General features: G+C 37.6%; 213 protein-coding genes and 3 pseudogenes (2 of these 216 running past the window's edge). 73 read left to right on the plus strand and 143 right to left on the minus strand.

The annotated features are described in order from the left end of the window. The 5 genes in view from ACR30L_RS14180 to yrfG are tightly spaced (at most 27 nt apart) and all read left to right on the plus strand, a layout consistent with a single transcriptional unit that may run on beyond the window. On the plus strand, positions 1 to 703 hold the 3' portion of the coding sequence (locus ACR30L_RS14180; RefSeq protein ID WP_435234895.1) for a PhoH family protein. The gene continues 329 nt to the left of window position 1, outside the view; only the last 703 of its 1,032 coding nucleotides appear in the window; its start codon lies off the left edge, out of view; the stop codon is at positions 701 to 703. Next, positions 703 to 1,176 carry an rRNA maturation RNase YbeY gene (ybeY, locus tag ACR30L_RS14185; protein ID WP_435234896.1) on the plus strand — a complete coding sequence of 158 codons (474 nt, stop codon included), beginning with the start codon at positions 703 to 705 and terminating at the stop codon, positions 1,174 to 1,176. Before ACR30L_RS14180 ends, ybeY begins: the two co-directional genes overlap by 1 nt. Before the next feature lie 9 nt (positions 1,177 to 1,185). Next, on the plus strand, positions 1,186 to 2,052 hold the full coding sequence (gene corC, locus ACR30L_RS14190; RefSeq protein WP_435234897.1) for a CNNM family magnesium/cobalt transport protein CorC: 867 nt from the start codon (positions 1,186 to 1,188) through the stop codon (positions 2,050 to 2,052). Then, entirely contained in the window at positions 2,042 to 3,631 is a 1,590-nt protein-coding gene (gene lnt / locus ACR30L_RS14195) for an apolipoprotein N-acyltransferase (RefSeq protein ID WP_435234898.1), read from the plus strand. Before corC ends, lnt begins: the two co-directional genes overlap by 11 nt. A 27-nt stretch (positions 3,632 to 3,658) precedes the next feature. Then, positions 3,659 to 4,372 (plus strand): GMP/IMP nucleotidase, encoded by a 714-nt coding sequence (gene yrfG / locus ACR30L_RS14200; protein ID WP_435234899.1) that lies wholly within the window; start codon positions 3,659 to 3,661, stop codon positions 4,370 to 4,372. A gap of 55 nt (positions 4,373 to 4,427) precedes the next feature. Here the strand turns inward: yrfG and ACR30L_RS14205 are convergent, their stop codons facing one another. From ACR30L_RS14205 to rplM, 5 genes are all read right to left on the minus strand, one after another. Then, entirely contained in the window at positions 4,428 to 4,835 is a 408-nt protein-coding gene (locus tag ACR30L_RS14205) for a ClpXP protease specificity-enhancing factor (RefSeq protein WP_435234900.1), read from the minus strand. Positions 4,836 to 4,916: 81 nt separating this feature from the next. Then, positions 4,917 to 5,552, minus strand: coding sequence for a stringent starvation protein SspA (gene sspA / locus ACR30L_RS14210; RefSeq protein ID WP_435234901.1), 636 nt, complete (start codon positions 5,550 to 5,552; stop codon positions 4,917 to 4,919). A gap of 290 nt (positions 5,553 to 5,842) precedes the next feature. Further along, entirely contained in the window at positions 5,843 to 6,367 is a 525-nt protein-coding gene (gene ftnA, locus ACR30L_RS14215; RefSeq protein WP_435234902.1) for a non-heme ferritin, read from the minus strand. A gap of 235 nt (positions 6,368 to 6,602) precedes the next feature. Then, positions 6,603 to 6,992, minus strand: coding sequence for a 30S ribosomal protein S9 (gene rpsI, locus ACR30L_RS14220; protein ID WP_435234903.1), 390 nt, complete (start codon positions 6,990 to 6,992; stop codon positions 6,603 to 6,605). Positions 6,993 to 7,005: 13 nt separating this feature from the next. Further along, a complete protein-coding gene (rplM, locus tag ACR30L_RS14225) occupies positions 7,006 to 7,434 on the minus strand; it encodes a 50S ribosomal protein L13 (protein WP_435234904.1) in 429 nt (142 codons plus the stop codon). A 588-nt stretch (positions 7,435 to 8,022) separates the two neighbouring features. Here rplM and pykF point away from each other — a divergent pair. Together pykF and degS are read left to right on the plus strand one after the other, a co-directional pair. Continuing rightward, the gene (pykF, locus tag ACR30L_RS14230) at positions 8,023 to 9,429 is read left to right on the plus strand and encodes a pyruvate kinase PykF (RefSeq protein ID WP_435234905.1); all 1,407 of its coding nucleotides are present in this window, start codon (positions 8,023 to 8,025) and stop codon (positions 9,427 to 9,429) included. Positions 9,430 to 9,746: 317 nt separating this feature from the next. Further along, the gene (gene degS, locus ACR30L_RS14235) at positions 9,747 to 10,826 is read left to right on the plus strand and encodes an outer membrane-stress sensor serine endopeptidase DegS (RefSeq protein ID WP_435234906.1); all 1,080 of its coding nucleotides are present in this window, start codon (positions 9,747 to 9,749) and stop codon (positions 10,824 to 10,826) included. Positions 10,827 to 11,249: 423 nt separating this feature from the next. Here the strand turns inward: degS and murA are convergent, their stop codons facing one another. Genes murA through ACR30L_RS14270 form a run of 7 tightly spaced genes read right to left on the minus strand, consistent with a single transcriptional unit; the run spans position 11,250 to position 15,719 of the window. Next, positions 11,250 to 12,509 (minus strand): UDP-N-acetylglucosamine 1-carboxyvinyltransferase, encoded by a 1,260-nt coding sequence (gene murA / locus ACR30L_RS14240; RefSeq protein ID WP_435234907.1) that lies wholly within the window; start codon positions 12,507 to 12,509, stop codon positions 11,250 to 11,252. 19 nt (positions 12,510 to 12,528) lie between these two features. Beyond that, positions 12,529 to 12,777, minus strand: coding sequence for a BolA family protein (locus ACR30L_RS14245; RefSeq protein WP_435234908.1), 249 nt, complete (start codon positions 12,775 to 12,777; stop codon positions 12,529 to 12,531). A gap of 10 nt (positions 12,778 to 12,787) precedes the next feature. Continuing rightward, positions 12,788 to 13,051 (minus strand): STAS domain-containing protein, encoded by a 264-nt coding sequence (locus tag ACR30L_RS14250; protein ID WP_435234909.1) that lies wholly within the window; start codon positions 13,049 to 13,051, stop codon positions 12,788 to 12,790. Further along, the gene (locus ACR30L_RS14255; RefSeq protein WP_435234910.1) at positions 13,048 to 13,662 is read right to left on the minus strand and encodes an MlaC/ttg2D family ABC transporter substrate-binding protein; all 615 of its coding nucleotides are present in this window, start codon (positions 13,660 to 13,662) and stop codon (positions 13,048 to 13,050) included. Before ACR30L_RS14255 ends, ACR30L_RS14250 begins: the two co-directional genes overlap by 4 nt. Beyond that, positions 13,662 to 14,132, minus strand: coding sequence for an outer membrane lipid asymmetry maintenance protein MlaD (gene mlaD, locus ACR30L_RS14260; protein WP_435234911.1), 471 nt, complete (start codon positions 14,130 to 14,132; stop codon positions 13,662 to 13,664). Before mlaD ends, ACR30L_RS14255 begins: the two co-directional genes overlap by 1 nt. Position 14,133: 1 nt before the next feature. Continuing rightward, positions 14,134 to 14,913, minus strand: a complete 780-nt coding sequence (gene mlaE / locus ACR30L_RS14265; protein ID WP_435234912.1) for a lipid asymmetry maintenance ABC transporter permease subunit MlaE — start codon at positions 14,911 to 14,913, stop codon at positions 14,134 to 14,136. After that, positions 14,910 to 15,719 carry an ATP-binding cassette domain-containing protein gene (locus ACR30L_RS14270; RefSeq protein ID WP_435234913.1) on the minus strand — a complete coding sequence of 270 codons (810 nt, stop codon included), beginning with the start codon at positions 15,717 to 15,719 and terminating at the stop codon, positions 14,910 to 14,912. Before ACR30L_RS14270 ends, mlaE begins: the two co-directional genes overlap by 4 nt. Positions 15,720 to 15,971: 252 nt before the next feature. Here ACR30L_RS14270 and kdsC point away from each other — a divergent pair, with 252 nt between their 5' ends. From kdsC to mgtE, 9 genes are all read left to right on the plus strand, one after another. Further along, entirely contained in the window at positions 15,972 to 16,520 is a 549-nt protein-coding gene (gene kdsC, locus ACR30L_RS14275; protein WP_435234914.1) for a 3-deoxy-manno-octulosonate-8-phosphatase KdsC, read from the plus strand. Next, positions 16,521 to 17,084: an LPS export ABC transporter periplasmic protein LptC gene (lptC, locus tag ACR30L_RS14280; protein ID WP_435234915.1), complete on the plus strand. Its 564-nt coding sequence runs from the start codon at positions 16,521 to 16,523 to the stop codon at positions 17,082 to 17,084. It abuts the gene before it with no gap. Further along, positions 17,071 to 17,607, plus strand: a complete 537-nt coding sequence (lptA, locus tag ACR30L_RS14285; protein ID WP_435234916.1) for a lipopolysaccharide transport periplasmic protein LptA — start codon at positions 17,071 to 17,073, stop codon at positions 17,605 to 17,607. Before lptC ends, lptA begins: the two co-directional genes overlap by 14 nt. A gap of 5 nt (positions 17,608 to 17,612) precedes the next feature. Next, positions 17,613 to 18,338: an LPS export ABC transporter ATP-binding protein gene (gene lptB / locus ACR30L_RS14290; RefSeq protein ID WP_435234917.1), complete on the plus strand. Its 726-nt coding sequence runs from the start codon at positions 17,613 to 17,615 to the stop codon at positions 18,336 to 18,338. 36 nt (positions 18,339 to 18,374) lie between these two features. Next, entirely contained in the window at positions 18,375 to 19,820 is a 1,446-nt protein-coding gene (locus ACR30L_RS14295; protein WP_435234918.1) for an RNA polymerase factor sigma-54, read from the plus strand. A 217-nt stretch (positions 19,821 to 20,037) separates the two neighbouring features. Further along, the gene (ptsN, locus tag ACR30L_RS14300) at positions 20,038 to 20,484 is read left to right on the plus strand and encodes a PTS IIA-like nitrogen regulatory protein PtsN (protein WP_435234919.1); all 447 of its coding nucleotides are present in this window, start codon (positions 20,038 to 20,040) and stop codon (positions 20,482 to 20,484) included. 174 nt (positions 20,485 to 20,658) lie between these two features. Then, positions 20,659 to 21,507, plus strand: a complete 849-nt coding sequence (gene rapZ / locus ACR30L_RS14305; RefSeq protein ID WP_435234920.1) for an RNase adapter RapZ — start codon at positions 20,659 to 20,661, stop codon at positions 21,505 to 21,507. 7 nt (positions 21,508 to 21,514) lie between these two features. Continuing rightward, positions 21,515 to 21,790, plus strand: a complete 276-nt coding sequence (locus ACR30L_RS14310) for an HPr family phosphocarrier protein (RefSeq protein WP_435234921.1) — start codon at positions 21,515 to 21,517, stop codon at positions 21,788 to 21,790. Positions 21,791 to 21,873: 83 nt separating this feature from the next. Then, positions 21,874 to 23,235 carry a magnesium transporter gene (gene mgtE / locus ACR30L_RS14315; protein ID WP_435234922.1) on the plus strand — a complete coding sequence of 454 codons (1,362 nt, stop codon included), beginning with the start codon at positions 21,874 to 21,876 and terminating at the stop codon, positions 23,233 to 23,235. Between the two features lie 37 nt (positions 23,236 to 23,272). Here mgtE and ACR30L_RS14320 read toward each other — a convergent pair whose 3' ends face one another. Further along, complete coding sequence (locus ACR30L_RS14320) at positions 23,273 to 23,638, minus strand: YacL family protein (RefSeq protein WP_435234923.1); 366 nt, start codon at positions 23,636 to 23,638, stop codon at positions 23,273 to 23,275. Positions 23,639 to 24,258: 620 nt separating this feature from the next. Here ACR30L_RS14320 and ACR30L_RS14325 point away from each other — a divergent pair. Further along, positions 24,259 to 24,804, plus strand: a complete 546-nt coding sequence (locus tag ACR30L_RS14325; RefSeq protein ID WP_435234924.1) for a hypothetical protein — start codon at positions 24,259 to 24,261, stop codon at positions 24,802 to 24,804. 71 nt (positions 24,805 to 24,875) lie between these two features. Here ACR30L_RS14325 and ACR30L_RS14330 read toward each other — a convergent pair whose 3' ends face one another. The 3 genes from ACR30L_RS14330 to ACR30L_RS14340 are packed head-to-tail and all read right to left on the minus strand — an operon-like array spanning position 24,876 to position 26,196. After that, the gene (locus ACR30L_RS14330; protein WP_435234925.1) at positions 24,876 to 25,271 is read right to left on the minus strand and encodes a DUF3465 domain-containing protein; all 396 of its coding nucleotides are present in this window, start codon (positions 25,269 to 25,271) and stop codon (positions 24,876 to 24,878) included. Positions 25,272 to 25,312: 41 nt separating this feature from the next. Next, positions 25,313 to 25,783, minus strand: a complete 471-nt coding sequence (locus tag ACR30L_RS14335) for a GNAT family N-acetyltransferase (protein ID WP_435234926.1) — start codon at positions 25,781 to 25,783, stop codon at positions 25,313 to 25,315. A gap of 47 nt (positions 25,784 to 25,830) precedes the next feature. Then, a complete protein-coding gene (locus ACR30L_RS14340) occupies positions 25,831 to 26,196 on the minus strand; it encodes a hypothetical protein (RefSeq protein WP_435234927.1) in 366 nt (121 codons plus the stop codon). 179 nt (positions 26,197 to 26,375) lie between these two features. Here ACR30L_RS14340 and ACR30L_RS14345 point away from each other — a divergent pair, with 179 nt between their 5' ends. Next, positions 26,376 to 28,442, plus strand: a complete 2,067-nt coding sequence (locus tag ACR30L_RS14345) for an EAL domain-containing protein (RefSeq protein ID WP_435234928.1) — start codon at positions 26,376 to 26,378, stop codon at positions 28,440 to 28,442. Between the two features lie 95 nt (positions 28,443 to 28,537). On the opposite strand, the gene ACR30L_RS14350 is transcribed toward ACR30L_RS14345, so the two are convergent. The 7 genes from ACR30L_RS14350 to guaB form a co-directional block, all read right to left on the minus strand. Then, complete coding sequence (locus ACR30L_RS14350; protein WP_435237916.1) at positions 28,538 to 29,203, minus strand: PHP domain-containing protein; 666 nt, start codon at positions 29,201 to 29,203, stop codon at positions 28,538 to 28,540. Positions 29,204 to 29,544: 341 nt separating this feature from the next. Continuing rightward, positions 29,545 to 30,975, minus strand: a complete 1,431-nt coding sequence (gene lpdA / locus ACR30L_RS14355; protein ID WP_435234929.1) for a dihydrolipoyl dehydrogenase — start codon at positions 30,973 to 30,975, stop codon at positions 29,545 to 29,547. Positions 30,976 to 31,091: 116 nt separating this feature from the next. After that, positions 31,092 to 32,660 carry a dihydrolipoyllysine-residue acetyltransferase gene (gene aceF / locus ACR30L_RS14360; protein WP_435234930.1) on the minus strand — a complete coding sequence of 523 codons (1,569 nt, stop codon included), beginning with the start codon at positions 32,658 to 32,660 and terminating at the stop codon, positions 31,092 to 31,094. Between the two features lie 63 nt (positions 32,661 to 32,723). Further along, on the minus strand, positions 32,724 to 35,387 hold the full coding sequence (gene aceE, locus ACR30L_RS14365) for a pyruvate dehydrogenase (acetyl-transferring), homodimeric type (protein ID WP_435234931.1): 2,664 nt from the start codon (positions 35,385 to 35,387) through the stop codon (positions 32,724 to 32,726). A 1,034-nt stretch (positions 35,388 to 36,421) separates the two neighbouring features. After that, positions 36,422 to 36,967 carry a 1,6-anhydro-N-acetylmuramyl-L-alanine amidase AmpD gene (gene ampD, locus ACR30L_RS14370; protein ID WP_435234932.1) on the minus strand — a complete coding sequence of 182 codons (546 nt, stop codon included), beginning with the start codon at positions 36,965 to 36,967 and terminating at the stop codon, positions 36,422 to 36,424. A gap of 97 nt (positions 36,968 to 37,064) precedes the next feature. Then, complete coding sequence (gene guaA, locus ACR30L_RS14375) at positions 37,065 to 38,645, minus strand: glutamine-hydrolyzing GMP synthase (protein WP_435234933.1); 1,581 nt, start codon at positions 38,643 to 38,645, stop codon at positions 37,065 to 37,067. 73 nt (positions 38,646 to 38,718) lie between these two features. Then, complete coding sequence (guaB, locus tag ACR30L_RS14380; protein WP_435234934.1) at positions 38,719 to 40,179, minus strand: IMP dehydrogenase; 1,461 nt, start codon at positions 40,177 to 40,179, stop codon at positions 38,719 to 38,721. 196 nt (positions 40,180 to 40,375) lie between these two features. Here guaB and xseA point away from each other — a divergent pair, with 196 nt between their 5' ends. Both xseA and ACR30L_RS14390 read left to right on the plus strand, forming a co-directional pair. Next, a complete protein-coding gene (gene xseA / locus ACR30L_RS14385; RefSeq protein WP_435234935.1) occupies positions 40,376 to 41,704 on the plus strand; it encodes an exodeoxyribonuclease VII large subunit in 1,329 nt (442 codons plus the stop codon). A 139-nt stretch (positions 41,705 to 41,843) separates the two neighbouring features. After that, on the plus strand, positions 41,844 to 45,632 hold the full coding sequence (locus tag ACR30L_RS14390) for a DUF6701 domain-containing protein (RefSeq protein ID WP_435234936.1): 3,789 nt from the start codon (positions 41,844 to 41,846) through the stop codon (positions 45,630 to 45,632). Positions 45,633 to 45,650: 18 nt separating this feature from the next. Here the strand turns inward: ACR30L_RS14390 and ACR30L_RS14395 are convergent, their stop codons facing one another. From ACR30L_RS14395 to frsA, 9 genes are all read right to left on the minus strand, one after another. Beyond that, the gene (locus tag ACR30L_RS14395; protein ID WP_435234937.1) at positions 45,651 to 46,076 is read right to left on the minus strand and encodes a hypothetical protein; all 426 of its coding nucleotides are present in this window, start codon (positions 46,074 to 46,076) and stop codon (positions 45,651 to 45,653) included. A 46-nt stretch (positions 46,077 to 46,122) separates the two neighbouring features. Beyond that, a complete protein-coding gene (locus ACR30L_RS14400) occupies positions 46,123 to 46,854 on the minus strand; it encodes a PulJ/GspJ family protein (RefSeq protein WP_435234938.1) in 732 nt (243 codons plus the stop codon). After that, a complete protein-coding gene (locus ACR30L_RS14405) occupies positions 46,854 to 47,468 on the minus strand; it encodes a type IV pilus modification PilV family protein (protein ID WP_435234939.1) in 615 nt (204 codons plus the stop codon). Before ACR30L_RS14405 ends, ACR30L_RS14400 begins: the two co-directional genes overlap by 1 nt. After that, the gene (locus ACR30L_RS14410) at positions 47,461 to 47,982 is read right to left on the minus strand and encodes a pilus assembly FimT family protein (RefSeq protein ID WP_435234940.1); all 522 of its coding nucleotides are present in this window, start codon (positions 47,980 to 47,982) and stop codon (positions 47,461 to 47,463) included. Before ACR30L_RS14410 ends, ACR30L_RS14405 begins: the two co-directional genes overlap by 8 nt. Positions 47,983 to 48,258: 276 nt before the next feature. Beyond that, entirely contained in the window at positions 48,259 to 48,738 is a 480-nt protein-coding gene (locus tag ACR30L_RS14415) for a prepilin-type N-terminal cleavage/methylation domain-containing protein (RefSeq protein ID WP_435234941.1), read from the minus strand. Between the two features lie 189 nt (positions 48,739 to 48,927). Continuing rightward, positions 48,928 to 50,175 carry a glutamate-5-semialdehyde dehydrogenase gene (locus ACR30L_RS14420; protein ID WP_435234942.1) on the minus strand — a complete coding sequence of 416 codons (1,248 nt, stop codon included), beginning with the start codon at positions 50,173 to 50,175 and terminating at the stop codon, positions 48,928 to 48,930. A gap of 81 nt (positions 50,176 to 50,256) precedes the next feature. Beyond that, positions 50,257 to 51,366: a glutamate 5-kinase gene (proB, locus tag ACR30L_RS14425; RefSeq protein ID WP_435234943.1), complete on the minus strand. Its 1,110-nt coding sequence runs from the start codon at positions 51,364 to 51,366 to the stop codon at positions 50,257 to 50,259. An 88-nt stretch (positions 51,367 to 51,454) separates the two neighbouring features. Then, positions 51,455 to 51,847 carry a sigma factor-binding protein Crl gene (crl, locus tag ACR30L_RS14430; RefSeq protein WP_435234944.1) on the minus strand — a complete coding sequence of 131 codons (393 nt, stop codon included), beginning with the start codon at positions 51,845 to 51,847 and terminating at the stop codon, positions 51,455 to 51,457. 45 nt (positions 51,848 to 51,892) lie between these two features. Then, the gene (frsA, locus tag ACR30L_RS14435) at positions 51,893 to 53,152 is read right to left on the minus strand and encodes an esterase FrsA (RefSeq protein WP_435234945.1); all 1,260 of its coding nucleotides are present in this window, start codon (positions 53,150 to 53,152) and stop codon (positions 51,893 to 51,895) included. Positions 53,153 to 53,334: 182 nt separating this feature from the next. On the opposite strand from frsA, the gene ACR30L_RS14440 reads away from it, so the two are divergent. Continuing rightward, positions 53,335 to 54,228, plus strand: a complete 894-nt coding sequence (locus tag ACR30L_RS14440; protein WP_435234946.1) for a GGDEF domain-containing protein — start codon at positions 53,335 to 53,337, stop codon at positions 54,226 to 54,228. Here ACR30L_RS14440 and tilS read toward each other — a convergent pair. The 18 genes from tilS to ACR30L_RS14530 all read right to left on the minus strand — a co-directional run bounded on the left by tilS (position 54,208) and on the right by ACR30L_RS14530 (position 74,897). After that, positions 54,208 to 55,569, minus strand: a complete 1,362-nt coding sequence (tilS, locus tag ACR30L_RS14445) for a tRNA lysidine(34) synthetase TilS (protein WP_435234947.1) — start codon at positions 55,567 to 55,569, stop codon at positions 54,208 to 54,210. The two genes, ACR30L_RS14440 and tilS, sit on opposite strands and share 21 nt — an antisense overlap. Before the next feature lie 5 nt (positions 55,570 to 55,574). Further along, on the minus strand, positions 55,575 to 59,096 hold the full coding sequence (gene dnaE, locus ACR30L_RS14450; RefSeq protein ID WP_435234948.1) for a DNA polymerase III subunit alpha: 3,522 nt from the start codon (positions 59,094 to 59,096) through the stop codon (positions 55,575 to 55,577). A gap of 74 nt (positions 59,097 to 59,170) precedes the next feature. Beyond that, complete coding sequence (gene rnhB / locus ACR30L_RS14455) at positions 59,171 to 59,785, minus strand: ribonuclease HII (RefSeq protein ID WP_435234949.1); 615 nt, start codon at positions 59,783 to 59,785, stop codon at positions 59,171 to 59,173. Further along, positions 59,778 to 60,932 carry a lipid-A-disaccharide synthase gene (lpxB, locus tag ACR30L_RS14460; protein ID WP_435234950.1) on the minus strand — a complete coding sequence of 385 codons (1,155 nt, stop codon included), beginning with the start codon at positions 60,930 to 60,932 and terminating at the stop codon, positions 59,778 to 59,780. The genes rnhB and lpxB overlap by 8 nt, the downstream gene beginning before the upstream one ends. Positions 60,933 to 61,005: 73 nt before the next feature. Beyond that, complete coding sequence (gene lpxA / locus ACR30L_RS14465) at positions 61,006 to 61,794, minus strand: acyl-ACP--UDP-N-acetylglucosamine O-acyltransferase (RefSeq protein ID WP_435234951.1); 789 nt, start codon at positions 61,792 to 61,794, stop codon at positions 61,006 to 61,008. Next, positions 61,794 to 62,246, minus strand: coding sequence for a 3-hydroxyacyl-ACP dehydratase FabZ (gene fabZ / locus ACR30L_RS14470; RefSeq protein WP_435234952.1), 453 nt, complete (start codon positions 62,244 to 62,246; stop codon positions 61,794 to 61,796). The genes lpxA and fabZ overlap by 1 nt, the downstream gene beginning before the upstream one ends. 3 nt (positions 62,247 to 62,249) lie before the next feature. Next, positions 62,250 to 63,278, minus strand: a complete 1,029-nt coding sequence (gene lpxD / locus ACR30L_RS14475) for a UDP-3-O-(3-hydroxymyristoyl)glucosamine N-acyltransferase (protein WP_435234953.1) — start codon at positions 63,276 to 63,278, stop codon at positions 62,250 to 62,252. Positions 63,279 to 63,288: 10 nt separating this feature from the next. Continuing rightward, positions 63,289 to 63,792 (minus strand): OmpH family outer membrane protein, encoded by a 504-nt coding sequence (locus tag ACR30L_RS14480; RefSeq protein WP_435234954.1) that lies wholly within the window; start codon positions 63,790 to 63,792, stop codon positions 63,289 to 63,291. Positions 63,793 to 63,976: 184 nt separating this feature from the next. Then, on the minus strand, positions 63,977 to 66,397 hold the full coding sequence (gene bamA / locus ACR30L_RS14485) for an outer membrane protein assembly factor BamA (protein ID WP_435234955.1): 2,421 nt from the start codon (positions 66,395 to 66,397) through the stop codon (positions 63,977 to 63,979). 165 nt (positions 66,398 to 66,562) lie between these two features. After that, the gene (gene rseP / locus ACR30L_RS14490) at positions 66,563 to 67,942 is read right to left on the minus strand and encodes a sigma E protease regulator RseP (RefSeq protein WP_435234956.1); all 1,380 of its coding nucleotides are present in this window, start codon (positions 67,940 to 67,942) and stop codon (positions 66,563 to 66,565) included. Then, complete coding sequence (gene ispC, locus ACR30L_RS14495) at positions 67,936 to 69,135, minus strand: 1-deoxy-D-xylulose-5-phosphate reductoisomerase (RefSeq protein ID WP_435234957.1); 1,200 nt, start codon at positions 69,133 to 69,135, stop codon at positions 67,936 to 67,938. The genes rseP and ispC overlap by 7 nt, the downstream gene beginning before the upstream one ends. Positions 69,136 to 69,138: 3 nt before the next feature. After that, positions 69,139 to 69,990 carry a phosphatidate cytidylyltransferase gene (locus ACR30L_RS14500; protein WP_435234958.1) on the minus strand — a complete coding sequence of 284 codons (852 nt, stop codon included), beginning with the start codon at positions 69,988 to 69,990 and terminating at the stop codon, positions 69,139 to 69,141. 30 nt (positions 69,991 to 70,020) lie between these two features. Further along, the gene (uppS, locus tag ACR30L_RS14505; RefSeq protein ID WP_435237917.1) at positions 70,021 to 70,725 is read right to left on the minus strand and encodes a polyprenyl diphosphate synthase; all 705 of its coding nucleotides are present in this window, start codon (positions 70,723 to 70,725) and stop codon (positions 70,021 to 70,023) included. 136 nt (positions 70,726 to 70,861) lie between these two features. Beyond that, positions 70,862 to 71,419 (minus strand): ribosome recycling factor, encoded by a 558-nt coding sequence (gene frr / locus ACR30L_RS14510; protein ID WP_435234959.1) that lies wholly within the window; start codon positions 71,417 to 71,419, stop codon positions 70,862 to 70,864. Positions 71,420 to 71,613: 194 nt separating this feature from the next. Then, positions 71,614 to 72,354, minus strand: a complete 741-nt coding sequence (pyrH, locus tag ACR30L_RS14515) for a UMP kinase (protein ID WP_435234960.1) — start codon at positions 72,352 to 72,354, stop codon at positions 71,614 to 71,616. Positions 72,355 to 72,630: 276 nt separating this feature from the next. Further along, positions 72,631 to 73,503: a translation elongation factor Ts gene (gene tsf / locus ACR30L_RS14520; RefSeq protein ID WP_435234961.1), complete on the minus strand. Its 873-nt coding sequence runs from the start codon at positions 73,501 to 73,503 to the stop codon at positions 72,631 to 72,633. Between the two features lie 100 nt (positions 73,504 to 73,603). Next, positions 73,604 to 74,341: a 30S ribosomal protein S2 gene (gene rpsB / locus ACR30L_RS14525; RefSeq protein WP_435234962.1), complete on the minus strand. Its 738-nt coding sequence runs from the start codon at positions 74,339 to 74,341 to the stop codon at positions 73,604 to 73,606. 298 nt (positions 74,342 to 74,639) lie between these two features. Beyond that, the gene (locus tag ACR30L_RS14530; protein ID WP_435234963.1) at positions 74,640 to 74,897 is read right to left on the minus strand and encodes a helix-turn-helix transcriptional regulator; all 258 of its coding nucleotides are present in this window, start codon (positions 74,895 to 74,897) and stop codon (positions 74,640 to 74,642) included. A 5-nt stretch (positions 74,898 to 74,902) separates the two neighbouring features. On the opposite strand from ACR30L_RS14530, the pseudogene ACR30L_RS14535 reads away from it, so the two are divergent. The 6 genes and pseudogenes from ACR30L_RS14535 to glnD form a co-directional block, all read left to right on the plus strand. Beyond that, positions 74,903 to 75,046, plus strand: a pseudogene (locus ACR30L_RS14535) (urease accessory protein UreG); the annotation flags it as partial. A 454-nt stretch (positions 75,047 to 75,500) separates the two neighbouring features. Further along, positions 75,501 to 76,334, plus strand: coding sequence for an HAD-IIB family hydrolase (locus ACR30L_RS14540; protein ID WP_435234964.1), 834 nt, complete (start codon positions 75,501 to 75,503; stop codon positions 76,332 to 76,334). Between the two features lie 20 nt (positions 76,335 to 76,354). Further along, positions 76,355 to 77,578 (plus strand): glycosyl transferase, encoded by a 1,224-nt coding sequence (locus ACR30L_RS14545; protein ID WP_435234965.1) that lies wholly within the window; start codon positions 76,355 to 76,357, stop codon positions 77,576 to 77,578. Positions 77,579 to 77,653: 75 nt separating this feature from the next. Then, complete coding sequence (locus ACR30L_RS14550) at positions 77,654 to 79,429, plus strand: sugar phosphorylase (RefSeq protein WP_435234966.1); 1,776 nt, start codon at positions 77,654 to 77,656, stop codon at positions 79,427 to 79,429. Between the two features lie 150 nt (positions 79,430 to 79,579). Continuing rightward, entirely contained in the window at positions 79,580 to 80,371 is a 792-nt protein-coding gene (map, locus tag ACR30L_RS14555; protein WP_435234967.1) for a type I methionyl aminopeptidase, read from the plus strand. 99 nt (positions 80,372 to 80,470) lie between these two features. Further along, positions 80,471 to 83,083 (plus strand): [protein-PII] uridylyltransferase, encoded by a 2,613-nt coding sequence (glnD, locus tag ACR30L_RS14560; RefSeq protein WP_435234968.1) that lies wholly within the window; start codon positions 80,471 to 80,473, stop codon positions 83,081 to 83,083. A gap of 56 nt (positions 83,084 to 83,139) precedes the next feature. On the opposite strand, the gene ACR30L_RS14565 is transcribed toward glnD, so the two are convergent. The 3 genes from ACR30L_RS14565 to ACR30L_RS14575 are packed head-to-tail and all read right to left on the minus strand — an operon-like array spanning position 83,140 to position 86,823. Then, the gene (locus ACR30L_RS14565) at positions 83,140 to 84,183 is read right to left on the minus strand and encodes an ABC transporter ATP-binding protein (RefSeq protein ID WP_435234969.1); all 1,044 of its coding nucleotides are present in this window, start codon (positions 84,181 to 84,183) and stop codon (positions 83,140 to 83,142) included. Beyond that, a complete protein-coding gene (locus ACR30L_RS14570) occupies positions 84,183 to 85,754 on the minus strand; it encodes an ABC transporter permease (RefSeq protein ID WP_435234970.1) in 1,572 nt (523 codons plus the stop codon). The genes ACR30L_RS14565 and ACR30L_RS14570 overlap by 1 nt, the downstream gene beginning before the upstream one ends. A gap of 49 nt (positions 85,755 to 85,803) precedes the next feature. Next, on the minus strand, positions 85,804 to 86,823 hold the full coding sequence (locus tag ACR30L_RS14575) for a Fe(3+) ABC transporter substrate-binding protein (RefSeq protein WP_435234971.1): 1,020 nt from the start codon (positions 86,821 to 86,823) through the stop codon (positions 85,804 to 85,806). A 145-nt stretch (positions 86,824 to 86,968) separates the two neighbouring features. Between ACR30L_RS14575 and murQ the strand changes: the two genes are divergently transcribed. Further along, positions 86,969 to 87,874: an N-acetylmuramic acid 6-phosphate etherase gene (gene murQ, locus ACR30L_RS14580; protein WP_435234972.1), complete on the plus strand. Its 906-nt coding sequence runs from the start codon at positions 86,969 to 86,971 to the stop codon at positions 87,872 to 87,874. A gap of 22 nt (positions 87,875 to 87,896) precedes the next feature. On the opposite strand, the gene ACR30L_RS14585 is transcribed toward murQ, so the two are convergent. The 10 genes from ACR30L_RS14585 to ggt form a co-directional block, all read right to left on the minus strand. Further along, positions 87,897 to 88,400, minus strand: a complete 504-nt coding sequence (locus ACR30L_RS14585) for an NlpC/P60 family protein (RefSeq protein ID WP_435234973.1) — start codon at positions 88,398 to 88,400, stop codon at positions 87,897 to 87,899. A 22-nt stretch (positions 88,401 to 88,422) separates the two neighbouring features. Then, positions 88,423 to 89,385 carry a ferrochelatase gene (gene hemH, locus ACR30L_RS14590; protein WP_435234974.1) on the minus strand — a complete coding sequence of 321 codons (963 nt, stop codon included), beginning with the start codon at positions 89,383 to 89,385 and terminating at the stop codon, positions 88,423 to 88,425. Between the two features lie 592 nt (positions 89,386 to 89,977). After that, complete coding sequence (adk, locus tag ACR30L_RS14595; protein WP_435234975.1) at positions 89,978 to 90,622, minus strand: adenylate kinase; 645 nt, start codon at positions 90,620 to 90,622, stop codon at positions 89,978 to 89,980. A gap of 123 nt (positions 90,623 to 90,745) precedes the next feature. Then, the gene (htpG, locus tag ACR30L_RS14600) at positions 90,746 to 92,650 is read right to left on the minus strand and encodes a molecular chaperone HtpG (RefSeq protein WP_435234976.1); all 1,905 of its coding nucleotides are present in this window, start codon (positions 92,648 to 92,650) and stop codon (positions 90,746 to 90,748) included. A 221-nt stretch (positions 92,651 to 92,871) separates the two neighbouring features. Beyond that, positions 92,872 to 93,507 (minus strand): HAD family hydrolase, encoded by a 636-nt coding sequence (locus tag ACR30L_RS14605; protein WP_435234977.1) that lies wholly within the window; start codon positions 93,505 to 93,507, stop codon positions 92,872 to 92,874. Between the two features lie 54 nt (positions 93,508 to 93,561). Next, positions 93,562 to 94,311, minus strand: coding sequence for an amino acid ABC transporter ATP-binding protein (locus ACR30L_RS14610; RefSeq protein ID WP_435234978.1), 750 nt, complete (start codon positions 94,309 to 94,311; stop codon positions 93,562 to 93,564). Positions 94,312 to 94,322: 11 nt separating this feature from the next. Further along, the gene (locus ACR30L_RS14615) at positions 94,323 to 95,363 is read right to left on the minus strand and encodes an amino acid ABC transporter permease (protein WP_435234979.1); all 1,041 of its coding nucleotides are present in this window, start codon (positions 95,361 to 95,363) and stop codon (positions 94,323 to 94,325) included. A gap of 11 nt (positions 95,364 to 95,374) precedes the next feature. Next, a complete protein-coding gene (locus ACR30L_RS14620) occupies positions 95,375 to 96,514 on the minus strand; it encodes an amino acid ABC transporter permease (protein ID WP_435234980.1) in 1,140 nt (379 codons plus the stop codon). Positions 96,515 to 96,617: 103 nt separating this feature from the next. Next, positions 96,618 to 97,643 carry an amino acid ABC transporter substrate-binding protein gene (locus tag ACR30L_RS14625; RefSeq protein WP_435234981.1) on the minus strand — a complete coding sequence of 342 codons (1,026 nt, stop codon included), beginning with the start codon at positions 97,641 to 97,643 and terminating at the stop codon, positions 96,618 to 96,620. Positions 97,644 to 98,229: 586 nt separating this feature from the next. Then, positions 98,230 to 99,975 (minus strand): gamma-glutamyltransferase, encoded by a 1,746-nt coding sequence (ggt, locus tag ACR30L_RS14630; RefSeq protein ID WP_435234982.1) that lies wholly within the window; start codon positions 99,973 to 99,975, stop codon positions 98,230 to 98,232. A 740-nt stretch (positions 99,976 to 100,715) separates the two neighbouring features. Here ggt and ACR30L_RS14635 point away from each other — a divergent pair. Next, complete coding sequence (locus tag ACR30L_RS14635; RefSeq protein ID WP_435234983.1) at positions 100,716 to 100,964, plus strand: DUF3297 family protein; 249 nt, start codon at positions 100,716 to 100,718, stop codon at positions 100,962 to 100,964. A gap of 321 nt (positions 100,965 to 101,285) precedes the next feature. Then, complete coding sequence (locus tag ACR30L_RS14640) at positions 101,286 to 101,918, plus strand: LysE family translocator (RefSeq protein WP_435234984.1); 633 nt, start codon at positions 101,286 to 101,288, stop codon at positions 101,916 to 101,918. A 199-nt stretch (positions 101,919 to 102,117) separates the two neighbouring features. Here ACR30L_RS14640 and ACR30L_RS14645 read toward each other — a convergent pair whose 3' ends face one another. From ACR30L_RS14645 to ACR30L_RS14655, 3 genes are all read right to left on the minus strand, one after another. Then, the gene (locus ACR30L_RS14645; protein WP_435234985.1) at positions 102,118 to 103,362 is read right to left on the minus strand and encodes a dicarboxylate/amino acid:cation symporter; all 1,245 of its coding nucleotides are present in this window, start codon (positions 103,360 to 103,362) and stop codon (positions 102,118 to 102,120) included. Between the two features lie 236 nt (positions 103,363 to 103,598). Further along, positions 103,599 to 104,690 (minus strand): NADH:flavin oxidoreductase, encoded by a 1,092-nt coding sequence (locus tag ACR30L_RS14650; protein ID WP_435234986.1) that lies wholly within the window; start codon positions 104,688 to 104,690, stop codon positions 103,599 to 103,601. Between the two features lie 254 nt (positions 104,691 to 104,944). Continuing rightward, the gene (locus ACR30L_RS14655; RefSeq protein WP_435234987.1) at positions 104,945 to 106,831 is read right to left on the minus strand and encodes a methyl-accepting chemotaxis protein; all 1,887 of its coding nucleotides are present in this window, start codon (positions 106,829 to 106,831) and stop codon (positions 104,945 to 104,947) included. Positions 106,832 to 107,140: 309 nt separating this feature from the next. On the opposite strand from ACR30L_RS14655, the gene ACR30L_RS14660 reads away from it, so the two are divergent. Then, positions 107,141 to 107,929, plus strand: a complete 789-nt coding sequence (locus ACR30L_RS14660; RefSeq protein ID WP_435234988.1) for an HD domain-containing protein — start codon at positions 107,141 to 107,143, stop codon at positions 107,927 to 107,929. Here the strand turns inward: ACR30L_RS14660 and ACR30L_RS14665 are convergent. From ACR30L_RS14665 to ACR30L_RS14715, 11 genes are all read right to left on the minus strand, one after another. After that, complete coding sequence (locus tag ACR30L_RS14665) at positions 107,921 to 108,391, minus strand: GNAT family N-acetyltransferase (RefSeq protein ID WP_435234989.1); 471 nt, start codon at positions 108,389 to 108,391, stop codon at positions 107,921 to 107,923. The genes ACR30L_RS14660 and ACR30L_RS14665 overlap by 9 nt on opposite strands. A 24-nt stretch (positions 108,392 to 108,415) precedes the next feature. Beyond that, a complete protein-coding gene (locus ACR30L_RS14670; RefSeq protein ID WP_435234990.1) occupies positions 108,416 to 108,877 on the minus strand; it encodes a GNAT family N-acetyltransferase in 462 nt (153 codons plus the stop codon). A 23-nt stretch (positions 108,878 to 108,900) separates the two neighbouring features. Continuing rightward, complete coding sequence (locus ACR30L_RS14675) at positions 108,901 to 109,302, minus strand: DUF2007 domain-containing protein (protein ID WP_435234991.1); 402 nt, start codon at positions 109,300 to 109,302, stop codon at positions 108,901 to 108,903. 179 nt (positions 109,303 to 109,481) lie between these two features. After that, a complete protein-coding gene (locus tag ACR30L_RS14680; protein ID WP_435234992.1) occupies positions 109,482 to 109,784 on the minus strand; it encodes a S24/S26 family peptidase in 303 nt (100 codons plus the stop codon). Between the two features lie 14 nt (positions 109,785 to 109,798). Then, positions 109,799 to 110,302: a superoxide dismutase, Ni gene (sodN, locus tag ACR30L_RS14685; RefSeq protein ID WP_435234993.1), complete on the minus strand. Its 504-nt coding sequence runs from the start codon at positions 110,300 to 110,302 to the stop codon at positions 109,799 to 109,801. After that, positions 110,299 to 110,502, minus strand: coding sequence for a hypothetical protein (locus ACR30L_RS14690; RefSeq protein ID WP_435234994.1), 204 nt, complete (start codon positions 110,500 to 110,502; stop codon positions 110,299 to 110,301). The genes sodN and ACR30L_RS14690 overlap by 4 nt, the downstream gene beginning before the upstream one ends. Positions 110,503 to 110,566: 64 nt before the next feature. Further along, positions 110,567 to 111,013, minus strand: a complete 447-nt coding sequence (locus ACR30L_RS14695; protein WP_435234995.1) for a hypothetical protein — start codon at positions 111,011 to 111,013, stop codon at positions 110,567 to 110,569. A 490-nt stretch (positions 111,014 to 111,503) separates the two neighbouring features. Next, positions 111,504 to 113,255: an ABC transporter ATP-binding protein gene (locus tag ACR30L_RS14700; RefSeq protein ID WP_435234996.1), complete on the minus strand. Its 1,752-nt coding sequence runs from the start codon at positions 113,253 to 113,255 to the stop codon at positions 111,504 to 111,506. After that, positions 113,249 to 115,012: an ABC transporter ATP-binding protein gene (locus ACR30L_RS14705; RefSeq protein ID WP_435234997.1), complete on the minus strand. Its 1,764-nt coding sequence runs from the start codon at positions 115,010 to 115,012 to the stop codon at positions 113,249 to 113,251. Before ACR30L_RS14705 ends, ACR30L_RS14700 begins: the two co-directional genes overlap by 7 nt. Positions 115,013 to 115,169: 157 nt before the next feature. After that, positions 115,170 to 115,850: a glutathione S-transferase family protein gene (locus tag ACR30L_RS14710; protein ID WP_435234998.1), complete on the minus strand. Its 681-nt coding sequence runs from the start codon at positions 115,848 to 115,850 to the stop codon at positions 115,170 to 115,172. 240 nt (positions 115,851 to 116,090) lie between these two features. Further along, the gene (locus tag ACR30L_RS14715; RefSeq protein WP_435234999.1) at positions 116,091 to 116,519 is read right to left on the minus strand and encodes an organic hydroperoxide resistance protein; all 429 of its coding nucleotides are present in this window, start codon (positions 116,517 to 116,519) and stop codon (positions 116,091 to 116,093) included. Between the two features lie 120 nt (positions 116,520 to 116,639). Between ACR30L_RS14715 and ACR30L_RS14720 the strand changes: the two genes are divergently transcribed. After that, on the plus strand, positions 116,640 to 117,092 hold the full coding sequence (locus ACR30L_RS14720; RefSeq protein WP_435235000.1) for a MarR family winged helix-turn-helix transcriptional regulator: 453 nt from the start codon (positions 116,640 to 116,642) through the stop codon (positions 117,090 to 117,092). Positions 117,093 to 117,099: 7 nt separating this feature from the next. On the opposite strand, the gene ACR30L_RS14725 is transcribed toward ACR30L_RS14720, so the two are convergent. From ACR30L_RS14725 to ACR30L_RS14735, 3 genes are all read right to left on the minus strand, one after another. After that, positions 117,100 to 117,396: a SelT/SelW/SelH family protein gene (locus tag ACR30L_RS14725; protein WP_435235001.1), complete on the minus strand. Its 297-nt coding sequence runs from the start codon at positions 117,394 to 117,396 to the stop codon at positions 117,100 to 117,102. 98 nt (positions 117,397 to 117,494) lie between these two features. Next, on the minus strand, positions 117,495 to 119,033 hold the full coding sequence (locus ACR30L_RS14730; RefSeq protein ID WP_435235002.1) for an alanine/glycine:cation symporter family protein: 1,539 nt from the start codon (positions 119,031 to 119,033) through the stop codon (positions 117,495 to 117,497). Positions 119,034 to 119,053: 20 nt separating this feature from the next. Then, positions 119,054 to 119,488: a universal stress protein gene (locus ACR30L_RS14735; protein WP_435235003.1), complete on the minus strand. Its 435-nt coding sequence runs from the start codon at positions 119,486 to 119,488 to the stop codon at positions 119,054 to 119,056. A 488-nt stretch (positions 119,489 to 119,976) separates the two neighbouring features. On the opposite strand from ACR30L_RS14735, the gene ACR30L_RS14740 reads away from it, so the two are divergent. The 3 genes from ACR30L_RS14740 (at position 119,977) to ACR30L_RS14750 (ending at position 123,160) form a co-directional block, all read left to right on the plus strand. After that, positions 119,977 to 120,975, plus strand: a complete 999-nt coding sequence (locus tag ACR30L_RS14740) for a DctP family TRAP transporter solute-binding subunit (RefSeq protein WP_435235004.1) — start codon at positions 119,977 to 119,979, stop codon at positions 120,973 to 120,975. Between the two features lie 185 nt (positions 120,976 to 121,160). Continuing rightward, positions 121,161 to 121,784 (plus strand): TRAP transporter small permease, encoded by a 624-nt coding sequence (locus ACR30L_RS14745; RefSeq protein WP_435235005.1) that lies wholly within the window; start codon positions 121,161 to 121,163, stop codon positions 121,782 to 121,784. 2 nt (positions 121,785 to 121,786) lie between these two features. Next, positions 121,787 to 123,160 (plus strand): TRAP transporter large permease, encoded by a 1,374-nt coding sequence (locus ACR30L_RS14750; RefSeq protein WP_435235006.1) that lies wholly within the window; start codon positions 121,787 to 121,789, stop codon positions 123,158 to 123,160. Between the two features lie 33 nt (positions 123,161 to 123,193). On the opposite strand, the gene ACR30L_RS14755 is transcribed toward ACR30L_RS14750, so the two are convergent. From ACR30L_RS14755 to ACR30L_RS14790, 8 genes are all read right to left on the minus strand, one after another. After that, a complete protein-coding gene (locus ACR30L_RS14755) occupies positions 123,194 to 124,525 on the minus strand; it encodes a sigma-54-dependent transcriptional regulator (protein ID WP_435235007.1) in 1,332 nt (443 codons plus the stop codon). Next, entirely contained in the window at positions 124,522 to 126,324 is a 1,803-nt protein-coding gene (locus tag ACR30L_RS14760) for a sensor histidine kinase (protein WP_435235008.1), read from the minus strand. Before ACR30L_RS14760 ends, ACR30L_RS14755 begins: the two co-directional genes overlap by 4 nt. Positions 126,325 to 126,427: 103 nt before the next feature. Next, positions 126,428 to 127,402: an FHA domain-containing protein gene (locus ACR30L_RS14765; protein ID WP_435235009.1), complete on the minus strand. Its 975-nt coding sequence runs from the start codon at positions 127,400 to 127,402 to the stop codon at positions 126,428 to 126,430. Then, complete coding sequence (locus ACR30L_RS14770) at positions 127,390 to 128,700, minus strand: S1C family serine protease (protein ID WP_435235010.1); 1,311 nt, start codon at positions 128,698 to 128,700, stop codon at positions 127,390 to 127,392. The genes ACR30L_RS14765 and ACR30L_RS14770 overlap by 13 nt, the downstream gene beginning before the upstream one ends. Before the next feature lie 198 nt (positions 128,701 to 128,898). Beyond that, on the minus strand, positions 128,899 to 129,855 hold the full coding sequence (gene pip, locus ACR30L_RS14775) for a prolyl aminopeptidase (protein ID WP_435235011.1): 957 nt from the start codon (positions 129,853 to 129,855) through the stop codon (positions 128,899 to 128,901). Positions 129,856 to 130,851: 996 nt separating this feature from the next. Further along, a complete protein-coding gene (locus ACR30L_RS14780; RefSeq protein WP_435235012.1) occupies positions 130,852 to 131,571 on the minus strand; it encodes a DUF2971 domain-containing protein in 720 nt (239 codons plus the stop codon). A 121-nt stretch (positions 131,572 to 131,692) separates the two neighbouring features. Next, on the minus strand, positions 131,693 to 132,310 hold the full coding sequence (locus ACR30L_RS14785; protein WP_435235013.1) for a hypothetical protein: 618 nt from the start codon (positions 132,308 to 132,310) through the stop codon (positions 131,693 to 131,695). Positions 132,311 to 132,547: 237 nt separating this feature from the next. Then, positions 132,548 to 133,024, minus strand: a complete 477-nt coding sequence (locus ACR30L_RS14790; protein WP_435235014.1) for a GNAT family N-acetyltransferase — start codon at positions 133,022 to 133,024, stop codon at positions 132,548 to 132,550. A gap of 302 nt (positions 133,025 to 133,326) precedes the next feature. On the opposite strand from ACR30L_RS14790, the gene ACR30L_RS14795 reads away from it, so the two are divergent. The 8 genes and pseudogenes from ACR30L_RS14795 (at position 133,327) to sbmA (ending at position 141,329) form a co-directional block, all read left to right on the plus strand. Next, entirely contained in the window at positions 133,327 to 133,944 is a 618-nt protein-coding gene (locus ACR30L_RS14795; RefSeq protein WP_435235015.1) for a thermostable hemolysin, read from the plus strand. Continuing rightward, a pseudogene (locus ACR30L_RS14800) lies at positions 133,941 to 134,930 on the plus strand (AMP-binding protein); the annotation flags it as partial. The gene ACR30L_RS14795 and the pseudogene ACR30L_RS14800, both read left to right, overlap by 4 nt. 510 nt (positions 134,931 to 135,440) lie before the next feature. Then, positions 135,441 to 136,166 (plus strand): TenA family transcriptional regulator, encoded by a 726-nt coding sequence (locus ACR30L_RS14805; protein ID WP_435237918.1) that lies wholly within the window; start codon positions 135,441 to 135,443, stop codon positions 136,164 to 136,166. Continuing rightward, positions 136,156 to 136,989: an SDR family oxidoreductase gene (locus ACR30L_RS14810; RefSeq protein ID WP_435235016.1), complete on the plus strand. Its 834-nt coding sequence runs from the start codon at positions 136,156 to 136,158 to the stop codon at positions 136,987 to 136,989. The genes ACR30L_RS14805 and ACR30L_RS14810 overlap by 11 nt, the downstream gene beginning before the upstream one ends. Next, entirely contained in the window at positions 136,989 to 137,630 is a 642-nt protein-coding gene (locus ACR30L_RS14815) for a tetratricopeptide repeat protein (protein ID WP_435235017.1), read from the plus strand. Before ACR30L_RS14810 ends, ACR30L_RS14815 begins: the two co-directional genes overlap by 1 nt. A 3-nt stretch (positions 137,631 to 137,633) precedes the next feature. Further along, positions 137,634 to 138,290: a response regulator gene (locus tag ACR30L_RS14820; RefSeq protein WP_435235018.1), complete on the plus strand. Its 657-nt coding sequence runs from the start codon at positions 137,634 to 137,636 to the stop codon at positions 138,288 to 138,290. Continuing rightward, positions 138,280 to 139,716 (plus strand): sensor histidine kinase, encoded by a 1,437-nt coding sequence (locus ACR30L_RS14825; protein WP_435235019.1) that lies wholly within the window; start codon positions 138,280 to 138,282, stop codon positions 139,714 to 139,716. The genes ACR30L_RS14820 and ACR30L_RS14825 overlap by 11 nt, the downstream gene beginning before the upstream one ends. A gap of 377 nt (positions 139,717 to 140,093) precedes the next feature. Next, positions 140,094 to 141,329: a peptide antibiotic transporter SbmA gene (gene sbmA / locus ACR30L_RS14830; RefSeq protein ID WP_435235020.1), complete on the plus strand. Its 1,236-nt coding sequence runs from the start codon at positions 140,094 to 140,096 to the stop codon at positions 141,327 to 141,329. Positions 141,330 to 141,403: 74 nt separating this feature from the next. On the opposite strand, the gene ACR30L_RS14835 is transcribed toward sbmA, so the two are convergent. The 6 genes from ACR30L_RS14835 to ACR30L_RS14860 all read right to left on the minus strand — a co-directional run bounded on the left by ACR30L_RS14835 (position 141,404) and on the right by ACR30L_RS14860 (position 145,129). Continuing rightward, positions 141,404 to 141,874 carry an HAD family hydrolase gene (locus tag ACR30L_RS14835; protein ID WP_435235021.1) on the minus strand — a complete coding sequence of 157 codons (471 nt, stop codon included), beginning with the start codon at positions 141,872 to 141,874 and terminating at the stop codon, positions 141,404 to 141,406. After that, positions 141,874 to 142,281: a GFA family protein gene (locus tag ACR30L_RS14840; protein WP_435235022.1), complete on the minus strand. Its 408-nt coding sequence runs from the start codon at positions 142,279 to 142,281 to the stop codon at positions 141,874 to 141,876. Before ACR30L_RS14840 ends, ACR30L_RS14835 begins: the two co-directional genes overlap by 1 nt. A gap of 307 nt (positions 142,282 to 142,588) precedes the next feature. Then, entirely contained in the window at positions 142,589 to 143,440 is an 852-nt protein-coding gene (locus ACR30L_RS14845) for a PhzF family phenazine biosynthesis protein (protein WP_435235023.1), read from the minus strand. A gap of 9 nt (positions 143,441 to 143,449) precedes the next feature. Next, positions 143,450 to 143,851, minus strand: a complete 402-nt coding sequence (locus tag ACR30L_RS14850; protein ID WP_435235024.1) for an NUDIX hydrolase — start codon at positions 143,849 to 143,851, stop codon at positions 143,450 to 143,452. A gap of 62 nt (positions 143,852 to 143,913) precedes the next feature. Further along, entirely contained in the window at positions 143,914 to 144,465 is a 552-nt protein-coding gene (locus ACR30L_RS14855) for a hypothetical protein (RefSeq protein WP_435235025.1), read from the minus strand. Between the two features lie 28 nt (positions 144,466 to 144,493). Continuing rightward, positions 144,494 to 145,129: an HAD family hydrolase gene (locus ACR30L_RS14860; protein ID WP_435235026.1), complete on the minus strand. Its 636-nt coding sequence runs from the start codon at positions 145,127 to 145,129 to the stop codon at positions 144,494 to 144,496. Between the two features lie 185 nt (positions 145,130 to 145,314). Here ACR30L_RS14860 and ACR30L_RS14865 point away from each other — a divergent pair, with 185 nt between their 5' ends. Beyond that, positions 145,315 to 145,938: a DsbA family protein gene (locus tag ACR30L_RS14865; protein WP_435235027.1), complete on the plus strand. Its 624-nt coding sequence runs from the start codon at positions 145,315 to 145,317 to the stop codon at positions 145,936 to 145,938. A gap of 66 nt (positions 145,939 to 146,004) precedes the next feature. On the opposite strand, the gene cyoE is transcribed toward ACR30L_RS14865, so the two are convergent. The 7 genes from cyoE to ACR30L_RS14900 form a co-directional block, all read right to left on the minus strand. Further along, positions 146,005 to 146,889: a heme o synthase gene (gene cyoE / locus ACR30L_RS14870; protein WP_435235028.1), complete on the minus strand. Its 885-nt coding sequence runs from the start codon at positions 146,887 to 146,889 to the stop codon at positions 146,005 to 146,007. 24 nt (positions 146,890 to 146,913) lie between these two features. Next, complete coding sequence (cyoD, locus tag ACR30L_RS14875; RefSeq protein WP_435235029.1) at positions 146,914 to 147,258, minus strand: cytochrome o ubiquinol oxidase subunit IV; 345 nt, start codon at positions 147,256 to 147,258, stop codon at positions 146,914 to 146,916. Then, positions 147,258 to 147,887, minus strand: a complete 630-nt coding sequence (gene cyoC, locus ACR30L_RS14880) for a cytochrome o ubiquinol oxidase subunit III (RefSeq protein WP_435235030.1) — start codon at positions 147,885 to 147,887, stop codon at positions 147,258 to 147,260. Before cyoC ends, cyoD begins: the two co-directional genes overlap by 1 nt. Beyond that, the gene (gene cyoB, locus ACR30L_RS14885) at positions 147,884 to 149,884 is read right to left on the minus strand and encodes a cytochrome o ubiquinol oxidase subunit I (RefSeq protein ID WP_435235031.1); all 2,001 of its coding nucleotides are present in this window, start codon (positions 149,882 to 149,884) and stop codon (positions 147,884 to 147,886) included. Before cyoB ends, cyoC begins: the two co-directional genes overlap by 4 nt. 2 nt (positions 149,885 to 149,886) lie before the next feature. Continuing rightward, positions 149,887 to 150,831, minus strand: a complete 945-nt coding sequence (cyoA, locus tag ACR30L_RS14890; RefSeq protein ID WP_435235032.1) for a ubiquinol oxidase subunit II — start codon at positions 150,829 to 150,831, stop codon at positions 149,887 to 149,889. Between the two features lie 223 nt (positions 150,832 to 151,054). Then, positions 151,055 to 151,456 carry a hypothetical protein gene (locus ACR30L_RS14895; protein WP_435235033.1) on the minus strand — a complete coding sequence of 134 codons (402 nt, stop codon included), beginning with the start codon at positions 151,454 to 151,456 and terminating at the stop codon, positions 151,055 to 151,057. Positions 151,457 to 151,926: 470 nt separating this feature from the next. Further along, on the minus strand, positions 151,927 to 153,000 hold the full coding sequence (locus ACR30L_RS14900) for a PTS transporter subunit IIC (RefSeq protein ID WP_435235034.1): 1,074 nt from the start codon (positions 152,998 to 153,000) through the stop codon (positions 151,927 to 151,929). A 602-nt stretch (positions 153,001 to 153,602) separates the two neighbouring features. Here ACR30L_RS14900 and ACR30L_RS14905 point away from each other — a divergent pair. Further along, positions 153,603 to 154,115: a hypothetical protein gene (locus ACR30L_RS14905; protein WP_435235035.1), complete on the plus strand. Its 513-nt coding sequence runs from the start codon at positions 153,603 to 153,605 to the stop codon at positions 154,113 to 154,115. A 1-nt stretch (position 154,116) separates the two neighbouring features. Further along, positions 154,117 to 154,410 carry a hypothetical protein gene (locus ACR30L_RS14910; protein ID WP_435235036.1) on the plus strand — a complete coding sequence of 98 codons (294 nt, stop codon included), beginning with the start codon at positions 154,117 to 154,119 and terminating at the stop codon, positions 154,408 to 154,410. Between the two features lie 121 nt (positions 154,411 to 154,531). On the opposite strand, the gene ACR30L_RS14915 is transcribed toward ACR30L_RS14910, so the two are convergent. The 10 genes from ACR30L_RS14915 to alr all read right to left on the minus strand — a co-directional run bounded on the left by ACR30L_RS14915 (position 154,532) and on the right by alr (position 163,927). After that, entirely contained in the window at positions 154,532 to 155,374 is an 843-nt protein-coding gene (locus ACR30L_RS14915; protein ID WP_435235037.1) for an ion transporter, read from the minus strand. A gap of 286 nt (positions 155,375 to 155,660) precedes the next feature. Further along, positions 155,661 to 157,547: a putative bifunctional diguanylate cyclase/phosphodiesterase gene (locus ACR30L_RS14920; RefSeq protein WP_435235038.1), complete on the minus strand. Its 1,887-nt coding sequence runs from the start codon at positions 157,545 to 157,547 to the stop codon at positions 155,661 to 155,663. 442 nt (positions 157,548 to 157,989) lie between these two features. Next, positions 157,990 to 158,187 carry a CPXCG motif-containing cysteine-rich protein gene (locus ACR30L_RS14925; RefSeq protein WP_435235039.1) on the minus strand — a complete coding sequence of 66 codons (198 nt, stop codon included), beginning with the start codon at positions 158,185 to 158,187 and terminating at the stop codon, positions 157,990 to 157,992. A 104-nt stretch (positions 158,188 to 158,291) separates the two neighbouring features. After that, on the minus strand, positions 158,292 to 158,609 hold the full coding sequence (yqfB, locus tag ACR30L_RS14930; RefSeq protein WP_435235040.1) for a N(4)-acetylcytidine aminohydrolase: 318 nt from the start codon (positions 158,607 to 158,609) through the stop codon (positions 158,292 to 158,294). A gap of 28 nt (positions 158,610 to 158,637) precedes the next feature. Next, positions 158,638 to 159,060: a GNAT family N-acetyltransferase gene (locus ACR30L_RS14935; RefSeq protein ID WP_435235041.1), complete on the minus strand. Its 423-nt coding sequence runs from the start codon at positions 159,058 to 159,060 to the stop codon at positions 158,638 to 158,640. Between the two features lie 32 nt (positions 159,061 to 159,092). Next, positions 159,093 to 159,578, minus strand: a complete 486-nt coding sequence (locus ACR30L_RS14940; protein ID WP_435235042.1) for an acyl-CoA thioesterase — start codon at positions 159,576 to 159,578, stop codon at positions 159,093 to 159,095. 213 nt (positions 159,579 to 159,791) lie between these two features. After that, positions 159,792 to 160,142, minus strand: a complete 351-nt coding sequence (locus ACR30L_RS14945; protein WP_435235043.1) for an Imm51 family immunity protein — start codon at positions 160,140 to 160,142, stop codon at positions 159,792 to 159,794. Positions 160,143 to 160,716: 574 nt separating this feature from the next. Beyond that, on the minus strand, positions 160,717 to 161,361 hold the full coding sequence (locus ACR30L_RS14950) for a class I SAM-dependent DNA methyltransferase (RefSeq protein ID WP_435235044.1): 645 nt from the start codon (positions 161,359 to 161,361) through the stop codon (positions 160,717 to 160,719). Further along, positions 161,362 to 162,822 (minus strand): aminoacyl-histidine dipeptidase, encoded by a 1,461-nt coding sequence (locus ACR30L_RS14955; RefSeq protein ID WP_435235045.1) that lies wholly within the window; start codon positions 162,820 to 162,822, stop codon positions 161,362 to 161,364. Positions 162,823 to 162,832: 10 nt separating this feature from the next. Next, positions 162,833 to 163,927 carry an alanine racemase gene (alr, locus tag ACR30L_RS14960; RefSeq protein WP_435235046.1) on the minus strand — a complete coding sequence of 365 codons (1,095 nt, stop codon included), beginning with the start codon at positions 163,925 to 163,927 and terminating at the stop codon, positions 162,833 to 162,835. A gap of 800 nt (positions 163,928 to 164,727) precedes the next feature. On the opposite strand from alr, the gene dgcN reads away from it, so the two are divergent. From dgcN to ACR30L_RS14985, 5 genes are all read left to right on the plus strand, one after another. Then, positions 164,728 to 165,732, plus strand: coding sequence for an N-acetyltransferase DgcN (dgcN, locus tag ACR30L_RS14965; protein ID WP_435235047.1), 1,005 nt, complete (start codon positions 164,728 to 164,730; stop codon positions 165,730 to 165,732). A 10-nt stretch (positions 165,733 to 165,742) separates the two neighbouring features. Next, entirely contained in the window at positions 165,743 to 166,720 is a 978-nt protein-coding gene (gene dgcA / locus ACR30L_RS14970; protein ID WP_435235048.1) for an N-acetyl-D-Glu racemase DgcA, read from the plus strand. Positions 166,721 to 166,777: 57 nt separating this feature from the next. Next, positions 166,778 to 167,635: a D-amino-acid transaminase gene (locus tag ACR30L_RS14975; RefSeq protein WP_435235049.1), complete on the plus strand. Its 858-nt coding sequence runs from the start codon at positions 166,778 to 166,780 to the stop codon at positions 167,633 to 167,635. A gap of 173 nt (positions 167,636 to 167,808) precedes the next feature. Then, positions 167,809 to 168,177, plus strand: coding sequence for a YidH family protein (locus tag ACR30L_RS14980; protein ID WP_435235050.1), 369 nt, complete (start codon positions 167,809 to 167,811; stop codon positions 168,175 to 168,177). Then, complete coding sequence (locus tag ACR30L_RS14985) at positions 168,174 to 168,518, plus strand: DUF202 domain-containing protein (RefSeq protein ID WP_435235051.1); 345 nt, start codon at positions 168,174 to 168,176, stop codon at positions 168,516 to 168,518. Before ACR30L_RS14980 ends, ACR30L_RS14985 begins: the two co-directional genes overlap by 4 nt. Positions 168,519 to 168,815: 297 nt before the next feature. On the opposite strand, the gene ACR30L_RS14990 is transcribed toward ACR30L_RS14985, so the two are convergent. Further along, positions 168,816 to 169,442: a LysE family translocator gene (locus ACR30L_RS14990; protein ID WP_435235052.1), complete on the minus strand. Its 627-nt coding sequence runs from the start codon at positions 169,440 to 169,442 to the stop codon at positions 168,816 to 168,818. 83 nt (positions 169,443 to 169,525) lie between these two features. Then, positions 169,526 to 170,296, minus strand: coding sequence for an SDR family NAD(P)-dependent oxidoreductase (locus ACR30L_RS14995; RefSeq protein ID WP_435235053.1), 771 nt, complete (start codon positions 170,294 to 170,296; stop codon positions 169,526 to 169,528). Positions 170,297 to 170,670: 374 nt separating this feature from the next. Between ACR30L_RS14995 and ACR30L_RS15000 the strand changes: the two genes are divergently transcribed. After that, on the plus strand, positions 170,671 to 171,408 hold the full coding sequence (locus ACR30L_RS15000; RefSeq protein WP_435235054.1) for a sulfite exporter TauE/SafE family protein: 738 nt from the start codon (positions 170,671 to 170,673) through the stop codon (positions 171,406 to 171,408). 578 nt (positions 171,409 to 171,986) lie between these two features. Here the strand turns inward: ACR30L_RS15000 and ACR30L_RS15005 are convergent. The 3 genes from ACR30L_RS15005 to tauA are packed head-to-tail and all read right to left on the minus strand — an operon-like array spanning position 171,987 to position 174,842. After that, entirely contained in the window at positions 171,987 to 172,946 is a 960-nt protein-coding gene (locus ACR30L_RS15005; RefSeq protein WP_435235055.1) for an ABC transporter permease subunit, read from the minus strand. Positions 172,947 to 172,955: 9 nt separating this feature from the next. Further along, positions 172,956 to 173,798 carry a taurine ABC transporter ATP-binding protein gene (locus ACR30L_RS15010; RefSeq protein ID WP_435235056.1) on the minus strand — a complete coding sequence of 281 codons (843 nt, stop codon included), beginning with the start codon at positions 173,796 to 173,798 and terminating at the stop codon, positions 172,956 to 172,958. Positions 173,799 to 173,834: 36 nt separating this feature from the next. Continuing rightward, a complete protein-coding gene (gene tauA, locus ACR30L_RS15015; RefSeq protein WP_435235057.1) occupies positions 173,835 to 174,842 on the minus strand; it encodes a taurine ABC transporter substrate-binding protein in 1,008 nt (335 codons plus the stop codon). 246 nt (positions 174,843 to 175,088) lie between these two features. On the opposite strand from tauA, the gene ACR30L_RS15020 reads away from it, so the two are divergent. Together ACR30L_RS15020 and lrp are read left to right on the plus strand one after the other, a co-directional pair. Continuing rightward, positions 175,089 to 176,594 carry a PLP-dependent aminotransferase family protein gene (locus ACR30L_RS15020; RefSeq protein ID WP_435235058.1) on the plus strand — a complete coding sequence of 502 codons (1,506 nt, stop codon included), beginning with the start codon at positions 175,089 to 175,091 and terminating at the stop codon, positions 176,592 to 176,594. Between the two features lie 412 nt (positions 176,595 to 177,006). Further along, positions 177,007 to 177,492: pseudogene (gene lrp, locus ACR30L_RS15025) on the plus strand (leucine-responsive transcriptional regulator Lrp); the annotation flags it as partial. 61 nt (positions 177,493 to 177,553) lie between these two features. Here lrp and ACR30L_RS15030 read toward each other — a convergent pair. Genes ACR30L_RS15030 through tmk form a run of 3 tightly spaced genes read right to left on the minus strand, consistent with a single transcriptional unit; the run spans position 177,554 to position 180,013 of the window. Next, positions 177,554 to 178,327 carry a TatD family hydrolase gene (locus tag ACR30L_RS15030; protein WP_435235059.1) on the minus strand — a complete coding sequence of 258 codons (774 nt, stop codon included), beginning with the start codon at positions 178,325 to 178,327 and terminating at the stop codon, positions 177,554 to 177,556. Positions 178,328 to 178,329: 2 nt separating this feature from the next. Further along, on the minus strand, positions 178,330 to 179,355 hold the full coding sequence (locus ACR30L_RS15035) for a DNA polymerase III subunit delta' C-terminal domain-containing protein (protein WP_435235060.1): 1,026 nt from the start codon (positions 179,353 to 179,355) through the stop codon (positions 178,330 to 178,332). Between the two features lies 1 nt (position 179,356). Next, positions 179,357 to 180,013: a dTMP kinase gene (gene tmk, locus ACR30L_RS15040; RefSeq protein WP_435235061.1), complete on the minus strand. Its 657-nt coding sequence runs from the start codon at positions 180,011 to 180,013 to the stop codon at positions 179,357 to 179,359. A 326-nt stretch (positions 180,014 to 180,339) separates the two neighbouring features. On the opposite strand from tmk, the gene ptsG reads away from it, so the two are divergent. Further along, on the plus strand, positions 180,340 to 181,749 hold the full coding sequence (gene ptsG, locus ACR30L_RS15045) for a PTS glucose transporter subunit IIBC (protein WP_435235062.1): 1,410 nt from the start codon (positions 180,340 to 180,342) through the stop codon (positions 181,747 to 181,749). A gap of 646 nt (positions 181,750 to 182,395) precedes the next feature. Then, complete coding sequence (locus ACR30L_RS15050; protein WP_435235063.1) at positions 182,396 to 182,857, plus strand: methylglyoxal synthase; 462 nt, start codon at positions 182,396 to 182,398, stop codon at positions 182,855 to 182,857. 214 nt (positions 182,858 to 183,071) lie between these two features. On the opposite strand, the gene ACR30L_RS15055 is transcribed toward ACR30L_RS15050, so the two are convergent. The 11 genes from ACR30L_RS15055 to yceD form a co-directional block, all read right to left on the minus strand. Next, entirely contained in the window at positions 183,072 to 184,118 is a 1,047-nt protein-coding gene (locus ACR30L_RS15055; protein ID WP_435235064.1) for a polysaccharide lyase family 7 protein, read from the minus strand. A 334-nt stretch (positions 184,119 to 184,452) separates the two neighbouring features. After that, positions 184,453 to 185,448 (minus strand): endolytic transglycosylase MltG, encoded by a 996-nt coding sequence (gene mltG / locus ACR30L_RS15060; RefSeq protein ID WP_435235065.1) that lies wholly within the window; start codon positions 185,446 to 185,448, stop codon positions 184,453 to 184,455. 7 nt (positions 185,449 to 185,455) lie between these two features. Beyond that, positions 185,456 to 186,292 carry an aminodeoxychorismate lyase gene (gene pabC, locus ACR30L_RS15065; protein WP_435235066.1) on the minus strand — a complete coding sequence of 279 codons (837 nt, stop codon included), beginning with the start codon at positions 186,290 to 186,292 and terminating at the stop codon, positions 185,456 to 185,458. 50 nt (positions 186,293 to 186,342) lie between these two features. Next, complete coding sequence (gene fabF / locus ACR30L_RS15070) at positions 186,343 to 187,584, minus strand: beta-ketoacyl-ACP synthase II (protein WP_435235067.1); 1,242 nt, start codon at positions 187,582 to 187,584, stop codon at positions 186,343 to 186,345. A 152-nt stretch (positions 187,585 to 187,736) separates the two neighbouring features. Beyond that, positions 187,737 to 187,970 (minus strand): acyl carrier protein, encoded by a 234-nt coding sequence (acpP, locus tag ACR30L_RS15075; RefSeq protein ID WP_435235068.1) that lies wholly within the window; start codon positions 187,968 to 187,970, stop codon positions 187,737 to 187,739. A 157-nt stretch (positions 187,971 to 188,127) separates the two neighbouring features. Beyond that, positions 188,128 to 188,856 carry a 3-oxoacyl-ACP reductase FabG gene (fabG, locus tag ACR30L_RS15080; protein ID WP_435237919.1) on the minus strand — a complete coding sequence of 243 codons (729 nt, stop codon included), beginning with the start codon at positions 188,854 to 188,856 and terminating at the stop codon, positions 188,128 to 188,130. Between the two features lie 8 nt (positions 188,857 to 188,864). Continuing rightward, a complete protein-coding gene (fabD, locus tag ACR30L_RS15085; RefSeq protein ID WP_435235069.1) occupies positions 188,865 to 189,806 on the minus strand; it encodes an ACP S-malonyltransferase in 942 nt (313 codons plus the stop codon). A gap of 150 nt (positions 189,807 to 189,956) precedes the next feature. Continuing rightward, the gene (locus ACR30L_RS15090; RefSeq protein WP_435235070.1) at positions 189,957 to 190,916 is read right to left on the minus strand and encodes a beta-ketoacyl-ACP synthase III; all 960 of its coding nucleotides are present in this window, start codon (positions 190,914 to 190,916) and stop codon (positions 189,957 to 189,959) included. Continuing rightward, positions 190,909 to 191,949: a phosphate acyltransferase PlsX gene (gene plsX / locus ACR30L_RS15095; protein ID WP_435235071.1), complete on the minus strand. Its 1,041-nt coding sequence runs from the start codon at positions 191,947 to 191,949 to the stop codon at positions 190,909 to 190,911. The genes ACR30L_RS15090 and plsX overlap by 8 nt, the downstream gene beginning before the upstream one ends. Before the next feature lie 9 nt (positions 191,950 to 191,958). After that, positions 191,959 to 192,132, minus strand: a complete 174-nt coding sequence (gene rpmF, locus ACR30L_RS15100; protein WP_435235072.1) for a 50S ribosomal protein L32 — start codon at positions 192,130 to 192,132, stop codon at positions 191,959 to 191,961. Between the two features lie 18 nt (positions 192,133 to 192,150). Further along, complete coding sequence (gene yceD, locus ACR30L_RS15105; RefSeq protein WP_435235073.1) at positions 192,151 to 192,672, minus strand: 23S rRNA accumulation protein YceD; 522 nt, start codon at positions 192,670 to 192,672, stop codon at positions 192,151 to 192,153. Between the two features lie 139 nt (positions 192,673 to 192,811). On the opposite strand from yceD, the gene ACR30L_RS15110 reads away from it, so the two are divergent. After that, a complete protein-coding gene (locus ACR30L_RS15110) occupies positions 192,812 to 193,393 on the plus strand; it encodes a Maf family protein (protein ID WP_435235074.1) in 582 nt (193 codons plus the stop codon). 158 nt (positions 193,394 to 193,551) lie between these two features. On the opposite strand, the gene ACR30L_RS15115 is transcribed toward ACR30L_RS15110, so the two are convergent. Next, complete coding sequence (locus ACR30L_RS15115) at positions 193,552 to 195,975, minus strand: DNA polymerase II (protein WP_435235075.1); 2,424 nt, start codon at positions 195,973 to 195,975, stop codon at positions 193,552 to 193,554. 363 nt (positions 195,976 to 196,338) lie between these two features. On the opposite strand from ACR30L_RS15115, the gene ACR30L_RS15120 reads away from it, so the two are divergent. Then, positions 196,339 to 196,740 carry a hypothetical protein gene (locus ACR30L_RS15120; RefSeq protein ID WP_435235076.1) on the plus strand — a complete coding sequence of 134 codons (402 nt, stop codon included), beginning with the start codon at positions 196,339 to 196,341 and terminating at the stop codon, positions 196,738 to 196,740. A gap of 39 nt (positions 196,741 to 196,779) precedes the next feature. Here ACR30L_RS15120 and ACR30L_RS15125 read toward each other — a convergent pair whose 3' ends face one another. Then, a complete protein-coding gene (locus tag ACR30L_RS15125) occupies positions 196,780 to 197,397 on the minus strand; it encodes a glutathione S-transferase family protein (RefSeq protein WP_435235077.1) in 618 nt (205 codons plus the stop codon). A 177-nt stretch (positions 197,398 to 197,574) separates the two neighbouring features. Here ACR30L_RS15125 and ACR30L_RS15130 point away from each other — a divergent pair, with 177 nt between their 5' ends. The 3 genes from ACR30L_RS15130 (at position 197,575) to ACR30L_RS15140 (ending at position 202,304) form a co-directional block, all read left to right on the plus strand. Beyond that, entirely contained in the window at positions 197,575 to 199,305 is a 1,731-nt protein-coding gene (locus tag ACR30L_RS15130) for a transporter substrate-binding domain-containing protein (RefSeq protein ID WP_435235078.1), read from the plus strand. 2 nt (positions 199,306 to 199,307) lie between these two features. Beyond that, positions 199,308 to 200,717, plus strand: coding sequence for a sigma-54-dependent transcriptional regulator (locus tag ACR30L_RS15135; protein ID WP_435235079.1), 1,410 nt, complete (start codon positions 199,308 to 199,310; stop codon positions 200,715 to 200,717). 297 nt (positions 200,718 to 201,014) lie between these two features. Further along, positions 201,015 to 202,304, plus strand: coding sequence for a dicarboxylate/amino acid:cation symporter (locus tag ACR30L_RS15140; RefSeq protein ID WP_435235080.1), 1,290 nt, complete (start codon positions 201,015 to 201,017; stop codon positions 202,302 to 202,304). 75 nt (positions 202,305 to 202,379) lie between these two features. On the opposite strand, the gene uvrB is transcribed toward ACR30L_RS15140, so the two are convergent. After that, on the minus strand, positions 202,380 to 204,392 hold the full coding sequence (gene uvrB / locus ACR30L_RS15145; RefSeq protein WP_435235081.1) for an excinuclease ABC subunit UvrB: 2,013 nt from the start codon (positions 204,390 to 204,392) through the stop codon (positions 202,380 to 202,382). Between the two features lie 1,383 nt (positions 204,393 to 205,775). Here uvrB and ACR30L_RS15150 point away from each other — a divergent pair. From ACR30L_RS15150 to ACR30L_RS15160, 3 genes are all read left to right on the plus strand, one after another. Further along, positions 205,776 to 206,363 (plus strand): YajG family lipoprotein, encoded by a 588-nt coding sequence (locus ACR30L_RS15150; protein ID WP_435235082.1) that lies wholly within the window; start codon positions 205,776 to 205,778, stop codon positions 206,361 to 206,363. Positions 206,364 to 206,392: 29 nt separating this feature from the next. Beyond that, positions 206,393 to 206,935, plus strand: a complete 543-nt coding sequence (locus ACR30L_RS15155) for a peptidylprolyl isomerase (RefSeq protein ID WP_435235083.1) — start codon at positions 206,393 to 206,395, stop codon at positions 206,933 to 206,935. 78 nt (positions 206,936 to 207,013) lie between these two features. Continuing rightward, the gene (locus ACR30L_RS15160) at positions 207,014 to 208,066 is read left to right on the plus strand and encodes an aldo/keto reductase (protein ID WP_435235084.1); all 1,053 of its coding nucleotides are present in this window, start codon (positions 207,014 to 207,016) and stop codon (positions 208,064 to 208,066) included. 74 nt (positions 208,067 to 208,140) lie between these two features. Here the strand turns inward: ACR30L_RS15160 and ACR30L_RS15165 are convergent, their stop codons facing one another. After that, positions 208,141 to 208,878: a carbonic anhydrase gene (locus tag ACR30L_RS15165; RefSeq protein WP_435235085.1), complete on the minus strand. Its 738-nt coding sequence runs from the start codon at positions 208,876 to 208,878 to the stop codon at positions 208,141 to 208,143. A 281-nt stretch (positions 208,879 to 209,159) separates the two neighbouring features. On the opposite strand from ACR30L_RS15165, the gene rbr reads away from it, so the two are divergent. Then, positions 209,160 to 209,738 (plus strand): rubrerythrin, encoded by a 579-nt coding sequence (gene rbr, locus ACR30L_RS15170; RefSeq protein ID WP_435235086.1) that lies wholly within the window; start codon positions 209,160 to 209,162, stop codon positions 209,736 to 209,738. 261 nt (positions 209,739 to 209,999) lie between these two features. Here the strand turns inward: rbr and carB are convergent, their stop codons facing one another. Both carB and carA read right to left on the minus strand, forming a co-directional pair. Beyond that, on the minus strand, positions 210,000 to 213,230 hold the full coding sequence (gene carB, locus ACR30L_RS15175; protein WP_435235087.1) for a carbamoyl-phosphate synthase large subunit: 3,231 nt from the start codon (positions 213,228 to 213,230) through the stop codon (positions 210,000 to 210,002). 31 nt (positions 213,231 to 213,261) lie between these two features. Beyond that, positions 213,262 to 214,398 (minus strand): glutamine-hydrolyzing carbamoyl-phosphate synthase small subunit, encoded by a 1,137-nt coding sequence (gene carA, locus ACR30L_RS15180; protein ID WP_435235088.1) that lies wholly within the window; start codon positions 214,396 to 214,398, stop codon positions 213,262 to 213,264. Between the two features lie 431 nt (positions 214,399 to 214,829). On the opposite strand from carA, the gene ACR30L_RS15185 reads away from it, so the two are divergent. Then, positions 214,830 to 216,287 carry an aminoacyl-histidine dipeptidase gene (locus tag ACR30L_RS15185; RefSeq protein WP_435235089.1) on the plus strand — a complete coding sequence of 486 codons (1,458 nt, stop codon included), beginning with the start codon at positions 214,830 to 214,832 and terminating at the stop codon, positions 216,285 to 216,287. 425 nt (positions 216,288 to 216,712) lie between these two features. Continuing rightward, positions 216,713 to 218,170: an aminoacyl-histidine dipeptidase gene (locus ACR30L_RS15190; protein ID WP_435235090.1), complete on the plus strand. Its 1,458-nt coding sequence runs from the start codon at positions 216,713 to 216,715 to the stop codon at positions 218,168 to 218,170. Positions 218,171 to 218,189: 19 nt separating this feature from the next. Here the strand turns inward: ACR30L_RS15190 and ACR30L_RS15195 are convergent, their stop codons facing one another. Further along, on the minus strand, positions 218,190 to 218,816 hold the full coding sequence (locus ACR30L_RS15195; protein WP_435235091.1) for a helix-turn-helix domain-containing protein: 627 nt from the start codon (positions 218,814 to 218,816) through the stop codon (positions 218,190 to 218,192). A gap of 458 nt (positions 218,817 to 219,274) precedes the next feature. Between ACR30L_RS15195 and gcvH the strand changes: the two genes are divergently transcribed. Together gcvH and gcvP are read left to right on the plus strand one after the other, a co-directional pair. Next, entirely contained in the window at positions 219,275 to 219,664 is a 390-nt protein-coding gene (gcvH, locus tag ACR30L_RS15200; protein WP_435235092.1) for a glycine cleavage system protein GcvH, read from the plus strand. 106 nt (positions 219,665 to 219,770) lie between these two features. After that, positions 219,771 to 222,647 (plus strand): aminomethyl-transferring glycine dehydrogenase, encoded by a 2,877-nt coding sequence (gene gcvP, locus ACR30L_RS15205; protein ID WP_435235093.1) that lies wholly within the window; start codon positions 219,771 to 219,773, stop codon positions 222,645 to 222,647. A gap of 212 nt (positions 222,648 to 222,859) precedes the next feature. Here gcvP and ACR30L_RS15210 read toward each other — a convergent pair whose 3' ends face one another. The 3 genes from ACR30L_RS15210 to ACR30L_RS15220 all read right to left on the minus strand — a co-directional run bounded on the left by ACR30L_RS15210 (position 222,860) and on the right by ACR30L_RS15220 (position 225,161). After that, the gene (locus ACR30L_RS15210; protein WP_435235094.1) at positions 222,860 to 223,456 is read right to left on the minus strand and encodes a hypothetical protein; all 597 of its coding nucleotides are present in this window, start codon (positions 223,454 to 223,456) and stop codon (positions 222,860 to 222,862) included. A 311-nt stretch (positions 223,457 to 223,767) separates the two neighbouring features. Next, a complete protein-coding gene (locus ACR30L_RS15215) occupies positions 223,768 to 224,610 on the minus strand; it encodes a hypothetical protein (protein ID WP_435235095.1) in 843 nt (280 codons plus the stop codon). A gap of 122 nt (positions 224,611 to 224,732) precedes the next feature. Beyond that, the gene (locus tag ACR30L_RS15220; protein ID WP_435235096.1) at positions 224,733 to 225,161 is read right to left on the minus strand and encodes a hypothetical protein; all 429 of its coding nucleotides are present in this window, start codon (positions 225,159 to 225,161) and stop codon (positions 224,733 to 224,735) included. Between the two features lie 400 nt (positions 225,162 to 225,561). Here ACR30L_RS15220 and ACR30L_RS15225 point away from each other — a divergent pair, with 400 nt between their 5' ends. From ACR30L_RS15225 to ACR30L_RS15240, 4 genes are all read left to right on the plus strand, one after another. Beyond that, positions 225,562 to 225,969 (plus strand): hypothetical protein, encoded by a 408-nt coding sequence (locus ACR30L_RS15225; protein WP_435235097.1) that lies wholly within the window; start codon positions 225,562 to 225,564, stop codon positions 225,967 to 225,969. Between the two features lie 556 nt (positions 225,970 to 226,525). Then, on the plus strand, positions 226,526 to 226,960 hold the full coding sequence (locus tag ACR30L_RS15230) for a hypothetical protein (RefSeq protein WP_435235098.1): 435 nt from the start codon (positions 226,526 to 226,528) through the stop codon (positions 226,958 to 226,960). 261 nt (positions 226,961 to 227,221) lie between these two features. Then, a complete protein-coding gene (locus ACR30L_RS15235) occupies positions 227,222 to 227,413 on the plus strand; it encodes a hypothetical protein (RefSeq protein WP_435235099.1) in 192 nt (63 codons plus the stop codon). A gap of 5 nt (positions 227,414 to 227,418) precedes the next feature. Continuing rightward, positions 227,419 to 228,000, plus strand: a complete 582-nt coding sequence (locus ACR30L_RS15240) for a hypothetical protein (RefSeq protein ID WP_435235100.1) — start codon at positions 227,419 to 227,421, stop codon at positions 227,998 to 228,000. 76 nt (positions 228,001 to 228,076) lie between these two features. On the opposite strand, the gene ACR30L_RS15245 is transcribed toward ACR30L_RS15240, so the two are convergent. From ACR30L_RS15245 to ACR30L_RS15255, 3 genes are all read right to left on the minus strand, one after another. Then, the gene (locus ACR30L_RS15245; RefSeq protein WP_435235101.1) at positions 228,077 to 229,048 is read right to left on the minus strand and encodes a coproporphyrinogen III oxidase; all 972 of its coding nucleotides are present in this window, start codon (positions 229,046 to 229,048) and stop codon (positions 228,077 to 228,079) included. A gap of 151 nt (positions 229,049 to 229,199) precedes the next feature. Next, positions 229,200 to 230,159, minus strand: coding sequence for a sensor domain-containing diguanylate cyclase (locus tag ACR30L_RS15250; RefSeq protein ID WP_435235102.1), 960 nt, complete (start codon positions 230,157 to 230,159; stop codon positions 229,200 to 229,202). 208 nt (positions 230,160 to 230,367) lie between these two features. Then, positions 230,368 to 230,686 carry the end of a tetratricopeptide repeat-containing diguanylate cyclase gene (locus tag ACR30L_RS15255; protein ID WP_435235103.1) on the minus strand. Its footprint extends 1,820 nt past the window's final position, so only the last 319 of its 2,139 coding nucleotides appear in the window; the start codon falls outside the window, past its right edge; the stop codon is at positions 230,368 to 230,370.

Raw genomic sequence — 230,686 nt, forward strand, 5'->3', positions numbered from 1 at the left:
TAGTTATCAAAGTTTAACCATCAAAACTAAGCGTGGCGTTATTAAGCCGCGTGGTGAAAATCAAACAAAATACGTTAACCACATACTCACTAACGACATCAGTTTTGGTGTTGGCCCTGCCGGTACAGGTAAAACCTACCTTGCCGTGGCTTGTGCAGTGGAAGCCTTAGAGCGTCAAGAAGTACGTCGTATTTTACTGACTCGCCCCGCTGTTGAAGCTGGCGAAAAATTAGGTTTTTTACCTGGCGATTTATCACAAAAAGTCGACCCATACTTACGTCCTTTATATGATGCACTTTTTGAAATGCTTGGTTTTGAAAAAGTAGAAAAATTAATTGAAAAAAATATCATTGAAATTGCACCACTTGCTTATATGCGTGGTCGTACACTAAATGATGCTTTTGTGATTTTAGATGAAAGTCAAAATACCACGGTTGAACAAATGAAAATGTTTCTAACCCGTATTGGCTTTAACTCAAGAGCAGTTATTACTGGTGACATCACTCAAATTGATTTACCACGCCACCAAAAATCAGGCTTAAGACATGCAATAGAAGTGCTGACTGATGTTGAAGATATCAGCTTTAGCTTCTTCCTTGCCGATGATGTAGTCCGTCATCCCGTCGTCGCGCGTATTGTAAAAGCCTATGAAGCCTTTGATCGCAAAGCTGAAATAGCCAAAAATGAGCAGGAAAATAGCTAATGGAATTGTTTGTTGATCTGCAAGTTGTCAGCGAAAATGACCATAATATTCCCTCTATTGAATCCATTGAACAATGGATTCAAAGCACAATTATTGCAGGCACATCACCTAAAGAAGAAGCAGAACTAACGATACGTGTAGTTGACTCGGAAGAAAGTCAACAATTAAACGGTCAATATAGAAATAAACACAAGCCAACTAACGTTTTGTCGTTTCCCTTTCAAAATCCGCCTGGTATAACATTGCCTTTATTGGGTGATCTGGTAGTCTGTAAAAAAATAGTTGAAAATGAAGCCCAAGAACAAAATAAAACATTGACTGAACATTGGGCACATATGCTGATACATGGCACGTTGCATTTATTAGGATATGATCATATTGACGAGCAAGAAGCACTCGAAATGGAAGCTTTGGAAACAAGGTTACTTATCGAGTTGGGTTTTAGCGATCCTTATTTCAGTGAAAAAGAGTAAATAAAATTAATGTCGGATGACAAGGTAACAGAACAAGATAATTCTAAAAATGGTCTTTTTGATATGATTGGCAATTTTTTCCAAGGCGAGCCAAAAAATCAAAGTGAGCTATTAGAAGTAATTGATGAAGCAAAAGATCGCCAGGTAATTGATTACAAAACCAAAGAGATGATTAAAGGTGTATTAGACATATCGCAACTTCGCGTTCGTGATATTATGATCCCACGCTCTCAAATGATCACACTAGGACTACATCAAACCGTTGATGAGTTTCTCCCAGAAATTATTGATTCAGCTCACTCACGTTTCCCCGTTATCACCGAAGATAAAGATCATATTGTCGGTCTATTACTTGCAAAAGATTTACTGAAATATGGCTTTAGTGAACAATCCGCTGAATTTAAAATTGATGATGTTCTTCGAGAAGCTGTCGTTGTTCCAGAAAGTAAACGATTAGATACCCTGTTAACTGAATTTAGAAGCCAACGTTATCATATGGCGATTGTTGTTGATGAATATGGTGGTGTTTCCGGTTTAGTCACTATCGAAGATATTTTAGAAGTCATTGTCGGTGAAATTGAAGATGAATTTGATGATATCGAAATCGAAGAAATTCGCCAAATTGGTAAGAAAACCTATACCGTAAGTGCACTAACATCAATCGAAGATTTTAACGAATACTTTAAAACTAAATTTACAACGGAAGACCAAGACACAATTGGTGGATTAATTACCCATAAACTCGGTCATCTTCCCGGGCGAGGTGAAACTATCGCCATTAAAGAACATAAATTCAAAGTAACCAACGCAGATAGCCGTCGTTTAGTACAACTTCAAGTTCGCCTTCCTAAAGAGTTAAAACGCATTGAACCATAGCAACAATGGAAAAGGTTTTCGCTTAACGCAATACTTTTTCGTACAAGCACTCATTGCCATATTATTAGGTGCAATACAAGTATTTGCATTTGCACCCTTTGAACAATATTGGACGATTTACCCTTCTTTAATTGGTCTATTTTTGCTACTTGAACAGGTACAAGAAACGACTAAACGTCGCTTTCTGATTAGTTACCTTTTTAACCTTTCAATGTTTATCGCTTGTATTCATTGGGTTTATGTCAGTATGGACTTATTTGGCGGTATGCCATTATTTGTCAGTGTCCTATTAATTATTTTATTAGCTGCATACCTCGCCATCTTCCCAACCTTGGCATTATGGGTGACGACGCGTTTACCAGAAATTCCCAATTCACTGCGCTATTTATTTGTACTACCTGTTTTTTGGCTACTCTCAGATTGGCTACGAGGGTGGTTTTTAACTGGTTTTCCATGGGCATACCTCGGTTATAGTCATGCAGATACCCCGCTAATTGGTTTTGCACCATTATTAGGTGTACAAGGTGTAACCCTTGCAATTGTGATGATTTGCGGCGCATTGACGCTCATTATTAAACGCCACAGGATCCCATTAAATATCACGATAATCGTGTCATTAGTTGTTACAGGAACTTTGTTACAAAAACAAAATTATACTGAATTACAATCACCAGTATTAATTTCACTCGTTCAAGGGAATATTGACCAAAATAAAAAATGGCAACCTGAAGAACTGTATCCATCAGTAATGAAGTACTTGGATCTCAGTAAAACTAATCACGAAGATCAACCTGAAATTATCATTTGGCCTGAATCGGCAATAGCAGCGCTAGAGGTTGATATGCAGCGCTTTTTATTGCCACTTTCTGAAGACTTAGCCAGTCGAAATAAAACGCTGATTAGCGGTATTATTGGTTATAGAGTTCAACAAGATGAGTACCGAAACTCTATAATTACGTTAGGAAAATTACCAGCTGGTGATGAATACTCAATGCAAAGTAAAAATCGTTATCAGAAGCATCATCTCCTCCCGATTGGCGAATTCGTCCCCTTTGAAAAATACCTTCGCCCACTCGCGCCTTACTTTAATTTACCAATGTCTAGCTTTCAACGTGGTCAAGAAGTTCAACCGAATTTACAAACCTTACAAACTAGCTTTGCAGCGGCGCTATGCTATGAAATTGCATTTCCAGAATTACTTCGTAAGAATGTCCGCGAAGACACTGGCATGCTCTTAACATTAAGTAATGACGCATGGTTTGGCGATTCAATTGGGCCTGCTCAACATTTGCAAATTGCACGTATGCGGGCCATCGAATTTGCTCGCCCACTTCTTCGTAGTACTAACAATGGTATCACAGCGATTTATGGTAGCCACGGTGAAGAAATAGGACGACTTGAGTCGAATACGGATGCCGTACTTAGTAAAGAAATCGCCCCTGCTTTTGGTAAAACACCTTATCAAACCTATGGCTCTTTACCGCTTTATCTTTATTCAATACTGATTTTAACTTGGTTGTATATTTATTTAGTTATTTCTCGTCGTACCAGAAATAAGTACTCATTGAAAAAGAAATAGTACTCAAGGGCACAAGGAAAGGTCATTATGACGGCAAATAAAGCTTATACAAGCAAAGTATCCCAACATCATATGTTCAACTGGAATAACATTGATACTGTACTGCTTGATATGGATGGCACCTTACTTGACCTTCATTATGATAATCGATTCTGGCTACACCATGTGCCTAACGCACTTGCACTCCAACAAAATATTTCATTTGATCAAGCTCAACAAGCCTTTTTTAAACAGTGTGATTTAGTAAAAGGAAGCTTAAATTGGTATTGTACGGACTATTGGACAAAGAAAATTAATATCGATATTCAACAATTAAATATCGACCATGCAGATAGTATCGCAATGCGTAAAGATGCTACCGATTTCTTAAATGCATTACAAAAACAAAAAATTCAACGCGTATTACTCACTAATGCCCACCCCGATAGCTTAAACATTAAACTCAATAAAACAGGGTTAAATACACTGCTCGACCATATTTACTCAACCCATGAATTTGGCCATTGCAAAGAATCGCTGTCGCTTTGGCATGCTTTTATCGAACGTCATCCTTTTGATCCTAAACGTACATTATTTATTGATGATAATGAAGAACTGTTATTGGTGGCAAAACAATTTGGAATTCGCTACGTACTTGGTATAGAAAATCCAGATTCACAAGCACAACATAAAAAATTTATGCATTGCCCTTCTATTCATGATTATGCCGTTTTAAGCGAAGAATTGAACAGTATTGAGTGAAATTGGTAAGGAATATAAAAACGATAGTGATAAATCACTATCGTCTAGTATCAAATTATTTTACAACGCTTAAGGTCGGTCGTTTCTTATCGTTATCTGGTTTAGGCTCAGTGGGTTTTGCTTCAGTATTTAATGCTTGATATGCAGGCTCTTCCGGAAAAATAGTACCAGCATTATTTTCTCTTGCGTAAATCCCTTCAATAGCATAAATCGGCACATATACTTGCATTGGTTGTCCAGAAAAACGCGCATTAAATCTAACAGCATCTTCATCCATAGAAAATTGCATCACTGAACGCGGTGCAATATTCAAAATGATTTTACCATCTTCAACAAATTGCTGAGGCACTTCAACATGTGGTTGCGTCGCATCCACAATGATATGTGGCGTATATTCGCTATCGACAATCCAATCATAATAAGCACGAAGTAAATATGGGCGTTGTACCAACATTGTATTCATAAATAAGTTCCTATTATGCGAGTCGCCTTATATTTCAATAAAGCCACTTTACAATCATGTTAAATTAAAAATTGGCGATGACTACGCACCAACTCGAATTTCTCGTTCAGCTTCAGTCATTGATGCTTGGAACGATTCACGCTCAAAAACACGAACCATATAACTTTTAATACCACCTACATTTTCAAAGCCTAAATCAATATCTAATTCAGGTAAACGCCATAGAAGCGGTGCCATGTAACAATCAACTAATGTAAATTCTTCAGACATAAAGTAATCAAAATGGTCAAAAACAGGTGCGATAAGCAAAATAGCATCACGTAATTTTGTACGTGCAGCATCAGCAGCTTCCTTATCATTCCCCATAATTTGATGAACTAATGGATACCAATCGCTTTCTACACGTTCCATCATCAAACGACTTTTACCACGTTCAACAGGGTAAACAGGCATTAATGGTGGATGAGGAAAACGCTCGTCTAAATATTCCATAATGATACGTGAGTTATATAAGACTAAATCACGATCAACTAATGTAGGTACTGTGTTATAAGGATTTAATTCAGCCAACTCTTCTGGCCAATTTTCATCATCAACAAAAGTGATCTCAACATTAACCCCTTTTTCTGCTAAAACAATGCGTGTTTGATGACTATAAAGATCTGAAGCACCCGAGAAGAGTGTCATTACAGAACGTTTATTTGTAGATACGGCCATGAATATCCCTTATTATTTTTAATTAAATATAAATTTTGCAAATGAAAACCTCAGCTATAAATATTAAAAATATAACTGAAATTCAATGTAAGTAACGAAGAAGAAGATAAAATCAATAGAATGATTTGTGCCTAAATAACAAATAAACTTTCATGCTTTAACTTATTTATCTTGCTAGCGTAATTTCAACGAGTTTACCAGAAATCTGGCATGCAGAGCAAACTGATCGGATCAGTTTGCATAAGTAACGAGGTAAAGATCATACTTTTATTTATTATGAAAAATGCAAACTAAGCTTCACTATCTAGTATTGATGGTGAACCTGTTTCTGCCAATGCAGCAAGATCTTTATCGATCCAGAATAATGCTTTCCCATCTTCTCCAACCAGTTCTATTTTATCTAAGATACCTTTAAAGAGCTTTTCTTCTTCGTGCTGTTCAGCGACATACCATTGTAGAAAGTTAAAAGTAGAATAATCTTGAGTCGTAAATGCCGTATGCGTTAACTCATTAATTTTTTTAGTAATCAGGCATTCATGTGCATAGGTTTCTACAAAGACCTCTTTCAATGAAGCAAATTGATACGGTGGCGCTTCAATCGCACCTAAAATTGGAAACGCTCCTGTTTCACTGACATAGGTAAATAAACGATTCATATGAATCATCTCTTCGGCTGCATGCTCTCGTAACATTAACGCAGCGCCCTCATACCCCTTATCTTCACACCAAGCACTCATTTGCAAATATAAATTAGATGAATAAAACTCTAAATTAATCTGGTCATTAAGCTTTTCAACCATTGAATCCGCTAACATTCTTTTCCCCTTAATCATTAATTACCTTAAAATTATTATGCACATCAATAACCAAATGCTAAACCAGATCATACTGACTTTTAGTTAAGCAGTATCTCATAATCCATTCGATTAAAAATAAACATTATATAGCTGCTATATTTCACTTATTAAAAAACAATAAACATTAGTTGAATAAATAACAAGCAAAAAAAAACCCAGCATATGCTGGGTTTTTGCAATTCTGAAACGAATATTAACGTTTTGAGAATTGTGGACGTTTACGCGCTTTATGTAGACCAACTTTCTTACGCTCAACGATACGAGCATCACGAGTTACAAAGCCTGCACCACGTAATTCAGAACGTAGAGTTTCGTCATACTGCATTAGAGCACGAGTGATACCCAAACGGATAGCACCAGATTGACCAGTGTTACCACCACCTTTAACAGTGATATTTAAGTCAAATTTTTCAGTTGCATTAACAAGTTCTAGTGGTTGACGAACAACCATACACGCAGTTTCACGACCAAAGTATTCATCGATATTGCGTTTGTTAATAGTAATTTTTCCGCTACCAGCTTTTAAAAATACACGAGCTGTTGAGCTTTTGCGACGACCTGTGCCGTAATATTGATTTGCCATTGTTTTAATCCTATTAGATGTCTAAAACTTGTGGTTGCTGTGCTGAATGTTGATGCTCAGAACCAGCATAAACTTTCAATTTACGGAACATTGCGCGTCCTAGAGGACCTTTTGGCAACATACCTTTAACAGCTTTCTCAATAACACGCTCAGGCGCACGTACGATTAAATCTTCGAAGCTAATTGATTTAATGCCACCGATGAAACCAGTATGGTGGTAGTAAATTTTACCTTTAGCTTTGTTACCCGTTACAGTAATTTTTTCTGCATTGATGATAACAATGTAATCGCCTGTATCAACATGCGGAGTGTATTCAGCTTTATGTTTACCACGTAAACGTAGAGCAATTTCAGTAGCTAGACGACCAAGAGTTTTACCTTCAGCATCTACTACGTACCAGTCGCGTTTTACTTCAGCTGGTTTAGCAACAAAAGTTTTCATTAAGTTATACCCATAATTAATGATTTAAAAAAAAGATTACCAAATTTAGTAATCAAAAATGTATTTGCCATTCCGTATCCCTTCGAATACGTCAAGCGTAAACAACAGATCCACCATATTAATATTTTGGGGGGTGGATAACGTGGGCGGCGACATTGTACAGAAAAACACAGCTCAGATCACCCTTATATTGAAATAAATAGTATTTTAATTTTAATAATGTAAATTAAGCGCGCTTCGCATAATAATGTTCATACTATTTCTTACTGTTTTCATTTATTTACAGTAATAGATACGGTTCTCTATTTTACAGCCTAGTCTCTCCCAATTTTTTAAATAAAATTAATTTATACAATTAAAATAACTACTTAAGAGACATAAATAGCATTTCTTATTTCTAACTTTTTAAAATTCACCAACAAATAGATAGAGATCACAAAATAAAAAAAATAATAAGTGAAAAAAAATTGGCGTAAATCATTTTTTTTGCAATTAATTCTTGTAAAATGCGTCCTGTAAAATAAACGATTAAACAGCACAATCTCAAAAAAATGTAGTAAACAACACAATCATCCTTGGAGAATAACGGTGAGAAAAACAAAAATAGTTTGTACGATTGGTCCAAAATCAGAATCAAAAGAGATGTTAGCAAAATTAGTAGATAACGGAATGAACGTTATGCGTCTAAACTTCTCTCACGGTGATTTTGATGAACATGGTGGTCGTATCACTAAATTACGTGAGATTTGCCAAGAAACAGGCAAAAACGTTGCTATATTACTAGATACTAAAGGACCAGAAATCCGCACAGTTAAACTTGCAAATGGTGATGATGTATTACTAAAAGCAGGTCAAGAATTCACACTAACAACAGATCAACGTGTTGTTGGTGATAACACTAAAGTAGCAGTTACATATGAAGGTCTAGCAAAAGACCTTTCTGTTGGTAATACAGTTTTACTAGATGATGGTCTAGTTGCATTAACTGTTAAAGCAGTAACAGATATCGAAGTTGTATGTGAAGTAATGAACACAGGTGAGCTAGGCGAAAATAAAGGCGTTAACTTACCAGGTGTTAAAGTACAACTTCCAGCACTTTCTACTAAAGATAGAGGCGACCTTATTTTTGGTTGTGAAAGAGAAGTTGATTTTATTGCCGCTTCATTTATTCGTAAAAAAGAAGATGTTTTAGAAATTCGTGAGCACTTAGCTGCAAACGGTGGCGAGAATATCCGCATTATTTCTAAAATCGAAAACCAAGAAGGTGTTGATAATTTTGATGACATCCTTGCCGCTTCTGACGGTATCATGGTTGCTCGTGGTGACTTGGGTGTTGAAATTCCTGTAGAAGAAGTAATTTTCGCACAAAAAATGATGATTGAAAAAGCAAATGCTGCACGTAAACCAGTTATTACTGCAACACAAATGCTTGACTCTATGATCAAAAACCCACGTCCAACACGTGCTGAAGCTGGTGATGTTGCAAATGCTATCTTAGACGGTACTGATGCAGTTATGCTTTCTGGTGAAAGTGCGAAGGGTAAATACCCAGCAGAAGCAGTTGAAATCATGGCAACTATTTGTCAACGTACAGATTCAATTATGCCTGCTCGTCCAGATGTAAAAGGTGCATTACGTATTACTGAAGCAGTATGTAGCGGCGCAGTAAAAAATGCAGAACAACTTAATGCAAAACTTATCATCGTAGCAACTGAAGGTGGTAAATCTGCACGTTCTTTACGTAAATATTTCCCATCAATGAAAATCCTTGCGTTAACTAGCAATCAAAAAACAGCGCAACAACTTGGATTATCAAAAGGTATTTCAGCACGCGTTATTGAAAAACAATCAACAATGGAAGCTTTCTACCAATTAGGTATGGAAAAAGCCAAAGAAGAAGGTTTAGCGACTGTTGGTGACCGTGTTGTTATGGTTTCTGGTGCTCTTGTTGCTGAAGGTACTACAAACACTTCTTCTGTTCACGTTATTGCTTAATATTTTGTGTAACAGAAAGTAGTTATTATAAGCAGCGTTAATACGCTGCTTTTTTATTTCTCTGCAATAAAAATTAGCCTAAGCCCTACTATCCCGTAATCCTCTATTTTCTTTATTGCCTTTTTAAGGTAAATTCCCTTGTCGCTGAAAATTTTATACAACACCAATATTATTTATACTTTTTATTGTTTAAAAATAAAAAATACTGAGATAATACCCGTACTTTTTCTAAATAATGTTGTCTTTCTTCGGTTTAAATGGCGCATATATTTATAGCGTAAATTCTTCCTTTTCTTTTAAATTTGGTAACTAAGAATATGAATCTAAAAACTTTTTTTTTCTATTTTTTAAAACCTATTATAGGAGGTGGAATAATAGCTTTATTAATCATTTACGGTATTAAACTCGCTCCCGTTGTTATTCCAAAGCTAACACCGCAAGAAAATGTTCGCAGTTATAGTGAAGCAGTTAAGAAAGCGTCTCCTGCTGTTGTTAATATTTATTCGCAGCAATATATAGATTCAAGTATCGATAATAAACAGCATTTGCAGCCTACCGGATTAGGCTCTGGCATCATTATGGATAAAAATGGATATATATTAACTAACTACCATGTCATTTCTCAAGCAGATCAAATACTCATCGCACTTCAAGATGGGCAGCTTTTCACCGCATCTTTAGTTGGTAGTGATCAAATAACAGATCTCGCGGTGCTTCAAATTCAAGGTAATAACCTGCCTGTTATTCCTCAAAATGCTAGCTACCTTCCCCAGGTGGGTGATATCGTGCTTGCAATCGGCAATCCTTATAACCTTGGTCAAACCATCACACAGGGTATTATTAGTGCAACGGGCCGCAATGGAATGAGTTCATCGGGCCGACAAGATTTTTTACAAACAGATGCGGCTATTAATGAAGGAAACTCGGGCGGCGCATTAATTAATAGCCGTGGTGAGTTAGTAGGGATTAACACCTCAGAGTTTTACACCAATAATAAAAACTCAAGTAGTGGAATTAGTTTTGCCATCCCCTACCAATTATCTCAACAAATTATGAAAAGCTTAATTAAAGATGGACGCGTTATTCGTGGTTCGTTAGCAATTGTTGCTGAAAAGTTAGACCCTTTAATCGCAAGACTATGGGGCTTAACGGTTAAAAATAATATTATTATTAAGAAAGTCTATAAAGGAGGCCCTGCCGCAACAGCTGGTGTAGAAGTTAATGACTTGCTATTAAAAATTGGCGATATTGCTGTCGATAATGTTATTACAGCAATGGATATGGTTGCAGAAATAAAGCCTGGAACAAAAACTACATTAACCCTGTTGCGAAAAGGAAAAGTTATCACGTTGAATGTTACCATCGGTGATTTTAGTCATACTCAACCAACACAATAATGCCTTCTTTATATACCCGTTACCATTCAAAATACAGAAATCAGCAAGACGAGAGGTGAGCAGATTCTAGGCATAAAGGGGAAGATCTAACGGGTTAAATCGAGACTTTATAACAACGAAGATGTTTGCCTCTCGTCTTGCCCTGCGGGTCACTAGCTCGTTTCTTATAAACCATAGCAATACTGCGTTATAACTTTCGATAAGGACTAGCCATTAAAGATGTAAAGTCTTGTTTTTACATCTACCGATAGAGGATTAACGCAGTTAATCGCTCGAAAGGTCATCATGTTACGCCTTGCCTTGGTATCCGAGCTAGTGACTGATAAACGCATCTTGATTGGTAACGGGTATAAGCAAAAAAAATCCCAATAACAATAGATAATATATGTTATTGGGATTTTAATGATTAATAATGCTATTAATTTAACATTCAACACGCTTCATTGTTGCGCCGAGTGCAATTAGCTTATCTTCTATTTTTTCGTAGCCACGATCAATATGATAAATTTCATCGACAATGGTTTCACCTTCAGCAATCAACCCTGCAATAACAAGACTCGCAGAGGCACGTAAATCAGTCGCCATCACCTTGGTACCACTTAACTTATCATGATCACCACAAATAGCTAAATTTCCTTCTAATTCGATATTTGCGCCCATACGTTGTAATTCAGGTACATGCATAAAACGATTTTCAAAAATATTCTCTTTGATTCGACCTATACCTGGTGCAACGGTATTTAATACCGTAAATTGAGCTTGCATATCAGTAGGAAAAGCAGGGTGCGGTGCCGTCGTGATATTCACTGATTTTAATTCACGATCAATCATATCAACTTCTATCCAATCTTCACCTGTACTAACTACCGCACCCGCTTCTTCAAGTTTTGCAAGTACAGCCGTTAATAATAACGGATCAGTATTAACACACTTCACCTTACCACCGCTTACTACACCAGCCACTAAGAAAGTACCTGTTTCAATACGATCGGGTTGTACTTGGTAGTCACAGCCACTTAAAGATTCAACACCTTCAATCACAAGTGTATCAGTTCCTGCCCCCTCAATTTTACCACCCATTTTATTAATGAACTTGGCTAAATCAACAATTTCAGGTTCTTTAGCAGCATTTTCAATGGTCGTTGTTCCTTCTGCAAGTACGGCCGCCATCATCAAGTTACCAGTACCAGTTACACTGACCATATCCATATAGATATGAGCCCCTTTTAAACGGCCATCAACACGCGCTTTAATAAAACCATCTTCAACTTTGATTTTTGCCCCCATCAACTCTAAACCGTGAATATGTAAATTCACAGGTCGGGCGCCAATAGCACAACCGCCAGGCAATGAAATATCGGCTTCACCAAAACGTGCAACCAAGGGGCCTAATGCTAAAATAGAAGCTCGCATGCTCCGAACCAACTCGTAAGATGCCGTATAATTTTTTACACCTAACGCATTAATATGTACTTGGTGATTTTCCTGTGAAGCTTCAGCTCCGAGTTCTTTCAAGAGTTCAAGTGTTGTTGAAATATCTTTCAGTAACGGAACATTCGTTAAATTAATGTCCCCTTTTGATAGCAAAGTAGCAAAAAGAATTGGTAATGCCGCATTTTTAGCACCTGAGATAACAACCTCGCCCTTTAATTGGCAACCACCTTGAATTAAAAACTGACCCATCAAACTATCCTTTTTCTTACTAAATAAAATGTTTTTGTTTTTGCCAATCTTCTGGCGAGTACGCTTTGATTGTTAAAGCATGAATGGCATTACTGCTAATATCAGAGGTAAGTGGCCCATATATCAATTGTTGTTTTTTGATACGACTTAAATCAGAAAATACGGCACCAACTGCAATCACTTCAAAAGTACCGTTTTCCCCTCTAACGATACATTCGTCAAGCTCAAGTGCTTTTTCTAATTTGTCTTTAATTATTTCAATATTCATGAATACCTTACTACTTAAAAAGAAAACCCAGCCCGTATAAATTGGCTAAGACATTTATTTTTTCAGAATTCCCAACAAACTTGAGATCTGGATGATGGCTTTTGAGCAATGCAAGGTAAGCAATTCCTGCTGAATCAATATTATCTAATGCCTGTAAATCAATTTTTTTTACATTTTGATAATATGATGGGTCAGGAAATTGCTTATTCGATAACTCATTTAACAATAAGTTACCGGTTAAGACCATCGCATCATCATTGATTATTTGACTCACGATTCAAGCTCTTTATTTTTTTCTTTCAACAATTCAATGACATTATCAATGCCATTTTTTCTAATTAATTCACCTAATTCAGATTGTTTCGTGCTTAACATACTGATTCCTTCAGCAATAACATCGTAAACTTTCCATTCATTTGTTTTTTTATTTTTACGTAATTTAAACAATAACTTTGTCACTTGTCCTTGTGCGTCAGTGATACGAACTTCAACGGAAACAATATTCTTATCAACAAAATTATTATTATCAATAATAGTTAACTGATGGTTATCATATTCAAATAAGATATGCCCATAAGTATTAACTAACGAGGTTTTAAACGCTTCAACGAATGCGTCTCGTTGTTCCTTCGTTGTTTCTTTTAGTGCATTTCCCATCACTTTAAAAGCAGCATATTTATAGTCAAAGTAAGGAATAAGTTCTTCTTCAACAATAACTTGAACGTATTTAGGATCTTTCTCTAAACGTGCTTTTTCAGCACTAATACGATCTAATGTCTGTGAAGAAACTGAGTGAATAACCTGATTTGGGTTTGTCATATCAACATCAGCAGCATAGGAAAAGCTACTAAACAAAAAGACTAAAACTAAAGATAATAAACGCATTATTTGTCCTTATTAATTGAATAAATAAATTGGCCAATAAGATCTTCAAGTACTAAAGCTGACTTAGTGTCTTCAATCGAATCACCATCTTCCAACATTGAAATATCATCCATTATGAATCCTGGTGTAATACCGATATATTGATCGCCTAAAAGACCCGATGTTAATATTGCCAAAGAAGATGTCTCCGGAAATACCCCTTTATTTTTGAACATAGTTAATTGCACTTTGGGCGTATAGTTTTTTACATCGAGTGTAATACTTTCGACTCGACCAACAACAACACCGCCTAATTTAACAGGCGCACGCTCTTTTAAACCGCCAATATTAGAAAAGTTTGCATTGAGTGTATAAGTTGGACCATCACCTTGTAATGACAATCCCGCGACACTAAATGCTAATACAGCTAATGAAAGTATTCCGCCGAACACAAAAACACCAACCCATAATTCCACTTTTTTCTTAGACATTTTATATTCCAAACATAAAAACTGTTAACACAAAATCCATTGCTAATACGAGTAAAGAAGATACAACTACGGTTTGCGTTGTTGATTTACTAATACCAAATGCATTGGGTATGACATAATAACCGTTAAAAAGTGCAATCCAAGTAATCAATATTGCAAAAATAACACTTTTAATTATTCCATTGCCGACATCCGGCAAAAATTCAACACTTCCTTGCATGACAGACCAAAAGCTTCCTCCATCAATGCCCATCCAACTTACCCCGACTAAATATCCGCCCCAAATTGCAATGAGGTTAAATAAGATAGTCAGTAACGGTAAAGTAATCACTCCCGCAAAGAAACGTGGCGCAATCACCCGTTTTAAAGGTGAAACAGCCATCATTTCCATACTAGAAAGTTGTTCTGTACTCTGCATCAAACCAATTTCAGCCGTTAAAGCAGAGCCTGCTCGACCAGCAAAAAGTAACGCAGCAACCACAGGCGCTAATTCACGTAAAAGCGATAATGCCACCATACTACCGAGGCTTTCTTCAGCAGAGTACCCTACTAGAATATTATAACCTTGGAAAGCGAGCACCATACCGATAAATAGTCCTGCTGTTAAAATAATTGGTAAAGATAAAATACCAAGTTGGAAAATTTGTTCGATTAATAACGAGAAAAATTTTGAATGTGGTTTTCCCCAAACCGTCCGCCAAAACATAATGCAACAGCGTCCGATTGATTGTAAAAAACCAATACTAGTCTTGCCTACAGACTCAAAATATTGAGTAATCATATTTTTATCCTTTGCAAATCAGCACTAAACTCATCCGCAGGAAAATGAAATGGTACAGGTCCATCACTTCGACCATTTAAAAACTGTTGAAGCAATGCATTATCCGTTTGGTTCATCAATGTATCAGCAGGTCCATGCGCAATAATTTTTTTATCCGCTAATACGTAAACATTATCAGCAATAGAAAGTACTTCTTTAACATCATGCGAGACAATGATCGATGTAATTCCCATCGTTTTATTAAGTTGATTAATCAAATTAAGTAACACGTTCATCGATATTGGATCTTGACCTGTAAAGGGCTCATCATAAAGAATCATTTCCGGATCTAACGCAATAGCCCTTGCCAATGCAATACGACGAGCCATACCACCCGATAATTCAATCGGCTTCAAGTCTTTTGCACCGCGAAGTCCAACAGCTTCTAGCTTCATCAAAACTAATGTTGAAAGTAATGATTCATCCAAATTGAAGTGTTCACGTAATGGAAATGCTACATTTTCAAATACAGACAGCTCATTAAATAACGCGCCACTTTGAAACAACATACTCATTTTCTTACGTGCTTCATAAAGTGCTTCGGTAGAACAATTATGAATAGGCTTACCATTAAAGATAATTTCACCACTGTCTACGGGTAGCTGTCCTCCAATAAGCTTTAAGAGTGTTGTTTTACCAATGCCACTTGGGCCTAGTATTGCTGTTGTTTTTCCTCGCTCAAATTCGAAGCATAAATTATCAAATAATAAGCGTTCGTTTCGAGAAAAACACAGATTTTTAATCACAAGATGATTTGATTCTTTCATCGACAACCATTTCTTTACCTATAAATAAGCGGTACAGTATAAAGTTCTGTGCTTTTATATACAATTTTTTTAATACAATGACGTTTTAAGTTATTCTCTTCGATTAAAATATAACAAGTCGATTGTAATTCCTTCAGTCACGAAGATTAACACTTTATTTTTCAACTAATAACCTAGACAATGTCCGATTAAGTACGAATAAAGTGACGACTACTCTATTTAATCCTATTGAAAAAGCTATCGAGAATTCAAATGTTCACAACTCCCTACGGCAAAATCAGCAAGGCTAACCAAGCTCGCGCATTAAAGATAAAATTACTCATTTGTGATGTAGATGGTGTTTTTTCCGATGGCCGCATCTACCTCGGCAACCAAGGTGAAGAATTAAAAGCATTCCATACAAAAGATGGTTTTGGTATTAAAGCAATATTAAATGCAGGTATTAATGTTGCCGTTATCACAGGAAGACAATCGCATATTGTTGAAAATAGAATGCAAGCATTAGGCGTACCATATATTTATCAAGGAAAAGAAGATAAACTGACGGTTTACCAATCATTGCTGGAAAAACTCAATTTAACGCCGGATAACGTCGCTTATATTGGAGATGATGTCGTTGACCTTCCAGTCATTAAAGATTGTGGATTAGGTATTGCCGTTCAGGATGCGCATCCTTTAATGAAACAAGAAGCGGATCTCATTACTTATACCAAAGGGGGATTTGGTGCAGTGAGGGAAATTTGCGATCTATTTTTACAATGCCATAATCTGCTTAACATTACACAGGGCAAAAGCGAGTAAATGAATAAACGCCAAAGCATTCCATTTATAGTTTTATTATTGGCCTTTTTGTTGTGGTTATATTTTAAACCACAATCAAATGTTATTGAGGCGCCTAAATATCAACTCAATTATATCATCAATGGAGCAAGCAATACCCATTTTGATGAGACTGGCAACATGGAATATAAAATATCAGCAATAAAAACAACCGGATTATCCGATGACGATATTACTATATTTGAGCATCCAAAACTGACTGTCTATATTAATGATGAAAAAAAGGATAATCTGAGTGTTTGGCAAATCAGTAGTGAAAAAGGTATCCTTTCTAAACAAAGTAAGTTACTTTTGTCCGATAATGTATTAGTTAAAAACCTCACTGAAGATCAACTTATACAAACAATGGAAACTGAAAAATTAACCATATTATTAGATAAAAAAGAATTAAATACCGATCAGTTAGTTACTTGGAAAGGCCCGCAAATGGAGCAACAAGGAATCGGTATGTGGGGTTCGCTGGTTACGGAAGAATTAATAGTTAAAGATCAAATAAAAGCGGTATACTTTAATGAAAATAAATAAAATCCTGTTCGCTGTTAGCACATTACTTGTTTCTTTTTCAAGCAATGCCATCGAATCAGACTATTCACAACCTATTCATGTCAGCTCATTACAACAGCATGCAAAAATGGCAGAAAATAAAGTTATTTTTTCAAAGGAAGTGTTATTAACCCAAGGCACTATCAAAATAACTAGCAACACATTAACCGTTGAACGAGATACAAAAATAAATAGCGAAAAGATGACTGCAGAAGGATTACCTGCCACCTTTTACCAAACGCAAAACGATGGTCGCCCATTAACAGCAAAAGCCAATTATATTAGTTATAATGTTGCGGAGGGGAAAATCACGCTCAGTGGCAGTGCACAAGTTAAACAGCTTGATAGTGAAATTAATGCTTCAAAAATAGTCTATTTTCTTAAAACAAAAGAACTTATTGTAGGCACGGGAGAATCTAATAAAGATCGAGTTAATACTGTTTTTCTCCCTTCTCAATTTGAAAAAACGAAACAAGACACAACTAACTCGAATAAAGAAGAATAAATCAAATGGCTGAATTAATAGCAAAAGGCTTAGTAAAAAGTTATAAAGGTCGTACCGTTGTTAATGGCGTTAGTATTACCGTGAAAACCGGTGAAATTGTAGGATTACTTGGTCCAAATGGAGCAGGTAAAACAACATCTTTTTATATGGTTGTTGGCCTAGTAAAACAAAATGCAGGCACTATTTTTTTAGACCATGAAGATCTTTCTAACCAACCAATGCACATTCGTGCACAAAAAGGGATTGGTTATTTACCGCAAGAAGCATCTATTTTTAGACGTTTAACGGTAACTGAAAATATCATGGGCATTTTACAAATGCGTAAAGAGTTATCACAAGCGGAGCGCCTAGAGAAACTAGAAATGTTACTCGAAGAGTTTCATATAACCCATATACGTAGTAATAAAGGAATGAGTTTATCGGGCGGAGAGCGTCGCCGTGTAGAAATTGCACGAGCATTAGCAACTGAACCCAAATTTATCCTTTTAGATGAACCCTTTGCAGGGGTTGATCCTATTTCAGTTATTGATATTAAAAATATTATTCAACAGCTTAGGGATAGAGGTTTAGGCGTACTAATCACAGATCATAATGTACGTGAAACACTGGATGTTTGCCAACACTCATATATTGTTAGCCATGGTGAAATTATTGCAATTGGAACCCAAGATGAAATCTTAGCAAATGATCAAGTTAAACAGGTTTATTTAGGCAATGAATTCACACTCTAAGCTAACAATGGTTGAATAGGAGGAAAAAATATTTTGATGAAACAAGGGTTACAATTGAAGATGGGTCAGCAACTCGCCATGACTCCTCAATTACAGCAAGCAATTAAATTATTACAACTTTCTACACTCGATTTGCAGCAAGAGATCCAAAATGCGCTCGACGAAAACCCACTACTTGAACAAGATGACAAAACAAGCAGTGAAGAAGCACATAAAGAACAAGACAGTAGTCAAATTGATACTTCGGAAGCAATCACAAAGCAAGAATTTTCTGACGATCTTCCTGCGGAAACTGATTGGGAAGAATCCTATAGCCCAGTTCCAACGACCTCCGTTGCTTCAGGTGGTGCAAGCTATGAAGGTGAAGATACAGTTTATCAAGGTGAATCATCAAATACATTACAAGACCACTTACTGTGGCAAATGGAACTAACACCTTTTTCTGAAACTGATCAACTTATTGCGACTTCTATTATCGACTCGATTGATGAATCAGGTTATTTAACAAGTACGTGTGAATCTATTTTAGAAAGCTTAAGTGTTGATATTGAAGATCTTGAACTTGATGAAATTCAAGTTGTATTAAAACGTATTCAACATTTTGATCCGATTGGTGTTGCAGCCCGTTCCACCCAAGAGTGTTTACAAATTCAACTTCAACATTTAGCCCCCGATACTGAATGGCTAGCCGAAGCGCAAATGGTATTAGAGTGCCATATGGATTTATTGGCAAATCGCGATTACCGCACATTGGCTAGAAAAACAAAATTAAAAGAAGCGCAACTTGCTGAAGTTATGCGTTTAATTCAAAGTTTAGAGCCTCGTCCTGGCAATCAAATTGAAGAATCACATGCACAATATATTGTCCCCGATGTTTACGTAAAAAAAATAGCAGGACAATGGCGTGTTTCATTAAATCCAGACTGTGATCCAAACCTATCGGTCAACACCCAATACGCTAATTTATGTAAAGGTAATATTAGTAAAAGTGATTCACAATTTATTAAGGGCCACTTACAAGAAGCAAAATGGTTTATTAAAAGCTTAGAAAGTCGTAATGAAACACTCTTAAAAGTGTCTAATTGTATTGTTCAACAACAACAAGCCTTTTTTGAATACGGCGATGAAGCAATGAAACCAATGGTATTAAATGATGTTGCCTTTGCAGTAGACATGCACGAATCGACTATTTCTCGTGTAACTACGCAGAAGTTTATGCATACACCAAGAGGTATTTATGAACTTAAATTCTTCTTTTCTAGCCACGTTGCAACAGAAAGTGGTGGTGAATGTTCATCAACAGCTATTCGCGCTTTAATTAAAAAGCTCGTCAGTGCAGAACTAACAACAAAACCTTTAAGTGATAATAAAATAAGTAAATTACTTGAGGAACAAGGTATAAAAGTAGCGCGTCGTACGATTGCAAAATACCGAGAGTCGTTAGGTATCCCACCTTCTAATCAACGAAAACAATTACTCTAACAACTTTAATTCGATGTTCACTTATGTATTAAAAGCGAGGTGAACACGAATAAAATTAAATAATTCAGTGATATCCTAGCGTTATCCATAAAGTTTTCTCTACAGGTTGTTAAATTTTTAATTAATATTAAAAAAATGAGTATTTCTTGATACGTATTTACCTGTAAACTGCTAAACTTTCGCGCTTCTTAATATCGCAGCTAAAGTAGATTAAAATATGAAAATATCGACCCTATTAACTAAAGACTCTGTATTTAGTCAAGTACGTTGTACCAGTAAAAAATCTGCACTCGAAATAATCAGTCATATTGCAGCGGAAAAACTGGATATCGATGCACAGAGACTTTTTAATGATCTCATTAGTCGCGAAAAAATTGGTTCTACGGGCGTAGGCTCGGGTATTGCAATTCCGCACGTAAAAATTGACAGCAGCTTACCTGCGACAGCAGTTTTTATACAATGTGAAACACCTATTGATTATGATTCCTATGACGGTAACAAAGTGGATATACTGTTCGCGATATTCGTTCCTGAAGATCGCTGTCAGGAATATTTAGCAACATTGTCAGAGATCAGTCAAAAGCTCTTAAATAAGACATTTTTAAAGCAATTAAGAACCGCTGAAAGCGCTGAAACACTGTTTGAATTATTACAGGCTGAATAATCTACATAGTTTACTTAAATTAATTTATTAAATTGTAATTATTAGTTTTAACAACTTGAATTTCAAAAGAAAAAAGTACAGGATGTGGTAGTTAGTTTTTATGGCTAACACACATCTATTTTATAGAGATAAAATAATAATTATGTAATAAAATAAGTATAAATTGGAGTTATGATGAAACTCGTCGTTATTAGTGGACGCTCTGGATCAGGTAAAACGATAGCGCTTCACGTACTTGAAGATTTAGGTTATAACTGCATCGATGGTGTACCCTTCCAACTTCTCGAACAATTAATTGATACTGTTTCTGAAAAAAACAATAAAGTCGCCATCACCTTAGACATCCGTAACCTTCCCGATAAAAGCGCTAAAATACAAACTCTCCTTGCCACCTTGCAACAAAAACAAAACGTGCAAATGAAAATTATCTATCTCGATGCAATTGGTAGTGAATTAGTTCGCCGTTATAGTGAAACAAGACGTTTCCACCCACTTTCTAAACATAAAATATCTCTATCTAATGCCCTTGAACTTGAAAGTGAGCTGTTATTACCCATTCATGAATGCGCGGGTTTAACCATTGATACAACGACATTATCGATTCACAATTTAAATGAACGTATCAAGATTTATCTACAGGGCTCAGACAAAAGCAAATTACTTATTATCTTCAAATCTTTCGGATTTAAATACCAACGTCCTGAAGATGCAGATTATATTTTCGATGTCCGTTTTTTACCGAACCCGCATTGGGTACCGGAATTAAAACCTTATAATGGTCAACAACAACCGATTAAAGACTTTTTAGATTCACATAAAGTTGTGAAGCAAACCATTAATCAAATTGAAAATTTATTTCAATCTTGGTTGCCCCATCTTGAAACCAGCAACCGCAATTACGTGACAATTGGCATTGGTTGCACGGGAGGAAAACATCGTTCTGTTTATGTTACGGAAGAACTAGCAGCACGATTTGCAACTAAATATCAGGTACAAATTGAACATAAATGCATAAATGAGTAATAAAAATATGGATATCATTAAACAAACCACTACAATACAAAACAAATTAGGTTTGCATACACGCGCAACGATCAAACTTGTTGAATTGGTCAATTCTTTCGATGCAACTATAACTATTCGTCATCAAGGAAAACAGGCTGATGCAGATAGTGTATTAGGTTTAATGGTACTTGAAACATGCTTCGGACAGGAAATTGAAATTATCGCTAAAGGTAATCAAGCAAGAGAAGCAATTGATGCTGTAACGAAGCTAATTGAAGATAAGTTTTTAGAAGAAGAATAATAATATACGACTCGGCACTTAGCACACCTTCTTAGATAGAAAGGGAAAAGCTGAATCAAAGTATACATTACAACGGAGGCCCTATGTTGGAAAACACTGACTCACAAAACGCCCAACAATGTCTCCATGAAGTCAATAAAGCCCTTGAAAGCGGTATGTTTGTCAAAGCCCGCAGTATCCTTGAAAACATGCCAGCCTGCGACGTTGCATTAATCCTCGAATCTTCCCCACCAACTAATCGTAAAGTACTATGGAACTTAACCGATCATGATCTCCATGGTGAAATCCTTGAAGAATTAAACGAAGATGCAAAAGATGGCATCATCAACCTGATGGGGGCAACTAAGTTAGTGGCTGCAACAGAAGGCATGGATACCGATGATCTAGCTTATGTATTACGTAGTATTCCCGATAGTCTGTATCAAGCAGTTCTTCAAGAGATGGATGAGCAGGACAGGCATCGCGTCCAACAAGCACTTGCCTATCCAGAAGATACCGCAGGTTCGATTATGAATACGGATACCATCACCCTAAGACCCGATGTATCTATCGATGTAGTATTACGTTATTTACGTTTAAAAGGAGAGCTTCCAGAAGCAACAGATACGCTTTATGTCGTAAATGAAGAGGATCAACTTATTGGTGATGTCCCACTTTCAACACTATTAACAGTGAATCCTTCGCTTTCAATTGCCGAAGTGATGAATAATAAAATTGAGACCTTACTCGTCGAAATGCCTGAAACAGACATAGCCAAACTATTTGAGCGCCATGATTGGATTTCTGCCCCCGTAGTTGATGAAAGTAACCATTTATTGGGGCGAATCACTATCGATGATATTGTCGATATTATTCGAGAAAATGCAGAACATTCAATGATGGGAATGGCCGGTATGGATGACGATGAAGATACCTTCGCGCCTATTCTCCCAAGTACAAAGCGCAGAACACTTTGGCTCTCAATTAATTTAATATCAGCCTTAATTGCGGCCTCAGTAACCAATATGTTTGAAGCAACCTTAGAACAAATGGCAACATTAGCGGTTCTAATGACAATTGTGCCAAGCATGGGTGGCATTGCAGGTAACCAAACTCTTGCATTGGTTATTCGTGGTATTGCGGTTGGACATATCGGAACTGGGAATACAAAATGGCTGATTGGTAAAGAAGCAGCAGTTGGTGTTCTCAACGGCATTATTTGGGCTTTATTAGTCGCCACTGCAGTTACCTTTTGGAAAGGTGACTTGTCAGTTGGTTTAATCATTGCCGGCGCCATGTTTATCAATTTATCCGCTGCAGGTATTGCAGGTGTAACAATACCACTAATAATGCATAAATATAAAATAGACCCTGCATTGGCTGGCGGAATGGCATTAACGACCGTCACCGATGTTATCGGCTTATTTTCATTCCTTGGTATGGCAACATTAGTATTAAGTTATTAAATTAATGAGGGTGTCACCTGCCCTCATTTAAATGAATTTAATCTATAAAAGCCAACCAAGACTCAAGTAAATTTACAAAGTCTTCTAGGCCACAAGAAGCTTGAATTTCTAAATCATAAAAATTCATATCCTCATCTAATCCCAACTCTTCTTGGTTATTTAAAATACTGTGATTTGCAACTTGTGCTTCACCTTCAGTCAATAATAAAGAAAATTCACTCCCTTGCATTTTAATTTCGTTGATCTGATGTTGCTGCAATAAAGCAATCTGCTCGAGTAATTTTTTAACCCAAGAGGCCTGTTGTCCTTCTTGCTCTAACCAAGTAGCAAAAGCCTCGTGACCCATAGATATTTTCACCGTTGCAGACTCACTAATAAAGTGCTTTCTAAATTCAAATTCCATCGTTTCTCAAATAATTAATTAATAAAAATTATTGCAAGTATACAATAAGGGCGCATCTAATCGGAACGTAAAAACACGATAATTTAGAGCAACTTCGTTAGCAATCAATCGTTTTCCTTTTTATCCCGTAAAACATTAAGGCTATCGCTAAACCTTAAGTATTCATTGAAAATAGCTTCAATGTAATCTTTTCTAAAAAATTAATCGGATAAATTTGATGGGTCACTTTTATCCCCTTGCTTTATATCTTCGATTAGTCCTAGATGATTTAGCATTGAAATAATATGCTTAAAAGATATAAACATGCTCCCAATATTGATAAAACAATAATTTCTAAGACAATCATAAGTGACCATTCAATACGCAAAACCACCTCGTCTCTAATTGAAGACTACTTAACCAATTGATTTTTAACAAAATAAACATATACAACTAAACAATGTCTGCAAATTGCGACTAATAACTAAATATTACAGATAAAGAACACCCAAAATACTCATAACACATTGAATAATAACAACTAAATAAAACTGGCATGCATTTAGCTAATGTACAAATATCGTTATTAAATAACGTTATCTTTTAAACAATTAATTTATAAATATAAACGGAGTTAAACTATGAACAAAACACTTATCCTTGCATTTGCTATTGCCGTTGCATCATTTGGTTGTGCTGATGAAGAAGTGGCTTCTGTAACCACTACAGATGGAACTGTTGCTCCTGCTGAATCTGTAGAAAACGTTGCTGTTGAATCTGGTACAGTTGAATCCGATGATGTTGTTGCTTTAACTGTTAAAGAGACAGAAGATGCAGCTAATGACATGGTTGATGCTGTCGATGAAAACCTAGAGGAAGCTTCTGATACCGTTGCTTCAATTGATGTGAATGAAGTTGTTGATACCACTACAGAAACGATTACTGCACAGGTTGATCAAACAACTGATTCAGTAAATGATACTGTTTCTTCAATTGATAGTGCAATTAATGATAGCGTAAACGATATTACCTTCGAAAATATTGATACCGACTTAGATGGCGTTATTACTGAAGCTGAAGCAGAAATGAACCCATCACTTGAAAATGTATTTACAAAATTAGACTTAGACCAAAATGGTGATTTAAGTAAAGCTGAATTCAAACAATATGCAATGCTTACTAAATAACATTTAGTCCTTTAAAATAGTTATCTACCTGCTATCAAATAATATTTGCTAGCAGGTATTTTTTTATCTAATTATTGATATGTTTTATCTTGATGTTTTAACCAACCATCAATATGTGAGCCTCTTGGGTCCTTGTGTGTCCAATGAACGACACCACCTTTATTGTTCCATTCATACTCACCATAAAACGCCACGCGATCGCCTACTTTTACATTTTCAATACGAGGAGCTAAGTCAATATTATGTGCAATTAATACCGTATGCTTGCTATCAATACGAAGAATAAACTTTTGATGCTTACTCTCCTGTAAATCATCGGCAAGAATAACAAACACCTCCCCTTCTCCTTTAACCTGCACATCACTTTTTTGACTATCATAGGCTTCCTTAATGGAAGTATTATTCGACAATACAGGCAAAGTAAACAGACTAATAATAACAACAAGAGCTGCAATAATTTTCTTCATTTTATTATCCTTTATTGTTACTTAAACAGGCGAACACCAGTTTAATCATTAATTATTTTAGATAAAATGCGAGATGAATTTTTAAAACCCAGTTTGTTATAAAACTGCTGTGCCTCTTTATTGAATTCCATTACCTCTAGTCTAATTTCACCTGCGCCTAATTGATTAGCCCAAGTACGACAGGATGAGATAAGCGTTTTACCAATGCCCTGTTTTCGTTGATTCTGATCAACAACAATGGTGCTAATTCTACAAATAGGATCTTTATTGATAAAGGGAACTAATTCATTTTTATTGATTATCGCAGTCAAAAAACCAACGACCTTTCCTGATACATTCGCAACTAAAAATAACCGATCTGTATCTTTTAATGCATTAATAAGAAATGCTTTTTCTGCTGCTGAAGGCTTTTCAAAAATATGCGGAGCATGTTGATAATGAAACTCACCAATCTGCCGATTTAATTCCAATAAACTATCAATATCAGTCTCACTTGCCCTTCTTATATCCATATCACTCCTATTTGCCTAAAGACACCATCAATGACTTCACTTTTACGCTAAGGTAACGCCACCGTTAATTCCTGCCCACCATATTCATGAATAAGATCATGGGCCTGCACTTTCACTGTTTTAATATTTTCAGGAATATGAATATCAGACAAACTTCGTGTAAACGGTTGTTCATTTACATGAGGATGATAAAGAATACGTGTCGCTAAAACATTATCCTGTAAATCAACAATATCCCACTTATTAACGTAATGATCCCAGCCTGTGTCTTTATGTAATACAGTCACATCAAAGTGATATGTTGCCGTGTTTATTTTTTTAACGTCCACTTTTAACACATCCGCCTCATTGCTAATCCCATTAACGCTATAAAATAACGAACAAACCACGACGAATAAAGACTTGCTATTCATAAAGTTCCCCTTTTTTATGCTACTATAAAAATAAAACAATAAGTCAATTTATCATAGTTTTAATGTCACTAATCACATTCACGATAACTAACCTACCATATTTCACAATTCAAACTAAAATATAGAAATACAATAAACAATATTATGAATTTAATTTAATGATTAGGTTCCGGTAGATAATGAAATCACACAATAAAGTAGACCATCAATATATTATCAATGACCCTCTTCATCAACTTTTTGATACAGTCGATGTTATTTCTGTTCAAGGATATGATCACGAACGCCGCGTTATCTACTGGAATAAAGGCAGTGAGTTATTGTATGGTTACACACAAAAAGAAGCATTGGGTCAGAAACTTGAAAATCTAATTATCCCTAACGAGATGCATGATTTAGTCATTGCAGCGCATTCCGATTGGATAAATAAAGGCATAAAAATACCAAGCTCTGAAATAACACTTTGTGACAAACACGCTAAAGATATTACCGTATTTTCCAGTCATGTTATGTTTACCAATCAATATCATCGTAAACAAATGTATTGTATCGATATTAATCTAGCCGATCTAAAACACGCACAAGCTAATGCAAAATTCAAAGAAAATATGTTTGAAACGCTCGTTGATGCCAGCCCCGATCTCTTTTTAATAATGAATACCGAAAGCATTATTATTGACTATCACACAACGGAAAGTGATAATTTCGCACTTTCATCAGCTCCTATTATCAATCAAAACATAACAACTATCTTCCCCGAAGACATCGCCTTTAAATTTAAAAATCATATTGATAAAATCATCAAACATAAGAAGATGCTTAGTTTTGAATATGAGCAACACACACCACAAGGAGTAGCCTATTTCGAAGTAAGAATGAGCTATCTCCCTCAATATGAACAAATCATCACCATTATTAGAGATATAACCGAACAATATAAATCGGCTGAAATTATACGACATCAAGCATATTTCGACCCCCTAACATCATTACCAAACCGGCTTTTATCACTGGATCGTTTATCCCAAATGCTTATTAAAGTAAGTAAAAATGGAGAAAAAACCGCCATTTTATTTCTCGATTTAGACGACTTTAAAAAAGTAAATGATTCTCTTGGTCATGGGATGGGCGATAAAATACTGCTAGAGTCAGCAAAACGATTAGAGCAAGTTGTACAAAAGAAAGATACTGTCGGACGGTTTGGCGGTGATGAATTTATTATTTTATTACCTGAAATAACTGATAATAATCAGGCTTTAATAACAGCTGAAAAGTTATTAAAAGCATTCAGAGCCCCATTTAAAATAAATGGTAGAGAATTAATAATTACATTGAGTATTGGTATTGCTATCTCACCCGAAAATGGAAATTCTCCAGATGAGTTATTAAGCCATGCAGACACTGCAATGTACCAAGCTAAATCATTAGGCCGTAATACGTATTCATTTTTTACTAAGGAGATGAATACAGCAATGCTTCGCCGTTTTGAAATTGAAGAACAAATGCATGGGGCACTCAAACGTAATGAATTTGAGCTCTACTTTCAACCACAAATAGATGTGAAAGATTCTAGTATTATTGGTGCAGAAGCATTACTGCGTTGGCACAACCCCATTTTAAGCCCTATTGGTCCCAATGAATTTATCCCCATTGCAGAACAAACGGGATTAATCATCTCCATTGGTCGATTCGTTATCGAAGAGGCATTAATATTTTTATCTCGTTGGCAGATTGAAGATCATAAAAAGTACACAATTGCGATTAACTTATCTCCAACACAATTTAGAGATGTTGCATTAGTCAGTTTCATTAAACAATCTTTACAGAAACATAATATTGAACCCAAATATTTAGAAATTGAGATTACTGAAGGCGTTTTGATGAGCGGTGAATCTTATATTCATGAAGCATTAATGGAAATGAATCAACTTGGTGTGAAACTATCCATGGATGATTTCGGTACCGGTTATTCTTCATTAAGTTATTTAAGAGAATACACCTTTGATGTATTAAAAATAGATCAAAGCTTCGTGCATGGCCTACCTGAAAATGAAGCCGACTGTAAATTAGTCAAAGCAACCATCGCAATGGCTCATAGTCTAGGGCTTCATGTCATTGCAGAAGGTGTTGAAACAAAACCTCAATTAAACTTATTGGCGCGCTTAGGTTGTGATTTTGCACAGGGGTATTACTTTAGTAAACCAAAACCCAAAGAAGAAGTAATTGAATTTTCAGCAAAAAAATAATAAATGAAAAGTGAAATCGCACAGCCCTAAGAATAAAGAGCTGATGCATTTATTATTAACCAGAGTACTTTTGATTAATGATTTTTACTCAATCATTAATGATGCACCGCGGAACTTGCTTTAAGGGAATCAATAATATTATAAGGTATCTGTAAATCACCAAATCCGGTGCCAAGATCGACACCCGGTTTTCTTTTCCCATGGAAATCACTCCCTCCTGTTACAATTAAACCATATTGAGAGGCTATTTTATTAAATTGAGAGACGTCATGATTAGAATGAGTCGTATAAATCCCTTCAATACCATTAAGCCCAACGCTTGCTAATTCTTCTACTTGACGACTTAATTCATCCGTAGACAAACAATACTCAAGGGGATGTGCTAAAGAAGACAAGCCACCATAATTAGAAATTATTTTGATCGCCTCCTCAGGACTTCCAGTCCCGCGACTAAGATCAATTTCTAAATTTCGAATAATTTTAGTACGCTCATCAGTATTATTCTCAAAAAAGTACCCAAGTATATGAAATCCGAAATAGGATCCTGGTGCGAAAGAAGAGACTTCGATACCAGGAATTAACTCAAGGTTTGAATGTAATGTTGCAATATAATCAATCGCTTCTTGTACTCCCCTCATCGTATCATGATCAGTCATTGCAATAGCACTCAACTGTTTTTCTATTGCATAATCAACTAATTCCCTAGGTGTAAATGAGCCATCTGAAGCAGTTGTATGGATATGTAAATCAATGGTTTTCATCACAAATATGCCTTATTTAATTATAATAAAAATGATTTATGTCCCTTGATAAAAGGTAATAAATCGCAGAAATATTTTGATTCGGTTTCAGTAAGATTGAAAAGGAATATTACAAAGAAGAATAGACTTAACTTAATGTTATGATATACCATAACATTATTTGTGAATTATTTATATAATAACCATAAAAAAATAATTATATTGATAGGTAAATTCACTGATTGAGAATGAACAATAACATTATACTAGGTGTTAATTTACTGACATCTAGTACAGCTATTTAAATTTAGGCTATAAAAAAAGGCGCTAAAAAGCGCCTTATTACACATTATATTAGATGACTACTTTTTACGTTTTACCGCTTTCGCATTTGGTAAATCTGTAATTGAACCTTCATAAATTTCCGCAGCTAAACCAACAGATTCATGAAGTGTTGGATGCGCATGAATTGTTAATGCCATATCTTCTGCATCACAACCCATTTCAATTGCTAAGCCGATTTCACCTAGTAATTCACCAGCATTAGTCCCAACAACGGCACCACCAATAACACGATGAGTATCTTTATCGAAAATAAGTTTAGTCATACCATCACTACAATCCGACGCGATTGCACGGCCAGAAGCTGCCCAAGGGAAAACTGATTTTTCGTAGTTAATACCTTGTTCTTTTGCTTCTTTCTCAGTTAAACCAACCCAAGCCATTTCTGGTTCAGTATAAGCAATTGAAGGAATTGTTTTAGGGTCGAAGTAATGTTTCTTCCCAGCAATAACCTCAGCGGCAACATGGCCTTCATGCACACCTTTATGCGCAAGCATAGGTTGACCAACGATATCACCGATAGCTGAGATATGAGGTACATTGGTAAGCATTTGTTTATCAACTTCAATAAAGCCACGTTCGGTTACCGCAATACCCGCTTTTTCTGCATCAACAGAAAGACCATTTGGAACACGTCCAACAGCAACAAGTACTGCATCGTATGGTTGTGGTTCTGCCGGTGAACTTTCGCCTTCAAATGAAACGTAAAGCGCATCTTCTTTGGCTTCAACTGCAGTCACTTTAGTTGACAGCATGATATTAAATTTGTCTTTGACTTTTTTAGTATACACTTGCACGATATCGATATCAGCAGCAGGCACTAATTGACTCGCAAATTCAACAACATCAACTTTTGAACCCAATGATTTATATACAGTTCCCATTTCCAAACCGATAATACCACCACCTAAAATAAGCAGGCGTTCTGGTACACTTTTAAGCTCAAGTGCATCTGTAGAATCCCATACACGAGGATCGTCATGTGGAATAAATGGTAATTTAACAGGCCGAGAACCAGCAGCAACGATTGCATTATCAAAGTTAACCGTCGTTGTTTCACCTTCGCCTTCTACAACGATAGTGTTAGGGCCAGTAAATTTACCGAAACCATTGACAACGGTTACTTTACGCATTTTAGCCATGCCTTGTAGACCGCCAGTTAATTGCGATACTACTTTTTCTTTCCAAACACGAATCTTATCAACATCGGTTTTTGGCTCACCAAACAAAACTCCATGTTCAGAAAGTGCTTTTGCTTCTTCAATAACTTTAGAAACGTGTAATAATGCTTTCGATGGGATACAACCTACGTTTAAACAAACACCGCCTAATGTGCTGAATTTTTCAATTAATACTGTTTCTAATCCTAAATCAGCTGCGCGAAATGCTGCAGAATATCCAGCCGGACCAGAACCTAATACGACAACTTGTGCTTTAATTTCTTTACTCATTTTGACCTCTATATTTTAGCCGTTACGCTAGAAAAACAGTTGAAGTTTTTCGAGTCTATTTCACTGTGAGATAAATGCAAAAAAACAGGTCGACAATTGCCGACCCGTTCACACATTTATAAAATCAGTGTACGTAAATCAGATAGATGTTTGTTTACTGCAGTGATGAAACGAGCACCATCTGCACCGTCAATTACACGGTGGTCATAAGAAAGAGCAAGTGGAACAACTAAACGTGGTTCGAACTCTTTACCATTCCATACTGGTTTCATTGCAGATTTAGACACACCTAAAATTGCAACTTCTGGTGCATTTACGATTGGTGTAAATTGTGTACCACCGATACCACCCAGGCTAGAGATAGTCATACTACCACCTTGCATATCTTTCGCTGTTAATTTACCAGCACGCGCTTTTTTAGAGATTTCTCCGATTTCACGACAAATATCGTAGATACCTTTATTTAGAACGTCTTTAACTACAGGAACAACAAGGCCATTAGGTGTATCAACAGCAATACCGATATTAAAGTATTTTTTCAATACTAAGCTATTTCCATCTTCAGATAATGACGAGTTGAAATTAGGGTATTGTTGTAATGCTTTAGCAACTGCTTTCATCATAAATACTAATGGGCTAATTTTTAGACCTAAGTCTTGTTTAGCTGCAATTGCATTTTGTTCTTTACGGAACGCTTCAAGATCAGTGATATCAACTTCATCGAATTGTGTAACATGTGGAATTGTTACCCAGTTACGATGTAATGCAGGACCAGAGATTTTCTGAATGCGAGAAAGTTCTTTTACTTCCACTTCACCAAATTTAGCAAAATCAACTTTTGGAGAAGCAGCAACCGCAAGACCACTACCGCCGCCTGATTTAGCAAGCAATAATTGTGATTTAACGTAAGTTTGAACGTCTTCTTTAGTTGTACGTCCTTTAGGACCAGTCGCAGGAATAACGGCAAGATCTAAGTTAAATTCACGTGCAATACGACGAACAGAAGGAGAAGCTTTAATCGAACCAGCGATAGAAACTTGTGCCGGTGCAGGTTGAGCCGCAGCAGCAGCTTTAGGAGCTTCTACAGCAGGCGCTGCTTTTGGTGCTTCTGCAGGAGCTGATGCAGGAGCCGCAGCACCTTCAACTTCAACAACAAATACAAGCGTACCTTCTGAAACACTGTCACCAACATTTACTTTAATTTCTTTAACCACACCAGCAACCGATGAAGGTACATCCATTGATGCTTTATCACCTTCAAGTGTCAGTACATCTTGATCTTCTGTGATTGTATCACCAACAGCAACCATGATTTCTGTTACGTCTGCAGCATCTGCACCGATATCAGGAAGTAAGAACTCTTTTAGAGCCGTACCTGTTGCAGCTGGTGCAGCAACGGGTGCTGCTTCAGCAGGCGCAGCGGCTGGTGCTTCAGCAGGCGCAGAGCCAGCAACTTCAACCATCAATACCAGTGTACCTTCAGATACACTATCACCGATATTTACTTTAATTTCTTTAACTACACCAGCAACTGATGAAGGTACGTCCATAGACGCTTTATCACCTTCGATAGTCAGTATATCTTGGTCTTCAGCAATCGTATCACCAACAGAAACAAGGATCTCTGTAACATCAGCAGCATCAGCACCAATATCAGGTAGTAAAAATTCTTTTAATTCAGACATAATATTTTTCCTAATCTATAAAACGAATTTGCCACCATTAAGATGGCAAACCACGTATTTAATTTACGCAAATAATGGGTTGATTTTGTTTACATCGATAGAGTACTTAGCAATCGCATCAGTCACTACAGAAGTCTCGATATCACCACGTTTTGCTAACTCGCTTAACGCTGCTACTACAACGTAACTTGCATTAACTTCAAAATGACGACGTAAATTATCACGGCTATCACTTCGACCGAAACCATCTGTACCTAATACTTTATAGGTATCACTTGGCACGAATGCACGAATTTGTTCTGCATAGTTTTTCATGTAATCCGTAGCAGCAATAGTTGGTTCATCACCCAGAATTTCAGTCACATAAGGTACTTTAACTTCAGCGCCAGGGTTGAGCATACTTTGGCGTTCAAGATCTTGACCTTCACGTGTTAATTCATTAAATGACGTCACAGAGAACACGTCAGAAGCAACGTTATATTCTTCACTTAGGATAACAGCAGCTTTACGTACTTCGTTCATGATTGTGCCAGAACTTAATAGTTGTACTTTGTTATTACCTGCATGCGTTTCAAGTTTGTAGATACCTTTACGAATACCATCTTCAGCACCTTCAGGCATTGCTGGCATTGCGTAGTTTTCATTCATCATAGTGATATAGTAGAAAACATTTTCTTGCGCTTCACCGTACATACGTTCGATACCATCTTGGATGATAACAGCTAATTCATAAGCGAATGTAGGGTCATAGGAAACACAGTTAGGAATAAGGTTCGCTTGAATATGACTGTGACCATCTTCATGTTGAAGACCTTCACCATTTAGCGTCGTACGACCAGCAGTCGCACCTAATAGGAAACCACGTGCTTGTTGATCACCCGCAAGCCATGCCATATCACCAATACGTTGGAAACCAAACATAGAGTAATAGATGTAGAATGGAATCATTGGTAAGTCATTTGTACTGTATGAAGTTGCAGCTGCAACCCATGTCGCCATAGAGCCTAACTCATTGATACCTTCTTGTAATACTTGACCAGAAGTTGCTTCTTTATAATAAGATACAACACCGCGATCTTCAGGAATATATTCTTGGCCCGTTGGGTTATAAATACCCACCTGACGGAATAAACCTTCCATACCAAAGGTACGCGCTTCATCACAAATGATTGGTACAATATTTTTACCAATACCTTTATCTTTAAGCAATGTATTTAAAATACGCACATAAGCCATTGTGGTTGAAATTTCACGTTTTTGCTCCTGTAGAAGCGGTGCAAATTTATCTAATGCAGGAATCGCTAATTTTTCAGAGAACTTACGAGAACGTTTAGGCGTATAACCTAACAATGCTTCACGATGACCGTGTAAGTATTTGTACTCAGGTGAACCTTCTTCAAGGGTCAAGTATGGTAATTCAGCTGCTTTTTCATCATCAACAAGGTCTTGTAACCCTAAACGATCACGTAAAGCTAGAATGTGTGTTTCATTCATTTTTTTCACGCCGTGGGCAATATTTTTACCCTCAGCAGCAGCACCCATGCCGTAACCTTTAACTGTTTTAGCTAAGATAACGGTTGGTTTACCAGTCGTTTCCTGTGCATTTTTGAATGCCGCATACAATTTAGCAGAATCATGACCACCACGTTTAAGCGCAAAGATCTCTTCATCTGTCCATGTTGCAACTAATGCAGCTGTTTCAGGGTATTTACCAAAGAAATGCTCACGAACATAAGCACCATCTTTTGATTTGAATGCTTGGTAATCACCATCAACAGTTTCTTCCATCAGTTGTAATAATTTACCCGATGAGTCTTGTGCGATTAAAGAATCCCAGTTACTACCCCAGATTACTTTAACAACATTCCAACCTGCACCATGGAATAGGCCTTCAAGTTCTTGGATAATGCTACCATTACCCATAACTGGACCATCTAAACGTTGCAAGTTACAGTTAACTAAGAAACATAAATTATCTAGTTGTTCACGTGCAGCAAATGATAAAGAACCACGTGATTCTGGCTCATCCATCTCGCCATCGCCAAGGAAAGCGTAAACACGTTGATTAGCAGTCGGTTTTAAACCACGTCCATCAAGATATTTTAAGAAACGCGCTTGATAAATAGCAGTAATTGGACCAAGTCCCATTGATACAGTTGGGAACTGCCAAAATTCAGGCAATAGTTTTGGATGTGGATAAGAAGGCAAACCTTTACCTTCTGTTTCCTGACGAAAATTATCTAGCTGTTCAGCCGTTAAACGTCCTTCAACAAATGCACGCGCGTAAATCCCAGGAGAGATATGACCTTGGTAATAAACTAAATCACCGCCATCATTTTCATTTGGTGCTCGGAAGAAATGGTTAAAACCAACTTCGTAAAATGACGCAGCAGATTGGTAAGAAGCCATATGGCCACCCAAGTCTAAATCTTTTTTAGATGCGTGCATTACAATCATGATTGCGTTCCAGCGAATGATAGAACGTATACGACGTTCGATATCAAAATCACCTGGGTACATTGGCTGATCGGCTAAAGCAATAGTATTAAGGTAGTTGGTATTAATATCAGTTGGTAACTTAACGCCATCTATACGAGCTTGTTCTGTTAACTTCTTAATAATAAACTGAGCACGCTCAGTTCCTTCATCTTCAAGAATATCAGCCAGAGCATCAAGCCATTCTGAAGTTTCTTGTGCATCAATATCATTGTTTCGAATGTCGGTCATGACACTTTCCTTCTCTGTCACTAAATAATCCTAGCTATTAGGCTAAGTGTTTTGTTTGGCTTACTTAGAAAGAATAACTGTTAGATATAAACATAAGGAAGCAACCTAAACCACTTACTTATGTTTATACCGCAACAATATCAAACCAAGTAAAATATCAAATCAATTTTACTGGTAAAATTAACGATCGTTTCGTTGTTTCCATCTCAATAGCCAATTACTTTCTTTGAGAACACGCAAAAGAGCATGTGCAAAACAATCAACAGACTAAATATTGATTGATTAAGCGACTTGCTCTTATATGTTTTGTGTGGAAATCAGCTTATTTAGTTAATGTAAAACAGCACACTAATAAATAAAATGAATAGTCAATTATTGAATATTATTACCAATTCGTTTCTATAGATAAAAGTTAACAACTATTTAACCTAACGTCCAGAAAATATTGACGAAGATCAAAATTCTTTCGTCAATATTGACTAAAAAACGAACAAGTAAGATTCATTGTTTTTAAAAAAATAAGAACAACGCTAATAATATTACAATAACACTTTTATTTTTGCACGACAGATCGCAAATTAAAATAAAATATTATCGATAAAATTTAACTAAGAACGATAAAAAAACATGAAAATGACGTTTTAAATGACTACTTGCAATTAAATCACATCTAGAACAATGATAAAGATTACTTTTCACAATTTAAAAAATCTAATCAGGAAACCCAACTCAAACAAATAACAATTTGATTTAAAAGGTTAATTTTATTGTATTAGAAATAAATAATATAAGTTAAATAATAAAATACCAAAAACAACCTAACTACCCACAAAAAAAACATTGATGAAAATCAACATATGGTAATTATACTAAACAAAAATAAAATCGATAGCGATATCTTTATAAAATATTTTTAATAAATAATACAATATTACTTATTAAAAATATTGAATGTTATTGTACAATAAACAAACGAATTAAATTAACAGAAATTGTTTATAATTCGACCTTATTTGGAACAATCAGAGGTAAAGCTATTTATTCAATAGGTGAAAATAATGTTCCCAATCGAAATAGTTACCAGGATCTGTTTTACGGCCAGGGGCAATATCACTGTGGCCAGTAATTCTATCGGCAGATATTTTTGGGTAATGGGTTTGGATGGCAAGTGTTAATTCAGACAGAACTTGATATTGAATATCCATATAAGCAGACTTATCCGTGCCTTCTAATTCAATGCCAATTGAAAAATCATTGCACCCTTCTCTCCCATCAAAAGATGACACGCCAGCATGCCAAGCGCGTTTATTAAAAGAAACATATTGCTCGATTGTTCCATCACGTCTTATCACACAATGTGCAGAGACTTCTAATCCATCTAAATCCTTAAAGCTAGGATGTGCACAACAATCTAAGCAACCAGTAAACAAATGCTCAATTGCCTTACCTCCATACATCCCCTCAGGTAAACTAATACAATGAATAACCAATAATGAAGGCATTTCACCATTAGGCCTTTCATTAAAAAAAGGCGAAGGAATTTGCTTAGCTGGTTGGTAAAAACCGAGTTGATCGATCATAAAGTTCCTTAAGCAACAAAGACTGATTCAATCATACCTTTATTCTCAGTCAAAAAAAAAGGCGCTCAATGCGCCTTAATCAATTAATAATGAAACATTATTCCCATTCGATAGTTGCAGGTGGTTTACCTGACACATCATAAACAACACGAGAAATGCCATCTATTTCATTAATGATACGGTTAGACACATGACCAATCAACTCGTAAGGCAAATGTGACCAACGAGCAGTCATAAAGTCAATGGTTTCCACACAACGTAATGAAACAACCCAATCGTATTTACGACAGTCTCCCATTACACCAACAGAACGTACAGGCAAAAAGACAACAAAAGCTTGGCTAACTTTATGATAAAGATCCGCTTTATGAAGCTCTTCAATGAAAATAGCATCGGCACGACGTAGTAAGTCACAGTATTCTTTTTTCACTTCGCCCAAGACACGTACACCTAAACCAGGCCCAGGAAAAGGATGACGATAAAGCATATCGTATGGTAAACCTAATTCTAAACCAATTTTACGTACTTCATCTTTGAATAGTTCACGTAATGGCTCAACTAGACCCATCGCCATATCATCGGGTAAGCCACCTACATTATGATGAGATTTAATAACATGTGCTTTACCCGTTTTAGAAGCTGCAGATTCAATTACATCGGGATAAATAGTCCCTTGCGCTAACCATTTTGCATTCGAAAGCTTCTTCGATTCTTCATCGAAGATTTCAACGAATACACGACCAATTATTTTACGTTTTGCTTCTGGCTCTGATTCTCCAGCCATTTGCTCTAAAAAACGGTGCTCGGCATTAACATGAACAATATTAAGTCCAAATTTAGCACCGAACATATCCATGACCTGTTGGCCTTCATTTAAACGTAGCAGACCGTTATCGACAAAGACACAAGTTAACTTATTACCGATAGCACGCTGTAATAACATCGCAACCACCGATGAATCAACGCCACCAGATAATCCTAAAATAACTTCATCATCACCGACTTGTTCTTTCATACGCGCAACGGCATCTTCTATAATTGATGCAGGCGTCCAAAGTGTTTCACAGCCACAAATATCAACAACAAAATTACGTAACATACCTTGACCTTGACTGGTATGTGTTACTTCTGGATGAAATTGTACGCCATAAAAACGTTTTTCTTCATTGGCAATCGCCGCATATTTACAAGTCGTTGTGTTTGCAATAGTTATGAAATTTTCTGGAATTTCAGAAACTTTATCCCCGTGACTCATCCAAACATCTAACAGGGTATTCCCATTTTCGGCTTGATCATCTTCAATATTATTTAGAAATGCCGAAGCCGCTTGTACTTCTACTTGTGCATAACCAAATTCACCTTCACCCTCACCTTTAATAACTGCACCACCAAGTTGTGCAGACATTGTTTGCATGCCATAACAGATACCTAATACAGGCACGCCTGCTGTAAATACATATTCTGGGGCACGAGGAGAAGCTTCCGCGATGACACTTTCTGGACCACCAGCGAGAATAATACCGTTTGGATTAAAATCTTTGATATCTTGCTCATCAACATCCCAGCTCCATAGCTCACAGTAAACACCGATTTCACGTACACGACGTGCGATTAATTGTGTGTATTGAGAACCAAAATCTAAAATTAAGATTCGTTGCTCATGAATGTTTTTAGTCATAGAAAGATCCTTTTTTAAAAAGAATAAAAGAGGGCAATGCCCTCTTTAAAATAAATTTATTTTAACCTAAAGATTAACGGCTGTAGTTAGGCGCTTCTTTAGTAATTGCAACATCATGTACGTGGCTTTCACCCATACCTGCACTGGTGATTTTTACAAACATTGCTTTTGTATTCATTTCTTCAATGGTTGCACAACCTGTTAAGCCCATTGATGAACGCAATCCACCCATTTGTTGATGAATAATTTCTTTTACTTTACCTTTATAGGCAACACGCCCTTCGATACCTTCAGGTACTAATTTATCAGCCGCATTATCAGATTGGAAGTAACGGTCTGATGAACCTTGAGACATTGCAGCAAGCGATCCCATACCACGATAAGATTTATACGAACGACCTTGGTATAAAATAATTTCGCCAGGAGATTCTTCCGTACCCGCAAACATACTCCCCATCATTACACAAGACGCCCCAGCTGCTAATGCTTTTGCAATATCGCCAGAGAAACGAATACCACCGTCTGCTATTACAGGAATACCAGTACCAGCAACGGCACTCACCGCTTCAGAGATAGCTGTAAGTTGTGGTACACCAACACCGGTTACAATACGTGTAGTACAAATTGAACCTGGGCCGATACCTACTTTTACTGCATTACAACCAGCTTCGACTAAGGCTTTGGCACCTTCACTTGTTGCGATATTACCACCAATAATTTGTAGATCAGGGTAAGCAGCACGTGTTGCTTTGATACGATCTAACACGCCTTGAGAGTGACCATGGGAAGAGTCGATTAATAAAACATCAACGCCCGCTTCTACTAAAGCTGCAACACGTTCTTCGTTACCAGCACCAGCGCCAATCGCAGCACCAACACGTAAACGACCTAACTCATCTTTACAAGCATTAGGTTTACGCTCTGCTTTACGGAAATCTTTAACCGTAATCATCCCTTTGAGTTTAAAGTTATCATCGGTCAATAATACTTTCTCAATTCGATGCGCATGCATTAATGCTTCGACTTCATCACGTGAAGTATCCGGTTTAGCTGTTACAAGATCAGCTTTTCCAGTCATTACTTCCGACACTTTTTTAGTTAAATCCGTTTCAAAAACAATATCACGTCCAGTAATAATACCAACTAGTTCACCACTCCCCTCTACAACAGGGTAACCAGCAAAACCATGGTGTTCAGTTAATTCTTTAATTTGAGCAAGCGTAGTATCAGGCGCAACAGTAACGGGATTAGCAACGACCCCGCTTTCATGAATTTTAACTAAACGAACTTCTTCCGCTTGTTTTTCAATCGACATGTTTTTATGAATAAAACCAATACCACCTTCCTGTGCTAACGCGATAGCAAAACGCGATTCGGTTACCGTGTCCATAGAAGCTGACACTACAGGGATATTTAATGAAATCGTTTGAGTTAATTTGGTTCGAAGGTCGGCGGTATTTGGCAGCACCGTCGAGTGACCGGGTACGAGTAATACGTCATCAAATGTTAGGGCTTCTTTGGCAATTCGTAGCATTGCAATATCTCACTTATAGTTGGGAGGATTGTCTGCACCCAAAATGATTGGGTACGATATTGCGGATGGATTTTAATCCTTCTGCGAGCTAACTACAAATAAAAATTAGCTTGTGAAGCATTTATTTTTATAAGCGATTAGAAAAATGCTATTATTCACCGAAATCCCTCTAAATAAGCAGCAGTGATAACCCACCATGAACTCACAAAATAAGAATATTTATAGTGTTAGTAGCCTTAATCGAGCGGCTAAATCCTTATTAGAAACCGGACTGGGGGTTATTTGGTTATCCGGTGAAATATCAAACTTAACGATTGCGGTTTCGGGTCATTGGTATTTCACTCTGAAGGATCATAGCGCGCAAGTACGATGTGCCATGTTCAAAGGCAATAATCGACGCACAGGCTTCACGCCAAAACATGGTCAACAGGTCCTCGTTCGAGGCAAATTAAGTTTGTATGAAGCCCGAGGAGATTATCAATTAATTATTGACTCAATGGCCCCTGAAGGCGATGGATTATTAAAACAGCAATTTGAAGCTTTAAAATGCCAATTAGCTGCAGAAGGTTTATTTGCACAGGAATACAAGAAGACATTACCCACAGTGATTAATCGCATTGGTGTAATCACCTCTTCAACGGGCGCGGCCCTTCATGATATTTTAAGTGTATTAAAGCGTCGCGACCCGCGTTTACAGGTGATTATCTATCCAAGCCAAGTCCAAGGAATAGGCAGTGGAGAATCCGTTGCAGTACAAATACAACTGGCCAATGCACGTCAGGAATGTGATGTATTAATTGTTGGACGCGGTGGCGGTTCGCTTGAGGATCTCTGGTGTTTTAATGAAGCCGTTGTTGCCTATGCTATTTTTAATAGTCAATTACCCATTATTAGTGCCGTTGGCCATGAAATAGACGTTTCCATTAGTGACTTTGTTGCCGACCTACGAGCAGCGACACCTTCTGCTGCGGCTGAATTAGTCAGTCAAAGTAACAGTGTTGTCGAATCACAATTACAAACATTAGTCACTCGATTAAAACGTGCGATCGCCGCACAACTACAACTAAAACATCATCAGCAAAATCTATTAAAAGAAAAACTACTACATCAAGATCCAAAACATAAATTACAACAACAAACTCAACAGCTTGATGAATTATCACTACGTCTTTCTCATGCAATAAATCAAATTATTAATCAGCAAACTCATAAGCAACAGAGACTTGAAAATCAATTAACCCATTTCAGCCCTGCACAAACCATTCGTATTGAGCAACAAAAACAAACACAATTGATAACGCGTCTCCAAAGTGCAATGCAAAATAAATTAAAACAAAGTGAAAATACATTACAAGGACAAATTGCACAGCTAAATGCAGTCAGTCCTTTGGCAACGCTTGCTCGTGGCTATGCCATCGTAAAAGATAAAAATGGCAAGGTAACAACGGATTCGTCTAAATTAGCGACTGGAGATATTATTAATGTGCATTTACATCAAGGTGAAATTGCTGCACAGGTGCTTTAATAGCCAATATTCCAAGCAGTTATCTAAAAAATCACCAGTGATACTTTATATTGGCGTCTAAACTAATGATTAATAAATGTATGTTGATTGGCAACAGATACAACTATTCAATATAAACACAAACACCGGAAATCTAACGATGTTGTATAAAAGTAATCTAAATAGACTATTAACAGGCGTTTTTATAAGCCTTTTCTTTGTTTTTAAAGTCGCAGCGATAGATAACTTAACGGTATCAGCAAAAAATATTAGCGATGAATACGAAGTCTCTAGTTATGGTGGAACGCAACAAGACATCGACACTAATAAGGTTATAAATGTAAATGATGCTAGCCTCACGATTGAGGGAAATCGTTGGCAAAAGATCTCATTACCTTACACCATCACGCCCTACACAATTATTGAATTCGACTTTAACAGCTCAATTCAAGGTGAAATTCATGGGTTAGGATTTGATATTGATACCGAAATTAGTGAAGACCGTAGCTTTCAACTATATGGTACCCAAGCCTTTGGATTATCAGCCTTTGCAACATATTCAGGTAATGATATTGCCCATTTTACAATCCCCGTCGGACAATATTATCAAGGCAATTTTACTTATCTATTTTTTATTAATGATGATGACATAAATTCAACGGCTATAAGCACCTACAGTAACATTAAAATCTACGAAGGAACTGAAGATGGTAAGCTATTAGTATCAAAAGCTGGGGTTACAAGTAAGTACAGTCTTGCGAGTTATGGCGGTGGACAAGATGTCACTTCCCCAGGCCGAGTGGAAGTTCAAGAAGAAGGGTTAAATCTAAACCTCGAAGGTAGTCGTTGGCAAAAAATAGATTTTTCTTATAGTGTCACTGCAAATACAATACTTGAATTTGATTTTCAAAGCACGATTGAAGGCGAAATTCATGGAATAGGTTTTGATCAAGACACCTCTATCAGTGCTGATAATAGCTTTAAGTTATATGGTACCCAGAGCTGGGGAATTTCCAATTTTAATACATATTCAGGTAACGGTATAACGCATTTTACTATTCCAGTAGGTAAAACATACACCGGTGATTTTGATTATCTTTTTTTTATCAATGATGACGATAACAATAAAGCAGCAAAGAGTACTTTTAGTAATATCACTGTATACGAAAAACCTACTCCCATTGCAGAGTATCACCTTGATGAATCAGAATGGAGTGGCACTATCGGTGAAGTAAGCGATGAAACAGGTAACTTTAATGCTACGGCTCACGGGTATGTTTCGACTTCAAATACAAATCCAGCAATATTAGGCAATCCAGGCACATGTCGATATGGAGACTTCGACGGAGATGATGACTATATCGAACTGCCCAGTGACTTTAATGATTTATCCGGTAGCTTTACCATTACCGCATGGATAAATCCCAGTAATTTAAATTCAGGCTCACGTATTTTTATTGATGATCAAACGAATAGCAATGGTGGATACGGCTTTAGTTTAGGTGACCCTGGCAACGGAAAATTACGTTTTTACTCCCGCAATGTAAACCCCATTTCAGTCGATACAACAACTGGATTAACGGCCAATAAATGGTATTTTGTTTCAGCAGTACATAATAGTGAAACTAAAACGAGACAAATTTATGTAAATGGTGAAGCTCAAATTGTCACTGGTGGAAATACAAGTAATACCTACACAGGGACATGGAAAAGTGATACATCAGGTCCAGCAACGATTGGCGGGGAACCTATTAATGGAGAAATAAGAAACCGATTTACAGGATTAATCGATGAGGTTCAAATTTATGACGAAGCTTTAACTACGTCACAAATACAATCAATTTACCAAGAAACGCACTCATGTCACAGTGACACGACTTCAACTATCGATCACTTTGAAATTATCCATGATAGCAATGGATTAACTTGCGATGTAGAAAATGTATCAATTAAAGCATGTTTAAACAGCGATTGTAGCGCACTTAGCGATAAGGAAGTTAACATAGACCTATTGGGTAATAATACCCTATTAGCATCTACCACCTTCACTGGGAGTGACACACTAAGCTTTAATCACACAATAGCAGAAACTCTTACTTTATCAGTAGATAATGAAACGGTTAGTGCTGACAATCCTTTCCAATGTTCAACTGGCAGCACAAGCAGTTGCGATATAACCTTTATGAATGCAGGCTTTCGTTTTCTATACGGCACAAGCAATGCAACAACGATTGCCAATCAAACCGCTGGTAATATATTTCCTGAATCATTAAAAATACAAGCGGTTAAGGACACTGATGGCGTATGCACTGGATTATTTAATGGTTCAGTCAATATTGATTTGTCACAGGAAAATAGTGCGCCAAGTGGAACCAATGGTTTATTTTTTGAAGTTAATGGCCAAAATATTGCTAAATATCCAAATTCCACTGACACAACATTGTCTTTTAATAGTGAGGGAATCGCGACACTGCCCGCTTCTATTTATAATGATGCAGGACAAATTTTATTGCATGCGAACTATAATCAAGATGGTGTTGAGCTAACGGGAGACAGCAATCACTTTTGGGTTAGCCCTGCTTATTTGGCCATTTCTACGAAAAACGCAGGTAATGAAAATATAAATGGCAACTCAGCAAATACTAATACTACACACAAAGCAGGTGAAGATTTCACGTTATCAGTAACGGCCTACAATAACCAAGATAATATCACTCAAAACTATGTCCCAACTAACCTACAATTTAAACTCAGCAGAACGGCACCACTTTACACAGAAAGTGTTGATGGCACCTTTACCTATGCACAAAATCACTCCTTAACCACTACTACTTCAGCAGATTTTAATGATATTACTTTAACTGATTTTAGTAATGGAACATCGGAATATAACGCTGCACAATATTCTGAAGTGGGTTTAATAAACCTCGATCTGCAAGATAATAACTACGGAGGCGAAGGTATTCTTATTTCAGCCGATGATATCAATATTGGCCGTTTTACCCCTGCATATTTCGAAATCACCACCACAACCGATGGCTCACTAAGTGATGGTGGGCAAAGTAATGATATTCCTTTTGTTTATACAGGACAAATGTCTAATGTAACGTCAAGTTTAGGACAAATAAGTTATGGCACAAAACCTCAGTTAACCCTGACAGCAAAATCACAACAGGGTATTACAACTCAAAATTACACTCGTGATTATATGAAGTTACAAGCAAACAGTGTCACTAGAGTTGCACCAACAAAAGACGCATCAACATTCGGCGTCGATCAACTCACTAAATTAAACGTAACTGCGAATTTAAACACACTCACTATAGATGAACTTGACGGACAAGGGATTATTCGTTACCAATTTAATGATACCGATAATTATGTTTACACGCGTGAAAGTAACGCATTCATTGCGCCATTCAGTGCGGATATTGATTTACAAATTAATTCAATCGTAGATGATGATGGGATCACTACCAATGACCTAGATAGCAACTTAGATAATGGCATTGTTACATTATCACCCACGGGTATTATCATTCGTTTTGGGCGATGGAATATAGAAAATAGTTACGGTCCAGAAACAGCGGACCTGCGTATTCCAATGTTATTAGAATACTGGAATGGTAGTCAATTTGTGACTAATAATAACGATAGTTTTACTGATTTTAACGCATCGAATGCCACACTTACCTATGGAAGTTTAACAACACCCGTTAACCTATCAGGTAGTGGGACATTTATTGCGGGTATCTCTAATATAGTCACACTATCATCGCCCGGAACAGGTAACCAAGGTAATTTAACATTAACAATGAGTGTACCAACTTGGTTACAGTATGATTGGGATAACGAAGGATTATTAACAGACGATCCGCAAGCGCTAATTACATTTGGTCTATACCGTAATAATGATCGTATAATCTACCGTGGGGAGGTATTCGAATAACAATTGTTTTAATGTAAATTATTCTACGTTGGTGGCCTCGACCATAATTTGCCGACGCGTAATTATTTCATTACTTTTACAACTAGCCGTGCTCGTGATTTGATAACGCGTCACCGTTGCAGCTGAAATAACAGAACAAGAATATAACGCGCTACAACCATGAAACCCAGCTGTTTCATCATCACCAGGCAAAGTAACGGCTTCAGCTGTTTCATCATCACCAGGCAAAGTAACGGCTTCAGCTGTTTCACTACAGCTTGTTTCTACCGCTGCACTGCTTCCAAGCGGAAATAATTTCATCAGCGCAATTTCACTGGCACTATAAGCAGCTAAATATGCACGTGCTGCATAGACTTCATAACTTGTACTTTCGGCCGCATTACGTTGCAATGACATCAAACTCGCCCCCAATAAAGAAATAACAATAATGATAAAGATAGCCATAATAAGTGTACTACCCGACTGTTTTTTTAAGCAATATACTAGCTGCTTACGGGGTGTTATTGATATGTAATGTTTGTTCAATTGGCACCTCCTGTCCATCAAAATCAAGTTCAAAATAGACTTTTACTAATGCATTTCTCTGTAGGGTGGCATTACTCACTTTAAATGAACCTATTATATTTTCAGCCATTAATACATACTCACCACTGTCGACTTGCCGCTTTAAATCATCCCCAATAAAACAATAACTAATATTATGCTGAATAATGTAAACACGCTTTGCCGGTGAATTTAATGAAAAACTAATGGCAGTATTAAAAGTTAAAATATCTTTATCTGTATTAATACTAGCAATGGGGTTTACCTTGTCCGTACTGTTTAACTGATCAGACGAAAGAAGATAAACAACCGCTTTATCGCCCGAAGAGTAATTATAATCGCTAATGGGAGAAATTGTTCCCGTGTTCCCATAACTAGGGCTAATTGGAAAATCGGTATAGACTGAACTTGCAATAATAGGCGTAAAAGTTAAACACTGGTCTCCGCCACTCACCTCAAGGCTATTAGGTAAAGCATTAGAGACTTCTCGACGTAACCGTTCCATTACAAATCGGACACTGTTTAATGATTTATCACGATCAGTAGCATCACTATAAATATCCAGCCCAGTGCCGATATAACGACTAGTCATAATGCCCAATGCTGACAGTATAACGATAACAATAACGAGCTCGACTAACGTAAAAGCTGACTGCTCTTTTATACCATCGAACCTCATTAGTAATTCCCTTTTAAGGCTGAATACACAATTTTTTCATTGCTTGGCGTTTGAATCGTCACTTCAATACGCTTTAATGTTTGAGCACTAAGCGTTGCTGTATCTTTACTTACCGCTATTTTAATTAAATAATTATTATATTGAGCAGATAAGTTATTTCCCAACACATCGCCATAATCACCGGCAGGCTCAAAACCATTTGTTATAAAATCATCAACATCATTAAAATCTTGGTGCTCTCCTTGCGCTTCATTACTTGTGCTATCAATGCCGTAATCACTTTCATCGGTACAATCAATTTTGGTTGCAATGTCTGTAGTTGACTCACTGGTTTGCCAATCGAAGCCGTCATACCATAAATCACTATCGCCCCAAACTTCACCACAGCGGTAATAACCACCATTATGATCGGAATTTTCATCGTAACCACGAGATAAAATAGTCTGAATAACACTTTGCCCTAATTGAGAAGCACGTAAACGATAAAGAGGCTCAAGTGAATCTTTGCTTTGAGAAATAAGTAAGGTATTCATTACTAACATAGCGACAGCCAATACAACTATTCCAATAATTAACTCCACCAAGGTAAAACCATTGCTTTTATAGTTATTCATGAATATATCCTTCGGTTTCAACTTCAACTGAAAGATTGTTATCGCCATTAATATTAATCGTAAAGGTATCACCTATTAAACTATCATTAATTAGCAACTTTCCCTGTAAATCAAATCGGTAATTTCGCTCCGTTAACATACCATCACTAAACGATACCGTATTATATTGATTAAAACTGCCACTATTACAGTGACTAGAAGAAGGGCTAACACAAGTACCGGCACTTCGTTGCGTATTGTCATGATAAAAACAACTGTTTTTAACCACTAACCAATAGCAAGCATTTTCTGTTGCATCATCTGAAGGATCTGCATTAATGCCTTGCAATTGTACCAAGCGGAGTTGAGAAATGAGCTGATCACGGAGGGTATAATCTTCAAAGGCAGATTTACTAAAGAGTTTCGGCACAGCAGTAACGGATAGCATGCCAAGAATAATAAGCACAATGATGAGTTCAACAAGCGTAAAGCCTGTAGGAGATATTTTCACCGATTTACTCAGATACTGAACCATTTACTGCCTATTTAATTGAAATGTAAGCATGTTGCTACCAAAACTTCTTTGTAAAAGATTCAAAATAATTGAAAATTCAACCGTCGAATAAATAGTTTCTACCATGTTGCATTTATTATAAAATAATACTATTGCACAAACTAACTTATTCAAATTTCTTATTAAAACTATCAATTAAGCCTTCACTATATAATTAAATCTTAATCGCTCTACTAAAGAATTAAAAAAAATCCCACAACTAGGTGGGATTAATGTCATTGAGTGAGACTAACTAATTTAACATCCGGTATCAATAACGACAATGACTGGTCGAGCAGTACTAGAGACAGCCCTTGTATATCTAACGCTACATGTCCTAACATCAGCAGCAGCTGTATCATTTGAAGAAATATATGCTACTGTATCTGTATCCGTATCTGTTATCACAGTACCTGCTGAATTTGTCATTTTCCAATCATTACTTAACTCAGCAATATTTAATAACTCCGTTGCTACAGGATAACCATAACGAAGTGCAATCCCAGAGTCAGAATCAGCAGCCAATACTGAGGCTGTTTTTTCCACACCTTGAATAGCGGCTTTTGAATAAGTAATGGTTGCTCCACCTTCTAAAGCAGCTTTAACTCCATTCAAGGCAGCGCTTCGCGCATCGACTTGAAGATTCAAAAATTTAGGAATCGCAGTAGCGGACAAAATGCCGAGAATAATAATAACGATAACTAATTCAATTAATGTAAAACCAGACTGTTGCTTCATAGGACATTCCTTAGATTTAAAATAAAATGACGAGTTTGAAAATCAATTTATTTCAAACCTTGTTAATTAATGTTATCTGCAGTTTAGTATAAAACTTTAATTTATTTGAAAAAAAATAGTAAACTTATTTGATTAATAACAGTTAATTAAGGAATTTAAATAAAAACTTGCGCCCTTAAACCACTTCGTTTAATTTCTAACCAAGTAATCCCCCATGCCAATCCACTTGTAAGTCGTTAACTCTTTTAATCCCATTGGGCCACGGGCATGCAATTTTTGTGTAGAAACGGCAACTTCGGCACCTAATCCAAACTGACTACCGTCGGTAAAACGCGTACTCGCATTAACATAAACAGCGGCGGAGTTAACTGAATTTATAAATTTATTCGCAATGCTGAAATCGTTCGTTAATATACCATCGGAATGCTCTGAACTATGCTGACGGATATGCATCAAAGCTTCAGATAAATTATCAACAACCTTGATACCTAATGTAAGCGACAACCATTCCGTAGAAAAATCATCTTTTTCAGCTAATCTTGCATCATCACCAAGAATTGCCTTTGCTTTTTCTTCCGCGACAAAACTAACGCCTAAGGGTAATAAGCGTGCTGCTAGTTTAGGTAAAAACTCAGCAGCTATATTCTGTTCAACTAAGAGTGTATCTAAGGCATTACAAACACTCGGGCGTTGTACCTTGGCATTTTCTATAATTGCGATAGCTTTATCGATATCGGCTGTTTTCTCAGCAAATAAATGACAAATACCAATACCGCCAATAATTACAGGAATCGTGCTATTTTCTTTACAAAATTGCTGTAATCCTGAGTTCCCACGAGGAATAATCATATCGACAAACTGATCCATCTTAAGTAATTCACCCACTAATGCACGGTCAGTATTTTCAATATATTGTACTGCTGTTTTTGGCAATCCCGATGCAACGAGAGCAGATTGAATTACTTTCACTAACACCATATTTGAACGAATGGTTTCTTTACCACCACGTAATATACTGGCATTCCCTGTTTTTAAACAAAGTGCAGCGATATCGATGGTCACATTAGGTCGAGCTTCGTAAATCACGCCAATCACCCCAACAGGAACACGACGTTTTAATAATTTAAGACCATTTTCCAATAATGCACTATCAAATTCATCACCTACTGGATCAGATAAATTAATAACACTACGTAAATCAGCAATAATAGCGGCAAGACGAGGACCATCAAGTAATAAACGATCGAGCAATGCTGGACTTAATCCCGCATCAACACCCGCTTGAATGTCTTCTTTATTGGCAGCAACAATTTCATCTTCATGCGCTTCTAATGCAACAGCAATAGCTTCCAACGCTGCATTCTTTTGACGGGTTTCTGTAATGGCTAATTCGTAACTTGCTTCTTTAGCAAGTTTGCCTATTTCCTGTAAATTCATGTTTTTTCCTAATCTTTTATTTGAGTGAAAAGAAGTAATGAATACCTCTAATGAATACTCACCCGGGGTAAATACTGACCATTACAACAACACAAGGTCATCACGATGAACAACGACGCGTCCATATTCAAATCCTAACTTAGCTTCAATTTTATCGGAGTGTAAACCTTTAATTTGGTCAATATCGATACTTTTGTATCTAACTATCCCACGGGCAATTTTTTTACCCTGTTGATTACTAATTGAAATCACACTACCACGGGAAAACACTTTTACTGTACCAACAATTCCCTTAGCAAGTAAACTACTCCCGGAATCCTTGATCGCTTTTTCAGCGCCAGCATCAACGATGATAGCTCCCGCACTGCGAGATCCTGCAAAAATCCAATTTTTTCGCGTTTCTAATGGGCAATTATCACAAACAAAACGCGTCCCGACCGGTTTATTATTAACCGCATCAATAATCACCTCTTTTTTATGACCGGAAGCAATAACGACTTCCACACCACCTCGATGGGCAACCGTGGCCGCTTCAATTTTAGTAGACATCCCACCTGTCCCTAAACCACTCACACTACCACCTGCAAGCGCATGAATTTCATCGGTGATTTCATTAATTTCTTCAATTAATTTTGCATCGGGTACGCGACGTGGATCTGCGGTAAATAACCCCTGCTGATCGGTTAATAACAACAGCTGATCCGCCCCTGCTAACAATGCAACTAGTGCAGATAAATTATCGTTATCACCCACTTTAATTTCATTGGTTGCAACGGCATCATTTTCATTAATAATTGGAACAATATTATATTTAAGTAACGTTCTTAACGTATCACGGGCGTTTATATAGCGACCATGGTCGTCTAAATCTGCACGGGTTAACAACATTTGACCGACATGGATACCATAGATCTTAAAGAGTGACTCCCATTCACGTATTAATTGTCCCTGCCCAACGGCTGCTAACATTTGTTTATTGGCAATGCTTGTCGGTATATCGGGTAAATTTAAATGCTCTTTGCCTGCTGCGATAGCTCCCGAAGTCACCACAATAATGTGATAACCTAACTTTTGTAATTGTGCACATTGACGCACTATTTCAACCATATGTGCACGGTCAAGTTTAGTTGTACCGCTAGTTAATACACTGGTGCCTAACTTTACAACAACCGTTTTAATTTTTCTGTTCATACCAATTTCATTTTATGTAGCAGCAATAACAAAACAGCAACCCAATAAAGTGCTGCTGTTTCAATTCTTAGCGTTAATTTTAGTGCAATTAAACTTCGACTAGCTTATCTTCAATCGCTTTTAATTGCAGGCCTGTTTCAGTGTCGATTAATGATGCTAAGCGATCGACAAATAATTTGAATGATTTATCTGTTTGCGCTTTATTTTCTTTATTTAATGACTCAACAACCCATTCACCCTCTGTATTATAAATGCCATCAAAGCGTTCATAAATAAAAGCGGAATCATCTTTCTTAAGGTTTATCCACCAGCCATAAAACTCACGCTCTTCAGGTTCTTTTTCGGGATCAACACAAATTTCTAAACAATCAAAAAAGAAAAGTGATTCAGTCGAAAATTGTTTACGAAAATAAGGCCCTAAATCGGTAAACAATTTAAATAATCGACCGCGAGAAGGTATTTTTTTTACTGGTTCTGTCATAAAAATGTATTCCTCATATAAAATATATAAAAACTAATTTACCATTCACTCAGCAAGATGTCTTGTTAACCATTTAGCAGAAGCATTTAAACAATTTAAATATGACTCAAAAATAGGAGGTTTATCAATTAAACGTAACTCTCCTTCTCGGCTAGCTCGAGCAATTAACTCTAAATCATATTTATTACACATAATATCATTTTGATGACCAATACTTAATAGAGGTGTATTAATTCGTTGTTTTGCAAGTAATCCTTGTTTAATTAATGAAAATGGCACACAGCTCTGAAATAATACTTCTGGACGAGAGTTACCCGTTTGCATACGAGATGCAATACAATCCAACAACATCGGTGGTAATTTTTTAAAATTAACTAACTTATCAAATACACTTCCCACAGCAGGACCAACACATACTACTGTTTTTACCTTTTTGGGTTCTAAAAATGCCAATCGCGTTGCAACATTTCCACCAAAACGCATCCCCATTAATGCGATTCTATCTTGATCGACCCAGGGAACGTTATCCAAATGATGGATAATAGCTTGTAATAAATTAGAAGCATTTTGCTCTAATTTAACATGAGAAGAATAACCAACACCGGGTAAATCAACCGTTAACATAGCGATACCAGCGGGTGCTAATTCACTTTCAAAAAGGGAGTGATAATCACATTGCAGTGTATCCAATCCTCCACTTAAAATAACAACGGGAAGGAAAGTCTCGGTATGAGGAAGGTGTAAATAACATTTAACATTTTTACCTTGAAAAGGCACATTAACTTCTTTTAGTTCATAATTATCATTATATTTAAATGATTCTCGATAATTATTATAAGCCAGTACCTGCGCCTGCATGCTTAATTCATCACCTTTAAGATGAGGATAACTGGCTATGCTGTAAAATTGCGATGCCAAATAATAGGCTTTCTTAGCTTTATCTCGTTCTCCATTAACGGAAAATTCTCCCGCTTTCTTTTGATATGACATCGCTTTCTGAGTCCATTCATAACTCCAATTGCCCGAACGAAATCCGGTAACAGAATCTAACAGCTCATCATCACTTCTTTCATTATTTGAGGCTGAAATACGAGCAAGCACGTCATAACATTCAATAATATCTAGACCTTGCCAAGCCCAAAGCATAAATTTTAATAATCGATACCACCCTTTTCGTTCTTCACCATCCATAATGTCATCACCGGTATTAACATATTTTTTAGTCGATGAATTAGGAATGAGTGTGGAGGTTTCTGGTACATGAAACTTAGGGGTAAAAAGTTCTTTAGATAAATTTTCTGACATAAAACAACTCAGTTAGAGAAATAAAGAATCAATATTGATAATAACCAATTATTCATCATTTGCGCGGAACTAACAACCGATAAAAATAAAAAGCATCAACAACAAAAAGGAATAAAAATGAAACTGGCATAAAAAATGCTTAGAGTGTGAGTATGTCAATTTATCAACGCGAGGAAAAAGCTATGGAAATAATAGCACAAAATAATATCGAGAATTATTCACTTCGAAATAAAGTGTTTACAGTTATTTCCAATACACCTAGCTTATCGCTTGAAAATAAATTGACTTGTATTGAATTACTACAAGAAAGAATCGAATTGAAAGAATTAATGACCAATTTTGCCTCCCTAGTGGCAAAATTTGTCCGCCCTTTTAATATTCGCTTTCAATCCGCGAATGGTTTCTTTAGTTCAAAAAGTGACATTAAAAGCAATTACCGGAAAAGCTATAATTTATCGATGCCATTTTCAGACTCTCGATTAGGTTCAATCTGTTATCAAAGTGAATTACCGATTAAAGTCCATGAAGATAAATTATTAAATGAATTACATCAGTTATTGATTAAAAACTTAAATAATTCACTAAAGCTATCGGAATTACAGTCAATGGTATTTAAAGATCATTTAACTGACATTGGGAATCGGGCTTATTATGAAGAGAGTTTATTAAGATCTATTGAACAAAGTAGTCGTGGGCAACAGAGCCTCTCATTAATGCTTTTTGATCTTAACGACTTTAAGATTATCAATGACACATTGGGCCATTTAACCGGCGATAAAGTATTAATCGCTTTTGCACATATTCTAACAAAATGTGTTCGTTCATCGGATATGGCTTTTCGATTAGGCGGAGATGAATTTGCAATTATACTTCAGCCAGGCGGAGTACAATCTATTGAAGCAGTTAATCAACGCGTATGTGATGAAATCAATAAAAATTTATTCTTAGCTCGATTAAATTTCTCTCACTCCATGGGATATAGCGATTGGAAGATTGGACAATGTGCTGAAAAACTATTTTCTGAAGCAGATAGGCGTTTATATATTAATAAAGGGTTAATCAAAACCAATAGTTAAAAATAATTCTCTATCATCTACTGGCTGTGTTTCGCATAGCCAGAGCCCCACCGCTTGTGTTAACTCTTCATCAACAAATACAAAAGGAATACTATCTCGTTGCCAGGGTGGAATATTATATTCGTGAAGTAGTTTTTTAACACTACGAGAGCCATTACGCCCTATTGGCGTACACATTAGTTTTGCTGAAAACTGCGATCTAAAGTAAATTTCAACCAATGAATCTTCATTGATTTTAATTCCATTATTACTTTCACTCGACACATGAAAATTAAGATTAATCGCTCCCCCAGATAAACTCATTTTTGATTGTCCTCGCCAAATAACAGGTTTATCTGAAACCAAGTTAGCGTTATCTTCAACTAGGTACAAACACTCACGATAACGGCGTAACGTTAGTCCTTCAAATAGTATTTTAGGCGTTGCATTTTGAGTCGCCAACACAACATCATTCAACAGTGATGAAAGTTGTTTTACGGAGGGGTATTTTAAATTATTCAGCTTAAACCAATAACGTAATACATTATTTATTCTTGCTGCACTCAATGCTTTCAATGCATCGATATTGATAACCGTTATATCAGCGGGATCGCAAACACATAATGAAAAGTCTAACTCAGCGACTTCATTTAACAATTGTTGTTGTTCTTGGCAAATTGAAGCACTACGAGAAACCGTTTTGGCAATCGCTGGCCAGCGTGTTTTAAGTAGTGGGGAGATAGTGTGACGAATAAAATTACGATCAAAGATTTGATCGGTATTACTTTCATCTTCTATCCATTTTAATTGATAATGACATGCGTATTTTTCTAATTGTGCGCGCGAAAAATTTAGCAATGGACGAATTAAATACCCAATTTCAAGTGCCTGCTTGCTTCGAATTCCCTGCAATCCAGTATTGCCTGAACCTCGCTTCAAAGCTAACAGCACCGTTTCCAATTGATCATCTTGATGATGTGCGCTGACTAAGTAACTCTGTTTTGACATTGTATTAATTAAACTCGCATAACGCTTTTCGCGAGCTAATGCCTCTAGACTAGTTCTCGCCTGTTTCCGTAAATTAACATGGGTACACGTAAAATCAATATTTAGCCTTTCACATGTTTGTTGACAAAAATCGCGCCAGTACTCAGCATTATCGCTTAAACCATGATTAATATGATGTGCACACACTTGCAAATTTTCTACCTGATCACGCAAACGCGCAAAAAGGTGCAACAACACCATTGAATCCAAACCACCACTAAGCGCAACGTGAAAATGTATATCTGTTAAGGCATCTTCATGACAAAGTATTTTGATTTGATTGTAAAAATCGCCTAAAAGATCGGTTTTCAACATACTTATTATCCAAGTTGATCAAAATGTAAGGTGACATTTTCTTCACCTAATAATCGCTCAAGCGAAAAGAAAAGATCGTCGGATGGTGTAATGGACCAAGATCTTCCTAATGATAATTGGGTCTGGGCTTGCTCATTTTTATAATCAATAAATATCGGACATAAACCACCTTTAGCAGGTTCTAATGCTTGATATAATTCTGCTTGGAAAGTGGGAGATACTTTTTTCGCATCGACTTTAAGCTGAAGTTTTGAAGCAAAGCGTTCCCTTGCTTGGTCAATACTCATCACTTCACGTGCACTCATTTTTAAACCGCCATTAAAGAAATCTTCACTGACTTGCCCCTGTATCACGACTACGTTATCGGCAATAAGTAACGCTTCATACTGCTCCAATAAGTCTGCAAAAACGGTCACATCCATTCGTGCGCTTTTATCATCAAGCGTAATAATCCCCATTCGTTTACCAGCTTTAGTCACCATAACTCGCATACTGAGTATAAGGCCCGCAACCCGACTATTTTGACCACGACGATTAGCAACTAAATCCACTAATTTACTACAGTGAATCGCACGAATATGTTGTTCATATTGGTTAATAGGATGGCCGGTTAAATATAAACCAAGTGTTGCTTTTTCACCGGCTAACCATTGTTTTTCAGGCCATTCAGGTACCGCAGAAAACTTATTGGCAATCTCTTCACTGTCGGTCGTTAAGACGCCAAATAAATCACTTTGGCCAAAGGATTCTGCTTTTTTATATTGTATTGCCGATTGTAATGCATTCGGCAATGTTTCCATCAAAGCAGCACGATGTGGACCGAGCTTATCCAATGCGCCCGCCAATATAAGCTTTTCTAACACGCGTTTATTACAACGCTTTAAATCAATTCGATTACAAAAATCAAATAAATCATGGAACTTGCCACCCGCTTCGCGCGCTTCAATAATGGCATCTACGGGCCCTTCCCCAACGCCTTTTACGGCACCAATACCATAGACAATGCGTAAATTGGTATCGACATTGAATTTAAATAAACCTTCATTAACATCGGGAGGACCAAGCTCTAATCCCATACTTTGACATTCAGCCACTAAAGTGACAATTTTATCTGTGTTATCCATATCAGCTGACATAACAGCTGCCATAAAGTAAGAAGGATAAAAGGTTTTCATCCATAACGTTTGATAGGAAACAAGTGCATAGGCCGCCGAGTGAGATTTATTGAACCCATAACCGGCAAATTTTTCTACCAGGTCAAAGATCTTCATGGCTAATTCGCCATCAATACCATTCGCAATTGCACCCTCTTCAAAAGTAGCACGTTGCTTAGCCATCTCTTCCGGCTTTTTCTTACCCATTGCTCGACGCAGCATATCTGCTCCGCCTAATGTATAGCCAGAAAGTACTTGAGCAATCTGCATAACCTGTTCTTGGTATAAAATTATCCCGTAAGTCGGAGACAAAATATCCTTGAGCGATTCATGCTGCCATTTTTCATCGGGATAAGAAACAGCTTCTCGACCATGTTTACGTTCGATAAAGTTATCTACCATCCCCGATTGCAAAGGCCCCGGTCTAAACAAGGCAACGAGGGCTATCATATCTTCAAAGCAGTCAGGTTGTAATCGTCGGATAAGATCTTTCATACCACGAGACTCTAACTGAAAAACTGCCGTCGTCTCGTAGCGTTTTAATAAATCGAAACAAGCCGGCTCAGTGAGATCGATTTTTTCAATATAAATTGGTTCTTCACCGCGCGCTTTTTTATGGGCATTAGCCATATCCAATGCCCATTGAATAATCGTAAGCGTGCGCAGACCAAGGAAATCGAATTTAACTAATCCCGCATATTCCACATCATTTTTATCAAATTGAGTAACGGGATTATGCCCTTCTTCATCGCAATAAAGAGGAGAAAAGTCAGTAATGGTCGTTGGAGAAATAACCACGCCACCGGCATGTTTACCAGCATTACGAATAGTCCCTTCAAGCGTACGGCACATATCAATTAACGCCCGAACCTCTTCACTTCCGTCGTAACGTTCCTGCAATCGAGGTTCTTCAACAAAGGCTTTCGTTAATGTCATACCGGGAGTAGGAGGAACTAACTTAGAAATACCATCAACAAAACCATAACCGTGACCCAGTACTCGACCAACATCACGAATTACAGCTTTTGCCGCCATCGTCCCAAAGGTTATAATCTGTGAAACCGCATCACGCCCATACAACTCGGCAACGTGGTCGATAACTTCATCACGTCTATCCATGCAAAAATCGATATCGAAATCGGGCATAGAAACACGTTCCGGATTCAAAAATCGTTCGAATAGTAATTCCAATTCAAGCGGATCCAAGTCCGTAATTTTTAAAGCATAGGCAACCAATGACCCCGCACCAGAACCACGTCCGGGACCAACTGGAATATTATTATCTTTACTCCACTGAATAAATTCCATTACGATCAAGAAATAGCCAGGGAACCCCATCGTATTAATAACGCCTAATTCAATTTCTAAACGTTCATCGTAGGGCTTTCTAATTTCAGCAAAATCAGGAGAATTGGTATCAAATAAAAACGCTAAGCGCTGCTCTAACCCTTCCCGAGATAATCGACAAAAGAAGTCATTAACGGGTTCTCCACCGGTGGGAAAATCGGGAAGAAAGTATTCACCAAGGCGCAAAGTCACATTACAGCGTTTGGCTATTTCAACACTATTTTGTAATGCCTCTGGAATATCTGAAAATAACTCACACATTTCTTCACTACTGCGTAGGTATTGTTCTGGACTATATTCCTTAGGTCGTCGATCATCGCCTAATGTGTACCCTTGATTGATACAAACCCGAATATCGTGGGCATCGAATAACTCTTTGTCAGCAAAGACAACCTGATTCGTAGCCACTACTGGCAAATGATATTGAGCTGACCAATCCAAGGCAAGATGAAGATAGTTTTCTTCATCTACTCGATTAGTTCGAATAAGCTCTAAATAATAGCGTTGTGGAAAATGTTCGAGATAAAATTCCGTCATTTGTGCAGCTAAATCGGCATGTCTTTTCAACAACATTTTGCCGACGTCCCCTTCCTTCGCTCCCGAAAGTAAAATAACGCCTTCATTGTGTTCGATTAACCAATCTTGGTCGATAATTGCATGTCCACCAATATGACCACGTAAATATGCCTTGGAAATAAGTTCGGTAATATTTTTATAACCAACATTATTCATTGCTAATGCAGTAAGACGAAACTGTTCTCCTGGCAATAAATTACTTTGTACCCAGAAGTCGACGCCGACAATCGGTTTGATGCCAGCACCATGTGCCGCACCATAAAACTTAACGAGACCGCAAAGATTTGTTTGGTCGGTAATCGCTAATGCAGGCATATTCATTGCAGCGGTTTTAGTAACCAATGGTTTTACTTTGGTTAAGCCATCAACCATCGAGTAATCGGTGTGGACACGTAAATGAATAAACTTTGGATCTGAACTGGTAGTGGCGGTAACATCTGATTCGGACATAACATCTCTAACTTATAATAACTGACAATTGTAAACGCATAACATTGAACAAGAATCGATAATTAATACTGTTTTTACAGCAACCCCAGTACTTTTTTTACTGGTTTAAAACTTTTACGGTATTCAGCAATCACCCCAAATTGTTGTATGGCTGCAAAGTGCGCCTTGGTTGGGTATCCTTTGTGTTTAGCAAAGCCATATTCAGGATAACGTTCATCCAACTCTACCATCTCCCGGTCACGGGTCACTTTAGCTAAAATGGATGCAGCACTAATTTCAGCAACCCGCAGGTCACCTTTTACAATCGCTTCACTTGGCATATTCAACTGCGGGCAACGATTACCATCAATAAAAACAAATTCAGGCTGAATCGCTAACCCAGCTACCGCTCGCTGCATCGCAAGCATGGTAGCATGAAGAATATTAAGTTCATCTATTTCAATAGGCGTCGCACGTCCAATAGCAAATGACAGCGCTTTTTGTTGGATTTCTACAAATAATAATTCGCGTTTTTTGTCACTTAATTTTTTTGAGTCTGTTAATCCACTAATTGGATTCGCAGGATCAAGAATAACAGCTGCGGTAACAACATCACCAACTAACGGACCTCGACCGACCTCATCAACGCCGGCAATTAATGAGAAATGCGGGTAAACGACCTCAGGGTAATCTTCTTTTACTTTAGTCATGTCTATTCTTTTCATTTAATAAATTAACAACGGCCTGTGCGGCTTGCGTGTCAGCATCACATTTAATTAATTGATGAAGTGATGTAAATGTATCGATTAATGCACTGTTATCTTGGTTAATAAGCAGTGTCAATTCGTCAACAATATTATCTACGGTACAGTCTGCTTGACTTAATTCTTTAACGATTTCTTTATCTGCAATTAAATTTGGTAAGGAAGTATATTTCACTTTCACCAATGCTTTCGCAATGATATACGTCAAAGGTTTAACTTTATACGCAACAACCATTGGCGTTTTGGCAAGCATCGCTTCAAGCGCTGCCGTACCAGATGCAAGTAAAACCACATCTGCTGATTGTAAAACAGCACTGGCCTGGCCATCAAAAATAATCAAAGGTAAATTCGGAGCATACTCTTTTTGTAACGCTAAAAGCTGTTGTTTACGTGCTTCATTTACCATTGGAACAATAAATTTTATATCTGGAAACTGTTGATTGATTTTTGCCGCTGATTGTAAAAAAACAGGCGCTAACAATTCCACTTCAGCATTACGACTTCCAGGTAATATAGCAAGCACCCGCTCATCATGCCCCAACCCGAGTGTATCTCTAGCTTTATTTTTTTCTGGAATAAGTGGTAATTGATCAGCTAGCGTATGCCCAACAAACTGACAAGGCACATTAAACTTATCATAAAATGCTTTTTCAAAGGGTAAAAAAGCCAAAACCAAATCCGTTGCTTTAGCTATTTTATGAATGCGCCATTGTTTCCATGCCCAAACAGAAGGACTGACATAATGAATCGTTTTAATATTATGCTGTTTTAATTTTAACTCAACGGTAATATTAAAATCAGGTGCATCAATACCAATAAAAATATCTGGAGGATTGTTAATAAAATGCTGAGTAATGGATTTTCGAATACTTAAAATACTACGTAGTTTACTAAGCACTTCAACGAAGCCCATTACGGATAATGCTTCTAATGGATGGTAAGTTTTACACCCTTGAGCAATCATCTTTGGACCTGCTATACCTTCAAAAATAGCATCTGGATAATGTACTTTTAGTGCTTTTATTAATCCTTCACCTAAAATATCTCCTGAAGCTTCACCGGCAATAACTCCAATCCGTAATGGTTTATTCATAATATCTTCTTAATTTTTGTGTAAAAAAAAGGCTCTTACGAGCCTGATTTCATAATGAAGCTTTAATCACGTATCAACGAACAATACCGCGATTATCTTCATTGATAAAGTCATATAAAATTTTCAGTTCAGGACAGGTTTCAACTTTTGCTTCAATCTCTTTTCTAGCTTCTGCTAATGTATTACCTTGACGACAAATAATTTTATAAGCGCGTTTAATTTCCATTATCGCCGCACTACTAAATCCACGACGTTTCAAGCCAACCGAATTGACCCCTTGCGCTTGTGCATAATTACCCGTTGCCAAAAAGTAAGGCGGTACATCTTTATTAACAGCTGAACAGCCTCCTATCATCGCGAATTCACCTACTCGGGTAAACTGATGCAATGCAGAAAGACCACCAATAATCACATTATTTGCTAAATGCGTATGACCCGCTAATGTCGCATTATTAGATAAAATAATATTATCACCAAGCACACAGTCATGGGCAACATGTACATAGGCCATTAATAAATTATTATTGCCAATGCGGGTTGTCCCTTTATCCTGTGCAGTTCCACGGTGGATAGTACAACTTTCACGAAATACATTATTATCGCCAATTTCTAAAAAAGTCTCTTCACCATTATATTTTAAATCTTGGCAGTCTTCACCAACAGAGGCAAATTGGAAAACTTTATTTCCTTTGCCCATTTTAGTTGGTCCTTTGATCACAACATGTGGTGCAATCCAGCAATCATCACCAAGCTCTACGCGTTCACCAATAATTGAATAAGGGCCTATTTCTACATTTTTTCCAATTACTGCGGTTTCATGAATAATCGCAGTAGGATGAATCATTGCTGTTTGATTTGACATTAAATCTCCCTTCTTGCACACATAATCATAGCTTGACAGGCAACTTCACCATCAACTTTAGCTACACACTCAAATTTTCCCATACCACGACGTTCTTTAAGGTAGATAACTTCAAGGTGAAGTACATCGCCAGGTACAACGGGTTTACGGTAACGCACTTGATCAATAGATGCTAAAAAATATAGTTCATTTTCAGCTGGCTTGCCATAGGTCGAAAAAGCTAATACGCCAGTTGCTTGTGCTAATGCTTCAAGAATCATCACACCAGGAAAAACAGGTGTTCCAGGGAAGTGCCCTGTAAATTGAGGCTCATTAAAGGAAATATTTTTAATACCATGTAGAGTTTTGCCCGGAACATGGTCAATCACGCGATCGATTAATAAAAATGGGTAGCGGTGCGGCAAAAGATCCATGATCTCTTTAATGTCTAATGAATTTAATTCGTTACTCACTTATTATTCCTCAATATTTTTTTGTAGTTGTTTTTCAAGTTGTTTTACACGATCAAATAAATCGTTAATTTTTAAAGTATGCGCAGTCGTTTTCAACCAGGCTTTATTCTTTTGAGCCGGTACACCCGATGAGTAAGTACCTGATTCAGTAATATTACGCATAACCATTGTATCACCTGTTATGATCACTTTATCGGTAATCGAGATATGGCCATTAACAGCAACACACCCACCAATCATACAATGACGACCGATAGTTGTACTACCAGCAATACACGTGCCACCTGCAATTGCAGTATGCTCACCAATATGAACATTATGAGCAATTTGGCACTGGTTATCAATTTTCACCCCATTATCGATAATCGTATCGGACAGCGCGCCTCGGTCAATGGTAGTAGAAGCACCAATTTCAACATCTTCGCCTATAATCACATGACCAATTTGCGGTATTTTCACCCAAGTACCTTGATAAGGGGCGTTACCGAAACCATCGGAACCAATAACAGTATTGGCATGAATAATGTTACGTTTACCAATACGGGTATTATAGTAAATGCTTACATTCGGATAAATTTTCGTTGATTCACCAATCTGTGAATTTAAACCAATAACAACATTCGCACTAATTTGACAATTATCTTCAATTTTAACACCCGCTTCGATAACAACATTATCTGCAATTGCAACGTTATCTCCAATTTCAGCCGTTTCATGAATCACTGCACTTTTAGCAATCACGTTAGGTAAATTCGGGGTCGTATCGAATAAACGCGACAACATGGCATAACCCACATAGGGATTATCCATAAATAAGGCGTTTCCTTGATAGCTCTCTTTGAGGGCCGAAGGTAGAACAATCGCGCTTGCGTTACATTGCTCTAATCGATGAAGTAAATTTTTATCTGACACGAAGGTAATATCCCCTTCGCCTGCACTATCAAAAGTAGCCAAACGATGAATAATAATTTCATCATCACCAGTTAGTTGAGCTTGTAGTGCATTTGCCAAATATGCCAAATTATATGTCATTATTTAAAACCTATTTTTTACTAATTTCTTTGATCACGATGTCTGAAATATCATATTCAGGTTTCGCAAAAGCAACCTGTTCACCATTTAACACAAGATCATAGCCATTCTTGCTAGCAACCGTATTAATTGCATCACGAATCACAGCCCATGATTTTTGTTGTTCTTCAGCTTGACGACGACGACTATCTTCTGCAAATGCTTTACGTTTTAAGGTGAAATCTGATTTTTTACCTTCAATTTGACGTTTTAAATTTGTCACATCCGTTGCAGACATTAACGATGCATCACGTTGCATTTTAGAATCAAGATCTGTAATTTCTTTTTCTAATTTTTTTAATTCTGCAATACGGCCTTTAAATTCAGACTCTAATTTAGTTTTAATTTTTTCAAGCTGCGGAGATTCCTTCATAATTTTAGCAGGCACAACAACTGCAATTTTTTGTGCTGCATTTGCCATTGAAGTCGTTGCTAGGAAAGCGGCTAATGTAGCGATCTTAAAAATTTTCTTCATTTTGTAACTCCATAACATAAAAAATAATAATACTTGAACGACTAATATAAAGATTAAAATCAATTAACTAATTCAACTGCAATTGACCTATTAATCGAGATAAAAATTAACTATTCCTTTAACACCTAATAAGCAATTCAAATCCTATTTAAAATCAGAACTGCCTATAAACCGATAAGAATAATTAAAATGTTTGACCAATATTAAAAGAGAAAAACTCAGTACTATCGCCATCATATTCTTTGATTGGCAAAGCAAATGTAAAGACTAAGGGGCCCATTGGAGATACCCAAGTCAACTGCGTACCTGCTGATACACGCATTCTACCTGGTTTTGAGTAATCACCAAAATAATCACAATTATAAGAACAGCCCATACTCGCGTAAGTGCTGTAATCGAACTCAGTATCCCAAACTTCACCGGCATCGACAAATAAACTACTACGTAGTTGTCTTGTATAGGCCTCATCCACAAATGGCACAGGGAAAATCAATTCGGCACTTAGTGTGTATTTTGCATTACCACCGACGGAACTATCACTTAACACAACGGAGCTATTACCACCATCACTGTAATCATATAACGCCCTCGGACCGACACTATTACTACTAAAGCCACGCAATGTTCTATAACCACCAACATAGTAGTTTTCAAAGAATGGAAGAATCTGGTCACTTCCTTCAAATGTACCATAACCATTACCGTATGCGGCTGAAGCTCTTAATAATGTAGTCCAATCACCATCATCGGTAATACGTTGATAATTACTGAAGTCGAAATTCACTTTAAAGTACTGAACATCGGAACCTGGTGTTGTCATTTTCAACGCAAGAGTATGTTTCATGCCCTGCGTTGCTAACTGACCTTTATCAAGGTTATTTCGAGTCCATTGAGCAGTTGCATTGAAGTTTTGGAAATTCGCTTCACCATCGGAGTTCTGTTGGGAACCATAAATATCCCAAAATAATAATGATTGAGAATATGAGTTTAATTGTGAGATACCATTGTTCTCCCAACCTATCCCAAAGCTTAAACGATTAATTTCATTTACTGGAAAGCCTAATGTTAACCCAATACCATAAGTCGTATTGGTGTAGTTAACGATATTCGCTTCACCCGCTTCAAATTTGTTGTAATACAAACGACCACCCGCACTCACGGCATCTTGTGTTAAATAAGGGGTCGTATAACTGATATTCCCACTAACACTATAATCATTTGTTTTAACTTCGAGACCCACTTTATCACCGGAGCCCAAGAAGTTACTTTGTTGCACACCCGCAGTTAAACTCATACCCGAATCAGTACCATAACCAATACCAGTACTAAAAGATCCCGATGCTTGTTCTTCTACTTTTACATTTAAGTCAACAAGATCATCACTGATGCGTTGGGTATCAATATCAACTGTAGAAAAGAATCCTAAACGATTTAAACGAGCCTTTGATATTTCGATATTTTCACTGGATAACCAGCTACTTTCCATTTGTCGCATTTCACGACGAAGGACAACATCTTTTGTCGTGGTATTACCTGAAATATTGATATTTCGCACATAACCACGCTGACCAGGATCCACTGAAAAATTCACAACAACAGTATTTGTCTCATCATCCACTTCGGGATAAGTTTTAACATCGGGGTAGGCATAACCTAAACGCCCTAAATATCGACGAATGCTTTGTTCAGCTGCAGCAACATCAGACGCCGCATAAACATCTCCTTTAGCAAAAGGAACTAATGAGGCAATATCGTCTTCATTTTTTAATAAATTTCCAATAAATTTAACACCGTCAACTTTATAAATTTCTCCTTCATTTACATTAACCGTCACATAAACACCTTTTTTATTCGGTGTCAGTGAAACTTGCGTATCATCTAAACGGAATCTTATATAACCACGGTCTAAGTAATAACTTTTAATAACTTCTAAATCAGCGGCTAGTTTTTGTTTTTGATATTTATCATCGGCAAACAAATCCCACCATCCTCCAGAGTCACCTAAAGTTAAACGTTTTAATAAATCTTCATCGGAAAAGACACTATTACCAACAATATTAATTTGTTCGATTTTTGCAGAAAGACCTTCACGGAAAATGAATTGAAGAGAAGCTCGATTTCGAGGTAACGGTGTCACAACGGGTATGACTTGCGCACTGTATTTACCAACACTATGGTAGAAATCTTCAAGACTTTTACCAATATTCGCTAATGTAGTACGGTCAAGCGTTTCACCAACTTGAATATGTAATGATTTTAATGAATCAAAAATTTGTTCATCGGTCAGTTTATCGTTACCTACCAACTCGATATTACTAATCGTTGGGCGCTCTTTTACCTTAAAGATTAAAACATCACCGTCTTTAAACATTTCAATCGATTCAAAGAAACGACTTGCATAAAGCTTTTTAATTGCACCAGAGAGCTGATAATCATCAACCAAATCACCTTCTCGAATTGGTAAACTCAGTAACGCAGCTCCAAAAGTAACGCGTTGTAACCCTTCAAACCGTAAGTCAGAAATAGTAAACGTTTCGGCGATAGACGGCAGCGAAAAACTGTTTCCAATAATGAACAGCCCCGCAAGAACATATTTCTTAATCATTTATTTATTAATCCTTTACAACACTTATTATCGTGTTTTTGTATTCAGCTTAGGAAGTGCTGTTTATCGATGCCAATCTGCTTTTCATTCCACCAAAATGCAAATAACTAAAATTTGCATGGAGTGTATAAAGTTATAAATACAGTTTCAATAAAATGTGTACTATTACGACAATAAATTCAAATCGTTAAGTAACGCGATGACCATAAATGTCATCAGTACTGCTCCACCAATTTTATAACCTATTTCCTGTATTTTTTCAGGTATTGCTTTGCCGGTAACAATCTCGGCACAATAATAAAGTAAATGTCCACCATCCAATACAGGTAATGGAATTAAATTCATCAATCCTAAATTTACACTGATTAACCCTAAAAAACCTAAAAAGTATTCGATGCCATAATTAGCACTCATTCCTGCGCCTTTTGCAATGGCAACCGGCCCACTAAGATTGGTCACCGCAATATCGCCAGTTACTAATTTAATTAATGTGTCAAAGGTCAGCTCAGTTAAACGCCCAGTTTTTTCAATGCCTTTAACAAAGGCTTCAATAGGTGAAAATTGTAACTTAACTCTAAAGGCTTCAGGATACTCATCAACAACAGGAGCAACACCAATATATCCTTGGATCAATTGTTGTGCATTCTCTCTCGATGCTGGCACTAAATTCAAATTAATTGACTGAGATGATCTGATAACTTCAACATTTAAAGGCTGCTCGGGATGGCCTTGAATTTGGCTAACAAACTCCTGCCATGTATTGAGCATGACACCATCAACGGCAACAAGCTGATCACCCACTTCTAAACCTGCTTTATCGCCTGCCCCACCCTCTGCGACATCTGCAACTTCTAAATGCACCGTAGGTCGATAGGGAATAAAACCTAAACTATCAATAATCGATTCTTTTTTAGGATCAAACTTCCAGTCCTGCAATGAGACCATAAAAATTTTTGTTGGTTCCAAATTATATTGATTTTTAGTATCGCTTAACGGTGCGATCGTGATTTGAAACTCACTTTCACCGATTTGCCCCACTAATGCCAAATTTAATGCTTCCCAATCGCCTACACTTTGGCCATTAACGGACATCACTTGAAACGGAGTATCGGTTTGAATTACATCAACAGGTGTATTTTCTGCCGTGCCATTAATAATTGGTTTCGCACTATTTATACCAACCATGTACATAATAAAAAATACGAAAATAGCTAATAGAAAATTAGCTATGGGCCCCGCTGCAACAATCGCAATTCGTTGCCAAACTGTTTTTTTATCAAAGGCAAATTGTTCATCATCTTCGGTCAATTCATCTACTCGACCATCCAACATTTTAACATAGCCACCGAGTGGAATAGCGGCAACAGCGAACTCGGTGCCTTGACTATCTGTACGTTTAAATAGAACTTTACCAAAGCCAACCGAAAAACGGTGAACTTTGACACCACAGCGTCTCGCCACCCAAAAATGTCCGTATTCATGAATAGTGACTAGAATACTCAATGCGGCAATAAAAGCCCCTAAATTCCATAGAATCGTTAACATAAAAAATCTCGCTTAATAAGTTTCATCGCTTGCAGCTTCGCCTCTGCATCAATTTCAAACAGGTGATCAATGGATTCTACCTGTTGATTCCCACTTAAATTTAATACCTGTTCAATTAACTGAGGTATTTGGGTAAATTTTATCTTATTTTCTAGAAAAGCTTCAACTGCAACTTCATTTGCTGCATTTAACCTTGTTGTCGCATGTTGCCCTTCATAACAGGCATCAATCGCTAATTTTAAACAAGGGTAACGATTATAATCCGGTTCAGCAAAACTAAAATCCTTGCTCGAAAAGAAATCAAAAGGCGGCACACCACTGTCGATTCGCGCTTTCCCGCCCATCACATAAGCAATAGGAACGCGCATATCTGGGTTACCTATTTGTGCAATAACACTACCATCTTTATATTGCACCATAGAATGAATAACAGATTGGGGATGAATAATAACCTGTAATTGTTCGGCTGAAGTATTAAATAACCACCGTGCTTCAATATACTCTAATCCTTTATTCATCATGGTGGCGGAATCAACTGAAATTTTTTGACCCATCGACCAATTCGGATGATTAACAGCCTGAGCAGGGGTAATCAAAGAAAATGTGTCTAATTCTCTTTCTAAAAATGGCCCGCCAGATCCAGTTAATAAAATTTTAGAGACCCCTTCAGCTGGTAAATCACACACACCAATAGTTTGCTGTAAGGTCGGGGATAAAGCTTGAAAAATAGCATTGTGCTCACTATCAACGGGCCATAACTTAGCTCCAGAACGGCTAGCGGCTTCAACAAATAAAGCACCGGACATCACTAATGCTTCTTTGTTAGCTAAAAATATTTCTTTACCCGACTGCACTGCTGCCAAGGTGCTTTTTAATCCTGCCCCACCAACAATAGCAGCCATCACACTATCAATCTCATCACTTGCCAACAATTGCAATAAAGACGCTTCGTCATCGAGCACTTGGCAAGATAATTGAGAATTTTGTAATAAGTGAAATAAAGCTAAGCGTGCATGCTGATCGCTCATTGACACATATGTAGGTTTGAATTCGAGACATAACTCAAACATTTTATCGACACTTACCGACGCGGCTAACAATGTAATATCATAAAGGTCTGGATTAAATCGACATACGCTTAACGTGCTTGCGCCAATTGATCCTGTTGCCCCTAGAATAGCTAATTTTTTCATAGTCTAATTCAACCAAATCAGATAAAAAATGGCAAAAACGGGTACAGCAGCAGTCAAGCTATCAATGCGATCTAAAATGCCACCATGGCCAGGTAATAAATTACCACTGTCTTTCAATCCAGCTTCTCGCTTAAAGATACTTTCATTGAGATCACCTAATGCTGACACACAGATAGTCACGAATGACGAGACGAGAAACACGAATATTTTGTCGCTTGCTATTGCAAAAAAAACGGTGCCCAAATAAGCAACAATCATGGCTAATAATAACCCGCCAATAAAACCTTCAATTGTCTTACCTGGGCTTACGTTAATCGCTAATTTATTTTTACCAAAGCGTTTACCACAAAAATAAGCACCGGTATCCGCAGCCCAAACAAGCATAAAGACAAATAATAATAATTCCGCACCAAAATAAAAATTGGTATCGATATTAATTGATCGTAACAATACCATTCCAAAGAAAAAAGGAAGTAACGTTAACACTCCCATAATACTTTTAATTGTCCAATTACTTGACCAAAATGGCGCCGTTTTAGGGTAACTAATCACCATTATTAAAGAGATTACCCACCAGATAGCTGCCACCATCAAACACCAATAAATAAATGGATTAACCGTTCCATTAATCCAAATATTCTCAACTGGTAACATAAAGACGGACGCGCAAAGCAAAATGGCAAAAAGATAAAAAACAGTTAAAGGTTTCACTTTACTAACAAAAGCGCCCCACTCTTTGCTCGCCAATAAAAAAATAACGGCAGCAAACAGCATAAAAAGGTTTAGCGGCAATAAAAAAACGCCCGCAATAGTTAGGGGCGCAATAATCAAAGCTGTAATAATTCGTTGTTTCACAGAAACTTCCTGTTATATTCAATGGTCATGTTATTCGTCACTTACAGCTTGCAAAATAACTTGTTCACTAGTTTGTCCAAAACGCCTTTCTTTTCCAGAAAAAAAGTCTAATGCATTCTGAAAAGAAATAGCATCGAAGTCGGGCCATAGAATATCGGTAAAATACAGTTCTGTATAAGCGAGCTGCCATAACAGAAAATTACTGATCCGTTGCTCTCCACCAGTGCGAATCATTAAATCGATTTCAGGTAAATCATATAACGTCATTCCCTGAGCAATTCGATCTTCGTCAATATCATCAATCGACAATTCACCCTTAGCAACTTGCGCTGCAATATGTTTAGTCGCTTGAGCAATATCCCAGCGACCACCATAATTTGCAGCAACATTAAGCGCGAGTCCGGTATTATTTTCAGTGAGTTTTTGAGCTTCAGACACTTTTTTCTGAATTCGATCACTAAAACTCGTCATATCACCAATAACAGTCAATTTAATATTATGTTGATGCAGTTTCTTTACTTCACTACCGAGAACGGTAAAAAAAAGCTCCATTAACATATTCACTTCCTGTTTAGGACGCTTCCAATTTTCACTACTAAAAGCAAAAATAGTTAACGCTTTGAATTCCTTTTCACTGGCAAAGGTAATCGCTTTACGTAAAGATTTAACACCATGCTTATGTCCAAATACACGATGCTTCCCTTTTTGTTTAGCCCAGCGACCATTCCCATCCATTATAATAGCAACATGTTGCGGCACTTTTATTGGTTGATTTAATGTAGTCACAGTTAACCTTAGAATCTAAAATAATACAGATATTCTTCGCTAGTGAACCGAATAACAGTTCACTAATTTCATGCTCTAATCGTTATTAAACTTCTAATAACTCTTTTTCTTTAACAGCTAAAATTTCATCGATTTGTTTAACAAATTCATCTGTTACTTTTTGCACATTATCTTCGCCAAGACGCTGTTCGTCTTCACTAATATCTTTATCTTTTTCTAATGTTTTAAGGTCATTATTTGCATCACGACGAATATTGCGAATTGCAATACGTGTATTTTCAGCTTCACCACGAACGACTTTAATTAAATCTTTACGACGTTCTTCTGTTAATGGTGGTAATGGAATACGAATAACTGTTCCCGCTGACATTGGATTTAAACCAAGGTTTGATCCCATGATCGCTTTTTCTACAGCTTGAATTAAAGTCGCATCAAAAACAGTTACAGTTAATGTCCGTGCATCTTCAGTTGACACATTACCAACTTGACGAAGTGGAGTATTACTTCCATAGTATGGCACCATGATGCCATCTAATAAGCTTGGGTGTGCACGACCTGTACGTACTTTTGCTAACTGGTTTCTAAAAGATTCAACACTTTTGGTCATACGCGTTTGCGCGTCACTTTTCACTTCATTAATCATAACAATTCTCTTAATTTTATTTTTAACTGATATCTTATTATCTACTTAGCAGATAATTAAAACGAGCATTTTTTACAACACTCGTTACCTAAGTCGTACGTCAAAATTGACTGACATTAACACATTGAGATAGGCATAATCTAAAAGACGGAGAAAACCGACTTATATTAAATCACTTAACTACCTCAATTAATTCAGTCATTATTCGCACAATGCGTAATCGTTGTACCTTCATCTTCACCTAACACAACACGGCTTAATGCACCCGGTTTATTCATATTAAATACACGAATTGGTAAGCTATGATCACGTGCTAATGTGAATGCGGCAAGATCCATCACTTGTAATTCTTTTTCTAATACTACTTGGTAATCAATTTCTGTATACAATTTTGCATCAGGATTTTTAACTGGATCAGCATCATAAACACCGTCCACTTTAGTGCCTTTAAGCACGGCATCGGCTTCAATTTCAATACCACGTAGGCAAGCAGCCGAATCAGTTGTAAAGAATGGATTACCTGTACCGGCAGAAAAAATTACAACTGAACCTAATTTCAAATGTTTGATGGCTTCAGCCCAGTTATAATCATCACACACGCCATTCAATGGAATTGCCGACATTAAACGTGCATTTACATGAGAACGATGTAATGCATCACGCATTGCTAATCCATTCATCACCGTTGCTAACATGCCCATATGGTCACCAACAACACGATTCATGCCCGCTTCTGCTAAGCCTGCACCACGAAAAATATTACCACCACCGATAACTAAACCGACTTGAACACCCGCTTCAATCAATGCTTTAATCTCTACCGCCATACGATCCAACACCTTTGGATCAATGCCAAAACCTTCTTCGCCAACTAAGGCTTCACCACTTAATTTCAATAAAATACGACGATATGCAGATTTATGGTTTGTACTCATAATGTTCTTCCCTCAAAGTAAGCGCAACAGCAACCAGATGAATAGATTGTTATTCTAAACAACCTATTCATAAAATAACTATAAATCAGCATATTGTAACAAAATTTTGTCAGTTTTATTTATTTTTATCTAGACAGGATTTAGTACAAAAATACAACGATGGGCGTGGCTATCCAATAAATTAAAACGACTATTATTAATATAAAAGAACCGCAGTCATAGCCGCGGTTCTTTTTACAATAAGTATCTATTTATTGTTACCTAAAAAGCGTTCAATTACTTCACAGAAGCCATTGTTGCAGCTACTTCAGCAGCAAAATCTTCAACTTTTTTCTCGATACCTTCACCCACTTCTAAACGGATGAACGTTTCAACGTCAGCACCAGCATCTTTAAGAAGCTTAGCAACTTTCATTGAAGGGTCTTTAACAAATGCTTGACCAGTCAGGCTCACTTCACCAGTGAATTTAGCCATACGACCAGAAACCATTTTCTCAGCAATCTCAGCTGGTTTACCACTATCGATAGCAATTTGTAACTGAATTTCTTTCTCTTTCGCTACAACTTCAGCTGGTACATCTTCAGGTTTAACAAACTGAGGAGCAGAAGCTGCAACATGCATTGCGATATCTTTAGCAAGTTCAGCGTCACCGCCTTTAAGTACAGAGATAACACCAATTTTACCGCTGTGTACATATGCGCCAAGGTTTTCACCTTCAACGATTTGTAAACGACGAACAGAGATGTTTTCACCGATTTTAGCAACAAGCGTTGCACGAGCGTCTTCAACAGTAGTTGAAGCTTCATATTCAGCAGCGCTTAAAGCTTCTACTGAGTCAATTTTGTTTGCTAATGCGATTTCAGCAACTTTATTAGCAAATGCTAGGAAGCTTTTATCCATTGCAACGAAGTCAGTTTCACAGTTAACTTCAGCAATAAGTGCAACACTGCCTGCCGTTTTAGCAAGAATAACGCCTTCTGCAGCAACACGTCCTGCTTTTTTAGCCGCTTTAATTGCACCAGATTTACGCATGTTTTCAATTGCAAGCTCGATGTCACCATCGGCTTCAACTAATGCTTTTTTACAATCCATCATACCCGCAGCGGTGCGGTCACGAAGTTCTTTAACTTGCTTAGCTGTAATAGCCATTGTCGAATTCCTATATTAAATCTATAAAAAAGGGGTCCTTAAGACCCCTGATAACCAACCATTAAATTGGCTAATAAGAGTTTCTAAAAATTAGAAAAGCTTATTTTTCAGCAGTTTCTTCAACAAAACCGTCTGCTTCAGCTGCAACAGCAACATCTGCTTCACGACCTTCTTTAATCGTTTGAGCAGCTGCAGATAAGTACAGTTTGATAGCACGGATAGCATCATCATTACCAGGTACAACGAAATCGATGTTATCTGGGCATGAGTTAGTATCTACGATAGCAACAACAGGAATACCTAGGTTGTTAGCTTCTTTAATTGCAATATGTTCGTGATCTGCATCGATTACGAAGATTACATCAGGGATACCGCCCATATTTTTGATACCACCAAGCGTTTTGTCAAGCTTGATTAACTCACGAGAACGCATAAGCGCTTCTTTTTTAGTTAACTTGTCAAAAGTACCGTCTTGGCTTTGAATTTCAAGGTCTTTCAAACGTTTGATCGATTGACGAACTGTTTTCCAGTTAGTCAACATACCACCTAACCAACGATAATCAACGTAGAATTGATCACAGCTGATTGCTGCTTCTTTCACAGCTTCAGAAGCTGCGCGTTTAGTACCAACAAATAATACTTTACCTTTTTTAGCTGCTTTCGCTTCTAAAAAGTTAAGTGCTTTGTTGAACATTGGAACAGTTTGCTCAAGGTTAATGATATGAACTTTATTACGTGCACCAAAAATGAAAGGCTTCATTTTTGGGTTCCAGTAACGAGTTTGGTGACCGAAGTGTACGCCAGCTTGTAGCATGTCGCGCATTGATACGTTTGCCATTAGAATTTCCTTTTAGGGGGTTAGGCCTCCACACATCCCATATACTCGACCTCGTACTTAAATAAAAGTAACAGGCACCCCGAGTAACGTGTCGATGTGTGTGTGTGTTATATAAAATAAAGCTTAATACTGTCACTTTTCATAATTAAAAAGCAGGTAAAAAACCTTAATAAGTTAAGTAAGATTTACCGATACAAATTGTAGCAAAAATCTTGGCGCGATTTATATCATAGTTAACAATGAAACTCAACGATTGTTGTGTAAAGACATTATTCTATAAAAATTCAAAATACATGTTTTACGATTCTAAAATCCGAATTGAAATAGCAGCCGCCGAGGTACGGTTATCAACCCCCAACTTTTTATAGATTTGTTCTAAATGTTTATTAACGGTTCGGGGGCTCATATCCAAAATTTGCGAAATTTCCCAACTGGCTTTCCCATAAGAAACCCAATATAAAACTTCTGATTCTCGTTTCGTGACCGGTAGGGCTTTTTTTAAATCTTGCACATTTTTTTTCTGTTGATCTCCTTTTAAAATACGCAACAAATGCATTTCATCCTGTTGGCGCATCCCTTGAGGTTATGGACAGAGATGCTAAAAAAATGCGTGGTGATAAACCTTTTGTTTTTAGCAATATGAAAACCCAGCAAGGATTAGACGACATTATTAACTTTATCGAAACAGAAGGCATGCTTAAGTAACCATTTTATTTCGCCTTACAATGCAACATAAAGACACCTGTATTGACACTGCAGGTGTCATAATGACCACCTAGACTTCAACAAAAGTAATGATAATCAGCTATTTACCCACTTTTCACCAAGAGTGAGCATTGCATTTTAAAACCCCACCAAATTGCACCAAATTAAACCACCGATCATAATAATCATTATAAACTGAATATCACATCGAATTTAAAAAACAAAAATAACCTTATTAAACAATTAGTTAAAATAAAACAATTCGTTTATCTAAAATATCACCGTAAATGGTCTAATTATTGCTGCAGTTACTAATGCATTTTTGAGGATATTAATTTAATGTTTTATCGAATAACCAATCAGCATCAACTATTTGTCGATTTAATCACGGCATCGACAACCTCATACTATTATTCTGATTAACTCAATAATTAAAACGGAACTAGATATGCCCATGAAAAAGAAAAGAGTAATCTTTACCGATTTAGATGGCACCTTACTGGATCATTACACCTATAAAACCGATGCAGCAGAAGAAACCCTCGCAATATTAAAATCCCAAAATATCCCTGTTGTACTTAATAGCAGTAAAACACAACAAGAAATGTTACTGATTCGAGAACAATTAAATTTAACCAGCCCATTTATCATTGAAAATGGCGCCGCTATTTATATTCCCGTCGGTTATTTTAAAGCGCAACCTCAAGATACTGTATTAGAAAATGGCTTTTGGGTGAAATCTTTTTGCCAACCCAAGGAATATTGGCTATCGTTATTAGGCGAACATGCAATGGCATATCGCAATGATTTTCAAGGCTTTTCACAATTAACAGATGCACAGCTAGCAGAGCTAACTGGATTGCCTATCGATAAAGCAACGATGGCGAAGCAACGCCAATTTAGTGAACCATTAAACTGGCTTGGCAGTGAACAATCTAAAGCCGATTTTATTAATTTAATGAGCTCTCTGGGCGCCACCATACTTCAGGGAGGCCGTTTTTTACATGTCAGTGGAGAATGTGATAAAGGGTTAGCACAAACATGGTTAACAGCACAATATCAACAGGAAGCACCACAACAACAGATAATAACAATTGCACTGGGAGACAGTAATAATGATAGCGCGATGCTAGAAGAAGCGACGATTGCTATTCAAATTCATTCACCTGTACATGAATTTCCACATTTAAACCGGAAACATCAGGTGTACCAAAGCCGTCTTGACGGTCCTGCTGGTTGGGCCGAATCATTACATGACGTGTTATTGTCATCATTAACCAATGAATAGACTAAGAAGAGTATTTTATTATGGCTGATTTTTATCAAAATGGCATTGTCACTACAATGCATAATTTATCACAACGTAGTAATGAAGATCTTGAACAGGAATTAAAAAAATTCTCCAAAAAGCGTCCAATGGGATTAATTTTACCCTCTTTATTTTCAGAATTAGAAGGTGATGCGTTACCAGCGATTGTTGAACACTTAACTGAAGTCCCCTATTTAACTGAAATTGTTATTGGTTTAGACAGAGCCACTGAAGAGCAATTCCGCCACGCCTTAAAATTCTTTAAAAAGTTACCTCAAGAACATAAAGTATTATGGAATGAAGGCCCTCGTCTACAAGCCTTAGATGCAAAACTACAAGCTTTGGGCGTTGCTCCTAAAGAACTAGGTAAAGGACGCAATGTTTGGTACTGCATGGGTTACACGCTAGCCTCTGGCAAAACAGAATCCGTTGCCTTACATGATTGTGATATCGTCACCTATGATCGTTCATTACTTGCCAGACTTATCTACCCAGTAGCAAACCCACAGTTTAACTATGAATTCTGTAAAGGCTATTATGCTCGCGTTGCCGATGGCAAGATCAATGGCCGCGTCTCACGCTTATTGGTCACCCCATTGGTCAAAGCATTGAAGAAAACCATCGGACACAATGAGTATTTAGAATTTATCGATAGCTTCCTTTATCCCTTAGCAGGTGAATTTTCATTCCGAAAAGATGTGCTAACAGACTTACGCATTCCAAGTGACTGGGGACTCGAAATTGGTGTGCTTTCTGAAATGCACCGTAACTATGCAAGTAATCGAACTTGTCAGGTAGATATTGCCGACGCCTATGACCATAAACATCAAGATCTATCATTGGATAATATCGAAGCCGGTCTGTCCAAAATGTCCGTTGATATCACTAAAGCATTTTTCCGTAAATTAGCCACTCAAGGTGAGACGTTTACAGCTGAAACAATACGTACTTTAAAAGCCACCTATTACCGTATTGCGCTCGATTACGTTGAAATGTATCGCAGTGATGCCATGATGAACGGATTGAAAATAGATATCCACAATGAAGAAAAAGCCATTGAAATGTTTGCTGAAAATGTCATGACGGCTGGTCAGATCTTCTTGGATCATCCAATGGACACACCATTTATCCCTTCCTGGAACCGAGTAATCAGTGCAATGCCAGATGTGCTTGATCAACTAAAAGAAGCGGTAGAGTTAGATTATCAAGAGTTTAGTGAATAAATATAAACCGTGTTGACTGACTAACCAACGACGTCTTTGGTTAGTCAGTAGAAAAGCATTACCTAAGGGGAAAAAATGGACGATTTAAATAACACCAGTGAAGCACTGCAAGCATTACAAGCGAAACTGATTCAACAAATTGATTTTATTTATAAAGACGTTGATGCAAATATCGATAGTGCTCAACTCAGTGATGAGTTGATTAAATTAATGCGCCTTGAGCAACACTGTCATCAACCCATCCCCTATGAAAGCCATTGGTCAGAAAAAGACATAATCATGATCACCTATGCAGATAGTGTTATGCAGGAAGATCAAAGCCCCTTAGTCACATTGCAGAATTTTATTGATACTTATATCGGTAAAAGTATTAATAGTGTCCATATTTTACCTTTTTTCCCTTACAGCTCAGACGATGGTTTTTCGGTTATCGATTATTCAAGTGTCAATGAATCCGTTGGTGATTGGGAAGATATTAAAGAAATTGCAACGCATCGACGTTTGATGTCTGACCTTGTTATCAACCATTGTTCAAGTAGAAGTGCATGGTTTCAAAACTTTGTAAAAGGTGAAGGAATTGGTCACGATTATTTTTATACCGCATCTATCGAAGATGACGTTAAAGATGTTGTTCGCCCAAGAACCTCGCCTTTACTAAGAGAAACAGAAACGGGTAAAGGAATGCAAAATGTCTGGTGTACCTTTAGTCACGACCAAGTTGATTTTGATTTTAGAAACCCAGAGGTACTAAAAAGCTTTGTTGATATTATTCGTTTATACCTTGATATGGGTGTACGCATATTCCGTTTCGATGCCGTCGCATTTCTCTGGAAAACACTGGGCACTACCTGTATTAACCTACCTCAAACACACGAAGTTATCCGTCTATTACGAACGCTTATCGAACATGCCCAATCCGATGCGGTGATTATTACCGAAACCAATATCCCGAACACCCAAAACCTGACTTACTTTGGTAATGCCAATGAAGCCCATGCAATATACAACTTCTCATTGCCCCCACTGCTGATTAACACATTAGTCACAGGCAGTTGTTTATATTTAAAACGCTGGTTGATGAGTATGCCACCAGCGCAAAATGGCACATTCTACTTTAACTTTATTGCTTCTCACGATGGTGTTGGGTTACGTCCTGCAGAAGGTCTTTTAGATGATGAAGAGTTATTAACACTGGTTGATACGATGCAAGAATTTGGTGGTAAGATCTCCTGGCGTAGTGCCGAAGGCGGCCAACAGAAACCCTATGAAATCAATATTGCCCTATACGATGCTTTACAGGGAACAACCAAAGGTAAGGACGAATTAGGCGCACAACGTTTTATCTGTGCACATGCCATTATGTTTGCTCTCGAAGGAGTCCCCGGTGTTTATATTCATAGTTTATTAGGTACACATAATGATTATGAGAAATTTGCAAACACCCAACAAAACCGTTCAATTAACCGTCACCGTTGGGATTACGACTTATTACAAAACCACCTAAGCGATCCAAACGACCATCATTACAAGACATTATCATCAATGAAGCACTTGCTTGATATTCGTATTAAACAACCGGCATTCCACCCTAATGCAACACAATTCACGCTGCATTTAGGATTAACATTATTTGGTTTCTGGCGTCAAAGTCAAAATAGAAAACAAAGCATTTTTTGTATCAGTAATATAACCGATGAGAAAGTCGATTTATTACTCAATGGGTTAAATCTCATTATGACCGAAGATTGGTATGAGTTAATTAGTGATACTAGCATTGACCCGTTACAGGAATCATTAATTCTTGACCCCTATCAAACGGTTTGGATCAGTAATATTAAAACAGCTCAATAGCACCACAAAAAACAGGTGTATAAATCCAAAAATCTTAACTACATCAGAGAGATAAAAGCATTATGAATATTTTATTTTTAAACTTCGCTAGCTTCATTGATGTGAATTCTTTATAGTTATTATTTAGTATTAGAAATATAGAGAAATAACATGGCAGCAATCATTAAAACGGCAGATGAAATAGAAAAAATGCGCATTGCAGGACAACTCGCAGCAGATGTACTTATCATGATCGAACCTTATATCAAAGAAGGCGTCACGACCAATGAACTAGACAAAATCTGCCACGATTTTATTGTCAATGAACAGCAAGCAATTCCAGCACCACTTAATTACCATGGCTTTCCAAAATCAATATGTACTTCTCTGAATCATGTTGTTTGTCACGGTATTCCAAACGATAAAGCACTTAAAAACGGCGATATCATGAACGTTGATATCACCGTAATCAAAGATGGTTATCATGGTGATACTTCGAAAATGTTTATGGTTGGCAAACCTTCAATTATGGCTGAACGCTTATCACGTATCGCCCAAGAATGTTTATATATTGGTATCAACTTGGTTAAACCAGGCGCACGTCTAGGTGATATCGGTGAAGCGATCCAAAAACATGCAGAAAAAAATCACTACTCAGTGGTACGTGAATATTGTGGGCATGGGATCGGAGCTGGCTTCCACGAAGAACCACAAGTACTGCATTACGGTCGTGCTGGGACAGGTGAAATTCTACAAGCGGGTCAGTGTTTTACCATTGAACCGATGCTCAATGCAGGTAAAAAATCCTGTAAAGTACTTCGTGATGAATGGACTGTTGTAACAAAAGATAAAAAGCCTTCTGCACAATGGGAACACACCTTACTGGTCACTGAAACGGGCTGTGAAATTTTAACTTTACGTCCAGAAGAAACCATTGAACGTATTATTAACCATGATGAGTAACATCAAATAGCAAGACTAAGTTTACTCTTTGTTTATTTTAGCTTTTATCACTAAATTCATTATCGATAAAAGCTAAATGCAATCTGCCTCGAGGTATTAATGGATTTTACACACCTTTCACCGCGCAATTTTCAAGAAACCGAATTAACGATCCCATTCCTAAAAACTCAATTACAAAAATTCCAAGCTTGGCAGATCGAAAAATTCAAAGCACACCAACCTATTAATGAAGTTGTCAGTTGCCGCGCACTGTATATTGACCAACTATTAACTCGACTGTGGCGATTCCGTGGACTTCATGACATTAAAAACCTCAGCCTTGTTGCCGTCGGTGGCTATGGACGTGGTGAACTGCATCCCAAATCCGACATTGATATTTTAATTCTTGCCGAGAAAAAAATTACATCGCAATGTGAGCAAAAAATTAGTGACTTTATTACGCTGCTATGGGATTTAAAACTCGACGTCGGTAATAGTGTTCGAACACTTAAAGATTGTGTACAACAAGGTAAAGCTGATATTACCGTCGCAACCAGTATGATCGAAGCACGTTATTTAACGGGAGAGCTAAAAACCTTTGATAAACTCTCTGACCTCGTCAAAAAGAAAAATTTCTGGCCCTCTGCTGACTTTTTCCTCACCAAACGAGAAGAACAACGGGCGCGTCATAAAGTCTGTCGCGGTGATGGATACAGCCTAGAACCGGATATCAAAAATGGTTCCGGTGGACTGCGCGATATACAAACCATTGCTTGGATCGCAAAACGACATTTTGATTCCCACAGCCTGTTAGACCTGACTGGTTATGAATATATTACCCAGAGTGAATATCAAGAATTAGTCGACTGCCAACGTTTACTGTGGTCAATTCGTTTTGCATTACATACCGTCACTAATCGTCCTGATAATCGTCTTCTATTTGATTTCCAAAGCGATGTCGCAGCATTATTAGGATATAAAGGCGAAGGCAATCAAGCCGTTGAGCAGATGATGAAAGCTTTTTATCAAACCATTCATCGCGTCCAAGAATTAAATGAAATGTTACTGCAATATTTCGATGAAGCGATTCTTGGTAATTCAACCAAGAAAATTGAACCGATTGATGAGAACTTTCAACTTCGCGGTAATATGATAGAGCTTAAAACACATGGTTTATTTAATGAAGATCCAGTGTCTATATTGCAGTTATTTTTACATATTGCCAACGATGACCGAATTGAAGATGTTTATTCCACTACCCTACGCCAACTGCGTGAAGCACGACGGAGCCTAACCTATTGGTTGCAGGATATTCCTGAATGTCGTGAACTATTTTTAACCATTGTTAAGCATCCTCAAGGCATGGGCAATGCGTTCTCGTTAATGCATGAATACGGTATTTTAAGTGCTTATATTCCGCAATGGAGTCGTATTGTTGGGCAAATGCAATTTGATTTATTCCATGCTTATACCGTGGATACCCATACGAATAAATTAATTAGCCATATTTATAATTACCCCAATACAACCAAAGATCATCCGCTCGCCCATCAGGTATTTCAAACGGAAGAACAACCTGAATTACTTTATATTGCAGCTATCTTCCATGATATTGCAAAGGGTCAAAAGGGAGATCATTCAACACTGGGTGCCGTTGATGCATTAGAATTTTGTCAATTACATGGCTTTAGCCGGTATGAAGGAAAACTGGTTGCTTGGTTAGTGAAACATCATTTAACCATGTCAGTGACAGCACAGCGACGTGATATCAGTGATCCCGCCGTCATTAACAAATTTGCAAAATTAGTTCGCGATGAAAAGCACCTTAATTTATTATTTTGTTTAACCGTTGCCGATATTTGTGCCACTAATGAAGAAACTTGGAATAGTTGGAAAGCCACGTTATTACGCGATCTTTATTACAGCACCTTAAAAATGCTTCGTCGTGGCCTAGAAAATCCCCCCGATATACGAGAAAGGATCAGGGATAGACAACGTAAAACGCTTTCACTTTTGCGTGAAATTGGTATTACTGAAGCGCCTGTTAAACAATTGTGGAAACGCTTTAAACTTAACTATTTTTTCCGCTACAACTCGAAACAAATTGTTTGGCACACGGTAAATATACTTACCCACCACGATCACAGTAAACCGTTAGTGTTAATTAGCGATAAAAATGCGCGTGGTGCAACGGAAGTGTTTGTTTATCATAAAGATATGCCGGCATTATTTTCTTCCGTTGTGACCGAAATAGATAACAAGAAGCTTAGCGTACACGATGCAAAAATCCTTTCTAGTCGAGATGATTTTTCCTTAAGTACCTTCACTATTCTTGAGCATGATGGTGAACATATCGATCCGGATAAAACACAGCGTCTGAAGAAAGCAATCGAAATGGCATTAATCGCGCCAGAAAAAGTAAATTCACAACAAACCTCTCTACCGCGTTTAAAAAGGCAGTTTAAATTTGAACCTGAAATTACCTTTTTACCAACTAAGCGCCAACGCACTCAAATTGAGGTAGTTGCCTTTGATGCCCCGGGGATATTAGCTGATATTGGTGAAGTGTTCCGTTATAGTGGATTACGACTAGATACAGCCAAAATAACCACCATTGGTGAACGAGCAGAAGATTTGTTTATTGTATCAACTGAAGATGGCAATGCATTAACAACACAACAAAGGGAGAGCTTGAAAGCAAACTTAATGCGTGAGTTAAGCCCTGAAGAATAAAACCAATACTCTCGGTCTTTAATTCAACCTCAAGGTGCACGATGCAGCTTGAGGTTTTATTTACTTTCCTGAAAAATCACAAAGTCATGGTCTAAAATCGACAATTCAACGCGCTCCCCCACTTTAATCAAAGATTGCGACGTCTGTTTAATACAATAATCATGTTGCAAATAAGTCACTGTCATATATTGAAATGATCCTAGGAAATCAACTTTTTTAACTATTCCGACGCCATTATCAGAAACATCCATTATGATTTGTTCTGGCCTTAATAATAAAGAACAGCGCTCCCCAGCTATAGACCCAACCTCATTATTGCAATTCAATAGGCCAAAATCCGATTGATATAGTCCTTTATCAAGGGGAGTGATTTCAAGGTAATTACTACGCCCCATAAAATCAGCGACATACTTAGAAATTGGATAATTATATAGGGCAGCAGGCTCACCAATTTGGACAATTTTTCCCGCTTGCATTAATGCAATTTTATCTGCAAAAGCAAACCCTTCTTCCTTGGAGTGCGTCACAAAAAGAGCGCTCATCTTTTGTTCTTTAAACAACAGCCGTATTTCATCGATCAACTGGAAACGAACATGATGATCAAGATTAGAAAATGGTTCATCTAATAACATTAAATCGGGTTGATAAGCTAATGCACGGGCAATGGCGACACGTTGCTGTTGACCACCAGATAACTGGTGTGGATAACGACTACCATACCCTGCTAACTGGACTAATTTGAGTAATTCGTTGACCTGTAATTTTTGTTCATGTTTATTTTTTTTATAAAGTGAAAAAGCGATATTGTCGAATACATTAAGATGTGGAAACAAGGCATAATCTTGAAAAATAAAACCAACTTTACGAGCTTCTGCCGGTAAGTTTACTGTCTCATGATAAACATTGCGTTTATTAATACTAATATGGCCTTTAAGGTGTTTTTGTAATCCTGCAATGGCTTTTAATAATGTCGTTTTGCCACACCCACTCTCACCTAATAGACAAATAATTTGATCTTTTTCAAGTTCAAAATCTAAACTATCAAGCACTTGATTTTTTTGATAAAAACAACTTAGATCTTGAATAGTTAGCGCGCTCATTAACGCTCCTTTTCCATTAAACGGTTAACAATAATAAAAGGTAAAAGCCCCATTAAAACAATAATTAAAGCAGGCAATGCAGCGAGTTCAATCATTTCATCGGACACAAACTGATACACATAGGTCGCCAAAGTTTCAAAATTAAAAGGACGTAATAATAATGCAGTTGGCAACTCTTTCATGGCCTCGATAAAGACTAAAATAAATGCAGTTAACATCCCCTTACGAATTAACGGCAAATTAACACGACGAATGGTTTTTGCAGGGCTTAAACCAAGAGAGCGAGCAGCATGGTCCAATGACGGAGAAACTTGGTTTAAGCTACTATCAATACTACCCACTGCGATTGCGCTAAAACGTACTAAATAGGCCATCACTAAAATAAATAAGCTCCCGGAAAACAATAAACCGACACGAGAAAATGAATGTTCGACCAGCCAACGGTTTAGTCCAATATCGAGGGACGTAAAGGGAATTAATACCGCTATAGCAACAACGGTTCCTGGTATCGCATAACCCAAAGAAGATAATCGAATGGTCATTTTAGCGAAAATGCCAGGAGATAGGCGGTGATAAAAATTAACAATTAATGCAATGATCACCCCTAAAAATGCCACGATAACCGCCAACCAAACACTGTTCAATGAGAACAACCATAACGATTGATTTAATGATTGCTCAAAATAATGATAGGCATAATATAACAGCGTTAAAATAGGTAATAGAAAGGCAAAAAATAACAGTCCCCATGCGTAGAATAACACCGCATATTTTTTCCATCCTAACAAAACAAACCCCAATTCAGTCTGTGTTGCCCCCTTTCCTTGATACACTTTTAATTGTCGGCGACTGTAGTTTTCCAAGGTAATCAATATGACGAGGATTAATAACATCAATGACGAAATTTTAGCGGCGGTATTTAAACTGCCCAATTCTAACCACGTATCATAAACACCGGTCGTCAAAGTGTTCACAGCAAAATAATTAACCGTCGCAAAATCCCCTAAACTTTCCATTGCGATTAACGATAAACCAACGGCAGTTGCTGATCGCGATAAGGGCAATGACACCTTAATAAATGCTCTGATAGGTGAAAGACCTAAACTGCGTGCAGCTTGAAATAATTCCCCCGATTGTCCTAAAAAGGCGCCCCGTAATAACAAATAAAGGTAAGGATAAAGGGCCAAACTTAAAATTAATATCGCACCGAATAAGCTACGTATATCCGGAAAAAAATAATCAGAATAATGCTGCCAGCCCATTAACTTACGCAAAAACTGCTGTATGGGTCCGCTATAGTCAAGTAAGTCAGTATAAACAATGGCAACAATATAGGGAGGAAGAGCAAGGGGAAGCATTAACGCCCATTGTAGAATTTTACGTGTTGGAAAATCACAACAGGCAACAAACCATGCAACGGGTAATGCAAAAACAAAACTAAAAAAAACAACCCCAATGATGAGTAATAACGTATTGAGGCTGTAAGTCAATAAAACCGTTTCCAACAGGTGTTGAAAACTGCCCGATTGATCCATTTCAAATGCACTAAATACAAGTGCAATGATAGGCATAAGCAGGATACAAGTTACCCCCCAAGGGAGTAACTTGTATGGTTGAAACTTAAAGATCAAATTTCACTTCATCTAATAATTTAATTGCTGTTTTATGTTGTGCTGCGATATCTGACAACGCAATGCTATCCGCTTTAAAATCCCCCCATGAAGCAACTAGCTTAGAAGGCTGCACACTTGCATTAACTGGGTATTCATAATTAACTTCGGCATACATTTTTTGTGCAACATCACCTGATAAAAACTCCATCAGCTTAATTGCGTCTTCTTTATGCGGTGCATATTTAGCCAATACCACACCACTCACATTCACGTGTGCGCCCGTAGTTTGTTGATTTGGGAAGTTAATATTAACCGCTTCAGCCCAAGAAACCTGTTTAGGATCAGCTAACATTTTTCCTAAGTAATAACTATTACCTAATGAATAATCACATAGTCCATCTTTAATAGCTTTAACCTGTGCTCGGTCATTACCCTGTGGTTTCCGTGCAAGATTATTTTTAACACCTTCTAACCACGTTTTGGCAGCAGCTTCACCATCATGAGCAATAATAGATGCAACTAGTGATACATTATAAGGATGCTTACCAGAACGTGTACAAAGCGTACCTTTAAACTCAGGCGTTGCCAAATCTTGATAGGTAATATTAGCAACGGGACCCACTCTATCGGCCGATGAATAAATACTACGAACACGCGTCGTTAATGCAAACCATTGCTGATCAGGATCACGATATTGGCTTGGTATATTTTCAGTTAGTACTTTACTGTCTACCGCTTGCGTTAGGCCTTCATTTTCAAGTTGTGCCAAACGACTAATATCAACGGTTAATACAACATCAGCCGGTGATAATTCACCTTCACGCTTAACGCGCTCAATTAACCCACTTTTAGCGAATAGAATATTAACTTTAATACCGGTTTCTTCGGTAAATTTGTCCATGATGGGTTCAATTAAAAAAGGTTGGCGTAATGAATAAACATTAACTTCAGAGGCAACTGCAACTAAGCTTACAGAACTTAAAGCCACTGCAATAGCAGCACGGTGAAGAGGGTGTTTAACTGACATATTAACTCCATTTGATAATAATTATCGACAATATAATAGTAATAGTTATCATTTGCAACAAATTATTTACAAAAGTTAACCCAAGAAAAACAAGTTAAATATAGTTATAATCCGGCTAACTACTAAAAAGGCGGTCTAGAAAAACATGCACATAGATTTAACGAAGCTAGTAACAGAAAATCGTAACCCCGAAAGTGAAAACATCGATATGTTATCCACCTACGATATGTTAAAAGTGATCAATAACGAAGATAAGAAAGTGGCACTAGCTGTCGAAAAAACACTCCCAGAAATAGCCCTTGCAGTCGATGCAGCAGCAAATGCATTCCAAAATGGGGGACGTCTTATTTATTGTGGTGCAGGTACCTCAGGACGCCTTGGAATCTTAGATGCAAGTGAATGCCCCCCTACTTTCGGTGTCTCTACTAATCAGGTAGTTGGATTAATTGCGGGTGGCCATCAAGCTATTTTACAGGCCGTTGAAAATGCAGAAGACAATCGCGAACTCGCTATCAAAGATGTTCAATCCATTAATTTCAATAAACACGATGTGCTTGTTGGTATCGCAGCAAGTGGGCGGACGCCTTACGTACTGGCTGCAATGGAGTATGCTCTATCACAAGGCGCGATCGTCGCATCCATAAGCTGTAATCCGAATAGTCCAATGGGCACATTAGCAAACATTAGCATCACGCCCATTGTAGGGCCAGAAATTGTCACCGGCTCCTCTAGAATGAAAGCAGGTAGCGCGCAAAAATTAGTACTGAATATGATTTCAACCGGGGCAATGATCCGCAGTGGTAAAGTATTTGGAAATTTAATGGTGGATGTCCAAGCGACAAATAGTAAATTATTAGTACGCCAAAAAAACATTGTAATAGAAGCAACAGGATGCGATGAAATACAAGCAGAGACAGCCTTAAATAAAGCTAATAATCACTGTAAAACCGCTATTTTGATGTTATTAACCGGATTAGATGCCGACTCAGCAAGCCAGCAATTAGAGAAGCACCAAGGCTTTATTCGCCTTGCTTTAGAAGATATAAAGTGAATGGAAGCATAAGAAAAAATAACTAATCAATCAGGCGACGAGATTGCCAATATTTACTTTTCCAATAAACATTATCTAAGGAAGATATCATCACGCCTTTACTGACAGAGGCGTGTAAAAACTCATTATCGCCCATATAAATACCAACATGGCGCACTTGCCACCCTGTTTTAAAGAAGACTAAATCGGAAACTTGTAAGTCATCTCGATCGACATATTTGCCCAATTTAACCTGACTATTAGTCGTGCGGGGAATATTGATTTTAAAACTGTTTTTAAAAATGTTTTGTACTAATGCAGAACAATCAATGCCTTTTTTGCTGTTTCCACCTAGACGATACGGTGTGCCTTTCCAATATAAATAATCTTTAATAAGAAACCCATAAAAAAGATCTTCGACCGTCTCCACAGCACTACTATCAAAGGCTTTGATCGGATCACCTTGATAGTCTGTTGAACGGCTACTCGAACAACCACTCACAAAAACCGCTAGCAATATCAATAAACAAACATGTTTTAAATCCAAATTATCCCTCGCTATAAACTAATTATTTTTCCATAACTAATGTTTTAAATAACTCAATATGAGCATCATTATCATTTAAGCATGGAATATAATGGTATTGTTTTCCACCATTTTCTAAAAACAATTCTTTATTTTCCATGGCTAACTCTTCAAGGGTTTCAATACAGTCACAGGCAAAAGCAGGACTAATTACATCCACAGAGCGTACACCAGCCTTAGCAATCTTGGGTAAGGTTTCATCGAGATAAGGTTTAAGCCATTCTTCACGACCAACACGCGACTGATAACACAGACGGTATTGTTGCTCCATTAACCCCAATTCAGCAACTAATAATGCAACCGTGCGCTCACAGTGTTGTTGATAAACATCTCCCAAACTAACATAGCGCTTGGGAATACCATGGAAAGAAAAAAGAAGACACTCACTACGCCCATTTTCATTCCAAAATGCTTTAATCGAGGTGACCAGTGCAGCAATATAAAGCGGATGATCATGATAATCATGTATAAAATTTAATGCCGGAAAGTTAACCTGTTTTTGATAAGCCGCACTGACCTGATCAAAGACTGCCGCAGTCGTTGATACACTGTATTGCGGATAAAGTGGTAATACCGTTAAATCTGTAATCCCCTGCGCCGTAAACTCTTTAATTTTCGCGTCAATGGCAGGTTCACCATAGGTCATCGCATAATCAACACGAATATTTTGCTGTTCAAGTTGTGCTGCTAATTTAGCACTTTGCGAACGCGTATAAAAACGAAGCGGAGATTCATTTTCAAACCAAATACTTTTATAAAGCTTAGCGACACGTTTTGAACGTATCGGCAAAATGGCCAAATAAAGAATAGGTATCCAAATAATACGAGCAAGATCAACCACCCTTTTATCCGATAAAAAATCGCGTAAAAATGATCGAACACTTTGTGTTGTGGGTTGTTCAGGCGTACCTAAATTAACTAATAAAACTGCACTTTTTTTTTCCATTTTTATTTTCTCTTATTACAACCTAAAACTCTTGTGAAGACGATTCGACTAGCTGTCCATAATCATGATTACGTAATAAATTTTCCATCAGATCAATTACCTAATAACTAACATTATGACGAATTATTAGTGACTTTGGCTACTATTTCAAAATTAAATTAACCATATTCTGTGCTTCATATTTAAACACTAATCTCGTTGGCCAATTCATCAACTCCCTTTTTCACCTCGCCAAATGGCTTCATCTAAATGGTTTCATATAGTAAAACTCGGCCATTTATCGATATTAACACGGGCAATACCTGACAATATAATGCCGTCTATAGGTGTCACAATACAACCAAAGTAAATAAATGCCAACATTCAAGGTATTAATGATATTTAATGCTTGATTAAAAAATGGTTAGCAATAGGCAATTGGAATTTATAATGAATTAAAAAGTGAACGTATTTTCGAGAGTTTAGCTAAAATAAGGAGATTCTTAACCTGCTAAACAATAGCCTTTTATTGAAATGCGATCTTTATGATTGAATAAATTTTAAAGCAAAAAAAAAGAGGCTTATCGCCTCTTCTATCATTTAACTATGCATATTAACCAAGAATTTCTGCTAATTCTGCACTGATAACATCAACTGATTTTGTACCATCAAATTTATGGTGTGCACCATTGCCCTGTGCAGCTTCATTTTGATAGTAAGCAACCAATGGCTCAGTTTGTGCGTGATAAATATCTAAACGCTTGCGTACGGTCGCTTCTTCGTCATCTGGACGAATAGCAAGATCATCACCCGTTACATCATCTTTACCTTCAACTTTAGGTGGATTGTAAACGATATGATAAGTACGACCAGAACCAGGATGAACACGACGACCAGCCATGCGTTTTACAATTTCTTCATCTGGCACATCAAATTCTAATACGAAATCAACAATCACACCCGCCGCTTTCATTGCATCAGCTTGAGGAATAGTACGTGGGAAGCCGTCAAGTAAAAAACCTTTTGCACAATCAGGCTGCGCAATACGTTCTTTTACTAAACCAATAATTAATTCATCAGAAACAAGTTGCCCTGCATCCATTAACTCTTTTGCTTTTAAACCTAGTTCAGTACCCGCTTTCGCTGCTGCACGTAACATATCACCGGTTGAGATTTGTGGGATATCGTACTTGTCCATCATGAATTGAGCTTGCGTGCCTTTACCAGCGCCTGGAGCACCTAATAAGATAATGCGCATTGTTGCGTCCTTTGTTAATGTTTATAAACGAGGGGGAAATTTACACTTTTATGGCCTATATCTCAAGGCTACAAACAAAAAAGGCCAGCATCGGCTGACCTTTTTTACTATTTGTATGATTTATTAACCAAGTAACAGTTTATTGATGCGTCCAACGAACTCAGATGGATCATCTAGACTACCTTTTTCAGATAGAATTGCTTGTTCTAATAGCAACTCAGCCCACTGTCCAAATAACTCTTCGTCAGCCATATCTGCAAGCTTAGTAATCATTACGTGCTCAGGGTTAAGCTCAAAAATAGGTTTGCTATCAGGAACAGGTTGTCCCATTTGCGCCATTAATTTAGCCATTTGTGTACTCATATCATCGCTATCTGCAACAATACAAGACGGTGTAGAAGTTAAACGATGTGTTAAACGAACATCTTTCACTTTATCACCTAATACTTCTTTTACACGTTCAATGAAGCTAGCAAATTCAGTTTCTTGTTTTTCTTGTTCTTTTTTATCTTCTTCTGTATCAAGTTTACCTAAATCAAGGTCGCCTTGGGTAACAGATGTAAATGCTTTACCATCGTATTCTGGAAGATGACTTAATAGCCATTCATCAACACGATCACTTAATAGTAAAACTTCAACACCTTTCTTACGTAATACTTCTAAGTGCGGACTATTTTTAGCGGCATTAAAACTATCGGCAGTGATGTAGTAAATTTTATCTTGGCCTTCAGCCATACGACCGATGTAAGCGTCTAAAGAAACGGTTTGTTCCGCAGAATCTGTTTCAGTTGAAGAGAAACGTAGTAGCTTAGCAATTTTCTCTTTGTTACCCGCATCTTCAGCTGGGCCTTCTTTAAGCACTTGACCGAACTCTTTCCAGAATGCGTTGTATTCTTCTTCGTTTTTGCTCGCAAATTTAGTCAACATAGACAATGCACGTTTAGTACATGCACTACGTAGTGTTGATGTTACGTTGGTATCTTGTAAAATTTCACGAGAAACGTTTAATGGAAGATCATTTGAATCCAACACACCTTTAACGAAACGTAGATAAGTAGGCATGAACTGTTCTGCGTCATCCATAATAAATACACGTTGAACGTAAAGTTTTAAACCGTGTGCTTTTTCGCGATTCCATAGATCAAAAGGTGCACGTTTTGGAATATAAAGAAGACTTGTATATTCTTGTTTACCTTCAACTTTGTTATGGCTCCACGTTAATGGGTTTTCAAAGTCATTCGCAATATGTTTGTAGAATTCTTGATACTGCTCATCGGTCAATTCACTTTTATCACAACTCCAAAGTGCAGTTGCTTTATTTACAGACTCCCATTCACCCGGTGTCGCTGGAATTTTTTCACCGTCAGGACCTTCAGACTCTTCCGTTGGTGCCTTAAACATCTCAACTGGAATGCTGATATGATCAGAGTATTTAGACACAACTGAACGTAGCTTGTAATCATTTAAGAATTCAGCTTCTTCATCACGAAGATGTAAAATAATTTCAGTACCACGACCTTCTTTTTCAATACTTTCAACGGTGTAATCTGCTTCACCTGTTGATTCCCAACGCGTTGCAGAGTTAGCAGGTTCACCCGCTTTACGAGTATTAACCGTTACTTTATCAGCAACAATAAATGCAGAGTAGAAACCAACACCAAATTGACCGATTAGTTGAGAGTCTTTAACTTGGTCACCAGAAAGTTGCTCAAAGAAGTCACTTGTACCTGATTTTGCAATCGTACCTAAGTGATTAATCACTTCTTCTTGCGTCATACCAATACCATTATCACTAATAGTAATTGTTTTAAGCTCTTCATCGAAGCTTAAACGCACACGCAAATTTGCATCATTTTCAAAAAGAGAACCGTCAGATAATGCTTTAAAACGTAATTTATCTGCAGCATCTGCAGCGTTAGACACTAGCTCACGCAGGAAAATCTCTTTATTTGAATATAAAGAATGGATCATTAATTTAAGAAGTTTACCGGTATCAGCACTAAAGCTATGATTTTTTTGCTTTTCCATAATATTTCTTTCTCTTTGGGTTCGTCTTAATAAATTAGACTTTGTTTAAACGATGAAAATAAGATGGGGTTGTAAGAAGGCTTTTCAAGGCTGAATAGCAAAAAATTTTAATTTTATTGTCATTTGACGATTATGTTAGTAATTAAGAGTAGAATTGATAAAGCAAAAACTGGCAACAATTTCCCTTATTAAAAGTTGCCATTCAAATGCTATTAGCCTCGTTAGAATGACTTAATGACCTGCTTAAGCTCATTCATATGATAAATAACATCCTGCGATAATTCAGGGTCATGTATTTTATGAGGGTCATATAAAATAGCTTTCATTCCAGCTGACTTGGCAGCTGTGATCCCCACTTCACTGTCCTCCACGACCAAACATTCGTCGGGAGTAAAGCCCATCGCTTTCGCAGCATGTAAAAATAAACCGGGATCAGGTTTCCACGACTTAACTTCATGGGCACTATATATATTGTCATTAAAATAGTCAGATAAGTCAGTAATAGAGAGGGCTTTGTTTATTTTATTAAGCGGGCCACTTGAGGCTACACATTTAGGATAATCTACTAACTCGTCTAACATATCATGTACGCCTTCGCAGGCTTTTAAACGGGCTTCAAATAATTCATTAACAAGCGAACGATAAGAGGCTTCAAAATTCTCTGCGAGCACAATATGATGCTCAGTTTCCATTGCCTTGAGAATAGCAGTCAATTTCACACCTCGAAAGCGATCCACCAACTCAGTTGCATAAGCTTTAACGCCGTAATCTTTCAATTTTATTTCTAATGCAAGATTACAAAGAAACTCACTATCAACTAACGTACCGTCACAGTCGAAGATAATACACTTGATCATGTTTTCCCCTATTTAATTAACAATATACTTATTTCTGAATTTTCAAATACTGGCTCACATTAAATGCGATAAAAAATCACGCGCTCGTTCGGTCTTGGGATTTTCAAAAAATGCACTTGGTGACCCTTCTTCAATAATTTCACCCTCAGCCATAAATATCACCCGATCCGCAGCTTGCTTAGCAAATCCCATTTCATGGGTTACACAAATCATACTCTGTCCCGATTTAGCCAATTCAATCATCACATCTAACACTTCTTTTACCATTTCAGGATCAAGAGCCGAGGTTGGCTCATCAAATAAAATTAATTCGGGCTCCATGGTTAATGCACGCGCAATCGCAACCCTTTGTTGCTGTCCACCAGAAAGTTGATTTGGATATTTATGTGCTTGTTCAGGAATTTTAACGCGTTTTAAATGCAATAATGCAGACTCTTCGGCTTCAACACGAGTTCTATTTTGAACCCAAATAGGCGCAAGTGTGCAATTTTCTAACACGGTAAGGTGCGGGTATAAATTAAAATTTTGAAAAACCATACAAACCCGTCGACGTAATTTTTGAAGCTCCTTTTCGACATTTTTAACCAAAGTGCCATTGAATACAACTTCACCTGCATTAGGCTCTTCAAGGTGATTAACACAACGAATTAATGTCGATTTTCCAGAACCAGATGGCCCACATATAACAACGATTTCACCTTTTTTAACAGTAATATCAACATTTTTTAGTGCATGAAAATTAGCATAGTATTTATTAAGCCCTTTAACCGAAAGTAAGTCATTTTCATCGTGGTTAAAATTCATTTATTTATTCCTTACTTATTAATTTTATCGCTCAATTTCTTTTCGAGTTTTTTTGAATATGTTCCCATTGAAAAACAAAATACAAAGAAAACAAAACCAACAAAAATATATCCTTCAATTGCATATCCAAACCACTCGGGATCAGCGGTTGTTGTACTAACCATATTAAGTAAGTCAAATAACCCAATCACCAAAACCAATGTTGTATCTTTAAAAAATCCAATAAAGAGATTAACAATACCGGGAATCGAAATCTTTAGGGCTTGTGGCAAGATAACCAATCCAAAAACTTGCCAATAACCGTGACCCATTGCCGTAGATGCTTCGTACTGCCCCTTTGGAACTGCCTGTAATCCACCTCGGATAACTTCCGCCATATAAGCACCGGCAAACAAGGTCACTGCAATAATAGTACGAAGTAACTTATCAACTTCCACGCCTTCGGGGACGAAAAATGGGAACATAATCGATGCCACAAATAGTACCGTAATCATTGGTATCGACCTTGATACTTCAATAAAGGTGATAGATAAAATCGAAATAACGGGATAACTTGAGCGTCGACCTAACGCTAAAATAATGCCAATGGGCAGCGCAAACGCAATAGAACTTGACGCAATAACAATAGTTAGAAAAAGCCCGCCCCATAATCGAGTATCAACAATCTCTAGGGAAAAGATCCCGCCATAAAAAAAGATAAACGAGACGATAGGACAGATAAAAAGGCAAGAAAGTGCATATTTAATTTTGTATTTTGATGCCGTAACAAAAGTGCCCAAAAATAAAATTACCGGTAGTAATAACCCAATAACCACTCGCCATCTTTCAGGATCAGGATAACGACCAAAAATAAAGTCATCAAAGCGCGCATAAATAAATGCCCAACAAGCCGCATCTCGGCTACATTGAGCACTACTATCGGCAACAAAGACAGCATCTAAAACAGCCCATTGGATAAATGGCGGTAATACAATAGACAGTAACAGGATCCAAAATAAAGAGAGAATAATATTACTTGGTGACGAAATAAGATTTTTGAAAAACTCACGCATATTATATATTCCTAACGCTCGATTATCTGTATGCGACGGTTATAAATATTTAGCGTAATAGATATAATCATACTGATTGAAAAATAAAATAACATCGACATTAAAACGATTTCGACGGCATTACCGGTTTGGTTCAAAGACGTACCTAAAAATACATTAACGAGCTCAGGAAATGCAATCGCAGCGCCCAAAGAGGAATTTTTAAAAATATTCAGATTATTACTAATATAAGAGGGGATAATAACTTTCATTGCTTGCGGGATAATAATTTCTCGCATCGTTCGCCATGGTGTTAGTCCCGAGGCATAGGCCGCTTCAGTCTGCCCTTTATCTACAGATAAAAGCCCTGCTCGTACATATTCCGCAAAAAACGCACCGTGATACAGTGATAATCCGATGACTAATGCAAATAATTCAGGAACAATATTAATACCGCCTGATATATTAAATTTACCAGCGTTAGGAAGCGCGACTTCAATATTTAAAAAATTAAAAAACCAAAGACCAGTTACTGCCATTCCCGTCAATAAAAATACCAGAGGCATTACACTTTTTCGTTTTCCAGTTAGTGCATAGTACTGTTTTTTCTTTTTCACTGACCAAACTAACGAACACACAATAGCCAGACTTAAAAATAATGTGCTAGCCCTCTCCATCACAAAATCAACATGAGGAAGATAAAGCCCTCGCTGATTGATGTAGGTCATATCAAGAAACTTCCAACTATCAGACACAGAAGGAAATAAATGTAAAATTATAAAATACCAAAAAACAATATGAAGCAAGAGAGGTACATTCCGAACCGATTCAACATACAGCTTAGCCATAAAAACAGTCAATTTATTCGAGGAAAGTTGTGCAACGCCAAAGACAAAACCGATAAGAGTACAAAAGAAAATGGAAACGACCGAAACAAAAAGCGTATTTAACACACCAACAATAAAAACGCGAAGGTAGGTATCACTTGAATCATAAGGTATAAATGAAAAACCGATATCAAAACCAGAGGGTTGACTAAGAAAACCAAATCCAGTGGTAATCTGAGCTTTGGCTAAATTATAACTCGTCGTCTGAAATAGAAAGTATGCAAAGCATGCCACCACAGTCAATGTAACTAACTGCAGAATAAGACCATAGGTACGTCTATTCATAGACCGTCTCTTATTGCTAAATTGTTATAAAAATAATAATGGACATATACCTCTCGCCATACGTCCATTAAATAGATGGTTTGTTATTGAACAACAGAATAATTTAACGAGCAGGAGGAGCGTACTGCATACCGCCATCAGACCATAATGCGTTTAAACCTCGTGGTAATTTTAATATTGAATCTTTACCAACATTACGATCAAAAACTTGACCATAGTTACCAATTTGTTTAATTATTTGATAAGCATAATCTTTTTTAACGCCCAACATCTCACCATTATTTCCTTCAACACCGAGGAAACGTTTAATCGATGGATTTGTCGTTGTAGCACGAATTTTATCGATATTTTCCGACGTCAAACCAAGCTCTTCGCCTTCAACTGATGCATAGAAAGCCCATGAAACAATATCTTCCCATTTACTGTCGCCATGACGAACAAGCGGCCCTAATGGCTCTTTAGAAATAATATCGGGTAATACTTCAAAGTTATCTGAATTAGGCGCTTGGATTCTTAATGCAGCTAACCACGAAGCATCTGAACTGAACGCATCACAGCGACCACTAAAGAATGCTGCTCTTGCTTCCGAGGATTTTTCAAAAACAACGGGATTATATTTTAATGAATTAGCCTTGAAGAAGTCAGCAATATTAAGCTCCGAAGATGTACCACTTTGAGTACAGATAGTTGCACCACCTAATTCTTTAGCAGATTTCAACCCTAATTTAGCATTAACAATAAAGCCTTGGCCATCGTAATAGTTAACCGCAGCAAAATCAAAAGCCAACTTTGTATCACGAGAAAGCGTCCAAGTGGTTACTCGAGATAGCAGGTCAATATCACCCGATTGCAACGCAGTGAATCGTTCTTTAGATTCAAGTGGATTGAATACGACTTTATTCGCATCGCCGAATATTGCAGCTGCAACCATCCGACAGGTATCAACATCTAACCCTTGCCATGTATTATCTTTATTCAGATAAGCAAAACCAGGGGTTGTGCCCGTACTAACACCACACTCAACATGACCTCGAGCTTTAACATCTTCGATTGTACCAGCATGAGCAACATTCAAACCCGCAACGGCAGACGCAAGAGTCAGACCCATTATTTTTATATACTTATTCATTCATATCCCTATTTTTAGATTCATACTTAAGCCAATTAATAAATACAATAAACAACCTTCAAACGTTAATTAAGGTTTACCTACTAAAGATATGCCTTAATTACCGCTATAATCAACTTACTATCGTTAATATTGAAGATTATTTCACTTTCACTAAAAACACAACAAGCAAAAAAAATGCCAAACAGTATTTTTCTACCAATCAGCACTTTTAGGATAGTTTTTAATGTCCAATGAGATTACCTGCACCAAAGTAGAATAAGTCGCTTCTTAGTGGTGCTAATTCTGCGGTTATTTATTATTGTTATTAGTTAAAGAATTTGTAACTACTCAGCACCCTTTAAAATTTCATGAGTTTTTGTCATAAATAGAATGTAAATGCTCAGGGATAAGCCATTTATGCTTAGTTCAAGGCGAAAAAGCGCAGTTTAGTGGTTTAAATGAGCATTTTTCAACGATGAAATAAGCTTAAAGGGCGACGGCCTGAGTAATTACAAGAATTTAACGTTATAAAAATAAACTTGACAAGACTTTATGGTAACAATATCTGCCAGGTTAAATAAACAAAAGCGAGCACTGGACTCTTTTAGTCGCCCAATGCAATACCTTCACGACGCGGATCCGCACCGCCAATTAATTGCCCATCAGTAAACACAATACCTTGAAGGCCTGAATTTAAATCACGAACATTAACTTTATAGCCCATCGCTTCAAGGGGAGCTTTGAAGCGAACGGCATCGGTCCCTTCCTCAAGATCATAGGTACCAAAACGGTTAACTAAATGCGGAAGTGAAATCGCTTTTTGAATATCCATTCCCCAATCTAAGTGTGCAATTAAGGTTGATGCAACATAACCAATAATACGAGAACCACCTGGAGATCCAATCGCCATATAAGGTTGATCATCTTTCATAACAATACTTGGCGACATTGAAGAACGTGGACGTTTACCCGGCTCAACGCGATTAGCAATTGGATAACCATCTTTATAGGATGCAAAGGAAAAGTCAGTCATTTCATTATTAAGAATAAAACCATTACTCATAACACGAGAACCAAAACCATTTTCAACGGTACTCGTAAACGAAATCGTATTACCCGCTTTATCCGTGATAACGATATGTGTCGTATTAGGTAATTCAATTGACTGATCATCAGACTGCTTTATTTTACGCTCCCAACGAGGTTCACCAGGTGAAACTTCAGTAAGTGCTTTACCAGGTTGAATTAATTTTGCACGTTCGGCTAAATATTCAGGATCAAGTAACCCTTCAGGCATTGGTACAAAATCACTATCGGCCATATAACGACCACGGTCAGCAAAGGCTAAACGAGAGGCATCACCAATAATTTGCCATGCTTCTGCGCTATCTGGGCCCATTTTTTTCAAATCAAAATGTTCCGCCATTCCTAAAATTTGACCAATTGTTAACGCACCAGAACTTGGTGGCCCCATGCCACAAACATCATATTGATGATAAGGAGCACACACCGCGCTACGTTCTTTAATTTTGTAAGCTGCAAGATCTTCCATCGCGAGTACGCCCGGATTATCTTTAATCCCATTTACCTTGTTAACTATATTTTCACCCAACTTCCCAGTATAAAAAGCACTTTCACCCTTTTCTGCTAATGTTTCAAGTGTTTGAGCATAAAGGCTGTTTTTTAAAACACTGCCCTCAGCTAAAGGCTCGCCGTTATCACTAAAGAAATACGCCTTAGTATCTGGGTAACGAGATAATCGTTCCTTATCATTCGCAATAGCAGAAGCAAGTCGCTCCGATACCACAAATCCATCGGTTGCCAATTTTTCAGCGGGCTTAAATAAATCAGCCCACGGTTCAGATCCGTATTTTTCATGCATCGTCGACAGTAATTTAACCGTACCAGGCGTCCCAACCGAACGCCCGCCCACGACCGCATCATAGAACTTCAAAGGTTTACCATTTTCATCTTGAAATAATTCGGGTGTCGTTGCAAAAGGAGCGGTTTCACGTGCATCAAAGGTCGTTATCTTTTTGTTTTTAGCATCGTAATACACCAAGAATCCACCACCACCTAAGCCCGAAGACTGTGGTTCAACAAGTCCTAAAACCGTTTGTACTGCAACCAGAGCATCGGCAGCATTACCACCATTTTTTAAGACTTCGTAACCTGCTTTAACTGCTAAGGGATTCGCCGCTGCAACCATATAATCTTTAGCGATCACGCTCTCTTTTTGAGTCACCGCCGTGGTTAATTCTGGTGCAACGGAATCGGCTACTTGACCCGCAGAAAATGCATTAAGTGACAGTACAGTGCCACCAATTAGCAATATTGAATTTTTATACATAAAAGCCCTTATTATTTAATGATTAAATTGATAGGTAATTTTTACTTAAAATTGAAAATCACCTTAACTATAAATTCAAAGCAACTTTAGTACCATTAATTATTTAAATTCAATGAGTTAGGATTAAAAGTAATTATTTAAAGAACAATAAAGAAGAAGATAAAATATAACCTATTGAAAAATAAAAATATTTTATTAAACCCGATAAAACACAAAAATAAAATATGATAAAAAACAAAAAGATAAGGTGCAAATTTAATATAGCGCCAGCACCTATAAACACAAATAAATACCACAATAACTATCCATTTTAGTGCGTGTCGAAAATATAAATGCACCGTTTAGCACCTAAAATAATTTAAAAACGTATCGAAGTATTTTATACCCGTTACCAATCAAGATGCGTTTATCAGTCACTAGCTCGGATACCAAGGCAAGGCGTAACATGATGACAATGGCTAGTCCTTATCGAATGTTATAACGCAGTATTGGTGTTCGAGCTAGTGACCCGCAGGGCAAGACGAGAGGCAAACATCTTCGTTGTTATAAAGTCTCGATTTAACCCGTTAGATCTTCACCTTTATACCTAGAATCTGCTCACCTCTCGTCTTGCTGATTTCTGCATCTTGAATGGTAACGGGTATATAACCGATAATTTGGTCACGATTTAACGCTATCCTATTGAGCGTTAATCTCTTATTGTCTACAATAACGTTTTTTCATTTACCACAGGCAACAATATGAACGACACAACATCAAAACCTGATTTACCGGATCACCTTTCTGGTAATCCACGCAGTCCGCACCATATAGCGGAATGTTTCGAACATGAAATCGGTATTAAACTTAACGGTAAAGAACGTTTCGATGTCGATGAATATTGTATTAGTGAAGGTTGGGTAAAAATCTCAGCACCAAAAGGTTTAGATCGCCGAGGACAACCTCTAATGATCACTAAAAAAGGCACCGTTGAAGCTTTTTACAAATAAAACGACGCGACCTTATTAGCTCCTAACGCGTGATACGTCCTGTATGATGCGTTTTCAATCCCCTTATCCTTTTTATTTATTAACTTTCCCCGATGCCCTGTGTAATAACAATCGTAATAATTAGCTGATCTATTTTACTGGTTAAAATAGTTTATTTCTTTGTTGAAAGTTTCGTTAAGGGAACAACCTTTACATCAACTTTCGCCTCAAACTAAACCATTTTTCCAGCGCAAAATTTAGATCACATATTTAATACAATTGGTTTAAAGATGGTAGGATAAATAACAAATGGCTTTTACCTCATACGCAATGGAAATCTAAATGGATATTTTAAATTATTTACCAGAGTTAATTTCGGTCAGTATTATCGCTGCTTTTATGGTGGTTAGCCCAGGTGCTGATTTTGTGATGATCACCCGCAACAGTATTTTTCATGGGAGAAAAAGCGGATTATATTCTGCATTAGGCATTGGTTTAGCCATTTGGATACACGTTGCCTATTCCATTGCAGGGTTAGCACTGATTATTTCAAAATCAATCGTCCTATTTTCAATTATCAAATATCTTGGTGCCGCATATTTGATTTACATCGGTTATAAAACATTTACTGCTAAAGGTAATTTAGATGTAGAAGATGGATTAAAAGAACCAGAAATATCACCTTTAAATGCGATAAAACAGGGCTTTATTACCAATGCATTAAACCCTAAAACAACATTATTTTTTCTGAGTATCTTTACCCAGGTAGTCAATCCTGAAACACCAATCTGGGTGCAGTTGATTTATGGATTAATTATCTCCTTAGCGCATATAATATGGTTTAGCGTTGTGTCACTTTTCTTCAGCCATCCTTCCTTAGTCGTAAAATTTAATAAGCATAAGAAAAAAATAGAAAAAGTAGTGGGGAGTGTGTTGATTGGGTTTGGTATTAAAGTTGCGTTAATTAATCAATAAATAACATGCTTATGCACTTAACTCAGGTAAAGCAGGCAAAGAATTAAAATCATTAAAAATGCACCACAGAGGACACAGAGTTAAAAGAGAAAAGCACAAAATAAGCAATAATTAGTAACAGTTAATCAATAATAACCATCAAAATGGGCACTATCACTAGATGCCCATATCAGTATCACTTGGTTAATTGACTAGCCGATTAAGCCGCTTTTTGTTGCTCTTTTCGAATATCAGCGACTTCTGCTTGGCGTTCAGGGTTATATTTATCCACAATCACCGCACATGCTGCATCACCAGTAATATTCAATGCGGTACGGATCATGTCAAAGATACGATCCAAAGCAAATAAAAGTGGTAAGCCTTCAATGGGAATACCCGCTGCAATAAGTACCGCAACAACCAAAAATGAAGGGCCTGGTACACCCGCTTGACCAATCGCCCCAATAGTAGACGTAACAATAATTGCCAGATAGGAAGCAAGGCTTAAATCGATATTAAATATCTGTGCAAAGAAAATAGCCACCAAGCCATAGTAAATCGCATTACCGCTCATATTAATAGTCGCGCCTAATGGCAATACAAATGAACTGGTTGAATTAGTAATCCCCAAGTCTTTTTCAACGGTATCCAATGTAACAGGTAAAGTTGCCATTGATGATGCAGTCGATAAAGCCACGGCCTGTGGACGTTTCATGGCAGAAATAAAACGACGTGCAGATACATTAGAAAATAACTTGACCAGCAATGGATAGAAAACAAAACCAAAGATTAAAATCGCAACAGTAAAGACGATAAACAGTTTCATCACAATGGTCAAAACATCGAAACCAAAGGTCCCCACCGCTTCAGCCATTAAGCCAAATACACCAATCGGTGCAATACGCATAACCGCATTAATCATCCAAACAAAGGCATCAACTAATCCATTCAAAATATTAATTAACGGCTCACTGCGTTGCTTTTCAACTTTTGATAATGCAATACCGAGAAACAAACAAAAAACCAAGATCTGTAAAATATTTGCATTATTTAATGATTGAAATACATTGGTTGGGATCATGCCAAGTACCGTTTGAAAAAAGCCAGGTACAGCGCCTTTATCGGCATATTCATTAGAGAACATCCCCTGCATACTACTTAAATCAACCCCAACACCCGGTTGAAAAACTTCCCCCAACAGAATAGCAAGCCCAACGGCTACACCAGACGTCAACATAAAAAAGGCGAATGTACTCAAGCCAATTTTACCAGCTGCTGGACTGTGCCCTAAATTCGCAGCTCCGGTAATAATAGCAACGGCCACTAAGGGAATAACAAGCATTTTAATCAAGTGAATAAAAATAGAACCTAATGGAGCAAATATAGCGGCTGACTCTCCCATGTAGGAACCAACGATAGTACCAATAATCATTGCAATAATGACCTGAGCACCGATATTAAACATAATCCCTTTCTTTTCCTCTAACACGTTTATACGTCCTTCTGTTAATTTTAAAAGTAAATTGAATTGGTATTACACAGCAAGTGTAAAATTGGTAAGCATCGAGCGACCTAAATCGACAATAGGTCGTATCAAATGCTTTATTTGAATCTGTATTTCTATGATTTTTGCAATAAAAAGGAAGGCGATAAATAAATAGATCCACTGCGTACTATTTTATTTATTACTAATCATCAACATTATCGCTTGTTATGAACAACACAAAAATTGCCTCTTCGTGTTCGACACTTTGAGCAATGTTCACAAATACCAGGTCGTCTATCACCCGCTTGCCAACGTTTAATTAAATGGGGCTCAGACAGTAAAGGACGGGCAATGGCGAAATAAGCAATATTCGTTGTTCCCAAAATAGTCTCGATAGTTTCAATATTAGCCAAACCACCGACCGTAATAATAGGGATATCAACGTCATCGCTAATGGCTTTGCCATACTCAACAAAATACCCTTCTTCTTGAAGCTGATATCCGTCGAAATACTGGCCAATCATCGTGCTTGCTTTACCATGAATATTGCCCGATATTTCAATCGCATCGACACCAATATTTTCCAGCGTTTTACAAATAACACGCGTTTCAGCAAAGGTTAATCCGCCTTCAAAGAATTCAGATGCAGTCAGTTTCACCATGATTGAAAAATCATCGCCAACCAATTTGCGCATTTGCAAAAATACTTCCACTAAGAAACGCATTCTATTTTCTAAACTGCCACCATATTGATCGGTACGGCGATTATAATAGGGACTTAAAAATTGATTAATCAGATAGGTATGCGCACCATGAATTTCAACACCATCAAAACCCGCCTGTTGTGCGCGCTTTGCCGATAATGCAAAGGCATGAATAATGTAATCAATCTCAGCTTTAGTCATACTTTTACCAAGCGTATTTGTTCCTTTTTCAGCAACCTCGCTAGGTGCATAAATAATACGCTCGCCAACATTGTGAGTCGTTTTGGTACCACCATAGGCCAGTTGCATCACAATTTTACTGTCGTAGGTATGTACTAACTCAGTTAATTTTTGATACTCATCGATAAAACTATCGTCGTATATTCCCATCATTCCTGGGTTTGGCTGTTCTTCGATAACGATATTTGCATAGCCAGTGATAATTAATCCAACACCACCTTGAGCCAGTTCTTCGTAAATATCATAAAGCTTATCGGTCATATGCCCATCTTCGGTGGTCATATTTTCCCACGTTGCACTTCGGATAAAACGATTTTTTACCTGCATTTTCCCGATATTGGATTGTTCAAATAACGCTTTCACATCAACTCTCATTACAGCACAAAATTTTACGAGTAATGTACCCAAATAAAAGTTATACACTCTGACTATGATCAATAAGTGCTTAAAAAATAAAGATTGTGTTAACAAATACAATCATTGGCTATCGTTCAATGCAGGTTAATGGTGATGGGAATTTAAAGAAACGATATTATTGAATGGCTCGATGAAAATGAGGTAAGAAAAACGGGGTAATAAAAAGCCATCTTAACGATGGCTTGATCTTTAGGAGCAGGTTACAGCTTAAACCTTTCTACTGAGTGATTTAATGAGCTTGCCGATTCCTGTAAACTTTCTGCCAATTTAGAGTTATTGTCTGCATTATCAAAGGTTCCCTTAGACATATCATTTAAGCTCACAATACTCGTGCAGATTTCCTCAGCAACCACGGTTTGTTCTTCTGCCGCCGTAGCAATTTGATTATTCATATCTTGAATTTGCTCTATAGAATGATTAATTGCTTCTAACGCTTTATTTGCTTCATTGGATTTTGTTGAGGTCGATTCAACACTATTAGCATTCTTTTCCATTAATTGAACCGACCTTGCCGCTTCAATTTGTAAATTACTAATGACCTGCTGAATCTCATCGGTACTTTGTTGGGTTCTATTCGCAAGATTACGAACTTCATCGGCCACCACGGCAAAACCTCGTCCTTGTTCACCGGCTCGTGCAGCTTCGATTGCAGCATTTAAAGCTAATAGGTTGGTTTGTTCTGCAACACCTTGAATAACATCTAAAATACTGCCGATATCATTCGTTTGACTCGCTAAGTTATTAATAACCGACTGAACATCTTCAATGCCACTGACTAAGGCACCAATATCATTATTCATATCACTAACAACATTCATACCATTAATAGAATTTTCCTTCGCTTCATTGGCAGACGTTGATGCTTGCTGTGCATTTTTAGCAACTTCAGCAACGGTTACCGTCATCTCATTCATCGCAGAAGCCGTTTGCTCTAATTTTTCCATTTGGTCTTCAGCCGTGCGTGTTACATTATGAGCCGAATTACGAATTTGATTAGAAGACTCATTCACATCTGCACTGGTTTTATTAATATCACTAATCGTCGTTTTTAACTGCTCAACCATTTTTAATACGGCAAGATAAACACCGGATTCATTACCAGTAATCTGTGTATTGATAGATAAATCCCCCTCCGATATTTTTTGAACCATATGTTCAATATTTTTCGGTTCACCACCAATTGGTAAATACATCAGCTTATTAACTAAGGTATAAACAATGCCAAGTGCAACAACGATAAAGATAATTGAAATTAATATCGTGGTATGCAAATTACTATTAGAAGCAGCACTAATATTGTCCATTGAATCCCACGCCCAAACATTCCAGTTTAACGACTCTATTTTATTAGAAACAACGTAATATTCTTTTCCCTCAAATGTGTAGGTATGGTTGCTCGATTGTTGTTCTCGGTATTGTTTATAACTTGCACGCGAGTCATATAAATTCTTCCCTAACATATCCGGATTTTGAGCGGCAAGAATATAACCATCTTCTCTAGAAACAAAAAGTTGTTGATTATCGGCCAACTCGGAAATGAAGTTTGTGATTAAATCAACTTTGACATTCACCGCAAGAAGTCCAACACGTTTCCCTTCACGAATAATAGGCACCGCTAACGTAATAACCGGAAAACCTTCACCACTGGTATAAACCTTAGTAATAATTTGATTCTCACCGTTAAAGATACGAACGTACCATTCACGTTTTGCATCTCTCGCATTAATTCCTTCAACAAAACCACCCGCCAAAGATGCGTAAATATCACCATTTTTCATGCCAATATGCGATCCTAATACATCAAATTTATCAGCCACTGAGGTAATTGATTTTAGCACTTCTTGTTCATCAACCCGTTCATCTGCGGTGACAGCAAGCTCTCCAGAAACGGCATTAAGTACATCAAAGGTACGATCTATTTTTTGTTCAATTGCTTTTGAAATCAGAAATGATTTATTGTTCAAATTTTCCCTATAATCATCCGTTGTCGTAGACTTAAAATTTAAAAAACCAACGGTAGAGATAACCACAACTACAGCGGTAATTAAACTCCCCATCAACAACATCATTTTTAACTTTACACTCATAGATTATTTCCTTTCCGGCAATAACAATTGCCCTTTTTCTAAGTAGAGAGACACATAATCAATAAAGTATAGACACAGAACTCAAAAATAATAATTTTTCAAAAGATAAATAAAATTAAAATATATCCAATTTAAACATACACTTATAAATAACATGTAAACACTTAAATTCGATTAATAAAATAAAGTTTTTGTTAATCCATATTTAACCTTTAAACTGAACACCTTTATAAAATACTCACATTTAAATCACTAAATTTTAACCAATAAAATAACCTATTTTGCCAACGCGGTGAACGTGACTAAATCATGAAAATAAACGATTACAACGAGCTCAAAGAGTGGTTCATCAACTATACCGATAGTTTTTTATCCGAACCCAATGCCGATAAAGAAAACATCCTACTAAAAAAACAACACACCTTACGTGTTTGCGATAATATGACATTAATCGCCACGGAACTTTCAGATAATGAACAATTAATTGCCTTAACAAGTGCCCTCTTACACGACATTGGTCGATTCGAGCAACTCAAGCAATATGGTACTTTTTCGGATTTTAAATCGGAAGATCACGCCTCATTAGGTGTGCGAGTATTAAAGGAACTAGGCACCTTACACTTTTTAACGCCGGGTGAAGCAGAATTGATAATCACGGCGATAGAAAATCATAATAAAGCCACGATTGAAACGGGTCTTACTGCCCAAGCATTACAAATCTGCAAACTTCTTCGCGATGCAGATAAACTTGATATTTGGCGTGTTGTGATCAGTTACTATAAAGAGCAATTAGAAAAGGAAAATCCAACCCTCGTGCATAATTTGCCATCAGGAGACGATGTAACCCAATGTATCTATGAGACACTTAAACAGCAAAAAATCGTTCCCTTTAAAATGCTTCGAAGTGTGATTGATATTAAGATTGTTCAAATGGGGTGGATTTACGATATTAATACCGATAAAGCCTTAGCAGTATGTGCTGAAAGAGGATATTTAACGTCAATATACCAAACCTTACCCGCTACTCAACGTATCAACGAACTTTATCAAATAATGCAAAAACACCTATCCGATAACGTTTCATTATCACTAAACTAAATTCCGTTGCATAACAAATTGCGGTCCAACAGGGCCGCCTAAATACAAACTATCTAAGGTTTCAAAACCGCATTTTTGATAACAAGCATATGCCGCTTTATTTTGACAATTAACCGTAAGCTGTAAAACCTCAAATTCAGGATAATGGCAACCTACATAACGAGGTATATTATTAATGGCCTCGCGTGCAATCCCTTGTCCCTGAAAACGCTGATCAACTAATAATGAACGTATCCCAATGGCTTTATCTGCAAAATGATAAATAGCAGAATAATTTAAATCTAAGAGAAAAAAGCCAACCACCTGATTATTTTTAATAATTAAACAGGGATGTTCTAATGGCGTTAGTATTGAAAGTAACCCATTAATATCACTCACAGTAAAAGCAACTTGTTCTGGTTTTACACTTAATTGATTAACTTGCTCAGCCCATTTTTTACTGTATTTTTCGATTGATATCATTATTGATCTCGTTGGATTTCAAACTTACTGGTCAAGGGAAAGCATCATAAATTGACTACAGGGATCTAATTGGTAATCAGCAAATGGCCCACACTCTTTAAAACCAAATTTTTGATACAAATAGTGAGCGGGTTTGAAATAATATTGAGTGCCCGTTTCCAAATGAATAAATGCAGCTCCATTTTGACGCGATACCTTAATAACATGCGCAAGTAATTGCGATGCAATACCCGATTTTCGCGCAAAGGAAGAAGTACGCATGGATTTCAGTTCCAGATGTTTATCATCAATCTTTTTAACCGCAACACATCCCATTAACGTGTCATTTTCCCATCCGCTAAAAAAGGTAATATCATCGGACTTTAAGGCATCAATATCCAATGCATGAACACTTTCTGGTGGGGAAACTTTATACATATCCGCAAGATGTTCTTTCAATAAAGCAATCACCTCACCATCGGATAAATCATCTATTTTAATATCCATATTATTCCTGTTTTATTACTTCTTTATTTCGTCCAAAAATGCCCACACTGATTACATTTAAGACCATGTTTATAAAAGAATAATGGAAATCCCGCTAAGATAAAAACAATAAATGCAGATTTTTTCCCCTTCGTATATGGGGCTATATCCAAGGACTGACAATGGGGGCAACTTTCAGGCTGAGTACCATACACTAAATCCACCTCTGCTGAAAAATCTGCAGCAAGCACTCTTTTAGCCTCATCGACATTATCCACAGGGACGAATAATCGAACACCGCCCATCGCATTAGAATACAACCATTGCATATTAATGGTATTTTCATCGGCAATAAAAGAAGGTATTCCGACGCTGTCTAAATTAGCTTTTGCAATATTTGCATCAAGTGCAAACGAATACCTTGCCACCACCACAGATTCACTCATAACCCACCTTCAATAATAATCAACGCTCTTTATTGACTCTCAATAGCATTATAAGTTCAAGGTATTAAGTTTTATATGTGATTAAAAATTGATTTTATTTATTAAATTAAAAACAAGGCATAACATGATGGTGTTTCGGATATTCAAATTATTAATTATCCATCAATAATGAGGCCGCATTATCGGGTGTGGCTACGATGTGCGCAGATACAATAAATAACCTTACCGACAACTAAAGAAGGTGGTATCCACCCCATTTTATTAGGTTGAATACTCTCTTCATTTTCCCCTTCTAACCAATAATTACCATTGTCATGGATGTGTAAAATACGCTTAATAATAAGTCCATATAAAGCATGATTAACGACCACCAATTGCCCAACGTTTAGATTTAAGTAACGATGAATAATGAAAACAAAATCGCCATCGTATAAACACGGTGCCATACTGTTTCCTCGAACCTTAATCACGCTAAACATCATAACTCCAAGACAACCTAACTTTTCAAATTAGGATAAACAAGACTTAATGACGGTGGATAGGGGCAAGATGCAACATAGGTAGGTACACCTTTTGTCATCCAGAATATATCGGCAAATTCATTGACTAGCAGTACTAATTTCAAGCCGTCATCACGATTTATACTTTGCTTACACTTAGAAGCTTGCCTCATTATGCTATGGGTAAGCCCATGTACATCGTCGACTTGTTCAAATTGTGGTGTTTTGAAATAGTCACCCCAAATAATCCGAATCGCATCTTTTACTTCGCTACTTGCTAACTCTTTTTCTCGAACCAAACGCGATATTTCAGCATAATCAGCAACTTTCAACTTGGCTTTAGCTTCAATGTCTTTAATTAAATCCATCATACGAACGCAGCTTAATGCCGCTATTTGTGCCAGTAAGGGATCATATATTTTACAGGGAATATCACAGTGGGCTTGAGCCGTTTGAAAGTTAATAAAATTGTCCATTTTTTTAACAACGTTATAGATCATGATTTAACTCCGATGTGCTTTTTACGACGGTTTCTTATTTTATATACGACACCACCAATCAAAACAGCAACGGCAAAACTCAGTAAATGAAGCGAATCACTTGTCCAGTGATTATGATCATGCCCTGGATGCGCATTGGCCATTTGACTAACCGTCAGTATTAAGCCAAATAGTGTTGACTTAACAATCGGTTTTTTCATAGTTGATTCCTTTTCAAAATATCTTTTTCCTAGGCGATTACATTAATTTCAAAATTAACCTTATTTAATGATGAACAGTGTTTTTAGCGTAGGTAATAGCAAGCGAGACACTTCGCATCAATTCAGCACTTTGTATGGGAATATCGACGTCATGATGTTTGCTAAATAATGACCATTCAAATTGGATTTTTCCGGCGGTACGCATAATAAGATCCGAGTGCGTATCATTAAGTGCTAAATGTACAACAGCCATTTGTAAGAAATGAATTGCATTTTTATACTGATTATTAGCCGATAGTAAATCACCAACGGCGGTATAAGACTCTGCAAGATTTAAAAAACTAATTGTTGAAGCGGCCACCGCTGAGGATGGATCACGATAGAATTCATCGTGAAATATCTCTTTTGCGTATTCTAATGCTTGCTGATTTAATGAAATGGCCTCTGAATAAGCATTATCTTGATAAGCATCATTAGCCTGTTGTATTAAATATTTCCAATTCTGAATCATTTTACCCTCACCACATAACAGTAATGATAATCATTATCATAAATATAAATTAAGAAGTCCACCCCATTTGATAATTAATATCATTAACAAGTAAAATAAAACCCATTGATATAAAATGAAGTGAATAACTAATATGCAGTTTTAAAGGAACCGTTAAATCAAAGACTTTTTTAAAAAGCATGTCATAAAGGAGAGAGCAACAGGAGTGATTAAGATAAAAGATTCGTAACTACTCAGGCCGTCGCCCTTTAAGCTTATTTCATCGTTGAAAAATGCTCATTTAAACCACTAAACTGCGCTTTTTCGCCTTGAACTAAGCATAAATGGCTTATCCCTGAGTATTTACACTCTATTTATGACAAAATTCATGAAATTTTAAAGGGTGCTGAGTAGTTACAAAGATTCGTCATCACAAACCGTTTTAATCCAAAGATCCCCATTGCCAATCAACATACATCTTGAATGCCAACGAGGTTATTAAAGAGATCGCTTATTTAGATTCGTTAAGCAAAGATGCATAAATACCATCATTAACGATCAATTGCTCATGGTTTCCTCGCTCGACAATTTCACCTTTTTCAAGCACTAAAATAGTATCCGAGTGACGTATAGTACTAAGGCGATGCGCCACTGCAATCACGGTCTTTTCTGAAAACAAACGTTGCATCGCTTTTTGAATCAGATTTTCCGTAATCGAGTCAACGGAACTGGTGGCTTCGTCAAGCATCATAACTTGTCCTCCCTGTGCAACCGCACGTGCAAAGGAAATTAATTGAGTTTGCCCATTAGATAAATTTGTTCCATTTTTATCTAATTGAAAATCGTAGCCGCCAGGTAAATGTTGAATAAAATTATCCGCATAGACATATCGCCCTGCTTGCTCGACAACTTCATCGGTAATATTCGGCTTACCCAGTGCAATATTAAATTTAATACTCTCTTCAAAAAGATAAACATCTTGCATCATCAATGAGAACAAATGAATACAGTCATTAATTGAAATCCTTGAAAGCTCGATGCCATTTAATAAAATACTGCCTTCATAATCCTGATAGGTTTTAGAAATTAAACGAATAATGGTTGATTTGCCCGAACCCGTAGAACCAACCAATGCAATTTGCTTTCCTTTTTCGAGTATAAAGGACACATTTTTCAACACATAGGGTAATTCTGGTGTATAACGAAAACTCACATCTTTAAATTCAAGACTGACGAACTCAGTCAGCTGCGGAGTCACTTTTTCAGTCGCGATTAACTCACGGCCTTCCTCTTCCATTGGTTCAACGAATAGCTCTTCAATATGATCAAAGGCTGCAAATGAACGCTGAATAGACGCTATTTGAGACGTAAAATCACGGATTGGCACAAAGACTTTTTCGAGTGTATTAATAAATGCGATCAACACTCCGAGGGTTAATGCTTGCTCAAGGACAAGACCAGAACCATACCAAATCATCAGGGCAATCGTAATCGAGGTCACTCCCGATATAAACGCAAATAAAATAGCATCGTATTTATTGGCTTTTTTCTGTGCCTTTAAGAACTGATCATTAAAGACTTTATATTTACGCTCTACTTGTTGCTCAGCACGATAAAACTGCACCGTTTTGACACCCAATAAAGCCTCCTGCAAATAACCAATACCACGTGCCAATGTTGAACGTGTAATCAAATTCACCGCCCGCAGTTTATTGCGCACATACATGGTCAAGTACATCACCGGCGGCATAACAATCAACACAATTAAAGTTAACTTCCAGTTAATAAACAACATCATAATAATCAATGCGATGGTGTTAATGGAATCCTTTACTAACCCGACAATAGACTGAACAAAAGAATCACTAATTGTTTCCAAGTCACTGGTTAAACGGGATAGCGTTACCCCCGTTGGCGTATTATCAAAATAGCCACGAGGCAATTTCAAAACTCGCGCAAACAATGCCGAACGCATATCGGTTATCGCATACTGCCCGGTTTTTCTCAGGTTATAGGCATAGGTTGAATCAACCAAATAGTTGATAACCAACACGGCAAGTAAATAAAAGATATGTCGCCAGAGATCGTCCATATTCCCCTGTACTAAATGGACATCAATAACTTGAATAATCAACCAAGGAAATAGCAAACTAGAAATAACCGAAAGTGGTAACATCGCAATACCGAGTATTGCTGAATTTTTATATTTTTTTGCAAATCGGAAGAAGTTTTTTAAATAATAAATATCTACATTTTTTAGCATGCTGTTTCCTCCGTTTTATTTTGCTGTAATTGCCAGGTTTCATAATAATAGGGACAGGTTTGTAGCAACTCATTGTGACTGCCCTTCGCAATTTGCTTGCCTTCATTCAGCACAATAATTTCATCCATATATTCTAAGGCGCTAACACGATGAGAAACCACCAATGCAGATTGATTTTCTAAGCGCGCAAATACCCCCTGAAGAATTTTACGTTCGGTTTCATAATCGACCGCCGAAAGAACATCATCCAGAATGATCAAATCACAGGGTTGTAGCAACGAACGCGCAATACTTAAACGCTGTTTTTGTCCTCCGGATAACATGATCCCCTTTTCCCCGACGAGGGTTTGATCGCCCTTTTCAAATCGAGAAACATCACCGGCAAGTTGACTTAGTTTTAGTACTTCATCGACTTGTTGTTTGGTGATAGTGTCAGAGTCACTACCAAAACGAATATTTTCTTCAATGGTATCGGAAAATAAATACGGATTCTGAGTCACGGTTTTTATGTATCGATGTAAATCATTACGTGCAAAGGTCGTCACATCTTTATCATCAAGAAAGACGGTTCCCTTGGGAATATCTAAGTAATGATTAAGACAATTAACAAGGGTCGTTTTACCGGAGCCGATGCTACCTAAGACCCCCACTTTCTTACCCGAAGGAATATCAAAGCTAATATTATCTAGAATTAAACGGCCACTGTCTTTGTAACTGAAACTTAAATCACGAACCGATAATGTTTTACCATGAAGTTGTGCAACTTGAGGCTCTGAAAGCAATGCTTGGTCCTCAGTCGGAATCTCTGCATTTAAGATCCGCTGGACGCTTTCAATACTCACCATTCCGCGTTGATAAATCGTGGCAATTCGCCCTAATTGCATCAATGGCATTGCTAATAAAACAGAATAGGAAAGGAAAGCGGTAATTTCTCCCAAGGTCAGTTGTTGATTCAGTAACATGTAACCACCAAATCCAAGAATTAAAATTTTCATGAGGTTATTGGCATAATCAAGCACCGGCATCACAAAGGTTTGAATGCGCGTTATTTTCATTTTACAGCGTAAAAGAAGTTGATTACGTTTTTCGACTTCGGCCAGTACCCAAGGTGACATTTGCTGATTTTTAATTAAATCGACACCGGCTAAAAACGTCATCAATTGCGCGGATAAATCCTGTAACCGTCTTAAATATTCAGCATTATATTTTTTCATTCGCTTAAATCCCATTCGGAAAATAACAAACGCGATAGAAATAGGAATAGCAGAATACAGTGTGAGTTCAGGTGAAATGCGCCACATCCATAGAGGAGTTAACGACAGCGCAAATAAGACATTGGTTAATTGCAGAATACCGGTTCCAAAAAATAATCGAATCCCATTAAGGTCATTATTAATAATTGAAATTAATGTACCCGATGAAAACTTCCCATGAAAAGCATTAGGCAGTCGATTGAGCTTTTTAAGTAAATCATTTTTTAAGGCAGCTTCCGTTATACGTCCTGGATTAAGTGCATAAATACGCGAGAAAATACGTACCACAATCATTACAACAGACATAATGACCACCATCCAAACATATTGAGTAAGATGATCGTGTCCAGCTGTCGAGGCATCGTCAATTAAATCGATGGCTAACTGAATGTAACGTGGAATTTCCACTTGAAGCCAGTTAACAATAAAAATCAACAAAACTGCGAGTAAATAGGATTTACGATTTAAACGTAAACAATGCGCAATAAACTGCCTTTTATTCATGTGGTACCTTGTTGGCTAGATAATACCAATTCCGCTAATTATCTAGTCATTTAATTAACGGCGTTAGTATAAGACGAATGGGGTTAAGCTAAATAAGGTTAAGCTCAATATTAAATCAGCTCAGCATTATACATTAGTTAATACTAATTTAGTGATTTTATTGTGCTCCATATAATGATTTAAAATGCGTTATAAATTGAGGACGATCTGCGGCAGCATCAGCTCGAATTTTTATCACCTGCGGACGTGCTTCCATTCGTGCACAGTAATCACTTAATCCCGGAATATTAGCCAAGGGATCATGACCTAAAAATGTAGTGCCGACGAGACGGACAATCGGTAAATGTAAAATAGCGGCAATATCTGCTAACGTAAATTTATCACCATAGGCAAATTTTTCAAAGGATGAAAGCTTAGCAAGAGCAAGTGCCGCTTTAGTAAGATCCGCTTCAACTTTTTCTAACACACTCGGCTTCGGTGGTTGGCCACTTAACAAGTTTGGAATCAAACGACGTGCCACTAGCTCAAAGTAAATTTCGATAAACTGCGATAACTCCTGCACTTTCGCAAGATCATAGGGAGATTCAGGTAATAGCGGATGTTGCGGATAAGCGCTTTCGATATACGCTAAAATAGCGCGAGATTCACTAATAAACCCTTCAGGCACTTCCAATGCAGGTACTTTTCCAAGGGGACTACGATCTAGATATTCAGGATTATAATTGGGCCCAGCACCAATGTATGACACAACTTCTTCAAAACGAATTCCCTTTTCTAATAAAGCCAGTTTAGGTACGTTGTAATAATTACTTGCAGCAAAACCATGAAGTTTAATCATTATTTATTTCCATTCATTAATTAAAAAATAAGTCATTTATTATTTGAATCTACATCAAATAAAACCATACACATTATTTTAAAAAAGTGAAACCAAAGGAATTAAACAATCGTATTAATCAATTAAAATATAAGGCCGTAAAAACAAAAAAGTGACCTAACGACATTTAGCTTAAAAAACTAAACGCATTCGATCACTTATTTAAACCAAGCCCCTCAAATAGAGGATACTAAGCATTTATTAGATAACAGTAAGCTCTTTCGCAATATTGCCACGTGTTGCATTTGAGTATGGGCAAACTAAATCAGCTTTTTCTACCAATGCTTGTGCCTGTGCTTTGTCCATATCACCGAGTGATACAGCAAGTTTAACAGCGATACCGAAACCACCTTCGATTGGACCGATAGAAACTTCAGAGTTAATGTAAATTTCGCTTGAAAGTGTTACTTTTTCTGCAGCTGCCACATGTTTAAGTGCACCGATAAAACAAGCCGCATAACCAGCTGCAAATAATTGCTCTGGGTTAGTCCCCTGCCCGTCGTCGCCGCCTAAGTTTTTAGGTGTTGATAATTTAATATCTAAACGACCGTCATCAGATTTAGCGATACCTTCACGGCCACCAGTTGCAGTTGCTTTAGCTGTATATGCTACTTCTTGTAATACATTCATTATGAACTCCAAAATTATATTTATTGATGAACTTACTTTGCGTACAAAATAATAGCCAAGTTAAATAGTAATTGCAAATACTTTGCATGCAAATTAATATATTCATCAAGGGGAATCGATATGTCATTTGAACAATTAAAATTAAAAAACCAACTTTGTCATCGGCTCTATATGGCATCAAACAGCATTGCTCGAGCATATCGCGCGCCGTTAGCCACGATTAATTTAACGTATCCGCAATATGTTGTGATGATGGCATTATGGGAACAGGACAAAATAACCATTGCGATGCTTATTGAAAAAACAGCAATAGATGGCAGTGCATTAACACAAATACTTAAGAAAATGACGGATAAATTACTTTTAGAAGTGGTTAAAGATGAGCATGATAAACGTAAACGTCTGATTCAACTAACCAGAAATGGACAAGACTTAAGACTCAAAGCCGCTGATATTCCCGATCAAATACGTTGTAAATTTGATAGCGTTAATACAGAGAAAACTCAGCAACTCATGCAAATGTTAGATTTACTGATTAGTGATTTAAATAAAGAGGGAGGCAAATGTAATTAACCTTACATTATTCCAGCTCCTCCTGTTTTGCTTTTTTACGGTCAATACACCCTAGGTCTTTATCGGGTGCAATGGCATTTCGAACAACTTGCTTTAATTCTGTAATTTCAGGGAAACGTCCCATCTCTTTACGTGACCAAATCATCTGACCGTTAGCGATAATTTCAAACTTACCACCTTCTCCGGGCTGCAGTGAGACTTCATCTAAATCACCATCAAAGGTGGTTAATAACTCTTGTGCCATCCATGCTGAACGCATTAACCAACGGCATTTTGTACAATATTTAATTTCAATTTTATTCATAAGTTCCAACGTATTCCCGTTACCTAATCGATTTATAAATTAGGTAACGGGTAAATAATGACAAAAACCGAACGACCAAGCATCGTTCGGAATCGATATTAATTAAACTTTTTAATTTCACCTGATTTTAAACGTGCCATATAACTGTTCAACTCTTTTTTAACCACCGGCATCAGGAAGTACAAGCCAAAGATATTCACCACTGCCATCGCAAAAATAGCAGCATCGGAGAAATCAATAACCGGTCCAAGATTAGCAGATGCCCCTATAATGATGAAAATACAGAAAATAACTTTAAAAGTTAATTCCGAATTCTTCCCTTCACCAAATAGATAAGTCCACGCTTTAAGCCCATAGTATGACCAAGAAATCATGGTCGAAAATGCAAATAACACCACGGCAATCGCTAATAGGAAAGGGAACCAACTAAACGCACTACCAAAGGCAGCGGAAGTTAGACCAACACCCGACGTACCATTTTCAGTAACAATTTTACCGCCTTCAACAAGATACAATCCCGTATCAGGATCGATCATTAATTGGCCAGTGATAATAATAACCAGAGCCGTCATGGTACAAATAATGACAGTATCAATCAGTGGCTCAAGTAACGAAACAAATCCCTCCGTAATTGGCTCATTAGTACGTACTGCAGAATGTGCAATCGCCGCTGAACCAACACCCGCTTCATTCGAGAAAGCTGCACGTTTGAAACCTTGAATTAACGCACCAACCATACCACCAGCAACACCTAAACCTGTAAACGCACCTTCAAAAATCTGTCCAAATGCCCAACCGATACGATCAATATTCATTAATAGGATAATTAATGCGGCACCGACATATAATATGCCCATAAACGGAACGACCTTTTCGGTCACTTTTGCAATCGACTTCAATCCACCAACAATCACACCAAATACAACAATGGCAAATATCACGCCGGTGATCCAACCAGGATAAGTACCAACAATGCCAGAGATCTGGTGATGTGCTTGGTTAGCCTGAAACATATTACCGCCACCTAGTGACCCCAATATACAAAAGATAGAAAAAAGAATCGCAAGGAATTTTCCGCCGGGTAAGCCACGTTCAGCAAACCCCTTAGTCAGATAGTACATTGGTCCACCCGATACCGTACCATCTTCATATTCATTACGGTATTTCACACCCAAGGTACATTCGGTAAACTTAGAGGCCATGCCCATTAACCCAGCAAGAATCATCCAGAAAGTCGCACCGGGGCCACCAATACCAATCGCAACGGCAACACCCGCTATATTCCCTAACCCCACCGTGCCAGAAAGCGCAGTAGCAAGTGCTTGGAAATGACTCACTTCACCCGCATTATCAGGATCTGAATAATCACCTTTTACTAATGAAATTGAGTGGGAAAAAGCGCGTACTTGAATAAATAAGAAGTAAAAAGTAAAGATAGTTGCTGCAATAACTAGCCATGCCACAATCCAAGGAAAACTGGTGCCCGGAAAAGGACTAAAAATAAAGCTAACAAACCATCCCGTTGCACTCGAAAATGCCTGGTTAACCGTTTCATCAACCGATTGTGCCGAAGCAACACTCGACATAAAGGCCAATAAAATGGCAAATCCTCTCTTCAAAAATATATTATTTTTCATAGTATTATCCCTAATTTGATTTATGGCACGATAGTACAAGGCACAGTTGAAATTTGAACCATCGTTCCTGCAACAGATCCCAACACGCGAGCAGAAAAACTACTTTGTCCAGTACGTCCAATGAACAACTGTGTGGCCTCTTCTTTCTTCGCAATATCAGCAAGAACTTTAGCCACTTTACCGTAACGAATAATGGAATAGGCTTTAATCCCTTGATTTTCAACCGACTCGATTAATGGATCAATGACCGCTGTTTGAACGCGTTTTATTTCGTGGGAACGATGTTTATGTCTTTCCTCTAGCTCCTGCGGTGTCATAAATGAGTAAGGGGACCATTCGACAATATAAGCAAGTAATATAGGAGCGCCGTCAATTTTGGCTTGTTTAATAGCAAATTCTAATGCGCGATCCGAAGCCGGACTACCGTCACATGCGACAAGGTATTTATTAGTCATTATGACCTCCCAATTAAAGTAATATTAGATGTCGATTGATGGATCAAATATAGCGAATAATAAACGCTAGCTAACATGATTTTTTGCATTGAATATCCTTATTGGTTGCGGGGAGAACGAGTAGAAAATAAAGTGTTGCTTCTCCAAGGTAGTAACTTTATTAACAAAAAGCAACGTAAAAAAGCAACAATAGTAAATAGTTAGCGATAAATAACATTATTAATAATCGGCCTTTAACCACCCAATTATCACTATTTCTGGGTGACAATCCCCCCTTTTTAAAGACTCCGCATTGAATATAAAACGTTAACAAAAAGTAACCAAATCATGTCTACCGCCTCCTGCAAAGGTTATCGCAACATTTTTACAACATAGGCACGGTGATTGCTATCTCATAGGGGGCAGAACGAGTTCAACCGATTCTCAATGCAGTTATAGCAATGAGATAAACACTAAAATCGACAGTCATTTCGAATAAGGAGTTCAACATGTTCAAACACCTCGCAATGTTATCCATCGGTGCAACGGCCATTTTCACAAGCGTTAATGCGGCAGCTAAGTGTGATCCTGGTGAAATTGTTATTAAATTTAGCCATGTAACCAATGCCGACAAACACCCGAAAGGCGTCGCAGCCTCTTTATTAGAACAAAGAGTGAATAAAGAAATGGATGGCAAAGCGTGTATGGAGGTGTTTCCTAATTCCACTCTTTACGATGATAACCAAGTACTAGAGGCGCTATTAAATGGCGATGTCCAGTTAGCAGCACCATCCCTGTCTAAATTTGAAAAAATAACCAAAAAATACCGTATTTTTGATTTACCTTTTCTCTTCACCGATGTCAATGCAGTGGATCGTTTTCAAAACTCAGCCGCTGGCGATAAATTAAAAATGGCCATGGCACGTCGCGGTATCAAGGGGCTCGAATTTTGGCATAACGGCATGAAACAAATGTCAGCGAATAAACCGTTACTTTTACCTGAAGATACGAAGGGACTGAAATTCCGCGTGCAAGCATCGGATGTCTTAGTTGCACAATTTGAACAACTCGGAGCGAATCCACAGAAAATGTCATTTAAAGAAGTCTATGGCGGCTTACAAACTAAAGTCATTGATGGCCAAGAAAATACTTGGTCGAATACCTACGGTAAGAAATTCTTTGAAGTACAGGATGGCGTCACCGAAACCAATCACGGTATTTTAGATTACCTTGTTGTGTCATCAAATGACTGGTGGGACGGATTACCCGATGATGTTCGTACACAGCTTGGCACCATTTTAAGTGAAGTCACCCAAACAAGAAATGCAGAATCCAGCAAAGTAAATGAAGCGAATAAACAAAATATTATTGCCGCAGGCGGTATTGTTCGTAGCTTAACACCAGAACAACGCGCCGCTTGGGTTTCTGCACTAAAACCCGTTTGGAAGAAGTTTGAGAAAGATATTGGCAGCGATATGATTGATGCAGCACTCGCCGCTAATAACTAATCATTATCCATAAACGTACTTTTATCCCCGTTATCTTTTACGATATATCTGTCGATGATAGATAACGGGTCGCTTAAATCATTACGTTAAATAGCATTTTATATTCCATTACTCAGCCATGATAAATACCCAAATTGACTGTTCAAGGGACCAATACATCACGATTTCAACTGTGGAGAAAACCGATGAAAAGTGGATTTTTTACCCGACTCGGTGAAATAACCGATTACATTGAAGAAACCCTTATTGCCCTATTCCTAGGTTTAATGACGCTATTAACATTTGCTAATGTGGTCTTTCGCTATGTTCTAAATAGCAATATTTTATGGGCCCTCGAAATGACCGTTTTTCTATTTGCCTGGATGGTGCTCGTTGGTGCTTCCTTTGGCGTAAAAAAACACTTTCATATTGGGGTAGATGTGGTGATTAACTTAGCGCCACAGGGACTCAAAAAAACATTCGCATTAATCGCAGTCAGTTGTTGCTTGTTCTTTTCCATCAGTCTGTTTATTGGGTCGTGGAATTATTGGCTTCCCTTTATAACCGACCGAGCTTGGTATGAAACGGAAGATATTCCCATGCCAGATATGCTTCAGTTTCTTGCAGATTGGTTTAATGAAGGAGAACAATATGAACGTTTGCCGCGCTTTATTCCCTACTTTGCACTGCCCTTAGGCATGGGCATTATGACCTTTCGATTTCTCCAACTCGCTTGGCAAATTGCGACTAATAAAATAGATCGCATTATTGCTAGTCATGAAGCAGAAGAAGATTTAGACGAACTTCATAAATCCGAGCAAGGAGAATAATCATGGCAATATTATTTCTATTTTTAATGGTGATCACGTTTATGGTTATCGGTGTGCCAATTGCCGTTTCACTTGGCCTTTCAAGCATACTCTTTCTACTGCTCCATTCAGATGCTTCTTTAGCCTCCATTGCTCAGACATTATTTAACGCCTTTGCTGGCCATTACACATTACTCGCGATCCCCTTTTTTATCTTGGCGTCGAGCTTTATGGCAACTGGTGGTGTCGCTAAACGCATTATACGCTTCGCGATTGCCATTGTTGGGTCATTACGAGGTGGACTTGCCATGGCCTCGGTTGTCGCTTGCATGATGTTCGCCGCATTATCAGGCTCATCACCTGCAACCGTGGTGGCCATTGGTGGAATTGTTATCGCAGGCATGGTTAAAAATGGTTACAGTAAGGATTTTGCAGCGGGTGTTATTTGTAATGCAGGTACCCTCGGTATTTTAATTCCACCGTCTATTGTCATGGTTGTTTATGCCGCCGCAACCGATGTCTCTGTCGGACGTATGTTTTTAGGTGGCGTTTTACCAGGACTGTTAGCGGGACTTATGTTAATGGTTGCCATTTATGTTTATGCACGGGTTAAAAACATTCCTGCTCAGCCCTTTGTGGGGTGGCAAGAAGTCTTTGATTCTGCCAAAGATGCAGTATGGGGATTATTATTAATCGTCATTATTTTAGGCGGTATTTATGGCGGTGTATTTACGCCAACTGAAGCGGCAGCCGTTGCAGCCGTTTATGCTTTCTTTATTTCAAACTTTATCTACAAAGACATGGGGCCTTTAGCCGATAAAGAACCTGAAGAAAAAAAAGCAAAACCCTATTGGCGTAAAGCGTCACATGCACTGTGCCATGAAGATACACGCAAAACCTTATATGAAGCGGGTAAATTAACGATTATGCTTATGTTTATTATCGCTAATGCGTTAATTTTAAAACATGTATTAACCGATGAACGTATTCCGCAAATGATAACCGAAACTATGTTATCTGCAGGGTTAGGTCCCATTACCTTCTTAATCGTGGTCAACCTGTTATTGCTGATCGGTGGGCAATTTATGGAGCCATCGGGATTACTTATTATTGTCGCCCCTTTAGTTTTCCCCATCGCCACCACACTCGGCATCGATCCTATTCACTTGGGGATTATGATGGTGGTTAATATGGAAATAGGCATGATCACGCCCCCCGTTGGATTAAACTTATTTGTCACAGCGGGTGTCGCGCAAATGTCGATGATGAAAGTTGTAAAAGCTTCCCTTCCCTTAGTTGGTGTGATGTTCCTATTTTTAATTATAGTGACTTACATTCCATGGGTCTCAACCTGGTTACCCACCCTGATGATGGGGCCTGAAACCATCACCAAATAACCGCTCAACCATGAGACATCCAGAAAAGAAAAACTATTCCCCTTTATAGTTTTTCTTTTCTAAACCATGTTTCTGCATTTTATCGTATAGGGTTTTGCGCGCTAAATTCAAGGTACGCATCGAATCCTTAATACTGCCTCCATTCACTTCAAGCGCTTGTTCAATTAAGGTTTTTTCAAAGGCTTCAACCTGCGCCGATAAACTTAAACTCAATTCACAGGGATCATTGTCATTATTCAATCCAGTTAATGAGCCCAATAAAATAAATCGTTCGGCCGCATTACGCAGCTCTCTCACATTACCCGGCCAATTATGTGCAAGTAACGCTTGTAAATCATTAGCGGGTAATGCAGGAGCAGCTTTGCCGTAACGTGCAGCAGCAACCAATAAAAAGTGATGAAACAGAATTGGAATATCTTGCTTACGCTGCTCCAGACTGGGTAAATTAATGGTGACAACATTTAATCGGTAATACAGATCTTGTCTGAAATCGGGTGAACGGGTCAAATCCACTTTCGTCGCGGCAATCACACGAATATCCAATTCAATCGGCGTATTAGACCCAACCCTTTCTAAGCTGCGTTCCTGTAATATTCTTAATAAACGGATCTGTGCTTGCAGTGGCATGGACTCGATTTCATCTAAAAATAATGTGCCGCCCTGTGCATATTCAAATTTACCAATACGTCGGCTATCAGCACCTGTAAAAGCACCTTTTTCATGGCCAAATAACTCACTTTCGATCAAATTTTCGGGAACCGCGCCACAATTAACCGCAACAAAATTATTAACCCGACGCTGACTTTGTTCATGTAATGAACGTGCAACAAGCTCCTTACCCGTCCCCGTTTTACCAAACAATAAAATATCCGCCTGTGTATCGGCAACCTGTGCAACCATTTTACGCAATTCGACCATACTCGGTGTATTACCAATAATGCGCGGTCCCAATGTTTCTTTACTTTTTAGCGCTTGTTTCAGACGTCTATTTTCAATGGTCAAATGACGTTTTTCAATGGCTTTACGGGTTGTTTCAATTAACCTATCCGATGAAAATGGTTTTTCAATAAAATCATAGGCGCCATCTTGAATCGCCTGTACGGCCATCGAAATATCGCCATGCCCAGTAATTAAAATAACCGGCAAACTCGGGTCTTTCTTAACCAATGTGGTCAATAATTGCTGACCTGAAATGCCCGGCAAACGAATATCAGTAATCACCACGGCAGGTAGCGTTGTTTGCATCGCAACTAAGGCGGATTCCGCATCGGCAAAAAACTGCGCATTAATATCAGCTAATTCAAAGGTTTGCTCATTGGCAACGCGAAGATCATATTCATCGTCAATAAAAAAAACTGGATTCATAATGACTCCTGATTATTTAACAAGGGAAGAGAGAGATAAAACGTGGCGCCCATTTGGTTCTTACTTTCCGCCCAAATATTACCATGCATGCTTTCAATGATCTGTTGTGAGATTGATAATCCAAGACCTAATCCGGTTTTTTTAGTGGTAAAAAAAGGTTCGAATAATTGCCCAAGAACTTCTTCTTTAATGCCAGATCCCGTATCACTGACCGCAACAACAGCTTGCTGATTTGATATCGACAAAGTAACCGTAATATTTTTAGTCTCACTTTTTTGCATTGCTTGAATAGAATTGGAAAGGAGATTAACTAAGATTTGCTCTAATTGAATCGCTTCTGCTTTAACAAAAATACTGTTCGCAGGAATATCCATATCTAAAATGACCTGACTGCTTTTTAACTGTGGTTTTACTAATTCAAATGCCGCTAATAACACCGGCTGCAAGGCAATCACCGTCATAATACCATCGGACTTGCGGGCAAATGCTTTAAGTTGCGCGCTAATTCTCGACATACGGTCGGTCAAATGTGTTATCCGTTCTAGATTACTACTGACCTTATCGAGTTTTTCGCGGGATAGAAACACTAACGCATTATCGGCATAACTACGGATCGCAGCTAAGGGATTATTTAACTCGTGACTAATACTGGCTGATAATTGGCCTAATAATGCTAATTTAGCCGTTTGAATTAACTCTTTTTGAGCATCTTTTAGGGCAAGTTCCGCTTTATGCCTTTCATTAATTTCAGCATGCAATGCCGAAGTACGTTGCATAACTTGAAACTCAAGTTGTTGATTCGATTTTACCTGTAAACGTTCTTTTTCAATACTTCGACTTTTTCGTTGGCCAATCAATATTAAGATCAAATACAGCAATATAAATAACAATGACAACAAGGTAAGCAACACTAAAATATTATAGGTAATGCTGTTTGTCGGGACGAACACGCGAATATTCCACCCAGCCTTATGATGTTTTTTACTTAACGCTAAATAATGCGTTGAGGACTGATTAGGTTCAGTAATATTAATCGACGAAGGGCTTTGATTAAAATCGCCCTCAAAGGGCAACGTTTGAATCTCTTTACCTAAATAACGACGTTCTACATTAAGTGCCGTTGTCTCCAACTCGGACAGTGGCGCTAAACTTTGAAATAACCACTCCGATTGGGTTGAAATAAACACAACGCCATTAGGGTCGGTCACTAAAAAGTGTTGCGACTTTTCACTCCAATCTTTTTCAATCGATGATAGATCCATCTTCACCACCACCACGCCAATCACTTCGGCAGCATGAATAACCGGATAAGAAGTATAATAACCACGTTTACCCGAGGTTAATCCGAGTGCAAAATAATCTCCCTGCCGCCCGCGTATTGCCTGTTGAAAATATGGTCTGAATGAAAAATTCTTACCGATAAAGGATCGATCAAGTAACCAATTACTGGCTGCAATTGTCGTACCTTGGGTATCGAGTAAATAGGTATCGGAAGCACCAATAATTTGATTAGTCGCATAAAGGTGATGATTAATAATATCTCGCAGAGCAGTATTTTTCGGGTCCTTCAACGCATCGACCATCACACTTTGTCGACTTAATAACCGAGGAATATAAGTAAAGCGTTCAAGCTGGCTTTCAAGGTGGCTGGCAAATAAGTCTAGCTGTTGCTGACTGGACGTAGCGAGTCGTTGATAACTAAATTGCCATAACCAACTCGCCGCTAAAAGGCTAATAACACAATATAGACTAAAAAGAATGATCGCTAATCGACGTCCCTTTAACATACTCAGTAGCATAGCGAACTCCTTATCTATCGGTTTCAATACAATAGAGTATGCGGCGTTCGCTTGGAATAAATCATTGGCTGAAATTTGATGTCAGAGACGATAAATATCACCATCATTCTGTTTTTTTAGCGAGCCCATCGACTTCCTGCATCACGTCCTGAATCTCCGCCAAGTACTGATCCATACTTTCCGATTGCCCTAAATACATAAAATGCGGCTTAACTGTTTCTGAATAGTCAGCGATTGCGATAAATTCATCTTCTATATAAACCTGATAACTGACGACCGCACCAATAATTAACCCAGTTATAGAAACCGCAACTAAATTAGTACGTCGAATATTAGTGGCAAATAATAAATTAAATTTCAACATTAAAGACATAGCCAAAAATGCTAATGCATAATTAAAAACAGTACTCACGGTTTCATTTGAAAAATTAAATTCCATAACCGAAGCCCAGGGACTCAGAATCGAAAGCATAAACAGTATAAAAATAGCAGCAATAAATTGCTGACCAAAATGGCTGTTCCGACGAACTATTCGTCCGACTATTCCCCATAACCCGAGCCACATTCCCACTAACATTGCACTGCCCAGATTCAATATAATGTAACGATCAACACTGCCATCGCTGGTGAGGAGATAGTACTTAGTAAAATCAAACGCTAAAAACAAACACATCAAAATAATAGGAAAAATAAAACCGCTCGAACGTTGATTAAGACTTCGATTTAACAACTTACGTGTTTTTTCTACCTGATGATTTTCGGCATAAACCGATAACGTTGTCCGACCAATAGTAATTTTATCGCCAGAATGTATTTGGACTGAATCAATATGTTGTTGATCATTCGCCTCGAGTACTTTGCCATTTAAAATAACATCATTGGTTTGATTTAAAACATCCATCCACCAGCTATTATCTTCTGTTTGAAAAATGCGAAGTTGTTTAGGGCCAATATAATCGTCTTGAATCACTAAAGTATTATCAAATCCGCGACCAATAAACACTTCTTTATCATTACTGCGCAAAAGCTCAGCCACATTTCCCTGGGTTACGCCATACTGAATAATTATTTGTTCCATGAAATAGACTCCATAAAGCGCTTAAAGAGTAGATTAGTATTTTCTTTACTAATTGCAGACGCCCCTATTTTTGCAACTAATGCGCTTTGCTCACCATCGATAGATGCCATCACAAGTTGGCTATCATATAAATCCGGATAATCTTTATAAGCACGAAAACACGTTGAAATTTTCCAGCCATGCTCCGCTAAAGCAATCACATTATCGGCACATTGAAATGGAGTAATATCTTTTTCTTGGTAGGTATAGTTAAGCGTGTCATGGCTAAATCGCGCCTCAATTTCCGCGTAGAATTGGAATGGATTCAATTCATCACTCGTCACCCATTCAAAGTTATAATAAAACTGGCCGAGGTTAACGCCCGATGCGATATAAATTTCATCTTCCGTGGCACAAGACTGCTGAATACTTTGGTATTTAAGTTTATCCGAATCTTCTTTTTTATTTTTACTTTGTCCCCAACATTTCAAGGAACTGGTAATTTTACTGGGCACCTTCACATTACCCAATTTTTTAGTCTTAAATGCAGGGTTAAGCAATTTTCCATAAAAGGCCTGTTGATCATCAAACAATGACTGATGAATTAATTGCTGATAATGCGCTTCTGCCGGTATTGTTGAATCCGTTGTCAAATCGGCTGATGTTGCGGCTAAACCATCGACTAATTTCTGTAAATAAGTAACGGGTACAAGGTAACTAATATCGCTGCCCTGGGTCGACACATTAATACCAATCACATGCCCCTCTTCATTCATCGCCGGCCCACCACTCATGCCCGGATTTAATGCACCAGAAAATAATATTTTTTGATATCGAGATGCCTGTAATAACCCATTGTAATTCCCTTCAACAATACTCATTCCCAAATCAAGCGGGTTTCCCATCGAATAAATTCGCTCTCCTTTATTGAGTCTTTGATCCGATAATAAAAGAAACTCACTGGTCGGATTATCAATTTTTAATAGGGCTAAATCATGGATAACATCAAAGGTTAGTAATGCAGCGGGTTGAACCACTTCCTTATTTTCGATCGTTGTAACACTTTCCGTTCGCATAAATTCTAAACGGTACTTTTCCGGCTCATGAATATAAGGCGATACCACATGGAAATTAGTCGCAACATAACCATTTTGTGATATTTGGAAACCAGACCCTATCGTAAATTTATCGCCCGAAGCAATATCAATAACACGAATTTGGAAGACATTTTGTTTAAGTTCTGAGAATAAAGACGTAGCAGAAGCCCAGCTTAAAGATGGCGTACTAATGAGTACGAATAATAATAAAAATAATCGCATAAAATATAGAAATCCCTTCCCAATAAAATAAAGTGTAAATGATACCTTTATTCAGCTAATCGCCCAACATTACTTTTTATCAACATAATGAAGAATAAGATGTAACGAATTGAATTTATTGATATGTAGCGACACTAAACACAGTAACCGTCCATACCTCCAGCTGTAGAACAAGTCGGCTAAAGCCGACGCCCCAAGTTACCCCTCTGACTTTAACATCAGCATCGCTTTGGTTGCTTCAATCAAATGATGCTTAGTATTCGTTTCAATCGAAGCATGCCCTGACGCTTCGCTGGTAATTAACGTCGAATGAGGCAGTTTTTGATGTAATTGCCACGCATTATCGAAGGGACAAACGATATCAAAACGCCCATGGACAATCGTAGTTGGAATATCTTTTATCTTATCGGTATTTGCTAATATTTGGTTCTCTGACAAGAAACATCGATTAATCATAAAATGCGATTCATGACGCGCCAAGGTCCACGCAGACTCATCGGCGGTTGCTGCATCAACAAAGGATTGATTAGGAATCAGCGTACAGCATCGGATTTCCCACGTGCTCCATGCCTTAGCCACTTTTAATGCGAGTGCTTTATCGTCACCGGTCATAATATCGTAAGCGGTTTTAACACCGGGTTTCGCGCCCTCGGGCAGTACATCGAGGTATTCCTGCCAAAAATCAGGGAAGATACGAACCGCACCACCGCCCGAAAAAGCCCAATCAGTATCCTGTTCGCGTCCAAGAAAAATACCACGCAATACTAAACTTCGTACTTTATCTGGATGTGCTTGCGCATAGACAAGAGCTAATGTAGATCCCCACGAACCACCAAAAACATGCCAACGATCAATACCCAAGTTTTCTCTAATTTTTTCAATATCAGCAACAAGAAAATCCGTTTCATTATTTTCTAAGCATCCATGGGGAAGTGAACGCCCACAACCACGTTGGTCAAATAGAATAATGCGGTATTTTTCAGGATCGAAAAACCGTCTATCGTTAGTTGAACAACCGCCACCAGGTCCACCATGAAGAAAGACGACGGCTTGCCCCTCAGGATTACCACACTCTTCCACATAAAGTTGATGTTGTGCATCGACATTGAGCAAAAAGTCATTATAGGGTGCTATTTCAGGATAAAACTCGTTCATTTTATTCTCTCGTTTAAATGGTTTAATTAATAGATAAATAGATTTGTGATTTGATGGCCAAGATTCAAAAGCCTTGCAATGGGTAAATAAGGACAGGTTATTACGCCGTCTTTTTCTGTCTAAAATCGAGCGCTTAGCTGTGTCACTTTTACCTATAAAGTAAAATGATAATCAAACTGAAGCTTGTCCTCTTCCCTCTTTTGATATAAGCAATTAATAATCTCTTTCGGAACTTTTTCTATAGTGCCTTTGACTCTGTGTACTATGTATATTTCCTCTTTTGTTTTCTCAGAAACTAACTTTACAGTCAGACTATTTTCTTTAATCGCCTAACCACCGGTAAGTGTTCCACTACCAGATCAGTTGTATCGCTTATCTTGATATGGGAAAGTCTAAAAGGGATAGTAATTTTCCTGATTCGAAGAAACTAATCTATCATAAGAAATTGATATGCAGACTAGTTATTACAACGCACTCAGCTTGGATAAAAACACACTATAAAATTTCTATATGTTCGAAAAAGGCACGCATTTATAAAAAATTATTCTACAACCTCAATGCCAAGCGTTAAAGTAGCAATTTTGGTGTTGTTAGCACTATCACAACGTCACATAACCTCTAACTTTAATATGTTATTATTTTGCTCATTTAACTGTACATCGTATACTCAACTTCATGAGTATCTATCTCTGTATTTAAGTAAACATGAATTATTTTCGTTGAATTCCAAAAAAGAAACAGTAACCATAAAATAATAAAAAACTTTTCCATAACGGCACCTATTTTGTCTGTTTCAAATATCAACCCAATTACTTCTATCTCAAAAAGCTTTTATCATTCAATCGGACAAATATTGACTCTTTTTATTTAAAAATTTAATTCTTAACTACCTGATTAAAGGATAAATATTTTAATACTGAGGCTTTTATTAATATATTAAAAATTAGGATAAATTCAAGAAGTAACACCCTGCCATTTTTAGTCCTTTTTGAATTCTTATAAGCACTTTTCTATGTAAATATTGAAACTATTTTCTCTTACATTGGCGTTATAAACTTCAATTTCACTATTCACTGCCTTAGCAGTTTCTATAAATAACTCACGAAGTGATTTAGATTCGATTTTAGAACCAATAATTATTTTTTTTAAAGACTCTCGGTTATAGGTAATTAATCCTGATTTTTTTAGTAAAAACCTGTATTCGCTTTCATAATTAAAACAATTTGGTTTATTAAAGATAAAGTCATTAATAACTCTTTCTGTATTCCTATCTATTAACTTAAAACCTGGAATTTCTCTTTCGATACCAATATGCTCACCAAGTAATTGATCAGGTGCTAATAGCTTAGGGTGCCCATACTCAACTTTTTTATGAATACAACACTCATGGTACTCAAAACTTTTTTTCAACATTTCATCATCAAAAACCAGACAAATACCTGATAATTCAGCCCCATAATGAGTCCACATTAAAAGATTAGATTCTAACTTCTCCTTGTCAGTTTCCCCATCAGTTCCCATACATAAAAGAGAGTATTTGCGTAACTCTTTAATATCAGGAATAATTTCAGAATCAATGTTTTCTTCACTCGACAAAAAACCAAACATGTTCTCTGTTGGATCGTTAAATTTCTCCAGTTCTGAAAAGTACAGAGAATTTTTTTTCAAAGCAATCAGAGAATTCATATTTGCAATTTGAAATTTATATAATGCCACTGAACACACCTACCCTTATAACGCAGAACTAAATAGACTAAAAAAGCTGTTGGCTATAATTATATAAGAAATAATCAATAACCAATTGTTACGAATCTTGCTTGATTGCCTTGTAACAGTTTTATTCGACGATTACTTTATTTTGCAAGTGCAAATTTAAAGAGGTTAATACATCAGGTAAAAGCTCATTGAGAATTGCTTCAGCAACATCAATTGCAAACTGACAATCTTGTGATGAACTAAGAGAACCTTTATGAGAAATCATATTTCTGCGTTTTTGCACCTCACCACGCTCATCCCAAAGCGATAATTTTGTACCAGATCTTTTATATGTAACTATATCAACATGTGAAATCTCTTTTAGTAAAGTAACCAATAAAGTTTTAAAACGATCAATTCCTGTTTGTTTAACAACCGCATTTGAAATTGATTCAGCAACAGCCTCACTATGGACAAATCCAAAAACAATAGGTTTAAGTAAACCAATTTTAAGTGCAATTTCTATAGAAATTGCAGCCATTATCAAGCCCGATGTTGGGGAAAGTGAAGATACCTTTTGAGCTTCTTCTAATGCGCGAAATGAATCAACCAACAGATTTGAGTTTTCAACATAATAAGAACTAAGCCTTTCGGCAGTAAATTCATCAATAGCACGCTCTTGAAATTCAGATAGACACAACTCTTGATAGTATTCGCTCATTACTTCATCTTGCTGATATTCCCATAAATCCATACTCATCGTAAATCTCAATCCTGAATTAATTGTCTAACGACTAACGAGGCTATAAAACTTTCTCATTTCCAGCCTACTTATTTAAATAAATAACCACAATAATTCACAACTAATTGAGATTCAATATATAATTCTGTTTTCGATAATTACTTGATTAAATTCAGTTACATATGGGTTTTTAGAGCTAATATTAGAGGTTATTATTGATGTGAGGCTGTAAGTTACACATCACCGGTTACCCTATTAAGTAACTGAACTGAACACCTGTTTTGGGCCCTTCGGCTGAGAATTTGACCACTCTTCAAGAAAATCATTTCCCGTAAAGTCAGAGATAGTCTTACGCCAAAAATCTTGAGATGGTGTATTTGACTCAATTTCTGCTACTTGCCACTTACCATTATGTAAATTGAAAATATCGTGTGCAAACTGGGTCGCAATGCCTTTTCGACGAAATGACCGTAAAATGAAAAATTCACAAATAGCATATGAGTCTGTCGTTAATTGCCGGACTAAAGCAAACCCAACGGGAGTATCATTTATTATACACAAATACGGGTATCGATCTTGATCACTCCAATACAGACTAAAATATCTACCGAGATCAAATAAACCATTTTGATCAACACTATCACCTGTATAGATTGATAAATCATACAGATATAATTGCATTAGATTTTCAAAAACGTTCTGATATGACAAATCAGCTTTTAATATTTTCATAAATTTCCCCATGTAATCTAAGAACTCATGCAGAGACGATAAAATAGCAGGTTAAAATTAACAAAAAATGAACAAAACCAGCCATTTTTAGTTATTTTGGTATTACTTCAAGACACTTTATCAAACACCAATGTGAATACCCTCAATCAATTTCGTATTAGCGGTTTTTACTCGCATGAGAACTCTCTTTGTTCTGTCTCCCCCTAAAAAGTAAATCGTTTTTTCTTTTATTAAGCGCCTCTTAAGCTCGTCTTAAGTATTCACCTCTAGAGTTATCAAATATGCTGATAGAGGATAATAAAATGAAATTAACACAGCCCATAACATTAAAAGTTGTCCATCGTGCTCACCCTTTACGGAACAGAGTCGAAGAATATGTCGCATCTCGTTACAAACTTGCCTTTGAAGCCGATATTAAAGAGTTCATGCCAACTTTTTTATGTATTTTCACGGAACAAGATGAATTACTTTCCGTTTGTGGTTACCGGATCGCAAGTGAGGAGTCACTTTTTTTAGAACAATATCTGCCGCTAAAAGCAGAAAAAATAATGCAACAGCAATTTTCACAGCCGATACAACGCACTAATTTAATTGAGTTTGGTCAGCTAGCAAGTTTCTCTAAAGGCATTTCTCCTTTGCACTTTCTGTTAATCGCTAGGCACCTTATCGAACAAGGATTTGAATGGTGTATTTTTACCGCAACGGATCCCCTCTACGCAATGATGGTGCACCTAGGGTTAGCACCAACGGTGCTTTCTAACGCAAAGCAGGCTCAAATATCGAAGACACAAACAACGTGGGGAACTTATTACCATACCTCGCCACGCGTGTCTGCCGGCAATTTAAAACTCGGTTTAGCACAATTAGAAAGACGTTATGAAAGAATCAATAAAATTCAAGCACGAGTAAAAACATCATGAATACATTATTAAAAAATATTGAACAGTTTGCACTTCACACTCCCAATATAGTTGCATTACGAGGCGCTTCTGCGCGTAGTAATGAGGTAATACAATTAACTTATTCTCAACTATGGAAAGAGATTAACCAAACCCACCAGCAATTATTAGTTGAACAATGCCAATGCATCGCATTACGTGCTGAAAATAGTATTGATTGGGCGATAGTCGATTTAGCCTGCTTATTAGCTGATATAGCGTTGATCCCTATTCCCATGTTTTTTAGTGAACAACAAATTAACCATGTTTTAAGCATTGCAAATATCGACATGCTAATTGGTGATTGGCAAGGTTTCACCACAGAAACGGCAAAAAGTATAACCCATTTACCAAGTTATAAACTTGAAAAGAAAACCACCGGTTTTACACTATTTCCTAATACAGCAAAGATAACCTTTACCTCTGGTTCAACGGGCTCTCCTAAAGGTGTTTGCCTTAGTGCCGAGCACCTGCAAAAAGTAACTCAATCACTAATCAGTACTTTTAATGATGATAAGCCTCAACAACATTTAGTTTTATTGCCTTTGTCCACTTTACTTGAAAATATGACCGGTATTTATGTGCCATTACAAATGGGCCTTTGTAGTGTTATTTATTCTGGCGAAACCGTTGGATTACAGGGTTCAAGCCAATTTAATCCACTCAGTTTCTGCGACGTATTACAAAAAGAACAGCCGCATAGCTTGGTATTAACCCCAGCTTTACTACAAATGTTAATGCAAATAGGAACACAACAACCAACATTAATTCAGTCTCTTAAATTTGTGGCAGTAGGCGGTGCACATGTCCCCACTAAAATAATGCAACAAGCTATCGCGCTTGGCATCCCTGCCTATGAAGGTTATGGATTATCTGAGTGTGGCTCGGTTGTCAGTTTAAATACGCCCTTAAACAGCAAAATAGGCAGTTGTGGACAACCACTCACGCACTGCAATATCAAGATCACGGATGAGGGTGAAATTGAAGTCGAAAATGCATCGATGCTCGGCTATTTAGGACAAGAGTCTAATAACAACATCGTTAAAACCGGTGATATTGGCTTTCTTGATAACGACGGATATTTACATATTACAGGCAGAAAAAGCAATTTACTGATCAGTAGTTATGGACGAAATATTTCACCTGAATGGATAGAATCAGAGGCACAAAGCTACCCTGAGTTACGACAAATCGTGATCATGGGGGAAGCACAAAAAAACGTAACGGCAGTGCTACCGACTCAAGATTCTGCAGAAGAATCAATTCTTTCGGCTATTTATGCACTTAATCAAACATTACCCGATTATGCACAAATTCATAATTTATTAATCACCAAGCCCTTTAGCGAATACATTCAACTACTTACTGCGAATGGACGCCCTATTCGTCAGCGTTTTAACTCATTATTTACCCTCATTATTCAGCAATCTGTCCCACAAACTAATGATATTAAACTCATTTCAATTAAGGTACCCACGATGGAAAACAACACTGAGCATACCACTGACTTTTTCACTCAATTACAAAAAGCAACGACAAAAGAACAACAAACCATGTATCAACTGCCTATTTTTGCAGCTTGCCAACAAGGTAAAGTGTCATTAGAAACCTACTATGCATTTTTAACGCAGGCTTACCATCACGTTAAACATACGGTACCTCTTTTAATGGCCTGTGGTTCGCGTTTAAACGATGACTACGAATGGTTACGCTCTGCTTTAGCACAATATATTGAAGAAGAAAATGGGCATCAAGAATGGATTTTAAATGACATTGCAGCCAGTGGTTTCGATGCCGAAGCAGTTCGAAATAATCAGGCCACAGGAAAAGTGGGAATGGGGATCGAACTCATGGTCGCGTATCTTTATCACCAAATAGATCGTAAAAATCCACTCGCTTTTTTAGGGATGGTTTGGGTGTTAGAAGGAACAAGTGTGAATGTCGGCGGAAAAATAGCCGAGTTGGTTCAACATACTCTAGATTTACCTGATTCAGCCATGAGTTACCTCACGTCGCATAGTACTTTAGATCAAGAACATATCAAACTGTTTGCATCACTGGTTAATAAAATCACCAATGAAGCAGATAAACAAGCCATTATTGATGGGGCAAATATGGTCTTTAAATTATACGGTCAAATGTTAAGCGCACTGCCAATACCTAACCAAAACACTAATCAAGATGAGACACACTATGCAGCTTAACAATAAACGCGTGTTATTAACCGGTGCAACGGGTGGTATTGGTCAAGCACTCAGCCTTCGCTTAGCAGAAGCTGGCTGCCATCTTATTTTAGTTGGCCGCCATCAAGAAATGTTAACGCAACTAATTCAACAATTGCCGAGCACGGGTGACTATTTATCCATTCAAGCCGATATAGGTAAACCAGAAGGTATTATGACCCTTCATGAAGCCTGTCTGCAATTCAAAGAAGAAGGCATTGATATCGATGTCGTGATTAATAATGCAGGATGTAATCGTTTTGATTACCTTAAACAACGTGACACGGGTTCTATTGAACAAGAGATCGCCGTTAACCTCACGGCACCTATTTTAATTAGTAAACACGCGCTAACCTGGTTAACCCCAACGGGCATTATTGTCAATATGGGCTCGACCTTTTCAGCGATTGGTTATCCTGGTTATGCGACTTACTGTGCAACAAAATCGGGATTACATCGTTTTACAGAAGCAATGCAACGCGAGTTACAGGGAACCGAACAACAATTATTATTTATAGCGCCAAGGGCAACCGATACCGCACTTAATGATCAACGTGTAACAGCGCTGAATAAAGTACTCGGTAATCACACGGATAGCCCGCAATTTGTTGCACAACAAGTAATAAAAACACTGCAATCGGAAAAGAAAATGCGCTGGTTAGGTTGGCCAGAGAAATTATTCGTTCGCATTAACCAGTTATTTCCAAGCTTAGTATCTCGATCTATCGCAAAACAAAACGTCGCCATACATGAAAGCCTAAGCACGGACTCAAACCAAAAACTGACTATTGAAAGGAAAGTATAATGACAACTAAAATCGCAACAAAAACAATCATAGCCTCAACCGTCGTATTATTTAGTGAGCTATTATTCGCTACAACCCCATCGGATACCCTGCTTGACATTCAACACCAATGGGCACAATGCTATTATGAGGTGAGTAACGAAGATAATAAAATCGATTGCCTAGAAAAGAATATAATGAGTAACCAAGAGGCACTTAATAACACACCAGACAATAATGAATTAAAAGTGTGGTTAGCGATTAATAACAGTACATTAGCCGGTGCAAAAGGCGGATTAGGGGCATTATCATTAGTCAAAAAATCTAAAAAATTGCTTGAACAAGTGATCGCAACGGATCCCACCATATTAGACGGTTCTGCCTATACGAGTTTAGGTTCGCTATACTACCAAGTACCCGGCTGGCCAATTGGTTTTGGTAATGATGATAAAGCGGAAAAAATGCTAAAACAAGCAATCACCATTAGCCCAAATGGTATCGACTCCAATTACTTTTATGCGGATTTTCTACTGCAAGACGGCCAGAAAGATGAAGCCATTAAGTACTTTAAGCAAGCACAACTTGCCACGCCTCGCCCTAACCGTCCTATCGCGGATAAAGGCAGACAACAGGAAATTACAAACAAACTTAAGGATCTCTAACCAATGCGCCTTTTATTAGTTGAAGACGATCAATTGCTTGGTCAGTCCATCGCGACCTCGCTTACTCGTCAAGGATATACCGTTGATTGGCTCCAGCTAGGGGCAAGCGTAGAAACAACCTTAAACACAGAAAATGTAATGGCAGTTATTCTTGATTTAACCCTGCCCGATTGCGATGGTTTAGACATATTATATAAAATCCGCAAAGCCGGTCATACACTGCCGGTGTTAATTTTAACGGCACGCGATGACATTGATGATAGAGTGAAGGGACTCGATGGGGGAGCTGATGATTACCTAACCAAACCCTTTGCACTAGAAGAATTACTTGCGCGTTTACGTGTACTGGTAAGGCGTATGTCTGGTAATACTGAATCCGATATTGAAATCAGAGGGTTAACCGTCTGCCTTGCAAACACACAGGTTAGTTATCTCGGTAAAGAAGTTAAGTTAACCAATATCGAATTTAAATTACTTGCTACCTTTATTAGCAAAGCAGGACGCGTATTAAGTAAAGATTACTTGCAACAAGCATTACACGGTTGGGATGACCTCGCCAGTGACAATGCCATTGAAGTACATATTCATAATTTACGAAAAAAAATAGACAGCAAAATCATTAAAAATATTAGAGGCGTTGGTTATCTCATTGAAAAATAAAACGGCAAAACAAATTTCAATTAAAAAACGATTAATAATAAGTATTGTCAGTATCACGACATTACTCATCTTGCTTTCATGGATTTTTATTTTTAATCAAACCAAGCATGAAATCAAAGAAGTATACGATGCTCGCCTAAGCCAATCGGCTAAAATTTTAGCATTAACCATGCCTAATATCATGAAAACCTCTATTCACAAACAAGCTGCACTCTATGAATATTGGTTCGATACTATGCAAAAAATGACCACCAATGACAGCACGGAAACAAAGCTTGGGCATCCATACGAAAAAAACTTTATTTTTCAGTTTTATGAAGAGAATCAACTCGTCTTTAAATCACCCAATGCGCCTAAAAAAGCACTTTCCAAGATTAATACAGCAGGATTTGGCGTCTTTGAAGTCGATAATGAACAATGGCGCTACTTTCAACTTAAAATCCCCAACGATGCCCAAGAAAATATTTATATATTAGTCGCCGAAAAACAAGCAATACGTGATGAAGTGATCACCGAAATAGCACTTTCAACCAGTCTGCCACAGCTATTATTAATTCCCGCTTTGTTTTTTATTACTCTGTTTCTCGTCAATAAATTTTTAAGCCCAATAACAGAATTACAAAAGGCCGTTGCTTTACGTAATATCAACCACCTAGAACCACTTGTCATTTCTCACCCAACCATTGAGTTACACCCGTTAATCATGCAATTAAACTATTTGTTAGAACAGTTGAATAAAGCATGGGAACGTGAAAAACGCTTTACCAGAACCGCTGCGCATGAACTAAAAACCCCATTAGCCATATTAAGATTAAATGCCGAAAATGCGTTAAAGACAGATAACTTGACTGAACAACGTAGCGACCTAAATAATATCATTACCAGCATCAATAGAACCGACAGACTGATCCAGCAATTACTAATGCACTCACGCATCGAAGGACAACACAACATAGAAAGCAGCACTATTAATATTACTAGTGTATTGCGAGATGTTATTGCAGAACTCGTCCCACTTGCACTGCAACAACACCAACAAATTTCATTACACCCCATTGAGCACTGTCAAATTAAAGGTAATGCCACCCTGTTAGCGATTCTATTTACTAATTTGATTGATAATGCGATACGTTATTCCGGAGAAGCAAGTAATATTACAATAGAAATGCAAACCAGGAATACTTCAGAAAGTAATGAACTACAGATACTTATCATCGATGATGGTGAAAAAATTCAAGATAATATACGCGACCGGATATTTGAAAAATTCTTCCGTGCCAATAGCGGAAAAGGAGATGGAGCAGGACTCGGCATGTCGATTGCCAATGATATTGTCAAACATCACCATGGCAAACTTCAATTACAAGAATATAATAAACAGAATAAAAACGTATTTATTATTTCTCTCCCTTACGATGCCTTATAAAATTTATAAGTGATGACGAAAGGACAAGGTAAGCCCAATTTCAGCAATATGGATAATATTTTCAACTGCTAGAACTTATTTTAATCGCTTTACCTGGCCAGATTCCAAATTTGCTTTTGTAATCAGAATCGATTTCGTTCAGAGCAAAGGTTCAGCGATGACCTAGGCAACAAACAAAAATGCTAACGATATCATTATTGGCAAAATGCCCCCCTCAAACGCCTTATTTTTCAAAAAATTATCTCATTGTTTTTATTGGAATTACTCCCTATATACCAATGTCCTTGAAAATTCCTTATTTTATTATATAAAAAGTAAGGATGAAGTTGTCTATCAATGTACAATCAATCGAAAAACACTAAAGGGCTTACTTATTTATGTTTAAATCGTTCTTTCCTCATCCTAAAATTTTTTTCATATCGGTATTGGTTTTTGCCGGATTGGCTTGCGCTATTTGGTACGGATATAATGAACAAATGGCGGCGTTACTTGGCCTTAATATTTCAAATGAAGAACCCGTCATTGGTTTAAAGCATTTTGCCACCGATTCATTTCTATTATTTTACGGTTATTACTTTATCTGTACGGCATTGTTTGCGTTTGTCTGGTTTAAGGTATCGCCACATAAATGGCAATGGTGGTCGATTGTTGGCTCTTCGACTATTTTGTTTTCCACTTACTTTTCAGTCCAAGTGTCCGTGGCTATCAATAATTGGCGTCGTCCCTTCTTCGATTTAATTCAGTCTTTATTAAAACCTATTGGCACTGACGCTCCGACAGAACCGGTTAATGCACAGGCTGCAAGTACGGCCACAACACAACTGTTTGATCTGTTAATTATATTTGGCGAAATCGCGTTTTTAGCAATTTTTATCTTCGTCGCAACTCGTTTCCTCGTTAGCCATTATATCTTCCGTTGGCGTACGGCAATGAATGATTATTATACGGAAAATTGGCTTAAATTAAGGCATGTTGAGGGTGCTTCCCAACGTATTCAAGAAGATACAATGCGCTTTGCTTCTATTATGGAAAGCCTTGGGGTAGCGTTAATTGATGCCATTATGACGCTATTTGCTTTCTTGCCTGTACTCTGGAGTTTGTCTGAGTATGTATCTGAGTTGCCTATCGTGGGTAAAATTGCACACCCACTCTTCTATGCTGCGTTGTTCTGGTCAATCTTTGGCACCGGTTTACTGGCCTTAATTGGGATAAAATTACCAGGATTAGAATTTAATAACCAAAAGGTTGAAGCGGCATTTCGTAAAGAATTAGTATATGGGGAAGATCATATTGAACGCGCCACACCGATTGAGCTAAAGGAATTATTTGCTAATGTACGCAAGAATTACTTCCGCTTATACTTCCATTACATGTACTTTAATGTAGCACGCATGCTGTATTTACAAGCGGATAACATCTTTGTGTTTATTCTCTTGGTTCCAACGATAGTGGTCGGTGCGATTACCTTTGGTATTCTGCAGCAAATCCTAACTGCCTTTGGTCAAGTCAGTAATTCGTTCCAATATTTAGTGAACTCTTGGACTACCATTGTTGAGCTTTTATCCGTACGAAAACGACTCACGGCCTTTGAATCGACATTAGAAGATAACTAATAGTTAATATGAGCAGTGTTCTAAGGTTGACTTAACACTGCTCAACTCGATTTATCTAACACACCACACTTACCCTAGTTACATAATTCAGTTAAACATTTAATAATACGGACTTTATCTGACACGATAGAATGGGGATTAGCAGTAAACCAGATAGGATTAATACCGACTAACAAGGCAGGCTGAATATCTTTTTCAAAATTATCACCGACCATCGAGATGGCAGAGACTGGCACTTTTAATGTATCAATAATAGCAGGAAGAAATTCAGCTTCCCCCTTGCTAGCACCAACATTGGCTTTACAAAAGTAGCCTGTAATATACTGACTTAAACCAACTCGTTCGAAAGCTAACTTAATCTCCGACGCCATTGAATCGGCGGCGCCAGTGGCAATGTATATTTTTGCCTTTTTAGACAAGTGTTGTAATGTTTCCTGCGCACCAGAAACCGCTTCGACCTTTTCCCATGTGTACATTTTACCTTGCACATCAGGAAAATCGATCATCAAGGTATCACCCCAGTCAAACAAATAAATTTCCTTCATCACTTCTCTCTACCCTCAATAAATTTAGGCAAGCTATCATCCAACTCACACCAATTCGCTTTATAGCCGGTATAGATCTGAGCATCAATGCGAACTGGAATATTGTCATCGAATGTGGCAATCGCTAATTCAATCCCTAATAATTCCACGCCCTTCGCTCTAAACCCTAAACTTGATCCGCACTCTCGACAAAAGGTTCTGACGGTGCCATTTGAGGCAGTAAAATCCTTTAGACAATTTTTACCTGAAAGCCATTTTAACCCAGTCACACCAACTAACGTACCAAAAGCGGCGCCATGAAATTTACGGCACATTGAACAATGGCAGTGAGCCGCTTGCTTATTAAATGCGACCACCGAAAATGAAACAGCCCCGCACAAACAACTTCCCTTGTATTCCTGGTTCATATTTATACCCTTGTAGACTGAATAAAATTTGAATGTAAAACCTAGGGTCTGCTTATCTTTCGTAGCCTAACCTGTAATGCCTAAAAATAACTCAATCAAGGCGCGAAAAGTGAGGTTTAGTCATTCTAAATAAGCTTTGAGCAACACAGAGTGAGTGATTTTTAGGCACTACCCGAAGGGCTGGGGCTCTTTTTTACTCTGATTGCGTTGTCAAATGTTAACTATAGATGGCTATTACTTAAATTTTCCGCCTTGCCAGAGTAAAAAATAGCCTCCAGCAGGAACGGCGACGAAAGATAAACAGACCCTAAACAAAATCGATATTCGCAACCTTAGCAACATCACCTGATATCCAAATATTAGTAATCACATTGTCTTTCGCTTCAACATAGGCCTCTATCTCACTGTCTCGGCCTAAAAACCGTCCCTGTGAAATAATAATCGGTTTATTTACCGATGCTAACTGATGCTTAGTCAAATAGGCCGCTGTTGGCCCCGCCGCACTGCCCGTCGCGATATCTTCCACAGCCCCTAAATTATCCCATGTTCTGCCTTCAAAATTGCCAATATCAATAATATAAACAAATTTGGCACCGAAATTAGCTAATAAATCTTCAAAATTAGGGAGTAAAATGCGCGCTTTTTCAATGCCGCTGATGATGGGCACAATTAAATAAGGTAATCCCGTTGAAATAACTTCCAATGGGTAATCGGCTAGGTTTTCCGAGGTTAAATTCAATGCGCGGAGCACTGCGTGTTTATCATTTTCACTGAGTATGCTAATAAATTCAGGTTTACCCTGCGCCATTGAAGCATAAAAATAATCGCCTGATTTTTTGGTTTTCACTTTCACTGATTTTTTATTTAAGACTATTTGCCATGTTCTTGGATTAACATCGCCCGATTCCTCATGTAAATGCCCCGCTAAACCAATAATGGGATGGCCCGCAAAATCTAGCTCTTCTTCTACGGTAAATATTTTTGCCCTAACGGAGGATTTACTCAATACTTCAGAAACAAAAATAGATTCAAACTGACGCATTTCTTGAGTTAAAGAAAGCATTTTGTTTTGACTTAACACATCATAATCATAAAAAATGGTCAATCCATTACCCGACATTTTTTGCTTAGTAAAGACATCAACAAGCTTACATTTCATGTTAATCCTCTATGTAATGACATTTTCTTTGTTTAGCCAATCTATCACTTGAATTGCTCCCGACGAGCACCGATGCTTATTATCGTATCCAATAAAAGCGATTTCTTCGATTTCCGCAGCGGGAGAAAGCTGACCGTCAAAATCAGCGTAATAACAAGTTAACTTCACCACAACGCCATTATGTTGGCCATCGGCCTGCGCTTTAAATACACCTGCAAACTTAATACTGTCCGGTGTTAAATCGACTGATATTTCCTCTTTTACTTCTCGGATCAAGGCTTGCTCATCGGATTCACCGACTTCGCGTTTACCACCCGGTATATAAAATAGCGTTTTATTTTTTGAGCGGGCAACTAATAATTTCCCGTCTTGAATATACAACCAAGCTAGCTTATCTATTTCTTTTTTCACAATCATTCCTATAATTTAGTGTTTATTTGGATTATCAATACCCATTGCCATCACGATATAAATCAGCTAAATGTTAGCCGAATAGCAGACCAAAATCCTTTTCCGCTTATGGTCTGATTGGCACCTAATTTCGTTAGCTCTTTAGCAATATATTTATTGAGCAGACAGTGTCCGAAAACAGCAACCTTTTTATGTTCGATGGCAAGTTTGTGTAATTGTATTGCCGCTTTTTTGGCCCTAATTTTGGCACTTTTGAAAGATTCAACGCGACCACTTATCCCCAACATCCATAAAATACGATGAATCACAAGCCAAGTGTAGGCTTTTAGGATAAAAGGAAAGTTATAACAAGGCAGTGGCATTTCATTTAATCGCGATAATATTAAATCTGGTTTTTTATTCAAACATATTTCCGCAGAATCAATCGCTCGAGGTAGTTGACTCGTGACAATAAAATATCCCTCTAGGGAACAATTTAATCCCTTTGGTGGTAAAGAACTAGGATCAATATCAGATTGATTATAACGTTCTACCCATTCAGCAAAACCCGATGCAGATAATCTTGGATTATTAGCAGCAGTCGGCTTCCCATGTCGAATTAATATTATTTCCACTTACGATATCCCTATCAATAAAACAAAGCTAAATAGAGACCTGCTCATAACTCTCAATTCGTTTCAGAGCACAACTCAAATCATTGTTGCCATTAAAAGCATGTTGAATAGCAATGACATCACAGCCACTTGCGTTCCCCGCTAACACTCCGGCGTTAGAATCTTCAAAAATAAGCGTATTTTCAGGTAAAGCATTCAGTCTTGCCAACGCTAAATGGTACGCGGCAGGATCCGGTTTATGCTTGGTAACATCTTCCTGAGTAATAACGACATCAAAGGCATCATCAAGTCCCGTTGCCTGTAGAATATTGTCGACCATCCAAGACGCAGCAGAGCTGACTACTCCGCAGGTTTTCCCGGCATCTTTCAACGCTTTTATATAGGGTTTAACTCCCGTTATTAGAGATATATTCTCTGCTAACAACAGCTCATAATGTCCTCGGAAATATCGATTAAACGCATCAAGTTCAGGAGAGATATTGCCATGTTTAAAAAAATATTGAGTCACAATAGTCCAACTTTCTCCCATAACGTCTTTATACAAATCAACATCAACTTCGACACCATAATCACGGCAAGCAAGAGAGAGTGCTTTGCCCTTTAAAGGCTCTGAATTAACTAACGTACCGTCCATATCGAACAAGTACACTTGATATTCTTTCATGAATTTCTCAATCTTATTTATAAATATGGGCAAGATAAAAACAGTTATTTATTTTCAAACTGGCTAACCTAGGACAAACTGCTTTAACATTACCTTATTAAGGATGAAATCGATATAAGGGATTGTTGCTAATCGTATTTTATTAATGCACAGTAGATAAGAATATAAAACCAATGGAGTCAACAATGGAAAAACCCGTCTTATATCATGTCTACGATCCGATGTGCAGTTGGTGTTGGGGCTACCGTGAAACCTGGTTAAAACTATCAGAGGCATTGGCGTCACAGGATATTGAAATACATTATCAGCTAGGTGGATTAGCACCAGATTCTGATGTGCCAATGGCCATGGAAATGCAACAGATGTTACAGGGCGTTTGGCGTAATATTCAAGCCAAGTTAGGCACTGAATTTAATTTTGATTTTTGGGCCAAATGCCAACCTCAACGTTCGACTTACCCAGCTTGTCGCGCATGTTTAATTGCCCGTAGTCAGGGAAAAGAGAAAGAAATGCTGTTTGCGATTCAACAAGGATATTACCTACAGGCCAAAAACCCCTCTTTAATCGATACATTAGGTACATTTGCTGAACAGATTGGTTTTGATAAAGCTTGGTTTGAACAACAGTTAGAAGATGATCTGGTTAACCAGCAATTGATGGAAGAACTGACTACAACCCGTCAATTACCAATTCAAGGTTTTCCTTCACTGGCTTTAGCCTTCAAAGGTGAAATCATCCCCATTGGCGTTGATTATGTCGACTGGGAAAATACATATAAACAAATTACTGAAATGATCAAATCAATTTAATTAAAAAAATAAAAAAAGGGCTTGAATAATATACCCAAGCCCCTTTTAATCGAACCGTTAAGTCAATTAATTCAACACTAATATCTGCGGCGTTATCGCTTGGTAATCAACGGCCATGGCAATACTCATCGCGGTAATATTAACAATCGAAAAAGCGAACACTTTACGCGCCCATCGAGCAATATCAATATGACGACGATAACCTCGCAATGCCATCAATAACCACCAGAAACTGGTCACACACGCGACGGCCATAAAAGCGGCGCCAGTATAGCCATTGATAGGTAATAGCATTACGACTAAGGCATAAACGGCAATATAAAGCACAATATGAACCTTGGCTTTTGCGATACCTTGTGCAACGGGTAATACGGGTATATTTGCCGATTGATAATCATCAAACCGAAAAATAGCAATCGCATAGGAATGTGGCATTTGCCATAAACTGAACATCACTAATAAAATTAATGAGGCCAAATCAAATTGACCGGTCACTGCACAGTACCCCACTACCGGTGGCACGGCTCCTGATAAGCTCCCCACCAGCGTGCCGTAGATGGAATGACGCTTCATGTACAGGCTGTAAACCACGACATAGATAACATATCCAAAGGCAGCAAAGGCAACAGCAGTCAGTGTTGTAAACGCAATAAGCATCCCAAACCCCAATGCACCACATACAAGTCCTAACCATAAAGCCGCTGACGCAGACACTTCTCCGGTGACGGTCACCCGTGAACGAGTACGCGCCATAATGATATCAATATCTCGATCGATAACATTATTAATCGCGCAGCCCGAAGCAATCACAAGGGATAAGCCAACCAGGGTTGCTACCATTAACACGGGATCTATCTCGCCACGAGAGGCAAGTAGAAACCCACCGGTCACACTAATAAGATTCCCCATAATGATGCCGGGTTTAGTGACACTGAAATAACGTCGTAACATCTTTTAGTTCCTTTATAAAGCCGGTTAATACATCATCATTGCGTTGGACTCGTAAATAATCCAAATCGACAATCCAACAACCATCACGATGACCAGCAGACTAAATAAAAATGAAAAACTGTTCGCTCGCCCTTCTTCGGTAATAAAATTAAGATGTAAGAAAAATTTCAATTGCACCCAAATTTGCACCACCGCTAAAATCACAATGCTCCAAACGGCCGTTTCCTTCGCATAATCACCACTCATAATGATATAAAAAGGAATAATGGTTAATGCAATCGACAGCGCAAAACCAATCAAATAACCCTTAACACTGCCATGAGACGCATCGTGTTGCTCAGTTACGTTTGCTGTTTGACTATTATTCATTACATTGCTCCCAATAAATACACCAAGGTAAAAACACAAATCCAGACAATATCGAGGAAATGCCAGAATAAACTTAGGCAACTTAAGCGCGCCACGGTCGGTTTACCAAGTCCACGTTTTGAGACTTCTCCCATCATAATCAACATCCAAACAAGCCCAGAAGTCACATGTAAACCATGTAATCCGACTAATGCAAAAAATGAAGATAAAAACGCGCTTTGTTGTGGTCCATGCCCATGTTCAATCAGATGCGTAAATTCATATAACTCCATCCCGATAAACACCGCACCAAGGCAAAAGGTCACCGCTAACCAAAATAAAACCTGTGATTTTTTCTGGGTCTGTGCCGCCAACATAGCAAAACCAAAGGTCAAGCTACTCACCAATAACGCAGCCGTTTCGATTGCCACAAAATTGAGTTCAAAAATATCTTTACCTGAAACACCGCCCGCCGTGTTTTTAAATAACACCGCATAGGTCGCAAAAAATGAGGCAAACAATAGGCAATCGGTCATTAGATATAACCAAAAACCAAAAACCGTATTATTACCTGCATTGTGATCGTCATGGCTCACTTCGGTATGGGAGTGATTAGTCTGTAAATTGGCAGTGATAGTTAATGTACTCATGCATTTAACTCCTTACTTGTCATCGAACCGCCTGTTAATTGATAGGCATGCTCAATTTTTTCTATCTCTTCTGGTTGTACGTAATAGTCAACATCTCGATTATAAGAACGCGCGATAAAAATACCGATTGACCCAACCAGACCAACAATGGCTAACCACCAAATATGCCAAATCATTGCGAAACAGAATGCCGTGACAGCCGCCCCAATCAACACGCCTGCGGCTGTATTTTTCGGCATATGAATAGGTTCGTAGCTTGCCTGACCTTGATAAGCTCGTCTTTTTTCTTTCATGTCTGTCCAAGCATCAATATCTTCAACCTGTGGAATAACAGCAAAGTTATAGGCCTGTGGCGGAGACATTGTCGCCCATTCCAAGGTATGACCATTCCACGGATCGCCAGCTTTTCCATCAAGTGGTTCACGGTCTCTAAAGCTCACATACAATTGTGCAACTTGGCAAATAATGCCCACCATGATAATCGCTGCACCACCAGCGGCAATGTACAACCAAATATTCCAATCGGGATTATTGGTATGATTCAAACGACGTGTCATCCCTAAGAATCCCAAGACGTAAAGCGGCATAAAGGCAACAAAGAAACCAATAATCCAGCACCAAAATGAGGCTTTCCCTAAACGCTCATTAAGTTTAAAGCCCATCACTTTCGGGAACCAATAGGCAAAACCAGCGAGGTAACCAAAGACTGCACCACCAATAATCGTATTATGGAAGTGAGCAATTAAGAACAAACTATTATGCAATACATAATCTGCCCCAGGTATAGCCAGTAATACGCCGGTCATTCCACCAATGGTAAAAGTCACCATAAAGCCCAATGTCCATAAAACCGGTACCGTAAAACGTAAACGCCCACGGAAAATAGTAAATAACCAGTTAAATAGTTTAACGCCCGTTGGTACAGCAATCACCATGGTCATCATGCCGAAAAAGGCATTCACATTGGCACTTGAGCCCATCGTAAAGAAATGATGTAACCACACAATAAAGCCGAGAATAGAGATTGCGCCACTAGCATAAATCATCGATTTATAACCAAATAAACGCTTGCCGGCGAATGTGGAAATAATTTCAGAATAAATACCAAAAGCGGGTAATACGAGAATATATACTTCAGGATGTCCCCAAGCCCAAAATAGGTTGATGTACATCATCGCATTACCGCCCGCTTCATTAGTAAAGAAGTGAAAGCCGAGGTAACGGTCAAGGGTTAACATACCTAAAACGGCAGTTAAAATCGGAAACGAAGCAGCGATCAGAATATTGGCCCAAGTACATGTCCAAGTGTAAACCGGCATTTTCATTAAGCTCATGCCCGGTGCACGCATTTTAAAGACCGTCACTAAAAAGTTAATGGCGGTCAATAGCGTGCCTAACCCCGATATTTGCAACGCCCAAATATAATAATCAACGCCCACCCCCGAACTAAATGCGAGTTCAGAAAGTGGCGGATAAGCAGCCCAACCTGTTCTTGCAAATTCACCAAAAACCAATGACATATTAATTAAAATCGCACCACTTGCCGTGAACCAAAAACTCAAATTATTGACAAAGGGAAAAGCAACATCACGCGCACCGATTTGCAATGGCAACACGATATTCATTAAACCAATCATAAATGGCATAGCCATAAAGATGATCATAATGACACCGTGTGCAGTGAATATTTGGTCGTAATGCTCTGGGGGCAAGTAACCAGGCGCACCATTGGTCGCTAAGGCTAATTGAGAGCGCATCATAATCGCATCGGAGAAACCACGAAATAACATAATCAACGCTAAAAAGATGTACATGACACCTAAACGCTTATGATCAACCGAGGTGATCCAATCACGCCAAAGCACACCCCATTTTTGATATTTTGTAATAAGCCCTAAAACGGTCAAACCAACAACGACAATACCAATCATCGTACCGACGATAATCGGCTCATGAAAAGGGATTGCATCTAAAGAAAATTTACCTAATAACGACATTGTTATTCCTCACCTTGACTAATAGAGGGATGTGCTGAATTTACATTCATCATCGATTTATCCATCGTATGTTCACCCATAGCATGATCCATTTTATTCATGTCACCATAGGCGCCCATGTACTTCATAATAATGGTGTGAAATAACCCTTTTTCGACATCGCCGTAATAGGCAACGGGGTTATTTTCACTTTCTTCAGCTAACTCGTAGTAACTCGTTTTGGTGAGTTTATGATTATCAGCTTTCACCTTACTTACCCACTTATCAAAATCCGCTTGAGTGGGAGTTGCAATCGCATCAAATTTCATACCAGAGAACCCTGAGCCGCTATAATTTGAAGAAAATCCTTGAAATGTCCCAGGCTCATCTGCAATTAAATGAAGCTTCGTTTCCATCCCGGCCATCGAATATATTTGACTACCCAATTGCGGAATAAAGAACGAATTCATGGTGCTTTCTGAAGTAATTTTATATTCAACGGGAACATGGGTAGGAAAGACCAATTCATTAATCGTTGCGATGCCCTGCTCAGGATAAATAAATAACCATTTCCAATTTAATGAAACAACTTCAACGGTCAGGTGTTTCCCTTTCCCTTCAATCGGTTTATAGGGATCAAGTCGATGGGTTGATTGCCATGTAATAACACTCAAAATAACCACAATAACAATTGGAACAGCCCAGACTATCGCTTCAATTTTATTTGAATGGGCCCATTTTGGAGCATAAATTTCATGGGTTTGCGTATGTCTGTATTTCCAAGCGAAATACAATGTCATCACAATAACGGGAATAACGACCAACAACATAAGACCTGTTGCAATGATGATTAAATTCTTCTCATCAGCGGCAATCATCCCTTTTGGGTCAAGTACGCCGCCTTTACACCCTGACAAAATCAGTACTGTGCTGGCTAACGCTATTTTACAAAGGTTTCGAATAAACAAAGGACCATCCTACTAACCTAAAGTGTTGAAATGTGTTGTTTTATAAAGCCTTAAAAACAACTGTATAGAATTTTCTCGAATCACCTTTACACGCAATAAAGCAGATTAAAGGTATCAAGAAATAAAGGGAGGTTGATTGAATATCAGGCACAACAAAGCAGCAAAACCAAGCGCATAAACAAAGATGAGTAAACGACTAAAACGGCTAAACTACTGGTAATATTCAACCATTTACTTGAGGAGGAGCACGACAGCCATGGTAGTTAAAAGAAATAAAAGATTGCAATTTTTCACAAAAAGCAGAGGCTATTTTTTGTGAACGAACAGCGGCTCGACGCACTGGAAAAATAAGAAAAATTAACCAGCATAAACCAATTAGCCATTGTTCAGAGAATGAAGAATGCATCAATAAATATAAAACATTAACGGCAATAGACTCTACAAAATGCCCTTCCAGTAATAAATTATTTAACTCACCAACATCTTCAAAAAAACCATTAAATAACATCACTGTATTGATAATTAACATAACCAATACAGAAAAGAATGCCTGTTCTATAAAGACAAGACGCCCATTCAAACTTAATCGACTAAAAATTGACTGATTTTTTGATTGTGAGCTCAAATATAAACGGCCTTAATGGGGAAAACAGACAAGAAACGGACATCGCATACACCGATTAAAAATAGTCTACATGATCTAAATCAAAAGATCATACATAAACCCAAAAAAAACACATCTCACATTAGGCATTGATCACAGAAAAAATACAGTTAACCTTTTAATGATTGATGATGTAACACCTTGAATTAGCATACATTCGAGTAGCTGATAAATGTAATATCAATAGTATTCAATATAAGTTCTAAATTTTGCGCAGGAAAAATGGTTAAGTTTGAGGCGAAAGTTGATGTAAATAGGTTATTCCCTTAACGAAACTTTCAACAAAGAAATAAACTATTTTAACCAGCAAAATAGATCAGATAATTATTACGATTGGTATAATATGCAGCATTAATAATCGAGCATATTGTCAGTAGGTAGGTTAACGAGTGCAGTGATAATAGCACTCGTCATTAAAATAACGATATAAACTAAGAATTGATTTTCATATCACCTAGCTTTATCCAGCCAATACGGCGTAACCATTCGGATACACCTAAAGCGATAATGGCAGGTAAAATAAAATGCGTGAGGGCAATTTTGATAAGTAAAACAGTCGAACTTTCAGAACCGACCATCGTATTCCACGTCATTATTTGACCAACCAACCCCGCCGTGCCCATTCCACCACCACTCGGATTATTCTCCATGGCAAAAATAACCGTCGCGATTGGACCTGTAATCGCACTCGCGACAATAGCAGGGATCCATATTCTGGGGTTTTTAACAATATTAGGCATTTGTAACATTGATGTACCTAAACCTTGCGCTAATAAACCATTAACCTTATTTTCACGATAACTTGCGACGGCAAAACCAATCATTTGAGCAGCACATCCAGCAGTAGCAGCGCCTGCCGCAATGCCCTTAAGCCCTAAAATAATAGAAATTGCAGCAGAACTAATAGGCAAAGTAAGAAATATTCCCATCAAGACAGAAATGATTACGCCCATACTAAAAGGTTGTTGTTGGGTGGCGAAAAGAATGATGTCACCAAGATACGCCATAAATGAACTGATCGCAGGACCAATAAAAATAGCAACAACACCGCCACTGACTAAGGTCACGATCGGCGTAATAAGAATATCAAGCAAGGTACGACCAAACACTAATCGTCCCATTTCAATCCCAACAATCGCCGCCAGAAAAGCGGTCAATGGCTCGCCCGGTCCTAAAAGATGAACCGTAGGTCCAACCAATACACTACCTGCTAATATTTTTCCGGCATAGGCTCCAAACATCCCCGTTACCGCCGATGCATAGACAACCAAATTAGGCGCTTTTAACTTATGCGCCACACCCACTCCAATTCCTGCCCCCGTAGTAATTAAAGCCAGGCTACCAATTTGAATAAGCATCCCTCCAATGTGACCGCCCACACCAGATCCAATCTGTTTAACAATAAGGCCGACAATCAAGGTAGAAAAAAGGCCAAGCGCCATGCCACTGAGCCCATCAATTAAATAACGATTGATGAAGCGACGAAACATGTTTTGTTGTGACATAGATTTTTAATCCTTTAGATTGATTATTGTCTGAACCTAGGCCACAACTAGACCTAAATTCAATTTTGAACATGGCTAGGCTGACAATGGCCTAATAATCTTGCATACAAAACTGGAATGCAAGCACTTAATATACCCGTTACCAATCATGATGCGTTTATCAGTCACTAGCTCGGATACCAAGGCAAGGCATAACATGATGACAATGGCTAGTCCTTATCGAATGTTATAACGCAGTATTGGTGTTCGAGCTAGTGACCCGCAGGGCAAGACGAGAGGCAAACATCTTCGTTGTTATAAAGTCTCGATTTAACCCGTTAGATCTTCACCTTTATGCCTAGAATCTGCTCACCTCTCGTCTTGCTGATTTCTGCATCTTGAATGGTAACGGGTATATAAGTCTCACTTTATTTGTAAAATGTATTAATTAAAAAATACACATTCTAAATCTCAAGTGTCTATACGGAGGATTTAATATTTAGATAACAGATGAAATAGCATAAACGCTCATTATTCATAATAATTTTTTGATTTATCATTCACTTAAGAGTTACAATTTAAATTTATTTTAAAATGATCTAAATAAGGAATATTGAATCATTATGACAACTAACGCGAGAAATTTAGGTATTGCTCAGCAAGCAATCACTTATGTTGAGTCTAAAATGACAATTGGCGCTGATAATAAATGGTCAGATAAATTCGCAAGTCTTTTTGCAGCGGAAACATCTGGGAGTTGTGTAGCGAGAATAAGAAAATCGCCATACCCATCTCCTCGGCTTGAACAATTACGTGAAATGGCTCGACGAGCATTAATAGCTGGTTGTGGTAATTGTGGAGAGCAAGCTGCAATTGCATTTTTTTGGTTACATGATAGAAAAGTAGCACCACTTGAATATATGACTCGAACCAATGCAGATCACGCATTTGTCGTTATTGGTAGAAAACTTGATAGCTCCTTCGACAAACCATTAGAATGGGGTGAAAACTGTATCATTTGTGATCCTTGGGCTGGAAAAGTATATACCATCAGAAATGTGAGTAAAAAAATGTATGGTAGTGGCCCTTTCGATCCCCGTACAGTCTATCGTTTTGAGCCAGAAGAAGGACAATAAAATGGCAACGTTTTGGTTTTTGGGTGGTATTTACGTCGTCTTACTGTGGTTTGGTACCATGAGTATCTTATCAAATGTGGTGCAACCTTTAATTTCTCAAGTTGTTTTTTTTGCTTTAGCAGCCTGCTTATCAGTGTTTATGAGAGGATGGGGGCATAATATGAATATAGTCGTATTAGTCCTATTAACATTAGCTTTAATTGGCATTTTTGTCGGTACACTTCAGGTACTTGGTATCATAACCATTGGCCCAACAAGTGCATTACCCTTTGCTAACTTCCCCCCAAAACACTAATTAATTACATAATAAATAAAATATAACCTATTAAATTTATTTTAGAACTACATGATGCTTTGCATAACAGATTGGCTATAGCCAACCCCCCAAAAGTCTCATGTATAAAACGCTGTAAACATTACAACGCTGCACCACAATATTTACAATAGCGAGCATCAACATCATGCCCTTCCGCACTGCATTCAGGACAAGCTTGAGTGGAAACTGGACGAGCAAATGCCTTAGACATTTCAACGGTCACAATCCCGGTGGGCACTGCAATAATTGCATACCCAGTAACCATCACCATCGAAGCGACACTTTGTCCTAGTACGGTTTGTGGTGAAATATCGCCATAACCAACCGTGGTAAGTGTCACAATCGCCCAATAGATACTACGAGGAATACTGGTAAAGCCATTATTACCGCCTTCAATGACGTACATAATCGAACCAAAAATAACCACTAATGTCATGACCGTAAAAATAAACACAATGATCTTACGACTACTCGCGCGCAGTGCTTTCATAAGCAATCGAGATTCGCCAAGATAAGGAGCAAGCTTTAATATACGGAATATTCTTAGAATACGTAAAATACGAATAACTAAAAAGTACTGACTTCCGGGGATAAACAAACTCACAAACGTTGGGATAATGGCCAACAAATCAACAATGCCATAAAAACTAATGGCGTACTTGAATGGCTTGCCAACACACAATAGCCTGAGAATATATTCAAGGGTAAAAATGATGGTAAAAAACCACTCAATCCCATACAACCAATTACCAAAATTTAACTGGACAACTTGCACACTGTCTAACATGACAGCGAGGACACTAATTAAAATACTCGCAATGAGTAAAATGTCGAATGCTTTACCAAGCGGCGTATCCGCCTCGAAAATAATTTCATGTAACACGGTTCGCCAATGCGCCCGTTGAGATTCAGACTCAGAAAGTACATCCCTCTGATTTTCCATATATCAACTCCTGTTGTCGTTAGGAAAAATAAAAATAGAACAGCTAAGTCCTTTTAATGTATTTAAAGCGAGAACGCCTTGAATTGAAAGCATATATTAATACATATTAATTAAAGTTTCAGAGAGGATAAGTCATTTATAATGAAGCGTGGAGAATATCTATTTCAAATCATAGCCTATTTAACTTGGCTATATCTATTTCAGCCTTTTATCGAGCTTATACAATACACAATTGAAGGTAAAAACAGAAAATAACATGATAACTAAATATGCCCTGAAGCAAAGATTATTTGTTATATATTTTAAATATATCAAGCTGTTCGGGTAAAATAGGACGTTGGAAAAAGTATCCTTGAGCGTAATCACACCGTTGCTGTAAAAGAATGTCTAGACACTCTTGTGTTTCAACACCCTCGGCAATCACTTTCATATCTAATTGTTTTCCCATTACAATAATGGTTGAGGCAATTGCATCGTAATGACTAACAAAACTTTTGTCTATTTTTAAGATATCAAAGGGTAACTTTCTTAAATAACTCAAAGATGAATACCCCGTGCCAAAATCATCCATTAACAACCTGGCACCCATTTCAGATAGTTCGTTCAATGTTTTTAAAATACAGGGATTTTCAGCAATCGTCATGCTTTCTGTTATTTCAAGATCAAGGCAATAAGGTGGAATATCAAATTCTGACATAACATCTTGAACTAGTTTAGAAAAGTTGGGACTAAACAATTGGTAAGGTGAAACATTAACGGCAATATTAAGGTTTGTAGCACCACTATCTCGCCATAGTTTATTTTGACGACAAGCCTCTCTCAACACCCATTCACCTATTTCAACAATTTGCCCTGAGTACTCCGCAATCGGTATAAAGACATCAGGAGGAATGATTGTATCTTGGTCGAGCTGCCAGCGCAGTAATGCTTCTGTACCTTGTATTGCAAAAGTATTTAAATTCACCACTGGTTGATAAACAACACTTAATTGTTCTTTTTCAATGGCAGTGCGTAATTGTGATTCATAGGATAAACGACGTATCTGCTCTTTGCTGAATGTTTGTTGATAAAATTGATACTGATTCTTTCCCTTTTTTTTCGCTTCATACATTGCCGTATCAGCATATTTAATTAAAGATTCAGCGTCTTTTGCATCATTTGGGTAAACGGCAACACCAATACTCCCAGTAAGATAAATATCAGATTTACCTAACCAGATGGGCTCTGAAATAGCTTTTACTAATGCCCTAGCAATGCAATAAATTCCATCAATCGACTCTGAATAATTAACAATAGCAACAAATTCATCACCACCAAATCGAAATACCAAGTCATTTTTTCGCATAATTTCTGACAAACGTTTCGCAATGCTAATTAATAATTTATCTCCCGTTGCATGCCCTCTTGTGTCATTAATATCTTTGAAACGATCAAGATCAATGCAAAAAATAGCAAACTTCTGATTACCGACTGTCGAAATTTTATCCTTGATTTTCATGTCAAGAGCATGCCGATTAGGCAATCCGGTCAACATATCATTACTCGCGATAAAACGGTTTTTTTCCTCACTAATCGCTAACTGTTCAGTCTTTCTTTGCATCATTTTTACTACGTTTAGTATTGATTTTGAAATCGCAAACGTTAATAGAAAAAATACAATTGACAAAACCACTATGAGTGTATTGGATGCAATCACAATAAAATCTGTGAGTTTATCGACAGGTCCAATAAAATTGATCGAGTTTGCTCTGAATCCATTATAGGCACTATTAATTTCTGCCTTCATTTCAGATTCAGTTATTATCCCTGCTTCAAATAATTCGATACTTTTTAAAAAATCATCTGCGAGTTCAATATCATTCTGACAAATACTAAAAATATTTCCAGTCTCTATTAAACGCATAAAAAATCGGTCAATCGACCCAATAATAGCAACACACATTTCAGGTTGGTCTTGAATTATTTTAACAACTACCTTAAGCGCATCGGTATCAGGAATGGTTTTTTCATTAATTGTGATAAGCTCATTAAATTCAATAAGGTGATTGAAGTGTTGGCTATTGAGTTGATTTAATCTAGACGTGCTAGCAACTTTAAAGGTACTGATTGCCACAATAATAGAAAAAAATATAATAAGCAGCATTAAAACAGTAAGTTGTCTATTTATCGTCATTATCATCTTAAGCTACTTCTAATTGGTGGATAAGTATTTGAATTAGCTTAAGCGTAGAGCATAAAGTTTATTAGTGCTAAACCTTGCAAATATCAATATAAACAAAACATCACTTATTTATAGCATAAAAGCTTTTTAGTCTATAAATTCAAGGTTAAATCTGTCTAGTAAGAAAATAAAAAATCATGCTTATGTACTTAACTCAGGTAAAGCAGACAAAAAAATTAAAATCATTAAAAATGCACCACAGAGGACACCGAATTAAAAGAGAAAAGCACAAAATAAGCAATAATTAGCTTATATCATATTGTTTTAGTCTTTTCTCCGTGCAGCACACAGCGCCTCACGCAGTGTCGCAGTCACATGAAGTGTGCGTTGTATTGCTAGCCTGAGTAATCTACAGAAGCATGTAAAAAATTAAAATAACGTATAGTGAGAGCGATTAAAAGATATCATCTTCATTGTATACACGTACTTCCATATCACCATTCATACTTTCAGAAACTAAAAAAGTAATGGGTTTACAACACACTTGGCAATCTTCGATATACTGCTGATCCAAATCCGATGAATCGATTAAAATATCAATGGTTTCACCGCAATAGGGACAGCTAATATACTTTTCAATAAGTGGGTTCAATTTATATCATTCCTATATTGATTAAACTAGCTCACCAGCCAGTTAACATGGGTTTATTGATAAATAAACGTCGCTCAGATTTACCGTAAGGTAGACTTTATTCATTATGACTTTATCAATTCGAATGAAATAACATATAAGTTTTCTACATTGGGATAAATATCGTGAATAATATCTTTAAGCTCTGAAAGAGTCATATTCTCCTGTTGCGCATGAAAATTAGATAATTCACTGAACCTAATAGCCTTAACCGATTTAATTTTTAATGCACAAAACCAGCGCCCATTTTCATAGGTAGAGACTTGAACAATACTGTTTGGCGTATAATCATTTTCCGATTCATCCCTAATTGTTATTGTCTTATTTCCTAATAAAATATCGGTTTCAAAGCGTTCAAAAAAAGTTATTTCAGACAAACTCACAATTATTTCCTTCTTTAATTTTAGCCGTTTACTTTAATATCCTCGCAACAAGTTCAATCGTATAACGTTTTTCACCTGTACGTTTAAAATCTAACTTTTCGTATAACCTTAGCGCATCACTATCTTTAATGGCGGAAATATTAACAACGTCATAACCTTGAATGCCAGCAAGAGTGCGAATTTTTAATAATGCTTTTGACCCATAACCTTTGCCACGATGCATATCGTCAATATGCAATTCAGACACATAATAAGCATCGAGTTTATCTAAGGACATAAAGAAGCCGACGATTATTTCATCTTCAACAATATCAAAGAGAGCACATTCACTATAAAGTATCAATTTTAATTCATCGTGCCATGCTAGTCCGACACTTTCATAAAACGAGAGCATATTACGTTTAATACTATCTACTGCGGCTTCATATTTATTCGATACAATAAATTTCATTTTATATCCAAACTATTCGAATCTATGCACTATCACTTCAGTAACTTCACGTGCATTTCCATTTCGTTGCCAATTTCTTTACGCATTTTCATGAGTTTAATCGCCGAATCACGCAGCTTAATATCTTCCGCTTCCATAGGTAGCCATTCAGGGACTTTGGTCGGTTTTCCCTCTGTATCAACGGCCACCATAATAACAATACAATGCGTCGTTAATACTTTGTTTAAGTCTTTCGGATCGCTCGCTTGTACATCTAATGCGATATGCATAGAAGAAGCCCCCGTATAAATCACCTTTGCAGTCACTTCCACTAAATTACCCACATGTATAGGCGCCACAAATCGAATCCCGCCTGCATAAGCTGTGACACAATATTCACCACTCCAGCCTGCAGAACATGCATAAGCCGCTAAATCGATCCACTTCATGACTGTGCCACCATGCACTTTACCACCAAAGTTAACATCGCTAGGTTCAGCTAAAAAACGTAAGGTTATCTCTCTTTGTCGATTCGACATGTTAACTTCCTTATAGATAAAAATGAGGTAATAGAACTATTAATAATAGGCAGGATTGTTGAGTTTAGATAATATTAGGCGTGATCGAGGTCGATGATATGCCAAACGGATAAATAAAAATAAAAACGATAAAATGGTCAATACCCAAAAATAAACTTAAGGACGATGACAAGCTATCTTCATTTATCCGTTAGCTTCATTATCGTTGGAATATTATGAAGCTAATTCGGGTACAAAATCATATTGCGCATAGCGTGTAATACAAGCATCTAATAGCGCATCGTCTTCATAAAATGCAAACACTAGCTCTGCTACTTCATGCAATGCGACTTTATCTGCACTATTAATACAGAACATCAGAGTTTCTTCCCCGAAGGTGATTTTTTCTAATAACGCAGGGTTCTTTTCCGACAAAAAGTTTTGCATCAATAAAGTCCAATCTTCTCCATCGCCAAGAAAATCATGATTTTCGAACGCTTTCCATCTTAAATCGCTTAATGTGATACTGAAACTGTGCTGAAAACTTGAGAATAAAAAGGGCTGGTAAACATTTTCTTGTTTCATAGGATCTCTCGATAAAAATAGAAAAGAAATAGCTTCTGAGCAATCAGAAGCGACGCAGTGCAATACAGCACCATCCTACTCTCAAGTTTTTTTTAAAATCTCGGTTGGGTCTTAATTATTTATTTAATCGGGAAAATGTTCAGGTATTTGTGGGTGGGGATACACTCATTATTTATATTAAATGAGTGTTAGTTAAAATATTAATTATTCGATTAAATATAAAGCACAACCTAATACAAAAAACATTGAAACTGTAACAACTAAAAATAATGCTAAATACCAATCAAGCCTTCGTACATGTTTTAGAATTGCTTTATCATCAAGCATTATACTTGTTTCTTTTTTCCCTATTACAAGCGTTAAGGCGTAAAGAATCACCCAAATGCAATACTCGCAATGCACAAAAAAACAATACAAAGTACCGATAAAAATCCAAGCCAATCGTCAATAATTAAATTTTGCATATTAGCTCCAACCTAAAAGATAACGGTTACCGGTTATCAGATATAGACATTGAAATTTTTCGTTCAACTTTCCCCCAATTTATAGCGCAAAACATAATTACATCTGCAGTTTATTTTCTCGCCACAAAAAAGAAAAGTGGGTATGAAACACGAACGTCTTCAAAATTTTCCTGCCAAATTTCATAATATGTCTCAGCACTATCAACAACAAACCCATTCTGTTTGGCAATATCGGATAGAACTAAAATATCAAACCCATTATGACCATTAAACAAAGGGTTATGCTTATGAAATGAACCATCCTCTAAATATAAATCTGCAATAATTAATACGCCATTATCCTCTAACGTATTATATGCATCAGCAAAGAACTGATAAATATTTTCGACATGATGTAATGTCATTAAGGTGGCAATGACTGAACAGTTCAATGCAAGAGCCGATAACCTGTTTACATCATGCGTTTGAATATTCAACAATCCTGCTTGCTTTATTTTAGTCTTTGCAATATTTAACATTTCGCTAGATGAATCGATTAAATGTACTTCGTTAAATACATCGCTTAACTGCATTCCTAGCAAGCCTGTACCACTTCCAAAATCGATCAAACGATGAAAAGATCCAAAGTTAACTTCTTTAATCTTTTTAGCTGTTAATTTTGCTCGTTCTACTTTTAATGGATTGCTATCCCATTTATCAGCAACTTGATCAAAATAATTACTCAACTTACGGTCCTTTTCATCAACATAATTCAATTAGTCGATCGCCTCTAAACTCGCCACCAGCAATTGCCAATATTTATCAACACTGGGAATATGTACTTTTTCATCGGGACTGTGCGGAAATTTAATGGTTGGGCCAAAGGAAACCATGTCCCAATGCGGGTATTTATTGCTAAACAAACCACATTCTAATCCCGCGTGAATAACCATAGTATTTGGTTCACTATCAAAGAGTTTTTTATATTGGCTTTTTACTATCTGATATACCGCTGACTCTGTATTCGGTTTCCAACCGGGATAATCCCCTTCTTTATGACTATTACCACCGAACTGCTTAAAATGATCAAATATTCTTTGTACAGATTGTTGCTTTTCTTGCTCAACCTGAGACCGCACGAGCATCTCCATGGTGAACACGGGGTCGCCATCTTTTAACTGCTGGCTTAACACGCCTAGATTACTTGAGGTTTGAACAATATCTTCAAGATCTTTATCCATTTCAAAGATGCCATTAGGACAGCTGGCTAAGGCGGTTAAAACATGCTCTTTCGATTCGGATGTTAATACAGTTTCTGGCAGTGCACATGAACCAAGAGATAAGAGAAGGTTATCTTCAACACATTGATATTGGTCCACTAAACTTGCCTGCGCATTCATAATTAAACGGTCTAGCAGTTGTTTATATTGTATGCCACAGGTGATTATCGCATAGGCTTCTCGCGGAATGGCATTACGTAAACTCCCACCTTCAAAGGCCGCTAAATTAAACGGTAATTCATTAAATTGAGTTAAGGTTTGTGCTAATACAGTGATTGCATTAGCTCGAAGTAAATGAATATCACAACCCGAATGCCCCCCCTTCAAACCATTTAAGGTAATTTTATAGGCCACTTCACTTGGCGAAGCAGGAAGTGTTTGATATGGCAGATCGACATAGGCTCTCACGCCCCCTGCACAACCAATATATAAGTCACCTTCTTGTTCAGAATCCGTATTGATCAACACTTTACCGGTTAACGTATCAGGCTGAAGACCAAAAGCCCCGACCATGCCAATTTCTTCACTGGTGGTCAATAGGACTTCTAATGGACCGTGCTTAATTGTGTCATCAGCTAAAACAGCTAAGCACGATGCCATACCTACACCATTATCGGCGCCAAGGGTTGTATTACTGGCATGCATCCATTCGCCTTCGATATGTGGAATGATAGGATCCGTCGCGAAGTCATGTACCGTGTCGTTATTTTTCTGCGGCACCATATCAAGGTGCCCTTGCAGAATAACAGGGGTTTTATGTTCGCAACCGAATGTTGCAGCCTTACGTAAAATGAGATTACCAACTTCATCTTGCTGACAAGCGATATTATTTTCTTTTGCCCAATTAACAATCCAAGCAACTAAAGCTTCTTCATGTCTTGAGGGATGTGGAATCGAACATATTGTTAAAAAATAAGACCACAATGAAGCTGCTTTGGTTGTTTGTAATTGTTGCATAGTCTGTCCTTTAACGCTGAGATGAGCCTGAATGGATATACGTTTTCTTAACACGAGCAGTCAGCTTAATGACTAATTCATAGGCAATTGTGCCAACATGTAATGCAACTTCTTCAACGGGTAACTCTTCTCCCCAAAAAATAACAGGATCCCCCACTTGATCCGTGGCATCGGGCCCTAGATCAATGGTGATCATATCCATCGAGACATTACCTGCAATCGCTGCTCGACGCCCATTCACTAAAACCGGTGTACCACTTTCTGCCGTTCTCGGATACCCATCGCCGTATCCCATTGCCACCACGCCAATACAGGTGTCTTGCGACGCAACCCATTTTTTCCCGTAACCGACAGGGTCACCCTTTTTATGTTTACGTACGGAAATCAATTTGGATTGCAGGGTCATCACAGGATGAAGACCTTCCGCTTTGCCGGTAGAGTCAACACGAGGCGTGATCCCATATAATGAAATACCAGGGCGCATCCAATCGTAATGCGCAGCAGGCCAATATAAAACCCCCGCTGAATTACTTAAACTTTTAGGACCAGAAAAAGGTTTCGTTGCTTGTTCAAAAACGGCTATTTGTTGTTCCGTTGCGTCACTATCTAACTCATCGGCACAATTAAAATGACTGGCAAAGCCAATCTCTTCCTTTGCATTACCAGAGTCTTTAATACGTTGATGATAATCGGCGACTTGTTCCGGTAAAATACCAAGACGGTGCATGCCAGTGTCCACTTTGATCCAAGTTTGGACAGGTTGGCTTAAATCCGTTTGCTCTAATTCTTCAAGCTGCCTTAAATTATGAATAATGGTATGAAAACCCAATGTTGCCGCAGACTGCAATTCATCGGGAGAAAAGCACCCTTCCAGCAATAAAATAGGCTGAGGAATACCTGCAGTACGTAATTCGATAGCTTCGCCAATACGTGACACCGCAAAGGCATCTGCTGTTGGCAGCGCTTTAGCAAACTCAACAGCACCATGACCATAGGCATTTGCTTTTATAACGGCAACGACTTTCGAAGTGGGAGATTTAGTGCGCATAAGCTGATAGTTGTACTGTAAAGCATCAAGATCAATCACGGCTTCAGCTGTTAACATAGTATTTCCTTTATCTGTATTATTTTATTAATTGCGGTGCTAGAAATAGGAGGCTAAATTTTACAATTCCCCCATATTACTCGTTAATACTGCTTAATTTTCTCGTTCTATTAAAAATAATAATAAAACCATCCCAACAGCACAACTTTATATAGTTAAATAAACTAGCAAAAAACAAACCAACAGAACAATATAAATTAAATATTTTCATTTATATTGCAAAAAGACAGCAAATATCTAATACCAAATTAATAAATCGTTTAAATAGTGTATTAATCGTTTTAAACAGCCTTATTAAAGCCAATCACACCTAGCACCAAAAAAGTGCAAAAAAGCCCAAAACTGGTGCAATATAGCGTGTTTTTATCTAAAAATACCTACATTTATAGTCCGTCTACTTTGTAATTTACCCATAAACATAAAATAAAACTAAAAGTAAATTATTAAAAACATTATATTTCAAAAATACAGCGAAAATACGCAATAAAAAACCACCAACCGATAGAGAATAAAAAACCAAATAACATCAAAAACACAGAACAATAAACCAAACAAATATAGAAATAATAATGCAATCTGGCATTTCGTATTTTATAACTTATCAATCAATAATTTACTGCTTATTTTACGTATTGCCAATCTAAATTATAAAATATATTCTTGGCACAGAAGCTGCAGTTATATCTACCACTAACTGATTAACTGTGTGAACAGCGAGTTAGATTAACACTTACTTTTTACTGATAAATCTCATTTATTAACAAATGGGATTAGGCCTACTACTAATAGGAATAAATAAAATGGAAATTCAAAAACCTTATCTGCTATTTTTAGGCGATGCACAGGATCCACTGGCAGCAAAAGTTGCACAAGGCATTAAACAATGGCATCCAGAATATTGCGCAGGTCAATTCCGTATGGAAGACTGTGTTGCGGACTGTGGCTTAACTGACATGGATATTGAGCAAGCAAAAGCCGCTGGTGTAAAAACATTGGTCATTGGTGTTGCCAACCGTGGTGGTATCATTTCAGATAAATGGATTGCTATTTTAGTTAAAGCGCTTGAAGCTGGCTTTGATTTAGCAGCAGGTCTACACAATAAATTAAACGACATCCCAGAACTTAAAACATTGGCAGACAAACTAGGTCGCCAATTATTTGATGTACGTTTCCCAACCCAAACATTCCCCGTTGCAAGTGGTCTAGAACGTACTGGTAAACGTGTATTAATGGTTGGTACTGACTGTTCTGTAGGTAAAATGTACACGGCCCTTGCTGTTGAAAAAGAGATGCTAGCGCAAGACATGAACGTGAGCTTTCGTGCAACGGGTCAAACAGGTATTCTCATCAGTGGTTCAGGTGTGAGTGTTGATGCAGTTGTTGCTGACTTTATTGCGGGTGCAGTTGAAACTATCTCTCCAGCTAACGATGCTGATCACTGGGATGTTATTGAAGGTCAAGGTTCATTATTCCATGCTTCATTCTCAGGTGTAACAGCCGGACTTATTCACGGTTCACAAGCCGATGCATTAATTCTATGTCACGAACCAACACGTACAACCATGCGTGGTTTACCAACTTATTCTTTGCCAGATCTAAAAACTTGTATGGATCTAAACCTTACCTTTGCACGCGTCGTTAACCCTGCGGTTAAATTTGTTGGTATTTCAGTCAACACATCAAAATTAACAGATGCTGAAGCAACCACACTACTTGCAGACATTGAAGCTGAATTTGGTCTTCCTGCTGTTGACCCATTCCGTGAAGGTATGAGCCGCATTGTTGATGAACTAAAGAAAATCTAAGGATACGATGATGAAAGTTAAACTATTTGATGAAAGCTTCCTTATTCGCGGTACGTTCACCATCTCTCGCGGTAGCAGAACCCATGCCAAAGTGGTCGTTGTCGAGCTACGCCAAGGCGAATATGTAGGACGGGGTGAATGTGTACCTTACGCACGTTACGACGAATCGATTGAGTCGGTACTTGCTGAACTTGCACCACTTGCAGTAAAAATTGAAAATGGTTTAACACGTCAACAAATGCAGTCTTTGTTACCAGCAGGCGCTGCACGAAATGCGCTTGATTGTGCTTACTGGGATTTAGAATGTAAAAAATCAGGTCATCGAATCTGGGAGTACTTATCGGTCGCTAAACCACAGCCGTTAATTACGGCTTTTACGCTATCACTAGATACTCCCGAAAAAATGAAACAAGCTGCAATTGAAAATGCACATCGCCCGTTGCTTAAACTTAAGCTTGCAGGAGAAGGTGATATCGAACGTGTTGCAGCAGTACGTGAAGGTTCACCCGATGCACGTATTATCGTTGATGCCAATGAAGGTTGGGACGAAGCACAATATCTGAAATTTGTCCCTGAATTGGTCAAGCTTGGCGTTGAAATGATTGAACAACCAATGCCTGCAAATAATGATTCAGCACTGGCTCGTCTTCCAAGACCAATCACGTTATGTGCCGATGAGTCTTGCCATGATCGCAGCAGTTTGCCACATATTATCGGTCGTTATGACATGATCAATATTAAAACTGATAAAACGGGTGGGCTAACCGAAGCAATTGCATTGAAAAAAGAAGCAGAAGAAGCCGGTTTACAAGTAATGGTCGGCTGTATGCTTGCAACATCACTAGCAATGGCACCTGCATTTATGGTTGCTCAAGGCGTTGATGTTGTTGATCTCGATGGTCCTTTACTGCTTGCAGAAGACCGAGAAAGCCCAATTGAATTTGATGACAGTTTAATGAAAGTTTTTCCTGCCAGCCTTTGGGGCTAGCGACTAATTATTTATAAGCAATAGCATTCACTATTGCTATTTTACAAGGAATAAATGATGGAACGTACCGTATACCTAAATGGTGAATATTTAAAAGAAAGTGAAGCGACAGTGTCTATATTTGACCGTGGCTTTTTATTTGCTGATGCTGTTTATGAAGTCACAGCCGTAGTCAATGGAAAATTAGTTGATAACGATGGTCATATGGCACGTTTACAACGTTCATGTAATGAATTACAAATTGCATTACCTGTTTCACTTGATGAGATCACACTAGCACAACGTGCACTTGTTGAAAAAAATAGCATGGAAGAAGGTGCAATTTATTTACAAATAAGCCGTGGGAATGCAGGCGACCGTGATTTTGGTTACCCTGAAAATGTAAAACCAACATTAGTGTTATTTACCCAAGCACGTAAAGTTATTGATTCACCAAAAGCATTAACCGGCATGAAAGTCATCACATTAGATGATATTCGCTGGAAACGTCGTGATATTAAAACCGTTGGCCTACTTGCACCATGTATGGCAAAACAAGCTGCACATGATAAAAATGTAGATGATGCTTGGTTAGTTGAAGATGGTTATATTACCGAAGGTAGTTCAAATAATGCTTATATTGTTACTCAAGATGATGTTGTGGTAACACGTCCATTAAGCAATGATATTTTGCACGGGATTACTCGTAAAGCGCTATTAGAACTTGCTGAAAAAGAAGATATTAAAATTGAAGAGCGCCTTTTCACACCGGAAGAAGCACGCCAAGCAAAAGAAGCATTTATTAGCTCTGCAACGACCTTTGTGTTTGCTGTTGTTGAAATAGATGGCGTTATGATTGGTGATGGAAAACCGGGTAAAATTTCAAATAAACTGCGTGAAATTTACATTGATTTAGCCAAAAAAACAGCTGAATAACCTTTTAAGCTGCCCCCACTTTTAAACAGCTTGAGGCGAATGGTTAACTACCATTCGCCTTTTTTGCATTACAACAGAAACTCACATAAAATCTATTAAAACCATTTTTTCACATTTCCAAACACTACTCTTTTCAAACTAATATTAATTATCTGATATAAATAAGTAGCGATATGACTTTAAAAACTAAAAGAGTAAAAACAAATTGGCGCAGTCTCGGCAAAGCCCCTGATTATCGTTTCTCACTTGCCAATGAAAGGACCTATCTCGCATGGATTAGAACCGCAATGGCGTTACTTGCGGGCGCTATCGCTATCGATCAATTAACGCCTGAATTAGCAAACCCATTAATCCGTATTTTTCTCTCAACATTTCTTTGCCTATGTTCTGGCCTACTCGCTCTTTTTGCCTATAGACGATGGGCTTCGAATGAAAGAGCAATGCGCAATAACAGTGAATTAAGCTATACAAAATTCCTAAAAATCATTAGTGGGATTGTTATTTTCCTCACTACCATTATTATCATTGCGATTTTACTATGATTCCACAAAATAGAGATCCCGGTCTTCAACCAGAACGTACCGCCCTTGCTTGGTTAAGAACATATATGCTAATGGTCGCGCTAGGGATATTATTATTCAAGGTGGGTAGGAAAACCGATAATACTTTTATGCAATTCGATGCGCTTATGATATTTGGTTTTTCATTATTTTTCTATTTAGCAAATAAAAAGCGATTTTCTTCTCTATTTCATAACCCTGGGATTGTCGGTAATAAAGAAGCCACCATCAAAAAATTACTTTCTGCAATGATTATCATTGCCGCTATCATTTATGGCAGCTTATCACTGATTAACTTTATTGATTTTTATGTAACGAAATAGCTAACATTAATAATAATGAATCATGCTTTTGTAGATTACTCAGGCTGTTTTTGTAAAAAGCTTAAAGGCTCTGCCACGCATACTTCATGTGACTGCAAAATTGAGTTTCGGTTCGCATTCATTAACAGAGGCGCTATGCGCTTCATGGAGAAAAGACTAAACAATACGTTATAAACTAATTATTACTCGTTTTGTGTCTTTCTCTTTTAACTCGGTGTCCTCTGTGGTGAATTTTTTAATGATTTTAATTCTTTTCTGCTTTACTTAAGTTAAATACATAAGTATGAAATGAATTAGTTACCGGCTCACAGCTAAATATGTACCAGCAAGAAACATAATGCTCCCTGCGCCTTTATTTAATCTAATTTGTGCAACCGGTGTTTTTAATAACCGAGCAGCACGAGCTGCGCCATAAGCAATTAACATCAGCCCCGATGTTAACGCGATAGCTGCCAATACCGCAACTAAAGTAATATCTTCCATTCTCAGCACGGTTAAATCCACAAAGGTCGGTAAAAAAGCGATATAAAAAAGAATCACTTTAGGGTTCGATGCTGAAATTAAAAATCCCTGAAGCCAACTTCCCACTAGAGTGTAATGATGACTAACGGTGCCATTTTCTATGGCTGCTTTGGTTTCCGGTATCGCGCGAAACATTTTATAACCGAGATAAATAAGATAAGCCGCACCAATATAGCGTATGGCCAAAAACACTTCGCCGTAATGCTCTGCAATGGTCGCAAGACCAAAACAAGCAAGAATTAAATAAATCAGATCGCTGCACACCATGCCAATCACCAACGCAACACAACTTTTTGAACCCGATACCAATGCTCTTGATAAAATGGCAAATACACCGGGCCCTGGGGTAATACCAAAAATAAAAATAGCGAGAAAAAAAGTAAGAGCACCTTCCAATGACATGTTAATTTCCTAAAAACGATAATGTACTAAAATAAGAAAATTCACCTCAAAAAATAACATTCCTTGAGGTGAATAATTTGCGATTATTTTCTAACCACCTTAAAGTTATCCCATGCTTGAGAAGTTGGCATAACTTCTAAACTATTAATATTAATATGCGCAGGTTGCTCGGCAATCCAGAAAATAATATCGGCAATATCCTCTGACTGTAACGCCGTCATACCACTATAAACTTGTTTATATTTATCTTCATCGCCTTTAAATCGAACAAGACTAAATTCACTTTCAGCCATACCCGGCTCAAGACTCGTGACACGAATACCCGTGCCAGCAAAATCACAACGCAAATTACGAGAAAATTGAGCAACAAACGCTTTACTCGCACCATAAACATGACTACCAGGGTACGGCCAGTTGCCTGCAATACTGGCTAAATTGATAATGGTTGAACTTGGTTGAGCGCGTAATGCAGGTAATAATGCATGAGTAACGTTCACCAACCCGGTTACGTTGGTATCAATCATGGTATGCCAATCGCTAAGTGCAGCTTTATCTGCCGGCTCAGTCCCTAATGCAAGCCCGGCATTATTTACTAAAATTGCGACATTTTTAAAATCGTCAGGTAATGCCTGAGTAAATGCTTCAACGGCTTCACTATCACGCACATCTAACGTTGCATAATGCACTTTCGTTAACGGTGTAAGCGCTTCTTTTAATGCAATTAGACGTTCTTCTCTACGTCCTGTGATAATAATCGGGTAACCATGTTTAGCAAATTTCTTAGCGGTTGCCAATCCAAACCCCGCCGTTGCACCAGTAATTAAAACAATAGGGAGTTGCTGCTGTTCTGTCATTTTATTATTCCTTTTAAATGTTATATTTTCCCAAAACTTACCGTAAGAATATTATCGTTAACCAAGAAAAACTCGCAGATTAAATCCGTTGCGAGATATTATAATACCTCTATTACCAATCAAGTTGAAGACTACCACTTTATCCTATTAATCATAAGTTTCAATGGGTATAAGAGCACATTAACCTAGGATAATTCCCGCCTATAGTCCCAATATAATGAATAAATAGAACCAATAAATATAAACAATATTAACTGCCATTAATATCAAAAAGCCGGTGGAACTAACGATGGATTTAATTGGCTCTAACCACCTCTAGACGATGTTGTAATAATCAAACTATCGTCTAATAATTTAACAGAAAAGGAGCTAAAATGGAGCAAATTTGGTTAACAATTCCGGTCGTGATCTTTGCCGGTATTGTACGTGGCTTTAGCGGATTTGGATTTGCCGCAATTGCAGTGGTTGGATTAAACCTAGTATTAACACCTCAACAAAGTGTTGCCCTCGTATTATCATTAGATTTAATCTGCAGCATCAATTTATTTAAAATGGCTCGCCAACAAGCAGATATCGATACATTAAAAAAATTAATATTTGGCGCTATATTGGGGATTCCTATTGGTTATTGTATTTTGCAATTAATTCCCGCAGAGATACTTAAATTACTCATTTGCATTTGCATTCTAGGTTTATCGCTGTTGTTATTATCAGAATTTAATCCCTTCAACCCGAAAAAATTAAAAACTAAAATTGGCTTTGGTTTAGCATCGGGTGCAGGTACAGCGAGTGCATCTGTTGGTGGCCCGATGATTGTTTATTACATGCTATCAAGCGGCTTAAACACGACAACTCAACGTGCCACGATGATTTTATTTTTTATCACGAGTGAATTGCTTGCGATTTGTACGCTGATTATTGGCGGTACTGTCGATAGCACTGTGCTAAAGGGAGTTTTAATTTTAATACTTCCGACTATTATTGCCGTTCAATATGGGCAAGTTTTATTTAAGAAAAAGCCACCACAATCTTTAAAAAGCTTTGCACTACCAGTTATGATGATTGTTGCAACACTAGGAATAATTAATTCTTCCTTTATTTTAATGTCTTAATATATACCCATTACCAATCAATGTGCATTTATCAGTCACTCGCTAGGATGCCAAGATAAGGCGTAATATGATATCAAGGACGGGTCCTTATCAAGGTTACAACGCATGAGCGAGTGACCCAAAGGGTAATGGGTATAAGCCCTTGTATAAAGTAATTCATACAAGGCACTCCCCACCTTTCTTCTCTCTGAGTAAAGTCTAAAAAATATCCTGCCCCCTTATTTGTTCCGCGTTTGATATCTCGTAACACCAATTTCATTAAATATAGGCTCTACAGTTCGCATAGGAAATAGTTTAGTTCGAGGTGCAAATTAATATAAACGGTTGCTATCTTGTTCTGGCTAGCAGTAACGAACAAATGTGTATTGGTAAAAGGATACGTATTTGTCCTTAAATTAATAACTAAACGCCCTACCTGCTCCTCGCTTTCGAGATGATGATAAAGTTGAATTTAATGGGTTAAATTACAAAATATCTAGGATAATCAGCGCACTATATTAAAATCAAGTTCCCCTTAAAAGCAAAAAGCCCGATACTGTAATAACAATACCGGGCTTATTAAAATTAATGCTTAAAAGTTAGTTATACCCTTTCCAAGGTATTAATTTTGTCTCTAGGTAGCGCATAAATAAATCAAAACAGTAGGCAATAATACCAATCACAAATATACCTGCAATAACAACATCGGTCACAAGGAATTCTGAAGCATTAAGCACCATAAAACCAATACCTCGTTCAGCAGCAACCATTTCGGCAGCAACCAAGGTTGTCCAACCAAAACCAATTGCAATACGCATACCTGTCATAATATCAGGCATCGCACCACGGCTAATGACCTGTGTAACCACTTGCCACGGTGTTGCCCCCATCGAGTAAGCAACTTGAATTTGCTCAAGGCGAACCGAAGCGACGCCTGCCCGAGCACTTAATACAATCGGCGCTAACATCGCGAGGAAAATAAGTGTTATTTTACTTGATTCATCGATCCCCATCCAAATGATAACAAGTGGTAAATAAGCCAATGGAGGCAATGGACGATAAAACTCAATCAACGGATCAAAAATACCACGCATCACTCGGTTACAACCGATAGCAATCCCCAATGGCACACCAATAATAGCAGCCAGGAAGAATGCACCAAAAATACGCGTTAAACTGGCATTTAGATGTTCGATCAAAGTGGCACCGGCAAAACCATCGGTAATCACATCACCAAGTCGTGCAACCACATCAAAGGGCGAGGGTAAAAAGATCGGCTTAATCAATCCAGCTTCTGTCACAAAGGCCCACAATGCGAGAAAAAATAATGTTGAAAATAAACTAATTAATCGACTATCGCCTGCGCCGGGGGTGCCAAAATACTCACCCGTAGGTACAACACGCGGAGCGAAAAACTGTTTAATTTTAGCAGTAAAAGATGATGAAGTCGGTGCTGCTACATCAACCTGTTCAACGGGTTCACTCTTCGTCTTAGCTGCAGCTTTAGGATCTGGTTTAGTACTTTCATTTAAGTTCGTTGCGATTGTATTTGTACTCATAATATTTCCTTAGGCTGCAGATTGCTCATCGCCATGAATAATCGATAAAATTTGTTTACGCATTGCAATAAACTCCGGACTAGATTTCACTTTTCGAGCATCTCGACTATCTAAAAACTGTCGATTAAAATCTAAATCAAATTGATGAGTAATCCTGCCTGGTCGTGGCGACATAACGATTAATCGCGTTGCTAGCAATAAGGCTTCGTCAACACTATGGGTAATAAAAAACATCATTTTATTGGTTTTACACCACACATCGAGTAGCAACTCCTGCAATGATTCACGAGTCAATGCATCCAATGCACCAAGGGGTTCATCAAGCAATAGCATTTTAGGGTCGTTAGTCAACGCCCTTGCAATACCAACACGTTGCTGCATCCCACCCGATAATTGATAAATTTTATGATGGTGGAAATCTTCTAATCCAACTAATTTTAGATATTCAATCGCACGTTCACGACGTTCTGCTTTATCGACACCTTGAAGTTTTAAACCAAACTCAGTATTTTCAACGACATCAAGCCAAGGCAATAGAGCATGCTTTTGAAACACAACGCCACGGTCAGCATCTGGCCCAACAACTTCATCGCCAATATCTTTCCCACACAGCACACGTGGATAACCATCAACTTTGCTATTACCTAGGGTTAAATATCCATCCGTAGGCCGTATAAATCCAGCTATCAAATTGAGTAAGGAGGTCTTACCACAACCTGAAGCACCTAATGCAACAACCAAGTCTCCTTGCTCCATCGTTAAATTGACATTTGATAGAGCGGTAACTGGGCCACTGCCTTCCGAGCTAGGATAAACGACGGATACGTCTCGAATTTTTAATGTGTTCATCATAGAACTCCTTTACTGATAACTGGACTTAATTAATGTTTACAACTTGCTTGCAGCAACTGCATATTCAGGATTGATAAAGACACTGTAATCAGGCATTAAATCGTTAATTTTCTTTTCTGTTTTAAGAAATTCAGAAGTTGATTTAAGTGATTTAGCTGCACCACCTTCTAAGCCACACCCCAACCATTCGCATGACATTTGCGCATCAATGCTTGGGAAATCATACAAAGATAAAACTTCAGCAACGGTATTAACATCGCCACCCGTTATTTTGGCAATTGATTTTGCCATCGGAGTTTCAGGGCTAATGGTGTCTTTTTGTGCACGGTATTCTTCGTCTAAATCCGATGCTACTTTGATCATTTTCGCCATAAACTCAGGGTTTTCTTCACCAAAGCTTTTAGTGGCAACGAGTCCATCAAAGGTCGGTTTTCCCCAACTACTTAATGTTTTAGAGGTGATCAAGACATGACCATCTTTTTTGATTTTACCTAGAGCGGGATCCCAGATGAATGCACCATCAATATCACCACGTTGCCACGCAGCAACAATATTATTTGGTTGCATATTAATTAATTTAACGTCTTTTTCACTTAGACCAAACTGCTCTAAAGCAAACAACGTATGGAAGTGAGTTGTCGAAACAAAGGGTACTGCTAAGCGCTTACCTTTCAGATCTGAAGGTGAAGAAATACCAGCGTCGTTGCGAACCACTAATGCTTCAGCATCTGCGATGTTTTCCAAAATCCAAACCACTTCTATTTCTACGCCACGACTTACCGCTGCTGCAATTGGGCTAGAACCTGCACTTGCAATATCGATAGAACCAGATGCCATGGCTGAAATTACCTTTGCACCAGAATCAAAACGACGCCATTTAATATCATAGCCAGTTGCTTTCTCGACTAATTTTTCATTAATCGCATGCTTCCAAGGGTTAAACATGCCCATATAGCCGATTGTTACATCTTTTGCAGAGACACTTGAAGCAAAGACCATAGCGGCCATCGTGGCCATAATTTTAGTTGGAGTAAAAATTTTCATCTTGAAATTCCTTTCTTAGGTTAGGTTGCTGTCCCTATTAAAACTACGTGGTGTCAGAAATAAGAGATAGAGCCAGTTTCTTAAATTTAACAGTCCATTGTGATTGACTTAATATTTTACTTCCCCGTTATATTTTCAAATATCACCTTGGCTTAGATTTTGCTTTACTAAGGTATTAAGTTGTTGCAATGCCTTTACGTTCAACAAAGCAATTTTTGCTCCACTCTTTTTTATGTTGGTAATCTAATGACTGATTTTTTAATAAATATTGAACTGCATGACAACAGCAGTTTTCAGCAACAAATCAGAGAAAAATTAGTTCAACTAATAAAGCAAGACACCTTTGGCGATAAGCCTCTCCCCTCTGGGCGAAAGATGGCGCAAATGATTGGCGTATCCAGAAATACCATTGTGCTTGTTTATGAAAGCTTGGTCGATGAGGGATATTTAATTGCCCGTAAACGTAGCGGATTTTTTGTTCACCCAGATTTAGCATTCGAATCAAGCATCAATTTAGTGCACTCCGAGCCAATAGCGAGCTCCAGAAAACCAAATTGGTGCAAGAGAATGCAAGCAAAACCAAGCGAGTTCACGTCCCTCAACAAAGATAAAAACTGGATTAAAAACCCTTATCCCTTTATTTATGGCCATATTAACGTTAATGACTTTCCACTTTATCAATGGCGAGAATGCTCTCGTATTGCTGAAAGTAGAGGGAAATTACATGAATGGGTGGAAGGCTTTATCGATATGGATGACCCAGAGTTAATCGCTCAAATCCGTCATCAAATTTTGTCTAAGCGCGGTATTGTCGCTCAATCAGATGAAGTGCTAATTACCCTTGGTACTCAAAATTCACTGTATTTACTATCGACTTTATTAGCCGATAAAGACGTCACCTTTGGCATTGAAAATCCTGGGTACGTTGAATTAAGACATATTATTTCGCTATGCGGCAGCCCAGTGAAGCCACTTAAAGTCGATCAAGGCGGAGTTCAACTCGGTGAGCAACTTAAGGGGTGTAATTATGTGTTTGTAACCCCAAGCCATCAATACCCAACAACCGTAACGATGGATGTAAATAGACGTAAAGCACTGTTAGAACAAGCTTATCAAGATAACTTTGTTGTTATCGAAGATGATTATGAAAGTGAAGTTAACTTTATTGAAGAACCTCTTCCCGCATTAAAAAGTTTCGATCAACATGGACGTGTTATTTATGTGGGTAGTTTATCTAAATCACTAACACCTGGCATTCGTATTGGTTACCTTGTTGCAGATAAAGAACTGGTACACGAACTACGCAAGCTGCGTCACTTTCATTATCGTCACCCACCTTCAAATAATCAACGTACAACGGCACTGTTTATCAGCCAAGGTTATTATGACAGTCACGTTAGACGAATGCGTCGTACCTACGAAGAGAAATGGCGATTAATGCAAGAAGGAATTTCTCTGTATATTAAAAATTGCCATATTCAATCAACCGCAGGCAGTTTTTGTTTTTGGATAGGTTTACCTGAACATGTCACAAGTAAGGCATTATTAGCCATCGCTGCTGATAATGGCATACTGGTGGAATCAGGTGATTCACTTTTTATAGAGGAAGATGCACCCAAAAATTACATTAGATTAGGATTTTCAGCCATTCATAGTGATAAAATTTTAGAAGGTCTAGCTATATTGGGCGGGTTAATTGACAAGCTTGCACAACAAAAGGTCACCGCGTCATTGGCATCACCGGCACTGTAATTAAACTTATTGCCATTTAGGTAAAAAACAGCAAGTTAAAAAGCAACTTGCACGATATAAGGTAAAAATCGAACCGGTAAAATAGAGGCATTAAAATAACAAAGATATTTATCCTATTAAATGGTAATTTTTACTATTAAATACTGATTTTTACGCTGTAACACGCGAAATAACGTAATAACACTAAAAAACACACTTAAATGATACAATAAGACTATTATGTTTTGACTTTATATCAGTGTATTTTGTAATCTACTTGATGCACTGTAATAAATTAAAAACAGATGCGTTGTATAATCATCAAAATAGGTAAACAAACGAACAATATTCACCCAAAAAAATAATTAATGGAATTATGTATACCCAAACTATTTCAATATAAAAATTCAGAGCTTGAGTATATAACAGCAATAATAGGAATAAGAAATTGATATCTCTCGATAAAATTGATCGTAATATATTACGTGCATTGCAACATAATGGCCGGATTTCAAATGTTGAACTTTCTAAAAGAGTAGGACTAAGCCCGACACCTTGTTTGGAAAGAGTAAAACGCCTAGAAAAAAGTGGAGTCATTAAATCTTATACTGCACTACTTGATCCTGAACATTTGGACGCTTCTTTATTAGTTTATATCGAAATAAGCCTGAATCGAACTAGCGCAGATGTATTTGAACGCTTTAATCAAGCAGCAAATGAATTAGATGAAATTTTAGAGTGCCATTTAGTTTCTGGCGACTTTGATTATTTATTAAAAACCCGTGTTGCCAATATGTCGGCTTATCGTAAAGTACTTAGCCAAACATTATTAAAACTCCCAGATATCAAAGACTCTCGTACTTATGTCGTTATGGAAGAAGTAAAATACTTAACGTCGATTAATATCTCCGATGAATAACCACCACAATGCCAAGCTTTAATCAGCTTGGCATAAATAACATTCACAATAAGCGTGTTGGTTATTGTTGAGCAAAACCAAATAGTTTGAAAAAGTTTGCCGTTGTTACCGCTTCAAGTTCCTGTATTGAAATTCCTTTAAGTTCAGCCACAAATGCAGCCACATTTCGAGTATAAGCAGGCTCATTTTCTTTACCACGATGCGGTACTGGGGCAAGATAAGGTGAATCGGTTTCAACTAATAAGCGCGACAGTGGAATCGCTTTAATCACCGCTTGCAACTCTTTCGAATTTTTAAAGGTAACAATACCTGATACTGAAATAAAGAAGCCAAGCTCCATCGCCGCTTCCGCCATCTCTAATGATTCAGTAAAGCAATGCAATACGCCGCCAACCTGCTCAGCGCCTTCTTCACGTAAAATACGCAACGTTTCTTCACGTGCTTGGCGGGTATGCACAATTAATGGTTTATTCACTTTTTTCGCAATACGAATTTGGCGACGAAACGAATCCATTTGCTTGTCTTTTGTTTCTGGTGAATAGAAAAAATCTAATCCAGTTTCACCAACAGCAACGACTTTATCATCCTGTGCATATTCCAATAATAATGCTTCATCAAGCGCTTCTTCATAGAGAGGATGTACACCACAGGATGAAAAAATTTGATTAAATGGTTTTACCAGTTCCGACATTGCAGGGTAATCTTTCAATGTCACACACACACTTAATAGATACTCAATGCCCTGTTGCTGTGCTTTATTTACCACATCGGCTAAATCTTGATGTCTTGTTTCATAGTCTAATCGGTCTAAATGACAGTGTGAATCTACTAACATATTCAAACTTCCTTAAATTCATTTTTTATTTTTATCAATAACGCGTTAATCAATAGTTCTTTTTTAAGCGATCTATTCTCAAGTAATAATGTGCGCGTATGTAATAACTCGGTGCATAAATAACGCAAACTCCGTAATGGAAGCTGCTGCTGCCAGATTTGTAATTGCGGCAAGGCAAATCCAAAAACCACATCATCGCTGATTGTTTCTGGTGATAGTTTTAATTTATGAATATCGTGCAGCATATAAAACAATAATTGCAAACGCCCTTCGACGGACTCTGCAAGAAAACGACTAAAATCAAACAAGGTTTCAGGTTGATTAAGTAGTGAAAATACCCCTTCAATACAGGTAACTCGTTCGTCTTGCCCCTGTGCTTCAGGCGCGACTTTAAGATGATTCAGTAAAGCTAATGGACTGTTTTGAAATAGCCTTAACACCCCTTTGTCTTCAAGAATAAACCCTAATTCAGCTAACCAACTTAATAGTAATTCATCTGAAGGAGTGTGAAGGTGGGTGTGCTGAACACGACTTAACATCGTCGGTAATAATTGATGATGTGTACGAGCTAATAAAATAAGATAAGTATTTCCCTGTGGCTCTTCTAATGTTTTTAATAATGCATTTGCAGCTGCCGTTGTTAATTGCGCTGCATTTTTAATTAATACGACTTTATTATCACCAAGGTTAGGCCGTTCATTGATAATTTCAATCAATCCACGTATTTGTTCAATCCCAATCGCTTTATCTGATTCACTTTGTAACAAATGAAAATCTAAATGGTTATTCGCCAAAAACAAATTACAGGAATGGCAGTGTAAACAGGGCCCGTTTGCTTGTTTATCAGAACATAATAAATACTGAGCAATATTTTTGGCTAACTTATATTTACCAAGCCCAAGGCTACCCGTAAACAGTAAACCATGTGAAAGCCTCCCCCCCTGATAACTATTTATCACTTGCTGAAATGTTGGTGTTAACCAGGGCGTTGAAACTGACTTTAAATGATCGTTTGTCTCATCATTCATCTTATTTAAGGCTCGCTAACCAATTATCTAACAGTTTAAATATTGCTTTTTCTACCTGCGCGGGTGATTCACTGCCATCGAGACTAAAAGCATTATCATCACTCGCCACTAACTCGAGAAAAACATGGCGAGTACGTTCAAAAAAACCAATGGCTTGTTTTTCAATACGGTCCAATTCTCCGCGCCCTCTTGCTCGACTTAACCCTAGGGCGGGATCAATATCAATATAAATAGTTAAATCCGCTTTAAAATCCCCAAGAGACACTTGTTTAATATCTTCAATCAATTGCAAGTCAATCCCTCGTCCACCACCTTGATAAGCAAGTGAAGAGTAATTATGACGATCACCAACCACGACACGATTATCGGCTAAGGCTGGCTTGATGATATGCTCAACTAATTGCACCCGAGCTGCATACATTAATAACAATTCAGCTTTATCTTGCAGTACTTCACCCTGCACTTCCATTTTGACAATATCTCTGATTCTTTCTGCTAAGGCAGTGCCGCCCGGTTCACGTGTATAAACCACGTTATCACTGAGAATACCTTTGGATGCAAGCCATTTATTAATATAGGAAATTGCGGTGCTTTTACCTGCCCCTTCTAAACCTTCAATCACAATAAATTTACCGGCTAATTTTTTAAACGCAGACATCTAAGACTTCCCTATTATTTATGTGCAGCTAATTATACGCATTTAACAGTGAAGTGAAAGGAAACAGCAACGGCTCAATTATCGATAAAAAATCGACAAAGTCACAAAATAAACCACTCATAAAACCGCTATGTAACAGAGTGTAACAATACCTTACTGCGAGTTAACAATTGTAACTTAATGACCAACTTGACCGGTTCGACAAAAAGAATAAATCACCTTCTATATACTCCTTTTATCAAATGCGAATCGATTTACTTTACCGTATAGATTTAAGCAAAGTGATTGTTTTACATACTAACCACCTATCCATATGGAGATATATTATGAATATATTCGGAAACCTACAAAAAGTTGGGAAGTCATTAATGCTTCCAGTATCAGTATTACCAATAGCGGGTATTTTACTCGGTGTGGGTGCGGCTAAATTTTCTATATTACCAGATGTCATCTCACTCCTAATGGAACAAGCTGGTGGTGCTGTTTTCGGTAATATGGCCTTACTATTTGCTATCGGTGTTGCACTTGGTTTTACTAAAAATGATGGTGTTGCTGGCCTCGCTGCTGCAGTTGGTTACTTTATCATGATGAAAACTATCGAAGTACTTGCACCTGGTGCAAACACAGGTGTATTAGGCGGTATCGTAGCCGGTGGTATTGCAGCTGCAATGTTTAATCGTTTTTACACTATTACACTACCAGAATATTTAGGTTTCTTTGCTGGTAAACGTGCCGTACCGATTATGACAGGTCTGGTTGCCATTATTATGGGCGCAATCTTATCTGTAGTATGGCCTCCAGTCGGCTCTGCAATTGCAAGTTTCTCTCATTGGGCAGCAAACCAAAACCCAACATTGGCATTTGGTATTTACGGTGTTGTTGAACGTTCATTAATTCCATTTGGTTTACACCATATCTGGAATGTTCCTTTCTTCTTTGAAGCAGGTTCATGTGTAAATGCAGCGGGCGAACAATTAAACGGTGTATTAACTTGTTACCTTTCAGCTGACGACGCAACACGTGCTGCAGGAAATGGCTTTGGTCAATTAGCTGGTGGTTACATGTTTAAAATGTTCGGTTTACCTGCTGCTGCAATTGCAATCGCACACTCAGCTAAACCAGAAAATCGCGCTAAAGTAATGGGTATTATGTTATCTGCTGCATTAACGTCTTTCTTAACCGGTATTACTGAACCGATTGAATTTGCATTCTTATTTGTAGCACCTGTTCTATATGCAGTACATGCGCTATTAGCTGGCTCTGCATTTGTTGTGACTAATATGTTAGGTATCGTACATGGTACTTCATTCTCACACGGTTTAATCGACTTCCTTGTACTTTCAGCTAACGCACAGAAAATGGTATTGCTAGTCATTGTTGGTCTTGTTTATGCAGTTATTTATTACTCAGTATTCCGCATTATGATTAAAGCACTCGACCTTAAAACACCTGGGCGCGAAGATGAAGAAGCAACAGAAAGCGTAAAACTAAATGCTTCTGATATGTCTAAAAACCTAGTCGCTGCATTTGGTGGTAAACAAAACATCGAAAACTTAGATGCCTGTATTACACGCCTTCGTATCACGGTTAAAGATATTAACCTTGTTAATAAAGACGAACTAAAACAACTTGGAGCTGCCGGTGTCGTTGTTTCTGGTAACGGTGTTCAAGCTATCTTTGGTACTAAATCTGATAACTTAAAAACAGATATGGAAGCTTATATAGCAACCATCTAATAAATTATCGATAAAATAATTAATTGATATTTTTAGGGTGATAACCGAATGGTGATCGCCCTTTTTATTTTATTTGGATTATTAAGTTTTAAAACTCCCCGACTGAAAGTGATAGATAATCTCGCATAACTAACCCTTTCAATATAAAAACTATCCTAATTCATAAATAAACTACATCCCCCCTATTTCATACTTAAAATTAAATAAGGTGACAAAGTGTGATATTCATAATACCCCGCTTATTCTTAATGCGTATTGATGGCACAATTCTTACCACTGTTACAGTCATTCAATATTCCTCTTTGATAAATCCATTACGCGATAAAAGCAGCAAGCACATAGACGAGATAAAACGTTTCAAATCAAAAACATCTTAATAAAGTCAGATCAATAAAAAAGCGAACAGAACAACCTAATCACAATATTTGATTACTATAAAACCATGTTAACGAAAAAATTTCCTGTTAAATATTTAGCAGGAGAGTTTAAGAGGACTTTATTACTTCAATTAAAACCATTGCCATTTGTTAACCGTTAGCGTCTAATAATGAATACTTCATTAAATAATGACATTTATACGCGAGATTTTTTATTTGGATAAATTAAGCTTTTAATTTTTATGTACGTTTATTAAAAGGAGTTTTAAATGGAAAAATTAAGACGAATTGCTTTGATCGCTCAACATAATAGAAAACACGATTTATTAGAATGGATTGAATGCCATTATAGTGTATTAATAGGTTACAAACTGATTTCAACTAAACCAATGGGTGATTTAATTGGAAAGGTGATTAACAATAAACTAAATGATACAAGCACCAAAAATTTCGACATCATAAAACTGAAATCAGACGCTATAACTGAAGAACAACAATTAGGTGAAATGATCACAGAAGGTAAAATTGATTTAATTATATTATTGATAGATCCTCTGCAAAGAAAGCCACAAAATACCGACATAGGCGATCTTTTAAAACTTTTACTGCTTTACGATGTTCCGACGGCATGTAACCTTTCGACAGCAACCTTCATGATTTCATCTCCTATTGTTAACCATCTTTTACCATCCGTGGAAAAAAACAACTTAGCATTTATTGAGCTTGATTAATCCCTAGCCATGGTGAACTGCAAATGCATTACCGGCATAAAAGCACATTATCACAGGAATAATAACGCTTGCTACCTAGCGGCAATAATATAAAACTCAAACAATAAAAGAAGTGGATGAAGTAAGAACAACAATGAATATGGCTTTTAAAACCGAATCAGATTTCAAAAGCCACATATTTCAACAATACTAAATAGATATTGGTATAACTTAATTATTTCCCATTAAGTTTTAATGCAGAGAAAGTCACACTATTGTAATCGCCATTTTTCTTATCTGTTTTAAAATCACCAGTACCGGCACAACCAGGTCCCCAAATTGGGTGAGTGTCATTCACGCTACACTGTCCATAAGCACCCGCTTTGTAATAGAAATCATCTTCTGCATAACCAGTTGCAGAATCTTTATCATCAATACCTTTACTTAGATCGATATCATATTTAACTGTTTTGTGTCTTGCGGTTTCAAAGGTCAAATGCATGATAGTACCTTCAACATTTACTTTGTAACTAAATTCTTCGCCTAATGCGATACCCGCTTCACCCGGTTCTGTATGATTTTCCCATGTATTCCCCCAAACTGGATAAGCGATATCAGCACGATTTGGATCTTTCTTCGCTAAATTGCGCTCATAGTTCCAAAAAACTGAACCGTATTGTTGCCCAGGGAATTTTTTGAAGAAAATTTTCAATGGCTCATTACCGTGCCCAAATCCAGTTTTTGCTTCAATTAATTCATTATGTTTTTTAGCATGAATTTGACCAACAACCACCGAGTGAGCAGCATTTCTGCCGGGGTATTTAGCATGTTCAGAGATATGATTTACCCATAGTGTTGCTTCTAGTGTTCCACCAACTGAGCTGTAATTTTCAGCATTAGGATGACTTGAAAGCGACCAGTTATTCATTGGGTCTGATGTATCGATGGAGAAATTAGCACCACGTGGCATTTCACGTAATTCAGAACGTGCATTTTTTGAATTCTTAGTGGTCACGGCTTTGTTTTGTACTTCAAAGACCATGTTACCGTCTTTATCTAGATGAAAGAAATCTTCATGCGAATAGCTCATCATTGCCACGCCTTCAATTTCATCAACGCGCCCATCTTGGTTAATATCCGCCGGAATCGTAATTTTCCAATGAGTCATATCAAACTTATCAGCGGGAACTGGATAAGATACGCCATTATTAGCAACATCGGCTAACACCGCAACAGGTAAGGTAAGTAATATTGAACTAGCGATAATATGTAATTTCTTCATTTTTAAATCTCTCAAGTTATGTAATATTGTCATACATAAGCATAGTAAGTTGCCAAAAGATAAAAAAAAGGGTTTCCAAGCCAAGCTGTAAGATCGATCACATTTTAAATACAAACATTTCAACCAAGATCAAATATTTAGAATTAACAAGGTTTGTTTTATTGATTTTAAGATTTGAAGAGCAAAGAAATAAATAAGAGAGAATGCTGATGGATCATTTCTTTTGTTATAGCTTACTTTTTAATCATACAAATAGTAGGGTTTCATTCGCAGAAAATATATCGAGACGATAACAATTAACCAATCGCTATCAACTCAATATACACACTATTATTTATTTTCCTAAAATATATTTATTGACCGCGCGATTATGCTCAACCAAATTTTTAGAAAAATAAGAACTACCGTCACCTTTACTCACAAAATACAGGTATTTAGTCTTAGCTGGATGTAAAGCAGCGTACAATGCGGCTTCACTTGGCATACAAATCGGTGTTGGTGGTAACCCATTAATACGATAGGTATTATATGCCGTCGCCTCTCGTAGATCGCGACTACGAATACGACCATTATATTTATCGCCCATACCATAAATAACCGTTGGATCTGTCTGTAAACGCATTCCAATACGTAATCTATTAACAAATACCGATGAAATTTTATCGCGATCCGCACTTAGACCACTTTCTTTTTCAATAATTGATGCCAATATCAACGCTTCATAGGGTGTTTTTAACGGTAAATCTTTATCCCGTTCAGCCCATAGTTTTTCAACGACTCGTTGCTGATGTGCATAGGCTTTATTAATAATGTCGAACGCAGACATATTGGCTCGGTAATGATACGTTTCAGGTAATAACAAGCCTTCTAATTTTGACTCTTTACTGCCTAGCTGCTCTAGTATTTCAGCTTCACTCTTATTTAAAGTATTTAAATATTCAGCATTTTTAAGAATCTCGATCCATTCTTTAAAGGTACTTCCCTCAACAAAAGTAACTTTAAATTGATGTTCAACCCCTTGATTTAGCATTAACAAAATATCATTTAAACTAAACCCTTTTTGGAACTCATAGGTACCCGTCTTAATATGAGTTAGTTCAGGATGGATTTTACCCACTAATTTCCACCAATAAGATGTTTCAACAATATTTTGATCAACAAAACCTTTTCCCAAACGTGCAAAATTACTACCGGGATTCACGGTAAACATCATTGTATTTTCAATACGAGGAGTCGTTAAATAATTTTCAACTTTCTGCTGAACAACAACATAACTCACAGTAATTGCAATAATCACAATCAGAAAAAAGATACCTGCTTTCTTAAACATATTTACATTATCCCTCGATTAACATTGTTTTTATTTGCGCTATAAGTGCAAAAGAATCCATTGAATATTCATGTGACTGGCATTTCTTAACAGGAACAATACCCATTAATGCATTAGATAAAAACACTGCATCAGCCTTCAATAAATCATCAACGCTTAGTTGTGTTTCTATAATGGATATATTTGCCAATAATGCAGATTCCATTATTTGTCGGCGCTTAACCCCTTTTACTCCACAACCGTCAAGTTTAGGTGTGCACCATTGATTATTTAAATAAACAAAGACATTAGCGCTGCAGGCTTCAATAACATTACCATTTGTATCACATACGATCCCTTCGATAGCTTGTTGACTCTCAAGTTCACGTTTAATTAGAACTTGCTCTAAGCGATTTAAGGTTTTTAATCCGGCTAATTGAGGATTAATTGCTAATTGTTGTCGACACAAAATAATATCAATCCCCTGCGCTTGCCATTGTTTATAAAAAGCAGGGAAATCATGGCTTGATAGGATACGCTGAGGCGCGTTACACCCTTGAATGCTATAGCCTCTTCCACCTGAACCACGGGTAAGGATGATTTTTATCACCGCATCGGATTTATTCGCCAGCGTTTGAGCTAATAAGACAACTTCATTGGTTAATGCAGTCCAATTAATGGGTGGAAAAAACAACACTTGTGCACCCAGTTTAAGGCGTTTTAGATGGAATTCCCAAAGACACGCTCGTCCATTTTTAACTTTGATGGTTGAAAAAAGCCCGTCGCCATAGGCTAAACCTCGATCTGTTGCTGAAATTTGAGTTGTTGGTATTCCATTAATTAGCATAATTTTTCTTTTAAGCATAAAAAACCCGATCTTGGGATCGGGCTTTATTTTAACAACTTAGATGAAAACTAGATACGTTTAAAGATCAACGTACCATTTGTGCCACCAAATCCAAATGAATTTGAAAGTACGTATTCAAGATGTGCTGGACGTGCTTTACCATCGGTAACGTAATCTAAATCACATCCTTCACTTGGATTTTCAAGATTAATCGTAGGTGGTGCAACTTGATCACGTAATGCTAATACGCTAAAAATAGCTTCAATCGCACCCGCAGCACCTAATAAATGCCCCGTCATTGATTTAGTTGAACTCATCATCACGCTATTAGCCGCATCGCCCCAAATAGTTTTAACGGCTTGGGTTTCAGCAATATCACCCGTTGGCGTTGATGTACCGTGAGCATTAATGTACTGAATATCAGTTGCATTAATTTTGGCATCTTTAATTGCATTTTTCATTGATAATGCAGCGCCAGCACCACTTTCTGGTGGCGCAGTCATATGATATGCATCGCCACTCATCCCAAAACCAGAGAATTCAGCGTAAATTTTCGCGCCACGCGCTTTCGCATGCTCATACTCTTCAAGCACAAGAACACCCGCTCCATCACCCAATACAAAACCATCACGTGATTCATCCCACGGACGACTTGCTGTTTCAGGTGAATCATTACGTGTTGATAATGCGCGTGCAGCAGCAAACCCGCCCATACCTAGTTGGCTAGATGCTTTTTCAGCACCACCAGCGAACATTACGTCAGCGTCACCATATTGAATCATACGTGCAGCAAGACCAATACTATGCGTACCTGTTGTACAAGCAGTCGTTACAGCGATGTTAGGTCCTTTCAATCCTTTATTAATTGAAACATGACCAGAGATCATATTGATAATTGTGGCAGGTACAAAGAATGGGCTAATTTTACGTGGACCACTTTTCTCAAAATTATGCACATTAGTTTCAATTGTTGAAATACCACCAATACCAGAACCAATCGCCACACCAATACGTTCAGCATTTTCATCGTTAACAACTAATCCAGAATCAGTAAATGCCTGCTCCGCAGCAGCAACACCATATTGAATAAATGCATCCATTTTACGCGCATCTTTACGAGGCATGTAATCTTCAGCATTAAAGTCTTTCACAAGACCTGCGAATCTAGTCGCAAATTTTTCAGCATCAAAGTGTTCAATATTTGAAATTCCACTTTTTCCTGATTGAACAGCTTCCCATGATTCATTTACTGTATTCCCAACCGGGGTCAACATTCCTAAACCAGTAACTACAACACGACGTTTTGACACTTTAACTTCTCCTAATTAGGATTAATTTAATTAGACTAACTAAACTTCATCATTCTTTACAATAAGCACTTAGGTAGTCTAACTCTAATAAAAAACAAAAGGCGGTCAGAAGACCGCCTTTAAAAATTCATTTCTCATTCAAAGATGAATGATTAACCGTTGTTAACAACGTAATCGATTGCTGATTGAACAGTAGTGATTTTCTCAGCTTCTTCATCAGGGATTTCTGTATCGAACTCTTCTTCAAGAGCCATTACAAGCTCAACTGTATCTAGAGAATCAGCACCTAGATCGTCAACGAAAGAAGCTTCGTTTTTAACTTCGTCTAGTTGAACACCAAGTTGCTCAACGATGATGTTCTTTACGCGTTCTTCGATATTGCTCATTTTTATTTTCCTTTGTGAATACGCTATTGCGTTAATGGCGCTAGTTTAAGCTATCGCACTTAATTTTCAAGTCTTCTGTAACAGTTAGACTAGGTATAAACGGATTTTAATCAAAAAGGCATTAAATTCCAACTCTTTTTTATGGTTAGGTGAAAACCTACACCATATACATACCACCATTTACATGAATGGTCTCGCCATTAATGTACGCAGCACCTTCAGATGCTAAAAATACTACGGTTGCAGCAATCTCTTTTGGTAAGCCTAAACGACCGGCTGGTACTGCTGATAAAGTAGAGGCACGTTGCTCATCTGTCAATGCTTTCGTCATATCAGTTTCAATGAAACCAGGTGCAACTGTATTAACCGTAATACCACGACTTGCTACTTCACGTGCCATTGATTTAGTAAAACCAATTACACCTGCTTTAGCCGCTGCATAGTTAGTTTGGCCTGCATTTCCCATTGTACCAACAACTGAACCAATATTAATAATGCGACCAGCACGCTTTTTCATCATCGGACGCAAAGCAGCTTTACTCATTTTGAAAATAGGAGTTAAATTAGTTTCAATGATGTCGCTCCATTCATCATCCTTCATACGCATCAATAAGTTATCACGCGTAATCCCAGCATTATTAACTAGCACATCAACAACACCGTATTGTGCTTTAATCGCATCAAAAAGTGCAGCAATGGAGTCATTTTCTGTGACGTTTAATACAAAACCTTTACCAGAATCGCCTAGGTAATCACTAATTGCATTAGCACCGCTTTCACTCGTTGCAGTACCAAGTACCGTTGCACCTAATTCAGCAAAATTTTCAGCGATAGCACGTCCGATACCGCGACTTGCGCCTGTTACTAATACAACTTTATCTTTCATACTCACTATTATTCTCCTTTTACAGCAGCTAATGCTGCTTCAAGTGTCGCAGTATCGTTAATCGCTTGAGCCTTAAAGCTTTTATCAATACGACGCACCAAACCACTTAATACTTTACCTGGGCCTGCTTCAATCTGTAGTGAAATGCCATCTGCAGCCATTTTAGTCACAATCTCAGTCCAACGTACTGGACAAAATAATTGACGAACTAACGCATCTTTAATTTTTTCAGCATTTGTTTCAGCAACAACATCCACATTATTAATCACCGCAATTTCAGGTGTTTTAAATTCAATATCCTGTAATGCAATTGCTAGCTTATCTGCCGCAGGTTTCATTAATGCACAATGTGATGGTACAGAAACGGGTAAAGGCAATGCACGTTTAGCACCAGCTTCTTTACATAAAACACCAGCACGTTCAACGGCAGCTTTATTACCAGCAATAACAACTTGACCAGGTGAATTAAAGTTAACCGGAGAAACGACTTCGCCTTCCGCCGCTTTTTCACAAGCTTCAGCAATTGCTGCATCATCAAGACCAATAATGGCATACATAGCACCAACACCAGCCGGTACGGCTTGCTGCATTAGCTGTCCACGTAACTCAACTAACTTTACTGCATCTTTAAAATCAATCACACCTGCACAAACTAACGCAGAATATTCACCTAAGCTATGCCCAGCAACAACCGATGGCTTTTCGCCGCCTTGTTGTGCCCAAACACGCCAAATAGCGACAGACGCCGCTAATAATGCAGGTTGAGTTTTATCGGTCTGATTTAAAGCTTCAGCAGGGCCTTGTTGTACAAGCTCCCATAGATCATAACCTAATGCATCGCTTGCTTCTTGATAGGTATCAATAACAACAGGAAATGTTTCAGCAAGGTTGGCTAACATTGCCACACTTTGTGAACCTTGTCCTGGAAAGGCAAATGTAAAGTTTGTCATTTTTATATTTCCTAATGGTTTATTTATTTAATGCTGTTTCTACTTAATCGTAGCTAAAAACCACTGCCTTTATAACAAAATAGACAGTAAATGCTTAGGGTTAAGCTGTTTACTGTCTAAATAAAGACGAACTAAGTAGCGACTTAATAATTACATACGAACGAGTGCACTACCCCAGGTAAAACCGCCACCGAATGCTTCTAACAAGACTAATTGTCCTGGTTTAATCTTTCCACTACGAACACCCTCATCAAGTGCAAGTGGAACCGAAGCAGCAGATGTATTGCCGTGTTTATCAAGGGTAACAATAACTTGTTCCATAGGCAGGTGAAGCTTTTTAGCTGTTGCTGTAATAATACGAACATTGGCTTGATGCGGCACTAACCAATCTAGTTGTTCTTTTTCAATATTATTAGCCGCTAATGTGTCAACTACAACTTGACTCAACTTTTTAACTGCAACTTTAAATACTTCATTACCAGCCATATACATATATGCATCGTTCACTGTATCTGCATTGCCACGCTTGGCATTAGGCAATTTTAATAAATCCGCAAAACGACCATCTGCATTCATATGTGTAGATAAAATACCTTCATCTTCCGAAGCTGTTAGAACAGCTGCACCAGCACCGTCACCAAATATAATAATAGTGCTACGATCCTCTGGATCACAGGTGTTTGCTAAGGCATCGGCACCGATCACTAAAACATTTTTAGCACTGCCTGCTTTAATAAATGTATCAGCCACACTCAATGCATAGGTAAAACCAGCACAGGCTGCAGAAACATCAAAAGCTGGGATATCATAAATGCCCAATAAATTTTGCACTTCACAGGCCGCTGAGGGGAATGCGTTTTGATTACTCGTTGTTCCGACAATAATCAAATCTAAATCTTCAGCATTAATATTTGCTGCCTCTAATGCTTTTAAGCCAGCTTCTTTACCCATAAAGGCAATTGTTTCTTGTTCGTTAGCGATGCGACGTTCTTTGATACCTGTACGCGTTGTGATCCATTCATCACTAGTATCAACCATTTTTTCCAAATCATCGTTCGTACGTATCGCTGCTGGTAAATAGCTACCAGTACCTATAATTTTGCTATTCATGTGCTAAACAATCTCGCTCTAATAAAACAGCTTCTAACTTGCTGGAAATACAAGTTGGAATCTGCCACTGGATCTCTTTTATGGCTTGTTCAATAGCATAAGTAAATGCAACTTCGTTTGCACCCCCATGACTTTTAACAACAATACCGCGTAAACCAATCAAACTTGCTCCATTATACATATCTGGATGCAAATGTTTTAGTTGCTTTTTTAAAATTGGATTCAATAATTTACCGAGTAATTTGCTATAAATATTGACATTAATCGCTTTATTTAATTGCTCGAGAAATACCAGTCCCATTCCTTCATAACTTTTCAAAGCAATATTGCCACTAAAACCATCGGTCACAATGACATCTGCCACACCAGAAAAAAGCTCATTCGCTTCAACAAACCCTGTATAATTTAAATGTTTTGTCTCATCGAGTAATCCCGCACACTGTTTAATAACATCGGAACCTTTATTACTTTCTTTACCAACATTCAATAACGCGACGGAAGGTGTTTTTATCTGTTCAACTTTTTCACACAACACGCATCCCATTATTGCGAAATTAAATAATGCTTCGCTATCACACTGTAAATTAGCACCTAAATCAAGTAAATAGGTGTGTCCAGAGGCATTATTTGGTAAGCCAGAAACTAATGCGGGACGAGAAATACCAGGTAGCATTTTAAGGGTGTGTTTTGCTAATAACATTAATGCGCCAGTATTACCAGCACTCACGCAGGCATCAGCTTTCCCCTTTGCAACAAGATCTAAAGCAACATGCATAGATGTGCCTGAAACATGGCGTAATACATAAACGGGGTTATCTTCCATCGCAACAAAATTATCAGCATGAATAAATTGCAAACGAGGATGATCAAAAAGATGATGTTTTTTAAGCAAAGGGAGTAATTGAGCCTGATCACCAACAACGATAAGTGATAACTCTGAATATAACTGAAGTGATTTTGTGGCAGCTAAAAGAGGAATATGGGGGCCGAGATCGCCCCCCATGGCATCAAGCGCAATTGTGAATTTACGCAAAGCAATTACTTACTTTTCGATTACTTGCTTGCCTTTATAGAAGCCATCAGCAGTAACGTGATGACGACGGTGAGTTTCACCTGACGTAGCATCAACAGTAAGTTGAGCTGGAGCAGTTAATGCATCATGTGAACGACGCATGCCGCGTTTTGAACGAGTTTTACGACTTTTTTGTACAGCCATTTTAAAAATTCCTGCTTGTTACTTGCGCTTTAGCTGAGCTAGAGCATCAAATGGGTTGGGACGCTGTTCTTCTTCATCAATTTCACCAAAGGTAAGTTCGAAGTCATTGATTTTACAATCCTCAATTGCATGTTTAGCAATTTGCGGAAGTGTTAAAATCAACTCATCTTCTACAACCTGATGAAGATTTACCTCTCCATTTTCATCATAGTAAATGGGTTCATAGGCGTCTGGTAATTTATTTTCCTGTTCCTGGTTATGAACTGGACAATACGTAAATTCAGCATCACACTGATAAATCATAGGTTCATTGCACCGTTGACAAAGAAGCTCTACTGCGACACTTGCTTTACCATGAAATATTCTCAACTTTTGCTGATCAACTTCAAATGAAAAAACCGTGTCGATATCAGATTGGATACTGATTGTTGACTCTGCTAATCTGCTTAAAAGCGCTTTTGGAATTCGGGCATCTAGCTCCAAATGCTTTTGTGCAGCGCGAACAGGATCAACGCTAATCGGTAATTTAACCTTTTGCATAGGCGCGAATAATATAGATTGCTGTCAATATAGTCAAAGAAATAGTCAAAGAAATAACGATTTTTTTATTAACTTATCGCTTTCTTATTTTTCACCCCATAAAATAAGGGCTTAATAATATATTATAACAGAGTCAATTATGCCCCAACAACTTGTTTTAGCATCAACCTCTCCCTATAGAAAACAACTATTAGAAAAATTACGCGTGCCTTTTATTACCGATAAACCATTCGTCGATGAAACACCTCTTCCCAATGAAACCGCTATTCAATTAGTCGAGCGTTTAGCCATCGCGAAGGCACAAGCATTAGTGAACAAATACCCAAATGCATTACTGATTGGTTCTGACCAAGTTTGCGTTAATAATAATATGATTCTTGGTAAACCCGGTAATTTTGAAACCGCCTTTACGCAATTAAAGGCAGCCAGTAACAAAAGTATCACCTTTTATACAGGCTTAGCGCTCATCAATAGCGTAACGGGCAATGTGCAATCCTTAGTAGAACCATTTACGGTCAAATTCAGACAATTAAATGACTCAATGATAAAAAATTACCTTAATAAAGAGCAACCCTATCAATGTGCTGGAAGTTTCAAAAGTGAAGGTTATGGGATTGCTTTATTTGATAGTTTGGCGGGCAAGGACCCCAATAGTTTAGTTGGTTTACCATTAATATCACTTATCGCCTTACTGGAAGCTGAAGATTTTTTTGTCCTTTAATTAGATACCCGTTACCATTCAAGATGCAGAAATCAGCATCTTGATTGGTAACGGGTATATTAAAGAAAGAAACACACTATGCGCACAATTACATTTAAAGGTTCACCCTATCAACTGGGTTTTAAATTAGGTCTGCAAGCGAAAACTGTTTTTTCATTTTAAAACAAACTCATTTGATCGGAAATAAGCCGATCAAAATCCTTACCCAATAACGGCAATATCGCTTCGGCAATCGGTTTTAATTGTTTATCGATGTAATGTTGATAATCAATTGTCGATTGCTGGTATTCCTGTGGCTCAGGTCCATTAAGCGTCATCAGATATGCAATCCGGCCTCGTCGTTGGTACTTTAATGGTCGGCCTAACCGTGCATTATGTTGATCGGCTAACCTCGCCGCGCGCACCTGTGGCGGCACATTTTTCTGATAAGCCTCCAAGGGACGACGTAAACGTTTGTGATAAATCAATTGTTGATCAAGCTTACCTTCATTGAGTTGATTTACCGTATCGATAATCAAATCGTCAATCGGTTCATCAGCAAATACTTTCGCATATAAAGTTTGCTGAAAAACCTGCGCAAGCTCAGTCCAATCAGAACGCACGGTTTCTAACCCTTTAAATAAAATTTCTTCGCTATCACCCGTTTGTTTTAATCCGGCATAACGTTTTTTTGAACCTGTTTCTGATCCTCTTAGGGTTGGCATAAAGAATTTTCTAAAACAGGTTTCAAATTCAATCTCAAGAAAACAATCCAGTTGCAGTTCTGTTTGTAATTTCTGTTGCCAGTAATCATTAATTTGCTTCTCTAATAATTGCCCTCTGCGCTTTGCATCCTCGGCATTATTGCAATCCTTTAACCAAACAAAAGTTGAATCGGTATCGCCATATATAACCTGTTCATTTTTCTGCTCAATAAACTCACGGGTTTCCATCATGATTTGATGTCCACGCAACGTAATTGAACTGGCTAAACGAGTATCATGAAAACTGCATCCAGCAGAACCCAACACTCCGTACATACTGTTCATAATAATTTTAATCGCATGCTGGAAGGGTTGATTATTGTCTTTTTTGGCGATTTCTCGTGCGGCAGCCAATTTATCTAAAATTCCGGGAAGATGATGTTTATCACGACTAAAACGGGCTTCTTTAAATCCAGGAATTGAATCTACTTCAGGTTCCTGTAATCCTTCAATCATGCCCATGGGATCAATTTTAAAGGTTCGAATAATCGAAGGGTAAAGCGATTTAAAATCGAGTACTAACACCCAATCGTATAATCCAGGGACTGAATTCATTACAAATCCACCCGGCGAATTCTGCGCTTCTATATCACCAATATTGGGAGCAATATAACCACTTCGATGCAATAATGGCAGATATAAATTGGTAAATGCGGCAACCGAACCACCACGTCGATCGAGTGCTAACCCCGTTAAACGTGCACGTTGTATTGCATACTCAGATAATTGTGCTTTCGCAAAAACACGCTCGACTAATAAACAATCTTGTAGATTGTAACGCGCCAATGCCAGTGGATCCTGATGAAATAAACGCTTTATTTCTAATCCTTTATCATTTTGTTCTGTAATCAACTTACCTTCGGAAAACATTGCTTGGCTAACAAACTCCAGGCTAAAGCTTTCAAATTGCCAGCTCGCATTTTTGAGTTGATCGATACCATCTAATACAACACGGCCATTTAAAATTAGGGTTCCCTGCTCCGGATCATTACGAAATGGCAACCAACGCAAAGGTGACCCATCACGACCAAGTCGCAATTCAATATGGTGATGTTCTGCCCGCTTAGCCAGTAATCGCAAATCAAAACTGGCAACGGCCCAACCAATAATGGCATCGGGATCATGCAGTTCAAACCATTGTTGAAGCGCAATTAACAACGCCATTTCATCATTAACCCAATGAATATTAATATCATCGGCAGATTGCGCCTTGCCAATCATCAATACTACTGCACATTGACAATTATCATTAATGCCCTGCTCTGTCGGTGTATTTACAGATACATTTCCATAACTCAAACCAATTGAATACAGTTCACTTCGCGGGCTGCATTCTATATCGAGAGAAACCATTTTAAGCGGTTTGACCACCTCTGCAGGTAATAATTTATGGGTTTGACCTTCCCAATAACGCCCTGTCCATCGAAGATCCGTACACACCTTGGCACTACCATAAATAAAGCGTTCCATTAAATAGCGATCAGTTAATTTAATGTCAGACTCGAAAAAAGCAATATTCTCAGCTTTTAGTATTTCTTGAAGGGCACGTAGTTGTTGATTAGATAGACTATAAACAGCAACAGCAAGCAATCCCGTAAAGGATTTTAATGTTAGTGGACGTACCTCAAGAGGAGTAATACGTTTATCGGCCCAAAGACGATTAGCCTGCGCTAAATCACGTTGGTGAATCAAAAAGACATAACGTTGTTGCGGAACAGTAACACGACAAGGCCCAGATTCAGTGGTCATCCAGAACACCAACTCCACCCCTTCTTTTCTTTCAATGGTTTGCCTGGAAAGAATCAATCCTTCCAGTTGATCACATTGCCCTTGTGTCATAAATAATTACTATCCCAAAATAAGAAAAATACAGTGTATCGGCAAATTAGCATAAAGTGAGAATATTTAGGGCAAATATTGCCGCTATAGACACACTATTGCCTTATTATTTTTTAGTTAAAATATGTAATTAATGTACAAATTCTATTTTTTCAACTTAAACCACAAACATTTAATTAAGCATAATCCATTGAAATTAAATTAAAAAACAATTTAATCATTAAAATAATTTGACTAAATCGTTTAAAAATCAAACTTGGCTTAATTGTTGCTAATTTCATAGTCAGTAAATTAAAAAACAAAATCATTAAAGCTTTTGTTTTTATTGCCGATTAATAAATAAGCACACTAATGAGGTAAACTATGACATCTGTAAGCCTAAATAATGCACCCGCAATCACAACAACTCAAATAGATAAATCGTCTACTAAGTTAGTAACACCAGAAGTAAAGCAAGCCCCACTCAAAATAGAAGCAAGTACCGTCACTATTTCTGAAGAAGGGAAAGCGTTACTAAGTGCCTTATCGGAAACGGAAGAGGGACAAGATTTACTGTTTAAATTATCGGAAATAGACCATGATTCTGATGAAGAAAAATCAACTGAAATTACTAAACAGCTGTCTTCATTTGCACACGGCGCATTAGGCCTCGATAAACCAGAAAGTGATGAAGTTGCCGCCAAAGAAAAAGACACAAGCTATACCGCAGGTAAATATTTAAAAGGTGCGCTGACCGTAGGTTCCATACTGCTTGCAATTGCTTAATATCTGACGGCTTAGCGTCTAACTGCCTCGTATTTAGTATTAACTGTAACTTGCTTCTATTTCGTCCGCTTTATGGAAACTATCATGCGTTTCTAATTGTTTAGCGTATGCAACGAGATTAGGAAAATTATCTAACTGACCATTATTTTTTACAATTTCAATAATAAACGAAATCATAAAGTCAGCCCCTGTTAATTTATCTGCCACTAAATACCGTTTTCCCTGCAAAGATTGATCTAAATAACTGATCACTTTAGCTATTTCGGCATCGGCATAGCCCTCAACATAATTGGTTTTACAACCATCTTTACTAATAAACATTTTCAATAATAACGGCAATATCGCGGAACTCTCAGCAAAATGTATCCATTGAGAATATTCAACAAAGTCCTTTGATCCTTTTACCGGCGAAAACTGCTCTGCAGCATATTTATCAATAAGATATTCAGTAATAGCACCAGACTCAGCTATCACCATTCCAGCGTCTTCAATCACAGGTGATTTACCAAGCGGATGTATGTTTTTTAATTCTGGCGGTGCAAGAAACGTCACACTGTCACGTTGATAAGGAACGACTTGATATTCAATGCCTAATTCCTCTAATAACCAAATAATTCTTTTAGAACGTGATTTATTTAAATGGTGAAGTTTAATCATTTTCAACCCTTTTAGTTTGGATGTAATACATTGTCGCTCTACCATAAATATTAAAATCACTTTGCACAATCAATTTGTTAAAATAGATCGACCTATCTTAATCTCCTGTATTCGATTCACATGAATACCAATTGTCGCTATAATTTCGACTTAAAATAATGCCGATGGATTTTTAAAATGGCTGTAAATATTAAATTAAACACGGAAGTTACAGCAATTCATAGGTGCATTTGTATTATTCCGAGTCGAATAAAGAATCTATTTTATATCCTCTTAATTGGACTGAGTCATTCCCTTTATGCTCAGGGTAATAACACCATTATTTCTATTGGTGGTGATCATAATTATCCTCCCTATGAGTTCCTAAACGCAAATGGTGAACCCGATGGTTATAATACAGAATTAACAAAAGCAATTGCTGAGGTCATGGGTATTCGTGTACGTATCAAACTTGACAGTTGGGACTACATGAAAAAACAACTCGAAGAAGGAAAAATAGACCTCTTACAGGGCATTTCCTATTCACAAGAACGGGCTAAAATATTTGGATTTACCCCACCCCATTCGATAGTTCATCAATCGGTGTTTGCACGCAAAGGAGCCACACCCGTTATTAACATTAATGATCTAACCGATAAATGGGTATTGGTACAAAATAATGGCATTATGTTTGAACAACTTGTTGCCGCCAACACTAATATTCATTTCGTAAAAACTGATACCCATGCAGCGGCGCTCCGACTGCTTGCCTCTGGACAATACGATTATGCCTTCGTAGCAAACTTGCCCGGTTTATACCTCGGACAAGAATTATCACTTTCAAATATAGAACCCGTAGGCAATCCCCTACCGCCACAAATATATGGTTATGCAGCATTGAAAGATAAAAAAGAATTACTTGCATTATTTAGTGAAGGACTTGCAATCCTAAAGAATACGGGGAAGCAACAGGAGATTTATAATAAATGGTTTGGCCCATTAACCGAAAAGAAATTTGATTGGCAAACCATTGGATTACTCGCAGCGGGTTTATCGCTATTTCTGACTATCATTATTGGTGGCGTTGTGATTTGGAATAGAAGCTTAACTAAACAAGTCGCACGTAGAACCCAAAAATTAGCATTACAGCAACAACAATTAATCCAAGCAGATAAAATGGCTTCGCTGGGTATTTTAGTCTCGGGAGTTGCCCATGAAATTAATAATCCAACTGGTTTACTATTACTTAATTTACCGGTGTTAAAGGAAACCTTTGACGACCTAGATGAGATATTGGAAGAACACTACGCTACCCATGGCGACTTTTACGTTGCGGGATTGAGTTATAGTCGGATGCGTGAAGAAATTCCATTAATGCTGACGGATATGCTTGAAGGTACTCAACATATTCGTCGTATCGTTGATGATTTACGCGACTTTGCGCGTCAGGAACCCATTGATCTATTAAAAATGATCAATTTCAATCAAGTGGTGATGACTGCAGTTCGTCTTACTGATAATACCATTCGTTCAGCAACACAAAATTTTTCAGTAAACTACCTTGGCCATATCCCTCGTATTCAAGGTAATGCACAACGATTACAACAGGTGGTTATTAACTTAATCGTCAATGCTTGCCAGGCACTAAATGATATACAACAAAGCATTTCGATTAGTACCTCCTATAACAGTGAAACAAAGATGGTGTGCTTAACCGTTGAAGATAATGGCACGGGTATTCTAGATAAACATTTATCACGACTAACGGATCCTTTCTTTACGACAAAGCGCGAACAAGGTGGAACAGGTTTAGGATTGTCGATATCTTCGAGTATCGTAGAAGAACACGGTGGACGATTAACCTTTGACTCCAGACAAGATGAAGGAACTAAAGTAACCCTTTATCTCCCCAAAGCAGAAGAACAATAAATATGAACACAGTACGTTACCCCGATTTTGGCATTTTGATCGTCGATGATGAACCCAGCTTTATTCGCAGTTTATCTATCGCCTTAGAACGTCGCACTGGTATCAATCATACCTACCAAACTAGCGATAGCCGTGAAGTTATGACCATGATTAACGAAAATCCAATCGGACTCGTTTTGTTAGATCTAAATATGCCGCATATTTCTGGCGATCAACTGCTCAAGGAAATTGTAGAAAAACACCCTCAGGTTGGTGTCATTATAATAAGTGGCATGAATCAAATTGAAGTTGCCGTGGATTGTATTCGTTTTGGTGCCTACGATTACTTCGTTAAAACCACCGAGGAAAGCCGCCTATTAGAAGGCATCGAACGTGCTATTGATCGACTTGAAATTCGTCGAGAAAATGAAGCAATGCGAAAACGCTTCCTGACTGATACCTTAGAAAATCCCGAATTCTTCTCTCCGATTATTACAGCCAATAAAAAGATGCGTTCTATCTTTCAATATTTAGAATCGGTATCTTCCAGTCGCCAACCAGTGATGATCACCGGCGAAAGCGGCGTTGGCAAAGAACAAATTGCCACCGCAGTGCATAAATTGAGTAACCGTAAGGGCGATATGGTTCGTGTCAACGTCGCAGGTATCGATGATAATGCCTTCGCCGATACTTTATTCGGTCATAGTCGTGGTGCATTTACGGGGGCAGATAAAAAAAGAATGGGGATGATAGAAAGCGCCTCCGATGGCACATTATTCCTCGATGAAATAGGTAATCTAAGCAGTGCTTCGCAAATCAAACTATTACGTTTGCTACAAGAAGGTGAATACTACCCATTAGGCAGCGATCGTCCTAAACGCAGTCGTGCACGTATTGTGGCAGCAACGCATCAAGATCTGTATAAAAAAGTGGAAGATGGATCTTTCCGCAAGGATCTCTACTACCGGCTTTATATTCATCACATAGAAATTCCTGCACTACGAGAAAGAAAAGACGATTTAAAAATACTATTTGATCATTTTCTTGCAAAAGCAGCGGCTGAATTTAATAAACAAACGCCGACCTACCCCAAGGAATTACCCATTTTATTATCGAATTATCATTTTCCTGGTAATATCAGAGAATTACAGGGGCTGGTTTATGATGCCGTAAGCCAACATAAAAGCCGGATCCTATCAATGGAAGTATTCCGAAGAGTAATCAGTCATCCCAATACAACGGAACAAACGCAGACTTTAGATTCGGCGCTCTTTGATCCCAATATGCCCCTCCCCACTTTACAAGAAATCAATGAATTACTGATTGCTTCTGCGATGGAACGGGCCCAAGGTAATCAATCATTAGCATCCAGAATGCTTGGAATATCTCAACCTGCATTAAGTAAACGCTTAAAGAAATCCCAGCTAGATTAATCAAAAACCGACATGCCTATTGCCATTAAAGATAAAAAAGCCTGCATCTTGCTTAGCAATGGGTATAACCATGGTTATAGTATAACTATGGTTATAAAAACCTATCTTATTGAATTTTAAAACTATTTTTAAAATCATCTCATTTACAATTACTTTTGTTATACCTAAACATAACATTATTTAAATTTATCTCTTAAATATCAACAAGTTAAATAATATAAAACTGGATCACTTATTGCTATTAGGGGTATATATTTTATTAATCCACATTTAATCAAAAATGCCAAGGAGAATAGCATGAGTACAAATGAGTCACAGTCGCCAACTAAGGGAAACTTTTGGAGTAAACTCGAACTATGGAAGAAAGTACTGGTCGGGATGATACTCGGTGTTATCGTCGGCGTAGTAATGGGCCCAGAGGCAGTGATGCTTAAACCTATCGGGACCTTATTTATTAACGCCATTAAGATGTTGATTGTACCATTGGTTTTCTTTTCGTTAATTGTCGGTGTAACGTCGATGGAAGATACCCGAAAAATGGGACGAATCGGACTAAAAGCCGTAGTATTGTATTTAAGTACAACGGCTATTGCGATTAGTATTGGACTTGGATTTGCTGCTATTTTCGGCCCAGGTGAAGGACTTAATATGATCGCATCAGACACCACTACGGTTGCTAAAGAAGCACCACCATTAATTCAAACATTCCTTAATCTTATTCCTAAAAACCCTGTGGGTGCGTTAGCTGCCGGTAATATTCTACAAATTATTGTATTTGCATTAGGTCTCGGTATTTCATTAACATTAATTGGCGAAAAAGCAAAACCAGCTGTTGCGATGTTCGAAAGCCTCGCCGAAGCCATGTATAAACTCACTGAACTGGTAATGAAAATGGCACCTTATGGTGTATTTGGTCTAATGGCATGGGTATCAGGTAAATTCGGTATCGACATTCTACTGCCATTAATCAAAGTGATTGCCGTTGTCTACCTCGGCTCATTAATTCACGTTTGCGTTTTCTACTCGGGTTTAATTGCTTTTATTGGCCGATTAAATCCTATTCAATACCTTAAAGGGTTGGCAAATCCAGCAGCCGTTGCTTTCACAACAACGAGCAGTTCAGGTACGCTACCAGCAACAATTAAAGCGGCACGTGAAGAAATGGGTGTGTCTAAAGGCGTTGCCAGTTTTGTACTGCCACTTGGTGCAACGATTAATATGGATGGAACAGCACTTTATCAAGGTGTTTGTGCAATGTTTATTGCGCAAGCATTTGGTATTGATTTAAGCATGTCTGATTTTGCATTAATTGTCATGACATCAACACTTGCCTCAATTGGTACAGCGGGTGTACCAGGTGCCGGCTTAATTATGTTATCGCTAGTATTAACCACCGTTGGTTTACCGATTGAAGGTCTAGCCATCGTTGCTGGTATTGACCGTATCCTAGATATGGCACGTACAACGGTTAATGTTTGTGGTGACATGATGGTATCAATTCTAATCGGTAAAAGTGAAAATGAACTTGATGAATCAATCTACAATACTGAAAAAAGTGATTTAGCAGCAGAAAGAGAAATAGCATAGTTTCTATTAAATAAAAAAAGGGCAAATAAACCATTCGTTTATTTGCCCTTTTAAAAATAAAAATATTTTTTAACACTACCCGACCGATACTAACTGTTCATGCAATTTAGTGACTTCATCTCTAAGTTGTGCCGCTTTTTCAAATTCTAAATCTTTAGCATAGGCAAACATCTGTTTTTCAAGCACCGCAATCTGTTTCAGTATATCTTGCTCACTGGCAACCTGATAACCGGCCTTATATTCAGCTACTTTATCAAGTTTCATATTGCCTTTTTTAACATCACGCTTACCAAGTTGCATCACATCGCCGACTTTTTTCACTAATCCTTGAGGGATAATATTATTATCTTGGTTAAATTGATCCTGTAACGCGCGACGATCTTCGGTAATCTTAATCGCACTGGCCATGGATTTCGTAATATGGTCAGCATATAGAATAGCCTTGCCTTTTAAGTTACGTGCTGCACGCCCCATGGTTTGAATCAATGAACGTTCCGATCGAAGGAAACCTTCTTTATCGGCATCGAGAATGGCGACTAAAGATACCTCTGGAATATCTAACCCTTCTCGTAGCAAGTTAATGCCGACTAACACGTCAAATACACCCAAACGTAGATCCCGGATAATTTCAACACGTTCAACGGTATCTACATCGGAGTGTAAATAACGTACCTTAATACCATGCTCGCCCAAATAATCGGTTAAATCCTCTGACATACGTTTAGTTAACGTTGTCACTAATACCCGCTCTTGTAATGGAATACGCAAGTTAATTTCAGAGAGTAGATCATCAACTTGCGTATTAACCGGCCTGACTTCAATAACCGGATCTAATAACCCCGTTGGTCTGATAACCTGACGAACAACATCCCCCTGTGATTTATCAATCTCGTAATCGCTCGGTGTTGCCGACACATAAATAGTTTGTGGAGCCAGTTTCTCAAATTCTTCAAACTTTAAAGGGCGATTATCTAGTGCCGAGGGTAAACGAAAACCATAATTAACCAAATTTTCTTTACGTGATCGGTCACCTTTATACATCGCCCCTATTTGTGGCACGGTAACATGGCTTTCATCGATAATTAACAAACCATTCTTGGGAAGGTAATCAAATAATGTTGGCGGCGCTTCGCCGATACCACGACCAGAAAGATAACGTGAATAGTTTTCGATGCCTGAACAATAACCAAGTTCATTCATCATTTCGATATCATATAAAGTACGTTGTGAAATGCGCTGCTCTTCGATTAATTTATTGTTAGCTAAGAATTCTTTTTTACGCTCTCTTAATTCTTCTTTAATCCCTTCAATCGCATCTAAAATTTGTTCTCTCGGTGTAACATAGTGCGTTTTAGGATAAACCGTCACACGGGATAATTTATCCAACTGCTGCCCGGTTAAGGGATCAAAAATAGTAATATTTTCAACTTCATCATCAAATAACTCAATACGTAATGCTTCTTTTTCTGAGTCGGCAGGGAAAATATCGATCACTTCGCCACGCACACGGAAAGTACCACGGCTTAGTTCGGTTTCATTGCGGTTATATTGTAAGTCCACTAAGCGTTGTAAGATATCGCGGCTAGAAATAATCTCCCCCACCGTTAAGTGCAACATCATCTGTAAATATGCATTAGGATCACCTAACCCATAAATAGCAGAAACCGAAGCAACCAACACAACATCTTCTCGTTCTAATAGAGCTTTAGTCGCCGATAATCGCATCTGTTCAATATGCGCATTGACCGCTGCATCTTTCTCGATAAAAGAGTCCGAACTCGGTACGTAGGCTTCGGGTTGATAATAGTCATAGTAAGAAACAAAATATTCAACGGCATTATTAGGGAAGAACTCTTTCATTTCGCCATATAATTGCGCAGCCAAGGTTTTATTCGGCGCAAGAATTAACGTCGGGCGATTAAGTTGCGCAATGGTATTCGCCATCGTGAAAGTTTTGCCCGAGCCCGTTACACCTAATAAGGTTTGAAAAGCTAACCCGGATTCAACCCCACTGACTAAGTCTTCAATAGCCTTAGGCTGATCGCCGGCAGGGGCAAACTTAGCATCTAGCTGAAACTTTTTACTCATAACAACACCCGTGTTTTAATAAATAGGAATAGATATTACTGATATACCCGTTACCATTCAAGATGCAGAAATCAGCAAGACGAGAGGTGAGCAGATTCTAGGCATAAAGGTGAAGATCTAACGGGTTAAATCGAGACTTTATAACAACGAAGATGTTTGCCTCTCGTCTTGTCCTGTGGGTCACTAGCTCGTTTCTTATAAACCATGGCAATACTGCGTTATAACATTCGATAAGGACTAGCCATTAAAGATGTAAAGTCTTGTTTTTACATCTACCGATAGAGGATTAACGCAGTTAATCGTTTGAAAGGTCATCATGTTACGCCTTGCCTTGGTATCCGAGCTAGTGACTGATAAACGCATTTTGATTGATAACGGGTATATACCCGTTACCGTTCAAGATACAAAAAATCAGCAAGTGGAGAGGTAAATAGATTCTAAGCATAGGGCTAACGATCTAAAGGATTAAATTGAATAGGTTATCAGTAAAGATCTTTTTATTATCAAAAAATGTCTATTTTTCTTTGCACCAATATTGTGAAAAACAAGCCATTAGAGTTTGAATTTCAACCAACCCGCCATTTTTATAACTTAAAATAACAACTAGGGGCTTTTTTATCATTTTATCCCTGCTTTAAATATATTTGAAAAATCCATTAAAAGAGTAATAAATCAATTTCTATTCCAACTTATATTATTAAACAGGTCAAAAAACAGCCAATAAAAGATCCTTCCAAATGACAGTTGTCAATGCCTTTATTCGTATTTTAATAAAAATAATACACATAAAAAAATCGACCATAAAAAAAACAAATATTGCTAGTATTTTATTTAATAAAAATGTCACATGACTTGTTGACATTTATAAGCCATTGATTAAAAACAAATAAATCTATAGCGTGTTTTTACAGCAATATATGCTCAAGCAAGTAATCATCAGGCTTTCAGGGACTTTTAACAAAAGTCCCCACAGACTTATCCACAGAAAAAGTGGATAACCACTTGAAGCCCAGAGCTCATAAGGTCTCCGGTCGGTTGTTAAAAATTTTAACAAGATCATTTGTATTTATTTTTATTATCACCTGCTCACATTTCAAACAAAAATTCAAAAAACAGATAAACAACAGTAACAACTACCAAACCGTACAAAAGAGAATAAACAGATATCTAGTGAATAGGTTGTAAGCACAATTAACATCACTTAATATTAATTGTGTATAAAAATCATTCTTATTTCGATCTTTGGAATTAAATCGCATTGATATACCCGTTATAAAATAGTCATCGGCAAGAATAACTAATAAAGATCAACAGACACTAATCTATTTGTTATTATCGAAGCGCAATAAAATAAAGGTCACCCATTTAGCCAAAGGAAACACTGTGATTTATTTATCTATCAAAAAAATGACTCAAGCATTACTTCTTACAAGTTCATTCTTATTAGTCGCTTGCAGCACATCACCTCTAAGCATTACACTCCAACCGACCTTATCTGAAATACCCGCAAATAGCGTATCGACAAGCAAACTAAATTGGCAAATCACCAGCCAAGATTTTCGTACTGCACAATACTTAATTATTGTATCGGAGGGTGATGGAGTCGCGACTTTAATCAATGATGCACAAAATAGTCGTTTAGTAATCCAACAATCTCTCCAACAAAAATGGGCAGAAACAGGGTTAAGATTAAATCCACAAAGTGAAAATAAGATAACAATTCAACTTATTGAACTGTTATCAAAAGTGAAACAAACAAGCTTTAGCCATACGGTTAATTCAACCATCACAATTAACGTTCGTGTAGAAAGCGGAACGACCGTCTTTAATAAAATATTTGCCTCGAATACTGAACAAGAAGCGCCACTCAGTGTCAATATTAAAAAAACGGGCAATAAATTAAATACCCAGTTATCACTATTGTTAGATGAGATAATTAACGATCCAGAACTTAACGCTAAATTTAAATAACTATTTTTACCTATTAAAGGAATGATTCAATGAAACAACTATTTACCCTGTTTGTTCTACTATTTGGTTTTTCTACTTTTGCATCAGCAAACCCAAATGTTGTAATCGACACTTCTAAAGGTGACATCACCATTGAGCTTTACCCGCAAGAAGCACCAAAAACCGTGGCAAACTTTTTAACCTATATACAAAAAGACGGTTATAAAAATACGGTCTTTCATCGTGTAATTAAAGGATTTATGATCCAAGGCGGTGGTTTTATGGAATCAGGGAGTCGCGCAGATGTATTAGCAAGTATTGAAAATGAATCAAGAAACGGCTTAAGCAATGAACGCGGCACCATTGCAATGGCAAGAACCAATAATCCAAATTCAGCAACGCGCCAATTCTTTATCAATCAAAAAGACAACGGCTTCTTAGATGCTAACAACAATAAATGGGGTTACGCAGTATTTGGTCGCGTTACTTCAGGTATGGCTATCGTCGATGATATTGCGAATGTTGCCACCAATCATTCAGATAAACCATTACAAGCAATCACCATTAATAGTATTACCGTTCAAGATAAATAATCTCAAATTATGCCATCAACTTCTCCCGTTGATGGCATCTCTCATTATTAAAACTCATTCATAAATTTAGGAATCACAATGGAATTTTCAGTATTAGGTAGCAGTGGTCTTAATGTTTCACGCGTCTGTTTAGGTAGTATGACCTGGGGATTACAAAATACTCAGGAAGATGCGAATCAACAAATTGAATATGCATTAACCCAAGGTATTAATTTTATCGATACTGCAGAGATGTATGCAGTGCCACCCTCTGCAGAAACCTATGGTAAAACCGAAACCATTATTGGTAACTGGTTAGCAGCGAATCCAAGTCGCCGTAAAGATATTATTCTAGCCACCAAAATTGCAGGTGCAGGTTTACCTTGGGTACGTGATGGCGGTCCAATTACTGGAGAAGCCGTTATTCAAGCCGTCGATAACTCGCTAAAACGTTTGCAAACTGATTATATCGATCTGTTTCAATTACATTGGCCAAATCGTACGACAGCACATTTCAATAAACATTGGACCAATCAAATCTCCTTCAGCGACACTGATAATGTCGCTCATGAAGCACAAATGCTTGATATATTACAAGCACTTAAAACCTGTGTAGATGCCGGTAAAATTCGGTTTTGTGGTTTATCCGATGATAGTACATGGGGGATCAATACGTACCTAAAATTAAGCGAACGTCATAATTTACCACGCATGGTATCGATTCAAAATGAATTCAATCTATTACATACAATGGATTGGCCACATTTAATTGAAAACTGTGTGCATGAAGAAATTGCTTATTTACCTTGGTCTCCTCTTGCGGGTGGATTACTCAGTGGTAAATACAGTAATGGTGCTCGACCAATAGGAAGTCGTTGGACAATTTCACAACGTAATGGCAATTTCAGAGATACACCAACAGCCCACCAAGCCGTTGAAGCTTATGCACAGGTTGCGAAAGAATATGGTTTCACACCATCTCAATTAGCCTTAGCTTGGTGCGATAAAGTTGATGGCGTCACCTCAACGATTATTGGTGCCACTAAAATGGATCAGTTAAAAGAAGATATTAATGCATTCTCAAAACCACTGAGCCAGCAAACGGTTGATGATATTAACCACGTATTAAAAACTTACCCGATTCCTTTTTAATATTGCCATATGTATTATTTGCATTGACGTGATTTAAAGTTCAGCCTATATCCATAGGCTGAACTTTAAATCGATTATTTTAAAATAACGCGAGAATTTACGTCTTGTAATGGACGGTTATTTGCTCCGTGCATGGTTGCTTTAAAGGCTTCAATTTGTGCTTTAGATGCAGTAACCGCTTCTTTCATTACGAACCAACGAACGCCCTCTGAACAAGGTGGTGTCGTTAATGACCCATTGAAACGATAGTAATCTTTATTTTCAGGTAAAATATCAAGCGCGTCCACACTTGCACTAAAAGCATGTTTATCGCCCTCATGCATAGGGATTTGTTTCCATGCTGCTGCTAATCCTTTATTTTCATATCCTTCTTTAAACATCACAGCAATTACCGCAAGGTTGCCATCTTTATCCGCATGCACTAAATGTCCCTCAAGTGGATACGCTTCACCATTAATATGGTTTTCACTTGGCGCATGAAAATGAAATTGTAATAAATTAAATTGTTTACCGTCGATTTCAATATAACTGCCCTTTTGATAATTCACTTGCACAGTATGACCATTATTAACAATTTCATTCCCCCCTGCTTGGTAATGAAATACAATTGGGGCAAGTTCAGATTCAATAAAGCCAGTTAAATTAATGGGTGATTGATTTTTGCCCGTACAAGCAAAATTATCGCCCGTAAGACTCGCCCAATTTTCAGGTGCTCCATCACCGGTATATCCCCAATGTGCGTGTTCATGCTCAGATGCAAAACTAGTGGTTGAAGCAATCATTGCGCAGGCTAATAAAATAGATTTTTTCATTTTCTCTCTCGATATTATTGTTGTGATTATTAAGTGTGGGTATTATCAAAAGATACTCTTCGGTTTACAATAAAAACAAGTGCATTTATCAGCCTTAAAATTGATTTGTAATAAACATTTGTTTGATTCATTAAATAATAGACATCACGGTTATCAACCTCAATCACTCTGCTCCCTTGTCTAGATCAAAGTTGCCTCGAATAATACGCGTTATATTTATTAACAATAAATACTTACTCTTATCAGTAAGCAATTAAACAACAAAATCAAGAAGGGAAACCATGTCAAAAAGTATTAAAGGCACACAAACAGAAAAAAACTTAATGCTTGCATTTGCTAATGAATCTCGCGCAAGAAATGAGTACACCTTTTATGCCAGCGTTGCCAAAAAAGAAGGACTTGTACAAATCGCAAGTATCTTCGAAGAAACGGCAAATCAAGAAAAAGAGCACGCTAAACGTTTCTTTAAATTTCTTGAAGGCAATCCAGTCGAAATAACTGAAACGATTTCAAGTGGCGGCATCGGAAACACTTTCGATAACTTAAAAAAAGCTGCATCGGGCGAAGAACATGAATGGAACGATATGTATCCTGCCTTTGCTAAAATCGCTAAAGAAGAGGGTTTTGGTGAAATAGCGGCCGCCTTTAAAGCAATTTCTGTTTCTGAAAAACAACATGATAAACGCTTTAGGGATCTTGCGGATAATCTTGAAGCAGGTCGTGTATTTGAGCGAGATGGTGTGGTTGTGTGGCGTTGTCGAAACTGTGGTTACTTGCACGAAGCTAAGAAAGCACCGAAACTTTGCCCTGCTTGTATTCATCCACAGGCACATTTCGAAATTCTCGGTGAAAACTGGTAAGAAGAATAAACACTCCCCACTTTGCTACATAAAGAATACTATGGGCAGCCCTTTCAGGACACTCATAGTATTTTCCTTCATAAAACCAATTGTAATAATTAGCAGATCTATTTTCCGGTGCAAAATTTAGCCCACATATTTAATACAATTGGTTTATTTATCAATCTTAGCTAAGTCATAAAAAAGCCCCGCAAATGCGAGGCTCTGAACGTCGAGTTTAACTAAAAAGCGGTTAGCTAAAATCTGACCGCTAATAGATATTTAACCCGTAATACGTTTATGTAACTCTTGTACTGAGTTAACTCTTGCTTCCGGTGACGTTGGATTAGCAAGGTGAGCCTGACAAGTTGCTAGGGCACCATTTAACGTAGTTGTGTAGTTCACCTTATAACGTAAAGCAGCACGACGTAATTGACGAGAATCTTCTATCGCCACACGACCTTCCGTAGTATTGATAATGTAGGCATATTCATTGTTCTTAATATGATCAAGAATATGAGGACGACCTTCCTGCACTTTATTCACAAGACGCGCTTGAATACCAGCTTCCTGTAAAATCATCATAGTGCCGTGTGTTGCATCAATTTCAAAACCTAAATCAATCAGATTCTGCGCTAAATTCGCAACACGTTTTTTATCACTGTTACGCACGGAAACTAATGCACGACCAATTGCAGGCACTTCTTTCGTTGAGCCAAGATCTGCTTTTGCGTACGCGGCAGCAAAGGTCATACCAACGCCCATCACTTCACCGGTACTGCGCATTTCAGGACCTAAGATAGGATCTGAACCAGGGAACTTATTGAAAGGTAATACAACTTCTTTTACCGAATAATAAGGTGGAATAATCTCTTCCGTTACACCTAATTCTTTCAGAGTTTTACCCGCCATCACACTTGCACCAATTTTAGCAATGGGTACACCCGTTGCTTTCGATACGAAAGGTACGGTACGTGCAGCACGTGGATTAACTTCAATCATGTAAACTTGATTGTCTTTCACAGCAAGCTGCGTATTCATTAAACCAACCACGCCAAGTTCAAGTGCTAATGAGCGAATATAACCACGCATCTCATCTTGAATTTCTTTACTTAATGTATAAGGAGGTAATGAACATGCAGAGTCACCCGAGTGAACACCCGCTTGTTCGATATGTTCCATAATACCGCCGATAACCACATCAGTACCGTCACAAATCGCATCAATATCCACTTCAACCGCATCATCTAAGAAACGGTCAAGTAATACCGGCGATTCATTAGAAACGCTTACCGCTTCTTTGAAGTAACGACGTAAATCAACTTCATCGTAAACAATTTCCATTGCACGACCACCTAATACATAGGAAGGACGTACGACTAACGGATAACCAATACGTGTTGCAGAGGTAACGGCCTGTTCAAGAGTTGTTACCGTATCATTTTCAGGTTGTTTTAATCCTAAACGTTCAACTACTTGTTGGAAACGTTCACGGTCTTCGGCACGGTCAATCGCTTCAGGAGACGTACCAATAATCGGCACACCCGCTGCTTCAAGTGCGCGTGCTAATTTAAGCGGTGTTTGTCCACCGTATTGCACGATAACGCCCTTCGGCTGTTCAACCCGAACAATTTCAAGTACATCTTCAAGAGTAATCGGTTCGAAGTATAAACGATCCGATGTATCGTAATCGGTTGATACGGTTTCAGGGTTACAGTTCACCATAATGGTTTCGTAACCATCGTCACGCATCGCCATTGCCGCATGAACACAACAGTAATCGAATTCAATACCTTGGCCGATTCGGTTAGGCCCACCACCAATAATCATGATTTTTTCACGATCCGATGGATTCGCTTCACACTCTTCATCGTAACTTGAATACATGTAAGCCGTATCCGATGAGAACTCTGCAGCACAGGTATCAACACGTTTGTATACAGGACGAAGATTGAATTTTTCGCGCAATTTACGAATTTCTAATTCGGCAACACCCACTACAGTCGCAATGCGGCTATCGGCAAAACCTTTACGTTTTAGACGTTTTAAAGTAGCTTCGTCAAGAGAACGTAAACCACCCTCTGCCAATGCTTTCTCTTCTAAAATCAGATCTTCAATTTGTACTAAGAACCAATGATCAATCTTAGTAATCGCATATAGCTCATCGATACTCATGCCTAAACGGAATGCGTCACCGATATACCAAATGCGCTCTGCACCAGCTTCACGTAATTCGTAAAGTACTTTTTCCTTCGCACCTTCGTCATTTATATCAACCATTGGGCTGAAACCATCTACGCCCACTTCTAAACCACGTAATGCTTTTTGCAATGATTCTTGTTGATTACGACCAATCGCCATCACTTCACCAACGGACTTCATCTGTGTCGTTAAACGGTCATTTGAGTTAGCAAATTTTTCAAAGTTAAAACGCGGAATTTTAGTCACAACGTAATCGATTGTCGGCTCAAATGATGCAGGGGTTTTACCACCGGTAATATCATTTTGTAACTCATCTAGGGTGTAACCAATCGCTAATTTAGCTGCGATTTTAGCAATCGGAAAGCCCGTTGCTTTTGATGCTAATGCAGATGAACGTGATACACGAGGATTCATCTCAATCAGTACCATACGACCATCGGCAGGGTTAATACCGAATTGTACGTTTGAGCCACCGGTTTCAACACCAATTTCACGTAATACTGCCAAAGAAGCATTACGCATTAATTGATATTCTTTATCGGTTAATGTCTGTGCAGGCGCAACGGTAATTGAATCGCCGGTATGAATCCCCATTGGATCGAAGTTTTCGATAGAACAAACAATGATACAGTTATCATTTTTGTCACGAACCACTTCCATTTCGTACTCTTTCCAACCGATTAATGATTCATCGATAAGCAATTCAGTCGTTGGAGAAAGATCCAAGCCATTTGAACAAATATCGTCAAACTCTTCTTTGTTATATGCAATACCGCCACCGGTTCCGCCCATGGTAAAAGAAGGACGAATAATACAAGGGAATCCTACCATGTCTAATACACCGTAGGCTTCTTCCATGGTATGTGCGATACCGGCACGAGGACATTCAAGGCCGATATTCTTCATTGCTTTATCAAAACGATTACGATCTTCCGCTTTATCAATCGCATCGGCTGTCGCGCCAATCATTTCAACATTGTATTTAGCAAGTACGCCTTTTTCTTCAAGTTCAAGCGCACAGTTAAGTGCAGTCTGACCGCCCATTGTCGGTAGCACCGCGTCAGGACGTTCTTTAGCAATAATTTTTTCTACAACTTCCCAGTGAATCGGCTCGATGTAAGTCGCATCCGCCATTTCAGGATCAGTCATAATCGTTGCAGGGTTAGAGTTAACCAGTACAACGCGGTAACCTTCTTCTTTTAATGCTTTACATGCTTGTGCACCGGAGTAATCAAACTCACAGGCCTGACCGATAACAATCGGTCCCGCACCAAGAATTAGGATGGTTTTTAAGTCATTACGTTTTGGCATCTGATATTTACCTTTCTATTCTGATCGTTAACTAGGCGTTTTTGTACTGTTCAATTAATTCGATAAAGTGATCAAATAAGGGTGCTGCATCATGCGGACCCGGGCTAGCTTCTGGGTGACCTTGGAAACTAAACGCAGCTTTATCAGTGCGGTGAATCCCTTGAAGTGAACCATCAAATAATGAAACATGCGTGGCACGAAGGTTATCGGGTAACGTCGTTTCATCGGCAGCAAAGCCATGGTTTTGACTCGTAATCATCACCACACCACGGTCTAAATCTTTCACCGGATGGTTGGCACCATGATGCCCAAATTTCATTTTCACGGTTTTTGCACCGCTTGCTAATGCAAGTAATTGATGCCCTAAACAGATCCCAAACACAGGAATATCTGTTTTTAAAATTTCTTGAATCGCTTCAATCGCATAATCACAAGGTTCTGGATCGCCAGGGCCATTCGACAGGAAAACACCATCAGGATTCATTGCTAGTACTTCACTCGCCGGTGTTTGAGCTGGAACAACGGTTAATTTACAGCTACGGTCAACGAGCATACGTAAAATATTACGTTTAGCACCGTAGTCATAGGCGACAACATGATATTTACAATCCTCATTATCTGCTGGTAAACCACCGGTTAATGTCCAGCTTCCCTGTGCCCAAGTAAATGTTTCCGCCGTCGTGACTTCTTTTGCTAAATCCATTCCTTTCAAACCAGGAAATGCCTTAGCTTGCGCCAATGCTTGTGCTTCATCAATATCATCACCCGCAACGATACAGCCAGCTTGCGCCCCTTTTTCACGCAGAATACGTGTCAGTTTACGGGTATCAATATCAGCAATACCAACCACATTACGCGCTTTTAAATAATCACTTAATGAAGCTTGGTTTCGGAAGTTGCTTGCTAAAAGGGGAAGGTCTCGGATAACTAAACCACATGCGTGGATGGCAGAAGATTCTTCATCTTCATCATTGGTGCCAGTATTGCCTATATGTGGGTAAGTGAGTGTAACGATTTGTCGTGCGTAGGATGGATCAGTCAAAATTTCTTGGTAACCTGTCATGGAAGTGTTAAAAACAACTTCACCAACAGAACTTCCAACAGCGCCGATTGCAACGCCCTTAAATATAGTCCCGTCTTCGAGTACCAGTATGGCGGAATGACTCAAGATAACCTCCGTGAAAGCAATAAAAATATAATATCGACTTTGGTGGAAAATTATCTTTTTTCCACCAAAAAACGTAATTTTTGGTAAATTCGCAGTAGTTTATAGATCTTGGCCGCAATTAACCATTATTTTTTCAAAAAAAAACCAACTTTTGGAATATTTATGCATTAAAAGGCAATATTTATTCACCGTCAACCTCTTTTATCATAAAAATATCCTCAATATTCATATTGCACTTATTTAACTTATTAAATAACAAATTAATAATTTCTTGGCTGTGCGCTACTTTACTCATACAAATATCAAAAGAATTAAATATACAGCTTTCCAATTTATTCATTAGCAGGTAAGTTATTTATTAAAGCCGTCAAATAGTTACATTTCTAAGCTGACCGCTATCGTTACCAATTTAAGATAAAAAAGGCCTCATAATGCAACAATTACAATCAACTAAAGCCGCTTCACTCTGGTCATACTTCCTTAATATATGTGCCATCCCTCGACCATCCAAACACGAAGAAAAAATTAGTCAGTGGATCATTAATTGGGCCAACGAAAAAAATATTGCTTGTAGCCAAGATAAAGCCGGTAACCTTATTTTAAGCAAACCAGCCAGTGCCGGTTACCAAGATAAAACGCCGGTAATTTTGCAAGCGCATTTAGATATGGTGCCGCAAAAAAACAATGACAAACAGCATGATTTCTTGACCGATCCAATTACCCCAATTATTACCGATGGATGGTTACATGCCGATGACACTACGCTAGGTGCAGACAATGGTATTGGTATGGCGTCTTGTTTAGCGGTGTTAGGTGACGATACGCTTGAACACGGCCCGTTAGAAGTACTATTAACTAGTGATGAAGAAACCGGCATGACCGGCGCTTTCGCTCTTGAAGCCGATGCCCTAAAGGGAAAAATTTTAATTAATACTGACTCTGAACAAGAAGGTGAACTTTACGTCGGTTGTGCGGGTGGTATTAATGTAAATATTAACTTCCCCTATGAAAAAATGGAATCAGACCCAAACAACAGTGCCTATGAAATTACCTTAGCAGGTTTAAAGGGAGGACACTCCGGGGTTGATATTAATCTACAACGCGGTAATGCATTAAAATGTTTAATCGATGTATTAATCAATTTAAATGCAATCCCCTTTCAACTTGCCTTTTTTGAAGGAGGAACATTACGCAATGCCATTCCGCGTGAAGCCCATGCCGTGATTGTCTGTCCTCCGGAATATCAAAATAGTCTAGATATAGTGATTAATACATTACAGATAGATCTCCAGAATAAATTCCAAGGTAGTGAAGATAATTTAAAGCTAACGATAAAAGAATGTGAGCTGCCATTGTCGGTATTAACCAGCAAATCACAGTCAACACTATTGGCTTGTCTGCATGACTGTGAAAATGGTGTTTTTGCCATGGATTGTAATTTTTCTGATGTGGTACAAACCTCAAGTAACCTAGGTGTTATTATTCAACATAGCTGTTCACCGACGTATTTTGAAATGGAAATTCTTATCCGTTCTCAAATTGAACATGAAAAACAACTTCGCGCCGATAAAATTATTACACACTTCCAAAAGCACGGCGGAAAATGCGTAAAAGACGGCAACTATCCTGGTTGGAAACCGAATCCCAATTCAGCTATTTATAAAATCATGGCAGAGCAATATAAAAGCTTGTTTAAAAGAGAGCCAGAAACCATGATTATTCATGCGGGATTAGAATGTGGTTTATTCTGCGATAAATACCCTCAATGGGACATGATTTCCTTTGGTCCAACCATTAAATTCCCTCACAGCCCTGCTGAAAAAGTAAACATCGCGAGTGTTGATAAATACTGGACATTATTAGTCGCAACATTAAAGGCAATTGATTAAAACTAAAACCTCAAAAACGGTGGGCAATCAACAGAATACGCTCACTGTTAAATCCTTCACGATTCACGCATTTAAAAATAACGAAATGTGATATTAGCTGCACCATATTAAAGGTACTTGCACCGCTCATGTGCGTTTAAAAAAGTAAAAAGAATCGGTGCTTAACCCAACTTATCAATTAGCCATACTCACTTCTCACTCCATTTTAAAAACAGCATCGATAATGGCGCATTTTTTGCAACAATACATTGTGGGTAACAAAAACCACACATTGGGTAACAGACATCGCAACCGATATAGTATGTAAATATCAGTTAATCATGAAAGATTAAATTAATAAAAAGCATCCAGTACACGGATAGACACTGGCTAAGCCCTAAATACGCAAACATAATAATCTATGCTTTCACTTAAAAGGTTTGAATATGCAAACATTACAAACAACAAAAGCAGCGACAGTCTGGTCGTATTTTCTGAACATTTGTACCATTCCCCACACATCAAAACACGAACAACAATTAACAAACTGGATTATTAATTGGGCCAAAGAAAAAAATATAACCTATTCCCTCGATGACGTTGGCAACCTATTATTACGCAAAGCCGCCACACCAGGATATGAACAAAAAACGCCAACCATCCTGCAAGCTCACCTTGATATGGTGCCGCAAAAGAACCACCTCAGCGACCACAACTTTTTAACTGATCCAATTCAACCGATTATCAAAGAAGATTGGATGCATGCAACAAACACGACATTAGGCGCTGACAATGGGATCGGCATTGCATCTTGTTTAGCGATACTTGAAGATGAATCCATTAAACACCCACCTTTAGAAGTTTTATTAACGACCGACGAAGAAACCTCAATGGCAGGTGCATTTGGTTTAAAAGCCAAAACCTTACAAGGTAAAATATTAATTAATACCGACTCCGAGCAGGAAGGCTCGCTGTATGTGGGTTGCTCTGGCAGTGTCGATCTCAATATCACCTTCCCTTCTATCAATGTTCCAACAAACCCCGATAAAAAAGCCTTTGAAATATCCTTAAAGGGACTAAAAGGTGGTCACTCGGGTCGAGACATTCATTTACAACGCGGTAATGCAATAAAATTATTAGTTGAAGTCTTAGATAACCTAAAAGAATTGCCCTTTCAATTAAGTACGTTAGAAGGTGGAAACTTACGAAATACTATCCCACGGGAAGCACATGCCACTATCGTGTGTAATGAAAAACTACAAGGTAGCCTCAGCGTGGTTATTAATAGTCTACATGCGACTTTGGTTGATCGGTTTCATAATAGTGAAGATAGCTTGGAATTAACCATTCAGCCTTGCGCGTTACCCGAGACCGTCATATCAGAACAATGCCAACAGGATTTTTTAAACTGCCTACATAAATGCGAAAACGCCGTATTAGCCATGGATCCTGATTTTTCGAATGTAGTCACTTCTTCCAGTAATCTTGGAGTGATTATTCAAAAAAATGAAGCGCAACCTCATTTTGTCATTCAATTTCTAGTACGTTCTCAAATTGAACATCAAAAGGTGTTAATCGTCGAGCAGATTGCAGAAGCATTCAAGCGGTGTGGTGCAAAGTATCGTATTAATGGGAACTATCCGAGTTGGAAAGCGGATCTCGATTCCAACATCTATAAAACAGTGAGTGCGCAATACCACAAGTTATTTAACAAAGCACCACAGGCAATGATTATTCATACCGGACTTGAATGTGGTTTATTTAGTAATAAATACCCAGACTTGAGTATGATATCCTTTGGCCCAACCATTAAATTCCCACATACGCCGGGTGAAAAAGTAAACATTCCCAGCGTCGATAAATACTGGCAGCTATTATTAGCAACCCTAGAAGCAATCGATTAAATAATGGAGAGATATTTGATTAAGATGCAGTTATCCAAAGAATAAGTGCATCTTCTTCACTGATTGAAATCAGCATATGCCCCATATTTGCATCGTAATAAACGGAATCGCCTTCCTTTAAATTAACCGGTTCATAGAACTCCGAAAAGAAAGTGATCTCACCCGATAACACTAACAAGAACTCTTCACCGTCATGACGGATCCACTCAGAAAACTCTGCAAAATCACGTGCTCTAACGAGCGATTTAAAGGGCATCATTTTTTTATTGGTTAATTGCGTCGCTAATAACTCATGCTCATAGGTCGAGGTTGGATGTGTTTTCCCTTCTTTATTAAGGGTAATATCACGACGTCCCGTTGCACTAACTTGTTTAGGTGGCGCAAACAACTGCGGTAAATCAATTTGTAATCCCGTCGATAATTTTTGCATCACCTGAAAAGTTGGCGATATTTGCTCATTCTCAATTTTAGATAGAGTAGAACGCGCTAATCCGGTTTTTTGACTAGACTCTTCTAGCGTCAATCCTAATGACTTACGAATTTCTTTTAAACGCTTTCCTAGTTTAATAGGCTCGATTTTATCCTCACTTTGATCGTAAGAAATCATCATTGATGGATAAACATCTTGCTGAAAAACCTCTGTCATTACTGCCCTCTTTACTCTGCTACAAACTAATTATCAACGGTGACGAATTGGCTATTATTCAAATTAAACGCAATTTAATCGAGAAAAGTTTCCTTTTGGAAACTTTTTTTCTAAAAACGATGGAATAACCAAAATATCCCACATATAATATCCGAAACCGTTAGATTTTATCGAATTATTTACCCATAAACATTGATGTTAAGCGCCTATTTTCTGTTATAGATTATAATTTAGGCATAAAATCAAAGGTAATCAATCCTTAGGGTATTTAATTCAATAAAGACTCTAAATTCCACTATTGGAAACATTTTACACTTTATTATCGAAAAACTATCAATACATTATGTCATCACGTAATGAGATAGTTCATTGAACCAAGATACCAAGCGACTGGTTTAAACTGTTTTTAACTGGGTCGCTAAATTAATTTCATACAACAACCGAGAAAAGGATTTAGCATGGAAACGACATTAAAATTCGCAGAAACACACGAATGGGTACTCGATAATGGTGACGGTACAATTACATTAGGTATTTCAAACCAAGCACAAAAATTTTTAGGTGACGTGGTATTTGTTGATTTACCAGAAATTGGCGACGAAACCGAAGCCGGTGAAGCTTTTTCATTAGTTGAATCCGTCAAAGCCGCTTCAGATATCTACTCGCCCGTTACAGGTGAAGTCATTGAAATCAATGAAGACCTAGAAAATAGCCCAGAATTAATTAATGAATCGCCTTACTCTGCGGGTTGGATTGCAAAAATCAAACTATCGGATGCAGCAGAATTAGATGATCTTTTATCAAGCGAAGATTATCACGAAGCAAATGAAGATGAAGACCAAGAATAATTAAACACAAGCCAATATCAATGAGGTGGCTCCCGCCTCAATTTTCTAACCACTATTTATTATTTCAACATAGTACGCGTGTTAAATAAATTATTCAGGAACAGATATGACACTTCTCGATACATTAAGTGATAGCAGTGAATTTGCATCTCGTCACAACGGCCCCACCCAAACCGAACAAAAAAAAATGTTGGATACGATTGGCTTGCAGAGTATTGAACAGTTAATTAAACAAACTGTACCTGCAGCAATCAACCTACCAAACGCATTGCAATTAGATGCGCCACAAAGCGAAGCGGAAATGCTTGCTTCACTGAAAGCCATTGCCAGTAAAAATATCATTAATCGTAGTTTTATTGGTCAGGGTTATTACAACACGTTCACGCCCAATGTTATTTTACGTAATGTATTAGAAAATCCAGGCTGGTACACGGCCTACACACCTTACCAACCTGAAATTTCTCAGGGGCGATTAGAGTCACTATTAAACTATCAGCAAATGATCATGGACTTAACGGCCATGGAATTAGCCAATGCCTCGTTATTAGATGAAGCAACCGCCGCCGCTGAATCAATGTCATTATGTAAACGCGCAGGAAAAAGCAAAAGTAACGTCTTTTTCGTTGCCGACGATGTCCACCCGCAAACCTTAGATGTTGTTCGTACTCGTGCTGAATATGCAGGGTTTGAGATAGTAATTGGTAAAACAGCCGAATTAGATAACCACGACGTATTTGGTGCGTTACTGCAATATCCAGGCACAACGGGTCATGTTGAAGACCTTTCCGAGATCATTGAAAAAGCACACGCCAAAAAAGCACTGGTGGCCGTCGCCTCTGATTTATTAGCCCTCACACTACTTAAAGCCCCCGGTGAAATGGATGCCGATGTGGTGATTGGTAGTGCGCAACGTTTCGGCGTTCCGATGGGATTTGGTGGGCCACACGCTGGGTTTATGGCAACCAAAGACAAATTTAAACGTACCATGCCAGGCCGTGTAATTGGTGTATCTAAAGATAGCAAAGGCAATCAAGCACTACGTATGGCGATGCAAACACGCGAGCAACATATTCGCCGTGAAAAAGCGACGTCGAACATCTGTACCGCACAGGCTTTGCTTGCCAATATGTCTGCTTTTTATGCGCTTTATCATGGTCCAGAAGGACTGCGTAAAATCGCTCGACGCGTTCACCACCTCACAGCAATTCTTGCGAATGGGTTACGCAGCGAAGGCATTGCATTAGCGAATCAAACCTTTTTTGATACCTTAACGCTAAATACAGGCGATCAAAGTGAAGCAATTTACCAACGTGCGCTTGCTCAGGGCATGAACTTACGCCAACTACCAGCAACTTCACAACTTGCTATTAGCCTTGACGAAACCACCAGCTTGAAAGATATTGAAGATCTATTACTTGCGATCACCAATAAATCGCCATCGGTAACTGAATTACAAACCCAAGTTTCCGCAGACGAATTTGCTGCTATTCCCGTTGCATGTCAACGCACCAGTGAATACTTAACTCACCCAGTCTTTAGTCAATATCACAGCGAAACGCAGATGATGCGTTACATGAAAAAGCTAGAAAATAAAGATTATTCACTCACCCACGGTATGATCCCGCTGGGCAGTTGTACCATGAAACTGAATGCCGTTGCAGAAATGCTGCCCGTCACTTGGCCTGAGTTTGGGCAAATGCATCCCTTTGCACCAAGCAATCAAAGCTTAGGTTATCAAGCTCTCGCTGAAAAACTATCGGCAATGCTCTGTGAAATCACAGGCTACGATGGCATGTCACTTCAACCAAACTCCGGTGCACAAGGGGAATATGCGGGATTAATTGCCATTCAACGATACCACCAGCACAACGGTGACGATCAACGTCATGTTTGTTTGATCCCAAGTTCAGCACACGGTACGAATCCAGCTTCTGCGACAATGGCATCGATGAAAGTAGTTGTTGTGGGATGCGATGACGAAGGCAATATTGATATTAACGATCTAAAAGACAAAATTGAAAAACACCGCGAACAACTTTCTTGCATCATGATCACCTACCCGTCTACCCACGGCGTTTATGAAGAAGGCGTACAGGAAGTTTGTGAATTGATTCATGAAGCGGGAGGTCAAGTTTACCTTGATGGCGCCAATATGAATGCACAGGTTGGCTTAACCAGCCCAGGCTTTATTGGTTCCGATGTATCACACCTTAACCTGCATAAAACATTCTGTATCCCACATGGCGGTGGCGGCCCAGGTATGGGACCAATTGGTGTAAAAGCGCATCTTATCCCTTTCTTACCCGGACATGTAGAAAAAGATCTATCCGATGAGCAACAATATGCAGTATCGGCCGCTGAATTAGGGTCTGCTTCTATCCTACCTATTTCCTATGCGTATATCGCGATGATGGGAACGCAGGGATTAACCGAAGCAACCGAGTTAGCTATTTTGAATGCCAACTACATCATGGAACGTTTACGCCCCCATTATCCAGTATTATTCCTTGGTAAACAGGGGCGCGTTGCCCATGAATGTATTCTTGATATTCGTCCTATCGAAGCTAAATCTGGTATTTCTGGTGAAGATATTTCAAAACGACTAATGGATTACGGTTTCCACGCGCCAACCATGTCATTCCCAGTACCGGGAACGCTAATGATTGAGCCAACGGAATCAGAAGACCTAGCAGAGTTAGATCGCTTCTGTGATGCCATGATTTCGATTCGAGAAGAAATCACTAACGTTCAAAATGAAGTATGGAGTGCAACGGATAACCCATTAATCAATGCACCGCATACTCAAGTTGATTTAATGGAAAGCGAATGGACACATAACTACAGTCGCGAACTCGCTTGTTTCCCGAGTGCGCACAGTAAAGATTCAAAATACTGGCCAACGGTTAACCGCGTCGATAACGTATTTGGAGATCGTAATTTAGTATGTTCTTGTCCGAGTATCGAAAGTTATATGGCAGAATAATGGTTTTTGTCACTTTCGAATAAAGTTTGAAACTAAATACGGCCAAAATGCGAGACAAATTGTCTCGCATTTTTTATTGGTTGTTATGCATCAGTTTTAGGAAATGATAGCTAGGACATCCATCAATTTAACAGTTCACTCTAACGAAAACCAAAACAAGATCCACCACAAAAGCTATGGGTGTCCGTGAATATTCATTTTAAAGATCTTTGTTAGCCATTATCTAAAGATGAAAGTATTTCTTTATTTGAAATATCTGGATTTCTTTTAATTCCCAATATATATGGAAATTCAAAACGCTTCATATACTCAACAGCTATTTTATACTTTTTATTTCTTACCAAAATATCCTCAGAATCAAGGTTATCGCGATTTATAATATTTTCAATAGCTTCTATAAGGCACAAGAGTTTATAGCGAGGTAAAAAATATAGAATAACTAAAGGAATAATAACGACCGGGATGAGTAATATAGCGACAATGAAACAAAAAGGTAAAACTCCAATCTGAAATGAACTATTAAAACCAGCAATAATTATTAATACAAGTGCAAAAAAAGAATTGAAAAGTGAAAGGAGCTTCAGTGTAAATACAAACTTAACATAACCAAATAATATGCTTTTCCAGCCATAGGTGCTTACATACCTGTAATCTTCCTCATTCAACATTGTTTTTATTGTGTAATCACCAAGTTCATTCGAACCATGAAAAAATTTATTTAGCCGTGGAACAAGATCAAAAAAAACGAATATTGCATTCACTGCAAAAGCGACTTCCCATAAACTATTGAAATTCTCAATTCTGAGCATAAACACTCCTAATGGCTAACGAGGCTGTAGAATTTCTCATTTTCAGCCTAATTATTTAAAATAAAAACCACATTAATTCACATTTACTTGAGATTCAAATAGATTATTCTCTTTTCAATAAATGATTGATTAAATTGAGTTGTAAAGGTGTTTATAAAGTTAATTAGGCTGAATTGTTGCGGTTTAAGGGCTTAACCCTTGGATTAATGTAAACTATTCCTTAACTTCTAGACAGCTAGTGACCATATATGTCCGCTAATTTTGAGTTATGGGTGTCCGCTAGTTTTGCTAAATGGGGTTCCGAGAATATTTCAATTTTCTGACTCAAACCAAGATGAAGTAACAATTTCAAAGTCAGATTCATCTACGCTGATATCAGTTGGATCATCGACCGATAACTCAACAGACACACTAAATGGATAGTCTTCTGAGAATGCAGTAAAATCCTCGCCTTTACCGTATTCTTGACTCACATAAACCGTACCTAAAACCGCTACAGTAATCCCATTATCTTCTAGATAAGTTACTATCAGTTCTTCTGGTGATACTGAATCTACAATGACGTTGCTAGCCAGTATGTCTAACTCACTAGGGAAATTGTTGATTATATAATCGAATATATGATCTTGTACTATATCTGGAATACTATTTACAACAAGGTTTTCCATTGAGTCGATCTCTTCAACAACCTCTCTAGAGCGTTGGATTATATACTTCATATCTGCATAGAATTTTTTAGGGCAAGCTTTAAAATGCTTCTCCGTAATATGCGTATATTTATTAAAAAAGTTGAACTCTTTAAGGTAGTCCTTGATGCTCTGGTTTAGCTCTTCTAAGATGAGCTTGTCCAAATATAAATCAGCTAAATATCCTTGAGCGCAGTACTTGAGCTTTTGGCGACGTGTAACATCAAATTTGTCACTTTCTTTTTCGTACCATGATGCTTTCTTAACTATGCTATCAGGAGCCTTTCTATTTATTATCTGTAGTACAAGCTCTCGCATCGAGAATGAAAAATTATGGAATCGAAGTGGATTTCCATGTGAACAATAATTCCGCAAACTTGCTACAAACAAACCCCTTTCAAAATCAGTAACCAATAACTCTTCAAAGTCTTTAATGTAATCGTATTGTAAAAGATGTTTTAATTTCATTATACATTGCTTATTTTATGAAGCTTAACGGCTTGCGCACTGGCGAGTATGTTGGCGTCGTTTTTGCTGCCTATTTTTGCAAAAACGGCGACAATTGTATCGAGTCCACGTGCAGCAACTTCTTAGCTGTTTTTTAATTTATTCTGTAATTTTTCTTTTTTTGCTTCTAGACGAACACATGCTTCTTTGAAATTTTTCAAGTTGTCATAACGCTGCCAAAACTTATAAGCGACGGCTGCGACTAGAAACCACAAAGAAAATTGTAAAATTGAAGCAACAAAATTTAGTGTTACATCACCAAAGAAAGAAAATGCATTAGGTAATACATTTGCAAGAGCTATTAAAAAAAACATGAAAAATAAGCCTCTAAAAGAACTACGGTTCATTTCTACGCTTGATTTTTTCATCGCTTCTAGGTGAGTTATCTCGAATTCAATAGAATCAAGATCATCCATAATAGTTTTTTTCTTATAGGCTCGATATATCTTATTTATAGCTAACACTATAAACCCGCCAATTACGCTCCAAAATAAAGCGCTTAATGCTTCCATACTAATTACCTCTAGTTATACAACTAACAGCTATATTAACTTTCAAAAAGTCACAATCCCGTAGCAAAGACCGCAACCATTTATTAAAAATATTTAGATTAATTTAATCACAATTTCATTTTTTATCAAGGATTTAAAATAAAACATAAAATATATATATTTCAAAAAAAATGACTAAAAGTAATCATTACGGAGGACAGACGCCCCATTTACGATGCTGTATATAAAATCACTTTTTTATCTTAAGTTACAACGTTAAAAAGCTGGGACATCCATCCCTTTACTCATATTATTTCTTCATAAGTGGTAAAATTACTAATTGAATATTGGTAAAATGAAGAGTTTAATTATCTGTTATTCACTGCGCAAAAAAAGTGTGCTCTTTACAACGGATGTCCACATGCGATTTATCAATAACTCTTTTATAAACTTATCAAAAAGAATTAAAAAACGATTGGTTTTTTATGACTTAGAGTCTGTAGGTTTATTTGATGGAGACATCACTTCAAAAAATATCCCTTTACTTTTTAATATCAAAGAACAAAGTATCAAACTATCACTTCAAGAGCTTATGCCATTAAATGAATTGATTAATACTGATGAGCAGTTTAATTTTAATGCAGATGATATAGCTTTAGCATTATCCTTCGGTATTAAAAAGTTAGGAAATATAAAAAGATTTAATGGAAGCAGAGAAGGATTAAAATTGTACTTTTATGTAGTCAATGACCTTTTTTGCATATTTTCATTTGGTGAATACCAATCAGGTCGTTTTCTGTGTATTTATGAAGCATCAATAAAACTATAACAACATAAAATGGTCGGCACCTCTATCTACTAACACTAAAAATGGGTATTCATACTTATTATTCTTTATTTTACCGTAAACTAAAACGCGTAAAAAAACGGCCATCCATACAATCTAACCAACAAAACATGGTAAAAAACAAGGTATGCTAATCACACTTGTTATTGCAATTCTAATTCGGAAGATGAAAGTAAATATAAGTAATAGATGTCCAATGTTTTTTTAATACGAAACTCTCTCACTCCTGCATAATGGTTTTTATATATTTTATTTAGTTGATAAAATATATAAGCTTGGTATTGTTATGTCAAAATAAAATAAAATTAATACACCATTTTCATTGACCGTAAATAATTATTTTTGATTTGTAAATTTATCATCTACGAGACATCGAATACTCCTAGTTTTATAACATATACACTTTCTAAGTAATTATTTTCCTTGTCAAACTATTGCAGAAAAATTACTGCACTGGACGCTCTGCTTTTCAAAGTACTCAAACACAGCAAGAATACCAAAGACTGGTAAATCAAGCATTGGATTACAAGGATGAGACGTGACTAAAATTAATAATATATTTCAAATTCTAGGAATTTTGGCAACTATATTTTCCACTTATCTTGCTTATCTGACTTTTACCAATGATACAGACTATTCTGATGCTTCAGGTGTGGATGTGATAAAACTAAAGGTTGCTAATGTAGTCGCACCAAAAGGTTACACTTTAACTAATCCCCGAATAAATGTTATAAAGAAAAATTCTCACTTTGTTGTTAAAGAAAAAGATACTGCGTATTTATTTCAAAATGAAAGAATCCCATTTTCAGTTAAAAAGGGATACGACGACAAGGTTTTTTTACTAATCAATGGAAAAGGATACTACTTAGGTCTCGGTAATACAGTAAAAATACTTAATTCTGATTGTATTCTGTGGCTATATTCAATCGAGTCCAAACATTACAGTATTGAATTAAGATGTGGAAAAATATAAGAATAAATAGCAAATGTGATAGCCATACCTTTTACTATTTATTGAAAGCATGCAGTCGCATTATTCAAAGGGCTTATGCTTCATTTTTGGCTTTCTACCTGAATACTTGTAAACACAAATGCCCTACCATACCCTCACTATATTAACATGTGTTACAACAACGAACGACTTCATTCTTTTTTAGATTATTGCAGTCCAAATCATTTTTAAACGGTAAACTGGTATTTAGAAAAAATAGCTTCATTAGGATGTGTGAATTTAATGAGCAGATCATTTCACTCAAAAATGCACACCGCAAAATATTATTTGAATGTAGAATATTTACTTGAGCAGACCATTGCTGAAAACCTAGGAAAAGAAGGAATCATCGAAACGCTCCAAGAAATTGGCGAGTCCTTAGAAGACGGTGACTTCCCTATCGATGAATTACTCGCAAACAAAACAACTAAGTAATCACTATGACAGAATTTAATAAAATATTTACAATTGCAATTAACCCAGATAAATACTTGTATCTACAAGAAACACTCCTTGAACAAAGTTTACAAGTAACTGAAGCCCCCTCATATTTATTCGATGGTAAAAGCAAGCGTGATGCATGGGTATCGCAAAACATTGATTGGTTAATTGACCCTGAAGACAAACCTTTAAAAAAACCAGATATAGCGGGGTTAGGTGCAACAGTCTTTTGTGTACCAGAGAAAGTAGCTGAATTATTGAAACCGGGTTTACAAAGCGGATGTGAATTCTTACCGATGAATTTAAATGGTGAACCTTGGTTTTCACTCAATATTGTCGGTACTGAAAATGCGATTAATGAGAACTTAACTGAGTGGAATATGCGCAGAGGAAAAATTAGTCGTATAAGGCGCTTTAATAAACTCGTATTAAGTAAAGATAAGATTAGAAATAATGGACTTTTTAGAGTTGAAAATGCAGGGTTACTTACCTTTACCACTGATGCAGAAGGAAGTCTCTATAGTATTGTCCAACAATATAAATTAAAAGGTTTAAATTTCAACGAAGTAGAAGCAGTTTAAAAAGACGGGAATCCTATACTTTTTATTCTTTATTCTAAACAAGTCATCCAACTAAAAGAAAACATTATATTGATAACTAATCCGTTACTCTTTCGTTATTTTTATAATATCGACGAATAACCATCGCTATTTCTGCTTTTTTTTCAGGCGTGATATGTACAATTTTTTGTGATGGTAATAACTCCACTAATGCTTCAACAAGTGGCTGTTGGGGAGTTGGAGAGTCTGCAATCCAACTTTGCAGTAAATCGCGATTGATGTAAGCAGGTAACGAACCTAATGTGCCGACGTCATTTTGATTGTGAATTAATAACCCCGCAGTGGTGCCCTTATCAAGGGTTAATACTTGGTAAAAATACAAGGTGTGGTAATCCACCTGTTGTTGCAACGCTAAATCGGAAGGAGGCGGTAAACAGCTTAATTTATCGGTTAATATGTCGATATAGCAATCAATAACATTCTTGGCAAAATCAATCGCAAATAAAGGTGATGTTTGTTCATTGCCAGTAAAGCCTTCAAGATAAAAATGACTCACACCTCGGTGTTTATTTAAAGCTGGAATATAAAAATAGTGATTACCTTGTTCAATGCCACTCTCAAAAAATTCGCCACTGCTTTGCTTAAGCATCTCATTAAATAAAGCCGTATCGTTATCATCGACGATAGCCGGGTTTAAATCGGCCATTAATCGCCAATATTGTTGACCATTTTTTAATTCAGTCCAACTGACATGAAGATGTACAGAGGGCGCGAGTGGATATTGAGGGTGAATAATCGTTGATAATGCCGTGGCGGATAAAAAAGCTTTTTCTGGGTTATCTTCATATTGCACTTGAGAGACGTTAACGGAAGCACGATTAAATACGTCATTACTCGTTGCTTCAAAGCGCTCTCCCCCACCATGAGTACCGTTATCACGAAGCCATTCAATACCATTAAATGTAGTGCCAGTAGAGACTTTTTTTAATTTATCGACAAAATACTGCTGTACTTGGCTAAGATGAGTTAAAGCAAATTTTGCTTTGGCTGAAGTGGCAAGTAAGCGCATAAATAACCCTGTCAATCACGTGATATAAATAATTCAGATAATAAAATTTAACTATTGAGGATGTGAGCCCTCATACTTTTTATTATTTATTTTACTACAAAGTAAAGAAATAATTCAGCGAAAGAAATGGTTACCCGTTCAATTTATTTTTCTATTTATTGGTGGCATGTTTATTACTATACATTTTAGTATCTGCATCGCATAAAAATGCTTCAATTGTGGCATGCTTGTTGTGGTCAAACTCAACAATACCAGATGAAAATGATACTGCTAAATCCGGTTGTTTTGACTTAAGATATGAATTTAAAGCATTTTGAAACTCATCGATCACTGCCTTTGCTTCTTTAAGGGAAATACTGCTTAGTAAAATAATAAACTCATCTCCCCCCAATCTTGCGATAATATCTGACTCTCTCAACGAGGCGCTTAATAAATTGGCAAATGAAGTTAAAACGAAATCGCCCGTGGCATGTCCAAAACGATCATTAATTGCTTTAAATTTATCTACATCTAAATAAACAAGCACGACTGGAAATGTATTTCTAAGACTCAAGTTCAGTGTGTTATTTGCCAGTGAAATAAATCCTCGTCGATTCAATATACCTGTTAAGTCATCATGTGTTGCAAGTTGTAAAGCTGACAGTTCAATTTCAACCGTTGCAGCAAGATCTTTTAAAGCTGCGATATCATCACTATTAAAAGTACGAGTCACGTGGTCAACAATACATAATGTCCCTAATCGATAACCGTTTACAATCAGTGGGCAGCCTGCATAAAATTCGACGTACGGTTCACCAGTCACCATCGGGTTATCTGCAAAACGCTCATCTTTACTTGCAGCATAAATAATAAACACATCGTCATCTAAAATAGCATGACCACAGAATGAAATTTCACGCGGAGCCTCATTGAATGTTAACCCCAAACAAGATTTAAACCATTGCCGGTTTTCATCCACTAATGTCACCAAAGCGATAGGCACATTAAACATTCTCTCTGCCATCCGTGTGATGCGATCAAAACGTTCTTCAGCAGGCGTATCTAAGACATCCAAAGATTTAAGTGTTTCGAGCCGTTTTGCTTCATTTTCTGGAATATCCGCAGGTTTCATAAATAGTCCTGATAATAACTAAAGTATTTATGCAGATTATACTAATCTATCGACTTAATAATAATTCGCATTTATAAAATATCAAAATGACAAGACATCGACACCTTTTATTTATGTTAATTCAACCAAAAATCCCATAAAAAGACAGAGCATCCACGGTTATTGAGATTAAACCGACATTTAAGCGATTGCGGTGTTGGCAACCTTGCTAGTCGGATTCAATAAGTTGATGCTCCCATACTGATACGCGATTTCTACCTTGATATTTTGATTGATATAGCGCCATATCGGCCCGCTCAATTAAGGTCAGATTACATTCGACGTCATTATCTAGGGAAGCAACACCAAAACTACAAGTCACTTTTATTGACTCATAATGCGAATCTTCAATCTTTTGTCGTATTTTTTCAGCTATTTCCTCTGCTTCTTGTTCGCTTGAGTTAGGCAATAAAATACAAAATTCTTCCCCCCCAAATCTCGCGACAGTGTCACTTTCGCTGGTGTTATCCAATAAAATCTTAGCAACA

Origin of the sequence: Psychromonas saccharinae (assembly GCF_051201515.1) — a bacterium.
Lineage (GTDB): Bacteria > Pseudomonadota > Gammaproteobacteria > Enterobacterales > Psychromonadaceae > Psychromonas.

Excerpts from the sequence above, each read along its gene's own strand:
- fabD (WP_435235069.1), bottom strand. The coding sequence starts at position 189,806 with ATGACAAACTTTACATTTGCCTTTCCAGGACAAGGTTCACAAAGTGTG.
- mlaE (WP_435234912.1), bottom strand. The coding sequence starts at position 14,913 with ATGATTACTCAATATTTTGAGTCTGTAGGCAAGACTAGTATTGGTTTT.
- ACR30L_RS14995 (WP_435235053.1), bottom strand. The coding sequence starts at position 170,296 with ATGACAGAACAGCAGCAACTCCCTATTGTTTTAATTACTGGTGCAACG.
- mlaD (WP_435234911.1), bottom strand. The coding sequence starts at position 14,132 with ATGTCTAAGAAAAAAGTGGAATTATGGGTTGGTGTTTTTGTGTTCGGC.
- dgcN (WP_435235047.1), top strand. The coding sequence starts at position 164,728 with ATGGAAATTCAAAAACCTTATCTGCTATTTTTAGGCGATGCACAGGAT.
- ACR30L_RS14320 (WP_435234923.1), bottom strand. The coding sequence starts at position 23,638 with ATGGAATTTGAATTTAGAAAGCACTTTATTAGTGAGTCTGCAACGGTG.
- ACR30L_RS14810 (WP_435235016.1), top strand. The coding sequence starts at position 136,156 with ATGCAGCTTAACAATAAACGCGTGTTATTAACCGGTGCAACGGGTGGT.
- tauA (WP_435235057.1), bottom strand. The coding sequence starts at position 174,842 with ATGAAAATTTTTACTCCAACTAAAATTATGGCCACGATGGCCGCTATG.
- ACR30L_RS14350 (WP_435237916.1), bottom strand. The coding sequence starts at position 29,203 with ATGAAAACCATTGATTTACATATCCATACAACTGCTTCAGATGGCTCA.
- rpsB (WP_435234962.1), bottom strand. The coding sequence starts at position 74,341 with ATGGCAAACGTATCAATGCGCGACATGCTACAAGCTGGCGTACACTTC.
- rseP (WP_435234956.1), bottom strand. The coding sequence starts at position 67,942 with ATGTTAACGATTCTATGGAATTTAGGGGCTTTTATTGCCGCATTGAGT.
- ACR30L_RS14865 (WP_435235027.1), top strand. The coding sequence starts at position 145,315 with ATGGAAAAACCCGTCTTATATCATGTCTACGATCCGATGTGCAGTTGG.
- ACR30L_RS14710 (WP_435234998.1), bottom strand. The coding sequence starts at position 115,850 with ATGATTAAACTTCATGGTTTTGCTGCAAGTAATTATTACAACGTACCT.
- alr (WP_435235046.1), bottom strand. The coding sequence starts at position 163,927 with ATGTTAACAGCTGAAGCCGTGATTGATCTTGATGCTTTACAGTACAAC.
- ACR30L_RS14845 (WP_435235023.1), bottom strand. The coding sequence starts at position 143,440 with ATGAAATGTAAGCTTGTTGATGTCTTTACTAAGCAAAAAATGTCGGGT.
- ACR30L_RS14770 (WP_435235010.1), bottom strand. The coding sequence starts at position 128,700 with ATGCGATTATTTTTATTATTATTCGTACTCATTAGTACGCCATCTTTA.
- ACR30L_RS14745 (WP_435235005.1), top strand. The coding sequence starts at position 121,161 with ATGAAAAGTGGATTTTTTACCCGACTCGGTGAAATAACCGATTACATT.
- fabG (WP_435237919.1), bottom strand. The coding sequence starts at position 188,856 with ATGAAAGATAAAGTTGTATTAGTAACAGGCGCAAGTCGCGGTATCGGA.
- ACR30L_RS14655 (WP_435234987.1), bottom strand. The coding sequence starts at position 106,831 with ATGAGTGTAAAGTTAAAAATGATGTTGTTGATGGGGAGTTTAATTACC.
- ACR30L_RS14985 (WP_435235051.1), top strand. The coding sequence starts at position 168,174 with ATGATTCCACAAAATAGAGATCCCGGTCTTCAACCAGAACGTACCGCC.
- ACR30L_RS14735 (WP_435235003.1), bottom strand. The coding sequence starts at position 119,488 with ATGACTAATAAATACCTTGTCGCATGTGACGGTAGTCCGGCTTCGGAT.
- rpsI (WP_435234903.1), bottom strand. The coding sequence starts at position 6,992 with ATGGCAAATCAATATTACGGCACAGGTCGTCGCAAAAGCTCAACAGCT.
- ACR30L_RS14205 (WP_435234900.1), bottom strand. The coding sequence starts at position 4,835 with ATGAATACAATGTTGGTACAACGCCCATATTTACTTCGTGCTTATTAT.
- ACR30L_RS14945 (WP_435235043.1), bottom strand. The coding sequence starts at position 160,142 with ATGAAACAAGAAAATGTTTACCAGCCCTTTTTATTCTCAAGTTTTCAG.
- ACR30L_RS14330 (WP_435234925.1), bottom strand. The coding sequence starts at position 25,271 with ATGAAGAAAATTATTGCAGCTCTTGTTGTTATTATTAGTCTGTTTACT.
- bamA (WP_435234955.1), bottom strand. The coding sequence starts at position 66,397 with ATGATTAAGAAATATGTTCTTGCGGGGCTGTTCATTATTGGAAACAGT.
- sodN (WP_435234993.1), bottom strand. The coding sequence starts at position 110,302 with ATGATCTATAACGTTGTTAAAAAAATGGACAATTTTATTAACTTTCAA.
- gcvH (WP_435235092.1), top strand. The coding sequence starts at position 219,275 with ATGGAAACGACATTAAAATTCGCAGAAACACACGAATGGGTACTCGAT.
- yrfG (WP_435234899.1), top strand. The coding sequence starts at position 3,659 with ATGACGGCAAATAAAGCTTATACAAGCAAAGTATCCCAACATCATATG.
- ACR30L_RS15090 (WP_435235070.1), bottom strand. The coding sequence starts at position 190,916 with ATGAATAGCAAAATTATAGGTACTGGTAGCTATTTACCAGCAGCGATA.
- sspA (WP_435234901.1), bottom strand. The coding sequence starts at position 5,552 with ATGGCCGTATCTACAAATAAACGTTCTGTAATGACACTCTTCTCGGGT.
- ACR30L_RS15005 (WP_435235055.1), bottom strand. The coding sequence starts at position 172,946 with ATGAGTACAAATACAATCGCAACGAACTTAAATGAAAGTACTAAACCA.
- ACR30L_RS14805 (WP_435237918.1), top strand. The coding sequence starts at position 135,441 with ATGGAAAACAACACTGAGCATACCACTGACTTTTTCACTCAATTACAA.
- ACR30L_RS14715 (WP_435234999.1), bottom strand. The coding sequence starts at position 116,519 with ATGAATGTATTACAAGAAGTAGCATATACAGCTAAAGCAACTGCAACT.
- ACR30L_RS14700 (WP_435234996.1), bottom strand. The coding sequence starts at position 113,255 with ATGCTAAAAAATGTAGATATTTATTATTTAAAAAACTTCTTCCGATTT.
- ggt (WP_435234982.1), bottom strand. The coding sequence starts at position 99,975 with ATGTATAAAAATTCAATATTGCTAATTGGTGGCACTGTACTGTCACTT.
- ACR30L_RS14405 (WP_435234939.1), bottom strand. The coding sequence starts at position 47,468 with ATGAATAACTATAAAAGCAATGGTTTTACCTTGGTGGAGTTAATTATT.
- ACR30L_RS15195 (WP_435235091.1), bottom strand. The coding sequence starts at position 218,816 with ATGACAGAGGTTTTTCAGCAAGATGTTTATCCATCAATGATGATTTCT.
- ptsG (WP_435235062.1), top strand. The coding sequence starts at position 180,340 with ATGAATATATTCGGAAACCTACAAAAAGTTGGGAAGTCATTAATGCTT.
- ACR30L_RS14325 (WP_435234924.1), top strand. The coding sequence starts at position 24,259 with ATGAACAAAACACTTATCCTTGCATTTGCTATTGCCGTTGCATCATTT.
- lpxD (WP_435234953.1), bottom strand. The coding sequence starts at position 63,278 with ATGACATATAATTTGGCATATTTGGCAAATGCACTACAAGCTCAACTA.
- ACR30L_RS14395 (WP_435234937.1), bottom strand. The coding sequence starts at position 46,076 with ATGGCTATCTTTATCATTATTGTTATTTCTTTATTGGGGGCGAGTTTG.
- ACR30L_RS14760 (WP_435235008.1), bottom strand. The coding sequence starts at position 126,324 with ATGCTACTGAGTATGTTAAAGGGACGTCGATTAGCGATCATTCTTTTT.
- ACR30L_RS14620 (WP_435234980.1), bottom strand. The coding sequence starts at position 96,514 with ATGAATAGACGTACCTATGGTCTTATTCTGCAGTTAGTTACATTGACT.
- ACR30L_RS15115 (WP_435235075.1), bottom strand. The coding sequence starts at position 195,975 with ATGACACAAGGGCAATGTGATCAACTGGAAGGATTGATTCTTTCCAGG.
- aceE (WP_435234931.1), bottom strand. The coding sequence starts at position 35,387 with ATGACCGACATTCGAAACAATGATATTGATGCACAAGAAACTTCAGAA.
- ACR30L_RS15190 (WP_435235090.1), top strand. The coding sequence starts at position 216,713 with ATGCAAACATTACAAACAACAAAAGCAGCGACAGTCTGGTCGTATTTT.
- ACR30L_RS14565 (WP_435234969.1), bottom strand. The coding sequence starts at position 84,183 with ATGAGCGCGCTAACTATTCAAGATCTAAGTTGTTTTTATCAAAAAAAT.
- degS (WP_435234906.1), top strand. The coding sequence starts at position 9,747 with ATGAATCTAAAAACTTTTTTTTTCTATTTTTTAAAACCTATTATAGGA.
- pyrH (WP_435234960.1), bottom strand. The coding sequence starts at position 72,354 with ATGAGTACAAACCATAAATCTGCATATCGTCGTATTTTATTGAAATTA.
- ACR30L_RS15140 (WP_435235080.1), top strand. The coding sequence starts at position 201,015 with ATGAGTACAAATGAGTCACAGTCGCCAACTAAGGGAAACTTTTGGAGT.
- ACR30L_RS14670 (WP_435234990.1), bottom strand. The coding sequence starts at position 108,877 with ATGGATATTAAAATAGATGATTTATCCGATGGTGAGGTGATTGCTTTA.
- ACR30L_RS15110 (WP_435235074.1), top strand. The coding sequence starts at position 192,812 with ATGCCCCAACAACTTGTTTTAGCATCAACCTCTCCCTATAGAAAACAA.
- ACR30L_RS14740 (WP_435235004.1), top strand. The coding sequence starts at position 119,977 with ATGTTCAAACACCTCGCAATGTTATCCATCGGTGCAACGGCCATTTTC.
- murA (WP_435234907.1), bottom strand. The coding sequence starts at position 12,509 with ATGGGTCAGTTTTTAATTCAAGGTGGTTGCCAATTAAAGGGCGAGGTT.
- ispC (WP_435234957.1), bottom strand. The coding sequence starts at position 69,135 with ATGAAAAAATTAGCTATTCTAGGGGCAACAGGATCAATTGGCGCAAGC.
- dgcA (WP_435235048.1), top strand. The coding sequence starts at position 165,743 with ATGAAAGTTAAACTATTTGATGAAAGCTTCCTTATTCGCGGTACGTTC.
- ACR30L_RS14750 (WP_435235006.1), top strand. The coding sequence starts at position 121,787 with ATGGCAATATTATTTCTATTTTTAATGGTGATCACGTTTATGGTTATC.
- map (WP_435234967.1), top strand. The coding sequence starts at position 79,580 with ATGGCAGCAATCATTAAAACGGCAGATGAAATAGAAAAAATGCGCATT.
- ACR30L_RS14605 (WP_435234977.1), bottom strand. The coding sequence starts at position 93,507 with ATGATCAAGTGTATTATCTTCGACTGTGACGGTACGTTAGTTGATAGT.
- hemH (WP_435234974.1), bottom strand. The coding sequence starts at position 89,385 with ATGGAAAAAAAAAGTGCAGTTTTATTAGTTAATTTAGGTACGCCTGAA.
- ACR30L_RS14720 (WP_435235000.1), top strand. The coding sequence starts at position 116,640 with ATGTCATTTGAACAATTAAAATTAAAAAACCAACTTTGTCATCGGCTC.
- ACR30L_RS14695 (WP_435234995.1), bottom strand. The coding sequence starts at position 111,013 with ATGATTCAGAATTGGAAATATTTAATACAACAGGCTAATGATGCTTAT.
- ACR30L_RS15210 (WP_435235094.1), bottom strand. The coding sequence starts at position 223,456 with ATGCTCAGAATTGAGAATTTCAATAGTTTATGGGAAGTCGCTTTTGCA.
- ACR30L_RS14410 (WP_435234940.1), bottom strand. The coding sequence starts at position 47,982 with ATGGTTCAGTATCTGAGTAAATCGGTGAAAATATCTCCTACAGGCTTT.
- kdsC (WP_435234914.1), top strand. The coding sequence starts at position 15,972 with ATGTTCACAACTCCCTACGGCAAAATCAGCAAGGCTAACCAAGCTCGC.
- ACR30L_RS14615 (WP_435234979.1), bottom strand. The coding sequence starts at position 95,363 with ATGCGTGAGTTTTTCAAAAATCTTATTTCGTCACCAAGTAATATTATT.
- ACR30L_RS14835 (WP_435235021.1), bottom strand. The coding sequence starts at position 141,874 with ATGAAGGAAATTTATTTGTTTGACTGGGGTGATACCTTGATGATCGAT.
- crl (WP_435234944.1), bottom strand. The coding sequence starts at position 51,847 with ATGACAGAACCAGTAAAAAAAATACCTTCTCGCGGTCGATTATTTAAA.
- ACR30L_RS14690 (WP_435234994.1), bottom strand. The coding sequence starts at position 110,502 with ATGAAAAAACCGATTGTTAAGTCAACACTATTTGGCTTAATACTGACG.
- uppS (WP_435237917.1), bottom strand. The coding sequence starts at position 70,725 with ATGGATGGGAATGGTCGCTGGGCTAAACAAAAAGGGAAGCATCGTGTA.
- ACR30L_RS14390 (WP_435234936.1), top strand. The coding sequence starts at position 41,844 with ATGTTGTATAAAAGTAATCTAAATAGACTATTAACAGGCGTTTTTATA.
- ACR30L_RS14340 (WP_435234927.1), bottom strand. The coding sequence starts at position 26,196 with ATGAATAGCAAGTCTTTATTCGTCGTGGTTTGTTCGTTATTTTATAGC.
- ACR30L_RS15120 (WP_435235076.1), top strand. The coding sequence starts at position 196,339 with ATGACATCTGTAAGCCTAAATAATGCACCCGCAATCACAACAACTCAA.
- carB (WP_435235087.1), bottom strand. The coding sequence starts at position 213,230 with ATGCCAAAACGTAATGACTTAAAAACCATCCTAATTCTTGGTGCGGGA.
- ACR30L_RS15245 (WP_435235101.1), bottom strand. The coding sequence starts at position 229,048 with ATGCGCTTACTTGCCACTTCAGCCAAAGCAAAATTTGCTTTAACTCAT.
- ACR30L_RS14940 (WP_435235042.1), bottom strand. The coding sequence starts at position 159,578 with ATGTCGAATCGACAAAGAGAGATAACCTTACGTTTTTTAGCTGAACCT.
- ACR30L_RS14705 (WP_435234997.1), bottom strand. The coding sequence starts at position 115,012 with ATGAATAAAAGGCAGTTTATTGCGCATTGTTTACGTTTAAATCGTAAA.
- ACR30L_RS14795 (WP_435235015.1), top strand. The coding sequence starts at position 133,327 with ATGAAATTAACACAGCCCATAACATTAAAAGTTGTCCATCGTGCTCAC.
- ACR30L_RS14295 (WP_435234918.1), top strand. The coding sequence starts at position 18,375 with ATGAAACAAGGGTTACAATTGAAGATGGGTCAGCAACTCGCCATGACT.
- glnD (WP_435234968.1), top strand. The coding sequence starts at position 80,471 with ATGGATTTTACACACCTTTCACCGCGCAATTTTCAAGAAACCGAATTA.
- tmk (WP_435235061.1), bottom strand. The coding sequence starts at position 180,013 with ATGTCTGCGTTTAAAAAATTAGCCGGTAAATTTATTGTGATTGAAGGT.
- rnhB (WP_435234949.1), bottom strand. The coding sequence starts at position 59,785 with ATGACTAAAGTAAAAGAAGATTACCCTGAGGTCGTTTACCCGCATTTC.
- ACR30L_RS15235 (WP_435235099.1), top strand. The coding sequence starts at position 227,222 with ATGAGCAGATCATTTCACTCAAAAATGCACACCGCAAAATATTATTTG.
- ACR30L_RS14345 (WP_435234928.1), top strand. The coding sequence starts at position 26,376 with ATGAAATCACACAATAAAGTAGACCATCAATATATTATCAATGACCCT.
- ACR30L_RS15010 (WP_435235056.1), bottom strand. The coding sequence starts at position 173,798 with ATGATGAACACATTAAAAATTCGAGACGTATCCGTCGTTTATCCTAGC.
- ACR30L_RS14665 (WP_435234989.1), bottom strand. The coding sequence starts at position 108,391 with ATGATATCAATCGAAAAATACAGTAAAAAATGGGCTGAGCAAGTTAAT.
- ACR30L_RS14545 (WP_435234965.1), top strand. The coding sequence starts at position 76,355 with ATGGCTGATTTTTATCAAAATGGCATTGTCACTACAATGCATAATTTA.
- lpdA (WP_435234929.1), bottom strand. The coding sequence starts at position 30,975 with ATGAGTAAAGAAATTAAAGCACAAGTTGTCGTATTAGGTTCTGGTCCG.
- ACR30L_RS15240 (WP_435235100.1), top strand. The coding sequence starts at position 227,419 with ATGACAGAATTTAATAAAATATTTACAATTGCAATTAACCCAGATAAA.
- ACR30L_RS14975 (WP_435235049.1), top strand. The coding sequence starts at position 166,778 with ATGGAACGTACCGTATACCTAAATGGTGAATATTTAAAAGAAAGTGAA.
- ACR30L_RS14575 (WP_435234971.1), bottom strand. The coding sequence starts at position 86,823 with ATGTCAGTTAAACACCCTCTTCACCGTGCTGCTATTGCAGTGGCTTTA.
- ACR30L_RS14680 (WP_435234992.1), bottom strand. The coding sequence starts at position 109,784 with ATGATGTTTAGCGTGATTAAGGTTCGAGGAAACAGTATGGCACCGTGT.
- cyoC (WP_435235030.1), bottom strand. The coding sequence starts at position 147,887 with ATGAGTACATTAACTATCACTGCCAATTTACAGACTAATCACTCCCAT.
- rplM (WP_435234904.1), bottom strand. The coding sequence starts at position 7,434 with ATGAAAACTTTTGTTGCTAAACCAGCTGAAGTAAAACGCGACTGGTAC.
- ACR30L_RS15165 (WP_435235085.1), bottom strand. The coding sequence starts at position 208,878 with ATGAAAAAATCTATTTTATTAGCCTGCGCAATGATTGCTTCAACCACT.
- ACR30L_RS15030 (WP_435235059.1), bottom strand. The coding sequence starts at position 178,327 with ATGTTAGTAGATTCACACTGTCATTTAGACCGATTAGACTATGAAACA.
- lptA (WP_435234916.1), top strand. The coding sequence starts at position 17,071 with ATGAAAATAAATAAAATCCTGTTCGCTGTTAGCACATTACTTGTTTCT.
- ACR30L_RS14550 (WP_435234966.1), top strand. The coding sequence starts at position 77,654 with ATGGACGATTTAAATAACACCAGTGAAGCACTGCAAGCATTACAAGCG.
- pip (WP_435235011.1), bottom strand. The coding sequence starts at position 129,855 with ATGAACGAGTTTTATCCTGAAATAGCACCCTATAATGACTTTTTGCTC.
- cyoD (WP_435235029.1), bottom strand. The coding sequence starts at position 147,258 with ATGAATAATAGTCAAACAGCAAACGTAACTGAGCAACACGATGCGTCT.
- yceD (WP_435235073.1), bottom strand. The coding sequence starts at position 192,672 with ATGCAAAAGGTTAAATTACCGATTAGCGTTGATCCTGTTCGCGCTGCA.
- ACR30L_RS14415 (WP_435234941.1), bottom strand. The coding sequence starts at position 48,738 with ATGAAGCAACAGTCTGGTTTTACATTAATTGAATTAGTTATCGTTATT.
- ACR30L_RS14625 (WP_435234981.1), bottom strand. The coding sequence starts at position 97,643 with ATGAATAAGTATATAAAAATAATGGGTCTGACTCTTGCGTCTGCCGTT.
- murQ (WP_435234972.1), top strand. The coding sequence starts at position 86,969 with ATGCACATAGATTTAACGAAGCTAGTAACAGAAAATCGTAACCCCGAA.
- ACR30L_RS14755 (WP_435235007.1), bottom strand. The coding sequence starts at position 124,525 with ATGAATCCAGTTTTTTTTATTGACGATGAATATGATCTTCGCGTTGCC.
- corC (WP_435234897.1), top strand. The coding sequence starts at position 1,186 with ATGTCGGATGACAAGGTAACAGAACAAGATAATTCTAAAAATGGTCTT.
- ACR30L_RS14915 (WP_435235037.1), bottom strand. The coding sequence starts at position 155,374 with ATGGAAAATCAGAGGGATGTACTTTCTGAGTCTGAATCTCAACGGGCG.
- ACR30L_RS14955 (WP_435235045.1), bottom strand. The coding sequence starts at position 162,822 with ATGCAACAATTACAAACAACCAAAGCAGCTTCATTGTGGTCTTATTTT.
- lptC (WP_435234915.1), top strand. The coding sequence starts at position 16,521 with ATGAATAAACGCCAAAGCATTCCATTTATAGTTTTATTATTGGCCTTT.
- ACR30L_RS14270 (WP_435234913.1), bottom strand. The coding sequence starts at position 15,719 with ATGAAAGAATCAAATCATCTTGTGATTAAAAATCTGTGTTTTTCTCGA.
- ACR30L_RS15135 (WP_435235079.1), top strand. The coding sequence starts at position 199,308 with ATGAACACAGTACGTTACCCCGATTTTGGCATTTTGATCGTCGATGAT.
- ACR30L_RS14335 (WP_435234926.1), bottom strand. The coding sequence starts at position 25,783 with ATGGATATAAGAAGGGCAAGTGAGACTGATATTGATAGTTTATTGGAA.
- uvrB (WP_435235081.1), bottom strand. The coding sequence starts at position 204,392 with ATGAGTAAAAAGTTTCAGCTAGATGCTAAGTTTGCCCCTGCCGGCGAT.
- ACR30L_RS14310 (WP_435234921.1), top strand. The coding sequence starts at position 21,515 with ATGGATATCATTAAACAAACCACTACAATACAAAACAAATTAGGTTTG.
- ampD (WP_435234932.1), bottom strand. The coding sequence starts at position 36,967 with ATGATCGATCAACTCGGTTTTTACCAACCAGCTAAGCAAATTCCTTCG.
- cyoB (WP_435235031.1), bottom strand. The coding sequence starts at position 149,884 with ATGTCGTTATTAGGTAAATTTTCTTTAGATGCAATCCCTTTTCATGAG.
- ACR30L_RS15155 (WP_435235083.1), top strand. The coding sequence starts at position 206,393 with ATGAAACAACTATTTACCCTGTTTGTTCTACTATTTGGTTTTTCTACT.
- ftnA (WP_435234902.1), bottom strand. The coding sequence starts at position 6,367 with ATGTTAGCGGATTCAATGGTTGAAAAGCTTAATGACCAGATTAATTTA.
- ACR30L_RS14675 (WP_435234991.1), bottom strand. The coding sequence starts at position 109,302 with ATGAGTGAATCTGTGGTGGTGGCAAGGTATTCGTTTGCACTTGATGCA.
- ACR30L_RS15050 (WP_435235063.1), top strand. The coding sequence starts at position 182,396 with ATGGAAAAATTAAGACGAATTGCTTTGATCGCTCAACATAATAGAAAA.
- ACR30L_RS15130 (WP_435235078.1), top strand. The coding sequence starts at position 197,575 with ATGGCTGTAAATATTAAATTAAACACGGAAGTTACAGCAATTCATAGG.
- ACR30L_RS15215 (WP_435235095.1), bottom strand. The coding sequence starts at position 224,610 with ATGAAATTAAAACATCTTTTACAATACGATTACATTAAAGACTTTGAA.
- ACR30L_RS14610 (WP_435234978.1), bottom strand. The coding sequence starts at position 94,311 with ATGAATTTTAACCACGATGAAAATGACTTACTTTCGGTTAAAGGGCTT.
- ACR30L_RS14990 (WP_435235052.1), bottom strand. The coding sequence starts at position 169,442 with ATGTCATTGGAAGGTGCTCTTACTTTTTTTCTCGCTATTTTTATTTTT.
- acpP (WP_435235068.1), bottom strand. The coding sequence starts at position 187,970 with ATGAGCAATATCGAAGAACGCGTAAAGAACATCATCGTTGAGCAACTT.
- ACR30L_RS14910 (WP_435235036.1), top strand. The coding sequence starts at position 154,117 with ATGGCAACGTTTTGGTTTTTGGGTGGTATTTACGTCGTCTTACTGTGG.
- htpG (WP_435234976.1), bottom strand. The coding sequence starts at position 92,650 with ATGGAAAAGCAAAAAAATCATAGCTTTAGTGCTGATACCGGTAAACTT.
- lpxA (WP_435234951.1), bottom strand. The coding sequence starts at position 61,794 with ATGTCAAATCAAACAGCAATGATTCATCCTACTGCGATTATTCATGAA.
- ACR30L_RS14540 (WP_435234964.1), top strand. The coding sequence starts at position 75,501 with ATGAAAAAGAAAAGAGTAATCTTTACCGATTTAGATGGCACCTTACTG.
- adk (WP_435234975.1), bottom strand. The coding sequence starts at position 90,622 with ATGCGCATTATCTTATTAGGTGCTCCAGGCGCTGGTAAAGGCACGCAA.
- ACR30L_RS14980 (WP_435235050.1), top strand. The coding sequence starts at position 167,809 with ATGACTTTAAAAACTAAAAGAGTAAAAACAAATTGGCGCAGTCTCGGC.
- ACR30L_RS15185 (WP_435235089.1), top strand. The coding sequence starts at position 214,830 with ATGCAACAATTACAATCAACTAAAGCCGCTTCACTCTGGTCATACTTC.
- sbmA (WP_435235020.1), top strand. The coding sequence starts at position 140,094 with ATGTTTAAATCGTTCTTTCCTCATCCTAAAATTTTTTTCATATCGGTA.
- frsA (WP_435234945.1), bottom strand. The coding sequence starts at position 53,152 with ATGTCAGAAAATTTATCTAAAGAACTTTTTACCCCTAAGTTTCATGTA.
- ACR30L_RS14640 (WP_435234984.1), top strand. The coding sequence starts at position 101,286 with ATGGATATTTTAAATTATTTACCAGAGTTAATTTCGGTCAGTATTATC.
- rbr (WP_435235086.1), top strand. The coding sequence starts at position 209,160 with ATGTCAAAAAGTATTAAAGGCACACAAACAGAAAAAAACTTAATGCTT.
- tsf (WP_435234961.1), bottom strand. The coding sequence starts at position 73,503 with ATGGCTATTACAGCTAAGCAAGTTAAAGAACTTCGTGACCGCACCGCT.
- lptB (WP_435234917.1), top strand. The coding sequence starts at position 17,613 with ATGGCTGAATTAATAGCAAAAGGCTTAGTAAAAAGTTATAAAGGTCGT.
- ACR30L_RS14245 (WP_435234908.1), bottom strand. The coding sequence starts at position 12,777 with ATGAATATTGAAATAATTAAAGACAAATTAGAAAAAGCACTTGAGCTT.
- ACR30L_RS14645 (WP_435234985.1), bottom strand. The coding sequence starts at position 103,362 with ATGTTTAATATCGGTGCTCAGGTCATTATTGCAATGATTATTGGTACT.
- ACR30L_RS14920 (WP_435235038.1), bottom strand. The coding sequence starts at position 157,547 with ATGACGATAAATAGACAACTTACTGTTTTAATGCTGCTTATTATATTT.
- ACR30L_RS14860 (WP_435235026.1), bottom strand. The coding sequence starts at position 145,129 with ATGAAAGAATATCAAGTGTACTTGTTCGATATGGACGGTACGTTAGTT.
- ACR30L_RS14935 (WP_435235041.1), bottom strand. The coding sequence starts at position 159,060 with ATGAAATTTATTGTATCGAATAAATATGAAGCCGCAGTAGATAGTATT.
- aceF (WP_435234930.1), bottom strand. The coding sequence starts at position 32,660 with ATGTCTGAATTAAAAGAATTTTTACTACCTGATATTGGTGCTGATGCT.
- ACR30L_RS14790 (WP_435235014.1), bottom strand. The coding sequence starts at position 133,024 with ATGAAAATATTAAAAGCTGATTTGTCATATCAGAACGTTTTTGAAAAT.
- ACR30L_RS14765 (WP_435235009.1), bottom strand. The coding sequence starts at position 127,402 with ATGGAACAAATAATTATTCAGTATGGCGTAACCCAGGGAAATGTGGCT.
- guaA (WP_435234933.1), bottom strand. The coding sequence starts at position 38,645 with ATGACTAAAAACATTCATGAGCAACGAATCTTAATTTTAGATTTTGGT.
- cyoE (WP_435235028.1), bottom strand. The coding sequence starts at position 146,889 with ATGTTACGACGTTATTTCAGTGTCACTAAACCCGGCATCATTATGGGG.
- ACR30L_RS14785 (WP_435235013.1), bottom strand. The coding sequence starts at position 132,310 with ATGAGTATGGATTTATGGGAATATCAGCAAGATGAAGTAATGAGCGAA.
- rapZ (WP_435234920.1), top strand. The coding sequence starts at position 20,659 with ATGAAACTCGTCGTTATTAGTGGACGCTCTGGATCAGGTAAAACGATA.
- ACR30L_RS14900 (WP_435235034.1), bottom strand. The coding sequence starts at position 153,000 with ATGTCACAACAAAACATGTTTCGTCGCTTCATCAATCGTTATTTAATT.
- ACR30L_RS14635 (WP_435234983.1), top strand. The coding sequence starts at position 100,716 with ATGAACGACACAACATCAAAACCTGATTTACCGGATCACCTTTCTGGT.
- ACR30L_RS15055 (WP_435235064.1), bottom strand. The coding sequence starts at position 184,118 with ATGAAGAAATTACATATTATCGCTAGTTCAATATTACTTACCTTACCT.
- ACR30L_RS15020 (WP_435235058.1), top strand. The coding sequence starts at position 175,089 with ATGACTGATTTTTTAATAAATATTGAACTGCATGACAACAGCAGTTTT.
- guaB (WP_435234934.1), bottom strand. The coding sequence starts at position 40,179 with ATGCTACGAATTGCCAAAGAAGCCCTAACATTTGATGACGTATTACTC.
- ACR30L_RS14530 (WP_435234963.1), bottom strand. The coding sequence starts at position 74,897 with ATGCATTTGTTGCGTATTTTAAAAGGAGATCAACAGAAAAAAAATGTG.
- ACR30L_RS15220 (WP_435235096.1), bottom strand. The coding sequence starts at position 225,161 with ATGGAAGCATTAAGCGCTTTATTTTGGAGCGTAATTGGCGGGTTTATA.
- rpmF (WP_435235072.1), bottom strand. The coding sequence starts at position 192,132 with ATGGCTGTACAAAAAAGTCGTAAAACTCGTTCAAAACGCGGCATGCGT.
- ACR30L_RS14480 (WP_435234954.1), bottom strand. The coding sequence starts at position 63,792 with ATGAAGAAAATTTTTAAGATCGCTACATTAGCCGCTTTCCTAGCAACG.
- ACR30L_RS15000 (WP_435235054.1), top strand. The coding sequence starts at position 170,671 with ATGGAGCAAATTTGGTTAACAATTCCGGTCGTGATCTTTGCCGGTATT.
- ACR30L_RS15125 (WP_435235077.1), bottom strand. The coding sequence starts at position 197,397 with ATGATTAAACTTCACCATTTAAATAAATCACGTTCTAAAAGAATTATT.
- proB (WP_435234943.1), bottom strand. The coding sequence starts at position 51,366 with ATGAACAGAAAAATTAAAACGGTTGTTGTAAAGTTAGGCACCAGTGTA.
- ybeY (WP_435234896.1), top strand. The coding sequence starts at position 703 with ATGGAATTGTTTGTTGATCTGCAAGTTGTCAGCGAAAATGACCATAAT.
- ACR30L_RS14570 (WP_435234970.1), bottom strand. The coding sequence starts at position 85,754 with ATGCCTATCATTGCACTTGTATTTAGTGCATTTGAAATGGATCAATCG.
- ACR30L_RS14255 (WP_435234910.1), bottom strand. The coding sequence starts at position 13,662 with ATGCGTTTATTATCTTTAGTTTTAGTCTTTTTGTTTAGTAGCTTTTCC.
- mltG (WP_435235065.1), bottom strand. The coding sequence starts at position 185,448 with ATGTTTAAGAAAGCAGGTATCTTTTTTCTGATTGTGATTATTGCAATT.
- lpxB (WP_435234950.1), bottom strand. The coding sequence starts at position 60,932 with ATGAATAAACCATTACGGATTGGAGTTATTGCCGGTGAAGCTTCAGGA.
- mgtE (WP_435234922.1), top strand. The coding sequence starts at position 21,874 with ATGTTGGAAAACACTGACTCACAAAACGCCCAACAATGTCTCCATGAA.
- ACR30L_RS14815 (WP_435235017.1), top strand. The coding sequence starts at position 136,989 with ATGACAACTAAAATCGCAACAAAAACAATCATAGCCTCAACCGTCGTA.
- gcvP (WP_435235093.1), top strand. The coding sequence starts at position 219,771 with ATGACACTTCTCGATACATTAAGTGATAGCAGTGAATTTGCATCTCGT.
- xseA (WP_435234935.1), top strand. The coding sequence starts at position 40,376 with ATGAACTCACAAAATAAGAATATTTATAGTGTTAGTAGCCTTAATCGA.
- ACR30L_RS14730 (WP_435235002.1), bottom strand. The coding sequence starts at position 119,033 with ATGAAAAATAATATATTTTTGAAGAGAGGATTTGCCATTTTATTGGCC.
- ACR30L_RS15160 (WP_435235084.1), top strand. The coding sequence starts at position 207,014 with ATGGAATTTTCAGTATTAGGTAGCAGTGGTCTTAATGTTTCACGCGTC.
- tilS (WP_435234947.1), bottom strand. The coding sequence starts at position 55,569 with ATGTTGAAAACCGATCTTTTAGGCGATTTTTACAATCAAATCAAAATA.
- ACR30L_RS15250 (WP_435235102.1), bottom strand. The coding sequence starts at position 230,159 with ATGAAACCTGCGGATATTCCAGAAAATGAAGCAAAACGGCTCGAAACA.
- frr (WP_435234959.1), bottom strand. The coding sequence starts at position 71,419 with ATGATTAATGAAGTGAAAAGTGACGCGCAAACGCGTATGACCAAAAGT.
- dnaE (WP_435234948.1), bottom strand. The coding sequence starts at position 59,096 with ATGTCCGAATCAGATGTTACCGCCACTACCAGTTCAGATCCAAAGTTT.
- ptsN (WP_435234919.1), top strand. The coding sequence starts at position 20,038 with ATGAAAATATCGACCCTATTAACTAAAGACTCTGTATTTAGTCAAGTA.
- ACR30L_RS14400 (WP_435234938.1), bottom strand. The coding sequence starts at position 46,854 with ATGAGGTTCGATGGTATAAAAGAGCAGTCAGCTTTTACGTTAGTCGAG.
- ACR30L_RS14725 (WP_435235001.1), bottom strand. The coding sequence starts at position 117,396 with ATGAATAAAATTGAAATTAAATATTGTACAAAATGCCGTTGGTTAATG.
- ACR30L_RS14820 (WP_435235018.1), top strand. The coding sequence starts at position 137,634 with ATGCGCCTTTTATTAGTTGAAGACGATCAATTGCTTGGTCAGTCCATC.
- pabC (WP_435235066.1), bottom strand. The coding sequence starts at position 186,292 with ATGCTTAAAAGAAAAATTATGCTAATTAATGGAATACCAACAACTCAA.
- ACR30L_RS15035 (WP_435235060.1), bottom strand. The coding sequence starts at position 179,355 with ATGAATGATGAGACAAACGATCATTTAAAGTCAGTTTCAACGCCCTGG.
- ACR30L_RS14905 (WP_435235035.1), top strand. The coding sequence starts at position 153,603 with ATGACAACTAACGCGAGAAATTTAGGTATTGCTCAGCAAGCAATCACT.
- ACR30L_RS14840 (WP_435235022.1), bottom strand. The coding sequence starts at position 142,281 with ATGAACCAGGAATACAAGGGAAGTTGTTTGTGCGGGGCTGTTTCATTT.
- ACR30L_RS14420 (WP_435234942.1), bottom strand. The coding sequence starts at position 50,175 with ATGAATTTACAGGAAATAGGCAAACTTGCTAAAGAAGCAAGTTACGAA.
- ACR30L_RS15225 (WP_435235097.1), top strand. The coding sequence starts at position 225,562 with ATGCGATTTATCAATAACTCTTTTATAAACTTATCAAAAAGAATTAAA.
- ACR30L_RS14660 (WP_435234988.1), top strand. The coding sequence starts at position 107,141 with ATGAAAATAAACGATTACAACGAGCTCAAAGAGTGGTTCATCAACTAT.
- ACR30L_RS14440 (WP_435234946.1), top strand. The coding sequence starts at position 53,335 with ATGGAAATAATAGCACAAAATAATATCGAGAATTATTCACTTCGAAAT.